212 protein-coding genes, 1 other RNA gene and 6 pseudogenes (1 of these 219 cut by a window edge) are annotated in these 226,435 nt (G+C 62.1%); 114 read left to right on the top strand and 105 right to left on the bottom strand.

Features of this window, described 5'->3' with window-relative positions:
• On the bottom strand, nt 1-196 hold the 5' portion of the coding sequence (locus tag AC788_RS09530) for a DUF3301 domain-containing protein (RefSeq protein ID WP_049860413.1). 194 nt of this gene lie to the left of the window's left edge; the window shows 196 of its 390 coding nt (coding positions 1-196); its start codon is at nt 194-196; its stop codon lies beyond the left edge, outside the window.
• Nucleotides 197-313: 117 nt separating this feature from the next.
• On the opposite strand from AC788_RS09530, the gene pdxY reads away from it, so the two are divergent.
• Nucleotides 314-1,180, top strand: a complete 867-nt coding sequence (pdxY, locus tag AC788_RS09525; protein WP_049860412.1) for a pyridoxal kinase PdxY — start codon at nt 314-316, stop codon at nt 1,178-1,180.
• On the opposite strand, the gene AC788_RS09520 is transcribed toward pdxY, so the two are convergent.
• Nucleotides 1,177-1,662: an acyl-CoA thioesterase gene (locus AC788_RS09520; RefSeq protein ID WP_049860411.1), complete on the bottom strand. Its 486-nt coding sequence runs from the start codon at nt 1,660-1,662 to the stop codon at nt 1,177-1,179. The genes pdxY and AC788_RS09520 overlap by 4 nt on opposite strands.
• A 250-nt stretch (nt 1,663-1,912) precedes the next feature.
• On the opposite strand from AC788_RS09520, the gene AC788_RS09515 reads away from it, so the two are divergent.
• Nucleotides 1,913-3,667, top strand: a complete 1,755-nt coding sequence (locus AC788_RS09515) for a cation:proton antiporter (protein WP_049860410.1) — start codon at nt 1,913-1,915, stop codon at nt 3,665-3,667.
• A gap of 101 nt (nt 3,668-3,768) precedes the next feature.
• Here the strand turns inward: AC788_RS09515 and AC788_RS09510 are convergent, their stop codons facing one another.
• The 3 genes from AC788_RS09510 to uvrD form a co-directional block, all read right to left on the bottom strand.
• A complete protein-coding gene (locus AC788_RS09510) occupies nt 3,769-4,176 on the bottom strand; it encodes an SMI1/KNR4 family protein (RefSeq protein WP_049860409.1) in 408 nt (135 codons plus the stop codon).
• Nucleotides 4,177-4,293: 117 nt separating this feature from the next.
• Nucleotides 4,294-5,145, bottom strand: coding sequence for a Tim44 domain-containing protein (locus tag AC788_RS09505; RefSeq protein WP_049860408.1), 852 nt, complete (start codon nt 5,143-5,145; stop codon nt 4,294-4,296).
• A gap of 191 nt (nt 5,146-5,336) precedes the next feature.
• Nucleotides 5,337-7,520, bottom strand: a complete 2,184-nt coding sequence (gene uvrD / locus AC788_RS09500; protein ID WP_049860407.1) for a DNA helicase II — start codon at nt 7,518-7,520, stop codon at nt 5,337-5,339.
• Nucleotides 7,521-7,757: 237 nt separating this feature from the next.
• Between uvrD and hexR the strand changes: the two genes are divergently transcribed.
• A complete protein-coding gene (hexR, locus tag AC788_RS09495; RefSeq protein WP_049860406.1) occupies nt 7,758-8,633 on the top strand; it encodes a transcriptional regulator HexR in 876 nt (291 codons plus the stop codon).
• Nucleotides 8,634-8,734: 101 nt separating this feature from the next.
• Nucleotides 8,735-8,950 (top strand): PA3496 family putative envelope integrity protein, encoded by a 216-nt coding sequence (locus AC788_RS21315; RefSeq protein WP_082223631.1) that lies wholly within the window; start codon nt 8,735-8,737, stop codon nt 8,948-8,950.
• Here the strand turns inward: AC788_RS21315 and AC788_RS09490 are convergent.
• On the bottom strand, nt 8,892-9,854 hold the full coding sequence (locus AC788_RS09490) for a LysR family transcriptional regulator (RefSeq protein ID WP_049860405.1): 963 nt from the start codon (nt 9,852-9,854) through the stop codon (nt 8,892-8,894). The two genes, AC788_RS21315 and AC788_RS09490, sit on opposite strands and share 59 nt — an antisense overlap.
• A gap of 188 nt (nt 9,855-10,042) precedes the next feature.
• Here AC788_RS09490 and AC788_RS09485 point away from each other — a divergent pair, with 188 nt between their 5' ends.
• The gene (locus AC788_RS09485) at nt 10,043-11,458 is read left to right on the top strand and encodes an acetyl-CoA carboxylase biotin carboxylase subunit (protein ID WP_043192108.1); all 1,416 of its coding nucleotides are present in this window, start codon (nt 10,043-10,045) and stop codon (nt 11,456-11,458) included.
• Nucleotides 11,459-11,469: 11 nt separating this feature from the next.
• Nucleotides 11,470-13,293, top strand: coding sequence for a sodium-extruding oxaloacetate decarboxylase subunit alpha (gene oadA / locus AC788_RS09480; protein ID WP_049860404.1), 1,824 nt, complete (start codon nt 11,470-11,472; stop codon nt 13,291-13,293).
• Nucleotides 13,294-13,360: 67 nt separating this feature from the next.
• Here the strand turns inward: oadA and AC788_RS09475 are convergent, their stop codons facing one another.
• On the bottom strand, nt 13,361-14,038 hold the full coding sequence (locus AC788_RS09475) for a GNAT family N-acetyltransferase (protein WP_049860403.1): 678 nt from the start codon (nt 14,036-14,038) through the stop codon (nt 13,361-13,363).
• A gap of 8 nt (nt 14,039-14,046) precedes the next feature.
• Nucleotides 14,047-14,493 carry a GNAT family N-acetyltransferase gene (locus tag AC788_RS09470; RefSeq protein ID WP_049860402.1) on the bottom strand — a complete coding sequence of 149 codons (447 nt, stop codon included), beginning with the start codon at nt 14,491-14,493 and terminating at the stop codon, nt 14,047-14,049.
• Nucleotides 14,494-14,836: 343 nt separating this feature from the next.
• Between AC788_RS09470 and AC788_RS09465 the strand changes: the two genes are divergently transcribed.
• Nucleotides 14,837-16,048, top strand: a complete 1,212-nt coding sequence (locus tag AC788_RS09465; protein ID WP_049860401.1) for a YeeE/YedE family protein — start codon at nt 14,837-14,839, stop codon at nt 16,046-16,048.
• 203 nt (nt 16,049-16,251) lie between these two features.
• Here the strand turns inward: AC788_RS09465 and AC788_RS09460 are convergent, their stop codons facing one another.
• The 3 genes and pseudogenes from AC788_RS09460 to AC788_RS09450 form a co-directional block, all read right to left on the bottom strand.
• On the bottom strand, nt 16,252-17,250 hold the full coding sequence (locus AC788_RS09460) for an asparaginase (RefSeq protein ID WP_049860400.1): 999 nt from the start codon (nt 17,248-17,250) through the stop codon (nt 16,252-16,254).
• A pseudogene (locus tag AC788_RS09455) lies at nt 17,247-18,705 on the bottom strand (alanine/glycine:cation symporter family protein). The gene AC788_RS09460 and the pseudogene AC788_RS09455 overlap by 4 nt, the downstream one beginning before the upstream one ends.
• 213 nt (nt 18,706-18,918) lie before the next feature.
• Nucleotides 18,919-20,343 (bottom strand): aspartate ammonia-lyase, encoded by a 1,425-nt coding sequence (locus tag AC788_RS09450; RefSeq protein ID WP_049860398.1) that lies wholly within the window; start codon nt 20,341-20,343, stop codon nt 18,919-18,921.
• Nucleotides 20,344-20,602: 259 nt separating this feature from the next.
• Between AC788_RS09450 and AC788_RS09445 the strand changes: the two genes are divergently transcribed.
• The 5 genes from AC788_RS09445 (at nt 20,603) to AC788_RS09425 (ending at nt 24,427) form a co-directional block, all read left to right on the top strand.
• On the top strand, nt 20,603-21,511 hold the full coding sequence (locus tag AC788_RS09445) for a LysR substrate-binding domain-containing protein (RefSeq protein WP_049860397.1): 909 nt from the start codon (nt 20,603-20,605) through the stop codon (nt 21,509-21,511).
• A gap of 314 nt (nt 21,512-21,825) precedes the next feature.
• A complete protein-coding gene (gene purE / locus AC788_RS09440; protein ID WP_049860396.1) occupies nt 21,826-22,317 on the top strand; it encodes a 5-(carboxyamino)imidazole ribonucleotide mutase in 492 nt (163 codons plus the stop codon).
• An 11-nt stretch (nt 22,318-22,328) separates the two neighbouring features.
• A complete protein-coding gene (locus tag AC788_RS09435) occupies nt 22,329-23,411 on the top strand; it encodes a 5-(carboxyamino)imidazole ribonucleotide synthase (protein ID WP_049860395.1) in 1,083 nt (360 codons plus the stop codon).
• A gap of 93 nt (nt 23,412-23,504) precedes the next feature.
• A complete protein-coding gene (locus tag AC788_RS09430) occupies nt 23,505-23,753 on the top strand; it encodes a GlsB/YeaQ/YmgE family stress response membrane protein (protein WP_049860394.1) in 249 nt (82 codons plus the stop codon).
• Nucleotides 23,754-23,893: 140 nt separating this feature from the next.
• Complete coding sequence (locus AC788_RS09425) at nt 23,894-24,427, top strand: DUF3299 domain-containing protein (RefSeq protein ID WP_049860393.1); 534 nt, start codon at nt 23,894-23,896, stop codon at nt 24,425-24,427.
• 139 nt (nt 24,428-24,566) lie between these two features.
• On the opposite strand, the gene AC788_RS09420 is transcribed toward AC788_RS09425, so the two are convergent.
• Nucleotides 24,567-25,469 carry a D-hexose-6-phosphate mutarotase gene (locus tag AC788_RS09420; protein WP_049860392.1) on the bottom strand — a complete coding sequence of 301 codons (903 nt, stop codon included), beginning with the start codon at nt 25,467-25,469 and terminating at the stop codon, nt 24,567-24,569.
• Between the two features lie 51 nt (nt 25,470-25,520).
• The gene (locus AC788_RS09415; RefSeq protein WP_043192132.1) at nt 25,521-25,922 is read right to left on the bottom strand and encodes an acyl-CoA thioesterase; all 402 of its coding nucleotides are present in this window, start codon (nt 25,920-25,922) and stop codon (nt 25,521-25,523) included.
• A 325-nt stretch (nt 25,923-26,247) separates the two neighbouring features.
• Between AC788_RS09415 and AC788_RS09410 the strand changes: the two genes are divergently transcribed.
• The 8 genes from AC788_RS09410 (at nt 26,248) to AC788_RS09375 (ending at nt 36,605) form a co-directional block, all read left to right on the top strand.
• Nucleotides 26,248-27,537: an MFS transporter gene (locus AC788_RS09410; protein ID WP_049860391.1), complete on the top strand. Its 1,290-nt coding sequence runs from the start codon at nt 26,248-26,250 to the stop codon at nt 27,535-27,537.
• Nucleotides 27,538-27,697: 160 nt separating this feature from the next.
• Entirely contained in the window at nt 27,698-28,696 is a 999-nt protein-coding gene (locus tag AC788_RS09405) for a phosphate ABC transporter substrate-binding protein PstS family protein (RefSeq protein ID WP_049860390.1), read from the top strand.
• 461 nt (nt 28,697-29,157) lie between these two features.
• Nucleotides 29,158-31,191, top strand: coding sequence for an ABC transporter permease subunit (locus tag AC788_RS09400; RefSeq protein ID WP_177327961.1), 2,034 nt, complete (start codon nt 29,158-29,160; stop codon nt 31,189-31,191).
• 16 nt (nt 31,192-31,207) lie between these two features.
• Entirely contained in the window at nt 31,208-32,878 is a 1,671-nt protein-coding gene (gene pstA, locus AC788_RS09395) for a phosphate ABC transporter permease PstA (protein ID WP_049860388.1), read from the top strand.
• 63 nt (nt 32,879-32,941) lie between these two features.
• Nucleotides 32,942-33,775 (top strand): phosphate ABC transporter ATP-binding protein PstB, encoded by an 834-nt coding sequence (gene pstB / locus AC788_RS09390; RefSeq protein WP_049860387.1) that lies wholly within the window; start codon nt 32,942-32,944, stop codon nt 33,773-33,775.
• 55 nt (nt 33,776-33,830) lie between these two features.
• Complete coding sequence (phoU, locus tag AC788_RS09385) at nt 33,831-34,589, top strand: phosphate signaling complex protein PhoU (protein WP_043192144.1); 759 nt, start codon at nt 33,831-33,833, stop codon at nt 34,587-34,589.
• Nucleotides 34,590-34,729: 140 nt separating this feature from the next.
• Nucleotides 34,730-35,638 carry a response regulator gene (locus AC788_RS09380; RefSeq protein ID WP_049860386.1) on the top strand — a complete coding sequence of 303 codons (909 nt, stop codon included), beginning with the start codon at nt 34,730-34,732 and terminating at the stop codon, nt 35,636-35,638.
• 70 nt (nt 35,639-35,708) lie between these two features.
• Nucleotides 35,709-36,605: a peptidoglycan DD-metalloendopeptidase family protein gene (locus AC788_RS09375; RefSeq protein WP_049860385.1), complete on the top strand. Its 897-nt coding sequence runs from the start codon at nt 35,709-35,711 to the stop codon at nt 36,603-36,605.
• A 181-nt stretch (nt 36,606-36,786) separates the two neighbouring features.
• Here AC788_RS09375 and AC788_RS09370 read toward each other — a convergent pair whose 3' ends face one another.
• From AC788_RS09370 to phoB, 3 genes are all read right to left on the bottom strand, one after another.
• Nucleotides 36,787-38,127, bottom strand: a complete 1,341-nt coding sequence (locus tag AC788_RS09370) for a hemolysin family protein (RefSeq protein WP_043192150.1) — start codon at nt 38,125-38,127, stop codon at nt 36,787-36,789.
• A gap of 310 nt (nt 38,128-38,437) precedes the next feature.
• Nucleotides 38,438-39,703, bottom strand: coding sequence for a phosphate regulon sensor histidine kinase PhoR (phoR, locus tag AC788_RS09365; RefSeq protein WP_236690501.1), 1,266 nt, complete (start codon nt 39,701-39,703; stop codon nt 38,438-38,440).
• Between the two features lie 71 nt (nt 39,704-39,774).
• Nucleotides 39,775-40,464 carry a phosphate regulon transcriptional regulator PhoB gene (gene phoB / locus AC788_RS09360; RefSeq protein ID WP_043192154.1) on the bottom strand — a complete coding sequence of 230 codons (690 nt, stop codon included), beginning with the start codon at nt 40,462-40,464 and terminating at the stop codon, nt 39,775-39,777.
• Nucleotides 40,465-40,608: 144 nt separating this feature from the next.
• Between phoB and AC788_RS09355 the strand changes: the two genes are divergently transcribed.
• Entirely contained in the window at nt 40,609-41,004 is a 396-nt protein-coding gene (locus AC788_RS09355) for a COG4315 family predicted lipoprotein (RefSeq protein ID WP_049860383.1), read from the top strand.
• A 39-nt stretch (nt 41,005-41,043) separates the two neighbouring features.
• Here the strand turns inward: AC788_RS09355 and ubiA are convergent, their stop codons facing one another.
• Nucleotides 41,044-41,934 carry a 4-hydroxybenzoate octaprenyltransferase gene (gene ubiA, locus AC788_RS09350; RefSeq protein ID WP_049860382.1) on the bottom strand — a complete coding sequence of 297 codons (891 nt, stop codon included), beginning with the start codon at nt 41,932-41,934 and terminating at the stop codon, nt 41,044-41,046.
• Entirely contained in the window at nt 41,934-42,479 is a 546-nt protein-coding gene (locus tag AC788_RS09345; RefSeq protein WP_049860381.1) for a chorismate lyase, read from the bottom strand. Before AC788_RS09345 ends, ubiA begins: the two co-directional genes overlap by 1 nt.
• 180 nt (nt 42,480-42,659) lie before the next feature.
• Between AC788_RS09345 and AC788_RS09340 the strand changes: the two genes are divergently transcribed.
• The 3 genes from AC788_RS09340 (at nt 42,660) to AC788_RS09330 (ending at nt 43,863) form a co-directional block, all read left to right on the top strand.
• Nucleotides 42,660-42,827: a rubredoxin gene (locus tag AC788_RS09340; protein ID WP_049860547.1), complete on the top strand. Its 168-nt coding sequence runs from the start codon at nt 42,660-42,662 to the stop codon at nt 42,825-42,827.
• A 218-nt stretch (nt 42,828-43,045) separates the two neighbouring features.
• The gene (locus tag AC788_RS09335) at nt 43,046-43,318 is read left to right on the top strand and encodes an HU family DNA-binding protein (RefSeq protein WP_049860380.1); all 273 of its coding nucleotides are present in this window, start codon (nt 43,046-43,048) and stop codon (nt 43,316-43,318) included.
• 173 nt (nt 43,319-43,491) lie between these two features.
• Nucleotides 43,492-43,863 carry a hypothetical protein gene (locus AC788_RS09330; protein WP_049860379.1) on the top strand — a complete coding sequence of 124 codons (372 nt, stop codon included), beginning with the start codon at nt 43,492-43,494 and terminating at the stop codon, nt 43,861-43,863.
• A 16-nt stretch (nt 43,864-43,879) separates the two neighbouring features.
• On the opposite strand, the gene AC788_RS09325 is transcribed toward AC788_RS09330, so the two are convergent.
• From AC788_RS09325 to exbB, 6 genes are all read right to left on the bottom strand, one after another.
• Nucleotides 43,880-45,277, bottom strand: a complete 1,398-nt coding sequence (locus AC788_RS09325; protein WP_049860378.1) for an aminoacyl-tRNA deacylase and HDOD domain-containing protein — start codon at nt 45,275-45,277, stop codon at nt 43,880-43,882.
• Nucleotides 45,278-45,365: 88 nt separating this feature from the next.
• Nucleotides 45,366-47,441 carry an ATP-dependent DNA helicase RecG gene (recG, locus tag AC788_RS09320; protein ID WP_049860546.1) on the bottom strand — a complete coding sequence of 692 codons (2,076 nt, stop codon included), beginning with the start codon at nt 47,439-47,441 and terminating at the stop codon, nt 45,366-45,368.
• Nucleotides 47,438-48,364 (bottom strand): hydrogen peroxide-inducible genes activator, encoded by a 927-nt coding sequence (locus AC788_RS09315; RefSeq protein WP_049860377.1) that lies wholly within the window; start codon nt 48,362-48,364, stop codon nt 47,438-47,440. The genes recG and AC788_RS09315 overlap by 4 nt, the downstream gene beginning before the upstream one ends.
• A gap of 93 nt (nt 48,365-48,457) precedes the next feature.
• Complete coding sequence (locus AC788_RS09310; protein WP_049860376.1) at nt 48,458-49,201, bottom strand: energy transducer TonB; 744 nt, start codon at nt 49,199-49,201, stop codon at nt 48,458-48,460.
• The gene (gene exbD / locus AC788_RS09305; protein ID WP_049860375.1) at nt 49,198-49,623 is read right to left on the bottom strand and encodes a TonB system transport protein ExbD; all 426 of its coding nucleotides are present in this window, start codon (nt 49,621-49,623) and stop codon (nt 49,198-49,200) included. The genes AC788_RS09310 and exbD overlap by 4 nt, the downstream gene beginning before the upstream one ends.
• A gap of 3 nt (nt 49,624-49,626) precedes the next feature.
• Nucleotides 49,627-50,586 carry a tonB-system energizer ExbB gene (gene exbB, locus AC788_RS09300; RefSeq protein WP_049860374.1) on the bottom strand — a complete coding sequence of 320 codons (960 nt, stop codon included), beginning with the start codon at nt 50,584-50,586 and terminating at the stop codon, nt 49,627-49,629.
• A gap of 195 nt (nt 50,587-50,781) precedes the next feature.
• On the opposite strand from exbB, the gene AC788_RS09295 reads away from it, so the two are divergent.
• On the top strand, nt 50,782-51,633 hold the full coding sequence (locus AC788_RS09295; protein WP_049860373.1) for an SDR family oxidoreductase: 852 nt from the start codon (nt 50,782-50,784) through the stop codon (nt 51,631-51,633).
• 18 nt (nt 51,634-51,651) lie between these two features.
• Here the strand turns inward: AC788_RS09295 and AC788_RS09290 are convergent, their stop codons facing one another.
• From AC788_RS09290 to AC788_RS09265, 6 genes are all read right to left on the bottom strand, one after another.
• The gene (locus tag AC788_RS09290; protein ID WP_049860372.1) at nt 51,652-52,386 is read right to left on the bottom strand and encodes a hypothetical protein; all 735 of its coding nucleotides are present in this window, start codon (nt 52,384-52,386) and stop codon (nt 51,652-51,654) included.
• A 59-nt stretch (nt 52,387-52,445) separates the two neighbouring features.
• Nucleotides 52,446-52,826, bottom strand: coding sequence for a RidA family protein (locus tag AC788_RS09285; RefSeq protein ID WP_049860371.1), 381 nt, complete (start codon nt 52,824-52,826; stop codon nt 52,446-52,448).
• Nucleotides 52,827-52,857: 31 nt separating this feature from the next.
• Nucleotides 52,858-54,969 carry a bifunctional GTP diphosphokinase/guanosine-3',5'-bis pyrophosphate 3'-pyrophosphohydrolase gene (spoT, locus tag AC788_RS09280; protein ID WP_049860370.1) on the bottom strand — a complete coding sequence of 704 codons (2,112 nt, stop codon included), beginning with the start codon at nt 54,967-54,969 and terminating at the stop codon, nt 52,858-52,860.
• Between the two features lie 63 nt (nt 54,970-55,032).
• Nucleotides 55,033-55,296 (bottom strand): DNA-directed RNA polymerase subunit omega, encoded by a 264-nt coding sequence (gene rpoZ, locus AC788_RS09275; RefSeq protein WP_043192179.1) that lies wholly within the window; start codon nt 55,294-55,296, stop codon nt 55,033-55,035.
• A gap of 97 nt (nt 55,297-55,393) precedes the next feature.
• Nucleotides 55,394-56,014 (bottom strand): guanylate kinase, encoded by a 621-nt coding sequence (gene gmk, locus AC788_RS09270; RefSeq protein WP_049860369.1) that lies wholly within the window; start codon nt 56,012-56,014, stop codon nt 55,394-55,396.
• A gap of 12 nt (nt 56,015-56,026) precedes the next feature.
• Nucleotides 56,027-56,890, bottom strand: coding sequence for a YicC/YloC family endoribonuclease (locus AC788_RS09265; protein WP_049860368.1), 864 nt, complete (start codon nt 56,888-56,890; stop codon nt 56,027-56,029).
• 165 nt (nt 56,891-57,055) lie between these two features.
• Here AC788_RS09265 and rph point away from each other — a divergent pair, with 165 nt between their 5' ends.
• Nucleotides 57,056-57,778 (top strand): ribonuclease PH, encoded by a 723-nt coding sequence (rph, locus tag AC788_RS09260; RefSeq protein ID WP_049860367.1) that lies wholly within the window; start codon nt 57,056-57,058, stop codon nt 57,776-57,778.
• 354 nt (nt 57,779-58,132) lie between these two features.
• On the opposite strand, the gene AC788_RS09255 is transcribed toward rph, so the two are convergent.
• A complete protein-coding gene (locus tag AC788_RS09255; protein ID WP_043192186.1) occupies nt 58,133-58,912 on the bottom strand; it encodes an exodeoxyribonuclease III in 780 nt (259 codons plus the stop codon).
• A gap of 82 nt (nt 58,913-58,994) precedes the next feature.
• On the opposite strand from AC788_RS09255, the gene pyrE reads away from it, so the two are divergent.
• A complete protein-coding gene (gene pyrE, locus AC788_RS09250; protein WP_049860366.1) occupies nt 58,995-59,636 on the top strand; it encodes an orotate phosphoribosyltransferase in 642 nt (213 codons plus the stop codon).
• A 79-nt stretch (nt 59,637-59,715) separates the two neighbouring features.
• Entirely contained in the window at nt 59,716-60,240 is a 525-nt protein-coding gene (locus AC788_RS09245) for a DUF4124 domain-containing protein (protein ID WP_442965539.1), read from the top strand.
• Nucleotides 60,241-60,289: 49 nt separating this feature from the next.
• On the opposite strand, the gene argB is transcribed toward AC788_RS09245, so the two are convergent.
• The 4 genes from argB to coaBC form a co-directional block, all read right to left on the bottom strand.
• The gene (argB, locus tag AC788_RS09240; RefSeq protein WP_049860364.1) at nt 60,290-61,195 is read right to left on the bottom strand and encodes an acetylglutamate kinase; all 906 of its coding nucleotides are present in this window, start codon (nt 61,193-61,195) and stop codon (nt 60,290-60,292) included.
• Nucleotides 61,196-61,219: 24 nt separating this feature from the next.
• A complete protein-coding gene (locus AC788_RS09235; protein ID WP_236690499.1) occupies nt 61,220-62,599 on the bottom strand; it encodes a phosphomannomutase/phosphoglucomutase in 1,380 nt (459 codons plus the stop codon).
• Between the two features lie 1,209 nt (nt 62,600-63,808).
• Nucleotides 63,809-64,264, bottom strand: a complete 456-nt coding sequence (dut, locus tag AC788_RS09230) for a dUTP diphosphatase (protein ID WP_049860362.1) — start codon at nt 64,262-64,264, stop codon at nt 63,809-63,811.
• An 8-nt stretch (nt 64,265-64,272) separates the two neighbouring features.
• A complete protein-coding gene (gene coaBC, locus AC788_RS09225) occupies nt 64,273-65,481 on the bottom strand; it encodes a bifunctional phosphopantothenoylcysteine decarboxylase/phosphopantothenate--cysteine ligase CoaBC (protein ID WP_049860361.1) in 1,209 nt (402 codons plus the stop codon).
• A 133-nt stretch (nt 65,482-65,614) separates the two neighbouring features.
• Here coaBC and radC point away from each other — a divergent pair, with 133 nt between their 5' ends.
• A complete protein-coding gene (gene radC, locus AC788_RS09220; protein ID WP_049860360.1) occupies nt 65,615-66,289 on the top strand; it encodes a RadC family protein in 675 nt (224 codons plus the stop codon).
• Between the two features lie 110 nt (nt 66,290-66,399).
• On the opposite strand, the gene AC788_RS09215 is transcribed toward radC, so the two are convergent.
• Nucleotides 66,400-67,989, bottom strand: a complete 1,590-nt coding sequence (locus AC788_RS09215; RefSeq protein WP_049860359.1) for an ABC transporter substrate-binding protein — start codon at nt 67,987-67,989, stop codon at nt 66,400-66,402.
• A 372-nt stretch (nt 67,990-68,361) separates the two neighbouring features.
• Between AC788_RS09215 and rpmB the strand changes: the two genes are divergently transcribed.
• Both rpmB and rpmG read left to right on the top strand, forming a co-directional pair.
• On the top strand, nt 68,362-68,595 hold the full coding sequence (rpmB, locus tag AC788_RS09210; RefSeq protein ID WP_007894701.1) for a 50S ribosomal protein L28: 234 nt from the start codon (nt 68,362-68,364) through the stop codon (nt 68,593-68,595).
• A gap of 12 nt (nt 68,596-68,607) precedes the next feature.
• Entirely contained in the window at nt 68,608-68,763 is a 156-nt protein-coding gene (gene rpmG, locus AC788_RS09205; protein ID WP_022960960.1) for a 50S ribosomal protein L33, read from the top strand.
• Nucleotides 68,764-68,849: 86 nt separating this feature from the next.
• Here rpmG and AC788_RS09200 read toward each other — a convergent pair whose 3' ends face one another.
• Nucleotides 68,850-70,403 carry a glycoside hydrolase family 32 protein gene (locus AC788_RS09200; RefSeq protein WP_201777937.1) on the bottom strand — a complete coding sequence of 518 codons (1,554 nt, stop codon included), beginning with the start codon at nt 70,401-70,403 and terminating at the stop codon, nt 68,850-68,852.
• A gap of 41 nt (nt 70,404-70,444) precedes the next feature.
• Nucleotides 70,445-70,804, bottom strand: coding sequence for a cupin domain-containing protein (locus AC788_RS09195; RefSeq protein WP_049860357.1), 360 nt, complete (start codon nt 70,802-70,804; stop codon nt 70,445-70,447).
• A gap of 163 nt (nt 70,805-70,967) precedes the next feature.
• Between AC788_RS09195 and AC788_RS09190 the strand changes: the two genes are divergently transcribed.
• On the top strand, nt 70,968-72,461 hold the full coding sequence (locus tag AC788_RS09190; protein WP_049860356.1) for an aldehyde dehydrogenase: 1,494 nt from the start codon (nt 70,968-70,970) through the stop codon (nt 72,459-72,461).
• A 24-nt stretch (nt 72,462-72,485) separates the two neighbouring features.
• Here the strand turns inward: AC788_RS09190 and AC788_RS09185 are convergent, their stop codons facing one another.
• On the bottom strand, nt 72,486-74,048 hold the full coding sequence (locus tag AC788_RS09185; RefSeq protein ID WP_049860355.1) for a phospholipase D family protein: 1,563 nt from the start codon (nt 74,046-74,048) through the stop codon (nt 72,486-72,488).
• Between the two features lie 43 nt (nt 74,049-74,091).
• On the bottom strand, nt 74,092-75,531 hold the full coding sequence (locus AC788_RS09180) for an aminotransferase-like domain-containing protein (RefSeq protein ID WP_049860545.1): 1,440 nt from the start codon (nt 75,529-75,531) through the stop codon (nt 74,092-74,094).
• A 165-nt stretch (nt 75,532-75,696) separates the two neighbouring features.
• On the opposite strand from AC788_RS09180, the gene AC788_RS09175 reads away from it, so the two are divergent.
• On the top strand, nt 75,697-75,933 hold the full coding sequence (locus AC788_RS09175) for a DUF1127 domain-containing protein (protein WP_049860354.1): 237 nt from the start codon (nt 75,697-75,699) through the stop codon (nt 75,931-75,933).
• A 9-nt stretch (nt 75,934-75,942) separates the two neighbouring features.
• On the opposite strand, the gene AC788_RS09170 is transcribed toward AC788_RS09175, so the two are convergent.
• Complete coding sequence (locus AC788_RS09170; protein ID WP_049860353.1) at nt 75,943-77,235, bottom strand: NAD(P)/FAD-dependent oxidoreductase; 1,293 nt, start codon at nt 77,233-77,235, stop codon at nt 75,943-75,945.
• 123 nt (nt 77,236-77,358) lie between these two features.
• On the opposite strand from AC788_RS09170, the gene AC788_RS09165 reads away from it, so the two are divergent.
• Nucleotides 77,359-77,712, top strand: a complete 354-nt coding sequence (locus AC788_RS09165) for a YkgJ family cysteine cluster protein (protein ID WP_049860352.1) — start codon at nt 77,359-77,361, stop codon at nt 77,710-77,712.
• 12 nt (nt 77,713-77,724) lie between these two features.
• On the opposite strand, the gene AC788_RS09160 is transcribed toward AC788_RS09165, so the two are convergent.
• A complete protein-coding gene (locus AC788_RS09160) occupies nt 77,725-78,213 on the bottom strand; it encodes an Lrp/AsnC ligand binding domain-containing protein (RefSeq protein WP_043192202.1) in 489 nt (162 codons plus the stop codon).
• 156 nt (nt 78,214-78,369) lie between these two features.
• Between AC788_RS09160 and dadA the strand changes: the two genes are divergently transcribed.
• From dadA to AC788_RS09145, 3 genes are all read left to right on the top strand, one after another.
• Nucleotides 78,370-79,671 carry a D-amino acid dehydrogenase gene (gene dadA / locus AC788_RS09155; RefSeq protein WP_049860351.1) on the top strand — a complete coding sequence of 434 codons (1,302 nt, stop codon included), beginning with the start codon at nt 78,370-78,372 and terminating at the stop codon, nt 79,669-79,671.
• A gap of 78 nt (nt 79,672-79,749) precedes the next feature.
• Nucleotides 79,750-80,817 carry an alanine racemase gene (alr, locus tag AC788_RS09150; RefSeq protein WP_049860350.1) on the top strand — a complete coding sequence of 356 codons (1,068 nt, stop codon included), beginning with the start codon at nt 79,750-79,752 and terminating at the stop codon, nt 80,815-80,817.
• A gap of 125 nt (nt 80,818-80,942) precedes the next feature.
• Nucleotides 80,943-81,491, top strand: a complete 549-nt coding sequence (locus tag AC788_RS09145; protein ID WP_049860349.1) for a cupin domain-containing protein — start codon at nt 80,943-80,945, stop codon at nt 81,489-81,491.
• A 42-nt stretch (nt 81,492-81,533) separates the two neighbouring features.
• On the opposite strand, the gene AC788_RS09140 is transcribed toward AC788_RS09145, so the two are convergent.
• A complete protein-coding gene (locus AC788_RS09140; RefSeq protein ID WP_049860348.1) occupies nt 81,534-82,028 on the bottom strand; it encodes a GNAT family N-acetyltransferase in 495 nt (164 codons plus the stop codon).
• 117 nt (nt 82,029-82,145) lie between these two features.
• On the opposite strand from AC788_RS09140, the gene AC788_RS09135 reads away from it, so the two are divergent.
• Complete coding sequence (locus tag AC788_RS09135) at nt 82,146-84,077, top strand: acetyl-CoA hydrolase/transferase C-terminal domain-containing protein (RefSeq protein ID WP_049860347.1); 1,932 nt, start codon at nt 82,146-82,148, stop codon at nt 84,075-84,077.
• Between the two features lie 18 nt (nt 84,078-84,095).
• On the opposite strand, the gene AC788_RS09130 is transcribed toward AC788_RS09135, so the two are convergent.
• Both AC788_RS09130 and rep read right to left on the bottom strand, forming a co-directional pair.
• Complete coding sequence (locus AC788_RS09130; protein ID WP_049860346.1) at nt 84,096-84,668, bottom strand: xanthine phosphoribosyltransferase; 573 nt, start codon at nt 84,666-84,668, stop codon at nt 84,096-84,098.
• Nucleotides 84,669-84,726: 58 nt separating this feature from the next.
• The gene (rep, locus tag AC788_RS09125; protein ID WP_049860345.1) at nt 84,727-86,736 is read right to left on the bottom strand and encodes a DNA helicase Rep; all 2,010 of its coding nucleotides are present in this window, start codon (nt 86,734-86,736) and stop codon (nt 84,727-84,729) included.
• Between the two features lie 214 nt (nt 86,737-86,950).
• Here rep and AC788_RS09120 point away from each other — a divergent pair, with 214 nt between their 5' ends.
• Nucleotides 86,951-88,621, top strand: a complete 1,671-nt coding sequence (locus AC788_RS09120) for a putative bifunctional diguanylate cyclase/phosphodiesterase (protein WP_049860344.1) — start codon at nt 86,951-86,953, stop codon at nt 88,619-88,621.
• Here AC788_RS09120 and AC788_RS09115 read toward each other — a convergent pair.
• Nucleotides 88,602-89,981, bottom strand: a complete 1,380-nt coding sequence (locus AC788_RS09115) for a NorM family multidrug efflux MATE transporter (RefSeq protein WP_049860343.1) — start codon at nt 89,979-89,981, stop codon at nt 88,602-88,604. The genes AC788_RS09120 and AC788_RS09115 overlap by 20 nt on opposite strands.
• Before the next feature lie 23 nt (nt 89,982-90,004).
• On the opposite strand from AC788_RS09115, the pseudogene AC788_RS22210 reads away from it, so the two are divergent.
• Nucleotides 90,005-91,321: pseudogene (locus tag AC788_RS22210) on the top strand (Cache 3/Cache 2 fusion domain-containing protein); the annotation flags it as partial.
• On the top strand, nt 91,316-92,191 hold the full coding sequence (locus AC788_RS22205) for a methyl-accepting chemotaxis protein (RefSeq protein ID WP_376787070.1): 876 nt from the start codon (nt 91,316-91,318) through the stop codon (nt 92,189-92,191). The pseudogene AC788_RS22210 and the gene AC788_RS22205, both read left to right, overlap by 6 nt.
• Before the next feature lie 8 nt (nt 92,192-92,199).
• Here the strand turns inward: AC788_RS22205 and hglS are convergent, their stop codons facing one another.
• Nucleotides 92,200-93,573, bottom strand: coding sequence for a 2-oxoadipate dioxygenase/decarboxylase HglS (gene hglS / locus AC788_RS09105; protein WP_049860341.1), 1,374 nt, complete (start codon nt 93,571-93,573; stop codon nt 92,200-92,202).
• Nucleotides 93,574-93,694: 121 nt separating this feature from the next.
• Nucleotides 93,695-94,582 carry a LysR substrate-binding domain-containing protein gene (locus AC788_RS09100; RefSeq protein WP_049860340.1) on the bottom strand — a complete coding sequence of 296 codons (888 nt, stop codon included), beginning with the start codon at nt 94,580-94,582 and terminating at the stop codon, nt 93,695-93,697.
• A gap of 131 nt (nt 94,583-94,713) precedes the next feature.
• Between AC788_RS09100 and amaB the strand changes: the two genes are divergently transcribed.
• Together amaB and amaA are read left to right on the top strand one after the other, a co-directional pair.
• Nucleotides 94,714-96,204: an L-piperidine-6-carboxylate dehydrogenase gene (gene amaB / locus AC788_RS09095; RefSeq protein ID WP_049860339.1), complete on the top strand. Its 1,491-nt coding sequence runs from the start codon at nt 94,714-94,716 to the stop codon at nt 96,202-96,204.
• Between the two features lie 154 nt (nt 96,205-96,358).
• Entirely contained in the window at nt 96,359-97,645 is a 1,287-nt protein-coding gene (amaA, locus tag AC788_RS09090; protein ID WP_049860338.1) for an L-pipecolate oxidase, read from the top strand.
• Between the two features lie 151 nt (nt 97,646-97,796).
• Here amaA and AC788_RS09085 read toward each other — a convergent pair.
• A pseudogene (locus AC788_RS09085) lies at nt 97,797-98,342 on the bottom strand (ATP-binding protein); the annotation flags it as partial.
• An 85-nt stretch (nt 98,343-98,427) separates the two neighbouring features.
• Here AC788_RS09085 and AC788_RS21605 point away from each other — a divergent pair.
• From AC788_RS21605 to AC788_RS21600, 3 genes are all read left to right on the top strand, one after another.
• Entirely contained in the window at nt 98,428-98,910 is a 483-nt protein-coding gene (locus AC788_RS21605) for a hypothetical protein (protein WP_049860337.1), read from the top strand.
• 591 nt (nt 98,911-99,501) lie between these two features.
• Nucleotides 99,502-101,082 (top strand): replication endonuclease, encoded by a 1,581-nt coding sequence (locus AC788_RS21310; RefSeq protein WP_082223627.1) that lies wholly within the window; start codon nt 99,502-99,504, stop codon nt 101,080-101,082.
• 417 nt (nt 101,083-101,499) lie between these two features.
• Complete coding sequence (locus AC788_RS21600; protein ID WP_142580191.1) at nt 101,500-101,718, top strand: hypothetical protein; 219 nt, start codon at nt 101,500-101,502, stop codon at nt 101,716-101,718.
• 13 nt (nt 101,719-101,731) lie between these two features.
• Here the strand turns inward: AC788_RS21600 and AC788_RS22065 are convergent, their stop codons facing one another.
• The 6 genes and pseudogenes from AC788_RS22065 to AC788_RS09045 all read right to left on the bottom strand — a co-directional run bounded on the left by AC788_RS22065 (nt 101,732) and on the right by AC788_RS09045 (nt 108,634).
• Nucleotides 101,732-103,720 (bottom strand): relaxase/mobilization nuclease domain-containing protein, encoded by a 1,989-nt coding sequence (locus tag AC788_RS22065; protein ID WP_082223626.1) that lies wholly within the window; start codon nt 103,718-103,720, stop codon nt 101,732-101,734.
• The gene (locus AC788_RS09065; protein ID WP_049860334.1) at nt 103,717-104,088 is read right to left on the bottom strand and encodes a plasmid mobilization protein; all 372 of its coding nucleotides are present in this window, start codon (nt 104,086-104,088) and stop codon (nt 103,717-103,719) included. Before AC788_RS09065 ends, AC788_RS22065 begins: the two co-directional genes overlap by 4 nt.
• Nucleotides 104,089-104,382: 294 nt before the next feature.
• Nucleotides 104,383-106,137 carry a recombinase family protein gene (locus tag AC788_RS21300; protein ID WP_161804294.1) on the bottom strand — a complete coding sequence of 585 codons (1,755 nt, stop codon included), beginning with the start codon at nt 106,135-106,137 and terminating at the stop codon, nt 104,383-104,385.
• A gap of 44 nt (nt 106,138-106,181) precedes the next feature.
• Nucleotides 106,182-107,144 (bottom strand): annotated as a pseudogene (locus AC788_RS09055) (YifB family Mg chelatase-like AAA ATPase); the annotation flags it as partial.
• 213 nt (nt 107,145-107,357) lie between these two features.
• A complete protein-coding gene (locus tag AC788_RS09050) occupies nt 107,358-108,275 on the bottom strand; it encodes a LysR family transcriptional regulator (protein WP_049860332.1) in 918 nt (305 codons plus the stop codon).
• Nucleotides 108,276-108,373: 98 nt separating this feature from the next.
• Complete coding sequence (locus tag AC788_RS09045; RefSeq protein ID WP_049860331.1) at nt 108,374-108,634, bottom strand: accessory factor UbiK family protein; 261 nt, start codon at nt 108,632-108,634, stop codon at nt 108,374-108,376.
• Nucleotides 108,635-109,048: 414 nt separating this feature from the next.
• Here AC788_RS09045 and glnK point away from each other — a divergent pair, with 414 nt between their 5' ends.
• The 4 genes from glnK (at nt 109,049) to sutA (ending at nt 111,812) form a co-directional block, all read left to right on the top strand.
• Entirely contained in the window at nt 109,049-109,387 is a 339-nt protein-coding gene (gene glnK / locus AC788_RS09040) for a P-II family nitrogen regulator (protein ID WP_002555808.1), read from the top strand.
• Nucleotides 109,388-109,427: 40 nt separating this feature from the next.
• A complete protein-coding gene (locus AC788_RS09035) occupies nt 109,428-110,762 on the top strand; it encodes an ammonium transporter (RefSeq protein ID WP_049860330.1) in 1,335 nt (444 codons plus the stop codon).
• 201 nt (nt 110,763-110,963) lie between these two features.
• Complete coding sequence (locus tag AC788_RS09030; protein ID WP_049860329.1) at nt 110,964-111,389, top strand: secondary thiamine-phosphate synthase enzyme YjbQ; 426 nt, start codon at nt 110,964-110,966, stop codon at nt 111,387-111,389.
• 99 nt (nt 111,390-111,488) lie between these two features.
• Complete coding sequence (sutA, locus tag AC788_RS09025) at nt 111,489-111,812, top strand: transcriptional regulator SutA (protein ID WP_043192223.1); 324 nt, start codon at nt 111,489-111,491, stop codon at nt 111,810-111,812.
• A 132-nt stretch (nt 111,813-111,944) separates the two neighbouring features.
• On the opposite strand, the gene AC788_RS09020 is transcribed toward sutA, so the two are convergent.
• The 6 genes from AC788_RS09020 to lptM are packed head-to-tail and all read right to left on the bottom strand — an operon-like array spanning nt 111,945 to nt 116,497.
• Nucleotides 111,945-112,640, bottom strand: coding sequence for an HAD family hydrolase (locus AC788_RS09020; RefSeq protein WP_049860328.1), 696 nt, complete (start codon nt 112,638-112,640; stop codon nt 111,945-111,947).
• Entirely contained in the window at nt 112,637-113,533 is an 897-nt protein-coding gene (gene xerC, locus AC788_RS09015; RefSeq protein WP_049860327.1) for a tyrosine recombinase XerC, read from the bottom strand. The genes AC788_RS09020 and xerC overlap by 4 nt, the downstream gene beginning before the upstream one ends.
• 1 nt (nt 113,534) lies before the next feature.
• Nucleotides 113,535-114,242, bottom strand: coding sequence for a DUF484 family protein (locus AC788_RS09010; protein WP_049860326.1), 708 nt, complete (start codon nt 114,240-114,242; stop codon nt 113,535-113,537).
• Nucleotides 114,243-114,255: 13 nt separating this feature from the next.
• Nucleotides 114,256-115,086, bottom strand: coding sequence for a diaminopimelate epimerase (gene dapF / locus AC788_RS09005; RefSeq protein WP_049860325.1), 831 nt, complete (start codon nt 115,084-115,086; stop codon nt 114,256-114,258).
• A 4-nt stretch (nt 115,087-115,090) separates the two neighbouring features.
• Nucleotides 115,091-116,338, bottom strand: coding sequence for a diaminopimelate decarboxylase (gene lysA, locus AC788_RS09000; RefSeq protein ID WP_049860324.1), 1,248 nt, complete (start codon nt 116,336-116,338; stop codon nt 115,091-115,093).
• A gap of 9 nt (nt 116,339-116,347) precedes the next feature.
• On the bottom strand, nt 116,348-116,497 hold the full coding sequence (gene lptM, locus AC788_RS21295; RefSeq protein ID WP_043192229.1) for an LPS translocon maturation chaperone LptM: 150 nt from the start codon (nt 116,495-116,497) through the stop codon (nt 116,348-116,350).
• Nucleotides 116,498-116,681: 184 nt separating this feature from the next.
• Between lptM and cyaY the strand changes: the two genes are divergently transcribed.
• Both cyaY and AC788_RS08990 read left to right on the top strand, forming a co-directional pair.
• Nucleotides 116,682-117,008, top strand: coding sequence for an iron donor protein CyaY (gene cyaY / locus AC788_RS08995; RefSeq protein ID WP_049860323.1), 327 nt, complete (start codon nt 116,682-116,684; stop codon nt 117,006-117,008).
• Nucleotides 117,008-117,250: a DUF1289 domain-containing protein gene (locus AC788_RS08990; RefSeq protein WP_049860322.1), complete on the top strand. Its 243-nt coding sequence runs from the start codon at nt 117,008-117,010 to the stop codon at nt 117,248-117,250. The genes cyaY and AC788_RS08990 overlap by 1 nt, the downstream gene beginning before the upstream one ends.
• Before the next feature lie 12 nt (nt 117,251-117,262).
• On the opposite strand, the gene AC788_RS08985 is transcribed toward AC788_RS08990, so the two are convergent.
• The 3 genes from AC788_RS08985 to argH form a co-directional block, all read right to left on the bottom strand.
• A complete protein-coding gene (locus AC788_RS08985; protein WP_049860321.1) occupies nt 117,263-117,511 on the bottom strand; it encodes a TIGR02647 family protein in 249 nt (82 codons plus the stop codon).
• Between the two features lie 126 nt (nt 117,512-117,637).
• The gene (locus AC788_RS08980) at nt 117,638-117,916 is read right to left on the bottom strand and encodes a hypothetical protein (protein ID WP_049860320.1); all 279 of its coding nucleotides are present in this window, start codon (nt 117,914-117,916) and stop codon (nt 117,638-117,640) included.
• A gap of 149 nt (nt 117,917-118,065) precedes the next feature.
• Nucleotides 118,066-119,460: an argininosuccinate lyase gene (argH, locus tag AC788_RS08975; protein WP_049860319.1), complete on the bottom strand. Its 1,395-nt coding sequence runs from the start codon at nt 119,458-119,460 to the stop codon at nt 118,066-118,068.
• 223 nt (nt 119,461-119,683) lie between these two features.
• Here argH and AC788_RS08970 point away from each other — a divergent pair, with 223 nt between their 5' ends.
• The 7 genes from AC788_RS08970 to AC788_RS08940 all read left to right on the top strand — a co-directional run bounded on the left by AC788_RS08970 (nt 119,684) and on the right by AC788_RS08940 (nt 126,480).
• Entirely contained in the window at nt 119,684-120,751 is a 1,068-nt protein-coding gene (locus AC788_RS08970) for a sensor histidine kinase (protein ID WP_049860318.1), read from the top strand.
• Nucleotides 120,748-121,494, top strand: a complete 747-nt coding sequence (locus AC788_RS08965; protein WP_049860317.1) for a LytR/AlgR family response regulator transcription factor — start codon at nt 120,748-120,750, stop codon at nt 121,492-121,494. The genes AC788_RS08970 and AC788_RS08965 overlap by 4 nt, the downstream gene beginning before the upstream one ends.
• A 91-nt stretch (nt 121,495-121,585) precedes the next feature.
• The gene (gene hemC / locus AC788_RS08960; protein WP_049860316.1) at nt 121,586-122,527 is read left to right on the top strand and encodes a hydroxymethylbilane synthase; all 942 of its coding nucleotides are present in this window, start codon (nt 121,586-121,588) and stop codon (nt 122,525-122,527) included.
• Nucleotides 122,524-123,282 carry a uroporphyrinogen-III synthase gene (locus tag AC788_RS08955; RefSeq protein WP_049860315.1) on the top strand — a complete coding sequence of 253 codons (759 nt, stop codon included), beginning with the start codon at nt 122,524-122,526 and terminating at the stop codon, nt 123,280-123,282. Before hemC ends, AC788_RS08955 begins: the two co-directional genes overlap by 4 nt.
• A 49-nt stretch (nt 123,283-123,331) precedes the next feature.
• Nucleotides 123,332-124,468: a uroporphyrinogen-III C-methyltransferase gene (locus tag AC788_RS08950; RefSeq protein WP_049860314.1), complete on the top strand. Its 1,137-nt coding sequence runs from the start codon at nt 123,332-123,334 to the stop codon at nt 124,466-124,468.
• The gene (locus AC788_RS08945) at nt 124,465-125,721 is read left to right on the top strand and encodes a heme biosynthesis HemY N-terminal domain-containing protein (RefSeq protein ID WP_049860313.1); all 1,257 of its coding nucleotides are present in this window, start codon (nt 124,465-124,467) and stop codon (nt 125,719-125,721) included. The genes AC788_RS08950 and AC788_RS08945 overlap by 4 nt, the downstream gene beginning before the upstream one ends.
• A 285-nt stretch (nt 125,722-126,006) precedes the next feature.
• Nucleotides 126,007-126,480 (top strand): Rsd/AlgQ family anti-sigma factor, encoded by a 474-nt coding sequence (locus AC788_RS08940; protein ID WP_049860312.1) that lies wholly within the window; start codon nt 126,007-126,009, stop codon nt 126,478-126,480.
• A gap of 18 nt (nt 126,481-126,498) precedes the next feature.
• Here the strand turns inward: AC788_RS08940 and AC788_RS08935 are convergent, their stop codons facing one another.
• Nucleotides 126,499-127,176, bottom strand: coding sequence for an FKBP-type peptidyl-prolyl cis-trans isomerase (locus AC788_RS08935; protein WP_049860311.1), 678 nt, complete (start codon nt 127,174-127,176; stop codon nt 126,499-126,501).
• 149 nt (nt 127,177-127,325) lie between these two features.
• Here AC788_RS08935 and AC788_RS08930 point away from each other — a divergent pair.
• Nucleotides 127,326-128,102 (top strand): annotated as a pseudogene (locus AC788_RS08930) (AlgP family protein); the annotation flags it as partial.
• On the opposite strand, the gene AC788_RS08925 reads toward AC788_RS08930, so the two are convergent.
• Nucleotides 128,081-128,581 carry a TIGR02444 family protein gene (locus tag AC788_RS08925; RefSeq protein ID WP_049860309.1) on the bottom strand — a complete coding sequence of 167 codons (501 nt, stop codon included), beginning with the start codon at nt 128,579-128,581 and terminating at the stop codon, nt 128,081-128,083. The pseudogene AC788_RS08930 and the gene AC788_RS08925 overlap by 22 nt on opposite strands.
• 50 nt (nt 128,582-128,631) lie before the next feature.
• Between AC788_RS08925 and AC788_RS08920 the strand changes: the two genes are divergently transcribed.
• The 4 genes from AC788_RS08920 (at nt 128,632) to AC788_RS08905 (ending at nt 132,970) form a co-directional block, all read left to right on the top strand.
• On the top strand, nt 128,632-130,542 hold the full coding sequence (locus AC788_RS08920; protein WP_049860308.1) for an ATP-binding cassette domain-containing protein: 1,911 nt from the start codon (nt 128,632-128,634) through the stop codon (nt 130,540-130,542).
• A 97-nt stretch (nt 130,543-130,639) separates the two neighbouring features.
• A complete protein-coding gene (locus tag AC788_RS08915) occupies nt 130,640-131,272 on the top strand; it encodes a LysE family transporter (RefSeq protein ID WP_049860307.1) in 633 nt (210 codons plus the stop codon).
• Between the two features lie 104 nt (nt 131,273-131,376).
• Nucleotides 131,377-132,069, top strand: coding sequence for a cysteine hydrolase family protein (locus tag AC788_RS08910; protein WP_049860306.1), 693 nt, complete (start codon nt 131,377-131,379; stop codon nt 132,067-132,069).
• Between the two features lie 7 nt (nt 132,070-132,076).
• Nucleotides 132,077-132,970 (top strand): LysR family transcriptional regulator, encoded by an 894-nt coding sequence (locus AC788_RS08905; protein WP_049860305.1) that lies wholly within the window; start codon nt 132,077-132,079, stop codon nt 132,968-132,970.
• Nucleotides 132,971-132,990: 20 nt separating this feature from the next.
• Here AC788_RS08905 and elbB read toward each other — a convergent pair whose 3' ends face one another.
• Both elbB and AC788_RS08895 read right to left on the bottom strand, forming a co-directional pair.
• Nucleotides 132,991-133,650 (bottom strand): isoprenoid biosynthesis glyoxalase ElbB, encoded by a 660-nt coding sequence (gene elbB / locus AC788_RS08900; protein ID WP_049860304.1) that lies wholly within the window; start codon nt 133,648-133,650, stop codon nt 132,991-132,993.
• Between the two features lie 76 nt (nt 133,651-133,726).
• The gene (locus tag AC788_RS08895; RefSeq protein WP_049860303.1) at nt 133,727-134,341 is read right to left on the bottom strand and encodes a DedA family protein; all 615 of its coding nucleotides are present in this window, start codon (nt 134,339-134,341) and stop codon (nt 133,727-133,729) included.
• Between the two features lie 270 nt (nt 134,342-134,611).
• Between AC788_RS08895 and ppk1 the strand changes: the two genes are divergently transcribed.
• Entirely contained in the window at nt 134,612-136,837 is a 2,226-nt protein-coding gene (gene ppk1, locus AC788_RS08890) for a polyphosphate kinase 1 (RefSeq protein WP_049860302.1), read from the top strand.
• A gap of 385 nt (nt 136,838-137,222) precedes the next feature.
• Here the strand turns inward: ppk1 and ppx are convergent, their stop codons facing one another.
• From ppx to AC788_RS08865, 5 genes are all read right to left on the bottom strand, one after another.
• Nucleotides 137,223-138,725, bottom strand: coding sequence for an exopolyphosphatase (ppx, locus tag AC788_RS08885; protein WP_049860544.1), 1,503 nt, complete (start codon nt 138,723-138,725; stop codon nt 137,223-137,225).
• 114 nt (nt 138,726-138,839) lie between these two features.
• Entirely contained in the window at nt 138,840-139,571 is a 732-nt protein-coding gene (locus AC788_RS08880) for an amino acid ABC transporter ATP-binding protein (protein ID WP_049860301.1), read from the bottom strand.
• Nucleotides 139,558-140,208 carry an amino acid ABC transporter permease gene (locus AC788_RS08875; RefSeq protein WP_082223624.1) on the bottom strand — a complete coding sequence of 217 codons (651 nt, stop codon included), beginning with the start codon at nt 140,206-140,208 and terminating at the stop codon, nt 139,558-139,560. The genes AC788_RS08880 and AC788_RS08875 overlap by 14 nt, the downstream gene beginning before the upstream one ends.
• Nucleotides 140,205-140,870 carry an amino acid ABC transporter permease gene (locus tag AC788_RS08870; RefSeq protein WP_049860299.1) on the bottom strand — a complete coding sequence of 222 codons (666 nt, stop codon included), beginning with the start codon at nt 140,868-140,870 and terminating at the stop codon, nt 140,205-140,207. The genes AC788_RS08875 and AC788_RS08870 overlap by 4 nt, the downstream gene beginning before the upstream one ends.
• 16 nt (nt 140,871-140,886) lie before the next feature.
• Nucleotides 140,887-141,669, bottom strand: coding sequence for a transporter substrate-binding domain-containing protein (locus tag AC788_RS08865; protein WP_049860298.1), 783 nt, complete (start codon nt 141,667-141,669; stop codon nt 140,887-140,889).
• 319 nt (nt 141,670-141,988) lie between these two features.
• Between AC788_RS08865 and trxA the strand changes: the two genes are divergently transcribed.
• The 6 genes from trxA (at nt 141,989) to AC788_RS08835 (ending at nt 149,345) form a co-directional block, all read left to right on the top strand.
• Nucleotides 141,989-142,318: a thioredoxin TrxA gene (gene trxA, locus AC788_RS08860; RefSeq protein ID WP_043192254.1), complete on the top strand. Its 330-nt coding sequence runs from the start codon at nt 141,989-141,991 to the stop codon at nt 142,316-142,318.
• A 232-nt stretch (nt 142,319-142,550) separates the two neighbouring features.
• The gene (gene rho / locus AC788_RS08855) at nt 142,551-143,810 is read left to right on the top strand and encodes a transcription termination factor Rho (RefSeq protein WP_043192255.1); all 1,260 of its coding nucleotides are present in this window, start codon (nt 142,551-142,553) and stop codon (nt 143,808-143,810) included.
• Nucleotides 143,811-143,947: 137 nt separating this feature from the next.
• Entirely contained in the window at nt 143,948-145,903 is a 1,956-nt protein-coding gene (locus tag AC788_RS08850) for an acyltransferase family protein (protein ID WP_049860297.1), read from the top strand.
• 80 nt (nt 145,904-145,983) lie between these two features.
• Entirely contained in the window at nt 145,984-147,450 is a 1,467-nt protein-coding gene (ubiD, locus tag AC788_RS08845) for a 4-hydroxy-3-polyprenylbenzoate decarboxylase (protein ID WP_049860296.1), read from the top strand.
• Nucleotides 147,450-148,421: a CDP-6-deoxy-delta-3,4-glucoseen reductase gene (locus tag AC788_RS08840; protein WP_049860295.1), complete on the top strand. Its 972-nt coding sequence runs from the start codon at nt 147,450-147,452 to the stop codon at nt 148,419-148,421. The genes ubiD and AC788_RS08840 overlap by 1 nt, the downstream gene beginning before the upstream one ends.
• 249 nt (nt 148,422-148,670) lie before the next feature.
• On the top strand, nt 148,671-149,345 hold the full coding sequence (locus tag AC788_RS08835) for a gamma-glutamylcyclotransferase (RefSeq protein WP_049860294.1): 675 nt from the start codon (nt 148,671-148,673) through the stop codon (nt 149,343-149,345).
• Nucleotides 149,346-149,363: 18 nt separating this feature from the next.
• Here AC788_RS08835 and glpT read toward each other — a convergent pair whose 3' ends face one another.
• Nucleotides 149,364-150,710, bottom strand: a complete 1,347-nt coding sequence (gene glpT / locus AC788_RS08830) for a glycerol-3-phosphate transporter (RefSeq protein WP_049860293.1) — start codon at nt 150,708-150,710, stop codon at nt 149,364-149,366.
• 283 nt (nt 150,711-150,993) lie between these two features.
• Between glpT and AC788_RS08825 the strand changes: the two genes are divergently transcribed.
• Nucleotides 150,994-151,410 carry a flagellar basal body-associated protein FliL gene (locus AC788_RS08825; RefSeq protein WP_049860292.1) on the top strand — a complete coding sequence of 139 codons (417 nt, stop codon included), beginning with the start codon at nt 150,994-150,996 and terminating at the stop codon, nt 151,408-151,410.
• A gap of 68 nt (nt 151,411-151,478) precedes the next feature.
• Here AC788_RS08825 and AC788_RS08820 read toward each other — a convergent pair whose 3' ends face one another.
• The 6 genes from AC788_RS08820 to AC788_RS08805 all read right to left on the bottom strand — a co-directional run bounded on the left by AC788_RS08820 (nt 151,479) and on the right by AC788_RS08805 (nt 153,770).
• On the bottom strand, nt 151,479-151,928 hold the full coding sequence (locus AC788_RS08820; protein WP_049860291.1) for an EVE domain-containing protein: 450 nt from the start codon (nt 151,926-151,928) through the stop codon (nt 151,479-151,481).
• A gap of 12 nt (nt 151,929-151,940) precedes the next feature.
• Nucleotides 151,941-152,156: a hypothetical protein gene (locus tag AC788_RS21790; RefSeq protein ID WP_162531777.1), complete on the bottom strand. Its 216-nt coding sequence runs from the start codon at nt 152,154-152,156 to the stop codon at nt 151,941-151,943.
• A 163-nt stretch (nt 152,157-152,319) separates the two neighbouring features.
• Nucleotides 152,320-152,937, bottom strand: coding sequence for a 5-formyltetrahydrofolate cyclo-ligase (locus AC788_RS08815; protein WP_049860290.1), 618 nt, complete (start codon nt 152,935-152,937; stop codon nt 152,320-152,322).
• Nucleotides 152,938-153,038: 101 nt separating this feature from the next.
• Nucleotides 153,039-153,216, bottom strand: a non-coding RNA gene (gene ssrS, locus AC788_RS21290) — 6S RNA.
• A 30-nt stretch (nt 153,217-153,246) separates the two neighbouring features.
• Nucleotides 153,247-153,564, bottom strand: a complete 318-nt coding sequence (locus AC788_RS08810; protein ID WP_049860289.1) for a cell division protein ZapA — start codon at nt 153,562-153,564, stop codon at nt 153,247-153,249.
• Nucleotides 153,561-153,770, bottom strand: a complete 210-nt coding sequence (locus AC788_RS08805) for a TIGR02449 family protein (RefSeq protein ID WP_043193782.1) — start codon at nt 153,768-153,770, stop codon at nt 153,561-153,563. The genes AC788_RS08810 and AC788_RS08805 overlap by 4 nt, the downstream gene beginning before the upstream one ends.
• A 163-nt stretch (nt 153,771-153,933) precedes the next feature.
• Between AC788_RS08805 and AC788_RS08800 the strand changes: the two genes are divergently transcribed.
• From AC788_RS08800 to gcvH, 8 genes are all read left to right on the top strand, one after another.
• Nucleotides 153,934-154,491, top strand: a complete 558-nt coding sequence (locus AC788_RS08800) for a YecA/YgfB family protein (RefSeq protein ID WP_049860288.1) — start codon at nt 153,934-153,936, stop codon at nt 154,489-154,491.
• 26 nt (nt 154,492-154,517) lie between these two features.
• Entirely contained in the window at nt 154,518-155,849 is a 1,332-nt protein-coding gene (gene pepP / locus AC788_RS08795) for a Xaa-Pro aminopeptidase (protein ID WP_049860287.1), read from the top strand.
• A complete protein-coding gene (ubiH, locus tag AC788_RS08790; protein ID WP_049860286.1) occupies nt 155,846-157,042 on the top strand; it encodes a 2-octaprenyl-6-methoxyphenyl hydroxylase in 1,197 nt (398 codons plus the stop codon). Before pepP ends, ubiH begins: the two co-directional genes overlap by 4 nt.
• 23 nt (nt 157,043-157,065) lie before the next feature.
• Complete coding sequence (locus AC788_RS08785) at nt 157,066-158,283, top strand: 2-octaprenyl-3-methyl-6-methoxy-1,4-benzoquinol hydroxylase (RefSeq protein ID WP_161804296.1); 1,218 nt, start codon at nt 157,066-157,068, stop codon at nt 158,281-158,283.
• Between the two features lie 120 nt (nt 158,284-158,403).
• Nucleotides 158,404-159,405 carry an extracellular solute-binding protein gene (locus AC788_RS08780; RefSeq protein WP_049860284.1) on the top strand — a complete coding sequence of 334 codons (1,002 nt, stop codon included), beginning with the start codon at nt 158,404-158,406 and terminating at the stop codon, nt 159,403-159,405.
• A gap of 198 nt (nt 159,406-159,603) precedes the next feature.
• A complete protein-coding gene (locus tag AC788_RS08775; RefSeq protein WP_049860283.1) occupies nt 159,604-161,229 on the top strand; it encodes an ABC transporter permease in 1,626 nt (541 codons plus the stop codon).
• 168 nt (nt 161,230-161,397) lie between these two features.
• Nucleotides 161,398-162,480, top strand: a complete 1,083-nt coding sequence (gcvT, locus tag AC788_RS08770) for a glycine cleavage system aminomethyltransferase GcvT (protein WP_049860282.1) — start codon at nt 161,398-161,400, stop codon at nt 162,478-162,480.
• Nucleotides 162,481-162,524: 44 nt separating this feature from the next.
• Nucleotides 162,525-162,908: a glycine cleavage system protein GcvH gene (gene gcvH / locus AC788_RS08765; RefSeq protein WP_049860281.1), complete on the top strand. Its 384-nt coding sequence runs from the start codon at nt 162,525-162,527 to the stop codon at nt 162,906-162,908.
• A 36-nt stretch (nt 162,909-162,944) separates the two neighbouring features.
• Here gcvH and tauD read toward each other — a convergent pair whose 3' ends face one another.
• From tauD to tauA, 4 genes are read right to left on the bottom strand one after another with little or no spacing between them, the layout of a single operon-like run.
• A complete protein-coding gene (gene tauD / locus AC788_RS08760; protein ID WP_049860280.1) occupies nt 162,945-163,778 on the bottom strand; it encodes a taurine dioxygenase in 834 nt (277 codons plus the stop codon).
• A 31-nt stretch (nt 163,779-163,809) separates the two neighbouring features.
• Nucleotides 163,810-164,640, bottom strand: a complete 831-nt coding sequence (gene tauC, locus AC788_RS08755; protein WP_049860279.1) for a taurine ABC transporter permease TauC — start codon at nt 164,638-164,640, stop codon at nt 163,810-163,812.
• The gene (tauB, locus tag AC788_RS08750; RefSeq protein ID WP_049860278.1) at nt 164,637-165,473 is read right to left on the bottom strand and encodes a taurine ABC transporter ATP-binding subunit; all 837 of its coding nucleotides are present in this window, start codon (nt 165,471-165,473) and stop codon (nt 164,637-164,639) included. Before tauB ends, tauC begins: the two co-directional genes overlap by 4 nt.
• 28 nt (nt 165,474-165,501) lie before the next feature.
• Nucleotides 165,502-166,422, bottom strand: a complete 921-nt coding sequence (gene tauA / locus AC788_RS08745) for a taurine ABC transporter substrate-binding protein (RefSeq protein WP_442965538.1) — start codon at nt 166,420-166,422, stop codon at nt 165,502-165,504.
• Nucleotides 166,423-166,897: 475 nt separating this feature from the next.
• Here tauA and AC788_RS08740 point away from each other — a divergent pair, with 475 nt between their 5' ends.
• The 7 genes from AC788_RS08740 to ssuB all read left to right on the top strand — a co-directional run bounded on the left by AC788_RS08740 (nt 166,898) and on the right by ssuB (nt 173,745).
• Complete coding sequence (locus AC788_RS08740; RefSeq protein WP_049860276.1) at nt 166,898-168,238, top strand: OprD family porin; 1,341 nt, start codon at nt 166,898-166,900, stop codon at nt 168,236-168,238.
• Nucleotides 168,239-168,390: 152 nt separating this feature from the next.
• Nucleotides 168,391-169,029 (top strand): peroxiredoxin, encoded by a 639-nt coding sequence (locus AC788_RS08735; RefSeq protein ID WP_049860275.1) that lies wholly within the window; start codon nt 168,391-168,393, stop codon nt 169,027-169,029.
• Nucleotides 169,030-169,272: 243 nt separating this feature from the next.
• Nucleotides 169,273-169,866 (top strand): NADPH-dependent FMN reductase, encoded by a 594-nt coding sequence (ssuE, locus tag AC788_RS08730; RefSeq protein WP_049860274.1) that lies wholly within the window; start codon nt 169,273-169,275, stop codon nt 169,864-169,866.
• A gap of 81 nt (nt 169,867-169,947) precedes the next feature.
• Complete coding sequence (locus AC788_RS08725) at nt 169,948-170,913, top strand: sulfonate ABC transporter substrate-binding protein (RefSeq protein WP_049860273.1); 966 nt, start codon at nt 169,948-169,950, stop codon at nt 170,911-170,913.
• A 76-nt stretch (nt 170,914-170,989) separates the two neighbouring features.
• Nucleotides 170,990-172,138 carry an FMNH2-dependent alkanesulfonate monooxygenase gene (gene ssuD / locus AC788_RS08720; RefSeq protein WP_049860272.1) on the top strand — a complete coding sequence of 383 codons (1,149 nt, stop codon included), beginning with the start codon at nt 170,990-170,992 and terminating at the stop codon, nt 172,136-172,138.
• Between the two features lie 9 nt (nt 172,139-172,147).
• Nucleotides 172,148-172,936, top strand: coding sequence for an aliphatic sulfonate ABC transporter permease SsuC (gene ssuC, locus AC788_RS08715; protein WP_049860271.1), 789 nt, complete (start codon nt 172,148-172,150; stop codon nt 172,934-172,936).
• Nucleotides 172,933-173,745 carry an aliphatic sulfonates ABC transporter ATP-binding protein gene (ssuB, locus tag AC788_RS08710; RefSeq protein WP_049860270.1) on the top strand — a complete coding sequence of 271 codons (813 nt, stop codon included), beginning with the start codon at nt 172,933-172,935 and terminating at the stop codon, nt 173,743-173,745. Before ssuC ends, ssuB begins: the two co-directional genes overlap by 4 nt.
• Before the next feature lie 289 nt (nt 173,746-174,034).
• Here the strand turns inward: ssuB and AC788_RS08705 are convergent, their stop codons facing one another.
• Entirely contained in the window at nt 174,035-175,411 is a 1,377-nt protein-coding gene (locus AC788_RS08705; protein ID WP_043192283.1) for a glutamine synthetase family protein, read from the bottom strand.
• Between the two features lie 555 nt (nt 175,412-175,966).
• Between AC788_RS08705 and AC788_RS08700 the strand changes: the two genes are divergently transcribed.
• The 8 genes from AC788_RS08700 to AC788_RS08665 all read left to right on the top strand — a co-directional run bounded on the left by AC788_RS08700 (nt 175,967) and on the right by AC788_RS08665 (nt 185,452).
• Nucleotides 175,967-177,325: a glutamine synthetase family protein gene (locus AC788_RS08700; RefSeq protein ID WP_049860269.1), complete on the top strand. Its 1,359-nt coding sequence runs from the start codon at nt 175,967-175,969 to the stop codon at nt 177,323-177,325.
• A gap of 16 nt (nt 177,326-177,341) precedes the next feature.
• Nucleotides 177,342-178,706, top strand: coding sequence for an aspartate aminotransferase family protein (locus AC788_RS08695; RefSeq protein WP_049860268.1), 1,365 nt, complete (start codon nt 177,342-177,344; stop codon nt 178,704-178,706).
• A gap of 252 nt (nt 178,707-178,958) precedes the next feature.
• The gene (locus AC788_RS08690) at nt 178,959-180,056 is read left to right on the top strand and encodes a polyamine ABC transporter substrate-binding protein (RefSeq protein WP_049860267.1); all 1,098 of its coding nucleotides are present in this window, start codon (nt 178,959-178,961) and stop codon (nt 180,054-180,056) included.
• A 209-nt stretch (nt 180,057-180,265) separates the two neighbouring features.
• Complete coding sequence (locus AC788_RS08685) at nt 180,266-181,360, top strand: polyamine ABC transporter substrate-binding protein (protein ID WP_152965726.1); 1,095 nt, start codon at nt 180,266-180,268, stop codon at nt 181,358-181,360.
• Nucleotides 181,361-181,416: 56 nt separating this feature from the next.
• Nucleotides 181,417-182,559: a polyamine ABC transporter ATP-binding protein gene (gene potA / locus AC788_RS08680; RefSeq protein ID WP_049860266.1), complete on the top strand. Its 1,143-nt coding sequence runs from the start codon at nt 181,417-181,419 to the stop codon at nt 182,557-182,559.
• 35 nt (nt 182,560-182,594) lie between these two features.
• A complete protein-coding gene (locus AC788_RS08675; RefSeq protein WP_161804295.1) occupies nt 182,595-183,476 on the top strand; it encodes an ABC transporter permease subunit in 882 nt (293 codons plus the stop codon).
• Nucleotides 183,473-184,357, top strand: a complete 885-nt coding sequence (locus AC788_RS08670) for an ABC transporter permease subunit (protein WP_049860264.1) — start codon at nt 183,473-183,475, stop codon at nt 184,355-184,357. Before AC788_RS08675 ends, AC788_RS08670 begins: the two co-directional genes overlap by 4 nt.
• 171 nt (nt 184,358-184,528) lie before the next feature.
• A complete protein-coding gene (locus tag AC788_RS08665; RefSeq protein ID WP_049860263.1) occupies nt 184,529-185,452 on the top strand; it encodes an alpha/beta hydrolase in 924 nt (307 codons plus the stop codon).
• A gap of 108 nt (nt 185,453-185,560) precedes the next feature.
• On the opposite strand, the gene AC788_RS08660 is transcribed toward AC788_RS08665, so the two are convergent.
• On the bottom strand, nt 185,561-186,313 hold the full coding sequence (locus tag AC788_RS08660; RefSeq protein ID WP_049860262.1) for a DUF2059 domain-containing protein: 753 nt from the start codon (nt 186,311-186,313) through the stop codon (nt 185,561-185,563).
• 130 nt (nt 186,314-186,443) lie between these two features.
• Between AC788_RS08660 and AC788_RS08655 the strand changes: the two genes are divergently transcribed.
• Complete coding sequence (locus tag AC788_RS08655; protein WP_049860261.1) at nt 186,444-187,079, top strand: 2OG-Fe(II) oxygenase; 636 nt, start codon at nt 186,444-186,446, stop codon at nt 187,077-187,079.
• A gap of 126 nt (nt 187,080-187,205) precedes the next feature.
• Here AC788_RS08655 and serA read toward each other — a convergent pair whose 3' ends face one another.
• Nucleotides 187,206-188,435, bottom strand: coding sequence for a phosphoglycerate dehydrogenase (serA, locus tag AC788_RS08650; protein ID WP_049860260.1), 1,230 nt, complete (start codon nt 188,433-188,435; stop codon nt 187,206-187,208).
• A 214-nt stretch (nt 188,436-188,649) separates the two neighbouring features.
• Between serA and AC788_RS08645 the strand changes: the two genes are divergently transcribed.
• From AC788_RS08645 to AC788_RS08630, 4 genes are all read left to right on the top strand, one after another.
• Nucleotides 188,650-190,044 (top strand): FAD-binding oxidoreductase, encoded by a 1,395-nt coding sequence (locus tag AC788_RS08645; protein ID WP_049860259.1) that lies wholly within the window; start codon nt 188,650-188,652, stop codon nt 190,042-190,044.
• A 28-nt stretch (nt 190,045-190,072) separates the two neighbouring features.
• Nucleotides 190,073-190,738: a fumarylacetoacetate hydrolase family protein gene (locus AC788_RS08640; RefSeq protein WP_049860258.1), complete on the top strand. Its 666-nt coding sequence runs from the start codon at nt 190,073-190,075 to the stop codon at nt 190,736-190,738.
• A gap of 110 nt (nt 190,739-190,848) precedes the next feature.
• Complete coding sequence (locus AC788_RS08635) at nt 190,849-191,760, top strand: SdiA-regulated domain-containing protein (protein ID WP_049860257.1); 912 nt, start codon at nt 190,849-190,851, stop codon at nt 191,758-191,760.
• A gap of 126 nt (nt 191,761-191,886) precedes the next feature.
• Nucleotides 191,887-192,795 carry an SdiA-regulated domain-containing protein gene (locus AC788_RS08630; protein WP_049860256.1) on the top strand — a complete coding sequence of 303 codons (909 nt, stop codon included), beginning with the start codon at nt 191,887-191,889 and terminating at the stop codon, nt 192,793-192,795.
• A gap of 6 nt (nt 192,796-192,801) precedes the next feature.
• Here the strand turns inward: AC788_RS08630 and tcyN are convergent, their stop codons facing one another.
• The 3 genes and pseudogenes from tcyN to tcyJ form a co-directional block, all read right to left on the bottom strand.
• Entirely contained in the window at nt 192,802-193,551 is a 750-nt protein-coding gene (tcyN, locus tag AC788_RS08625) for an L-cystine ABC transporter ATP-binding protein TcyN (protein ID WP_049860255.1), read from the bottom strand.
• Between the two features lie 7 nt (nt 193,552-193,558).
• Nucleotides 193,559-194,224 (bottom strand): annotated as a pseudogene (tcyL, locus tag AC788_RS21285) (cystine ABC transporter permease); the annotation flags it as partial.
• The gene (gene tcyJ, locus AC788_RS08615; protein WP_049860253.1) at nt 194,221-195,012 is read right to left on the bottom strand and encodes a cystine ABC transporter substrate-binding protein; all 792 of its coding nucleotides are present in this window, start codon (nt 195,010-195,012) and stop codon (nt 194,221-194,223) included. The pseudogene tcyL and the gene tcyJ, both read right to left, overlap by 4 nt.
• A 249-nt stretch (nt 195,013-195,261) precedes the next feature.
• On the opposite strand from tcyJ, the gene epsC reads away from it, so the two are divergent.
• The gene (gene epsC / locus AC788_RS08610) at nt 195,262-196,191 is read left to right on the top strand and encodes a serine O-acetyltransferase EpsC (protein WP_376787067.1); all 930 of its coding nucleotides are present in this window, start codon (nt 195,262-195,264) and stop codon (nt 196,189-196,191) included.
• Nucleotides 196,192-196,426: 235 nt separating this feature from the next.
• On the top strand, nt 196,427-198,388 hold the full coding sequence (gene betT / locus AC788_RS08605) for a choline transporter BetT (protein WP_177327960.1): 1,962 nt from the start codon (nt 196,427-196,429) through the stop codon (nt 198,386-198,388).
• A gap of 106 nt (nt 198,389-198,494) precedes the next feature.
• On the opposite strand, the gene AC788_RS08600 is transcribed toward betT, so the two are convergent.
• The 3 genes from AC788_RS08600 to AC788_RS08590 form a co-directional block, all read right to left on the bottom strand.
• Nucleotides 198,495-198,812 (bottom strand): DUF2388 domain-containing protein, encoded by a 318-nt coding sequence (locus tag AC788_RS08600; RefSeq protein WP_043192301.1) that lies wholly within the window; start codon nt 198,810-198,812, stop codon nt 198,495-198,497.
• Nucleotides 198,813-198,935: 123 nt separating this feature from the next.
• Nucleotides 198,936-200,723, bottom strand: a complete 1,788-nt coding sequence (locus AC788_RS08595) for a GspE/PulE family protein (RefSeq protein WP_049860250.1) — start codon at nt 200,721-200,723, stop codon at nt 198,936-198,938.
• A 101-nt stretch (nt 200,724-200,824) separates the two neighbouring features.
• Nucleotides 200,825-201,151 carry a hypothetical protein gene (locus tag AC788_RS08590; RefSeq protein WP_049860249.1) on the bottom strand — a complete coding sequence of 109 codons (327 nt, stop codon included), beginning with the start codon at nt 201,149-201,151 and terminating at the stop codon, nt 200,825-200,827.
• A gap of 126 nt (nt 201,152-201,277) precedes the next feature.
• On the opposite strand from AC788_RS08590, the gene AC788_RS08585 reads away from it, so the two are divergent.
• Nucleotides 201,278-201,748 (top strand): Lrp/AsnC family transcriptional regulator, encoded by a 471-nt coding sequence (locus AC788_RS08585; protein WP_049860248.1) that lies wholly within the window; start codon nt 201,278-201,280, stop codon nt 201,746-201,748.
• A gap of 88 nt (nt 201,749-201,836) precedes the next feature.
• Here the strand turns inward: AC788_RS08585 and AC788_RS08580 are convergent, their stop codons facing one another.
• Nucleotides 201,837-203,204, bottom strand: coding sequence for a CYTH domain-containing protein (locus AC788_RS08580; protein ID WP_049860247.1), 1,368 nt, complete (start codon nt 203,202-203,204; stop codon nt 201,837-201,839).
• A 139-nt stretch (nt 203,205-203,343) separates the two neighbouring features.
• Here AC788_RS08580 and argE point away from each other — a divergent pair, with 139 nt between their 5' ends.
• A complete protein-coding gene (gene argE, locus AC788_RS08575) occupies nt 203,344-204,498 on the top strand; it encodes an acetylornithine deacetylase (protein ID WP_049860246.1) in 1,155 nt (384 codons plus the stop codon).
• A 133-nt stretch (nt 204,499-204,631) separates the two neighbouring features.
• Nucleotides 204,632-205,930: an amino-acid N-acetyltransferase gene (gene argA, locus AC788_RS08570; RefSeq protein WP_049860245.1), complete on the top strand. Its 1,299-nt coding sequence runs from the start codon at nt 204,632-204,634 to the stop codon at nt 205,928-205,930.
• A gap of 129 nt (nt 205,931-206,059) precedes the next feature.
• On the opposite strand, the gene gshA is transcribed toward argA, so the two are convergent.
• From gshA to AC788_RS08555, 3 genes are all read right to left on the bottom strand, one after another.
• Nucleotides 206,060-207,643 carry a glutamate--cysteine ligase gene (gene gshA / locus AC788_RS08565; RefSeq protein WP_049860244.1) on the bottom strand — a complete coding sequence of 528 codons (1,584 nt, stop codon included), beginning with the start codon at nt 207,641-207,643 and terminating at the stop codon, nt 206,060-206,062.
• Between the two features lie 177 nt (nt 207,644-207,820).
• Complete coding sequence (locus AC788_RS08560; protein ID WP_049860243.1) at nt 207,821-208,204, bottom strand: PaaI family thioesterase; 384 nt, start codon at nt 208,202-208,204, stop codon at nt 207,821-207,823.
• Entirely contained in the window at nt 208,204-210,522 is a 2,319-nt protein-coding gene (locus AC788_RS08555; RefSeq protein WP_049860242.1) for a Tex family protein, read from the bottom strand. Before AC788_RS08555 ends, AC788_RS08560 begins: the two co-directional genes overlap by 1 nt.
• A gap of 273 nt (nt 210,523-210,795) precedes the next feature.
• Here AC788_RS08555 and ompR point away from each other — a divergent pair, with 273 nt between their 5' ends.
• Entirely contained in the window at nt 210,796-211,536 is a 741-nt protein-coding gene (gene ompR / locus AC788_RS08550) for an osmolarity response regulator transcription factor OmpR (RefSeq protein WP_043192310.1), read from the top strand.
• 114 nt (nt 211,537-211,650) lie between these two features.
• Nucleotides 211,651-212,964, top strand: coding sequence for an ATP-binding protein (locus AC788_RS08545; protein ID WP_049860241.1), 1,314 nt, complete (start codon nt 211,651-211,653; stop codon nt 212,962-212,964).
• Between the two features lie 3 nt (nt 212,965-212,967).
• On the opposite strand, the gene rimK is transcribed toward AC788_RS08545, so the two are convergent.
• Together rimK and rimB are read right to left on the bottom strand one after the other, a co-directional pair.
• Nucleotides 212,968-213,873 (bottom strand): 30S ribosomal protein S6--L-glutamate ligase, encoded by a 906-nt coding sequence (gene rimK, locus AC788_RS08540; protein WP_049860240.1) that lies wholly within the window; start codon nt 213,871-213,873, stop codon nt 212,968-212,970.
• Complete coding sequence (rimB, locus tag AC788_RS08535; protein WP_043192313.1) at nt 213,870-214,352, bottom strand: retropepsin-like aspartic endopeptidase RimB; 483 nt, start codon at nt 214,350-214,352, stop codon at nt 213,870-213,872. The genes rimK and rimB overlap by 4 nt, the downstream gene beginning before the upstream one ends.
• A gap of 188 nt (nt 214,353-214,540) precedes the next feature.
• On the opposite strand from rimB, the gene AC788_RS08530 reads away from it, so the two are divergent.
• Nucleotides 214,541-214,945 carry an RNA-binding S4 domain-containing protein gene (locus AC788_RS08530; RefSeq protein WP_049860239.1) on the top strand — a complete coding sequence of 135 codons (405 nt, stop codon included), beginning with the start codon at nt 214,541-214,543 and terminating at the stop codon, nt 214,943-214,945.
• A gap of 187 nt (nt 214,946-215,132) precedes the next feature.
• Here the strand turns inward: AC788_RS08530 and AC788_RS08525 are convergent, their stop codons facing one another.
• The gene (locus tag AC788_RS08525) at nt 215,133-215,930 is read right to left on the bottom strand and encodes a phosphatase PAP2 family protein (protein WP_049860238.1); all 798 of its coding nucleotides are present in this window, start codon (nt 215,928-215,930) and stop codon (nt 215,133-215,135) included.
• A 106-nt stretch (nt 215,931-216,036) separates the two neighbouring features.
• Between AC788_RS08525 and hslO the strand changes: the two genes are divergently transcribed.
• The 4 genes from hslO to AC788_RS21280 all read left to right on the top strand — a co-directional run bounded on the left by hslO (nt 216,037) and on the right by AC788_RS21280 (nt 219,338).
• Nucleotides 216,037-216,939, top strand: coding sequence for an Hsp33 family molecular chaperone HslO (gene hslO, locus AC788_RS08520; protein ID WP_049860237.1), 903 nt, complete (start codon nt 216,037-216,039; stop codon nt 216,937-216,939).
• 179 nt (nt 216,940-217,118) lie between these two features.
• The gene (locus tag AC788_RS08515) at nt 217,119-218,660 is read left to right on the top strand and encodes a phosphoenolpyruvate carboxykinase (RefSeq protein WP_049860236.1); all 1,542 of its coding nucleotides are present in this window, start codon (nt 217,119-217,121) and stop codon (nt 218,658-218,660) included.
• A gap of 164 nt (nt 218,661-218,824) precedes the next feature.
• Complete coding sequence (locus AC788_RS08510) at nt 218,825-219,064, top strand: CopG family ribbon-helix-helix protein (protein WP_049860235.1); 240 nt, start codon at nt 218,825-218,827, stop codon at nt 219,062-219,064.
• A complete protein-coding gene (locus AC788_RS21280) occupies nt 219,054-219,338 on the top strand; it encodes a type II toxin-antitoxin system RelE/ParE family toxin (RefSeq protein ID WP_082223623.1) in 285 nt (94 codons plus the stop codon). The genes AC788_RS08510 and AC788_RS21280 overlap by 11 nt, the downstream gene beginning before the upstream one ends.
• Before the next feature lie 145 nt (nt 219,339-219,483).
• Here the strand turns inward: AC788_RS21280 and AC788_RS08505 are convergent, their stop codons facing one another.
• The 5 genes from AC788_RS08505 to yrfG all read right to left on the bottom strand — a co-directional run bounded on the left by AC788_RS08505 (nt 219,484) and on the right by yrfG (nt 225,213).
• Nucleotides 219,484-219,957 (bottom strand): glycine zipper domain-containing protein, encoded by a 474-nt coding sequence (locus tag AC788_RS08505; protein WP_049860234.1) that lies wholly within the window; start codon nt 219,955-219,957, stop codon nt 219,484-219,486.
• Between the two features lie 366 nt (nt 219,958-220,323).
• Complete coding sequence (locus AC788_RS08500; protein ID WP_049860233.1) at nt 220,324-222,660, bottom strand: FdhF/YdeP family oxidoreductase; 2,337 nt, start codon at nt 222,658-222,660, stop codon at nt 220,324-220,326.
• Nucleotides 222,657-223,508 (bottom strand): formate dehydrogenase accessory sulfurtransferase FdhD, encoded by an 852-nt coding sequence (fdhD, locus tag AC788_RS08495; protein WP_049860232.1) that lies wholly within the window; start codon nt 223,506-223,508, stop codon nt 222,657-222,659. Before fdhD ends, AC788_RS08500 begins: the two co-directional genes overlap by 4 nt.
• 94 nt (nt 223,509-223,602) lie before the next feature.
• Complete coding sequence (locus AC788_RS08490; RefSeq protein WP_049860231.1) at nt 223,603-224,478, bottom strand: LysR family transcriptional regulator; 876 nt, start codon at nt 224,476-224,478, stop codon at nt 223,603-223,605.
• A gap of 72 nt (nt 224,479-224,550) precedes the next feature.
• Complete coding sequence (yrfG, locus tag AC788_RS08485) at nt 224,551-225,213, bottom strand: GMP/IMP nucleotidase (protein WP_049860230.1); 663 nt, start codon at nt 225,211-225,213, stop codon at nt 224,551-224,553.
• A 91-nt stretch (nt 225,214-225,304) separates the two neighbouring features.
• On the opposite strand from yrfG, the gene nudE reads away from it, so the two are divergent.
• Together nudE and AC788_RS08475 are read left to right on the top strand one after the other, a co-directional pair.
• Nucleotides 225,305-225,871, top strand: coding sequence for an ADP compounds hydrolase NudE (nudE, locus tag AC788_RS08480; protein WP_049860229.1), 567 nt, complete (start codon nt 225,305-225,307; stop codon nt 225,869-225,871).
• A partial coding sequence (locus AC788_RS08475; protein ID WP_049860228.1) for a 3'(2'),5'-bisphosphate nucleotidase CysQ family protein occupies nt 225,868-226,435 on the top strand: 568 nt, incomplete at its 3' end. The genes nudE and AC788_RS08475, both read left to right, overlap by 4 nt.

Raw genomic sequence — 226,435 nt, 5'->3', positions numbered from 1 at the left:
GCTTGCGGCCGTTGGCATCGGCCAGCCAGGCAAAGCGCTTGAAGGCGACGTTGTCGTCGAGCAGTTCCAGATCGAGCTTGCCGCAATGCTGCTTGACCCGCTCCAACGCCTTCTCGCGCAGGCCATGGTTGTGCCACAACCAGGCCGCACCTGCGGCCAGTAACATCAGGATGAACATATTGCCAAGGGTCAACATCAACGTGCGCTCCAACCGGTTGCTCGCAGCTTAACTGTGTCTCCGGTCTGTCGTACAGGCTGCATTTCGCGCGATACTGCGCGCCATGAAGTCCTGTCACCGGTCCGGAATCCTTGCATGAAACGTACACCACACCTGCTCGCCATCCAGTCCCACGTCGTGTTCGGCCACGCCGGCAACAGCGCGGCGGTTTTCCCGATGCAGCGAGTGGGGGTCAAGGTCTGGCCATTGAATACGGTGCAGTTTTCCAATCACACACAGTATGGTCAGTGGACGGGAGAAGTGTTGGCGCCGCAACACATTCCCGCACTGGTCGAAGGGATTGCGACGATTGGCGAGTTGGGCAACTGCGATGCGGTGCTCAGCGGCTACCTGGGCAGCGCTGCGCAGGGGCGGGCAATCCTGGGCGTGGTACGGCGAGTCAAGGCAGCCAATCCCAAGGCCCTGTACCTGTGCGACCCGGTGATGGGGCATGCGGAGAAAGGCTGCGTGGTGCCGGCCGAGGTCAGCGACTTTCTGCTCGATGAAGCCGTGGCGGCAGCCGACGTGCTGTGTCCCAACCAATTGGAGCTCGACAGCTTCAGCGGCCGCAAGGCCGACTCCCTGCAGGATTGCGTGGCCATGGCGCGCGCCTTGCTGGCCCGGGGCCCGAAAGCGGTGCTGGTAAAACATCTGGCCTACCCCGGCAAATCACCCGAAGACTTCGAGATGCTGCTGGTCACCGCCACAGGCAGCTGGCACCTGCGGCGTCCGCTGCTGGCGTTTCCGCGCCAGCCAGTGGGCGTGGGTGATCTGACCAGCGGTTTGTTCCTGGCCAGGCTACTGCTGGGCGATGATTGGCTGGCCGCTTTCGAATTCACGGCCGCGGCAGTGCACGAAGTGCTGCTGGAGACCCAGGCGTGCGCCAGCTACGAACTGGAGTTGGTGCGCGCCCAGGATCGAATCGTGCATCCGCGCCTGCGTTTCGAAGCCGTGGCGCTTTAAATCGGTTCTTCCTTGAGATCGCGGTAGCGCTTTTCCAGCTCCTGGCGGATCTGCCTGCGCTGCTGCGCCTGGATGAAGCGCCGCGTGCCCTCGGCATCCTGTGGCTTCAAAGGCGGTACGTGGGCGGGCTTGCGCTGGTCGTCCACCGCCACCATGGTGAAGAAGCAGCTGTTGGTGTGGCGCACCGAACGCTCGCGGATGTTCTCGGTGACCACTTTGATCCCCACTTCCATCGACGTGTTGCCGGTGTAGTTGACCGATGCCAGGAAGGTCACCAGCTCGCCCACGTGCACCGGCTCGCGGAAAATCACCTGATCCACCGACAAGGTCACCACATACCGGCCGGCATAGCGGCTGGCGCAGGCGTAGGCCACTTCGTCGAGGTATTTGAGCAGCGTTCCTCCATGCACATTGCCGGAAAAATTGGCCATGTCAGGGGTCATCAGCACCGTCATCGACAGCTGGGCGTTTCCAGGTTCCATAGTGAACTCACGGTTGGTTGGCAGAAGTACAGGGGCATCACCTATTCTGGCGTTGGCCACTTACGACGGGTCTCGTCCACAGGCGGACGCTGAACGAGGCTACTCCGTCACGTCTATCGTGCCATTACGTAGGGCATAGCGGCGATCTGTTTCCGCATATTGCACCGACGTTTGCCTGCAATGGGCAGTGTTAACCTGCCTCCTGAAACAATTGGTACCGTAATTCTGAATAGCAAAGGAGGCTATCACCGTGCATGCCATCAGTTTCATCCAGGACCTGGCAGTGATCATGCTGGTGGCCGGCGTGGTGACCATCCTGTTTCACCGATTGCGGCAACCGGTGGTGCTCGGCTACGTCGTCGCGGGTTTCATCATTGGCCCGCACACCCCGCCTTTCGGCTTGATCCATGACGAAGACACCATCAAGACCCTTGCCGAACTGGGGGTGATCTTCCTGATGTTCAGCCTCGGGCTCGAATTCAGCCTGCGCAAGTTGTTCAAGGTCGGCGCCACGGCCTTCATCGCCGCGTTCCTGGAAATCGTGCTGATGATCTGGATTGGCTACGAGATTGGCCGCTGGTTCGATTGGGGTACCATGGATTCGCTGTTCCTGGGTGCGATCCTTGCCATCTCCTCGACCACCATCATCGTCAAGGCACTCAACGACCTGAAGATGAAGAACGAGCGGTTTGCGCAACTGATCTTTGGTGTGCTGATCGTCGAGGACATTCTGGGTATCGGCATCATCGCCTTGCTGTCGGGTATCGCCGTCAGCGGTGCGGTCAGTTCCGGTGAGGTGTTCTCCACGGTCGGCAAGCTCTCGCTGTTCATGGTGATCGCGTTGGTCGTGGGGATCCTGGTGGTGCCACGTCTGTTGGCCTACGTGGCCACCTTCGAGAGCAACGAGATGCTGCTGGTGACCGTGCTGGGCCTGTGCTTCGGCTTCTGCCTGCTGGTGGTCAAGCTTGAATACAGCATGGTACTGGGCGCCTTCCTGATCGGGGCGATCATGGCCGAATCTCGGCAACTGCTGAAAATCGAGCGGCTGATCGAACCCATTCGTGACATGTTCAGCGCGATCTTCTTCGTCGCCATCGGCTTGATGCTCGACCCTGCCATCCTGCTCGCCTACGCCTGGCCAATCGCGGTCATCACCGTGGCGGTGGTGCTGGGCAAGATTGTATCCTGCGGGATGGGTGCATTCATCGCCGGCAACGATGGCAAGACGTCCCTGCGGGTGGGGATGGGTCTGTCGCAGATCGGTGAATTCTCGTTCATCATCGCAGCGCTGGGCATGACCCTGCAGGTCACCAGCGACTTCCTCTATCCCGTTGCCGTGGCGGTGTCGGTGCTGACGACCTTGTCCACGCCGTACCTGATCCGCGCGGCAGACCCGCTTTCCCATCGTCTGGGCGCTTTGGTGCCGCAGCGGATGGCGCGGGTGCTGGGAATGTATGGGGAATGGCTGCGCAGCATTCAGCCGCGTGGGCAGAGCGCCATGCTGGCGTCGATGATCCGCAAGATTCTCCTGCAGGTAGGGGTCAACCTGGCGCTGGTGATCGGTATCTTCTTTGCCGGGGCCTATTTCGCCGAGCGGATCGGTGGCTACCTGACCACATGGGTGGCTGAGCCCGGTGGGCAGAAGGCCCTCATCTGGGGCGCAGCGCTGCTGCTGTCGTTGCCGTTCCTGATCGCGGCCTATCGCAAGCTCAAGGCCCTTTCGATGCTTCTGGCGGAAATGGGCGTGAAACCGGAAATGGCGGGCAGGCATACCCAGCGGGTTCGACGCATCATTGCCGAAGTCATTCCGCTATTGTCGCTGCTGATGATTTTCGTGCTGCTGGCCGCGCTGTCGGCGAGCATCCTGCCGACCCTGGAATTGCTGCTGCTGATTGCCGTGGTGGCAGCCGCAGTGGTGGCCGTGTTGTGGCGCTGGTTCATTCGCGTGCATACGCGGATGCAGGTGGCTTTGCTGGAGACGCTGGACAACAACGTCGAGCATTGAAGTTGGGTAGGCAGGTTTGGCCTTTTCGCGGGTAGAACCCGCTCCCACAGGGTTGGCGGCGAGCCATCGAGCGGTGAAAAGATCACACCTGCCTGTACCGATCAGCTTTCCAGCCAGACGTCCCGCGCCCAGTGCCAGACCGATTCCCAGCTTTCCTCGGTCACCAGCTCTTCTTCGCCCGACCACAACACGACAGTGCCGTCTTCTTCGACACAGTAGTAATCGTCGCCATCCTGACAAATCGGAATCAGCTCGCGCGGGACTCCGAGGTCCCATGCCGTCGCCGCAACGTCCGGCAGGTAGGTATGCGATTGCGGATCGGTCACGGTAACCGGCTCCAGGCTGCCGTACACCACGTCGCTGACGGTGAGCAGATATTCCTTGAAGACGAACGGAATGTTGATGAACAACTGCTCTTCGATCTCGACCAGCAGGTCTTCGTCTGGCAGTTCCAGGGGAACCGGTACCGGTTCGTTGGCTTCTCGGAGCTGCTCGATCACTTCTTCCACGATGTTTTCCTCTGACCAGAATACGCGCTGCGGTTTATACCTTAGCTGGAAATGGATGCAACGTTCAAAATGCAAAAGCCCCGACCAGGGCCGGGGCTTTGCAAAGCGTGACGCGTATCAGTTCTGGCGGATACCGGCCACCAGCCAAGGCTGGTTCTCGCCCTGGGCGCGTTCCATGTTCCAGCTTTCGCTGAAGGGTTCGCCCTTGTCGAAGCGCGAAGTCTTCGATACACCAACGAATGTCAGGGTAGCGATAGTCTTCTCGGCACGATCATCCACGCCCTCCAGCTGTACATGCAGATCATCGATGTAGGTGGACTGGAAGCCATCACCCAGCTCGGCGCGTTCCTGCTTCAGCGATTGCAGCATCTGTGGGGTGACGAACTCGGCGATCTTGTCCATTTCGTTCGCATCCCAGTGCTGCTGCAGCGACTGGAAATGGTTGCGTGCGGCGTTCAGGAAGTTCTCTTCGTTGAACCAGGCCGGCGCGTTGATCACCGGACGGGCTGCGGAAGCACCGCTTGCACCACCGAAGATCGAAGGCTGGGCAGGGGCCTGGTTGATGGTTTCACGCTGGTAAGGTGCACCGGCGCCAGCCATTTGCGGGCCTTGCTGCTTGCGACGGCGAGCCGCGATGAAGCGGAAGATCAGGAAGGCGATGACCGCCATGATCAGGAAGTCGAAGATCTGCATGCCCTGGAAGCCGTCGCCCATGAACATGGAGGCCAGCAGGCCACCGGCGGCGAGGCCGGCCAGAGGGCCCAACCAGCGCGAAGCACCGCTGGCGGCAGGGGCGGCACGGCCCGGTACGGCGGCTGTGGCACCTGGGGTTGCAGGCGCGGCCTGGCGCGTCTGGTGAGTCGGGGCTGCGCCCATGCTCTTGCCGCCGCCGAAGCGTTTGGCACTGGCATCCAGGCTCATGGTCAGGCCAATGCAAAGGGCCAGAGCCATGCTGAGAAATCGTTGCATAGGTTCATTCCGTTAGGTGGATTGCACGCGAGCCATGTTGCACAGGTGTGCTGTACATAGCTAGTGACAACATGTTTCGAGCTTTTGCGTAATTGCAAAAAGCGGCGTAGGAAATTTCACTGCCTGTGGAAGATGCAGTGTCGGCCTTTTCGCGGCCGCCGGGCACCACGAAAAAGCCGTCAAGCCAACCGTTATACCGCCTCCAGTTTCGCGTACCCCAGCATCAGCCACTTGCTGCCTTCGGCGAAGTTGACCTGCACCCGCGCCTGGGCGCCGGAGCCTTCGAAGTTGAGGATCACACCCTCGCCGAAAACCGAATGCTGTACCCGCTGGCCCAGATTGAACTGGGTTTCCGGGATGGCGGCGGCCCCGAACAGGCTGCTCGAGTTCTGTGCCTGACCGCCGCCGAAGGGACGGCTCACACTGTTGGACAGGCGCACTTCCTGAATCAGCCCGGCGGGCACTTCGCGCACGAAGCGCGAGACCTTGTTGTACGTCTCGCTACCGTACAGACGGCGTGTTTCGGCGTAGGTCATCACCAGGTGCTGCATGGCCCGGGTGATGCCGACATAGGCCAGGCGGCGTTCCTCTTCGAGGCGACCCGGCTCTTCCAGGCTCATCTTGTGCGGGAACAGACCCTCTTCCATGCCCACCAGGAACACGTAGGGAAACTCCAGGCCCTTGGCACTGTGCAAGGTCATCAACTGAACGCTGTCTTCGTGCTCCTCGGCCTGGGTGTCGCCGGCTTCGAGGGACGCATGGCCGAGGAATGCGGCCAGCGGCGTGAGGTCGGCGTCTTCTTCGCTGTTTTCGAAGTTGCGTGCGGCGCTGACCAGTTCCTCGAGGTTTTCCACCCGTGCCTGGCCTTTTTCACCCTTTTCTTCCTGGTGATAGACGATCAGGCCGGACTGCTCGATGACGGTCTGGGTCATCAGGTGCAGCGGCATTTGCATGACCTTGGCGGCCAGGTTCTCGATCAGCTCCATGAACGCGCCCAGGGCGTTGGCGGCGCGACCGGTCAGGCCTTTGTTGGCCACCAGTTGCCGCCCGGCTTCCCACATCGACAGCTCGGCGTGACGCGCATGCTGGCGGATGGCTTCGACGGTCTTCTCGCCCAGGCCTCGGGGCGGGACGTTGATCACGCGCTCCAGGGCTGCATCGTTGCCGCGCCCTTCGAGCAGGCGCAGGTAGGCCATGGCATTCTTGATTTCGGCGCGTTCGAAGAAGCGCTGGCCGCCATAGATGCGGTAGGGGATGCGCTCGCGCAGCAGCGCCTCTTCCAGCACCCGCGACTGGGCGTTGGAGCGGTACAGAATGGCGACGTCGCTGCGCGCCATGCCGGTCTTGAGTGCGCTCTCGATGGTTTCGACCACATAGCGCGCCTCGTCGTGTTCATTGAACGCGGCATACAGGCTCAGCGGCTCGCCATCGTCGCCGTCGGTCCACAGCTCCTTGCCCAGTCGCCCGCTGTTGTTGGCGATCAGCGCGTTGGCGGCCTTGAGGATACCCGCCGTGGAACGGTAGTTCTGTTCCAGGCGGATCAGCTGGGAGTCCGGGAAGTCGGCGGAATACTGGTGGATGTTCTCGATCTTGGCACCGCGCCAGCCGTAGATCGACTGGTCATCGTCACCCACCACCATCAGGCTGTCGCCACCCTGTGCCAGCAGCCGCAGCCAGGCGTACTGCACGGCGTTGGTGTCCTGGAACTCGTCGACCAGCACATGGCGGAAACGCCGCTGGTAGTGCGCCAGCAGGCTGGGGTTGTCGCGCCACAGGTCGAGGGCGCGCAGCAGCAATTCGGAGAAGTCGATCACGCCGGCCCGCGCGCAGGCCGCCTCGTACGCTTCGTAGACCGAGCGCATGGTCGCCAGGAACAGATCGCCGCCAGGCTGGATGTGCTGCGGGCGCAGGCCCTCGTCCTTCTGCCCATTGATGAACCACTGCGCCTGACGCGCCGGCCACTTCTGTTCGTCCAGGCCCAGCTCGCGCATGACCCGCTTGACCAGGCGTTGCTGGTCGTCGCTGTCGAGAATCTGGAAATTCTGGTTCAGGTTGGCTTCCTGCCAGTGCGCGCGCAGCAGGCGGTGGGCCAGGCCGTGGAAGGTGCCTACCCACATGCCGGCCGGGTTGATACCCATCAACTGCTCGATCCGCTGGCGCATCTCGGCAGCGGCCTTGTTGGTGAACGTCACCGACAGGATGGAGTGGGGCGAGGCGTTTTCGACCTGGATCAACCAGGCGATACGGTGCACCAGCACTCGAGTTTTACCGGAACCAGCACCGGCCAGGACCAACTGACGGCCGACGGAGGCGGCTACGGCCTGGCGTTGGGCATCGTTGAGGGAATTCAGCAGAAGGGAGAGGTCATCGCGCATTCCGGCATTTTAGGGTGCGCGATGGAGTTGGGGCAAACAAGAGTTGTCGGTTGCGAGACAAATCCTGCGAGTGTCGGACATAAGGTGCAGATTCGACGTGTGCGCCGAGCAATGTCCGGCCGTTTTTGCCTGCGCGGGGGGTGCTGAGACGTTTAACTGGGCGATCACCAAGGCCTGTAGTATAACTACAGGCCAGCTACATCCTGGCCCCTCGACTCCTTTAGCGGAAGCTGTCCCTTGAACCTGCTGCAACACATCGACCAGTCTCGCCACCTGCTGCGCAAATCCGAACTCAAGGTTGCCGAGCATGTGCTGCTGGACCCTGCGGCGGTGATGCACAGCTCCATGGCCGATCTGGCGCACAGCGTGGGTATCAGCGAGCCGACCATCGTGCGCTTCTGCCGCGCGATCGGTTGCACCGGCTTCCAAGATCTCAAGCTCAAGCTGGCGCAAAGTCTGGCGGCGGGGGCGAGCTTCGGCCAGTTCGCCATTCACGAAGACGACTCGGTGGCCGACTACAGCCTGAAGATCTTCGACACCACCCTGCATACCTTGATGGAAGTGCGCGAGAAGCTCGACCCCGAGGCCTTGCAGCGGGCGATCAGCGCCATGGTCACGGCGCAGCGGGTCGAGTTCTATGGTTTCGGCGCCTCTGGCGCGGTGGCGGCCGATGCCCAGCACAAGTTCTTCCGCCTGCTGCTCACGGCGGCGGCCTATTCGGACCCGCACATGCAGGCCATGTCGGCGGTGACTCTCAAGCCGACCGATGTGGCCGTGTGCATCTCGCAATCGGGGCGCTCCAAGGACCTGCTGATCACCGCCAACCTGGTGCGCGAAAGTGGCGCCACGTTGATCTCCCTGTGTCCGGGGCAGACGCCGCTGGCGGAACTGGCGACGGTCAACCTGGCGGTGGATGTGCACGAAGACACCGAAATCTATACGCCGCTGGCCTCGCGTATCGCCCACCTGGTGGTGATCGACGTGCTGGCCATGGGCGTGGCGATGGCCCGCGGTCCGGACCTGGTCAATCACCTGAAGAGCGTCAAGCGCAGTCTGCGCAGCCTGCGCCTGTCGCCCAAGTCGTTGAAGGCCCACGAGGCTCACGAGGACTGAGCGAGGCGTGGTGGGTTTAACCCGATGTTCACCGCCCCGTCGCCAAACCTTCATACACCCACGCCACCCTGTACTCCCGAACTCGAACTGGGAGACAGGCAATGGCTCGTTACGTCGATGGCTCGCAAGCGCAAGGCAACAGTGCCGCCCGCACCAAACGTCAGCAGGAAGATCAGCGCCGCATGGAGTTTCGCCGTGCGATCGAAAGCTACGCCGAGCAGCGTCGCCTGCTTCAGGAAATTGGCGACGACGCCCAGCTTACTGTCTGGCAGACGGTGTCGGTGGATGTCCGGCAAAGCGCTCGACCAACGTCGTGATCTGCACACGCTCGGCACGGATGAACGCGGCGAAGGCCAACGCCACTGGCGACTGACGCCGCGCCTTGGCCTGCACCACGCACCAGCTGCGCTGCAACGGCAGTTCTGTCACAGGCAACTCCCGCAGGGTGCCTGTGGATAACTCCCGGGCGACGGCGTGGCGTGTCAGCAGCGCCAGCCCCAGGCCTGCGATCACGCATTCGCGCTGGGCTTCGGCAGACGCCACTTCCAGGGTCTGCGTGAAGTGCACGCGTTTCTCCTTGAAATATTCCTCGCAGGCCCGGCGCGTGCCCGAACCCTGTTCGCGTACCAGCAACGTATAGGCTTGCAGGTCCTGCAGGCTCAGCTGTTCGAACTGGCACAGCGGATGCTCGGGCGGGGCGACGGCGACGATCGGATTGTTGAGAAAAGGCATGAAGTCCAGGCCCATGTCCTGCGGGACCATCGACATGATGGTCACGTCGTCGCGGTTGTCGCTCAGGCGGCGGATCACTTGGGCGCGGTTGACCACCGTGAGCTGCAGATTGACCTCCGGGTGCAGGGTGCGGAAGGCGGCGAACAGATGGGGCGTGAAGTACTTGGCACTGGATTCGACCGCCAGCTTGAGCTGCCCCTGCAATGAGCCCTGCATGTCGGAGAGCTGCATGTCGAGGTTTTCCAGGCGGCCGAAGATGTCTCGGCTGGCCGCCTGCAGCGCCTGGGCTGCTTCGGTCAGATAGAGCTTCTTGCCCACGTAATCGAACAGTGGCTGACCGACCAGCTCTTCCAGCTGGCGAATCTGCAGGCTCACCGCTGGCTGGGTGAGTGACATTTCCTCAGCCGCACGACTATACGAGCGCAGATCGCAGACCTCGTTGAACACCTGCAATTGGCGCAATGTCAGGCGCATCAGTGACTTACGCATGTCCCGATCCCATGTTCAAACGATGATCAGCTAACTATAAGCTTTAGCTAATATGTAACCTAACAAAGATTGATTTTTATTAATCCTCGTACCGCGCTAGCTTGCAGAGGCGACCAGGAAACAACTGGTTACCCAAAGGGTCGGCCACGCACCGACCCGAATGGATTCATCGGTCGAGGAAATTCCAAGTGATAAAAAAGATCCTGATCGCCAACCGAGGTGAGATTGCCGTACGTATCGTACGAGCCTGCGCCGAAATGGGCATTCGTTCGGTCGCGATCTATTCCGAAGCCGATCGTCACGCGCTGCACGTCAAGCGCGCAGACGAAGCCCACAGCATCGGCGCCGAGCCCCTGGCCGGCTATTTGAACCCCCGCAAGCTGGTGAACCTGGCGGTTGAAACCGGCTGCGATGCCTTGCACCCGGGATATGGTTTTCTCTCCGAGAATGCCGAGTTGGCCGATATCTGCGCCGAGCGCGGGGTGAAGTTCATCGGGCCGTCGGCCGAGGTCATCCGCCGCATGGGCGACAAGACCGAAGCCCGGCGCAGCATGATCAAGGCGGGCGTGCCCGTCACGCCCGGCACCGAGGGCAACGTCGCCGACATCCACGAGGCGTTGGCCGAGGGGGAGCGCATTGGCTACCCGGTCATGCTCAAGGCCACCTCGGGCGGCGGTGGGCGAGGCATTCGCCGTTGCAACAGCCGTGAGGAACTGGAGCAGGCCTTTCCACGGGTGATTTCCGAAGCGACCAAGGCCTTTGGTTCGGCCGAGGTGTTCCTGGAAAAGTGCATCGTCAACCCCAAGCACATCGAGGCGCAGATCCTGGGTGACCGCTTTGGCAATGTGGTGCACCTGTTCGAACGCGACTGTTCAATCCAGCGACGCAACCAGAAGCTCATCGAGATCGCTCCCAGCCCGCAATTGACCCCCGAGCAGCGCGCCTACATCGGCGACCTGTCGGTGCGCGCGGCCAAGGCGGTCGGCTACGAGAACGCCGGTACCGTGGAGTTCCTGCTCGCCGAGGGCGAGGTGTATTTCATGGAGATGAATACCCGGGTGCAGGTGGAGCACACCATCACCGAGGAAATCACCGGTATCGACATCGTCCGCGAGCAGATCCGCATTGCTTCGGGTCTTGCCCTGTCGGTGAAGCAGGAAGACATCGTGCATCGCGGCTTTGCCCTGCAGTTCCGCATCAATGCCGAGGATCCGAAGAACAACTTCCTGCCCAGCTTCGGCAAGATCACCCGCTACTACGCCCCCGGCGGGCCGGGCGTGCGCACCGACACGGCGATCTACACCGGCTACACCATTCCGCCGTTCTACGATTCCATGTGCCTCAAACTGGTGGTCTGGGCCCTGACCTGGGAAGAGGCCATGGACCGCGGCCTGCGGGCGCTCGATGACATGCGCCTGCAAGGCATCAAGACCACGGCGGCCTACTACCAGGAAATCCTGCGCAACCCCGAGTTTCGCAGCGGCCAGTTCAATACCAGCTTCGTCGACAGCCATCCGGAGCTGACCCAGTACTCGATCAAGCGCAAACCCGAAGAGCTGGCCCTGGCCATCGCTGCCGCCATCGCCGCCCACGCCGGCCTGTGAGGAACACAACAATGTCCAATACTCCTGTTTCCAAGCGCATATTCGTGACCGACACCATCCTGCGCGACGCCCATCAGTCGTTGCTGGCGACCCGCATGCGCACCGAAGACATGCTGCCCATCTGCGACAAGCTCGACCGGGTCGGCTACTGGTCGCTGGAAGTGTGGGGCGGCGCCACCTTCGACGCCTGTGTGCGCTTCCTCAAGGAAGACCCGTGGGAGCGCCTGCGCAAACTGCGCCAGGCGCTGCCCAACACCCGTTTGCAGATGCTCCTGCGTGGGCAGAACCTGCTGGGCTACCGGCACTACAGCGACGATGTGGTCCGCGCCTTCGTGGCCAAGGCGGCCGACAACGGTATCGATGTGTTCCGCATCTTCGATGCAATGAACGACGTACGTAACCTGCGTGTGGCCATCGAGGCGGTGAAGGCGGCTGGCAAGCACGCCCAGGGCACGATCGCCTACACCACCAGCCCGGTGCACACCGTCGCCGCCTTCGTGGCCCAGGCCAAGCAGATGGAAGCCATGGGTTGCGACTCGGTGGCGATCAAGGACATGGCGGGCCTGTTGACGCCCTATGCGACCGGTGAGCTGGTCAGGGCCCTGAAGGCCGAGCAGTCGCTGCCGGTGTTCATCCACAGCCATGACACGGCCGGCCTCGCTGCGATGTGTCAGCTCAAGGCGGTGGAAAATGGCGCCGATCACATCGATACGGCCATCTCCAGCTTTGCTTGGGGCACCAGTCATCCGGGCACCGAGTCCATGGTCGCCGCGCTCAAGGGCAGCGAATTCGACACCGGCCTGAGCCTGGAGCTGCTGCAGGAGATCGGCCTGTATTTCTATGCGGTGCGCAAGAAGTACCACCAGTTCGAGAGCGAATTCACGGCGGTCGATACCCGCGTGCAGGTCAATCAGGTGCCCGGCGGCATGATTTCCAACCTGGCCAACCAGCTGAAAGAGCAGGGCGCGCTGAACCGTATGAACGAGGTGCTGGCCGAGATTCCCAAGGTGCGTGAGGACCTGGGCTTCCCGCCCCTGGTCACGCCTACCTCGCAGATCGTCGGTACCCAGGCGTTTTTCAACGTGTTGGCCGGCGAGCGCTACAAGACCATCACCAACGAAGTGAAGCTGTACCTGCAAGGCGGTTATGGCCAGGCGCCGGGCAAGGTCAACGAACAACTGCGGCGCCAGGCGATCGGCAGCGAGGAGGTCATCGACGTACGTCCCGCCGACCTGCTCAAGCCGGAGATGGACAAGCTGCGCAAGGAGATCGGCGAGCTGGCCCAGTCGGAGGAGGATGTACTGACGTTTGCGATGTTCCCCGACATCGGGCGCAAATTCCTCGAAGAGCGTGCCGCCGGCACGCTGGTGCCTGAAGTGCTATTGCCGATCCCCGAGGCAGGTGCCCAGGTTGCGCGCAGCGGTGAAGGGGTCCCTACCGAGTTCGTCATCGATGTGCACGGCGAAAGCTATCGAGTCGACATCACCGGCGTCGGGGTAAAGGCCGAAGGCAAGCGGCATTTCTACCTGTCCATCGACGGCATGCCTGAAGAGGTCGTGTTCGAACCCCTGAACGAGTTCGTCGGCGGCGGCATCGGCAAGCGCAAGCAGGCCAGCGAACCGGGTCATGTCAGCACTGCGATGCCCGGCAATATCGTCGACGTGCTGGTCAAGCAGGGCGATGCGGTCAAGGCCGGGCAGGCGGTGTTGATCACCGAGGCGATGAAGATGGAGACCGAGGTTCAGGCCGGTGTGGCCGGCAAGGTCGTGGCCATCCATGTGGCCAAAGGCGACCGCGTGAACCCCGGCGAGATATTGATCGAGATCGAGGGCTGACCTCGGGCTGCAAGGTTTTCCTCTGGGGGCCGGGTGGCCCCCTTTTTTTCAGTTATCCACAGGCGCTTTACGCACTTGCGCGAAACTGCTCCAACGACTTCACTTGCCCCGACGCCGGCTGGTTGTCCGCTGCCAGCCACCCTTCGAACGCGCCCTCGATCGCTGGCCATTCGCTGTCGGTGATGGAGAAGTACGCTGTGTCACGGTTGCGACCCTTGACCATCATGTGCTGACGGAACACGCCCTCCAGCTTGAAACCGACCCGTTCGGCGGCGCGACGCGAGCGTTTGTTGGCGTTGTCGCATTTCCATTCGACCCGGCGATAACCCTGGCTGAAGGCCAGCTTGAGCGCCAGGTAGATGGCTTCGGTGCCCTTGGGCGTGCGCTGCATGGAGGCGGCGAAGGCGACATGGCCGACTTCCAGGCGCCCGTGCGCCGGTACGATCGACATCAGGCTGAGGATGCCCTCGGCCTTGCCGGTGTGCTGGTCGACCACACAGAAGCCGAGCGGGTCATTGCTGATCGCATAGCCATCGAGCCAGATGTAGAACAGTTCCAGGTCGTTGAACGGGCCGTAGGGCAGGTAGTCCCACAGCTGCGCGTCGGACTGCGGCCCTTGCAGGGCTTCCCAGAGGTCTTCGCCATGGCGCTTGGGGTCGAGTTTCTCCAGGCGGATGTAGCGGCCATTCATAGTGGTCGCCACGGGTGCCTTGACAGGCTTCCAGTCGATTGCGGAGGTAGGCATGGCAGCTCCTAGAGTATCTTGCGAAATTGAATGAAGCCGGGTTGTTCGGCGACACGCTGGTACAAGCCGATGGCAGTGCCGTTGGTTTCATGAGTCAACCAATGCACCTTGACGCATCCGGCGGCCTTGGCGGTGGCGTAGACGTATTCGATCAACTGGCGACCCACGCCTGCGCCGCGTGCCGCATCGTCCACCAGCAGGTCCTGTAGATAGCAGGAATTTTCAATGGTCCAGCACGAGCGGTGATAGATGTAGTGGACCATACCGACCGCCACGCCGTCGCGCCAGGCGAGCGCGGCATTGATGGGTTCGGCCTCATCGAGCATGCGCTGCCAGGTGACCTGGGTCACGGCTTCGGGAATGTCGGTCTTGTAGAAACGCTGATAGGCCTGCCAGAGGCTCAGCCAGGTGGAATAGTCGGCAGCAGTGACAGGACGAATTGCAAGGTCGGACATGCTCGGGCTCCGGTGGTGGATGACTGCCATCTTGGCAGTTCGTCGTGTTGAACGCATCCATGTGCCCGTTCGGAAATTATCCACACAGGTATCCACAGGGTTATACCCCTGTTTATGCACAGCCTTATGCACAGATGAATCCAGTCATCTGGTTTTACATACAGTAAAATGGCTTGCGGTACGATCATTGGCTAGTTTCTGACCGGCACCCGTGAAGAACGTTGCAGTGAAGTTGTTCACAAAAGGGTAAGTGCGGCAGCGGTCGGTTTCGGCCAGCGCTTGCCGGCACGGCGGTGTATTAACTTTTATACTGGCTGATTGTTTTTCCTATCTGGACGCTTCCATGAGCTCGACTGTTTCTGTTGCCCCGCGACGCGCCCTGGGCGCGCCGTTGGTGGCGGTATCGCTGCTGGTGCTCGGCGCGGTGTTTCTCGCGGCCGTGGTGGGTACTCGGCAAGTACTGTTGTGGGTGGTCGGAGCCGCCCTGGGCCTGACGCTCTATCATGCGGCGTTCGGGTTCACCTCGGCCTGGCGGGTGTTCATCCGTGATCGCCGCGGGGCGGGGTTGCGGGCGCAAATGGTCATGCTTGCAGTGGCCGTGCTGCTGTTCTTCCCGGCATTGGGCGCGGGTAGCCTGTTCGGCCAGACGGTGGTGGGGCTGGTGGCGCCTGCCGGACTATCGGTGGTCTTCGGCGCCTTCATTTTCGGTATCGGCATGCAGCTGGGTGGCGGGTGCGCGTCGGGCACGCTGTTCACTGTCGGTGGTGGCAACGCGCGCATGCTGGTGACGCTGCTGTTCTTCATCTGCGGCTCGCTGATCGCCACGCACCATGTGGACTGGTGGTTCGCCTTGCCCTCGCTGCCGGCGATTTCGATCGTCAAGAGTCTCGGCGTGATCCCGGCGCTGGTGTTGAGCTTGGCTTTGTTCGCGGTGATCGCACTGGCCACGGTGAGCCTGGAGCGGCGTCGGCATGGGGATCTGGAAACGCCCGAAGCTAGCGCACAGCCCGGTTCGAACAGGTTCATCCGCGGGCCGTGGCCGCTGGTGTGGGGTGCGGTAGCGCTGGCGTTGCTGAACTTCGCGACACTGGCGTTGGCCGGGCGTCCATGGGGCATCACCTCGGCGTTCGCCTTGTGGGGCGCAAAAGTGGCCAGCGGGCTGGGGGTCGACGTGGGCAGCTGGGCGTTCTGGCAGGCCGCGGCCAATGCCAAGGCGCTGGCCGCGCCGGTGTGGGAGGACATCACCAGTGTCATGGACATTGGAATCGTGTTGGGTGCGTTGCTGGCGGCAGGTCTGGCAGGTCATTTCGCACCGAGCCTGAAGATCCCGCGCAGGTCACTGGTGGCTGCCGTGATCGGCGGGCTGCTGCTGGGCTATGGATCGCGTCTGGCGTATGGCTGCAACATCGGCGCGTACTTCAGCGGTATCGCATCCGGTAGCCTGCACGGCTGGCTATGGCTGGTCGCCGCGTTCATCGGCAACAGCGCTGGCGTTCGCTTGCGGCCATGGTTCTTCCCCGGCGAAGCGCGGGTGGAAAGGCTGACTGGCTGCTGAGTGACAGCAGCACCGCAGCACGTCCTTCGCAGCCAATGACCGCTCCTACGGGATCGTGCAAGCTTCGTAGGAGCGGTCCGTGGCCGCGAAGGGCGCGCCGCAGTTTGTCTGACGCACCGCAGCGCCTGTTTCGCGGCCGATGACCGCTCCTACGGCATGTGCGCAACCCTTGGAGAAGCGCGAAGGACGCGCTGCGGTTTCGATCAGGCCAGTTCGCCGCACAGGTCGAGTTCTACCAGGCGGCGGACTTCTTCCACCGGCAGGCCTGCACCAAGCAATGCGTGCAGCTTGCCCAGGGCCGTCTCGCGGGTCATGCCGCCGCCGGAGAGCACGCCTGCATCGCGCAGGCGGCTACCGGCTTCATACACGTCCAGTTCGACTCCGCCTTCCTGGCATTGCGTCAATGCCACCACCACGATGCCGCGCTCGTAGGCCGCTTGCAGCGTGTCGAGGAACGACGCATTGTCGGACGGCCCAGTGCCGCTGCCATAGCATTCGAGCAGCAAGGCCTGGACCCCACTGTCCAGAACGGCCTGCAACAGCGGCACGCCCAGGCCTGGATACAGCGGCACCACGCCGATGTTGGCTGGCTGGCGTGGCTGGCGGTAATCCAGCGCCTCGGGCAACGACGCAGCCCTGGCTGCGCCACCGGTGCGGCGCAGAGCGGCAAACGGATTGCGCCCCGAGCTGCGCACCTTCGCGCAGCGCGTCGGCGGCAGCAATGCGCCGTGGAAATGCAGGTGAACACCGGCCTCCAGGCCGCGGGCGAGGTCACCCAGGGCGCCGTTGACGTTCTCCCACGCGTCGCTGTCCGCTACCCCGGCCGGCAGCATGGACCCGGTGAACAGCACCGGTGCCTTGAGCCCCAAGAGCAGGAAACTCATCGCTGCCGCGCTGTACGCCAATGTGTCGGTGCCATGCAGAATCAATACGGCATCGCATCCCTGTTCATCCACCGCTTGCACCACGGCCTGGCGCAGACGCTGCCAATAGGCCGGCGTCATATTGGCGCTGTCGATCAGCGGCAGCAGCTCTTCGAAGCTCCATTTCGGCACCACCCGATCAGGCTGGGCGCCAAGCTGTTCACGCATGCGCGCTTCGAAGCCGGAAGCCGGAGCCAGGCCGTTGGCGCTGGCCTGCATGCCGATGGTCCCGCCGGTGTACAGCACCCGTACATGACGGGCAGGGGATGCGATGCTCATGCCGATGGCTCCTTAACGCTGGACGGGCTGGGCGGCCTGGGCCTTCTCGCTGGCGGCCGAAGGGTTCGGCACCGGCCAGGCCTTGGGATCCAGGTCGAGATCGGCGAACTGCCGGGCATCGAACACCGGTACCTTGATCCCGGCACTTCGCTGCGCATCATAGTCGCGCAACAGGCGCAGACCGATCTTGAACAGCATCGCCAGGGCGATCAGGTTGACGAAGGCCAGCAGGGTCATGGTGATGTCGGCGAAGGCAAACACTGTCTCCAGGTTTTCGATAGCGCCCCAGAAGATCAGCAACAGCACGATCGCGCGGTACACCAGCACGGCCTTGCGGTTGTCGCCGATGAGGAAGCGCAGGCTGTTCTCACCCAGATAGTAGTTGTAGAGGATCGAAGTGAACACGAACAGCGACAAGGCGACACTGATGAACACCCGGCCCCATTCACCCACCACGTTGGCCAGCGAATTCTGGGTCAGGGCAATGCCATCGCCTTCGAAGCCCGGCGTGTAGAAACCCGACAGCAGGATCACCAGCGCGGTACAGGTGCAGATCACGAAGGTGTCGAGGAAGACGCTGAACGCCTGCACCACGCCTTGGGCGACCGGGTGCTCGACCTGCGCCACCGCGGCCACGTTGGGCGCACTGCCCAGGCCCGCTTCGTTGGCGAACACGCCGCGTTTCACACCCATGACGATGGCGCTGCCGAGCAGGCCGCCGAACACCGGGTCCAGGCCGAAGGCGCTGCGCACGATCGTGGCGAGCATTTCCGGAACCTGGTCGAACTGCAGGACGATGACATACAGGCTGACGGCGATGTAAGCCAGGGTCTTGACCGGTACCAGTAGGTCGGCGACCGCCGCGATCCGCTTGATCCCGCCGAAGAACACCAGGCCCAGCAGCACGGCCAGGCCGACACCGGTCCAGGTGGTGGACAGGCCGAAGGCATCGTTCAGCGAACTGGTGACGGCGTGCGATTGCAGGCCGTTGAAGGCAAAACCGAAAGTCACCAGCAGCAACACCGCCATGACCATGCCCAGCCAGCGCTTGCCCAAGCCATGCTGGATGTAGAACGAAGGCCCGCCACGGTATTGACCGTCGGGGTCGCAGCGCTTGTAGGCCTGCGCCAGGGTACATTCGAAGAAGCTGCTGGCCATGCCCACCAGGGCGGTGACCCACATCCAGAACACCGCGCCCGGGCCACCCAGGGTCACGGCAATGCCGACACCTGCGATGTTACCGGCGCCGACTCGACCGGCCAGGCTGAGCATCAGCGCCTGGAACGAGCTGAGCTGGTCTGAACTGTTGCGCAGGCTGTCGCGGAACACACTGAACATGTGCAGGAAGTGGCGCAATTGGACGAAGCGCGAGCGCACGGTAAAATAGCCACCGAGGCCGACGATAAGCACGATCAGGACTTTTCCCGAGAGGAAGTCGTTGATGACTTCAAGCATGGGGGTTACCTCGTCAAGTTCAAAAGGGCGGCACTATACCCATAGGTGTAAGCCCGCGCAGCTTTTTGGTGCATAGGACTGGGCATATTCATCTTGTGGGATGTCTGACCCAGGGCGTTACAGCGGCACAAAAAAAGGGCTCCGAAATTGCTCTCGGAGCCCTCAAAAGGTGAGAGGTGTCTAGTCCCTCGACCTGGTGAGCGTACGGCCGGCTCAGGCCTTCAGGGGCACGAGGCGCGGCGCGATCATGTTTTCCGGGCGCAGGATGTCGGCCAGCATGGTGTCATCGAGCAGGCCCTCCTCACGTACCAGTTCCAGCACGCCGCGGCCTGTCTGCAGGGCGACGCGGGCGATGCGGGTGGCGTTTTCGTAACCGATGTAGGGGTTCAGCGCCGTGACCAGGCCGATGGAGTGTTCCACCAGCTCGCGGCAGCGCTGTTCGTTGGCGGTGATGCCGACGATGCAGTGTTCGCGCAGCATGTCCATGGTCCGCTGCAGCAGGCGGATGGAGTCGAAGATCTTGTAGGCGATCAGTGGCTCCATGACGTTGAGCTGCAACTGACCGCCCTCGGCGGCGATGGTCAGGGCCAGGTCGTTGCCCATGATCTCGAAGGCGCACATGTTGACGGCCTCGGGAATCACCGGATTGACCTTGCCCGGCATGATCGAGCTGCCTGGCTGGCGCGCCGGCAGGTTAATTTCGTTGATGCCGGTGCGTGGGCCGCTGGACAGCAGGCGCAGGTCGTTGCAGATCTTCGACAGTTTCACCGCAGTGCGCTTGAGCATCCCGGAGAACAGCACGAAGGCGCCCATGTCGGAGGTCGCCTCGATCAGGTCAGCGGCGGGCACCAGCGGCTGGCCGCTAATGGTGGCCAGGCGCGATACGGCCAGGGCCTGATAGCCCGGGTCGGCGTTGATGCCGGTACCGATGGCGGTGCCGCCCAGGTTCACCTCAGTCAACAGTTCCGGCGCCAGGCTGCGCAGGCGATTGAGGTCTTCGGTCAGCGTGGTGGCGAAGGCCTTGAATTCCTGGCCCAGGGTCATGGGTACGGCGTCCTGCAGCTGGGTACGGCCCATCTTCAGGACGTGGGCGAACTCCACGCCCTTGGCGGCGAACGCCTGGATGAGGCTGTCGAGGCTGGCCAGCAGGGCGTCGTGGCCCAGCAGCAGACCCAGGCGGATGGCGGTCGGGTAGGCGTCGTTAGTCGACTGCGCCATGTTCACGTCGTTGTTGGGGTGCAGGTACTGGTACTCGCCTTTCTGATGGCCCATGGCTTCCAGGGCGATGTTGGCGATCACCTCGTTGGCATTCATGTTGGTGGACGTACCGGCGCCACCCTGGATCATGTCGACCACGAACTGATCGTGGAAATCACCGCGCACCAGACGGGCGCACGCTTCACTGATTGCCGCATGCTTGGCGCTGTTGAGATGACCCAGCTGGTGGTTGGCATCGGCGGCCGCCTGCTTGACCATGGCCAGGGCCACGACGAGCTTGGGGTAGTGCGACAACGGCACGCCGGAGAGGCGGAAGTTGTGCACGGCACGCAGCGTTTGAATGCCGTAGTAGGCTTCAGCCGGGACTTCGAGAACGCCGAGCAGGTCTTTTTCAGTGCGCAGTGATGCAGCGGAGGACATGATAGAGAAAGTCTCTGTAGGGGCCCGGTAACCACCGGAATGCTGGCAATCCTAGGCCTGCAGAGAATTTCCGGCTAATGCTGATGCTTGCTGGGGTATGCAGAATCGGCATAATGGCGCATGTGACGTGCCAGGGCGATCCGGCGTATTCCAGTCATCCCGGTGTTGTCCGCTGACGCGGCTCGCGCCGCTGCTACAAGGGATCGCGTGGGCGCGTCTGGCCGTTGCACGCGGGTGAATTCATGAAACGAGAACCGACATGAACCTGGAAAGCAAATGGCTGGAGGACTTCAGCGCCCTGGCGGCCACCCGCAGCTTTTCGCAGGCGGCCGAGCGCCGCTTCGTTACCCAGCCAGCGTTCAGCCGCCGCATCCGCAGCCTGGAGGCGGCGCTGGGCCTGACTCTGGTGAACCGCTCGCGCACGCCGATCGAGTTGACCGAGGCCGGTCAGCTGTTTCTGGTCACGGCGCGCACGGTGGTCGATCAACTGGGTGAGGTGCTGCGTCATCTGCATCACCTGGAAGGCGGGCAGGGCGAAGTGATGCAGGTGGCCGCAGCGCATTCGCTCGCCTTGGGTTTCTTTCCCGGCTGGATCGCCAAGCTGCGCAACGAAGGCCTGCCCATCGCCACACGCCTGATTGCCACCAACGTCGGTGATGCGGTGCATGCGCTGCGCGAGGGCGGCTGCGATCTGATGCTGGCCTTCTACGATCCCGATTCGGCCATGCAGATGGACCCGGAGATATTTCCTTCGCTGCACCTGGGCACCACCGAGATGCTGCCCATATGCGCCAGCGACGCCCAGGGCCAACCGTTGTTCGACCTGGAAGGCGAGGGCAGCATCCCGCTGCTGGCCTACACCGCGGGGGCGTTTCTTGGGCGTTCGGTGAATCTGCTGCTGCGCCAGCGCAGCCTGCGCTACACCACGGTGTACGAAACCGCCATGGCCGACAGCCTGAAAAGCATGGCCCTGGAGGGGCTGGGGATCGCCTGGGTGCCACGCCTGAGCGTGCGCGCCGAGCTGGCCCGCGGCGAGCTGGTGGTGTGTGGCGGGCCACAGTGGCACGTGCCGCTGGAGATCCGCGCGTATCGCTGCGCGCTGGTGCGCAAGGCCAATGTCCGGCTGCTGTGGAAACGGCTGGAGGGTGCGGCGGCGGGCAATGCCTGACTCGAGTCGGCGGTGCTGCCTTCGCGGCCACTGGCCGCTCCTACGAAAAGCCATCGCGATTCCTGTAGGAGCGGCCAGTGGCCGCGAAGCATTCACCGCCAATTTCACTGACCTCAAAGTCAATAAAACCGTGCTCCGCAGCCATTTGACGACCGGTCAAGATGGCTGCAATAAATCTTCATTCTTACGGTATACTGCGCGGCCTTCGGCCGGTCTGCTCCGGCCATTATTCGTATAACAAGCCACGCCGGTCTTCCTGCGTGGCTTGTTGTTTTTTGACGCGCCCGCGGGCGCCCAAGAGAAGAGGCTCGACGATGAGTGCATTGGTTGGCGTGATCATGGGCTCCAAGTCCGTTTGGCCCACCCTTAGCCACACCGCCGATATGCTGGAAAAGCTCGGTATTCCCTTCGAGGTCAAGGTGGTTTCCGCCCACCGCACCCCGGACCTGCTGTTCCAGTATGCCGACGAGGCCGAAGGCCGCGGTATCGAGGTGATCATCGCCGGCGCCGGTGGCGCGGCGCATCTGCCTGGCATGTGCGCGGCCAAGACGCACCTGCCGGTGCTGGGCGTGCCGGTGCAGTCGTCCATGCTCTCGGGCGTCGACTCGCTGCTGTCCATCGTGCAGATGCCAGCTGGCATTCCGGTGGCGACGCTGGCCATCGGCAAGGCCGGCGCGATCAACGCCGCGCTGCTGTCGGCCAGTATCCTGGGCGCCAAGCACCCGCAGTTCCACGCTGCGCTGAAGACGTTCCGCGCCGAGCAGACAGACAACGTTCTGGACAATCCCGACCCGCGTCAGGCCTGAGGTTCTTTGATATGAAGATCGGTGTAATCGGTGGCGGCCAGCTGGGCCGCATGCTGGCCCTGGCCGGCACCCCCCTGGGGATGAATTTCGCTTTTCTGGACCCGGCCCCCGATGCCTGTGCCGCGCCTCTGGGCGAGCATCTGCGGGCCGACTACGGCGACCAGGATCATCTGCGCCAGTTGGCGGACGAGGTTGACCTGGTCACCTTCGAGTTCGAGAGCGTGCCCGCCGAGACGGTGGCCTTCCTGTCGCAGTTCGTCCCGGTGTACCCCAGTGCCGACGCGCTGCGCATCGCGCGCGATCGCTGGTTCGAGAAGAGCATGTTCAAGGACCTGGGCGTTCCCACGCCGACGTTCGCCGACATCCAGTCCCAGGCCGATCTCGACGCTGCGGTGGCCAGCATCGGCCTGCCTGCCGTCCTCAAGACCCGCACCCTGGGCTATGACGGCAAGGGCCAGAAGGTTCTGCGCAGCGCTGCTGACGTGGCCGGCACCTTCGCCGAGCTGGGCAGCGTGCCGTGCCTGCTCGAAGGCTTCGTACCCTTCACCGGCGAAGTGTCGCTGATCGCCGTGCGTGCCCGTGATGGCGAGACCCGCTTCTACCCCCTGGTGCACAACACCCACGAGACCGGCATCCTGCGCCTGTCGGTGGCCAGCACCGCACACCCCCTGCAGGGTCTGGCCGAAGATTACGCTGGCCGTGTGCTGGAGAAGCTCGACTACGTCGGCGTGCTGGCATTCGAATTCTTCGAAGTGGATGGCGGCCTCAAGGCCAACGAAATCGCGCCACGGGTGCACAACTCCGGGCACTGGACCATCGAAGGTGCCGAGTGCAGCCAGTTCGAGAACCACCTGCGGGCCGTGGCCGGTCTGCCCCTGGGCTCGACTGCCAAGGTCGGCGAGAGCGCCATGCTCAACTTCATCGGTGAGGTCCCGGCGGTAGCGCAGGTGGCTGCCATCGACGATTGCCATCTGCACCACTACGGCAAGGCGTTCAAGGTCGGCCGCAAGGTGGGTCATGCCACCGTGCGCAGTGCCGATCGCGCCACGTTGCAGCGCCAGATCGCCGAAGTGCAGGCCCTGATCGCGGGTTGAGGAACCATTGCCGACCCGCAACCCTCTGATGGCTGTACGCCAAGGCCGCTATCGAGCCCTGGCATCAAGCCTGTTCATATCAGAGGGAACATCATGGGAATCATTGGGACTATCTTCATCGGCTTGATCGTTGGTCTGCTGGCTCGTTTTCTGAAGCCTGGCGATGACAGCATGGGTTGGATCATGACCATTCTGCTGGGTATCGCCGGCTCCCTGGCCGCGACCTACGGTGGTCAGGCCCTGGGTATCTACCAGGCTGGCGAAGGTGCCGGTTTCCTCGGCGCCCTGGTCGGTGCGATCATCCTGCTGGTGATCTACGGCATGATCAGCAAGAAGCGCTGATCCACTGCGTTCGATGCCTGTGGCGACGCCACGGGTATCACGCCGCGGGTATTGCAGCCCCCCTCGAGTTCGCCTCGATGGGGGCTGCGTCGTATCCGGGCTGTGGGTAGAATGGCCGACCTTCCATTCTGGGCCCTGCCATGCGCCGATTTCTCCTGCTCTGCCTCGTATTCGCTGCAGCCACTGCGCACGCTGAATTGCCGGAAACCGACTGGCTGCAACTGATGCCCAAGGCCGATCAGGAGGCGTTGGAGCGGATGCCCGAAATCGACCACGACTCGCCCGAGGCGCAGGGCACCTTCACCGAAAAGGGCGGAATGAAGCAGGCCAAGGGTCTGCCCGCCGTGATGTATTCCACCAAGACGGTGGCGGCCATGAACGGCAAGGACATCCGCATCGGCGGCTACCCTGTTCCGCTGGAAAGCGATGCCAAGGGCAACAGCACGCTGTTCTTCCTGGTGCCGTATCCGGGCGCCTGCATCCACGTGCCGCCACCGCCGCCGAACCAGTTGATCCTGGTGCGCTACCCCAAGGGCTTGAAACTGGCCGATATCTACACGCCGTTGTGGGTGACGGGCAAGGTCAAGGTGGAGAAGGTCAGCAATGACCTGGCCGATGCGGCCTATGCGCTGGATGCGCAGAAGGTGAGGGTGGTGAAGGAGTCGGATTTGTGAGTTTGTGAGTTTGTGAGTTTGTGAGGTTATGAAGTTGCAGGTCTGGCCTCTTCGCGGGTAGAACCCGCTCCCACAGGTCAACGTGATTACCTGTGGGAGCGGGTTCTACCCGCGAAGAGGCCAGACCTGCCTGCGAAGATCACAGCTGTGAAGCAGTAAACCTCACACCCATGGCACAGGCTGTGCCTGGCGCCAGTGTGACCACGTCGTCCCAGACGTTCGCCGTCTCGATGCACAGCATGCCCTGCCAGCCGTCGTCTGCCATGTCCGGCAAGGCTGCAGCCCGTGCGGTCCATGGGTTCCACACCACTGCACTGCGAGAGCCGGTGGAGGCGAGGGTTACCCGACGCTGCCAGCCCGGGTCGACGAAGCTCAGCTGCGCCGGAGTATTCAGGTAGATCCGGTCGGTCTCGCCGGCAAACCCGAGCACACCGGCCTGCTGGCGAGGCTGCCAGTCGTCCAGGGTTTCGATGTAGGTCAGGCCGCCCAGGCACTCGACCGTGGCCTGGCGCACGTCGCTGACGGCGAAGTAACTGTGCAGCGCCTGACTCAGGGTCACGGGATGGTCGTCCAGATTGCGGCTGTGCAAGGTGATCTCCAGGGTCTCCCCGAGCACCACGCACAGCTTGACCTCGACCTTGTGCGGCCATCCCGGCAGTTCGCCGCGAGCGGCCTGCGGTACGCTCAATTCGACCTTGATGCCCGATTCGAGCTGGTCGATGCCCAGCAACTCCCAGTCCACCGTCCGCACCAGGCCGTGAGCGGGCGCTTCGTCGGTGGCGGTACGCATGGCCTGCACCGACTCGGGGTTGCGGGCCAGATTGCCGAACCACGGCCAGCACACCGGCACGCCGGTGCGAACGGCCTTGCCCGATTTGTAGAAGGCAGCGGGGTTGGGCCAGATCAGCGGCTGCTGGCCGTGGCGCTGGTAGCTGATCACCTGGGCGCCTTGCTGCGCGATCAGCAGCTCGGCCTGATCGGTGCTGATGCGCCAGCAATTGAGTTCATCGAGCTTGACCGATTCGACCTGCGGCTCAGACATGTAGAGTTCTCGCTATGGGTTCAAAAAGTCGGGTGACGCGCTGTGGGTTCATCAGCGCCGCGGCGGCACCGCGCGGGTGCGACCGCTGCCGTCGATGGCGACGAACACGAACACGGCCTCGGTGACCTTGCGCCATTCGCTGGACAGCGGATCGTCGCTCCATACCTCGACCATCATCTGGATCGAGCTGCGGCCGATCTCCAGGGTCTGGGTATAGAAGGACAACTGCGCACCGACAGCGACCGGGACCAGGAAGGCCATGCGATCGATGGCCACCGTCGCTACGCGCCCTCCGGCGACCTTGCTGGCCATGGCCGTGCCGGCCAGGTCCATCTGGGCAACCAGCCAGCCGCCGAAAATATCGCCGAAGCCGTTGGTTTCGCGCGGCAGCGCGGTGATCTGCAAGGCCAGGTCGCCTTGGGGAATGGGATCTTCTTGTTCGAGTTCAATCATGCCGGGGGGGCCTCTGACCCGTGACGCTTTATTGGAGTGGCGCATCGATCGTCGCCAATGACAAAAGCCTACACGGCTTTTCTTTCAACTGGCGCACACAGGGTACCTCTGCGAAATCGGCTACAACGCTAGCTGCGCTTTCGCACAAAACCCTTCAATAACGCCCAGTATATAGGCGCAGAACCGCTATAACGACCGTTCGCTGTTCAATTACTGCGTTTGCCAATACAGGCCATGTGCTTTTTCTAGCAATTTGCTATCGTGCTTGCACTGCCAAACCCTAAACAGCAACAAAGCTGTGGATTTGTATATAAGAGAACATCAAATGACCGCCGCGCCTTCGAGTATCGCTCCGCCTTCGCGTCCGCTGACCCGCAGTGATTACAAGACACTTTCGTTGTCCGCCTTGGGCGGTGCACTTGAGTTCTATGACTTCATCATCTTCGTATTCTTCGCCGCCGTGGTGGGCAAGTTGTTCTTCCCCGCCGACATGCCCGAGTGGCTGCGGCTGATGCAGACCTTCGGCATCTTCGCCGCCGGTTACCTGGCGCGTCCGCTGGGCGGCATCATCATGGCGCACTTCGGCGACCTGCTGGGGCGCAAGAAGATGTTTACCTTGAGCATCTTCATGATGGCCGTGCCGACCCTGATCATGGGTCTGCTGCCGACGTACGCGCAGATCGGCATCTTCGCGCCGATCCTGCTGTTGCTGATGCGCGTGATCCAGGGAGCGGCCATCGGCGGTGGAGTGCCTGGGGCCTGGGGATTCGTTTCCGAGCACGTGCCGGGGCGCAACGTCGGCTATGCCTGCGGCACGCTGACCTGCGGCCTGACCAGCGGGATCCTGCTGGGGTCGCTGATGGCCACGGCCATCAACAGCATCTATACCCCGGCCGAGGTGTCGGATTACGCCTGGCGGATCCCGTTCCTGATTGGCGGTGTATTCGGTCTGGCGTCGGTGTACCTGCGTCGCTGGCTGCATGAAACTCCGGTCTTCGCCGAGCTGCAGCAACGCAAGGCACTGGCCGCCGAAGTGCCGCTGCGCACGGTGCTGCGCGACCATCGCGGGGCGGTGGCCATCTCCATGCTGCTGACCTGGTTGCTGTCGGCGGGGATCATCGTGGTCATCCTGATGACCCCGACCATCCTGCAGACCCTCTACGGGTTCACCCCCAAGCAGTCGCTGCAGGCCAACAGCCTGGCGATCGTGTTCCTCAGCCTGGGCTGCATCGGCTCGGGCGCGCTGGCCGACCGCTTCGGCGCCGGCAAGGTGTTCGTGTTCGGCAGCCTGGCGCTGCTGGCCACCTCGTGGACCCTGTTCCACAGCCTGCACGATCACCCCGATTGGCTGTTCCCGCTGTATGCGGTGACGGGCCTGTGCGTGGGCGTGATCGGCGCGGTGCCGTACGTGATGGTCAAGGCCTTCCCGGCCGTGGTGCGGTTCTCCGGCCTGTCGTTCTCGTACAACGTGGCCTATGCCATCTTCGGTGGCCTGACGCCGATGGCGGTTACCCTGCTGATGAAATCCAACCCGATGGGTCCGGCCTACTATGTGGCAGCGATCTGCGTGATCGGCTTCGTGTGCGGGCTTTACCTGATGGCCAAGAAGCGCTGATTCCTACGGCCCCGTTCGCCGGTTCTACCGGCGAACGGGGTCCCGCCGGGGATGATGGCCATTCATCCTACTGTCACAATCCTTTCATAGAGTGTTCGCACGGCCCACCGATACTGAGCGCCGATTCAACACCCTTTTCTGGATTTGCTAGGAGCAAGGCATGAAACTCACGCGTTTGATGGCCGCCATGACCTTTGTCGCTGCTGGCGTTGCCACGGCCAATGCGGTAGCCGCCGTCGACCCTTCCATCCCTGCCTACGTCAAGACCACCGGCGTGTCGGGCAACCTGTCCAGTGTCGGCTCCGATACCCTGGCCAACCTGATGACCTTGTGGGCCGAGAACTACAAGAAGGAATACCCCAACGTCAACATCCAGATCCAGGCAGCAGGCTCGGCCACCGCGCCCACGGCGCTGATCGAGGGCACCGCCAACCTGGGTCCGATGAGCCGCAAGATGAAGGACACCGAAATGGCGGCCTTCGAACAGAAATACGGCTACAAGCCCACCGCCATTCCCGTAGCCGTCGACGCCCTGGCCGTGTTCGTGCACAAGGACAACCCGATCCAGCACCTGACCATGGAGCAGGTCGACGCCGTGTTCTCGTCCACCCGCCTGTGCGGCGCCAAGGCCGATGTGAAAACCTGGGGCGACCTGGGCGTGACCGGCGACCTGGCCAACAAGCCGGTGCAGCTGTTCGGTCGCAACTCGGTGTCCGGCACCTACGGCTACTTCAAGGAAGAAGCCCTGTGCAAAGGTGACTACAAGCCCAACGTGAACGAACAGCCAGGCTCGGCTTCGGTGGTGCAGTCGATCAGCAGTTCGCTGAACGGCATCGGTTACTCGGGCATCGGCTACAAGACAGCCAGCGTGAAGACCGTGCCGCTGGCCAAGAAGGGCAGCAGCGAGTTCATCGAAGACACCGAAGAGAACGCCCTGAACGGCAAGTACCCGTTGTCGCGCTTTCTCTATGTGTACGTGAACAAGGCGCCCAACAAGCCGCTGGCACCGCTGGAGGCCGAGTTCGTCAAGCTGATGCTGTCCAAGCAGGGCCAGGAAGTCGTGGTCAAGGATGGCTACATTCCCCTGCCCGCCAAGGTCGCTGCCAAGGCATTGGCCGACCTGGGCCTGAAGGAAGGGGCCGACGTCGCCAAGCAGTGATCGACACCCTGACTTCGTAGGAGCGGTCTGTGGCCGCGAAAAGCGCGCCGCCGTGAAACCTGATGTACCGCGGTGACCGTTTCGCGGCCACGGACCGCTCCTACGGGATTAACCTACATCTATTCGCCGACGGCCCTGTGCCGGACGGCGATTTTGTCGCGTCACCTCATTGTCATGTTTCTGTCATACAGGATCGCTAGGGTGTGCGCATGAACGATCTGGCCAATTCCCCGATGACCCCGACTTCTCCACCCAAGCGCATCGATTTCAACACCCCCGAGATGCAACGCAAGCGGCGCATTCGCGCGCTCAAGGATCGCTTCACGCGTTGGTACGTCCTGGTGGGTGGCTTGGCCGTGCTGGCGGCGATCACGCTGATCTTCTTCTTCCTCGCCTATGTAGTCGTGCCGCTGTTCAAGGGCGCCGACCTGACCGTGGAGCCGACACTGCATCCGGCCTGGCTGCAGGACGCCGGTAAACCGCTGGTGTACGCGCTCGAGGAGCAGAACGAGGCGGGCATGCGCGTTTCGGAGCAGGGGGTCGCGCTGTTCTTCAACGCCCAGACGGGCGAAGAGCTGTCGCGCACATCGTTACCCATTCCAGCCGGCGTGACCGTGACTGCCAGCGCCAAGGACCAGCCCGGTACCCCGTTGGTGGTACTGGGCCTGTCCAACGGCCAGGCCCTGGTGTTTCGCCACACCTACCGGGTGACCTACCCGGGCGGCAACAAGACCATCACGCCGGCGATCGAATACCCCTATGGCGATGCCCCCATCGCGCTCGACCCCCAGGGCCGCGCCCTGGAGCGGGTCAGTCTCAATGCCAGCGACGCCAGCCTGATTCTGGCCGGCTCGACCGGCGACCAGCTCAACGTGCTGCAGCTCACCCGCGAAGAAAGCATGATGACCGGCGAGGTCACCAACGAGCAGAAGCGCATCGAGCTGCCGCAGATGAACCAGGCGGTGAAGGCGATCTTCATCGACCCGCGCCAGCAGTGGCTGTACGTGATCAACGGACGCGCCCAGGCGGATGTCTTCAGCCTGCGTGACCGCAGCATGAACGGCCGCTACAAGCTCAGCGAGAACGCCGACACCCAGATCACCGCCAGCGCGCAACTGGTCGGCGGCATTTCGCTGATCATCGGCGACTCCAAGGGCGGCCTGGCGCAATGGTTCATGGCTCGCGACGAGGACGGCGAGCCGCGCCTCAAGCAGATCCGTACGTTCCAGATGGGCCACTCGCCGATCGTGCAGATCAGCTCCGAACAGCGTCGCAAGGGCTTTACCGCCCTGGACGCTTCGGGCCAGCTGGGCGTTTTCCACAGCACCGCCCACCGTACGCTGCTGGTCGAGCAGGTGGTCGACGGTCCCGGTATCTACGCCTTGTCGCCACGGGCCAACAGGCTCATGGTCGAAGCCAACGGCGCATTGCAGCCGTTGAGCCTGCACAACCCGCATCCGGAAGTGTCGTGGAGCTCGATGTGGAGCAAGGTCTGGTACGAGAACTACGACAAGCCCGCCTACGTCTGGCAGTCGACGGCGGCCAACACCGATTTCGAGCCCAAGATGAGCCTGGCGCCGTTGACCTTCGGTACCTTGAAGGCCGCGTTCTACGCGATGCTGCTCGCCGCGCCACTGGCCATCGCCGCCGCGATCTACACCGCCTACTTCATGGCTCCGGGCATGCGTCGCAAGGTCAAGCCAGTCATCGAGCTGATGGAAGCCATGCCCACGGTGATCCTCGGCTTCTTCGCCGGCCTGTTTCTGGCACCCTATGTGGAAGGCCATCTGCCGGGTATCTTCAGCCTGCTTCTGCTCACGCCGCTGGGCATCCTGAGTGCAGGCTTTCTGGTCAGTCGTCTGCCCGAGTCGATTCGCCTGCGCATCCCGGATGGTTGGGAAAGTGCGATCTTGATCCCGGTGATCCTGCTGGTGGGCTGGTTCGCGCTGTACATGAGCCCGTTCCTGGAAACCTGGTGGTTCGGCGGCGACATGCGCCTGTGGATCAGCAATGACCTGGGCATCACCTACGATCAGCGCAACGCGCTGGTAGTGGGCCTGGCCATGGGTTTCGCGGTCATTCCCAACATCTATTCGATTGCCGAGGACGCCGTGTTCAGCGTGCCGCGCGGCTTGACCCTGGGCTCGCTGGCGCTGGGCGCCACGCCGTGGCAGACATTGACGCGCGTGGTGATCCTGACCGCCAGCCCGGGCATCTTCTCGGCGTTGATGATCGGCATGGGCCGGGCCGTGGGCGAAACCATGATCGTGCTGATGGCCACCGGCAACACGCCGGTCATGGAAATGAACCTGTTCGAAGGACTGCGCACCCTGGCCGCCAACGTGGCGGTGGAAATGCCCGAGTCGGAAGTGGGCGGCAGCCATTACCGGGTGCTGTTCCTCTCGGCGCTGGTGTTGCTGTTGTTCACCTTCGTCATGAACACCGCGGCCGAGCTGATTCGTCAGCGCCTGCGCAAGAAATATTCATCGCTTTGAGAAAAGGTAGCCGGCTGTGAAGCAGAATTCCCTGAAAGGCTGGTTCAAGAGCGGCTCGCCCGGTGTCTGGATCAGCGGTGGCGCCGTGTCCATCGCGGTCATCATGACGCTGGGCCTGCTGGCCGTGATCGCCGTGCGCGGTCTGGCGCACTTCTGGCCGGCAGACCTGGTCCACGCCAGCTACAACGTGCCGGGGATGGCCAATCATCTGGTCATCGGCGAGATCGTGCAGAGGGAAGAAGTACCGCGCGAACGTCTGAAAAGCGCTGGCCTGCCGGTGCCGGACGATGGTCCCGAGTTCATGACCCGGGAGCTGGTCAAGGTCGGCAACCGCGATATCAACGGCGCCGATTTCACCTGGATCGTCGGTGATTGGCTGACCGAACAGAGCACCCCACCCGAACTGCTGGCGCTGGAACGTCGCGAGTGGGGCAATTTCTACGGTTATCTGGTCAACATCAAGGAGCAGGGCAAGGTCGTGGCCGAGGGTGAGGGTGCCTGGCCGGAGCTGCAAAGCCGCATCTTGCGGGTCAGCGACCTGGCGGACGCACTCGGCCGACTGGAAAAATCCGACATCGGCAAGGTCAACGCCGGGCTCGAAAGGCTGCGCCTGCAAAGCCGTCGCCTGGAGCTCGAAGGCCAGCTCAACCCCGCCGCTCAGGCCGACATGGACGCCGAGCGTGCCGAGCTCGATGCGCGCTACAAGGACATCGAAACCCGCCTCGGTGCGCTGCATGCCCAGGTCAACCGCGACAGCATCACGGTGCGCAACGCCAACGGCAAGGAAATCGAGGTCCAACTGGGCCAGATCGTCCACGCCTATCAGCCCAATGCCATGAGCACGCTGACCAAGTTGGGTTTCTACTTCAACAAGATGTGGGAATTCCTCAGCGACGATCCCCGTGAAGCCAACACCGAAGGCGGGATCTTCCCGGCTATTTTCGGCACGGTGATGATGACCCTGATCATGGCGGTCATCGTCACGCCATTTGGCGTGCTGGCGGCGGTCTATCTGCGCGAATACGCGAAACAGAATACCGTCACCCGGCTGATTCGCATCGCGGTGAACAACCTGGCCGGTGTGCCGGCCATCGTCTATGGCGTGTTCGGCCTGGGTTTCTTCGTCTATGTGCTGGGCGGCTCGCTCGATCGGCTGTTCTTTCCCGAAGCGCTGCCGGCGCCGACCTTCGGAACGCCGGGGCTGCTATGGGCGTCGCTGACCCTGGCGTTGCTAGCGGTGCCAGTGGTGATCGTGGCCACCGAAGAGGGCCTGGCGCGGATTCCGCGGACCGTGCGCGAAGGCTCCCTGGCCCTGGGTGCGACCAAGGCGGAAACCCTGTGGAAGATCGTCCTGCCCATGGCGAGCCCGGCGATGATGACCGGCATGATCCTGGCGGTGGCCCGTGCCGCCGGCGAGGTGGCCCCGCTGATGCTGGTGGGCGTGGTCAAGCTGGCGCCGTCGCTGCCGCTGGACGGCAACTACCCGTACCTGCACCTGGACCAGAAGATCATGCACCTGGGCTTTCATATCTACGACGTCGGCTTCCAGAGCCCCAACGTCGAGGCGGCGCGACCGCTGGTGTATGCCACCGCATTGTTGCTGGTGCTGGTGATCGCTACGCTGAACCTGTCGGCGGTCTGGATTCGCAACCATTTGCGCGAGAAGTACAAGGCGCTGGACAGTTGAGTGCGCTCACCCGCACCTCACATTTGCAGCGCGAACCGAATTTGACAGCCTTTGGAGTCTGCCATGCAGCATGAAAACCCATCCCATGGCATCAACCTGTCGGCCTTGGGGCGCGACAAGCAGAGCCTGAACCTGGCCAAGGAGACCGTGGCCATCGAAGTGCCCGGCCTGAGCCTGTTCTACGGCGACAAGCAAGCGCTGTTCGACATCGCCATGAACATCCCCAAACAGCGCGTGACCGCGTTCATCGGTCCTTCGGGCTGCGGCAAGTCGACCCTGCTGCGCACCTTCAACCGAATGAACGACCTGGTCGACGGCTGCCGCGTGCAGGGCGCGATCAACCTCTATGGCAACGACATCTATCGCAAGGGCGAAGACGTCGCCGAACTGCGTCGCCGCGTCGGCATGGTGTTTCAGAAGCCCAATCCGTTTCCCAAGACCATCTACGAAAACGTGGTCTACGGCCTGCGCATCCAGGGCATCAACAAGAAGCGCATCCTCGACGAAGCGGTCGAATGGGCACTCAGGGGCGCGGCGCTGTGGGACGAGGTCAAGGACCGCCTGCACGAGTCCGCCCTGGGCCTGTCCGGCGGCCAGCAGCAACGTCTGGTAATCGCCCGCACCATCGCCGTGGAGCCCGAGGTCTTGCTGCTCGACGAGCCCTGCTCGGCACTCGATCCGATCTCCACGCTCAAGGTCGAGGAATTGATCTACGAGCTCAAGTCCAAGTACACCATCGTCATCGTCACCCACAACATGCAGCAGGCGGCACGGGTGTCCGACTACACGGCGTTCATGTACATGGGCAAGCTGGTGGAGTTCGGCGACACCGACACACTGTTCACCAACCCGGCCAAGAAGCAGACCGAAGACTACATCACCGGTCGCTACGGCTAGGGCTTCGCCGCCGTTGCTGGCATCATCCCGAGCGGACGCACCAAGGATTCGACCCATGATCAGTAAAGAAGGCCTCACCCATCACATCTCGCAGCAGTTCAACGCCGAACTGGAGGAGGTGCGCAGCCACCTGCTGGCCATGGGCGGGCTGGTCGAGAAGCAAGTCAACGACGCGGTCACCGCGCTGATCGAGGCCGACTCCGGCCTGGCCCAGCAGGTGCGCGAGGTCGACGAGCAGATCAACCAGATGGAACGCAACATCGACGAGGAATGCCTGCGCATTCTGGCGCGGCGACAGCCGGCGGCCTCGGACCTGCGGCTGATCATCAGCATTTCCAAATCGGTGATCGACCTGGAGCGCATCGGCGACGAATCCACCAAGATCGCCCGCCGGGCCATTCAGCTGTGCGAGGAGGGCGAGTCGCCCCGTGGCTACGTCGAGGTGCGCCACATCGGCGACCAGGTGCGCATCATGGTGCGCGACGCGCTCGACGCCTTCGCCCGCTTCGACGCCGACCTGGCCCTGTCGGTGGCCCAGTACGACAAGACCATCGATCGCGAGTACAAGACCGCCCTGCGCGAGCTGGTCACCTACATGATGGAAGACCCGCGCTCCATTTCCCGCGTGCTCAACGTGATCTGGGTACTGCGCTCGCTGGAGCGCATCGGCGACCATGCGCGCAACATCTCCGAACTGGTGATTTACCTGGTCCGCGGCACCGATGTTCGGCACATGGGCCTCAAGCGCATGAAGCAGGAAGTCGAAGGCACCCTCGACAGCGCTAATGTTCTGGACCAACCTGACGATAAGTAAGAGGGTCCGACACGAACGCCCGGCCTTTGCCGGGCGTTTTTCGTTGTGGGGCGAAGCGAGGCAGCCGTGTGGCCAGCCCCGCCGAACGGCACGTGGCCTTCGGCGAGTGGCGATGCCTGCGCGGTTTTCAGGAGCGGTCGATGAGCAAGATCAGTGTGCTGGTAGTGGATGATGCGCCGTTCATTCGCGACCTGGTGAAGAAATGCCTGCGCAATGCCTTTCCCGGCATCGTCGTCGAGGACGCAGTGAACGGCCGCAAGGCGCAGTCGCTGATGATGCACAACAGCTACGACATGGTGCTGTGCGACTGGGAAATGCCGGAAATGTCCGGCCTTGAACTGCTGACCTGGACCCGCGAGCAGGAAAACACCAAGACCTTGCCCTTCATCATGGTGACCAGCCGTGGCGACAAGGAAAACGTCGTGCAGGCGATCCAGGCTGGCGTGTCGGACTATATCGGCAAGCCGTTCACCAATGAGCAGCTGATGACCAAGGTCAAGAAGGCCCTGGCCAAGGTCGGCAAGCTGCAGGCGCTGGCAGCCGGTGCACCGACGCGCCAACAGGCCGCCTCGGCCTTTGCCAACGATTCGCTGAGTGCGCTGACCTCGGGCCGCGCCGAGCCTGCGCGACCTGTAGCCCCCGCGCCTCGGCCGGCCGCCGCTGCAACACCGGCCAGTGCGCCAGCTCCAGGCGCGCGAGCCACCGCGCCCATGGGGCGTGGACAAGGCCAACTGCGCCTGCCCGGCGGCAGCCAGCAGTGCGTGATCAAGGCCCTGAGCCTCAAGGAGGCGTTGCTGGTCGTACGGCGCACCGACACGCTGCCTCAGGTGCTGGAACTGGCGGTGCTCGATCTGGAGCAGGGCGAAAATGCCGAGGTGGCGCGTCTCAACGGCTATCTGCACGCCGTGGCCGCGTTCGAGCCCAAGCCCGACAGCGACTGGCTGCAGCTGACCTTCCGTTTTCTCGACCAGGATGCGCAGAAACTCGACTACGTCTCGCGCCTGATCGCCCGGGGCTCGGTGCAGAAACATTTCGTGCCAGGCGCCTGACAGGTGGCACATTGCCGCTCTGCAGATACCTGCTAATCTTGGCGCACGTTCCCCTTCAGACATCGTCCCCATGGTCTATCGCCTCCTGCTGATCTGCGGCCTGCTCGCGGCCGCTCCCATGGCTCAGGCCGCGACCGTCTACAAGTTCACCAATGCCGATGGCGTCACCTCCTACACCGACCGGCCCGTGCCCGGCGCACGGGTCTTCGTGATGCGCGAGCGCATCGTCGAGCGGATCGACCGGCAGGTTCGTCTGGAAGTGAAGAAAGGCAAGGGCAGCGCCAACTTCATGGTGCGCAACGATCTGTACGCACCCGTCGAGGTCGAGCTGAAACTGAGCAAGTTGCGCAACGTGCAGGGTCTGCCGCCCAGCAGCATCCGCCGCGTCGTGCCAGCGCGCAGCAGCGTCAGCCTGGTGACACTGACGGCCCAGCAGGTCGGCAAGCCGCTGGGCTATGCCCAGACCCTGGTGTCCTCCATCGGCGACCCGCAGGGCGAGGCGCATGGCTACCGCTACCCCTTCCCCTGGCGCGGCGGACCCTTCCGCCTGACCCAGGGGCCCAATGGCACCTATAGCCATTTCGGCGCCAAAGGGCGCTACGCCATGGACATCGCCATGCCCGAAGGCACGCCGATCATCGCAGCGCGCGGCGGTACGGTGATCAAGGTGGAAAATAACCAGAACAACCGCGGCGACAACCCGTCGGGCAACTTCGTGCGCATCCTCCACGAGGACGGCACCATGGGTGTCTATCTGCACCTGATGCGCGGTTCGGTGAGCGTCAAGGAAGGGCAACAGGTCAGCGTCGGCTCGGCGCTGGCGCGCTCGGGCAACACAGGCAACAGCACCGGCCCGCACCTGCACTTCGTGGTGCAGCGCAACGTCGGCCTGGCGCTGGAGTCGATTCCCTACCAGTTCGACCGGCCACTGGGCGTACTGCCCAACTTCGCCGTCGGCGGCCAGTAACCCCCTTGCAGCAACCTCCCCCCTGTGAGAGCGGGTTCTACCCGCGAAGAGGCCATCGAGCCCACTGCACACCGTGATCCCCGACGCCCCCCTGTGGGAGCGGGTTCTACCCGCGAATGGGCCATCAAACCCACTGCACATCCCAACGCCCCACTCGCAGGCAGCACTGACCTGCCACAACTCACTCGATCTTGAGCACCTTGGCCAAGATGATCTTGGGCCCCTTCATCTTCTTGATGATGATGCGCAGGCCTTCTACCTCCAGCAGCTCCTCTTCCTCGGGCACCCGCTTGAGGGTCTCGTAGATCAAACCCGCCAGGGTTTCCGCCTCAATGTGATCCAGGTCCACCCCCAGCAGCCGCTCGACCTTGAACAGCGGCGTATCGCCCCGCACCAGCAGCTTCCCGGGTTGATAGGCCAGAATGCCGCGCTCGGCCTTGCGGTGTTCGTCCTGGATGTCGCCGACCAGCACTTCCAGCACGTCTTCCATGGTCAGGTAACCGATGATCTTGCCATCGGCCTCCTCGACCAGCGCAAAGTGCGCGCCGCCCTTGCGGAACTGCTCCAGCAGACGCGACAACGGCATGTGCCGCGACACCCGTTCCAGAGGACGGGTCAGCTCGGCCAGGTTGAACGACTCGGGCAGGTGGTCGAGCGCCGCCAGTTCCAGCAGCAGATCCTTGATGTGTAGCAGGCCGACGAACTCTTCGCGCTCGGTGTCGTACACCGGATAGCGGCTGAACTTGTGGCGACGAAACATCGCCAGGATTTCCTTGAGCGGCGCGTTGAATTCCAGGCTCACCAGGTCTTCGCGCGAGTTGGCCCAATCGACCACCTCCAGTTCACCCATCTCCACTGCCGAGGCCAGTACGCGCATGCCTTGGTCACTGGGGTCTTGGCCACGGCTTGAGTGCAGGATCAGCTTGAGCTCGTCGCGGCTGTAATGGTGCTCGTGGTGCGGGCCGGGTTCGCCCTGACCGGCAATGCGCAGAATGCCGTTGGCACTGGCATTGAGCAGGTAGATGGCCGGGTACATGGCCCAGTAGAACAGGTACAGCGGCACCGCCGTCCACATCGACAGCAGCTCTGGCTTGCGGATCGCCCAGGACTTGGGTGCCAGCTCGCCAACCACGATGTGCAGGTACGAGATAACGAAGAAGGCGCTGAAGAACGACACGCCCTTGATGACTTCCGGCGACTGCACGCCGACGGCGCCCAGCAACGGTTCGAGGATGTGTGCGAACGCCGGTTCACCGACCCAGCCCAGGCCCAGCGAGGCCAGGGTGATACCCAGCTGGCAGGCGGAAAGGTAGGCATCGAGCTGGCTGTGGACCGTGCGCAGAATGCTGCCACGCCATCCATGCTTCTTGGCGATGGCCTCTACCCGGGTCGAGCGCAGCTTGACCATGGCGAACTCGGCGGCTACGAAGAAGCCGTTGAGCAAGACCAGGAACAGAGCGAAAAGAATCATGCCGAAGTCGGCGAACAGTGACGAAAGGGAGATGCCTGTGGAAGGGTCCATGGTGGCGTTTTACGGTGTCCGTGTGCTGGGGGGGAATGAGGCGATACCCAGGGTGGGTAATGTGTTTGGCAATGTAACGGCTGGACGGGCCCTTGCCTAGGGGGTGTGCTGATAAGGCAGCCATATGCAGCGTTCTCCCAACACACCGCAGCGCCTGCTTCGCGGCCAATGACCGCTCCTACAGGAACACCACTATTTCCGTAGGAGCGGTCCGTGGCCGCGAAGGGCGCGCCGCGCTCCCTCCTGCACACCGCAGCGCCTGCTTCGCGGCCAATGACCGTCCCCCCCGACAGGATCGCGCCCTGCGCGGTTAACGAACCACCACCTGTACCAACGAGAAGTGACACGTGAAGATACTGCCATGACCCGGCACGCTGCTGATCTCCAGCGTCGCCCGATGGCGAAGCAGCACGTGCTTGACGATGGCCAGCCCCAGCCCGGTGCCACCAGTGTTGGAGGCTCGACTGGAGTCCACGCGATAGAAACGCTCGGTCAGACGCGGCAGGTGCTTGGCATCGATGCCGATCCCCGAATCCTGTACCCGCAGATGGGCGCCCTGGGCGTCGGTCCAGCAGCGCACCTGAATGGTCCCCTGTTCCGGCGTGTATTTCACCGCGTTGAAAATCAGGTTGGAAAACGCGCTGCGCAGTTCGGCCTCGCTGCCCTTGAGCAGCACCTCGTTCTCGATGTCCAGGCTGATCGTCTGGTTGCGCGGGCCGGACAGGGCCCGGGCGTCGCTGACGATACTGTGCAGCAGGGCCGTGACCGCCACCGGCAGGTTGTCCGAGGGGTAATCGGTGGCTTCCAGCTTGGCCAGCAACAGCAGGTCGTTGAGCAGGGTCTGCATGCGCACGCCTTGCTGCTCCATCTGCTGCAGGGCACGGGTCCAGCGCGGGTTCACGTCCTCGACGTTGTCCAGCAGGGTCTCCAGGTAGCCGGTGATCACGGTCAGCGGCGTGCGCAGCTCGTGGGACACGTTGGCCACGAAATCCTTGCGCATCTGTTCCAGCTGGTGGATGCGGGTCACGTCGCGCACCAGCATCAGGTGTTCGTTGTTGCCATAGCGGGTGATCAGAAACTGCACACGCAGACGATCATTGACCGGCGAGGGAATTTCCAGCGGCTCGGCGTAGTGCTCCTGGGCGAAGTATTCCTTGAAGCGCGGATGGCGGATCAGGTTGGTCACCGGCTGACCACTGTCCTGCGGGGTCTTGAGCCCCAGCAGGGTCTCGGCCGCGCGGTTCCACCATTCCAGGTTGCCGTCGGCATCGAGCATGATCACGGCATCGCGCAGAGCCGCAGTGGACTCCTGCACGCGATCGATCACGGCCTGCAGACGCCCGCGCGCGCGCTGATCGCGGCGCTGCATGTGATAGATGCTGTCGAACACCTCACCCCACAGGCCATAGCCGTCGGGCGGTGGTTGATCCGGCTGGTGCTCGCGCAGCCAGCGGTGCAGACGCAGCAGCTGCTTGAGCGTCCAGGCCAGGTACACCGCCAGACCCAGCGCCAGACACCAACCGTAATGACCGGTGATCAGCCCGACCAGCAGGCACCCCGCTACCAGCAACAGCATGTGACGCACGAGGGTGGCATACCAGTCTTGTTTCACGTATCGCGCATCCTTTGCTGTGAAAACCTGCCGGTTCAGCTCTTGGTGGAGAAGCGGTAACCGGTGCCGCGCACGGTTTGTACCAGATTTTCGTAGGCGTCGCCCAAGGCCTTGCGCAGCCGGCGGATGTGAACGTCCACGGTGCGCTCCTCGACGTAGACATTGCCGCCCCAGACCTGGTCGAGCAACTGCCCGCGAGTGTAGGCACGCTCCTGGTGGGTCATGAAGAACTGCAGCAGACGGTATTCGGTAGGCCCCATCTCGGCGGGCTTGCCGTCGATGGTGACGCGATGGCTGATCGGATCCAGCAACAGACCACCGACCTCTATCGGCGATTCGCCATCGCTGGGGCCGGCGCGACGCAGCACGGCCTTGAGCCGGGCCACCAGTTCGCGTGGCGAGAACGGCTTGGTGATGTAGTCGTCGGCACCGACTTCCAGTCCCTGGATCTTGTTGTCTTCCTCACCCTTGGCGGTGAGCATGATGATCGGGATATCGCCGGTCAGCTCGTCGCGCTTGAGGCGGCGTGCCAGTTCGATGCCCGAGGTGCCGGGCAGCATCCAGTCGAGCAGGATGAGATCGGGTTTGCGGTCGACGATGATCGCATGGGCCTGCTGCGCGTTCTCCGCCTCGAAGCTGTCGTAGCCTGCCATTTCCAGGGCTACGGCGATCATTTCGCGGATCGGTGCCTCATCGTCGACGATGAGAATGCTCCTGCCAGCCATTGTGCAAACCTCTTGTCATTACCCTGTCATGCGCCGCATTAGATAACGCAATTATTGCAGTCGTGTGACAGCTGCTCGAGCGTATCAAGTTATTCAGACTGTACTAAGCTGTAAATCCCTGTTCATTGATGACGAGAGGCACCCATGAAGACTCGTACGACTTCGGCCTGGACGGCCCTGTGTGGCGCCCTGGCGCTGACGCTGTCCGGCCTGGCCATGGCCGCCGACCACCCGCGCCTGGAGCCGGGCAAGGCGTTCGTCGACGGCCGCGGCATGACGCTTTACACCTATGCCGAAGACGAAGACGGCAAGTCGACGTGCAACGCCGACTGCGCGAAGAACTGGCCGCCGCTGATGGCCGACAAGGGTGCCGCCGACGACGGCGACTGGACCGTGATCAGCCGCGACGACGGCAGCCTGCAGTGGGCCTACATGGGCAGCCCGCTGTACACCTACAAGGCTGACAAGAAGCCTGGCGACACCAGCGGTGACGGCAAGAAAGATAACGCCTGGCAGGTCGCCCGTCCCGTCGAAGACTGAACTGCACACCTCGATCCGGCACGACGGCCAGGGAGGGCGTCAGCGCAGGGCGTAGTCGAGCACAATGCCCAGGAAGATCGCCAACCCTACCCAATGGTTGTGCAGGAACGCCCTGAAGCAGGCCATGCGCTCGCGCTCGCGGGTATGCCACCACTGCCAGGCGAAACACAGCGCGGCCACCGCCAGGCCCGCGTGGAACCAGCCGCCGAGGCCGAACCGTGCGCCGGCCAGCAGCAGGCAGGCCAAGGCCAGCCCCTGCAGGATGACAATGATCAGGCGATCGGCGGCGCCGAACAGGATGGCGGTGGACTTCACCCCGATGCGCAGGTCGTCATCGCGGTCGGTCATGGCATAGTAGGTGTCATAGGCCACCGTCCACAGCAGGTTGGCGATCCACAGCAGCCAGGCGGCCGCTGGCAACTCGCCGGTTTCAGCGGTGAATGCCATCGGCATGCCCCACGAGAACGCCATGCCCAGCACCACCTGCGGGTAGTAGGTGTAGCGTTTCATGAACGGATAGCTTGCCGCCAATATCAAGCCGCCTACCGACAGGCCGATGGTCTGGGCATTGGTGCACAGCACCAGCACGAAACTGATGCCGACCAGCACGGCGAAGAACACCAGCGCTTCCTTGCTGTTGATCTTGCCGCTGACCAAGGGCCGCGCTTCGGTCCGCTTGACGTGGCCATCGACCTTGCGGTCGGCGAAGTCGTTGATCACGCAACCAGCCGCGCGCATCAGCACCACACCGGCGACGAAGATGACCAGATTGGCTAGCGAAGGCCTGCCTTCACCGGCGATCCACAGGGCCCACAGGGTCGGCCACAGCAACAGGTAGACGCCGATGGGCTTGTCCATGCGCGTGAGCTGAATGAAATCCCAGGCGCGCGGGTTCAGCCGGTTCAGCGACTTGAGCAGGCTCTGGTACATCAACGGTGCTCCACTGGGTTACGAACGGCTTGCCACACAGGCGGCAGGAAGACTTCGGCGACCAGCACCGCCAGCGACCCCCGGTCGAAACGCGAGCGTCTGGCCCACAGCCCCTCGCTGGCCTGCTGGGCGGGCAGCCACCGGGCCGGGTAGCGGCAGGTCTGAATGGGACCACGAACGAAGGCCGGGTCGCAGAACAGCAGCTCGCCCAGCGAACGGTTGCCCAACGCCTGCAGGTCCAGGTCGCTGGCCTGCAGGCTGCTGCGCGCCGCCACGCTGCGGGCGAACACCCAGGGCTCGCCATGGCCGAGCAGACAGACCTCGCGCACCCACCCCTGGCTGCCTCGCGCCACAGCCAGCGCCAGGCATTCTTCATCACGCAGCGGTTGCCAGTCCTGCAGCAGCACGCGGACGCCGAAATGGTCATCGCTGAGCTGAATCAAACGGCGGGTCAGGGAGCCTGGATCGAACAGCCAGTCGCGTACCAGCGGGTCGGCGTCGGCCAGGCATTGCCAATCGGGGGAGGGGAATCCTGAATGGGGCACGGTAGTGAATCGGGTCGGCTGGAAAGACGTCGACTTTATCATGTTTGCCGGTGCCGATTGGCCGCCCCAGCCTGATGAAGCTTGCATCGCGCGACGTTGATCAGTACAAACCGCGAGAGCCGGGCGACAACGTCTTACCATCGAGCGCCCGCCAGATCGCCTGAATACCGAGGGAACATGATGAAGAAGTGGCAATGTATCGTCTGTGGCTTGATCTATAACGAAGCCGACGGCTGGCCCGAGGATGGCATCGCTGCCGGTACCCTTTGGCAAGACGTGCCCGAAGACTGGCTGTGCCCCGACTGCGGCGTGGGCAAAATGGATTTCGAAATGATCGAAATCGGTTGATGGTGACCCGCATTCGGGTGCCGCATTGCCGATAGGCGCCGTTCTGTCGGAATAACCCGCACTTTGCCGTAACAAACCCGTGGCAGACACTGGCGCGCCCTCGTGCAGCGTGCCATTCTCACTCCGTCTGCCGCAGCGTAGAGCCTGCGGCGAGTTGGGCGTTGCCGCCCACCAGGCAGTCGCCAAAAAAAAAAAAAACCGCCATAAGAGGCTTCACCATGCGTAAACCAGAGCTCGTAGATGCCATTGCTGAAAAAGCGGACTTGACCAAGGAACAGGCCAACCGCGTCTTGAATGCCGTACTCGAAGAAATCACCGGCGCACTGCACCGCAAGGACAGTGTCACTCTGGTGGGCTTCGGCACCTTCATCCAACGCCACCGCGGCGCCCGCACCGGCAAGAATCCGCAGACCGGCGAGCCGGTGAAGATCAAGGCCAGCAATACCGTCGCCTTCAAGCCTGGGAAGTTTCTCAAGGACAGTGTGAACTGATCCACCTGGCACCGCGCTGCTGAGCGCCGCCCGCCATGGCACCCGGTCCGCCGGGTGCCTGCGACATACCTGCCGCCATAACGGCCAGATAGCCTGCCCCGCCTTAGCCGGACTGCCTTGACCGAGCCATTGCCGGTACACTCGCCGCCACTTCCCCGCGCCGAGACTTCGCCATGAAATTCCGCTTCCTGCTTTGGGCCATGGGCCTGATGATGGCCCGCGCCAGCCGCAACAACCCAGCCTTCGCCCAGCAGCTCAAGGACAAGGACCTGGTGTTTCAGTTACAGACACTGGACGGCAAGATCGCGCGGCACTTCATCGTCCGCGATCAACGGGTGAGCAGCCGCAGCGGCAGCGTGGAACAGCCGGCCTTCGCGATTGCCTTCAAAGACGCCAAGTACGGCTACGACACTCTGCAGGCCAGCAACAAGCAACTGGCGTTCATGCAGGGCATTCAGGACAAGCACATCCAGATCAAGGGCAATCCGGCGCTGGTCGTGTGGTTCCAGGGCGCGATGAAATACCTCAAGCCCAGAAAGCGCTGAGGTCACCGCGCACCTGTCAGTCGAACTGGTGGGCCAGCTCGCGCAGCAGTGCCTCGGCTTCCAGCACTTTACTGACTACCGCTTCGGCCTTGTCTCGGCTCAGTTCCAGGCGCTCGAACAAGGCATCCGGAATGTACTGATCCCCGCTGCCGATGCCGCGGCTGCGCAACAGGCGAATGGCCAGGCACACCAGATTGGCGTAGGCGGCGTGCTCGCCGGTGTAGCTGGGGTCGTGCTGGAACCGTAGCGCGGTGCTCAGTTCTTCCGGCATTTCCCAGTAGCGCATCAGCCAGGCGCCCATCTGCTCTCGCGTCACGCCCAGCAGATGCTGCTCGATGAAATCATGCTGCAGGTGCGGATTGACTTCGAGATGACGACAGATCAGCTGGAAGTGCGGCGGAAACAGGTGAGCGAGTAGCAGATAGCCGAAGTTGTGCAGCAAGCCGGCCAGGTAGGTGAGGCCTGCTTCCGGGCGGCTGGCCCGAGGCATGGCACGGGTCAGGCCTTCGATCACTGCAGCCACATAAATGGACTGATGCCAGTGTGGCGTGGCCTGACGCGGATGATCCTTGGGCATGTTCAAGGTCTTGCCCAAGGCCAGACCCAGCGCCAGATTGATTACCAGATCGAAACCCAGCACGCGAACGATGGCGTCCTCCACCGAACGAATCTTGCCCGGTGAGGCGTAATAAGGTGACGCGGCCCAGCTGACCACCTGCGCGGCCAGCGCTGGATCGGTTTCAACCACACCGGTGATGTCGTCGATGGTGGCATTGGGGTCAACCCGCAGCTTGATGATCTTCTGTGCCGTGGTTGCCAGGGGAGGAATCTCGATGGTCGATTCCAGACGCTGTTGGATACGCCGTGCGGTGAAATTCTGCACCGCGCGGGTGATTTCCTTGCCGTCGTCATCGGGACGATCCAGGTTGGGGCGGACATTGGCCAAGGGTTGGCCAAAAGAGCCGGAACTGGCTTTGGTCAGCATCTTGCGGAAATCATCGCCGCTCAGTTCGAGCCACCCGCCGGGTTCGCCGGAGCTGACCAGCAACGTGGGTTCGAGCATCAAGCGCTCGTCGTACAGGCACGGCGAACTGGTCAGGATCGGCAGGCCCGGCAGCAAGGCCAGCTGGTGCTTGCCCAGCATAGCGGTCAGGCGCTCCTCGGACACGGCCGTGAGCTTGCGCCCGGTCAGCTCGGTCAAGCGATTCAGGTCCAGCAGCTGACTCTGGGGAAACAACACCATGAGTGCCCCGACCTCATCGGCCAGCAGAACCGCCTGGATCGTGCGGCCGGCATCGGCGGCGGTCACCTGTCGTGCATCCACCGCCGTCCAGGCGATGCCCGAATCGTTGAGCATCTTCTGGATCACGGAGGGGACGGGCGAAGTGACGGCTTCCAGCGCAAGTTCATTCATGGTCTGCATCCATTGTCCTACATTCGCCTCAGTATACTCAGCTTGCCCGGGAAACCGAGACCTGTATCACACAAGTTTCTGGAGCGCTTCAGACTTGACCGTATTGCTGCCCATGCCGCAGCCAGCGCTCGAGCAGCGGCGTGACATGGCCGGGCCAGCGTTCGATGAGCACCTGGGCCGCTTCGCGCACTGCCGGCAGCAAGTCGGCGTCGCGCATCAGGTCGGCGACCTTGAACTGCAGCAGGCCCGTTTGCCGGGTGCCCAGCATCTCGCCGGGACCGCGCAGCTGCAGGTCCTTTTCGGCAATCACGAAGCCGTCGTTGGTTTCGCGCATGATACCCAGCCGTTCCCGACCGATCTGCGACAAGGGCGGGTGGTAGAGCAATACGCAGTGGCTGGCGGCGCTGCCACGACCGACGCGTCCGCGCAGCTGATGGAGCTGGGCGAGCCCCAGGCGTTCCGGGTTCTCGATGATCATCAGGCTGGAATTGGGCACATCCACCCCGACTTCGATCACGGTGGTGGCCACCAGCAGTTGCAGATCGCCGGCCTTGAACCAGGCCATGACCTCGGCCTTTTCGGCAGGCTTCATGCGCCCGTGAATCAACCCGACCCGCAGCTCACCCAAGGCCAGGGTAAGCTCTTCGAAAGTACTTTGCGCGGCCTGGCAGGTGAGCTCTTCGGACTCCTCGATCAGGGTGCAGACCCAATAGGCCTGGCGGCCTTCGGCGCAGGCGGCGCGTACCCGCTCCACCACCTCGGGGCGACGGCTGTCGGCCACCAGCACGGTGTTGACCGGCGTACGTCCGGGCGGCAGCTCGTCGAGTACGGATGTGTCGAGGTCGGCGTAGGCACTCATCGCCAACGTCCGCGGGATCGGCGTAGCGGTCATGATCAACTGGTGCGGGCACATCGTTCCGCCCACGCCTTTCTGCCGCAACGCCAGGCGTTGCTGTACGCCGAAGCGGTGTTGCTCATCGATGATCACCAGAGCCAAGCGGGCGAACTGCACCTCGGCCTGAAACAGGGCGTGGGTACCCACCACCATCGGCGCGCCACCGGCGATACGCTCGAGTGCGCCGACCCGTGCCTTGCCCTTGAGCTTGCCGGCCAGCCAGGCCACTTCGATGCCCAGCGGTTCGAGCCAGCGCTGGAAGGTGATGAAGTGCTGCTCGGCGAGAATCTCGGTCGGCGCCATCAGCGCCACCTGATAACCCGCCTCCAGTGCCTGCAAGGCGGCCAGGGCCGCCACCACGGTCTTGCCGGCACCGACGTCGCCCTGCACCAGACGTAGCATCGGCTCGGGCTGGCTCAGGTCGTAGGCGATTTCCGCACCCACCCGACGTTGTGCACCGGTAGGCGCAAACCCCAGGTTGTCCAGGTAGCGCACCGGCAGGTCCCGGGCCAGCGGCAGGGCAGGCGCGCGTTGGGCGCGCAGGCTTTCACGCAGGCGCTGCTGGGACAGCTGATGGGTCAGCAGCTCTTCGAAAGCCAGGCGGTGCTGAGCCCAGTGATGACCCACCGCAAGCTCTTCGAGGTCGGCGTCCGGCGGCGGGCGGTGCAGGTAGCGGATCGCTTCATCCAGAGGGGCCAGTTGGTGCTCGCGCGCCAGCTCCAGCGGCAACCAGTCGGGCAGGCTGCGCGGCCCCAGCAGGTCGAGGGCCTGCTGCGACAACTGACGCAAACGCTGTTGGGTCAGGCCTTCGGTGGTCGGGTAGATCGGCGTCAGGTTCTGCTCGACCGGGATGTCTTGCTCCCCGGTCAGGACGCGGTATTCGGGGTGGTAGATCTCAAGTCCCGAGGCGCCCGGCCGTGCTTCGCCATAGCAGCGCACAGGCGTGCCGCGCTTGAGCGCTTCCTTCTGGGCATTGCTGAAATGATAGAAACGCAGGCTCAGCGAGCCACTGCCATCGCCCAGGCGCACCAACAGGCTGCGGCGCTTGCCCATTGAGACGTCGGCACCGCTGACCACCCCCTCGATGACCGCATCCTGGCCAGGGCGCAACGCCCCGATCGGGACTACCCGGGTGCGGTCCTGATAGCGCAGGGGCAAGTGGAACAACACATCCTGGAGGTTTTCGAGACCCACCTTGGCGAGTTTTTCCGCCATCGCCTCGCCCACGCCCTTGAGCGCAGTGACCGATACCTGAGCCAGCTCGGTCATGGCGCGTCGCGGCCCACCGGCTTGGCCACCGAACACAGACGGATCGAATCGGCGAGGATCTCGATGGCCTTGGGCCGGGGAAAGCTGGCGCGCCAGGCGATCGCTACGGTGCGGAACGGGGTCGGTGGGGTCAGTGGCCGGACTTCGATGACGCCAGGCGCGTAGTGATGGCTGTCGACGGCCGACAACGGCAGGATCGAAACACCCAGGCCGGACGCAACCATGTGCCGAATGGTTTCCAGCGAGCTGGACTCGACGGTGGTGTGCTTGGCGCCTTCCGAGCCCTTGGTCAGGGTCGGGCAGGCTTCCAGAACCTGATCACGGAAACAGTGACCTTCACCCAGCAGCAGCAGGCTCTTGTCGTTGAGCAGGCCCGAATCGATGGTTTCCTTGCGCGTCCAGGGGTGGTCCGCCGGCATCAGCACGTAGAACGGCTCGTCATAGAGCGGCAGGGTCAGTACATCGGCTTCGTTGAACGGCAGGGCGATGATCACCGCGTCCAGCTCACCATTGCGCAGCTTGTCGCGCAGGATGTGAGTGAAGTTTTCCTCGATGTACAGCGGCATCTGCGGCGCCACGCGGTGCAGTTGCGGGATGAGGTGTGGGAACAGGTACGGGCCGACGGTATAGATGGCGCCGACCTTGAGCGGGGCGGTGAGCTGGTTCTTGCCGGCCTGAGCCAGTTCGCGGATACCCTGGGCCTGTTCGAGCACCTTCTGTGCCTGAGCCACGATGCCTTCGCCGACCGGGGTCAGGCGCACGGCGCTCTTGCTGCGCTCGAAGATCAGCACGCCGAGCTCGTCCTCGAGCTTCTTGACGCCGACCGAGAGAGTGGGCTGGCTGACATGGCAGCGCTCAGCCGCGTGGCCGAAGTGTTGCTCCTGAGCCAGGGTAACGATGTAGCGCAATTCTGTGAGGGTCATAACGTGCGTCCATGAAGTTGCGAGCCCAGCATAGCGGCTGCAACCGATAGACGCACGTTATCAACGGCGCTGAAACGCATCAAATTATGCGAATCAGCGTTTGTCCAGCGAGTAAACGAAGGGCGCGACCACTTCCAGGCTGCCATTGACCAGAATCTCGGCCGGTGGCTTGGGCAACGGTTGCGCTCGACGGATCATCTCCATGGTCGCGCGGTCCAGTGCCGCGCTGCCTGAACCTCCAGCCAGGGAGTACGACAGTACCCGGCCTTCGGCGTCGACCACGAAGCGCAAGCGGTTGACCCCGGTCATGCCACGACGGCGCGCATCTTCAGGGTACTTCTTGTACTTGGCCAAGTGGCGCAGCAGATCGCCCTGCCAGCTGGGCAGTGCGTTGCTGTTGGACGGCACACTGGGGGCGGGCGCTGCCGGCTTGGCCGGTTGTGGCGGCGCCGGACGGCTGTCCACGGTCTGCTCGGCCGGTGGTTGCTCCTTGGGCGGCTCGGGCTTCTTCTCGACCTTGGGCGGCTGCGGTTTGGGCTTGGGCTTGGGCGGCGTTGGCTTGGGCACCGAGATCGTCGGCTTGGGCGCTTCCGCCAGCTTGGGCAATGGATCCTCGACCACCGGCTCGGGCGGTGGCGGCGGCGTGACGACCTGCGGCGGCGGGGGGGGCGCAGGTTCGGGCAGCGGCGCCATCTCCACCATCATGGCCTGCGGTGGCAGCTCGATGGGCTGCGGCGCGGGCCAGTTCAGGGCAACCACGATGGCCGCCGCGTGCACGCCGAGGACGACCGCCAGGCTGGCAACATAACGCGTCGTTTTCTGGCGCGTCGTGATCATTGCTTGGCTGCCGTCTCGAGGCCGACCAGGCCTACCTTCAGGTAGCCCGCGCCGCGCAGGGTGTTCATCACTTCCATCAGGTCGCCGTAATCCACGCCCTTGTCGGCCTGGAAGAAGATGGTCGTGTCCTTGTTGCCGCGAGTCTTGGCATCGAGGATCTGGCCCAGCTGCGTGCGCTCGACCTTGTCGTCACCCACGTACAGGTTCTGGTCGGCCTTGACGCTGAGGAACACCGGCTTTTCAGGCCGCGGCGCCGGCTTGGCGGTCGAAGCGGGCAAGTCGACCTTGATGTCCACCGTCGCCAGGGGGGCTGCGACCATGAAGATGATCAGCAGCACCAGCATGACGTCGATGAAGGGCGTCACGTTGATTTCATGGTTCTCGGCGAGGTCGTCGCCGCCTTCGTTCAGGTGCAGGCCCATAGGTCAGCCCACCTTGACCATCTGCGGCTGAGCTGCGCGCTCGCCTGGCTGGTGATCGAGGTCACGGCTGACCAGCAGCAGCACCTGTGCCGAAGCGTCCGAGACCTGCGCCTTGTAGCCGGCGATGGAGCGGGCGAAGACGTTGTAGATGACCACTGCCGGGATGGCCGCGACCAGGCCCAGTGCGGTGGCGAGCAGGGCTTCGGCAATACCGGGTGCGACCACGGCGAGGTTGGTGGTCTGGGTCTTGGCGATGCCGATGAAGCTGTTCATGATGCCCCACACGGTGCCGAACAGGCCGACGAAGGGCGCCGTGGAACCGATGGTGGCCAGCACGCCGGTGCCCATGCTCATGTTGCGACCGCAGGCGGCGACCAGACGCTCGAGACGGAAGCTGACCCGCTCCTTGATGCCTTCACGTTCGCGCGCGTTGGCCGACAGGTGCATCTCTTCGAGGGCATCGTGGACCAGCAGGTTGGCCAGGGTGCCTTTGCGCGAAGCGGTTTCGCTCGCCTGCTTGAGGGTGGCGGCTTTCTTCAGCGCGGCGATTTCACCCTTGAGGCGACGCTTGGCGCCCAGCAGCTCGAAGCCCTTGGCGATCCAGATGGTCCAGGTGATGATCGAGGCAATGGCCAGACCGATCATCACGGCCTTCACCACGATGTCCGCGTTCTGGTACATGCCCCACGGCGACAGGTCGTGACCCATGCCCAGGGTGGTGTCTTCGACCAGCGCCTGCTCTGCCGGCGCGGGTTGCTCGGCGCTCGGTGCAGGTGTGGCGGCGGGCTGGGATGCCGGTGCGGCTTGCGCGGGCGCTGCAGTCGCGGTACTGGCAGGTGCATTGCTCGGCGCAGTGGCGTCGGCGAATGTCAACGGAGCGATGGCCAGGCCCAGCAGCAACGCTGCAATGGCACTCCACGCGCGTGGCTGGCTTGGCGAAGCGGAAGGGTGTTTGCGAATCATGCTGGCCGGACCTGAGAAGAGAAAGAAAAGGGTGCACGTTCTTCAAGGCCTCGCGAAAGACCGAGAACAGATTGGGGCGGTATTATTGCAAGTAATTCTTGTTAGCAAAAGTAATAATGTAACTTATTTAATACCGCTGGCCGCAAAACCTCGGCTAAGGGTAGGCTCGGTGCCTGACTTTCAGGAGCCTTGCGCATGACTTCACCCACTGTATTGATCGCCGGTTGCGGCGATATCGGCAGCCGCGTCGCCCGCCGCCTGCTGGCGTCGAACTGGCGCGTGCACGGTCTGCGTCGGCACATCGAGCAGTTGCCTGACGGTGTACTCGGCGTCGCTGCCGACCTGCACCAGGCGCAGTGCCCCGAGGCCTGGCCACGCGAGCCCCTGGATTACCTGCTGTATTGCGTGGCCGCCACGCAACACGACGAGCCGGGCTATCAAGCCGCCTATGTCGACGGCTTGCGCCATGTACTGAGCTGGCTGGCAGAGCACCGGCAGACGCCCAGGCGTCTGTTCTTCGTGTCCAGCAGTAGCGTGTATGGACAGACTGAAGGGGATTGGGTCGATGAGACCTCGCCGGTAACGCCCAGCGGGTTTTCCGGGCGCCTGATGCTCGAAGCCGAGCAACTGGCGTTGAGCGCGCCTGAACCGGCGACCGTCGTGCGCCTGACCGGCATCTATGGGCCCGGTCGCGAGCGTCTGGCCGGGCAGGTACGCGAGGGTTATCAGGTCGCGTCGCAGCCGCCGCTGTACGGCAACCGCATTCATGCCGACGATGCCGCAGGGCTTTTGGCGTTTCTGATCGAAGCGGATGCTCGTGGCGTCGGGCTGGATGACTGCTACATAGGCGTCGACGATGCCCCGGCCCCATTGCACGAGGTAGTGGATTGGCTGCGCACGTACCTGGGCGTCACCCAGCGCTCGCAGACCCAGAGCATCCGCCGCACTGGTTCCAAGCGCTGCAGCAATGCGCGTGCACGCGCCTTGGGCTGGACGCCGCAGTACCCCACCTATCGGGAAGGGTATGCGGCCTTGCTGAGCCGGTAACCTCGCCTCGTCCCGGTGCTACTTGCTGAGCAACCAGCGCCGGGTGCCGGGCACCAGGTTGGGCATTTCATCGTCCTGGGCCTGGTTGAGCGCCTGCAGGATTTCCAGCTGATTGCCGTTGCGACGGAAAATAAAGGCATTGCCGCGCTGTTGCTGTTCCAGCCACATGCTGTCGAACTCGCCGCTCATGGCCGCGCAGTCACCCGCCAGGCATAATGCGTAGCGATCCAGGCCCGCCAGGCCATCGATGCGTCCGTCGGGCAGGAAATGAGCCACGCCGCCCTGGCCTGGGCCCTCGACGACTTTCCAGTCGCCGCCCATGTAGGCGGTGTACAGCGCCTGCTCGAAGGTCGCGCCCACTGGCGTGTCCGCACGCGCCGGGGCGGCCGACTTGCTGAACGTTTGCACCGGGGTGTTATCGCTTGCTGCTTGTTGCAGGGTAGCGCCGTCGATTTTCAGGGTGTCTTCACCGTTGCCGTAGAAGTCCACCTTGAATTGGCCATCGGCCTGGGGCACCAGCTTGCCTTCGCCCTCTTCGAAGCCATTGCTGAAACGAGCCTGACCGGCCACGGTGTCGATCGACCATTCCAGTGTCGGGCCGTTGGCCAACAGCGCCTGGCGCAGGCTTGCGCCCTTGGCGGCGGCATCGATGGCTTTCTGATTGATCCAGACGCCGTTGGGGTCGACGTTTTCGTGGCTGGCGCAGCCGCCCAGAAGCAGGGCGGCCAGAGATAGGGCGAGCGCGTGACGCATGAAGGAAGTCCTTGCTGGCGAATGGCGCTGCAGACGATTGCCGCAGCGCGCGGGGCGGCTTATTCGATGACCAGGATAGCGTCCATTTCAACCTGCGCGCCCTTGGGCAGGGCAGCAACGCCAATGGCGGCGCGGGCAGGGTAAGGCTGCTGGAAGTAGCGGCCCATCACTTCGTTGACGGTGGCGAAATGGCTCAGATCGGTCAGGAAGATGTTGAGCTTGACGATGTCCTTGAACGAACCGCCAGCAGCCTCTGCCACTGACTTGAGGTTCTCGAACACCTGCACGGTCTGAGCCTCGAAGCCTTCGACCAGCTCCATGGTGGCAGGGTCCAGTGGAATCTGGCCGGACATGTAGACGGTATTGCCAGCCTTGATGGCCTGGGAATAGGTACCGATGGCAGCCGGGGCCTTGTCGCTGGTGATTACGGTCTTGGTCATGAACAGCTCCTTGAAATGAAGGTTCCGCGCCTCAGGCACGCACGCGCGTGAGGCGGGTGACGCCAGCCAGGGCGCGCAGTTTCTTGATGACGCGGGCCAGGTGGACGCGATCGTGCACGCTGACTACCAGCTGGACCACGCTAATGCGGCCATCGCGTTCGTCCATGCTGATCTTCTCGATGTTGCCGTCGGCGGCGTTGACGCTGCTGGCCAGCAACGCGATCAGGCCGCGCTGGTGCTCGAGTTCCACGCGCAACTCGACATTGAACTCGCCGGTGACGTCCTTGGCCCAGCCCAATTGGATGCATTTTTCCGGGTTGTGGCGGATTTCGCTGATGTTGCGGCAGTTTTCCAGGTGAACCACCATGCCCTTGCCCGCCGACAGGTGACCCACGATCGGATCGCCGGGGATGGGCGTGCAGCATTTGGCATAGCTGAGCACCAGGCCCTCGGTACCGCGAATGGCCAGCGGCCCTTCGGGGCTGGGCAACTGCTCGCCGCCATCGGTCGCCAGCAGGCGTCGCGCCACGACATAGGCCATGCGGTTGCCCAGGCCGATGTCTTCGAGCAGGTCTTCGATCAGCTCCAGGCGGTACTCGGCCAGCATGGCTTGAACGCGCTCGGCAGGAATCTTGTCCAGCGCACTGTCGAAACCGTTGAGCACCTTGTTCAGCAGACGTTCGCCCAGGTTCACCGATTCCGAGCGGCGTTGCAGCTTCAGGGCATGGCGAATATGGGTGCGGGCCTTGCCGGTGACCACGAAGTTGAGCCAGGCCGGGTTGGGGCGTGCGCCGGGTGCACTGACGATTTCCACCGTCGAACCGCTCTGCAGCGGCTCGGACAGCGGCGCCAGGCGTCGGTTGATGCGGCAGGCGATGCAGCTGTTGCCCACGTCGGTATGCACCGCATAGGCAAAGTCCACCGCCGTGGAACCCTTGGGCAGCTCCATGATGCGGCCCTTGGGCGTGAACACGTAGACCTCGTCCGGAAACAGGTCGATCTTCACGCTCTCGATGAATTCCAGCGAGTTGCCGGCACGTTGCTGCATTTCCAGCACACCCTTGACCCACTGACGGGCACGGGCGTGGGTGCCCTTGGGTTGTTCGTCGTCGCTGGACTTGTACAGCCAGTGGGCGGCGATGCCGTTGTTGGCCATCTCTTCCATTTCACGGGTGCGGATCTGGATTTCGATCGGTACGCCGTGCATGCCGAACAAGGTGGTGTGCAGCGACTGGTAGCCGTTGGCCTTGGGGATCGCGATGTAGTCCTTGAAGCGGCCTGGCAGGGGCTTGTACAGGTTGTGCACGGCGCCCAGCACGCGGTAGCAGGTGTCGACCTTGTCGACCACGATGCGGAAGGCGTACACGTCCATGATCTCGTTGAAGGCACGGCGCTTGCCGCGCATCTTCTTGTAGATGCCATAGATGTGTTTCTGGCGACCGCTGACATCGCCCTCGATGCCATCCACCGAGAGGCAATGGGCCAGGGAATTTTCGATCTTGTTGACCAGCTCCTTGCGGTTGCCGCGGGCGCGCTTGACCGCCTGGTAGATGCGCGCCGAGCGCATCGGGTACATGGCCTTGAAGCCCAGGTCCTCGAATTCGACGCGCACGTTGTGCATGCCCAGCCGGTTGGCGATGGGTGCGTAGATTTCCAGGGTTTCCTTGGCGATGCGCCGACGCTTCTCGCCGGACAGCACTTCGAGGGTGCGCATGTTGTGCAGGCGGTCGGCCAGCTTGACCAGGATCACGCGGATGTCCCGGGCCATGGCCATGGCCATCTTCTGGAAGTTTTCCGCCTGAGCCTCGGCCTTGGTCTCGAAGTTCATCTGGGTCAGCTTGCTAACCCCGTCGACCAGATCGGCCACGGTTTCGCCGAACTGGGCACTGAGTGCTTCCTTGGCGATACCGGTGTCTTCGATCACGTCGTGCAGCATGGCCGCCATCAGGCTCTGATGGTCCATGTGCATGTCGGCGAGAATGCCTGCCACCGCCAGCGGGTGCGTGACGTAGGCTTCGCCGCTGCGACGGCGTTGGCCGTCGTGGGCTTGTTCGGCGTAGAAGTACGCTCGGCGGACCAGGTTGACCTGTTCTTTGCCGAGGTAGGTCGACAAGCGATCGGCGAGGGCGTCTATGCTCGGCAAGGGGAGACCTCCTGCCGATGTGGGATAGAACCTCGCGCCGTACAGCGTCGACCAGGCATGGACTTAGACGGCCTCGTTGGCCTCGTCTTCGAACGCTGCGAAGAGGGGTTCGTCTTCAACGATTTCAGCTTCAGCGATAGCAGCATAGTCGATCAGGCCTTCGGCGATTTCACGCAGGGCTACCACGGTAGGCTTGTCATTTTCCCACGCCACTTTCGGCTCTTTGCCGCCGGTCGCCAGCTGGCGAGCGCGTTTGGTGGAGAGCATGACCAGCTCGAAACGGTTATCCACGTGTTCTAGGCAGTCTTCAACGGTTACGCGGGCCATGGTCTTCCTCGTAGCAAATGCGATTATGCGCGCAGCCCGGATGGGCGAGCGGACTCGATAGTTTAAAAAATCACCAGCGTTTAGGGAAGCTTTGTTTTCAGGCGAGCAGTTCGGCCAGCAAAGCGCCGTGCTTTTGCTGCTGTGCCTGCTGCTGCAGGCGGTTGGCGCGAAACACCGCTTTGAGGTCTTCCAGGGCCGAGGCAAAGTCGTCGTTGATGATCAGGTAGTCGTATTCGACATAGTGGCTCATCTCGCTGACCGCTTCGCGCATGCGCGTCTCGATGATCTCGTCGCTGTCGGTACCGCGGTTGGTCAGACGCTGGCGCAGCGCCAGTTGCGACGGCGGCAGGATGAAGATCGAGCGTGCCGAGGGCATCAGCCGACGCACTTGCTCGGCACCCTGCCAATCGATTTCCAGAATCAGGTCGTGACCTTCGTCGAGGGTCTGCTGCAGGTGGCTCTGGGACGTGCCATAGAGGTTGCCGAACACTTCGGCCTGCTCCAGGAAGTCGCCGTGGCCGATCATGTCGATGAAGGTTTCGCGGTCGACGAAATGATAGTTCACGCCACAGACCTCGCCCGGACGCATGGCGCGGGTGGTGTGCGAGACCGAGACGCGAATGGATGGCTGGGCGTCGATCAGGGCCTTGACCAGGCTGGTCTTGCCCGCGCCCGAGGGAGCCGAAACGATGTAAAGGGTGCCGGTGCTGTGGGTCATGAAAGGGTGGCCTTACTCAATGTTCTGCACTTGTTCACGCATCTGCTCGATCAACACCTTGAGGTTGACGGCAGCCTGCGTACTGCGTGGGTCGAAGGCTTTGGAGCCCAGGGTGTTGGCTTCGCGGTTGAGTTCCTGCATGAGGAAATCCAGGCGTCGGCCGGCGGCGCCGCCGGCCTTGAGCACGCGCCGCACTTCGGTGACGTGGGTGGTCAGGCGATCAAGTTCTTCGGCCACGTCGCTTTTCTGTGCCAGCAGGACCATTTCCTGCTCCAGTCGCTGCGGGTCGAGCTCGGCCTGCAAGTCGGCGCAGCGGTCGAGGATCTTCTGCCGTTGCGCGCTGAGCATCTGCGGCACCAGGCTGCGCAAGGTGGCGACCTCGCTGCTCATGGCATCGAGCCGGTCATTGATCAGCCGGGCCAGTTCGGCGCCTTCGCGTACGCGGCCGGCCTTGAGCTCGGCCAATGCCTGTGCGAACAACTCGTTGGCCGCCGTGCTCAGGGCCTGGGGATCGCTGGCGTCGGCCACCAGCACGCCGGGCCAGGCCAGCACTTCCAGCGGGTTGAGCGCGGCAGGCTGCTTGATCAGGGCGGCAACGGTCTCGGCGGCGGCTATCAATTGCGTGGCGCGTTCGCGATCGACCTGCAAGGGCTGGCCGCTGGTGTCCTCGGTGTAGCGCAGGGTGCATTCGACCTTGCCGCGCGACAGGCCCTGGCGCAGAGCTTCGCGCACCGAACCTTCGAGGTCGCGCAGGGCCTCGGGCAGGCGCAGATGCGGTTCCAGATAGCGATGGTTGACCGAGCGCAGCTCCCAGCTCAGGGTGCCTTGGGCCGCGGCTCGTTCGCAACGCGCGAAGGCGGTCATGCTGTGCACCATGGGGGAGAAACCTCGCAGACGATGGACGATGAATCGAGGCGCGGGATTGTAGCGCAACCTGGCGCCGGCTCCCAATGCTGGCGCGATCTGCGGGGGCGGGACGGGCAATTCATGGTCGGACGCCCTATAATGCCCGCCAGATTTGAGTCCAGTACAGGTATCCCGATGAAACGTCCAAGTGGTCGCGCCGCCGATCAGCTCCGCTCGATCCGCATCACTCGCAACTACACCAAGCACGCCGAAGGGTCTGTCTTGGTAGAGTTCGGCGACACCAAGGTGATCTGCACCGTCAGCGTCGAAAACGGCGTGCCGCGCTTCCTCAAGGGGCAGGGCCAGGGTTGGTTGACCGCCGAATACGGCATGCTGCCGCGCGCCACCGGCGACCGTAACCAGCGTGAAGCCAGCCGTGGCAAGCAAGGCGGCCGTACTCTGGAAATCCAGCGCCTGATCGGCCGCTCGCTGCGTGCGGCGCTGGACATGAGCAAGCTGGGCGACATCACGCTGTACGTCGACTGCGATGTCATCCAGGCCGACGGTGGCACGCGGACCGCGTCCATCACCGGTGCCATGGTGGCGTTGGTCGATGCCTTGAAGATGGTCAAGAAGCGCGGCGGCCTGAAGGGCGGCGATCCGCTCAAGCAGATGATTGCTGCCGTGTCGGTGGGCATGTACCAGGGCGAACCGGTCCTGGACCTCGACTATCTGGAAGACTCCGCTGCCGAGACCGACCTCAACGTGGTGATGACCAGCACCGGTGGCTTCATCGAAGTGCAGGGCACCGCCGAAGGCGCGCCGTTCCAGCCGGCCGACCTCAACGCCATGCTGGCACTGGCCCAGCAGGGCATGGAAGAGATCTTCGCCCTGCAGAAAGCTGCCCTGGCCGAGTGACGCAAGCCTCCGCGAATGCGAATTCCCTGTAAGGCTGGCTTTCAGTAGGACTGGCTTTGTGTGGGAGCGGGCTCTGCCCGCGAATGCAGACACTGCGGTGCATCAGACCAACCGCAGGGGCCTGCATTCGCGGGCAGAGGGCTCGCCGCCCGCCCCGCTCCCACAGGGGATTGCGGTGCTTTTGTAGCAGCGGCGCGAGCCGCGTCGGCGTTGCATGCGGTCTGTCTGATTCACCGCAGCGCGGCCTTCGCGGGCAGAGGGCTCGCCGCCCGCCCCGCTCCCACAGTGTCCAAGCTCTGCAAGAAGCCCACAAAAAAGCCGACCTCGCAAGGTCGGCTTTTTTGTGCCTGGCGATCAGATCGTCAGGGTCCAGTCGTAGTCCACGATGAGTGGCGCGTGCTGGGAAAAGCGGGGCTGGCGCGGCAGGCGCGCGCTGCGCACGAAGCGTCGCAGGCCTGGGGTCAGCAGCTGGTAGTCGAAGCGCCAGCCCAGGTTGAGCATCTCGGCCTGTTCGTTGTCGGGCCACCAGCTGTACTGGTCGCCTTCGCGACTGACTTCGCGCAACGCATCGACGTAACCCATGTTGCCGACGATTTCGTCCATCCAGGCCCGCTCGGGCGCCAGGAAGCCGGGCGACTGCTGACTGTCGCGCCAGTTCTTGATGTCGAGTTTCTGCTGTGCAACATACAGCGAACCACAGTAGATGTATTCGCGACGCTTGCGCCGTTGCTTGTCCAGGTACTTGCCGAAGTCGTCCATGAGCTTGAACTTCTGGTTCAAGTCTTCATCGCCGTTCATGCCCGAAGGCAGCAGCAAGGTGGCAATACTGAGTTTATCGAAATCTGCCTGCAGATAACGCCCGTAGCGGTCGGCTGTCTCGAAGCCCAGCCCACTGATGACCGCCTTGGGTTGCAACCGCGAGTACAGCGCCACACCGCCCTGGGCTGGAACTTCTGCATCGCACGCATAAAGGAAGTAGCCGTCCAGTTGGAAGGCGGCGTCATCCAGTTCAAAGGCGGAAGCACGGGTGTCCTGCAAGCAGATGACGTCGGCATTCTGGGCCTGCAGCCAACTGAGCAACCCGCGCTCGACTGCCGCCTGAATACCATTGACGTTCACACTGATGATCCGCATACATGGCCCCAAAAATCTTGTGCGTGTATGATACCCGAGCTCTACCTAATTAGCTAAATCCGTGGTATCCGGGACTTTTTCGATGCAGGCCTATCAGCGCGACTTCATTCGTTTTGCAATTGATCGAGGCGTTCTGCGTTTCGGCGAATTCACCCTGAAATCAGGGCGTACCAGTCCCTATTTCTTCAATGCCGGCCTGTTCAACACCGGTGCCGCGCTGGCCGAACTGGCGCGCTATTATGCCGCAGCCATCGTCGACAGCGGCATCGCTTTCGACGTCCTGTTCGGGCCCGCCTACAAGGGTATTCCCCTGGCCGCTGCCACTTCGGTGCAACTGGCCGAAAGGCATCAGCTGGACGTGCCCTGGTGCTTCAATCGCAAGGAAGCCAAGGCGCATGGCGAAGGTGGCAGCCTGGTCGGTTCGCCCCTGGCCGGCAACGTGCTGATCATCGACGACGTGATCACTGCCGGTACGGCCATCCGTGAAGTCATGCAGATCATCCAGCAGCAGAACGCGACCGCGGCAGGGGTAATGATTGCCCTCAATCGCCAGGAGCGTGGCAATGGCGAGCTGTCGGCCATTCAGGAAGTGGAACGTGACTTCGGCGTGCCCGTGGTCAGCATCGTTTCGCTGAATCAAGTGCTGGAATTCCTCGCCGACGACGCGCAGCTCAAGCAGCATCTGCCGGCGGTCGAAGCCTATCGTGCGCAGTACGGTATCTAGTCACGTGCGATGGCGGGCGGTGGTGGTCGCAGCGTTCGGCCTGCTCCCGGTCTTGGCCGTGGCCGCGCAGGCACCGGTCATGCTGCTCTATCGCTATGTCGATAGCCGCGGCGTGACGGTGCTGGATCGCCAGGGCGTACCGCCGGAGTACGTGGGCAAGGGTTATCAGGTACTCAACCAGAGCGGTCGGGTGGTACAGACCGTGCCGCCTGCGCCGACGGCCGAAGAAATACGCCTCAAGCAACAAGCCCAAGTGCAGTCGCAAGCCGATGCGCAGTTGCTCGACCGCTATCCATCGCTGGAAGAGCTGGACAAGGCCAGTGCTCGTCGCAGGGCTGAGATCGATGCCCTGATTGCCGTGGCCACGGCGAACGTGCAGACCTTGCAGGGTCAGCAGACCACGCTGCAGGGGCAGGCGGCGGCGCAGGAGCGGGCGGGTCAGGAAGTGTCGACATCGATGCTCGACCAGTTGCGTGACGTGCAGGCTCAGATCATCGACGCCCAAGCGCGAATCGCCAAACTGCAGCAGACACGCAGCGAAGCGGACGCCGGGTTCGCCCAGCAGCGAACCCGGTTGGTCAAGCTTCTCGAATCCCCGCTGTAACCGCGTCGGCGGTCGTCGCGGTGCTTTTGATGCACCGCGCGCGGTCAGGTCAACCGATCTTCTTGTTGCTGATCAGGGTGCCGACGCCGCTGTCGGTGAAGATTTCCAAGAGCACGGCATTGGGGACGCGGCCGTCGATGATGTGCGAAGTGGTCACGCCACCCTGGACCGCTTCCAGCGCGCAACGGATCTTGGGCAGCATGCCGCCGTAGATGGTGCCGTCGGCGATCAGGCCGGATACCTGCTCGGTGGTCAGGCCGGTCAGCACGTTGCCTTCCTTGTCCATCAAGCCCGCAATGTTGGTCAGCAGCATCAGCTTCTCGGCCTTGAGCGCCTCGGCCACCTTGCCCGCCACCAGGTCGGCGTTGATGTTGTAGGACTCGCCATCCGGACCCACGCCGATGGGCGCGATCACCGGGATGAAGTCACCATTGACCAGCATGTTCAACAGATCGGTATTGACCCCGCTGACTTCCCCGACGTGACCGATGTCGATGATCTCCGGCTTGGTCATTTCAGGGGTCTGACGGGTCACCGTCAGCTTGCGTGCGCGGATCAGCTCGGCGTCCTTGCCGGTCAGGCCGATGGCGCTGCCGCCGTGGCGATTGATCAGGTTGACGATGTCCTTGTTCACCTGGCCACCGAGCACCATCTCCACGACGTCCATGGTCTGGGCGTCAGTGACGCGCATGCCGTCGACGAAATGGCTCTCGATGGACAGGCGCTTGAGCAGGTCGCCGATCTGCGGCCCGCCGCCGTGCACTACCACCGGGTTGATGCCGACAGCCTTCATCAGCACGATATCGCGGGCGAAACCGGTCTTGAGCTCCTCGCTCTCCATCGCGTTGCCGCCGTACTTGATCACCAGGGTCTTGCCGACGAAGCGGCGGATATAGGGCAGCGCTTCGGACAATACCTTGGCGACGTTGGTGGCGGCATCACGTTCGAGGGTCATGCGGGGCTCCAGTGAAACAAGTGGTCAGAACGGTAGGTGCAGATCGGGTGCGACTTTCAACAACTGGGTACGGAAGACGCCCTGGATTCGTTCGAGTTCCTCGGCGTCTTCTGCCTCGAAACGCGTCACCAGCACGGGGGTGGTGTTGGAGGCGCGGACCAGGCCCCAGCCTCTAGGGTAGTCCACGCGCACGCCGTCGATGAGGGTGAGCTGGGCATCCCCCCACTGAGCGCCGTGGTGCAGGGCGTCGATGATGCCGAATTTGCTGTCTTCGGTCACTGCAATGTTCAGCTCGGGCGTCGACACGTCGTCGGCGAATGCGGCGAAGACGTCTTCGGCGCTGAGGTGTTCGCGGCTGAGGATTTCCAGCAGTCGCGCAGCGCTGTAGATGCCGTCGTCGAAGCCGAACCAGCGTTCCTTGAAGAAGATGTGCCCGCTCATTTCCCCGGCCACCAGCGCGCCGGTGCGCTTCATTTCTTTCTTGATCAGGGAATGCCCGGTCTTCCACATCACCGGGCGGCCGCCGTGTTCCTTGATCAGCGGGCCCAGGCGACGCGTGCATTTGACGTCGTAGATCACGTCGGCGCCGGGGTTGCGCGACAGCACGTCGCGCGCGAACAGCATCAGCAGGCGATCGGGATGGATGATGCGGCCGGTGTTGGTGACCACGCCCACACGGTCCGCGTCGCCATCGAAGGCCAGGCCCAGGTCGGCGCCCGTTTCGCTGACCTTGGCGATCAACGCCTGCAGGTTGGCGGCCTTGCTCGGGTCCGGATGATGATGGGGGAAATGCCCGTCGACCTCGCAGAACAACGGGATGACTTCGCATCCCAGAGTCTCTATCAGCTGCGGCGCTACCACGGCACCGGCGCCGTTGCCGCAGTCGACCACGACTTTGAGTCGGCGGGTGAGAACGATGTCATCGCGGATCTGCGCCACATAGCGCTCCAGGATCTCGACCTTCTCGACGCTGCCCTGGCCTTGGCTGAGGTCGTTGTGCAGCAGGCGCTGGTGCAGGGCCAGGATCTGTTCGTTGGCCAGCGTGTCGCCGGCGATCACCACCTTGAAGCCGTTGTAGTCCGGCGGGTTGTGGCTGCCGGTCAGCATCACACCGGAGCGGCCGCTGAGCACGTGGTTGGCATAGTACAGCGCAGGTGTCGGCACCAGGCCCACGTCGCTGACGTGACAACCGGCGCCGACCAGACCCTGGATCAATGGCTGCACCAGCTCGGGGCCGGACAGGCGCCCGTCGCGGCCGACGTTGACGTTGGCCTCGCCCATGGCCAGGCTTTGCGCGCCGACGGCACGGCCCACCCAATAGGCGGTGTCGGCATTCAAGGTGCTGCCGACGATGCCGCGAATGTCATAGGCGCGAAAGATGCCGTGGGGCAGCGCCGGCGGCATGTCGCTCGCTTCGACGACAGGGTCGGTGGCGTCGAGCTCGAGCATGTCGATGTCCTGGAAGATCGGATTGGTCCAGTCGTCCACGACCGGCACGGGCGCAGGCGCGGCCGTGCTGCTGTCGGCCGGACGCGCGGCGCCCTCGCGCAGGGACAGGCGCGCCAGGCCCTGTGCGAGGCCGTTGAGGGGCGCCAGGCTCAGGCCGAACGCCTTGACCGCCTTGCCGCCGGACAACTCCTCGAGCAACTGCTCGAGCTGCCGCGCGTCGGCCTCGATGCGTGCATACAGTTGGCGTTGTGCCAGACGTACCGCCAGCGCGGCGCAGCCGATGGCGATCGCCGCGGCAAGCATCATCAGACCCAGTGCACTCCAGGCAAACGGTGGCTGGAACAGCGGCCCAGGACTGAATTCCAGGCGCCAGTTGGGGTTGGCGGTCGGATACGGATAGCGCATGGCCGACGCATTGCTGCCTTGCTCGACCAGCACCTGTGGCGGGCTGCCCAGCACGCTCTGCTGCAGGCGCAGTTGGCCGAATTCGGCGTCGGGCAGTGCCAGGGCCTGAGTCAGGGGCTGCATCTCGAAGGCCAGTACCAGCGTACCCAGCACTGGGGATGTCGAGCTTTGCTGGACGGTGGCGACGTTGTAGATCCACCAGCGCCCGTTGACCTTGTAGGCCTCGGGCGCAGTGGCAGTACCGCGTTCGGCGCGGCTGATCATGTCCAGTACGGCAAAATTGATCGGCGCAGCACCCTGCTGATCGACTTTGGTCTGCCCCGGCAGATTCAGGCGCACGCCCTGCAGGCCATCGATCAAGGGCACGGCGCCAACGGCTTGAGCGATGAGCGAAGAGTCCTGGCTCGCCAGCGCAGCCGTCAGTGCCGGTGAGTGAGCCAAGGTAGCCGTTACGCCGGCTTGGCGCGCGATCACGGTGTCCAGACCTGCGGTGAAAGGCGCGGCGGCGGTCGCCTCGGCGTTCTGGAAGGCACGGCCGGTGAGCGGCGCGACGACCAGAAACCAGATCAGCAGCAAGGCGACGAGCACGCCGACGACGGCGATCAGCAGTGCCTGGTTACCGGCGGTGGTCCGCGCGTTCGAAGCCTGGCCGTGCTCGGCCGTCTTGGCATTGCGAGGAAATCCTTTCACCTGTCATCTCCGCATTGAACGCTTTGAGGCGGACGGGCATCGCCACGGCCGCTGGGTCTGCATGGCCGTTTACTGCGTGCCGGAGTGACCGAAACCGCCGGTCCCGCGCTGGCTTTCGTCGAAGCTTTCGACCAGTTCGAAGTGAGCCTGCACCACAGGAACCAGCACCAGTTGAGCGATGCGCTCGCCCACCGTCAGGGTGAACTCGCTGTCGCCACGGTTCCAGCACGAGACCATCAGTTCGCCCTGGTAATCGGAGTCGATCAGGCCGACCAGGTTGCCGAGCACGATACCGTGCTTGTGGCCCAGGCCCGAGCGCGGCAGGATCATCGCTGCCAGGCCCGGATCACCGATATAGATCGAAAGGCCGGTAGGGATCAGCAGGGTCTGTCCAGGTGCCAGCAGGGTGTCTTGCTGCAGCATGGCGCGCAGGTCCAGGCCTGCGGAACCGGGTGTGGCGTAGTGAGGCAGTGGAAAGTCCTGACCCAGACGTGGGTCAAGGATCTTGGCTTGTAGGGCGTGCATGGATGTCGTTAAACCTGATCGAGGCGCTTGGCGATGAAGGAAACCAGCTGGCGGGCGATCTTGCCCTTGCTGGTCTGGGCGAAAGCAGTGGTCTGCAACTGGCGGTCGATCACGCTGCAGGCATTTTCTTCACTGTTGAAACCGATGCTGGGGTTGGCGACGTCGTTGGCCACGATCAAGTCCAGGTTCTTGTCCTTGAGCTTGCGCGCGGCGTAGTCGAGCAGGTGCTCGGTCTCGGCCGCGAAGCCGACGCTGAATGGGCGATCGGCGCGACCGGCGATGGTTGCCAGGATGTCCGGATTGCGCACCATCTGCAACAGCAGGCCGTCACCACTGCTGGGGTCTTTCTTGAGCTTCTGCGCAGCCACCACTTCGGGACGATAGTCGGCCACGGCGGCGGACGCGATGAACACGTCGCAGGGCATGCCAGCCTCGCAGGCGGCGAGCATGTCGCGCGCGCTGACCACGTCGATGCGGGTGACGCGGTCGGGCGTGGGCAAGTGCACCGGGCCGCAGATCAAGGTAACGCGGGCGCCGGCCTCGACGGCCGCTTCGGCCAGGGCAAAGCCCATCTTGCCGGAGCTGTGGTTGGTGATGTAGCGCACCGGGTCGATGTTTTCCTGGGTCGGCCCGGCAGTGATCAACACGTGCTTGCCGGTCAGTGCCAGATGCTCGAAACATTCGGCCGCGCACAGCGCCAGTTCGGTGGCTTCAAGCATGCGGCCCAGGCCGATGTCGCCGCAGGCCTGGCTGCCAGCGGCCGGGCCGAAGACCTTGAGGCCGCGGCTGCGCAGCAGGTGCAGGTTGTCCTGTGTGGCCGGGTCGCGCCACATGGCCTGGTTCATGGCCGGGGCGATGGCCACGGTGGCGTCGGTGGCCAGTACCAGGGTGGTCAGCAGGTCGTTGGCCAGGCCCTGGGCCAGGCGTGCCATCAGGTCGGCGGTGGCCGGGGCGATGAGGACCAGGTCGGCCCATTTGGCCAGATCGATGTGGCCCATGGCAGCTTCGGCCGCCGGGTCGAGCAGGTCCAGATGCACCGGGTGGCCGGACAGCGCCTGCAGGGTCAGAGGCGTGATGAACTCGCTGCCGCCCTTGGTCATTACCACGCGCACTTCGGCGCCCTGCTCCAGAAGCCTACGTACCAGCTCGGCGCTCTTGTAGGCGGCAATGCCGCCGCCGACGCCCAGAATGATGCGTTTTCGATACAGCCGCTGCATAGGCCTGCCTTTATATCTGGTAATAACACCACGGAGAAACCGCCTTCCGGGGCCGGGTCGCCGTGCAAAAAGTTGCGCTAAGATAGCACAGCGCTCGCTATGGAACAGCGAGGCACACAGACAGGGAGTGGGGATGAGTATTCGCGATTGGCCCGAGGCCGAGCGTCCGCGAGAGCGCCTGCTGGCGCATGGTCCGGGCAGTCTTTCCGATGGCGAGTTGTTGGCGATATTCCTGCGCACCGGCGTGGCTGGACACAGCGCCGTGGACGTTGCACGCAACCTGCTGATCCGCTTCGGCGGTCTGCGCGCCTTGCTCGAAGCCGACCAGAAAACCTTCAGCCAGCACTTCGGCATGGGCCCTGCCAAGTACGCCCAGTTGCAGGCCTCCATCGAGATGAACCGCCGCTACATGGCCGAGCGGCTGAACCGTGGGCCGGCCATGGAAGATCCATCGTCGGTGCGCCATTACCTCAAGGCCAAGCTGCGCCATGAGCGCCAGGAAGTGTTCGGCTGCCTGTTTCTGGACACCAAGCATCAGCCGCTGGGTTTCGAAGTACTGTTTCGCGGCACCATCGACAGCGCGGCGGTGTATCCGCGTGAAGTGGTCAAGCGGGCCATCGCCACAAATGCGGCAGCGCTGATCCTGGCGCACAATCACCCTTCCGGAAACCCGACCCCGAGCCAGGCCGATCGCTCGCTGACCCAGCGCCTCAAGGAGTCGTTGGCGCTGGTGGATGTGCGGGTGCTCGACCACATCATCATCGGCGAAGGCGAGCCGTTGTCGATGGTCGAGCATGGGTGGATGTAAGGGGCGAGATTAGGCTGTGCATGCACCGGCCGCTCCTACAGGGATCTGTGGTGATACGAAAATCCACTGTGGGAGCGGGTTCTACCCGCGAAGAGGCCGGTAGTGGCAGCCTATTTCTCCACTGACACCCTGGAGAAATCCTGCCGACCGAACGGGCTGACGGTGTAGCCCTCGACCCCTTCGCGCGCCAGCACGGCTGCGGTGGGGTGGGCCAGCGGCAGCCACAGCGCCTGCTTCTGGATCAGAGCCTGGGCCTGCTGGTACAGCTTGCTGCGCTGGGCCTGATCGGTCACTGCCTTGCCGTCGCTGATCAGCTTGTCCAAGCCCTTGTCGCAATAGCGTGCGAAGTTGGTGCCCGACTGCACGGCTGCGCAGGAAAACTGCGGGGTGAGGAAGTTGTCCGGATCGCCGTTGTCGCCGGCCCAGCCCATGAACAGCAGGTCATGCTCGCCGGCCTTGGCACGGCGAATCAACTCGCCCCATTCGATCACGCGGATCTCTGCCTTGATGCCGACCTTGGCCAGGTCGGCCTGCAACAGCTGCGCGCCCAGGCTGGGATTGGGGTTGAGCAGGCTGCCCGAAGGGCGGGTCCAGATCGTGGTGTTGAAGCCGTCCTTCAAGCCCGCCTTGGCGAGCAACTCGCGCGCCTTGGCCGCATCCTGCTTGTAGCCGGGCAAGTCCCGTGCATAGCTCCAGGTATTGGGCGGGTAGGGGCCGTTGGCAGCCTCGGCAGTGCCTTCGAAGACGGCCTTGAGGTAGCTGTCCTTGTCGAAGGCCAGGTTGATGGCCTGGCGCACTTCAGGCTTGTCCAAAGGCGGGTGCTGGCTGTTGATGGCCACGAACGCGGTCATGAAAGCCTCGGTCTTGATCACTTTCAGGCTCTTGTCGTCGGCGGCCGCAGCGATGTCCAGGGGCTTGGGCGACAGGGTCAGCTGGCACTCGTTGCGGCGCAGCTTCTGCAGGCGCACGTTGGCGTCCGGGGTGATGGCGAACAGCAAAGGGTCGACGGCAGGCTTGCCGGCAAAGTAGTCCGGGTTGGCCTTGTAGCGCACCACGGCGTCCTTTTCGAAGCGCACGAATACGAAGGGCCCGCTGCCGATCGGCTGGCTGTTGAGTTTTTCCGGAGTGCCGGCTTTCATCAATTGATCGGCGTATTGCGCCGAATAGATCGAGGCGAAGCCCATGCTCAGGGTCGCCAGGAACGTTGCATCGGGATGATCCAGGGTGAACCGTACGGTCAGTGGATCAGGTGCCTCGACTTTCTTGATCAGGCCGGGCAGTTGCATCGACTGGGCGTGCGGAAAGCCGCTTTGCGCCACTTTGTGCCAGGGATTGGCCGGGTCGAGCATGCGCTGGAAACTGAACAGCACGTCCTGCGCGTTCAGCTCACGGTCTGGCTTGAAGTAGGCGGTGTCGTGGAATTTGACCCCTGGGTGCAGCTTGAACGTGTAGATCAGGCCATCGGCCGACACGGTCCAGCTGTCCGCCAGGCTGGGAATGACCTTGCCGGCCTTGGCGTCGAACTCTACCAGGCGGTTCATCAACACGTCGGCTGACGCGTTTGTGGTGGTCAGCGAGTTGTACTGCACCACGTCGAAGCCCTCGGGGCTGGCTTCGGTACAAACCGTCAGCGGTGCGGCATGCACCAGTGCGGAGGCAAACAGGGGAGCAAGCAAGAACGGCAAAGTCGCAAGACGCATGGTGTGTTCCTTGGCGTGTCGAGGGCCCATCTGCCTATGCAGTCTGGAGAAAAGTCCTACCCTAGAGATGTCGAGCGGCGTTGACTATCCCTAAATCGTTTTTCTGCGCGACGAGTGGTCATGCCGCTGCACGCCCGCCAGCGCTGAACATGGGCCGATGCCCGCGCAGCGCGGTACATCGATTGTGCATCTGGAGTTGTTGCGCCGCAGGCTTTCTGGTATAAAGCAGCGCTCTTTTCTAGGGCCCTGTTCCTCTGCCTTCACGGTGAGGCGGGTAAGACCCTGAAGAAACGCGGCGCCGTGCGCCAAATGACTGAAAGATAAGCGGCCAACCCATGCCGGGTTGGGCATGTGGTTTTAGAGGGCTGAGGCATGTCGAGAGTCTGTCAAGTTACCGGTAAGGGTCCGGTGACTGGGAATAACATTTCCCACGCAAACAACAAAACCCGTCGTCGTTTCCTGCCGAACCTGCAGCATCACCGCTTCTGGGTTGAAGAAGAGAAACGTTTTGTTCGCCTGCGCGTATCCGCCAAGGGCATGCGTATCATCGACAAGCGCGGCATCACTGTCGTGCTGGCCGAAATTCGCAAAGCTGGCAAGATCTAAGGGAGCTTTATCATGCGTGAATTGATTCGTTTGATCTCGAGCGCCGGTACTGGTCACTTCTACACTACCGACAAGAACAAGCGTACTACCCCGGACAAGATCGAGATCAAGAAATTTGATCCGGTTGTTCGCAAGCACGTGATGTACAAGGAAGGCAAAATCAAGTAATTGATTTTGGCGACCAGAAAAAGGCCCGCATCGAAAGATGCGGGCCTTTTTTTGTGCCCGGTTTTGCGCAGGCCCAGGCTTTCGATCTAGCGATGCTGAGCTTGGGCGTTGGTGATGGGGTTCAGGGTGGTGACGAAAACCTTGCTCAGGCGAGCGTTTCCTCCTTGTGCAACAACGCTGATGCGCTCCAATGGCGATTTCGTGTAGTACAGCGCAGTCCCTGCCGCGCTGCCTGCGGCACCGAGCAACTCCAGGCAGGAACGATCGATCACCAGGTGCATGTCCATGGTGCGGGTATCAGGTTGGAAGGCATACGAAAACCGGTCGACGAAATAGCGCTGCTCAAAGCCTGACGCACCGTGTCGGTCGATGAACAAGCCGCCGAAAGGGCCCGCGTCGAATCCGGCCTCAAGGGTTTCTCCAGCCTGATTGGACAGACGGACCATCACCAAGGCACCTGGCTGCAATTCAACTTCCAGACGCACCTCGATCGCCTCGCCAGCGGGCAACGCGGCAGTGGCCAGCGTTGCGCTGCCCCATGGCCGGGTGTCGTCGATCAGGACCTTGCCCGCCAAGGGAGCGAGGTCGACGAACTGCTGCACCAGCCGCCAGTCCTTGCCCACGCGCCGCAATCCCAGGGTGCGTGGCAGTGTCATCATGCCTCTGGACGGTGAGGCAGGCACCTCGTTGGCGTACTGCCAGTTGCTGAGCCAGGCCAGGCCCACCGGTGCCCCGGAGTGGTTGGAGAAGCTTTGAAAGGCGTAGAAGTCCTTGCCGAAGTCCATCAGCCGCGTGACGCGGTCCTCGGCGGTGAACTGCCGGCCGTCGAAGTCGCCGATGAAATACTGCACCGTACTGCCGCCCAGGGGGCCACCGGGGTTGATCGAAAGGATCAGGACCCAACGCTCGCCGCCGTTTTCGACGGGTACACGGATCAGGTCCGGGCACTCGTAGTCGATGCCCAGCAGGCCGCTGTCTGCGAATTCACCGCGCTTGTCCCAGGATTTCAGATCGACCGAGCCGTAGAACAGCACCCGATGCGAGCGTGCCTCGACCACCACCATGATCCAGCACTGTTCCGGCGCGTGCCAGAAGACCTTGGGGTCGCGGAACTGGCTGGAACCGATGTCCAGCACCGGGTTGTGAGCGTACTCGACAAAGCTGCGCCCGCGGTCGCTGCTGGCGGCGATTTCCTGGGTCTGCAGGGTTGCCGAAGCGCGCGTATAGATGGCGACGATGCCGCCCGCTTGTTCCCCGGCGTCTGGTTGTGCCTGGAACAGTCCGCTCAGGTTGTGCTGGTCAACCACCGCGCTGCCGCTGAACGCCTGACCGGCCGGGGTGTTGAACAAGGCGGTGGGCAAGGTCTGCCAATTGAGAAGATCAGGGCTGACAGCGTGTCCCCAGTGCACGTTGCCCATCGTCGCCGCCGACGGGTTGTGTTGATAGTAAAGGTGATATTCGCCGTCGAAAAACACCAGGCCATTGGGGTCGTTCATGAAGCCTGTGGGCGGTGCGTAATGCACCTGGGGCGTGTAGTTGCCGCCGGTCGTGGGGCGTTTTTCGTCAGCCTGGGCGAAACGATAGAAAGCCGCACCGGTAGCCAGCAGGGCGGAGCCGATAGCGAAATAACGTCGTGTCATCAACGGTTGTAGCTCCTGGATCTAGGCATGGGGCGCGGTGCTTATTTGGATTCGAACACCACATAGATCTTGCGGCACGCCTCCAGCACTTCCCAGGTGCCAGTGAAGCCTGCAGGGATCACGAAGCGGTCGCCGGCGCGCAATGTCTTGCCGTTGCCCTGGTCGTCACGCAGCACGGAAACGCCCTGCACGATTTCGCAATATTCGTGCTCGGTGTAGTTGACCGTCCATTGCCCCACCTGGCCTTCCCAGACCCCCGCGTTCATTTGTCCGCAGGGGCTCTGGTAGTGGTTGAACAGTGTCTGTTCGGGGTCGCCGCCGAGGATTTTTTCAGGCGCCGGGCGGTAGCGTTCCGGGGTGACGCTGTGTTGGGCGAAGTCGACGATGCTGGTGATGTTCATGCAGGAAACCCCTCGCTTGTTGGATAAAACGCACATCCGTGGGCCTGTGTGCGCTGGGTGTCAAATATATTGAAAAGCGTCGCACCGGTGGTTTAGGGTGGTTCGATGTCACCCCGCTCAGCCTTGCACGGCCGGGCTTTGCATTCAATCACAGGAGATCCGTATGACCACTCTGACTCGCGCTGACTGGGAACAACGTGCCCAGCAGCTGAAGATCGAAGGGCGCGCGTTCATCAACGGCGAATACACCGACGCCGTGTCGGGCCAGACCTTCGAATGCGTAAGCCCCGTCGACGGTAGACTGCTGGCCCAGGTGGCCAGCTGCGACGCTGACGACGCCCAGCGCGCGGTCGAGAATGCCCGCGCCACGTTCAACGAAGGCGTCTGGGCCAAGGCCGCGCCGGCCAAGCGCAAGGCCACCCTGATTCGTTTCGCCGGGTTGTTGCGCGAGCATGCCGAGGAGCTGGCGCTTCTGGAAACGCTGGACATGGGCAAGCCGATCAGTGATTCGCTGAACATCGACGTACCCGGTTCGGCCAATGCCCTGGCCTGGAGCGGCGAAGCCATCGACAAGGTCTACGACGAGGTCGCTCCGACCCCGCACAACCAATTGGGGCTGGTCACGCGTGAAGCCGTCGGCGTGGTGGCCGCAGTGGTGCCGTGGAATTTCCCTCTGATGATGGCCTGCTGGAAGCTGGGGCCGGCCCTGGCCACGGGCAACTCGGTGATCCTCAAGCCGTCGGAGAAATCCCCATTGACCGCCATCCGCATCGCACAGTTGGCGATCGAGGCGGGCATTCCCAAGGGCGTGCTCAATGTGCTGCCGGGCCATGGCCACACGGTCGGCAAGGCACTGGCCCTGCACATGGACGTGGACACCGTGGTCTTCACCGGTTCCACCAGGATCGCCAAGCAACTGATGATCTACGCTGGCGAGTCGAACATGAAGCGCGTCTGGCTGGAGGCGGGCGGCAAGAGCCCCAACATCGTGTTCGCCGATGCACCTGATCTGCAGGCGGCGGCCGATTCGGCAGCCAGCGCCATTGCCTTCAATCAGGGCGAAGTCTGCACGGCTGGCTCGCGCCTGCTGGTGGAGCGTTCGGTCAAGGAGCGCTTCCTGCCCATGGTGGTCGAGGCACTCAAGGCCTGGAAGCCAGGCAACCCTTTGGACCCGGCGACCAATGTCGGTGCTTTGGTGGACACCCAGCAGATGAACACGGTGCTGTCCTACATCAGCGCCGGTCAGGAAGGCGGTGCCACCTTGCTGGTGGGTGGCAAGCGCATCCTTGAGGAAACGGGCGGCACTTACGTCGAACCGACCATCTTCGATGGCGTGACCAATGCCATGAAGATCGCCCAGGAAGAGATTTTCGGGCCGGTGCTGTCGGTGCTTACCTTCGACACTGCCGAAGAGGCGGTCAGCATCGCCAATGACAGCGCCTACGGCCTTGCCGCAGCGGTATGGACCGCGGACATCTCCAAGGCGCACCTGACGGCCAAGGCGCTGCGCGCCGGCAGCGTGTGGGTCAACCAGTACGACGGTGGCGACATGACTGCGCCGTTCGGTGGGTTCAAGCAGTCGGGCAATGGTCGTGACAAGTCGCTGCATGCGTTCGACAAATACACCGAACTGAAGGCCACCTGGATCAAGCTCTGACTCACTGCCGGTCGGGCTGGTGGATCAAAGCATCTTCTCCAGCCCGATCACTTCACTGGCCCACGCATTCAGCCGCCGCCACCAGTCACCCGGTTCTCGGTACAGGGTGTGCATCTGCTGGTGGTCCTCGGTGTCCCACACCACCTGGCCATTTTCCAGGCGCACCTGGTAGCTGCGTGCAGGCGACATGCCCTCACGGGCCAGGTGGCGCATCTGCGCCGCCAGTTCCGGGCTGTCCACCAGCACGCCGACCTCGGTGTTCCACAGCACCGAACGCGGGTCGAAATTGAACGAGCCGATGAAGGACTTGCGCTCGTCGAAGATCATCGCCTTGCTGTGCAGGCTGGAATCGGAACTGCCACTGAAGCTCAATGTGCCACCCGCATCGTCACCCGGCTGGCGACGCAGCTCGAACAGCTTCACTCCGTGCTCGAGCAAGTTCTTGCGGTAGGGCACGTAGCCGCCGTGTACCGCAGGTACGTCGGTCGCTTCCAGGGAATTGGTCAGCAGGCTGACGTCGACACCGGCATCGGCGCGTCCGGTGAGATAGTCGCGGCCGGCTTTGCCCGGCACGAAGTAGGCGGAGATCAGCATCAGTTCATGCTTGACCTGGGTCAGCTCCGGGGCAAGCTGCGTGGTCAGCAGCAGGTGGGGGTCGGGCTCGCCTCGGGCCAGCACCTTGGTGGGTGCATCCCACAGTGCCTGGCCCCAGGCCCAGATCAACTGGCGCCGCCAGACGTCCAGCTGTGGCGCGCTCTGGTAGGTCATCAAGCGTTCATAGAGGGCGTGATGCTGGCTTCGCGAGGTGGTTAGGGACTTTTCCAGGCGCACCCGCGACGCGGCCAGGTGTTTGGCCGTCGGCACCGTGAACAGAAAATTGGCAATCGGCTGGCTCAGCGCACTGTTCCAGTACTGATCGAAGCTGTAGCCCAGTTGCTGGGCGACCGGCCCGAAGCCCAGCAGGTCGATGTCTGTGAAGTTCATGTCCGGCTCGGCGTCGAAGTATTCGTCGCCCAGATTGCGTCCGCCGACGATAGCCACGCTGTTGTCGGCCAGCCACAGCTTGTTGTGCATGCGCCGGTGCTGCCGAGACAGTTGCAGCAGGCGGCCCACCGCGCGCGTGGCGCCGGTCGAGCGACCCAGGTGGGTGGGGTTGAACAGGCGGATCTGGATGTTGTGATGCGCGGCGAGGGTGGCGATGGTCTTGTCCAGGCCATCACTGGTGGTGTCGTCCAGCAGGATGCGTACGCGCACGCCGCGGTCGGCGGCCTTGAGCAGTTCGTCGACCAGGGCGCGGGTGCTGAAACCGTCGTGGACAATGTAGTACTGCAGGTCGAGGCTGACCTGGGCATTGCGGATCAGCTCGGCACGTGCGCGAAAGGCCTCGTCACTGCTCGACAGCAGTCGGAAGCCCGACTGGCCATGATGGGCCTGCACCTGGGCCTGCACCGACCTGCCGAAGGCCGATTGTTCGGCCGGGAGCATTTCGCTGTATTCACGCGGCGCATTCACGCTGGCACAGCCTTGCAGGGCGAGGATCAGGGTCAACAGCAGCGGTAACAGCCTGGGGCAGGGCAAAGCGATCATCCTTGCAGGGAGGGCGGGCGTGCCGTTCGACCTTGGCATGGGCTCAAAGGTCGGCATCGGAGTGCGGATTATCCGCAAGCAGCTGCCGAGCGCAGGTACCCACGGTACGTACGGCGGCCTCGATGTCGGGCGAAGGCTTGCTGGCGAAGTTCATGCGCAGGCAGTTACGGTACTTGCCCGACGCCGAAAAGATACTGCCCACGGCGATCTGTACGCCCCGGTCGAGCAGCAGGCGGTTGAGCTTGAGGGTATCGAAGCCCTCGGGCAGTTCGACCCACAGCATGAAGCCACCCTGGGGACGGCTGCAGCGGGTACCGACGGGAAAGTAGCGGGTGACCCAGTCGATCATCAGGTCGCGGCTGCGCTGGTACTGGGTGCGCATGCGGCGCAGGTGCGGTTCGTAATGACCACCCTTGATGAACTCGGCGATCGCCAGCTGCGGCTGCGTCGAGGTCGAACCGGTGCCGATGTACTTCATGTGCAGCACCCGCTCCAGGTAGCGGCCGGGGGCGACGAAGCCGATGCGCAGGCCGGGGGCCAGGGTCTTGGAGAACGAACTGCACAACAGCACGCGACCGTCTTCGTCGAACGACTTGATGGTGCGCGGACGGGGATAGCTGAAGGCCAGGTCGCCATACACATCGTCCTCGATGATGGCCACGTCAAAGCGTTGCGCGAGAGTCAGCAGGGCACGCTTGCGAGCTTCGGGCATCACGTAGCCCAACGGGTTGTTGCAATTGGGCGTCAACTGTATGGCCTTGATCGGCCACTGTTCCAACGCCAGCTCCAGTGCTTGCAGGCTGATGCCGGTGAGCGGGTCGGTCGGGATTTCCAGGGCCTTCATGCCCAGGCCCTTGAGGGTCTGCATGGCGCCGAAGAAGCTGGGGGAGTCCACGGCGACGATATCGCCGGGCTCGCAGATGGCGCGGATGCTGGCCGACAGCGCTTCATGGCAGCCGGTGGTGACGACCAGTTCACCAATGCCCAATCGGCAGCCGGCATCCACCAGAAGCCGGGCGATCTGTTCGCGCAGGGCTTGGGTTCCATACAGAGAGTCGTAGTACAGGCCCGGCATCGCCTGGTGCCGACTCAGGCGGGCCAGCTCGCGCAGCAACGGCCGCAGGGTCGGGCTGCTGACGTCGGGCATGCCCCGGCCCAGTTGCACCACGTCATCGCGCGGCGCGGCACGCATCAGTTCGACGACCTGGTCCCACTGCGAGATGTCCACGGGGCGCTGCATGGGGCGGCCCACGGCGGGCAGTGCCGGCAGTTCGCGGGCGGTGGGCACGAAATAGCCGGATTTGGGCCGGGGCGCGGCCAAGCCGTGGTCTTCGAGCTGGCGATAGGCTTGCTGCACGGTGCTCAGGCTGACGCCGTGCTCGATGCTCAGGGCGCGCACTGACGGCAGGCGATCGCCAGGGCGGTAGAGGCCTTGTTCGATGCGCTGGCTGAGCAGCTGGGCGAGGTTCATGTACAGCGTCATGGATGTGCTCGAGCTGATGACCATACAGATGCGTGGAAAATACAGCATTCAGACGTTCAGGTCAGCCTTCTGTATTAAAAACATAAACGCTTTTTGAATCTGTATTAAGCGGTGTCAGCTGCGGCACCATGGCCTTGCTGTCCAAACACTTCAAGGAGAAAGGCCATGAACGGCTTGAGCGATGTACGTCTGCTGCTGCGCACCGAAGAATTGCTGGAAGAGCCGAAGCTGCGCACGCGCACGCCGTGCGCACCAGCAGGCCTGGGGCGTTGGGCGCTGATGCTGCATCACTTGCGCACGCGTCCGGCCCTGCTCGAACTGGACGAGGATCAGTTGCGCGATATCGGCCTGGATGCGCAGCAGGCCCGCCGCGAAGGCCTGAAGCCGTTCTGGCGTTCGTAGCGAAGCGGTCTAGCCCAGCTCCTTGAACCGGTGCCAGAGCATGCCCAGCGCCAGCAGGGGCGAGCGCAGGTAGCGGCCGCCGGGAAAGGTCATGTGCGGCACTTTGGCGAACAGGTCGAAGCCGCGGCTGGCCTGGCCACTGATGGCTTCGCCGAGCAGTTTGCCCGCCAGGTGCGTGACGTTCAGCCCGTGCCCGGAATAGGCCTGGGCATAGAACACGTTGGGCTGCTCCTTGAGCCTGCCGATCTGCGGCAGACGGTTGGCGCCGATGCCGATCATGCCGCCCCATTGATAGTCGATGCGCACATTGGCCAGTTGCGGGAACACATCGAGCATCTTGGGCCGCATGTATTCGGCGATGTCCTTGGGATCGCGCCCCGAGTAGTGACAGGCGCCGCCGAACAGCAGGCGCCGATCGGCGGACAGTCGATAGTAGTCCACCGTCACCCGCTGGTCGCACACCGCCATGTTGCGGGGCAGCAGCTGCCGTGCCTGTTCGGCATCCAGAGGCTCGGTGGCGATGATGTAGCTGCCGGCCGGCAGCACCTTGCCGCTCAGCTGCGGGTTGAGGTCGCTCAGGTAGGCGTTGCAGCCCAGCACCAGGAAGCGTGCCCGCGCCTGGCCTTGAGCGGTGTGCACACGCACTTGCGGGCCATACTCGATACGCGTCACCCGCGACTGTTCGAAGAGCTGTACACCTAGCTGCCGCGCCACTTCGGCTTCGCCCAGAGCCAGGTTCAACGGATGCAGGTGGCCGGAGCCCATGTCGACCAGGCCGCCGTGGTAGCGATCCGAGCCGACCACGCTGTGCATGTCCTGCGCCTCGACGATTTGCAACTCGTGAGCGTAGCCCAGGCTGCGCAGGGCTTCTGCGTCTTCGACGAACCCCTGCAGCTGAGCTGGCTTGTTGGCCAGATCGCAGTAGCCCCAGGTCAGGTCGCACTCGATACCATGGCGGTCGACCCGCTGGCGGACGATCTCGACCGCTTCCAACCCCATCAAGGTCAGGTCGCGCACACCGTCGTCGCCAATGATCTTGCGAAACTGTTCCAGATCGTGGCCGACGCCGCGAATCAGTTGCCCACCGTTGCGCCCGCTGGCACCCCAGCCAATCTGGTGGGCTTCGAGCAGGGCCACGCTGAACCCCCGCTGCGCCAGTTCGATCGCGGTGTTCAGCCCGGAGAAGCCACCGCCTACCACGCACACATCGACGCTGATCTCGCCCTGCAAGGGCGGGTATACCGGCTGCCGATGCAGACTGGCGGCGTAGTACGAGGCGGCGTGCTCGGCGCGAGCGTTCATGTGAGTGGTCCTGGTAGCAATGGTTTGAAAGGGGTGTACGGAAAATTCGACGCAGCATAAGCCGGGGTTTCCCATGGCGGCAACCGCGCGGCACAATGGCGCCTCGTCCACGCGGTGACCGTCATGAGCTGCAACAGCCACAAGCTTCGTTTCCTGCGCGAGCAGATTCCTTCGTTCGAATGCGTGCCGGGATGCCATGACTGCTGCGGGCCGGTGACCACCTCATCCGAGGAAATGGCGCGCCTGCCGCGCAAGACGGCTGCCGAACAGGAGGCCGCGCTGGCCCGGTTCGACTGCGTGCACCTGGGGCCACAGGGTTGCACGGTGTATGAAGAGCGCCCGCTGATCTGCCGGCTGTTCGGAACCACGCCCACGCTGCCATGCCCCAATGGGCGACGCCCGGTGGAGATGATCGACCCCGCCGTGGAGCATCAGGTGCACAAGCTGATCGCCAGCACTCGCCAGGTGCTGGTCTGAAGCATTGCCGGGTCAGTCCGGCACCGGCAGGTTCAAGCTCTCCTTCACTTCTTCCATGACGATGTAGCTCTTGGATTCGCGCACATGGGGCAGTTTCAAGAGGATGTCGCCCAGCAGCTTGCGGTAGGAGGCCATTTCGGAAATGCGTGCCTTGACCAGATAGTCGAAGTCACCCGACACCAGATGGCACTCCAGCACGTGGGGCAGTTTGAGCACCGCGCGGCGAAATTCCTCGAAGGTGTCGCCCGACTTGTAGTCCAGGCTGATCTCGACGAACACCAGCAGGCTTCCGCGCAAATGCTGCGGATTGAGCCGGGCGTAATACCCCATGATGATGCCTTCGCGCTCCAGACGGCGGACTCGTTCGGTGCAGGGTGTGGTGGACAGGCCGACCTTCTCGCCCAGTTCGGTGAACGACATGCGCCCGTCAGCCTGCAGGATGCGCAGGATATTGCGGTCGATCTTGTCGAGTTCGCGTTTGCTCTGGTGCTGGGTACGCACAGGCGATGCCCCTCCGTTAAAGCGTCAATGGCCGAGAATTCTCGCCAAATATAGCCTTGCATACAGTGAAAAGCACTGGCTCGACCTTTTTATACTGCCCACATCTTCGGACCTAACATCTTACGTCAGCGGATTTCCGCGATGAGGGCGACACACATGCGCGTTCTGGTACTCGGTAGTGGTGTGATCGGCACCGTCAGTGCCTATTATCTGGCCCGGCAAGGCATGGAAGTGACCGTGGTCGATCGCCAGCCGGCCGTCGCCATGGAAACCAGCTTCGCCAATGCCGGGCAGGTTTCGCCGGGTTATGCGTCGCCCTGGGCGGCGCCGGGCGTGCCGCTCAAGGCCATCAAATGGCTGCTGGAGCGTCACTCACCGCTGGCGATCAAGCTGACCGGCGATGTCGATCAGTACCTGTGGATGGCGCAGATGCTGCGCAATTGCACCGCCAGCCGTTATGCGGTGAACAAGGAGCGCATGGTGCGCCTGTCCGAGTACAGCCGCGACTGCCTCGACGAGCTGCGCGCCGAGACCGGCATCGCCTACGAAGGCCGGACCCTGGGCACCACCCAGCTGTTCCGCACCCAGGCGCAACTGGACAACGCCGCCAAGGACATCGCCGTGCTGGAGCAGTCCGGCGTGCCCTACGAGCTGCTCGATCGCGAAGGCATCGCCCGCGTCGAGCCGGCCCTGGCGTCGGTCACCGGCATTCTGGCCGGCGCCCTGCGGCTGCCCAACGACCAGACCGGCGACTGCCAGATGTTCACCACCCGCCTGGCGCAGATGGCCAGGGATCTGGGTGTACAGTTCCGCTTCGGTCAGGCCATCGAGCGCCTGGACTTCGCCGGCGACCGCATCAACGGCGTCTGGATCGACGGCAAGCTGGAAACTGCCGACCGCTACGTGCTGGCACTGGGCAGCTATTCGCCGCAGTTGCTCAAGCCGCTGGGCATCCGGGCACCGGTGTACCCGCTCAAGGGCTACTCGCTGACCGTGCCGATCACCGATGCGGCCATGGCGCCGACCTCGACCATTCTCGACGAGAGCTACAAGGTGGCGATCACCCGGTTCGACAACCGCATTCGCGTCGGCGGGATGGCCGAGATCGCCGGTTTCGATCTGAGCCTGAATCCACGTCGTCGCGAAACGCTGGAAATGATCGTCAATGATCTCTACCCGCAGGGCGGTGATCTGACTCAGGCCAGCTTCTGGACCGGGCTGCGGCCGACCACCCCGGACGGCACGCCGATCGTGGGTGCCACGCCATTCAAGAATCTGTTCCTCAACACCGGTCACGGCACGCTGGGCTGGACCATGGCATGTGGGTCGGGACGCTTGCTTGCCGACCTGATCGCGCGTAAAAAGCCGCAGATCAGCGCCGCCGGCCTGGACATATCGCGCTACGGACAGCCACACGAAACGGTTCGTCAGGGTCAGTCGGCGCCGGCGCATTCGTAACTGTTGGTCCAGGATCGCCGCCCTGCGCGGCGGTCCTTGCAACTTTTCACCCTTCAAACCTTGCAAAAGAAGCCCGCCATGCGTCCAGCCCGCGCCCTGATCGACCTCTCCGCCCTGCGCCACAACTATCGACTGGCACGCCAGATGAGTGGGGCGAAGGCGTTGGCTGTGGTCAAGGCCGATGCCTACGGGCATGGCGCGGTGCGTTGTGCCCAGGCGCTGGAAGGCGAGGCGGACGGGTTTGCCGTGGCCTGCATCGAGGAAGCCCTGCAGTTGCGTGCGGCGGGTATCACCGCGCCGGTATTGCTGCTCGAAGGATTTTTCGAAGCCAGCGAACTGCCATTGATCATCGAGCATGGGCTGTGGTGCGTGGTGCATTCGTTGTGGCAACTGGAAGCCATCGAGCAGGCACGCTTGAGCCAGCCGTTGCAGGTCTGGTTGAAACTCGACTCGGGCATGCACCGTGTCGGCCTGCATCCCAAGGATTACCAGGCCGCCTATCAGCGCCTGCTGGCCAGCGGCAAGGTGGCCAAGATCGTGCTGATGAGCCATTTCGCCCGCGCCGATGAGCTGGACTGCCCCAGCAGTACCGAGCAACTGGCCGTGTTCGACACGGCGCGGCAGGGGCTGAGCGCCGAGATCAGCCTGCGCAACTCCCCGGCAGTGCTCGGCTGGCCGCAGATTCCCAGTGACTGGGTGCGCCCCGGCATCATGCTTTACGGGGCTACACCGTTCGAAACCGCGACCTCTGCCAGTGCCCAGTTGCAGCCGGTGATGACGCTGCAGTCCAAGGTCATCAGCGTGCGTGAGCTGCCTGCGGGGGAGGCCGTGGGCTACGGCGCGCGCTTTGTCACCCAGCGGCCGAGCCGGATCGGCGTGGTGGCCATGGGTTATGCCGATGGTTACCCGCGCCTGGCGCCCAATGGCACGCCAGTGCTGGTCGATGGCGTGCGTACCGTGCTGGCGGGGCGGGTATCGATGGACATGCTCAACGTCGACCTGACCGATGTGCCCCAGGCGGGCGTCGGCAGTACGGTCGAGCTGTGGGGCAAGCAGGTGCTGGCCAGTGACGTCGCCCACGCCGCTGGCACCATTGCCTACCAGATCTTCTGCAACCTGCGCCGCGTGCCCTTGCAGTACGTTTAGCCCAGCGTCTGGGCGCGCCATGCGCCCGGGCCGACCCATCGCCCGCCAATGTGTTGTAAATCCCGAACGCTGTTGCCATGATACCGGCCATCATGAACTGCTCAGCATTCCAGGAGGCTTTCGCATTGGACGTCGGCGAACGACTGCAAGCCATTCGCAAACTCAAGGGTTTGTCCCAGCGTGAACTCGCCAAACGAGCGGGCGTCACCAACAGCACCATTTCCATGATCGAGAAGAACAGCGTGAGTCCCTCGATCAGCTCGCTGCGCAAGGTGCTGGGCGGGATTCCAATGTCCATGGTGGAGTTCTTTTCCGAAGAACTGCAGGCCGAGCGGCCAACCCAAGTGGTCTACAAGGCCAACGAGCTGATCGATATCTCCGACGGCGCGGTGACCATGAAGCTGGTCGGCAAGGCCCACCCCAGCCGGGCCATCGCCTTTCTCAGCGAGGTCTATCCGCCGGGTGCTGACACCGGTATGGAAATGCTCATGCACGAGGGCGAGGAGACCGGCATCCTGGTGGAAGGGCGCCTGGAGCTGGTGGTCGGTCAGGACACCTACGTGCTCGAAGAGGGCGACAGCTACTACTTCGAAAGCAGCAAACCGCATCGCTTCCGCAACCCGTTCGATACGCCCGCCCGCTTGATCAGCGCCGCCACGCCGGCGAATTTCTGAGTCGGCCGGTCGCGCTGATCAGTTTCTGGTCTGCTCCGAGCGTCAACTCGCAGGTGTTTGCAGCACATCGAACGCTTGATCACCGAGTTTGAAATCGGCGATGACGTCCATGCCCAGTTTTTGATGGGCCTTCAGCGAGCCAACATTGCTGCGGTTGATGAACAGCAATCCACGGCGCTCCCCCATGTAATGACACAGCTTTGTGTAGAGCGCCTTGGGCAGGCCTTGGCCGCGCATGGAAGCATCCACGCAGATGGGGCCGTAGGCGTAGGCATCATCGATGGCCGGACAGGCGGCGAACATGGCCTTGACGGGTGGTGCGGCGTCGTCAGCGTTTTCGGCACTGAACAGCACGCCTTTGACCTGCTCGCCGTCGATAGCGACTATGATCGGCGTATCCGTTTCGACCCATGTGCGCACCACGGCTGCAGACCAGTCGCCATACAGGGTGCCACCGTTGGCGGCTGAGTTGGCAATCAGCAGGCGGGAGATGCTCACGGAATCGTCGGGAGTGGCAAGACGAAGTTCAAGCGTCACGGGCATGTCCTGGAGGGTGTGGTCGGTTCGCTCAACGGCCGGTGGCAGCGGCAGCTGTGCAACAATCCCAATAGGATAGCGGTCCAACCTGCAAATAACAGGTCAGGAGGCCAAAGCATGGTGCATCGGTGTTCCATCGAAGTGGCCGTGGACCAGGTGCTGCAGCGTTTGCCCACGCATATCCACATGGGTATGCCGCTGGGCCTGGGCAAGCCCAACCGCTTCGTCAACGCGCTGTATGCCCGCATCAAGGGCCTGCCCGAGCGGCGTCTGACGATCTATACCGCACTGGTGCTGGGCCGCCCGCCCCTGGGCAACGGCCTGCAGAAGCGCTTGCTCGAACCCTTCGTCGAGCGCGTGTTCGGCGATTACCCCGAGTTCGACTTTCTCGCCGACCTACGCCGTGACGAGCTGCCCTCCAACGTCAGCGTGCAACAGTTCTTCATGCAGCCGGGCAGCCTGCTGGGCAGCACGACGGCGCAGCAAAGCTACATCAGCAGCAATTACAGCCACGCCGCGCGCGACATCAATGCCAAGGGGCTGAATCTGGTGGCGCAACTGGTCAGCCAGCACCCCGAAAATGCCGAACGTCTGAGCCTGAGCTGCAATCCGGACATCACCCTGGACCTGCTGCCGATGATCGAAAGGCGTCGTGCGGCCGGCGAAACCATTCTGATTCTGGGCCAGATCCACGAGGCCCTGCCGTTCATGCCCGGCAGTGCTGAGATCGACAGCGAGGCGTTCGATCTGCTGATCGACGGTGCCGAGCAGTCGACGCTGTTTTCCACGCCGAACATGCCGGTCGGTGTGCAGGATCATTTCATCGGTCTGCATGCCAGCACACTGGTGCGCGACGGTGGCACGCTGCAGATCGGTATCGGGGCGATGGGTGATGCGCTGAGCGCCGCCCTGCTCGCGCGTCAGGCCGACAATGCCGGCTACCGGGCGTTGCTCGATGAACTCGACCTGTCGCCCTGGCAGGCGTTGATCCAGGCCGAAGGCGGCGTCGAGCCCTTCGCTACCGGCCTGTATGGCTGCAGCGAGATGTTCGTCAACGGCCTGCTGGCCCTCGCCGAAGCGGGGGTGATACGCCGCAAGGTCTACCCGGACGTGGCACGCCAGGCTGCGGCAAACGCCGGTGTGCTGCACGCCGATGAGGACCGGGACGGGGTGGTGGTACACGGCGGTTTCTTTCTCGGGCCGAACAGTTTCTACGAGCGCCTTCGGCAGATGCCGGCGGCAAGCTTGGCCCGCTTCGACATGACCGCGATCAGCTACATCAACGAGCTGTATGGCGACGAGCAGCTCAAACGTCTGCAACGACGCGATGCGCGGTTCATCAATACCGTGTTCACGGCGACGGTGATGGGCGCGGCCGTGTCGGACCAGCTCGAAGACGGGCGGGTCATCAGCGGCGTTGGCGGGCAGTACAATTTCGTCGTTCAGGGGCACGCCCTGGAGGGCGCACGTTCGGTGCTGATCCTGCGCAGTTGGCGGGAATCGGCAGGTGTCATCAGCTCCAACGTGCTGTGGGACTATGGCCATTGCACGATTCCACGGCACCTGCGCGACATCGTCGTGACCGAGTACGGCATTGCCCAGTTGCGCGGGCGTACCGATGCCGAGGTGATCGAGGCGATGATCAACATCAGCGATTCGCGCTTCCAGCCCAGCCTGATCGACGAGGCCCAGCGCGCCGGCAAGTTGAGCAAGGATTTCGTGCTCGATCCGCGCTTTGCCAACAACACCAGCGAGCGTCTGGAGGCAATCCGCAATCGACACGCGTCGCTGTTCCCGGAGTATCCGCTGGGGTGCGATTTCACCGATGAGGAAAAGGACTTGCTGCGCGCGCTGAACTGGCTCAAAAGCAAGTTCAAGCTCAGCGAGATGCTCGAGCTGGGCAAGGCGGCGCTGGAGGCACCCGAGGCCAGCGGCTACCCTCTGCACCTGCAGCGCATGGGCCTGGACCAGCCACAGGGGTTGCGCGAGGAACTCTACCAGCGCCTGGTACTGGCCGCCCTGCAGGAGACCGAAAACCCGGCGCGCTAGGCGCCGCGGTGGGTCAGGTCACTCCACGAAGGTCACGACGCCATTGGCCAGCGACTGTACCCGGGCCAGGGATTCCACGCGATAGCCTTGCGCATCGAGTTCGGCGCGGCCGCCCTGGAAGGACTTCTCGATGACGATACCCAGTCCGGCCAGTTTGGCGCCGGCCTGGTTGATGATCGAAATCAGCGCCTGCGACGCTTTGCCGTTGGCCAGGAAATCGTCGATCACCAGCACGGTATCGTTGCTGTTCAAATGACGCGGCGAAATGGCCACCGTGCTTTCCGTCTGCTTGGTGAAGGAATACACCGAGGCCACCAGCAGGTTTTCCGTCAGCGTCAGCGACTGGTGCTTGCGCGCGAAGATCACCGGCACGCCCAGGCGCAGCCCGGCCATCACCGCCGGGGCGATGCCCGAAGCCTCGATGGTGACGATCTTGGTGATCCCGGCATCGGCGAACCGGCGGGCGAATTCGTCGCCGATCTGCTGCATCAAGAGCGGATCGATCTGGTGGTTGAGAAAGGCATCGACCTTCAATACCTGATCGGAAAGCACGATGCCTTCTTCGCGAATCTTTTTGTGCAGAGCTTCCACGGTGGTTCCTCGATGTACCAATGTGCGCAGGCCGGCTGTGGCCCGGGCAGGGTTGAATTCAGCGTTTGAGCATGGCGCGGATATCGGCCAATGCGGTATTGCCGCGCACGGCTTTGACTTCCGTGGGCGTGTCGTCGTTACCTTCCCAGGCCAGGTCGTCGGGCGGCAGTTCATCGAGAAAGCGGCTGGGTGCGCAATCGATGATCTCGCCGTACTGCTTGCGCTTGGCGGCGAAGGTAAAGGCCAAGGTCTGCCGCGCGCGCGTGATGCCCACGTAAGCCAGGCGGCGTTCTTCCTCGATGGTGTCAGCCTCGATGCTGGAGCGATGCGGCAGGATTTCCTCTTCCATGCCCATGATGAACACGTAGGGAAATTCCAGGCCCTTGGACGCATGCAGGGTCATCATCTGCACGCCCTCGGCGCCGTCCTCTTCTTCCTGCTGCCGTTCGAGCATGTCGCGCAGCACCAGCTTGCCGATCGCTTCCTCGACCGTCATGGCGCCGTCTTCGTCCTTTTCCAGGGTGTTCTTCAAGGCCTCGACCAGAAACCACACGTTGCTCATGCGGTAGTCGGCGGCCTTTTCACTGGAACTGTTGGTGCGCAGCCACTGCTCGTAGTCGATGTCCATGACCATGCTGCGCAGCGCCCCGATCGGGTCTTCACCGGCGCACTGCTCGCGGACCTTGTCCATATAGCGCTTGAAGCGGCTCAGGCGATCGGTGAAGCGCGCGTCCAGATGCTCGCCCAGGCCGATCTCGTCGGTGGCCGCGTACATCGAGATCTTGCGCTCGGTGGCATAGTTGCCGAGCTTTTCCAGGGTCGTGGAACCGATTTCCCGGCGTGGCACGTTGATCACGCGCAGGAAGGCGTTGTCGTCGTCCGGGTTCACGATGAGGCGGAAGTAGGCCATCAGGTCCTTCACTTCCTGGCGCCCGAAGAAGCTGTTGCCGCCACTGAGCCGATAGGGGATCTGGTGGTGCTGCAACTTCAGCTCGATGAGCTTGGCCTGGTAGTTGCCCCGATAGAGGATGGCGAAATCGCTGTAGGGCCGGTCGGTGCGCAGGTGCAGGCTGAGAATCTCGACGGCCACGCGCTCGGCTTCGGCATCCTCGTTGCGGCAGCGGATCACGCGGATTTCATCGCCGTGCCCCATCTCGCTCCACAGCTGCTTCTCGAAGGCGTGCGGGTTGTTCGAAATGAGTACGTTGGCGCAGCGCAGGATGCGGCTGGTGGAGCGGTAGTTCTGCTCCAGCATGACCACTTTCAGCGACGGGTAGTCGTCCTTGAGCAGCATCAGGTTTTCCGGGCGCGCGCCACGCCAGGCATAGATGGACTGGTCATCGTCGCCGACCACGGTGAACTGGTTGCGCGTACCGATCAGCAGCTTCACCAGCAGGTACTGGCTGGCGTTGGTGTCCTGGTACTCGTCCACCAGCAGATAGCGAACCTTGTTCTGCCACTTCTCGAGGATGTCCGGATGTTCCTGGAACAGCTTCACCGGCAGCAGGATGAGGTCGTCGAAGTCCACCGCGTTGAACGCGCGCAAGGTGCGCTGGTAATGGCTGTAGACGATGGCTGCGGTCTGTTCCTTGGGGTTGCGAGCCTGCTCCAGGGCCTGGGGCGGCAGTATCAGGTCGTTCTTCCAGGCGCCGATCATGTTCTTGATCTCGTCGACGCCGTCCTCGCCCGAGTACTCTTTTTGCATGATGTCGGTCATCAACGCTTTCACGTCGGCTTCGTCGAAGATCGAGAAGCCCGGCTTGAAGCCCAGCCGCGCGTGTTCCTTGCGGATGACGTTGAGGCCCAGGTTGTGGAAGGTCGACACGGTCAGACCCCGCCCTTCGCCGCTGCGCAGCAGGGTGCCGACGCGCTCCTTCATCTCGCGCGCAGCCTTGTTGGTGAAGGTCATGGCGACGATGTACTGGGCACGAATGCCGCAGTTCTGGATCAGGTGGGCGATCTTGCGGGTAATCACGCTGGTCTTGCCGGAACCTGCACCGGCGAGCACCAAAAGAGGGCCGCCGACGTAGTTCACGGCTTCTTGCTGCCGGGGATTGAGTCGGGACATGACGGGAGTCACTGACGAAATGGCCGCGCATTTTAGCACCGCTGGTGCAACTGTGCCGCGACCGCAGATCCATTAAAATTTGCCGGTTTGTCGACTTTGCAGCAGGATGTGGTTACACGTTGACACGTACTTTGGATTGGGTCTGGCCCGAGCTGTTGCCGAGGCCGTTTTTAAGCGCTATCGAATGACTGTGAAACTGTCCCAAGGAGCTCGTTTGTCTACGCCTGTCGAACCCGCGCGGCTGTTGCTGCTGGCCCAGGATCGCACCTGGGCCACGTCGTTGCGCGAGTGCCTGGCGCCCCTGGGCGATGTGGCCACGTTGATCGAAGCGTCATCCTGGGACACGGTGGCCGGGCAGTTCGACAATCAGCCCGGCACCCTTTTGCTGGCGACCCCCGAGCGGCTGCCGGCACCCGGGCGCTGCGCGCTGCCGGTGGTGCTGCTGCTCACCGAGGAGCCTGCGCAACCGCCGCCCGGCGCCAGCGACTGGCTGGTGCTGGGCGAGCTCAACAGCGATACGTTGCGCCGCTGCCTGCGCCATGCGCGCGAGCGCGGCGTGCTGCAGGACACCCTGCAACGCCTGGCCGAACAGGATCCCTTGACCGGCATCGCCAACCGTCCCGGTTTCCAGACTCTGCTCACCGCCCGCCTGGCCGAACAGGAAGGCCGTGGCGTTGCCCTGGGCCACCTGGACATGGACAACTTCCGCCATGCCAACGATGCGCTGGGACACCAGGCCGGCGATCGGCTGATCCTGCAGGTGGTGGCACGCCTGAAGAAGCAGCTGGAAGCGGGCGATCAGGTGGCCCGCCTGGGCAGCGACGAGTTCGCCCTGTTGCTCGACACCCGCCGCGACCCATCACGGGCCGAGCGCCTGGCGGCCAACATCATCGAGGCCATGGCCGAACCCTATTACGTCGATGGCGAGAGCCTGCTGATCGGCTGCAGCCTGGGCATCGCCCATGCCCGCGCCGGCGCCGGTGCCGACCCGCTGATGTGGCACGCGCACATCGCCATGCAGCAGGCCAAAAGCACCCAGGGCTGCAGCTACCATCTGTTCAACGAACGCATCAACCGCCATGCGCGCAGCCTGGCCGACCTCGAAAGCGAGCTGCGCCGCGCCCTGCGGCGTGACGAGCTGGAACTGCACTACCAGCCACGGCTGGACCTGAGCGGCAATACCATCGTCGGTCTCGAGGCCCTGGTGCGCTGGCGGCATCGCGAACGTGGCGTGCTCGCACCCGGCGAGTTCGTGCCGCTGGCCGAGCAGAGCGGGTTGATCGTGCCGATGGGCTACTGGGTCATCGCACGGGCCTTGCGCGACATGCAGACCTTGCGCGAAAGCGGCTTCGAACCCTTGCACATGGCGATCAACCTGTCGTTCCGGCAGTTTCAGGACAGCCAGTTGCTCAGCACCCTGGGACGGTTGATCGCCGAGCGCGGCATCGATGCCGGCTGGCTGGAGTTCGAACTCACCGAAACCGCGGTCATGCGCCGCAACGATCTGGTCAAGCAGACCATGGACGCGTTGGGCCGTCTGGGCGTGCGCTTTTCCCTCGACGATTTCGGCACCGGCTTCTCTTCGTTCGTCCACCTCAGCAGCCTGCCGATCGCCTTGCTCAAGATCGACAAGAGCTTCGTCAGCGGTATGGAGCAACGTCCTGAAAACAGCAAGCTGGTGCACGCCATGATCAACCTGGCGCACAACCTGGACCTGAACGTCGTGGCCGAGGGCGTCGAGACGCCCGAGCAGTTGGCGTTGCTGCGCGATTTCGGCTGCGACCAAGTGCAGGGCTATCTGATCAGTCAGCCCTTGCCCCTGGAGCAGCTGCAGGCATTCCTGCGTTTCGGCCAGGCTCAGGCCGTCAGGTCGCCAGCGCCGTAGGCGTGGCCAGCCGGCGCAATCGACGCATGCGCCACTCGAACGCCAGGGTCAGGGTAACGGCCGAACACAGCAGACCCAGCGCCAACCCCCACCAGACGCCCACCGCGCCGAGCTGGAAATGGAACGCCAGGCTCCAGGCCGCGGGCGCACCGATCGCCCAGTAGCAGAACAGCCCGACCAGAAAGGTGGTCTTGGCGTCCTTGAGGCCACGAATGGCCCCCATGGCGATGGTCTGGATGCCATCGAACATCTCGAACCAGGCCGCCACGGCCAGCAGACTGATGGCCAGCTCGATGACACCGTGGAAGGCCGGATCGGAGCGGTCCAGAAACACCCCGACCAAAGGCCCCGGCGCGAGCCAGAACAGCAGGGCGAAGCCCAGCATCACCACGGCGCCGAGGCTGATACCGACCCGCCCGGCCAGGCGCGCGGCCAGCAGGTGCCCGGCGCCGTAGTGCTGGCCGATGCGCATGGTCACCGCATAGGACATGCCCGCCGGCACCATGAAGGCCACCGAAATGATCTGCAGGGCGATCTGGTGCGCAGCCAGCGGCGTGGTGCCCATGGTGCCGATGCACAGCGCGGCGAAGGCGAACAGGCCGACCTCCACGGCATAGGTGCCGCCGATCGGCAGGCCCAGCCGCCACAACTCGCGCAGGGCGTTCAGGTTTGGCCGGGCCAGCCCCTTGAGCAGCGGGTAGGGCGCATAGGCACGGTGAAAGCGAATGTACAGGGCCAGGGCAATCGCCATCAGCGTGCTGGTGATTGCCGTGACCATACCGATCCCCACCAGACCGAGCTTGGGCAAGCCGAACATGCCTTCGATGAACGCGTGGTTGAGCAGGTAGTTGGCCACGGTGGCGATGATGCTGATGACCATCACCGGCGTGGCGCGACCCAGCGCGGCGGTAAAGCCGCGCAGCGCCATGAAGCTCAGGTTGCCCGGCAAGGCGAACGGCAGCAGCAGGAGGAACTGGGTAGCGAAGGCGACGTTGGCCGGGGTCTGCCCGAGCATGGACAGCACCGGCCCCAGGTTCCACAGCAGCACGGCCGCCACGGCCGCCATGCCCCAGGCCAGCCAGAGCCCGGCCTGAGTCAGGCGGGCCACACCTTGCTGGTCGTCGGCACCCTTGCGGATCGACACCAGCGTACCGACCGCAGCGATCACGCCAATGCAGAAGATCGACACGAAGGAATAGCTGGCCGCCCCCAGGCCGCCGCCGGCCAACGCCTCGGGGCTCAGGCGTGCCATCATCAAAGTATCGGTCAGGACCATCAGCATGTGGGCCAGTTGCGAGGCGATCAGCGGCCCCGCCAACCGAAGCAGGGCTCGAAGTTCGATACGGATGGAGGCATGCATGATGAAGCTCGGTCAGCGGGGGGATGGGACGGTGGATTCTCGGCCTTGTGGCAGCGCAACGCAAATGTACCTGTGCCGGTCATGCCGCAGTATTGTGCTCAAGTATTCGTTCGGATCGCCGATGTAGCAGTACCAATAAGATCAAGGATGGCGAGTGCTCGACAGGTCTGGACCATCCCTGGCACTGCTGCCACGCACACGATTCTCAGGAGCTTCACATGTCGCAACCTCGCGCTCGTATCGCCACGCAACTGGGCATCGCCCTGGCCGTGATTCTCGCGATCGTCATCACCGGTAGCACGGCCTTCGCCTTGCGCTCATTGGACATCGCCAACCTGGCCATCCGCGAGCAGCACATGGCCAGCGAGGCGAGGTTGCTGGCCGACCAGCTCAGCACGTTTCACAGCACCTTGCGCGACAGCACTCAGCGCTTGAGCGGGCTCTTCGAGAAGCGCTTCGCCGGGGGACTGAGCGTGGACCCGAGCACGCAGGTCACCGTGGGCAACCAGCAGACGCCAAGCCTGCGCCTGGGCAGCCAGACGCTGAACAACGATTTCACGGAAGTCGACGACTTCAAACAGCTCACCGCCGGCGTTGCCACGGTCTTCGTGCGCAGCGGCAGCGAATTCGTGCGTATCAGCACCTCGCTGACCAAGCAGGACGGCAGCCGCGCCATCGGCACCGTGCTCGACCACGCCCATCCTGCCTACAAGCGCTTGCTCGACGGCCAGAACTACATCGGTCGCGCGGTTCTGTTCGAACGCTCCTACATGACTCAATACACCCCCGTGCGTGATGGCTCGGGCCAAGTGATTGCGGTGCTCTTCGTCGGCTTCGACTACACCGACGCGCAGAACACTCAGTTCGCCAACCTGCAACGCTTCCGTATCGGCGAGACCGGCTCCCTGGCCCTGCTCGACGAGCAGAACCGCTGGTTGGTGCCGCCGGCCAACGTCAACGACCCGGACGCCGCGGCCAAGACCCTGGCCGATCTGGCGCTTCTGGATGGCAAGGGTCGGCTGTGGAACGACGGCAAGCAGGACATCTTCTCCGAAGCGGTGACGTTTACCGGGGGACCCTGGAGTGTGGTGGCGAGCATGCCCAAGGCCGAAATCAATGCCGTGACCTGGAACGTCGGCACTCAACTGGCGATCGGCAGCCTGCTGGCGATGCTGATCGCGGTGGGTGCAGCGATCTGGCTATTGCGCAGCAAGCTGCGGCCGCTGGGTGAACTGGTGCGCCAGGCCGAAGCGCTGGGTGCGGGCGATCTGGATGCCCGTCTGAAGGTGTCCAGCCACGACGAGATCGGCCAGTTGGCCAGCAGTTTCAACCACATGGGTGAAGCCCTGTCGAACATGGTGGTGCACATCCGCAACGCCGCCCATGAAGTCAGCGGTCGCGCGCAAACGTTGTCGAGCCTGTCGGCGGGCGCCTATGAAGGCATGGAGCACCAGTCCGGCGAGATTTCCAGCATGGCCGGCGCGGTCGAGGAATTCAGTGCGACGTCCCTGGACATCGCCGACAACATGGGCCACACCCAGCGTCTGGCCCAAGACAACGCCCAGCAGACCCGCATCGGCCGCGCCTCGATGGACGAGGCATCCAATTCGCTGGAACAGATTGCCGGCGCCCTGAACAGCACCGCTGGGGTCATCAACACCCTGGGGCAGCGCTCGCAGGAAATCGGCGGCATCGTCGGGGTGATCACCTCGATCGCCGAGCAGACCAACCTGCTGGCCCTCAACGCTGCCATCGAAGCCGCCCGTGCCGGTGAGCAGGGCCGTGGCTTCGCCGTGGTCGCCGACGAGGTGCGCAGCCTGGCCTCGCGCACGCGCCAGGCCACCGACGAAATCTCCGGCATGATCGGCAGCATTCAGAAGGAAACCGCCAACGCCATCAGCACCATGGACCAGGGCAACGTGCTGATGCGCGAAGGCCTGACCCGCAACGCCAAGGTCGCCCAGGCGCTCGCCCAGATCGATGAGCAGAGTCGGTCGGCGGGGCATCAGTTCGATGCGATCAGCACCGCGACCCAGGAGCAGAGCAGCACGGCCACCATGCTCAGCAGCAACCTGCAGAGCATTGCCATGACCAATGGCGAGCAGCGCGAGGTGGTCTCCAACCTGGCGCAGACCGCTCGCGAGCTCGAAGGGCTAGCGGCGGAACTGCGTCAGGAAGTGAATCGCTTCCGGGTGGGCGGCGCCCGTTAGGGGCGGGATCAGCCTAGCGAAGGGAGGCCCAATGCTTGGGCGCATTCGTCCAGCGAGCGCTGCTGGGTCTGAGCGTATAGCGCGAGCTCATCGAGCACCGTGCGGCCCAAGGCCTGATGAAACGCCTCCTGGCTCGATCCCAAACCGTATTCGGCCTGGGCATCGTCGCCCAGGTTGGACTGAAAGATGCCAGCGGCGCTGACCGGCAGGAAGTCTTCGTACACCAACGGTTCGCAGCGGATGGCACCATTGTCCAGCAGTCCCTGCAGTGTGGTTTCGCCCCCACTCGGCTGGCCGCTGGCGAAGTAGCGGAAGAACGCCAGGTCCTGCTCGCGCATCTGCGTCAGGTCATCGGGAAACTCACCGAACTGCTCACCCAGAAGGCGCATGTATTCCGAGGCGTTGGTCTCGCTGGGAAACCCGGCCAGTGCGGTGCGCGAAGCGTTCAGCAGGCGGTCGTACAGTTCGCGTCCCTTGGGCGTCAGTGCCGCGCCGCGTTGCTCGATCTCGCCGAAGCGCGCGGTGTGGCTGCCTTCGGCGCCAGCCGTTGGGTCGGTGAACGCGACTTTTTCCTGCAGCGCCTTGAAGCTGGTCTGACGCAGCAGAATGGCATGACGACGTGGTGGCGGCCCTTCGATCACGGCCTTGGGCGTGATCCCGCGAGCGGGCATCAGCGCCTGCACCGTGTCGATGTCCAGCGTGCGCGGCGTCAGGTGATTGATGTGCGGCCCCTTGAAGGCCACCACGTCAGCGATCAGGCGATGGGCGTCGTGCAGGCTTTGATACTGGGCTGCGGTCACCGTGGCGTCGTGGTGCCAGCGGAAGGTTTCCAGGGCCTGCTCGACGAAGGCGTCGGAGCTGGCCTGATCGAGGCCGCCATCGCGCTCGAAGCGCTCGATCAACGCTAGGCACGGCTCGGTGAAGATCTGCCGCTGTTCCAACAGTTGCCGGGCCTGTTCGCGTAGCGCCGCGTCTTCGATCAGCTCCAGGCGCAGCAGCGAGGTGAACACGCGAAAGGGGCTCACTTGCAGTGACTGTTCGTGGACCGCCCGAAAGGCCGTCGAGTGCACCGGTACCCCCGCCGACGTCAGGTCGTAGTAACCCACCGGCTGCATGCCCATGACCGCGAACAGGCGGGCGATGGTCGCCAGTTCCGCAGCGGTGCCGACCCGAATCGCGCCATGGCGCTCGGCATCCAGGCGCTCGATCTCGCCGGTACGGGCCAGGGATCGGCCCAGCTCCGGCTGTTGCTCGAGGCACTGACGATTGACCTCGCCGACCAGGCTCATCAAGTCGCCGTACAACGGCACTTCTTTCTTGTACATCTCGGACATGGCGCGGGAAAACGCGACACGGGTCTGGTCGGGACTGACGAAGGGCATGGCGGACTCCAGGCGCAAAGGGCTGGGAGTATGAAAGCGGGGAATGACCTGAACGATCAAGCGAAAAAAAGTGCGGGGGTCATTCCTGCAAGTCGGCATTGCCTCTGATCCGCCTGGGTTGTCAGGACGGGACCTGCTCGAGGATCCAGTCGACCAGCGCACGCACTTTCGGGACTTCCGCCGCATGCTCGGCAAACGCCACGAAATGCGCGCCCTGGCTGCTCATGGTGTGCGGCCAGGGCATGACCAGATCGCCGTTGGCCAGGTGGTTCTCCACCAGATAACGCGGCACCAGCGCCACGCCACAGCCGGCAAGCGCTGCGCTCAGGCACATGTAGAAGGTATCGAAACGGGGACCGTGATAACTGTTCTGGGCGCTCAGGCCCTGCTCCAGAAACCACTCGTGCCACGCTTCGGGCCGCGACGTGCATTGCATCAGCACCTGCTCGGCCAGTTGCTCGGCGTTGCTCAACGGCTGTTCCAGCAGGTCGGGCGCACACACCGGTACCACCTGATCGTCGAACAGCTCGATGCAGGTCGCCCCGGGCCAGGTGCCCTGGCCGAAGAAGAAACCCACGTCCGCCTTGGCCTGCAGCAACGCGAACGGCTCCAGCTCGTTGCGGATGTCCAGATGGATATTGGGGTGCGCCTTGCCGAAACCCTTGAGCTTGGGGATCAGCCAACCCACACCGAAGCTGGGCTGGGTGGCCACGGTCAGCACTTCGGTTTCATCGCCGTAGGACAGGATGTAGCGGCTGGAAATGTCCACCTGGGTGAGGATCTTGTTCACCTCGGCCAGATACAGCGAGCCCGCCGGGGTCAGTTGCAGACGTCGGCGAATGCGCAGGAACAGGTGATGGCGCAACATGTCTTCGAGCTGTGCGACCTGCTTGCTGACCGCACTCTGGGTCAGGTGCAGTTCTTCCGCGGCGCGGGTGAAGCTCAAGTGGCGGGCGGCCGCTTCGAAACACTGCAAGGCCGTCATCGAAGGAACAAGGCGTTTTGACATGGAGGCATCGGCGCAAGGTCATGAGGTGAGGGAATGATATATGGAATATTGCTCCGTTGTGGTGGTCTGGCCCGCGGATTAATACTGATCTCAATTCGTTCTTATCGTTAAAGCCTTGTGAGGAGAAAACAATGGTCGATGGCCTGCTCGAAAGCCTGGGTGTTGCGGCGAGTGCATTCAAGGATGGCAACCATCCCGTGCATACCCCGATCGATGGCAGCCAGATCGCCTCGGTGAGCCTGGAATCCAAGGCGCAGGTCGTCGACAAGATCGCTCTGGGGCACGAGGCGTTCCTGGCCTGGCGCACCGTGCCGGCACCGCGTCGCGGCGAGCTGGTCCGACTTTTCGGTGAAGTCCTGCGCGCCCACAAGGCCCAGCTCGGCGAGCTGGTGTCGATCGAAGCCGGCAAGATCACTCAGGAAGGCCTGGGTGAAGTGCAGGAAATGATCGACATCTGCGATTTCGCCGTCGGCCTGTCTCGTCAACTGTACGGTCTGACCATCGCCTCCGAGCGCCCTGGCCACCACATGCGTGAAACCTGGCAGCCGCTGGGTGTGGTGGGCGTCATCAGCGCGTTCAACTTCCCGGTGGCGGTGTGGGCGTGGAACACCGCCCTGGCCCTGGTGGCCGGTGATTCGGTGATCTGGAAACCGTCGGAAAAGACCCCGCTGACCGCGCTGGCCTGCCAGGCACTGTTCGACAAGGCCCTGGAGCAGTTCGGCGATGCACCCAAGGGCCTGGCTCAACTGATCATCGGTGATCGCGAAGCCGGCGAAGCTCTGGTCGACGACCCGCGCGTCGCTTTGGTCAGTGCCACCGGCAGCACCCGCATGGGCCGCGAAGTCGGACCACGGGTCGCCGCGCGCTTCGGCCGCAGCATCCTCGAACTGGGCGGCAACAACGCCATGATTCTGGCCCCCAGCGCCGACCTCGACCTGGCCGTGCGCGGCATCCTGTTCAGTGCCGTGGGCACCGCAGGCCAGCGCTGCACCACATTGCGCCGGGTGATCGTGCACAGCTCGATCAAGGACGAAGTGCTCGCTCGGGTCAAGGCGGCTTACGCCAAGGTGCGTATCGGCGATCCGCGCAAGGACAACCTGGTCGGCCCGCTGATCGACAAGCCATCCTTCGACGCCATGCAGGGTGCCCTGGCCAAGGCACGTGACGAGGGTGGCGAAGTGTTCGGTGGCGAGCGTCAGTTGGCCGATCAATACCCGAACGCCTACTACGTGGCCCCGGCCATCGTCGAAATGCCGGGGCAGTCGGACGTAGTGCGCCACGAAACCTTCGCGCCGATCCTGTATGTCTTGAGCTACGAAGACTTCGACGAGGCCCTGCGCCTGAACAACGAAGTGCCACAGGGCCTGTCCTCGTGCATCTTCACCACCGACCTGCGCGAAGCCGAGCGTTTCCAGAGCGCGGCCGGCAGCGACTGTGGCATCGCCAACGTCAACATCGGCACCAGTGGCGCGGAAATCGGCGGCGCTTTCGGTGGCGAGAAGGAAACCGGTGGCGGCCGTGAATCCGGCTCCGATGCCTGGAAGGCCTACATGCGCCGCCAGACCAACACCGTCAACTACTCGCGCGAGCTGCCGCTGGCCCAGGGCATCGTGTTTGATTGATGGTTGAGTGATGTGGTGGCGGGGCTGGCGCTACCGCGGGTGGAACCCACTCCCACAGGGATCTTTGCTGCAATGGATATCCCTGTGGGAGCGGGCTCTGCCCGCGATGACGGCGGCGCGGTCCGAACCCGATTTCCCTGGCTTGGAATGAGTCATGAGCGAACTACGGCAACAATGTCTTTGGGAACACATCACCGCCAGGCCCCCTCACACGGCGGCTCTGGCCAGTGTGGTAAAGGCGGATGTCTGCGTGATCGGCGGCGGTATCACCGGGTTGTGCGCGGCCATCGAATTACTGGAGCAGGGCAAGCGCGTGGTGCTGCTCGATGCCAGTGAAATCGGCACGGGCGGCTCGGGGCGCAATGTCGGGTTGGTCAACGCCGGCACCTGGATTCCGCCCGACGAAGTCGAGCAGACCTTGGGCAGTGCCGTGGGTGGTCGCCTCAACACCGTGCTCGGCGGTGCACCGGCCGAAGTCTTCGCGCTGATCGAACGCTATGGCATCGACTGCCAGGCCCACAACGACGGCACCTTGCACATGGCCCACAACGCCAATGGCGTGGCTGACCTGAAATCGCGCTGCGAGCAATGGCAGCGGCGGGGCGCTGACGTGGAGCTGCTCACCGGGGCGCAATGCGTCGACTACTGCGGCACCGAAAAGATCGAAGCGGCCCTGCTCGACCGCCGCGCCGGCACCATCAATCCCATGGCCTACACCCGTGGCCTGGGCGCGGCGGTTCAGCGTCTGGGAGGGCAGGTGTTCCAGCACTCGCCGGTACTGGGTCTGGAACAACAAACCGGGGGCTGGCTGGTGAAGACCGCCAAGGGCGAAGTCAACGCCGACAAAGTGCTGATTTCCACCGGTGCCTACACCGAGGGCGACTGGTGCAACCTGCGCGGCCAATTCTTCCGCGGCTACTACTATCAGGTCGCTTCCAAGCCCCTGCATTCGACAGCCGCCGATGCCGTGCTCAAACATGGGCAAGGCTCCTGGGATACCCGCCTGGTGCTGAGCAGCATCCGCCGCGACGACGACGGCCGTCTGTTGCTCGGCAGCATGGGCCGGGTGGACAACAAACCCGCCTGGTTCATCCGCCGCTGGGCCGACCGTATCCAGACCCATTACTTCCCGCAACTGGGCAAGGTCGACTGGGAAATGCACTGGACCGGCTGCATCGACTTCACCCCCGACCACCTGATGCGCCTGTTCGAACCCGCTCCAGGGCTGGTGTCGGTGACCGGCTACAACGGCCGCGGCAACACCACCGGCACCGTCGTGGGCAAAGCCTTGGCGCAGTTCTTGTTGCATGGGCAGGCCGACAAACTGCCACTGCCGTTCTGCGCGAATAAACCGGTGTCGGCGCCTGGTTTGCGTACCGGCGTCTACGAAACCGGCTTCTCCCTCTACCACGCCGGCCAGGTCCTGCGCGTCGTTCTGTAACCGACAGATACACCGCACCCACCGCCGACGCGGTAATGCATGAATGCCCGATCCCCTGTAGCAGCGGTGCAAGCCGCGTCGGAGGTATCCCCGATTGGCCTGCTGAAACGCAATCATGCTTCTGGCTCCACTGCATATCTCCCGCCACGGCTCACTGCGCCGAAGGCCGATACTGCAACGCTTCCGCAACATGCGCCCGCTCGATATCTTTCGCCTGCTCGAGATCCGCCAAGGTGCGGGCCACCTTCAACAATCGATGCGCTGCGCGCAGCGACAGCGTCAACCGCTCACACGCGGTTTCCAACCAGCGCTCGTCCTCGGACGACAACCTGCAATGCTCGCGTAACCCCGGCAGATCGAGAAACGCGTTGGCACAACCCTGACGCCGATTCTGCAACTCACGCGCCTCGGCCACCTTGGTGGCGGCACTGGCTGTGTTTTCACCCGCCTGTGGCTCATGACTCAGGGCCGTCGCCTCCCGCGCCACCGTGAGATGCAGATCGATCCGATCCAGCAACGGCCCGGACAGCTTGTTGCGGTACCGCTGGATCTGATCGCTGCCGCATTGGCATTTACCGCTGGGGTCACCCAGATACCCGCAGGGGCACGGATTCATCGCCGCCACCAATTGGAACCGCGCAGGAAAACGAATCTTGTCCCGCGCCCGCGCAATCACGATCTCGCCGCTCTCGAATGGTAGGGGGTTACTCCACACATTCTTTTTGTAATGGATTTTTTCTGCCGATTGGCCTGAGAATGGCACTTTGCCAACAGGAGGTTGTATGGAATTTCTATCAAAGGTTGGGAGCATTGCTTTCGGGATTGCCATTTTTCTAGGACTGCTGGCATTACCGTTCTTATTTTTTGCAGGTATAACCAGAGCTTACGAACAAATAATTCCGCCGTTAATATCAATAGGATGGATATGCATAGGGTTGATTTTGGTTGTGCTGTTGCCGCTTTCAATATTCAAAAGGCTTAGGGTTTTTACTGGTACAACTATATACATATTCTCATATGTTTTCGGTCTTCTGAGTTTTCTCATCAGCCTTTTAACTACGTGGTTCCTGTGGGGTGGTTTTTGGGCGATTCTCGGCATGGTATTGCTTGGGGGAGCAGTAGTGCCATTTGCATTGTTAGCCAGTGCTTTCAAAGGAATGTGGACTTTGTTCTTTATAGTCGTTGGTCTTCTGGTGATTACTTGGGCGGCTCGTATCGTTGGACTGTTAATCGCTGAAAGCGGTGCAAATCATAAGTATAGGTAAGCAAGGTCATTTTGAGAGCTTGAACTTGTTCAAGTTTGAAAAATGAGCAGAATGATTCCGTTGATTAAGGTCTAACACTATTTGACTAATAAGGTTCGACCTTAAATTTATTTTTGCTTTGCTATTGACAGCGTTTTTCATTGAGTTTAAGCCAAAAAACGACTATCCATGAAAATGGAAACTCAATAAATGACCTGAAAACCTATAAAAAACTCAATGCACTTTTTTGGTGCGTTAACAGAAATAGGTAAAAAATGGCGTCTTTTAATTCTCCGTATTAACATACGCATAAGATAGTAAATCACCTAGAAATGGCTATTCCATAAGTTTTGATTTTTGGAAATTCTCCTGCCCAAGATGCTTTTTGATTTTGATATGCGAACTTGGTTCGCAATACCCAGATGCTTTTGATTTTGACTTTCTTGGATAACTCTTAAATAAGTGTCGCAAGTTGATTTTATAGGTTTTTTTGGACGTTTTTGTTTTTTAAAAAAATCAACTACTTTGAATGTTGATGGCAAAAACTATGTATTTATTTGACAATCACGCACGGCATGCTATTTGTATTAGTAATGAACAATAAAAGCTTGCATGATATTTATTCCACAACGCATAACTCTAAAAAATCTTACTCCTGAATTCTTCCTTGCAGAATGTGAAAGGCAGTATGTTTTTGAGCGAGCCATCGAAAAAAAGATGAATGCAAAGGAATGTCTTGAAAATAAGTTAAACAACTCATCAAAAAGAAAGCGTGAAAACATAGCCAAAGAAATAAGAAGCCTCAAAGATAAATTCACTTGGGTTGCCACTTGCGAAGAATATAAATGTTGGAAGATACAACATAAATACATTCTAGCTGGCGATTTGAACGAAATCGTCAAAAATATCACGTTTGTTTTCACGAGAATTCAAGAACAACTAATAATAAAACAGAGAAATCTTAAAAACGATGACTCCGGCGATAGTGTTTTTTCACACATAAAGAATGATTGGGATATCGGTTATGGTATCAAAATAAAGGACATCAAAGGGTCAGCTATAAAAGACAAGCTCATCAATATTGCTGATGAAAAAAAACTTAAATCACAAATAAAAAGAATACAAAAACAAAGAAACGAACTTTTAAAGCTGCATTCAGGGTTGATTGGTTCAGGCCGAGCATTTGAGATTTGTAGTGATGAAGTTGTTCGAGATAGAGAAACCGCAGAGCAAAAACAATATGAATACATATTGAGCAAATACGTTGTTTACGCAGACCATAAGAAAATCCCACTATCAAAAGTAGTGAGCACTGAAAAACAAAGATTTGCTGAGATATATATTCAAGTTTCATCGTTGGACAGCTACGCCAAGCGACTTGACTACAAGCCTCTTTTTATCACTTTCACCGCTCCGGCAAGATTTCACCCAATGCCGTCAAAAGGTGTTAGTTCTTGGGATGGTACAACCCCAAAAGATAGTAATGATTACTTGAAAGGCTTGTGGAACGCTTTTAGAAAAGACATTCATAGACATAAGATTGAGATGAATGGTTTCTGGGCTGTCGAGCCTCACAAAGACCAGTGCTTCCATAAGCATGCTTTAATGTATGTTAATAAGAAATATTATGACGAGCTGGTAATCTTGATTAACAAGCATTTTAGACACTCGGAAAACGCCGTAAGAATTGAAGAAATTGACACAACAAAAAGCAAGGCAACATCATACGTGATGAAGTATCTAACTAAGTCATTCAACATGGACTTTGAATTGAAAGGCGGCGTGCTAAATATTGACAAGTTAGAAATTTCAAATCATAAAAAAGTAAGGGCTGTTCAAGCTTTGTGGTCTGTTCGTAGATATGCAATGTTCGGTGTTAAAAACACGCTTTCATTATGGCGAGAACTGAAAAGAAAATCGTTCTTGAAGGGCAAAAATGAAGCTCTTGATAAGGCGTTCATGTTTGTTGAAAGAAACGACTTTGTAGGCTTCTCTATGTTTGTTAATGGAAAGCTCAAAATAAGGAGGGTCTTTAATGAAGTTCAAATTATGAAAAATGATTTGCTGGGTGATGTATTTGGCAAAAGCCTAATAGGTAAATACATAATTGACTTGGAAACGAACGAAGTAATTGATATTAAATCCACTTGCAAGGTTGTCGATGCTTCATCGCTTGATGCTGCTGCCATCTAATAAATACATACTTATCTATTGATTTACTAGAATGCCATGTTATATTGTAGCTAGGGCATGGGAGAATAATAAATATGAAATTAATAAGAGTGGCTAGCGGAAAAAAAGAAGTTTTAAAATTCATTAGAAAATTGGGCCTCGATGGTATGTATGAAAACATTAGAAGCATACACAACAATAGTGAGTGTGACTTATTTTATGATACCGTAGACGGCGAGTTCAAAGCACTGGTAGACCAAAGTAAGGTTCCTTATGAGTGTTGGGATAACTGCTTGAAGATGTAATCGGTCGGATAGCCTATCAGCCAGCGAATGCTGGTTTTTTTTGTGCCAGAATTTGTCATGAAAAATATGTATTTATTTGACTTTGTTTTTATTTATGCTCCAATTAATATATATAAATAAAAAAGAGGATGTCATGAAAAAAACAAAATCAAGCTTAAAGCCTTGTACAATTGTACTGAATGCTGAAACACTCAATCAATTCAAAGTGGTAGCAAAAGAACACAAGTTCCCTTTGTCTCGCTTTTTAAATGACTGCATGAAAGAATACTTGAATGTAAGCAAGGTTAACGGGTTCAACAAAGATGTAACGCTACAAGTGGGGATTAGAAACTTTCAAAACCAAGACAAATAAAGCCCTGATAGGGCTATTTATTTAACTGCGGCTTTAAATCAAACTTAACCGCCCTTTTATTTGCCATCTGTGCTTTAAAAGCTTGTTCAAGCTGTTTTGCTGCCGCTGGGTCTCTTTCCTTAATTTCATCAAACACCTTATAAAAGTCCTGCCTTAAATCATATTGGCGTTTCACTTCGCCAGTTCTCTCATAGATAAGATTTTGTTTGTCCATGTATCTATGGCCCGCAATGTCGCTTTTACTGTTTCCAGTAAATAGTGTTTTTTCAAGCTTTTTCTGTATACCTTCAAATGCTTCCACGAGTTCATCATTAGAATATGTTGAATAGTCACCTTCAACCTTATCGCTTTCAGGTTCTGGAAGCGGCTCTGGTTGCATCAGTGTGTAAAGCTCATCTACGACAGGCTGGACTGATGTTGATGGTTCTATGGCTTCCGTAGGAGCTTGTGTGACTGGTATATGGTTGGGTGTTTCAAACTCTCTCATCAACTCATCTATCAAATCGTCATTGGTAGGTGCAACCTGTCCTTGTTCACCCTGCTTTGTTGGTTCTACTGGCTTCGCTGGTGTGGTTTGAACAGGTGGAGCAATGACAGGCTCAACTGGCTTAGGTGGCTCTACGGCCACCGTAGGGGCTTCTGGTGCTGGTGCTGGTGCTGGTTGTGGTTTAGGTTCTGGCTTCTTATTCATCGAAGCGTAGTGCTCTTGAATTTTCTTCAATTCGTCTAAATCTGCTGGGGTAGGTTTGTAACCTTCTAACTTGAACCCTTTGTTTTCCAAACCCATCAATTGAAATTCAAGCCATATATTTTTCTTAAAGAAATTAGGGCCGTTCACTGTGAATGATTGTGGTGGTTTGGCGTCAGCAACAAGCCTTTGAATACCAGCCTTTGCTGACTGTCTTGATAAATCATGAAATGAAACTTTTGACGGGTCTTTAAAATACTCGAATGATTTCTTGCTGCTGGCTGAATTATAGAAATATTCAACCTTGTCGTTATGCTGAATAAACTTGAACTTAGTGGCAAGCACTGAGTTCGGTTTAATCTTTTTCATGTAGTCGGGTTCTGCTTCATTGGAAGCAATAGAGCAATCTTCGTATTTTTTAACGTTGTGCTTATTTTTCAAAGTCTGCTCAAATCCAGTGTCATCACCTAGTTTCGCTTTAAGTGTTTTGTAAGACAAACCAAGCTCGGATGCTTTGAATGTCTGGTCTTCATGTTGAATGGAGAAAGATGATTTACCATTGTGAATGATATTAAAACCATTCGCAGCTATCTGGTTGATAAAGTCGGAAGGGGTTGAGGAACTAGCAAGATAAACGTTTAAAACGTCTTTCATCTGCTGCTTGTTGGAAATTATGCCTCGAACATCAAGCATGCGTTCATTGGACGAAGGAAGCTTCTTGGAATACTTTTTATTGATTGCATTGGCAATTGCTCTTTTCTTAACGGATTCACTTTTACCTTTTAAGTCTGGATGCTTTTCCAATCTGTCAATGTCTGTTGCAATCCTGTTATCTGGTTTAATTAGTCCATATTTGTTTTCTAACTTGTCACATTCTCTTTCTATCTTGCGATAGTCGTTGCCAACGTTATAGCAATTACCATCAAAATCTTTTATCGACCATACAATGTGAACATGAACCTCGTCGGTATCAATGTGAACACCTAACGCATACTTTCTGTTTGAAAGCTTATGCGTAGCCTCATAAAGCTCTTTTGCAATATCTCGGGCTTGCTCTGGTGTGATGTTGTCATTTGTATGAAAGCTAACAACATCGTGTTGGGTTCTAACTGAGTGCTTCCTGCCTTTCTTTTTGTCAGTAACATCGCTTTCTATTGATTGCGATATTGATTTCGCAATATCTTTCCTTGAAGCATTCAAAGGCGTGTAGATGTTCGACTCGAATAAGATGCAACCATCTTCTTTATTGAAGTATTTGGCTGTTTTGTAAACCGCTGATTTAGATTTTTGAGTGCTTAGCTTTTCACGTATCATGACTTACCTACAATGATTAACTTCTCCTTTTTTAGCTTATCCAACTTTTTAGTAAGTATGGTTATGTTTTTATCGAGAGCACTTATTTGTTGCAGAATATCAAAGGGTGGTTCTTCTATTGCGTTTAGACTTTTGGCAATTTGATTTAGGTTGTTCCCATATCCGCCCAGCAACTTTTCAATCTTATCAATATCTTGTCTAAGCTCAGGATGGGTGACTTCAATAATTTCACTTATGCCATTATTGACAATATGAGAAATAAAGCCGGACTGGCTTTTATTTATCAAGCCTCTTTGGTGTTCAATTTTTACGTAATCACTTTCGGAAATTCTCACATTTAATTGTCTTGGTTTTTTATTGTCATTCATACATTCCTCATGGTTGTTTATTTGTTTTTGATTTTAATTTTTCAAACGTAGTGCGAAAAATCGAGCGTAAATGTAAGCAAAGAACGAAGTGAATTTGCTATACATTTACATTGCTCGCATATAAAGAATTCAAACTACTAATATCAAGTTACCATATATTAAAATGTTTTCAAGTTTGTATAGTGTTCAAGAGTGAGTAGGTGGCGTGCTAGTTGTGTGTAGCAGCGTATAGTAACGTATAGCAGACATAAAAAAGGCCACCTGATTAGGCAGCCTACCTTGACTATGATGACGTCAATTAAAGTATTCGTTGAGATTGTTGATGCCAAACTCTTTAAGGGGGTTGTGTAGTCTGAACTGTTTGGCTATGCGGTCAATTTCAAAACCATTCTGGAAAATCTTAGCGAACAAAGTTCTTGATGTTTTTTCGAAGTTGAATTTGAAAGTGATATCGTTAGCAATAAAGAATTGATTTATTTTTAAGCGGCCATCTTCTGTTTTATACAAATCAATTATGTCGTTTTCCGAATAAATGTTTATAGTGGTTTTCTTGATATTTATTTGCGTTTGTAGTTCTGCAAGGTTTTGTTCAATATCGTTGATATTTGCTTCTGTTTTGCTCACTACATCTAAGAATTCTTTTGGGATAACGCCGCTGGTGAAACCAGCAAAAGATTTCATTAGGTTGTCTCTATAACTTTTTTGTTCAAGCAAAAGGTTGTTCAGTTCCACAATTTTCTTGTTGTCTTTGGTTTGGCTCTCTCTGTTTGACAGGAGCTTGATTAATAATTCTCTAAAATTCTCTGCCCGTTCCTCTTCATCAATATCTTCTTTTGTTGGGAGACGATAAGTCATCCCGCTTTCACGAGTTATCCATTCATATTGACGTTCAGGGTTTGGGTCTTCGTTCTGCCATGGGTGAACGTCGAAATCTTCATTTGTTGTTGACTGATATATGAGTTCAAGAAATAATCCAAACGCCAAGTCAAAACGAAATCGTGGTTGGTCGCATCCATTTTTTAATTCTTTGCGTGTGTAGCATTGAAAATACGGATAAACGACGCCTTTGGGATTTGTTTGTTTTTCAAAAAGCATAGATGCTTCACAGCAATCACACTTGATGCTATGACGGAAAATATTCAAGCTACCCACACTTTGGTTGCCGTAGTTTTTTCTATGTGCTCTATTTTTCATTGCGGCTATTGCTTCATTAAATAGCTCGTATGAAACGATTTGTGGGTAATAGTTTTCAATGTATCGCTCAAATACTTTCTTTTTGTTTTCGTCTCTTCGTTGAGCCATGTAGGCACCGAGGACGTATTTCGTATCTATTAAATGCTTTATATTTCTATTTGACCATTTTCGTTTTGAATAAGCATTGAGCTTTTTAATAGATAGCGACACGCCAACATATTTCAAACTCTCAAAGAAATCTCTTATTTCCTGAGCTTCTTCTTCCTCGATTTCAAAGCTATTAAGCTCTTTGTTGTATCGAATGCCATACGGTGGGTTATGGGCGTTGAAAATGACCTTCTCTTCTTCGGCTAACTTCTTGGCTCTATTCCATGCGGACTTTCTACGAACTGATTTCGTCTTGCTTTCTTCGTATGCTCGCTTTGCGATGACACTTAAAAGAATGTCTTGTTGTAAGTCATCAATACGGTTTGTTTCGTTTGGTTTTTCATATCGTTGACCATCAATGGTGGTTATTAAAATAACGCCTTTTTCAAGGATGCCATTGACCAGTTCTTTTGCTTGTAGAAGTCTTTGACGACTAAGCCGGTCGATACTTTCAACGAATATATAGTCGACCTCTTTGATATGCATGTCGCTTATCATATCAATGAGTTCTTTTAGTTTTCCTTTTCGTTTGTTGCTTCCATCGTGTGCAGATATGCCTGTATCCGAGTAGATATTTTCAGGCGGCAACTCAATACCTTGTTGCTTTGTGATGGCTTGAATTGACGCCATTTGACGGTCTACGGAGTCTCTACCGGCTTCGCCTTGGGCTTTGGACGAGTAGCGGATATAGGCGTAGGCAGTAGGCATTCCGAGTTTCCTGTGACGTTTGGCAAAGTGTGAGAATACCATCTGCCGCTCTCCAAGGGTTCGCGCAAGACCTCCAGCACCTTCCTGTCGAACTCCGGCAATTCATCGAGAAACAGCACGCCATGGTGCGCCAGGGTGATTTCCCCTGGCTGTGGCCGACTGCCACCGCCCACCAGCGCCGCACCCGATGCAGAATGATGGGGATGCCGAAAGGGCCGCTGCGGCCAATTCTTCAGCGGCACATGGCTGGCTACCGACTGAATGGCCGCCACCTCCAGCGCTTCGCGCTCGTCCAGCGGCGGCAGCAATCCGGGCAATCGACTGGCGAGCAAGGTCTTGCCCGTTCCCGGTGGGCCACTGAACAACAGGTTGTGCGCGCCAGCGGCGGCCACCAGCAACGCCCGCTTGGCCGCGACCTGACCCTGTACTTCGCTCAAGTCCGGATAAGGCTTGCTCACCAGCAGCAGCCCATTGGCATTGAAGGGGCTGATCGGGTTGCGCCCGTTGAAGTGACTGACCAACTGCATCAAATCGTCCGCAGCGATCACCGTCAGGTTCGAGGCCAGCGCCGCCTCTTCGGCGTTATCCCTGGGCACGATCAGCGTGCGTCCCGCGTCGCGAGCGGCAAGGGCAGCGGGCAACACCCCCTGCACAGGCCGCACGGCACCCGAAAGCGCGAGCTCGCCCAGGCATTCCACGTGATCCAGCGTTATCGCCGGAATCTGCCCACTGCCCGCCAGGATGCCCAGCGCAATGGCCAGATCGAACCGCCCGCCGTCTTTCGGAAGATCCGCCGGCGCCAGGTTCAACGTGATCCGCCGCGCCGGAAACTCAAGCCCCGAATTGAGGATCGCGCTGCGCACCCGATCCTTGCTCTCCTTGACCGATGCCTCCGGCAACCCCACCAGGGTCAGCGCCGGCAGCCCATTGGCCAGATGCGCCTCGACCGTGACCGCAGGCGCACCCACACCCACCTGAGCCCGGCTGTGAACGATAGCGAGAGACATGCGTGCTCCATGCGTTGAAAGATGAACCGCTTCCTGCGGTGGTGGTGCGAGGGTAGTGGATGAGGGCGGGTATGCCAGTGGGGAAGTGATTCACGGTGCTACGGACGGAAGGATGAAAGCAGTAGGCAGTTCACCATGTCCAGATGTTGCCTTTAAACGACAAACCCGGCATTGGTGGCGGATTTGTGTGATGAGTGATGCGCTGTTGCGACCCTACACCACCCCACCCCGATCCCCCATGAACGCCTCCAACCGCGACCGCAACCACCGCTCCGCCGGATCGGTATCGGTGATGCTCAACCACACCATCGACAGGTCCAGGGTGGGCGCATCGAACGGCAGCGGTTCGTCGAACAGATTGCCATGGGCGGCCATGGCGGTTGCGGCGTAGTCGGGCAGGCCGGCGAGCAGGTCGGTGCCGGCGAGCAGCGCGGGGAGGGAGCTGAATTGGGGCACCGACAGTACCACCTGGCGTGTGCGACCGATTTCCTGCAGCCACTCGTCGGCAATGCCGCTGGTGTGCGCGGTGGGCGACACCAGCACGTGGGGGCGCGAGCAGTATTCGTCCAGGGTCAGCGGTGTGGCGGACTTGTCGGCGCGCAGCACGCGCGGGCGCATGCGGCGCAGCAGTTTGCGCTTGGCGTTGGCCGGCAGGCCGCGGGTCTGGCTGATGCCCACGGTGATGTCGCCGGACGCGAGCAGGTCGGGGATGCGCCAGTAATCCACATGCTGCACCACGATCACCACTTTTGGCGCCTCGGTGCGCAAGGCGCGCAGCACCTGCGGCAGCAGGCCGAACTCGACGTCGTCGGAGAGCCCGATGCGGAAGGTCATGGTGCTCACGGTCGGGTCGAAATCGTGAGTCAGGCTCAGCGCGACGGACATGGCGTCCAGCGCGGGCGAGAGGTGCCGGATGATTTCCTCGGCACGGGCGGTGGGCTCCATGCGATGGCCGATGCGGATGAACAAAGGGTCGTTGAACAGGGCGCGCAGCCGGTTCAGCGCCGAGCTGACGGTGGGTTGGCCGAGGAACAGCTTTTCCGCGACGCGGGTGACGTTGCGCTCGAGCATGAGCGCTTCGAACACCACCATCAGGTTGATATCGGCCTTGCGCAGCTCGTTGCGGTTCATCGAAGCACGTCCCTGCTGTTCAATGGCATGTTCAATGGCAATGCCTGGGAGTGACGCAAAGCGGTGCAGTCGCCCCAGCGACGTGCTGCACCTTGATGTCAGTCGGCCTTGGGCGCGGCCTTGGCTTCCATCTCGGCTACTTTGGCTTCCAGGCTCTCCAACCGCGCACGGGTACGCGCCAGGACGACCATCTGGCTATCGAATTCTTCGCGACTGACCAGGTCCAGCTTGCTGAAACCGGACTGCAGCAAGGCCTTGAACTGGCTTTCGAGTTCGGCGCGCGGCTGCGCGGTATCGCCGCTGAACAGGCGGGATGCGTGGTCGCTCAGGGCGTCGAGAAAAGCTTTGGGCGCAAGCATGGAAAATATCCTGAGGCAGAGTGGGTTGCAGTGTATCACGCAGCCCCATGCTGAAAAGCAGGCCGGCTGCGCACGGTTTTCGAGCACGAGCGTGCCCATGGCTGCACCCTTGTTGTGCACCTGCTGGCGCGACCTGCTCGCGCAGTCGCACAAAAGCCGGGCAGGGCGGCGAAATCACGCGGTTTGCGCGACATGGCAAGCTTTCTGCTTAGAGCCAAGTGACCCAGGCACTGATGGACTCGCCGTGACGAGAGCAGTGCTGAGCTTCGCAGGATGTGTTTCGTCAGGAGCAGTTTATCTGGTGTCGGTCCGGGGCTGCGGGGTCGACGATGCGTTACAAAGCCAGGCACTGCGCTTAGACTTGATCCGGGTTTGTTTTCCTGGGGCAAGTCCACCAATTCGGGAGAGAGTTTCATGAAGCTAGTCACTGCCATCATTAAGCCATTCAAGCTGGACGACGTCCGCGAGTCGTTGTCGGAAATCGGCGTGCAGGGCATCACCGTAACCGAAGTCAAGGGTTTCGGTCGGCAGAAAGGCCACACCGAGCTGTATCGCGGCGCGGAGTACGTGGTCGACTTCCTGCCCAAGGTCAAGATCGACGTTGCCATCGACGACAAGGATCTGGATCGCGTCATCGAAGCCATCACCAAGGCCGCCAACACCGGCAAGATCGGCGACGGCAAGATTTTCGTGGTCAATCTGGAACAGGCGATTCGCATCCGTACCGGCGAAACCGATACCGACGCAATCTAAAAAAAAGCCGACACAACCCAACGCCCCAGGAGTAAACAATATGACTCTGCGTCAATTCGCAGGGCTAGGAGCCCTGTTGTCCCTCGCAATGCCTGGCCTTGCCTTGGCGGACGAGGCGGCAGCCCCCGTTCTCAACTCCGGCGATACCGCCTGGATGTTGACCTCGACCGCCCTCGTGCTGTTCATGACCATTCCTGGCCTGGCGTTGTTCTACGGCGGCATGGTGCGCTCCAAGAACGTGCTCTCGGTGATGATGCAGTGTTTTGCCATCACCGGCCTGATCAGCATTCTGTGGATGGTCTACGGCTACAGCCTGGCCTTCGACACGACTGGCATGGAACAAGGCGTCGTCAACTTCAATTCCTTCGTCGGCGGCCTGTCCAAGGCGTTCCTCAGCGGCGTCACCCCGAGCAGCATCACCGGCCCGGCGGCGCTGTTCCCCGAAGCGGTGTTCATCACCTTCCAGATGACCTTCGCCATCATCACCCCGGCGCTGATCGTCGGTGCCTTCGCCGAGCGCATGAAGTTCTCCGCGATGCTGATCTTCATGGCCATCTGGTTCACCCTGGTCTATGCACCGATCGCGCACATGGTCTGGTCCGGCAACGGCGGCCTGATGTGGGATTGGGGCGTGCTGGACTTCGCCGGCGGCACCGTGGTGCACATCAACGCCGGTGTGGCGGGTCTGGTTGCCTGCATCGTGCTGGGCAAGCGCAAGGGCTACCCAACCACGCCGATGGCGCCGCATAACCTGGGCTACACCCTGATCGGCGCAGCCATGCTGTGGGTCGGCTGGTTCGGCTTCAACGCCGGTTCCGCCGCTGCCGCCAACGGCACCGCCGGCATGGCGATGCTGGTGACCCAGATCGCAACCGCCGCCGCTGCACTGGGCTGGATGTTCGCCGAGTGGCTGACCCACGGCAAGCCAAGCGCGCTGGGTATCGCTTCGGGCGTGGTCGCTGGCCTGGTTGCCATCACCCCGGCTGCCGGCACCGTTGGCCCGATGGGCGCCCTGGTGATCGGTCTGGCGGCAGGTGTCATCTGCTTCCTCTGCGCCACCACGCTCAAGCGCAAGATGGGCTACGACGACTCCCTGGACGCCTTCGGTGTACACGGTATCGGTGGCATCGTCGGTGCCATCCTGACCGGCGTGTTCGCCGCTCCCGCACTGGGTGGTTTCGGCACCGTCGAAGACATCGGCGCGCAGGTCTGGATCCAGCTCAAGGGTGTCGGTTTCACCGTGGTCTACACCGCGATCGTCACCTACGTCATCCTCAAGGTTCTGGATGCAGTGATGGGTCTGCGAGTCAACGAGGAAGAAGAGGCCGTGGGCCTTGACCTCGCGCAACACAACGAACGCGGCTACAACTTGTAACCGTTCGGAAAAAAATGCCCGGCTTGCCGGGCATTTTTTTGCCTGCGATTTGTCATCTGCTTCAGTCCCTGCGGGTTTGCCGCGGGGGCGGCCCTTTGCCGTAGCGATCGAGGACGGCGGCTCACTGCAAAACAGTCACGAACAGGCTCTTTGCTTTTTCCCAGAGCGCGCTAGAATGCGCCCCGAACGGACGAGAACGGTATGTGGCAGCAGACCCTCATCACCTTGCGAGCCAGGCCTCGCGGGTTTCATCTGGTGACTGACGAGTTGCTTGCACAACTGCCGCGCCTGCGCGAATGCCGCACGGGCCTGCTGCACTTGTGGCTGCAACACACCTCGGCGTCGTTGACCGTCAACGAAAACGCCGATCCGGCCGTTCGCCGGGACTTCGAGCGCTTCTTCAACCGTCTGGTGCCACAGGGCTCGGACGGTTTCGAACACAACGACGAAGGCCCCGATGACCTGCCTGCGCACTTCAAGGCCAGCTTGCTGGGCTGCCAGGTGACCGTTCCGGTCACCTCGGGAAGGCTGGCGACAGGTACCTGGCAAGGTATTTATTTGGGCGAGCATCGCGATCATGGCGGCGCGCGTCGGGTCCTTGCCACGCTGTATGGCGAGGACGCTTGACCGCTGGTTATCAGTGGATGTGAATTTTTTCCGGCAGCCGTCGACATAAGGTAAAGCTGGGCTATAAATAATCTGCTTTCGCAAGTCATGAGGTAGAACATGAGCGACGATGATCTGGAAAACGACGACCTCGAAGTAGGCGAAGAAGACGATACCGAGGAAACCCTCGAAGCCGCTGCCGAAGACGTGGCGGACGACGAAGGTGGCGACACGCCCGCACCTGCAGCCAAAGGCAAGGCCAAGGCCGCGGTGTCGGTGGATGAACTGCCGAGTATCGAAGCCAAGAACAAAGAGCGCGATGCGCTGGCGCGGGCGATGGAAGAATTTCTTTCGCGCGGCGGCAAGGTGCAGGAAGTCGAGCCCAATGTGGTGGCCGATCCACCCAAGAAGCCCGACAACAAGTACGGCAGCCGTCCTATCTGACGGTCTGTTGCGCTTGGCGCGCTGACGAAAAAGCCCGCGGTCGCTGCGGGCTTTTTTGTGGGCGTGGGGTGGTCAGTTCAGGCCTCTTCGCGGACAGAGGGCTCGCCGCCCGCCCCGCTCCCACAGCGGTGACTAGGCTAGCTGGGTTAGCAACGCGGGCAGTTCGACCAGGCTGGCCACTTCGGCGTCGGGTTTGCCTTCGGCGGTCCATGGCTTGCCCTGCGGGTTGTACCAGATGGCCTTCATGCCTGCCTTCTGCGCGCCAGCGATATCATCACCCGGATGATCGCCGATGTGCACCGATTCATGAGCGCTTGCACCGCCCAGGCGCATGGCCTCCAGAAACGGCCGTGAATCCGGCTTGCCCACACCCAAGTCTTCAGCGCACAGCGCGAAGGTGAAGAAGTCGGCCAGGCCCAGCCGGCGCACATCGGCGTTGCCATTGGTGACCACGCCCAGGGTGTAGCGCTGACAGAGGATTTCCAGGGTCGGCTGGGCCTCCGGGAAGATCTCCACCTGATGCCGGGCATGCAGGAATACCTCGAAGGCCTTGTCGGCCAACGGCTCGGCTTCGTCTTCCGGGTAGCCGGCTTCCTGCATGGCGTGCAGCAGTACGCGGCGGCGCAGCGCACTGATGCGATGCTTGAGCGAAGGATCGGCGTCGACCAGGCGTTGGCGGATCTTGAACAGGTGTTCCACCGGCACCGGTCCCAGCTTCGGCGCCTGATCGGCGAGCCAGTCACGCAGGATGGCCTCGGCGCTGACGATCACCGGGGCGGTGTCCCATAGGGTGTCGTCGAGGTCGAAGGTGATCAGCTTGATGCTCATGAGTCGCCGCCTTTGCGTTTGGCCCGTGGATGGGCACTGTCATAGACACTGGCCAGGTGCTGAAAGTCCAGGTGGGTATAGATCTGCGTGGTGGCGATGTCGGCGTGGCCGAGCATTTCCTGCACGGCGCGCAGGTCCTGGGAAGACTCCAGCAAGTGGCTGGCGAACGAGTGACGCAACATGTGCGGGTGCAGGTTCTGCCCCAGCTCGCGCTCGCCGGCGGCCTTGACCCGCACCTGGATGGCGCGCGGTCCGAGACGTCGGCCCTGCTGACTGACGAACACCGCGTCGTCGATCGGATTGCTCATCGGGCGCATGGACAGCCACTGCTCCAGGGCCGCGCGCGCTTTGCGCCCTACAGGCAGCACGCGGGTCTTGCTGCCCTTGCCATGCACTTGCACCAGCCCATCGGCGAGGTCGAGCTGGCCCAAGTCGAGACTGGTCAGCTCCGACAACCGCAGGCCCGAGGAATAGAACAGTTCGAGAATGGCCTGATCGCGGTGAGCCAGGAAGTCATCTTCCACCGCTCCTTCGAGCAGCTGCAGGGCCCGATCGGTGTCCAGCGTCTTGGGCAGGCGCCGCTCGCCTTTGGGCGGGGCCAGGCCATTGGCCGGATCATGGCTGCACAGGCCTTCGCGATTGAGGTAGCGGTACAGGCCGCGCACTGCCGAAAGCAGCCGTGCCAGGCTGCGCGACGACTGTCCCTGCTGATGCTGGCGCGCGATCAGGCGCCGTAACTGCTGGATGTCCAATACCTGCCAACTGGCCAGGCCTTCCTTCTCGCAGAACTCGACGACTTTCGTCAGGTCGCGTCGATAGGCATCCAGGGTGTGCACCGACACCTGGCGCTCACTGCGCAGGTGCGTGCAGTAGGCGTCCAGCTGTTCACGCACTTCAGCGCACCGAGCGCAAGGCGCCGGTGTAACGCGGCAATACCCGGCTGAGCACTTCGCCGATGTGGCTGAGGAACAGCGTGCCCACCGAGCTTTTGTAATGCGCAGGGTCGCGGCTGCCGATGGCCAGCACGCCGTGCAGGCCCTGGTGCAGCAACGGCACCAGCGCGGTCGAGCCGACCTGCGAGGCCTGATCGCTGCCGAACAGGAACGCCAGTTCGTGTTCGCGCAATGCGCCACTGAGCGACTTGCCCTCCGACAACAGGCCGCCGATGGCTTGCTGGGCTTCGCCGCTGGTCACGCTGCGACCCACCGGGGCAGGGATGTCGTTGAACAGGATGAGGCTGACGAACGGCACCTGGAAATCTTCGCGCAGGCTGTCCTCGACGCTGATCACCAACTCATCCAGGGACGTGGCATCGAGCATGGCCAGAATCAGTCGTCGAGTCTTCTCGAACAGGCGGTCATTGTCGCGGGCAACTTCCATCAGGTGCGAAAGACGCTGGCGCATCTCGCCGTTGCGCTCGCGCAGCAGGGTCATCTGCCGCTCCACCAGCGACACCGTGTCACCGCGTTGGTGGGGCAGGCGCAGTTGGGTCAGCAGTTCTTCATGCTGCTCGAAGAAGGCCGGGTTGGCGGCGAGAAACTCGGCCACGGCCGAAGCCTCCAGGAGCTCCGCAGGCGCGGGTACTTGAGGCTGATCGGTCATTGGCTGTACTCGCTCATAAACGCACTTGTCCTTCGAAGACCCGCACCGCAGGGCCGGTCATGATCACCGAATGGCCTGGTCCGGCCCATTCGATGGACAGGCGGCCGCCCGGCAGATCGAGCAGCAGCGGGGAGTCCATCCAGCCCTGGCTGATGGCCGCGACTGCAGCGGCGCACGCGCCGGTACCACAGGCCTGGGTTTCACCGGCGCCACGCTCCCAGACACGGAGCTGGGCGCGGGTGCGATCGACGACGTGCAGAAAGCCCACGTTCACCCGTGCCGGAAAGCGCGGATGATGTTCGATCTTCGGCCCCAGCGTATGCACCGGTGCGTTGTTGATGTCGTCCACGCGCAGCACCGCATGGGGGTTGCCCATGGACAGCGCCGCGATCTCGACGCTCTGGCCATCGACCGACAGCGCATAGCTGTGCGCCTGGACGTCAGCCTGGAACGGGATATCGGCCGGCAGCATGCGCGGCGGACCCATGTCGACACTGATCTGGCCATCGCTGCGAACGTCCAGGGTGATGATGCCGCCCTTGGTTTCCACGCGGATGGTCTTCTTGGCCGTCAGGCGCTTGTCCAGCACGAAGCGGGCGAAGCAGCGCGCGCCGTTGCCGCACTGTTCCACTTCGGAGCCGTCGGAATTGAAGATGCGGTAGCGGAAGTCGACGTCCGGATTGCTCGGTGCTTCGACCAGCAGCAGTTGATCGAAGCCGATGCCGGTATGGCGATCGCCCCATTGCTTGGCATGCTTGGGCAGGATGTGGGCATGCTGGCTGACCAGGTCCAGCACCATGAAGTCGTTGCCCAGGCCATGCATCTTGGTAAAACGCAGTAGCATGGGATTACTCCGGCAACAGGCTTTCGCCGGCGAAAAGCTCAGCCACGGTTTCGCGGCGGCGGACTTCGAACGCCTGGTCGCCATCGACCAGCACCTCGGCACAACGACCGCGCGTGTTGTAGTTCGAGCTCATGACGAAACCGTACGCGCCGGCCGAATGCACTGCCAGCAAGTCGCCTTCGGCCAGCACCAGTTCACGGTCCTTGGCCAGGAAGTCACCGGTTTCGCAGATCGGCCCGACGATGTCGTAGGCGCGCGCCTGACCTTCACGCGGCTTGACCGGGGTGACGTTCATCCACGCCTGGTACAGGGCCGGGCGGATCAGGTCGTTCATGGCCGCATCGACGATGGCGAAATCCTTGTGCTCGGTGTGCTTGAGGTATTCGATCTGGGTCAACAGCACCCCGGCATTGGCCACGATGAAACGTCCCGGCTCGAACACCAGGGTCAGCTCGCGGCCGTCCAGGCGCTCGCGCACGGCCTTGATGTAGTCGGCCACCAGTGGCGGCTGTTCTTCGCTGTAGCGCACGCCCAGGCCACCGCCCAGGTCGATGTGGCGCAGGTAAATGCCGCAATCGCCCAGGCGATCGACCAGATCGAGCAGACGGTCCAGTGCGTCGAGAAACGGCGCCAGGGTGGTCAGCTGCGAGCCGATGTGGCAGTCCACGCCCACCACGTCGAGGTTGGGCAGTTGCGCGGCACGCACATAGACGTCTTCGGCAGCCGCGATGTCGATGCCGAACTTGTTCTCTTTCAGACCGGTGGAAATGTACGGATGGGTGCCCGCGTCGACATCCGGATTGACCCGCAGCGACACTGGAGCCCGCACGCCCAGCTCGGCGGCCACTTCCTGCAGGCGCTCCAGTTCGTCAGTGGATTCGACGTTGAAGCAATGCACGCCCACTTCCAGGGCGCGGCGCATGTCGGCGCGGGTCTTGCCGACGCCGGAAAACACCACGCGATCGGCGCGCCCGCCAGCGGCCAGCACGCGCTCCAGTTCGCCGCCCGAAACGATGTCGAAACCGGCGCCCAGACGCGCCAGGACATTGAGCACGGCCAGGTTGGAGTTGGCCTTCACGGCGAAGCAGACCAGCGAGGAGGTGCCCTGCAGGGCATCGGCGTAGGCGTTGTACTGCGCCTCGATGTGGGCGCGCGAGTAGACGTACGTCGGCGTGCCGAAGCGCTGGGCCACGGCAGACAGCGCTACGCCTTCGGCGAACAGTTCACCGTCGCGGCGTTGAAAAGCGTCCATGGTGTTCCCTTAGTAATGCTTGTGCGGTTGCGACGACTTGGCTTGGTCTTCGGGGGATTTGCTGTCATCGGGCAAGTACAGCGGGCCCTTTTGACCGCAGGCGGACACCAGGCAGGCAACGGCGACGAGCGCGGCCAGGGAAGAGATCAGGCGCTTCATGGCGAAATCCTTTGTATAAGCAGTAATTGCGCCCGAGTATACCCAGCGCCCGGCATGGTGGCTATGCAGGTGGCCTGCCAGCAGTGCCATCGATCCAGACGGGTGCATTATGCTTTGCATAAACCGCTGGCTGCTCGTATCTTGCCGCCCGTAGCGCGCACAGACACTTTCCGAGGTTCCTGCAATGAGTTTGACCGAAGCCCGTTTCCACGACCTGGTCGATGCCACCCAGCAGGCGCTGGAGGAGTTGCTCGAAGACCACGCCGACGACATCGAGATTTCCGCCGGCATGATGACCATCAAGTTCGACAACGGCAGCCAGCTGATCATCAGCCGCCAGGAGCCCCTGCGCCAGCTGTGGCTGGCCGCACGCTCCGGTGGCTATCACTTCGACTACGACGAAGAGTCGGGCCAGTGGAGCTGCGAGAAATCCGAGGAGCTGCTGGGCGAAGTATTGGCCCGGGCCGTCAAGGAGCAAGCCGGCGTCGAGCTGGACTTCGAAGAGATCTGATGATTGTGAGCCAGCCTGCACGCGCGCCTAAGCCTCTCTACAGCAATGTCAGCCCCTCGGTACAGTCACCCTGCGTGAGCTTGTGCCGACTGGACGAAGAGCGGGTCTGTCAGGGGTGTTTCCGCCACGTCGAGGACATCAGGGCCTGGCGCTCGGCCGATGACGACACTCGGCGCGAAATCATCGCGGCTGCCGAGCAGCGCCGGTTGCAGGCGCTGGCGGCGCCTGCGGACGATCGATAAAGCCTCTGCCGCTCAGGCAGGTTCGGCCACCGTCAGGATGGTCAGCAACGACTGCGCGTGCTCGGCCGCTTCATGGCCCAGGCTGGTCAGGTAGCCGCCGTCAGGCTTGGTGATCAGTTCCTTGTCATGCAGGCGAGTGGCGGCAGCAATGGCCGCGGGCGACGCGGTGTGGTGGATTTTCAGACCTTCCATGGTGTTGCCGAGGTTGAACAGGGCAAGGATTTCCAGCTCGGCAACCAGTTCCGGGGTATAGGACGACATAGGCGCTCCCGACTTTCTTATGGAATGAACGACAGCGCCGAATGGCGCTGTGCGCTGTACCCCTGATGCGGTGGCAGCGGGGTTTTTCCAGTGTAGTCAGCCCTGGGCGAACGCGCCTGTGCGGCGTCAGACTTTTTCCGGTGGCAGCTCGGGCAGGGCGCGCAGGGCGGCTTCGTACCAGGCGGTGTCGAAGGGCCGGTCCTGCTCCAGGATGGCGTCGATCTCGATCGCCAACACATGAGCCATCATGTTGAGGATGTCCTCGCGCTCGTAACCGACCAGCGTCAGCTTGTTGAACGTGGCCTTGGCAGCCGGCGGGTTGTCGCTTTCGATCTGGTTCTCGATGGCCTGGGTGAGGGTGGCCTCGGCGAACGCTTCGTCTTCGTCTATCAGGTTGTCGCTCATGGCATGTTCTCGATGGGGTCAATGTCGGATTCTGTGGGGCGCCCTTCGCGGGCAGAGACCCGCTCCCACAGGATGTTCAACACCTACTGCGGGAGCGGGGCGGGCGGCGAGCCCTCTGCCCGCGAAGAGGCCGGACCTGCCAGGCGCACTTAGCGAGCCGCCAGCAATTCCCGGCCACGAGCGACGGCTGCACGTACCTGAGCCGGCGCGGTGCCGCCGATGTGATCGCGGGCGTTGACCGAGCCTTCCAAGGTCAATACCTCGAACACATCCGCTTCGATCTGATCGCTGAACTGGCGCAACTCTTCCAGGCTCATTTCCGCCAGGTCCTTGCCGGTGTCCACACCATGCTTCACCGCATGCCCGACGATCTCGTGGCAATCGCGGAACGGCAGGCCACGGCGCACCAGGTAATCGGCCAGATCGGTGGCCGTGGAGAAGCCACGCAGCGCGGCTTCGCGCATCATGGCGTGCTTGGGCTTGATTGCCGGGATCATGTCGGCAAAGGCCCGCAGTGAGTCGCGCAGGGTATCGGCGGCGTCGAACAAGGGCTCCTTGTCTTCCTGATTGTCCTTGTTGTAGGCCAACGGCTGACCCTTCATCAAGGTCAGCAGGCCCATCAACGAACCGAACACCCGGCCACTCTTGCCACGCACCAGTTCCGGCACATCGGGGTTCTTCTTCTGCGGCATGATCGAGCTGCCGGTGCAGAAACGGTCGGGCAGGTCGATGAACTGGAACTGCGCGCTGGTCCACAGCACCAGCTCTTCGGAAAACCGCGACAGGTGCATCATGGCGATGCTCGCCGCAGCGCAGAATTCGATGGCGAAATCACGGTCCGACACGCCGTCCAGCGAGTTGCCACCGACGCCTTCGAAGCCCAGCAACTGGCAAGTCAGTTCGCGGTCGATCGGGTAGGTGGTGCCGGCTAGCGCAGCGCTGCCCAGGGGCATGCGGTTGGTGCGCTTGCGGCAGTCGACCAGGCGCTCATGGTCGCGGCTGAGCATTTCGAACCAGGCCAGCAGGTGATGCCCGAAGGTCACCGGCTGGGCCGTCTGCAGGTGGGTGAAGCCCGGCATGATGGTGTCGGCTTCGCGCTCGGCCTGCTGCAGCAGGCCTTGCTGCAGGCGGGGGGTTTCGCCCAGGATCAGGTCGATTTCGTCACGCAGCCACAGGCGAATGTCGGTGGCGACCTGGTCGTTGCGGCTGCGCCCGGTGTGCAGTTTCTTGCCGGTCACGCCGATGCGATCGGTCAGGCGCGCCTCGATGTTCATGTGCACGTCTTCGAGGTCCACGCGCCAGTCGAACTGGCCAGCCTCGATTTCCTGCTCGATGGTGCGCAGGCCGTCGACGATGGTGTCGCGCTCCGCGTCAGTGAGCACGCCGACCTTGGCCAGCATGGTGGCGTGGGCGATCGAGCCCATGATGTCATGGCGGTAGAGGCGCTGGTCGAAGTCGACCGATGCGGTGAAGCGGGCGACGAAGGCGTCGACGGGTTCACTGAAGCGGCCGCCCCAGGACTGGTTGGTCTTGTCAGTGCTCATGAATAGGCTCGTGCAAGGCGTGAACGGGAAATTGCCGCGATAATAACAAATGCGGCCTGGGTCTGTTGGCGGCATAGTGCAGATGTCTATTGTCTGCATTCACCCCTTCGCGGGCAGCCCTCGCTCCCACAAGTGATCACGTTGACCTGTGGGAGCGGGGCGGGCGGCGAGCCCTCTGCCCGCGAAGAGGCCCGCAACACACCACAGCAGCCAGGAACCGTACATGTTCAGCAAGCCGTCGAACCCTCCCGAGCCGGACTTTTTCCTGCCCGAGCTCTGCCTGCCCCAGGCCTTGCTGATGCTGATCGTACTAGCGCAGTTGCTGGTGTTCGTGCTGGTGCTGGCCGAGCCCATGAATCCGGGCTTCAACTGGGTGCGCCTGGCGCTGACGTCGCTGTTCGTGCAGTGGATCGTCCTGCTCTCGGCGGGCCTGCTCTGTACCCTGCGCCCCTGGCTGGCGCGGCTGCGCCCAGGCATGGCAGGTAGCCTGTGCTGCGCATTGGTGGTGGGGCTGACCCTGACAGGCACAGCGGTGATCGACTATTTCCAGTTGGGCGGGCTCGACACGCCGACCGTGGAGGTCAACCGATACCTGCGTCATGCCCTCATCGGGCTGATCATGTCGGCACTGCTGCTGCGTTACTTCTACTTGCAGAGCCAGTGGCGGCGCCAGCAGCAGGCTGAACTGCAGTCGCGCATCCAGGCCTTGCAGGCGCGCATTCGTCCGCACTTCCTGTTCAACAGCCTGAACAGCATCGCCAGCCTGGTGGTCAGCGATCCGGTGAAGGCCGAGCAGGCGGTGCTCAACCTGTCCGACCTGTTCCGCGCCAGTCTCGCCCAGCCCAACAGCCTGGTCATGTGGCGGGACGAAGTTGAATTGGCCAAACGTTATTTATCGATTGAGCAATATCGTCTCGGTGAGCGTCTACAGTTGCACTGGAGGATCGAAACAATCCCGGATGATCTGCCGATCCCTCAACTAACCTTGCAACCATTGTTGGAAAATGCGCTGGTACATGGCATCGCCCCTTTGATTTCGGGTGGGGTGGTCAGCGTGGAGGCCGACTATAAAGGGGGAGAGTTCATATTGACCATCAGCAATCCCTACCAAGAAGCCGCCGCGGGGCACGCCTCGGGCGGAACCCAGCAGGCACTGGCGAACATTGGCGCTCGACTTGCGGCACTTTTCGGTCCGCGCGCAAGTCTTAGCGTGAATCGCCGTGACGGTCGTCACTTCACTTGTCTACGTTATCCATGTGCGAGACTCACGCAGGAATCCAGCGCTATATGAATGTCCTGATCGTTGATGACGAACCCCTTGCCCGCGAGCGCCTGAGCCGATTGGTTGGCGAGCTCGAGGGCTATCATGTGCTCGAACCCGGTGCCAGCAATGGTGAAGAAGCCCTGAGCATGATCGAGGCGCAGAAGCCCGATGTGGTCTTGCTCGACATTCGCATGCCGGGCCTGGACGGGCTGCAAGTCGCCGCCAAGCTGTGCGAGCGCGACACGCCTCCAGCGGTGGTGTTCTGCACCGCCCATGACGAGTTCGCCCTGGACGCATTCCAGGTCAGCGCCGTGGGTTATCTGGTCAAGCCGGTGCGCTCCGAACACTTGCTCGAAGCACTGAAAAAGGCTGAAAAGCCCAACCGTGTGCAGTTGGCTGCACTGACTCGTCCTGCTGCCGAGGCCGGTACCGGTCCGCGCAGCCACATCAGTGCGCGAACCCGTAAAGGCATCGAGCTGATTCCACTGGACCAGGTGATCTACTTCATCGCCGACCACAAGTACGTGACCCTGCGCCACGAGGGCGGCGAAGTGCTGCTCGACGAGCCGCTCAAGGCACTGGAAGACGAGTTCGGCGATCGTTTCGTGCGCATTCACCGCAATGCTTTGGTGGCCCGCGAGCGCATCGAGCGCCTGCAACGCACACCGTTGGGCCACTTTCAGCTCTACCTGAAAGGCCTCAACGGTGACGCGCTGATCGTCAGCAGACGCCATGTCGCCGGTGTGCGCAAGATGATGCAGCACCTCTAGGGCTCCAGTGGCCGCGCCCAGTCTGGCTGACTGGGCGCGGCCTGCCGCACAGCTGGTATCATCGTCCGCTAATCTTCATACGGATCGATTCATGCCCATTCGCGAAATCCGCATCGCCACCCGTAAAAGTGCCCTTGCCCTATGGCAGGCCGAGTACGTCAAGGCTCGACTGGAGCAGGCCCATCCCGGTCTTCAGGTCAGTCTGGTCCCGATGGTCAGTCGCGGCGACAAGCTGCTCGATTCGCCATTGTCGAAGATCGGCGGCAAGGGGCTGTTCGTCAAAGAACTGGAAACCGCCTTGCTTGAAGGCACGGCAGACATCGCTGTGCATTCGATGAAAGACGTGCCGATGGACTTTCCCAAAGGGCTGGGTCTGTACTGCATCTGCGAACGGGAAGACCCTCGCGATGCCTTCGTTTCCAATGCCTGGGACAGCCTGGAAGCGTTGCCGCCCGGCAGTGTCGTCGGCACTTCCAGCCTGCGTCGTCAAACCCAACTGCTGGCGCGCCGCCCCGACTTGCAGATCCGCTTCCTGCGGGGCAACGTCAACACCCGGTTGGTCAAACTCGATGCCGGTGAATACGATGCGATCATCCTCGCCGCCGCCGGCCTGATCCGCTTAGGCTTCGAAAATCGCATCACCACCAGCATCAGCGTCGAGGATAGCCTGCCTGCAGGCGGCCAGGGCGCGGTCGGTATCGAATGCAGGACGGACGACAGCGAGATCCATGCGCTGCTGGGGCCGTTGCATCATCGCGATACCGAATTCCGCGTCAGCGCCGAGCGTGCCCTGAACAAGCACCTCAACGGTGGCTGCCAGGTGCCCATCGCCTGCTATGCGGTGCTCGAAGGCGAACAGATCTGGCTTCGCGGCCTGGTGGGCGATCCAGCCGGGCAGCGGTTGCTGCATGCCCAGGCACGGGCACCACTGGCCGATGCGCAACAGCTGGGTGTACAGGTGGCCGAGGCGTTGCTGGCGCAGGGCGCCGACGACATCCTACGTGCGGTGTACGGCGAGGCGGGTCATCCTTGACCCCTTGGCGAGTGTTGCTGACGCGGCCCACCGACGAGTGCGCGCAGCAAACTCAGGCGCTGCGCGAAGAGGGTGTGTTCGCAGCAAGCTTGCCGCTCCTGGCAATCGAGCCTCTGCCGTCGAGTGATAGCCAGCGGCAAATGCTGGCCAACCTTGGTCAATACGACGCAGTGATCGTGGTCAGTAAACCCGCCGCGCGCCTGGCACTGCAGCAAGCACCTGCCAGCCTTGGCCAGACTGCCTGGTTCAGCGTCGGCGCGGGCACGGCAGCCATTCTCGAAGAGCGCGGGCTGCACGTGACGTATCCTGAAACAGGAGACGATAGCGAAGCCCTGCTGAATCTGGCCCAATTGCGCACCGCCTTGATCAGCCCTCATCCACGTGTGCTGATCATTCGTGGCGAGGGTGGACGCGAGGCGCTGGCCGAACACTTGCGCGACCAAGGCGCAGCGGTGGAGTATCTGCAACTGTATCGACGCAGCATTCCGGTCTACCCGCCGGGTACGCTGGCGACCCGTATCGAATCGGAACGCTTGAACGCCGTGGTGGTCAGCAGTGGGCAGGGTTTTCAACACTTGCACCAGTTGGCAGGTGAGCAGTGGCCGGCGATCCGCGCCCTGCCACTGTTCGTGCCCAGCCCGCGAGTGGCGGCGCTGGCGCGTGACGCTGGCGCTTTGAATGTTGTGGATTGCCGAGGTGCCAGCACTTCGGCGTTGCTGGCGGCGCTGCACACGCAGACCGCACCCAGATCGTAAGGCGCGACCGCCAGCCAGGCGAGCGCGCCCCTATGCAAAGGATGGACACGTGAGCGAAACAGCCTTGCCCAAAGACGAGACGCAGAGCGCCCCGAAGGCGCCTTTCGAACAGCCAGCCGCCGTGCCGCCTCAGCGCTCGGCCAATGGCAATGGCTTGGCGATCATCGCGCTGCTGCTGGCCGCCGCTGGCCTCGCTGCCGCGGGTTGGGGCGTGTGGCAGGTGCGCACGCTCACCGCCGGTCATCAGCAGCAGTCGCGAGTGATCGAAGGGCTCGCCACGCAGACGCTGACCCTGGAGCACAACGAACGGCAACTCAGCGCCGACCTGGCGCAGTTGCCCGATGCCAACGAACTGGAAGATCGCCGCCGTCTGGTCGCGCAGTTGCAGGGCGACCAGCAGCGTCTGAGCCAACGCCTGGAAACCGTGCTGGGTGCCAGCCGCAAGGACTGGCGCCTGGCCGAGGCCGAGCATCTGCTGCGCCTGGCCAGCCTGCGTCTGTCTGCGCTGCAGGATGTCACCAGCGCCAAGGCACTGGTGCAGGGCGCCGACGAAATCCTGCGCGAGCAGGATGACCCACAAGCCTTCGCCGCCCGCGAACAATTGACCCGTAGCCTGGCGTCGCTGCAAGGCACAACCCAGCCCGACCGCACCGGCTTGTTCCTGCAGTTGAGCGCACTGCGCGAGCAGGCAACGCAGTTGACGGCCCTGGCCCCGGAATTTCAGGCAGCCGCCGACGCCGCGCAAGGCACTTCGCCTGAAGGCGAGACCCGCTGGCGTCAGTGGTGGAACAAGATTTCCGGGTTCTTCCGCGTCGACTTCAACCCCGATGACAGCATCCGTCCGTTGCTGGCCGGGCAAAGCCTGAACCAGGTTCGCCTGGCTCTGAGCCTTGCACTGGAACAGGCACAATGGGCCGCGCTCAACGGTCAGGGCAAGGTCTATACGCAAGCGCTGGATGACGCACGCAGCATTCTCATCGCAGGGTTCAACCGCGAAAACGGCCACACCCAAGCCATGATCGAACAGCTGACCGCACTCAAGAGCCAGCCGGTGTCGGTCACCACACCTGATCTGGATGCCAGCCTCAATGCCATCCAGGCCTACCTGCAACGCCGCCATACGCCGGTCGAAGGCCTGCAGAAATCGACCGAAGCCACGCCAGGCGCTGCGGAGAGCCAGCCATGAAACGGTTCTACGTGATCCTGTTTCTGGTGATCGCCGCCATGGTCGGGCTCGGCTTGGCCGTGGCCAAGCACCCAGGCTACGTGCTGATCGACTACCCCCATGTGATGCGCTACGAATCCGGCCTGTGGACCACGTTGCTGGCCTTGCTGGTGCTGGTGCTGCTGGTATTCATCATCTATCTGCTGATCAGCGTGGTGGTTACATCCGGCCGCGTGGTCAATCCATGGTCGGGCCGCAACCGCAGTCGCCGCGTGCAGGCTGCTATCGAAAAGGGCCAGTTGGACCTGGCCGAAGGACGCTGGGCCAGCGCTCAGAAGCACCTGCAGCACGCCGCCGAACACGAACGTCAGCCCCTGCTGTATTACCTGGGCGCAGCCCGCGCAGCCAACGAGCTGGGCCGCTACGAAGACAGCGACAGCCTGCTCGAACAGGCCCTGGCACGTCAGCCACAAGCCGAATTGGCGATTGCCTTGAGCCATGCCCAACTGCAGAGCGATCGCGGCGACAGCGACGGCTCCCTGCAAACCCTGCAGGCCATGCACGAGCGTCATCCGCGCAATGTGCAGGTGTTGCGTCAATTGCAACGCGTGCATCAGCAACGTGGAGACTGGGCTGCCGTGGTGAAGCTACTGCCACAACTGCGCAAGGACAAAGCCTTGCCAGCGGCCGAGCTGGCCGAACTGGAACGGCGTGCCTGGGGCGAGAACCTCAGCGTGGCCGCGCATGTATCGGCACCGGATCAAGGTCAGGGCGAAGCGGGCCTTGCTGCACTCGAGCGCGCATGGCAGGCACTGAGTTCGGCGCAGCGTCAGGAGCCTGCATTGGTCCTTGCCTATGCCGAGCAGTTGCGGCAGGTAGGTGCGCAGACCCAGGCCGAAGAGGTCCTGCGTACCGCGCAGAAGCGTCAATACGACACGCACCTGGCTCGCCTGTACGGCCTGGTCATCGGCAACGATCCGGCGCGCCAGTTGCAGACCGCCGAAGGTTGGCTCAAGCAACACACCGATGACGCCGGGCTGTTGCTGACACTCGGCCGCCTCTGCCTGCAGAACCGCCTGTGGGGCAAGGCACGCGATTACCTGGAAAGCAGCCTGCGCCTGCAGCGTAGCCCGGAAACCTGTGCGGAGCTGGCGCGCCTGCTGGCCCAGCTCGGCGATACCGAACGCAGCAACCTGCTGTTCCAGGAAGGTCTCGGGCTGCTCGACGAGCGCCTGTTGGCCGCGCCGCTGCCGACCACGGTTCGCCCGCTCTGAAGCCCGTTTCGGCCTGAGTGCTCAGGCTGATGCGCTCCTGTTCCACCACTTGATCGTGGAATAGGGGCGAGGCCCGCAAATCCGGCATTCGTTCCGGTATTGCCACGATTAAACACTTGTATGAACTTTATCCGATGCGTACCTTGATGCCACTGGCGCACGGGCATAATCTCCCCCTGCACGTACATCGACATTCGCCATCACAGACGGCGAATCGGTCCGAGCCCTGCTTCCTGTGATACAGGAGTGCGACGCCGGGCATGACCCACAAGGGAAGCACTCATCATGTTGGAAAGCTGCAAGAATGCCCAGGAACGCTGGGGCGGAGTTCACCTGCTGATCGATCGCTGGCTGCAGGAACGCAACGAGCTGATCAAGGCTTTCGATGCACTGGGCGACACACCTCAGGCGCTGGTCGAGGATCGCAAAAGGCTTCAGGATTTCTGCGGTTTGCTGGTCGACTACACCTCGGCAGGCCATTTCGAGATCTACGAGCAACTGACCGACGAAGCCAAGGCATTCAACGACAAGCGTGGTCTGGAGCTGGCCGATACGATCTGGCCACGCATCGACGAGATCACCCAGAAAGCCCTCGACTTCAACGACTACTGCGACAAGGGCGACTGCTCCGATGCCGCCGTCATCCTGGAAAAGCTCAAGGAACTGGGAGGCTTGCTGCACGAGCGCTTCGAGCTCGAGGATTGCCTGATCGAAGTGCTGCACAACGCCCACAAGGAGGAATCCGTCGCTCAGGCGTGATTCGTCCCAGGTACGGCCCTATGGGGCCGTGGCCAACAGTTGGATATCAAAGGTGAGTGGCGTGTAGGGGGGGATCAGATCTCCTGCGCCTTCCGCACCATAGGCGTGGGCCGAGGCAATCACCACGCGCCATTTCGCACCCGTAGGCATCTGTTGCAGTGCCGTACGCCAGCCTTCGATGACGCTGTTCAAGCGAAACCACTGCGGCTGTTTGCTTTGGTCGAACACGCTGCCGTCAGGCAACCTCCCCATGTATTGAACCTGCACGCGCTCATCGGCCGTGGCAGGGCTGCCTGCCCCAGGTTCGAGTACGGTTATCAGCACCCCGTCCGAGATCTCCCGCACACCAGCCTTGGCCCGCTCGCCGGCCATGAAGCGACGCTCGGCCGCCTGCGCCTTTTCCGTGTCCGGGCCGGTGTCAGCCTTGTCCGCCTGCGCCTGGTATTGAGCCAGTAGCTGGCCCATGCGCTCATCGCTCAAGGCCAGCGGCTCCTGCCGGTAGGCTTGCTGCAAGCCCTTGACCAAGGCGTCCAGTTGAAGGCCGGGGGCGTCCTGACGCAGGCGTTCGCCCAAGCTGGCACCCACACTATAGGCCAGGTCGTGGCCATCATCCGGTGTACCCTGCGCAGCGTGCGCTTGCGACCACACCAGCGACAACGGCACCAGGGACAACGACAGCAGCAGGCGAGACAACATGGGGGTTCTCCAGAACAAGACAGACCGAGCATCGAGCGATTATGCCACCGAGTGCGCAACGGGGGCTGGCAGGTAGGGTCAACATGTTCTGGCGGCTCTACGGTCTCAGGTCTAGTATGAGCCTCAACCCATCGGCCCGGAGGTAACCTATGTCGGCTAACAAGAAGCCTGTAAACACCCCGCTGCATTTGCTGCAACAGCTGTCCGGTAGTTTGCTCGAGCACCTTGAAAGTGCATGTTCCCAAGCCTTGGCCGATGCTGAAAAACTGCTCGCCAAGCTCGAGAAGCAACGCGGCAAGGCTCAGGAAAAACTGCACAAGTCGCGCACCAAAGTGCAGGACGCCGCTGCCGCCGGCAAAAAAAAGAAACAGGCCAAGGCGCATGATTCGGTGAGCGAACTCGAGGAGCTGCTCGACGATCTCAAGGAACGCCAGGCCGAAACCCGCGCCTACATCGTCGAGCTCAAGCGCGATGCCCAGGAGAGCCTGAAGCTGGCAGCCGGCGTGGGTCGTGTCCGCGAAGCGGCCAGCAAGGCCATCGAAACCCGTTCGGCCAAGCCCAAGGTGACCACGGCATCCGTCACTCAGCCTGCCAGCTCGGCGACCAAGCCTGCTGCTCGTACCCCAGCCAAAACCAGTCCGACAGCTTCGACCGCGCGTGCCGCAGCCAAGCCGGCAGCGAGCAAGACCACCCGAGCCGCTGCCGCCGCCACTGCAAGCAAACCTGCTGTTTCGCGCAGCACCACGCGCAAGGCCCTCGCCGCGCCAGGCGCAGCGGTCAAGCCCGAAGCGAAGGCGCCTGCCAAGCCTGCCGCCCGGCCTGCAAGGAAGCCTGCCGCCGCCAAGTCGCTGGCGGCAGCCGTTCATACGAGCGCGACCGAGTCAGATACCCAAGGCGTGGCTGGTCAGCCAGACAAAGGTGGCGCGTCGTCCAGCGAGGCCTGAGTCTCGCGGGCTGCCACGCTCAGTGTCCGCAATGCATCGCTGACGCCTGCAGCCGGCGCCGGTAGCAGGGCGGGCAGCCAAGTCATGTTGGACTGTTCCGCGGCAAGGAGCCACGGAGCGGCTTGGCGGTGCAGGCGCTGCAGCAACTGGCGCTCGGCATTGAGTTCCAGCGCCTTGATCGATTCACGCAGCGGCATCAGCTCGGGATCATGCATGGCCTTTGCGCGCCACTGCTGGCGAAGCTCGCGCAGTGGTCGCACGACCTCATCGTGCCAGGGCGTGGCGATCGCCTGCAGCAGCATCACACGCTCATGCGAACAGGCCACGCCTCTGGCACCCAGCCAGGCGCCGCACAGCAGCAGGCACACATTGGCGCCTTCTGCCTGCAACTGCAGGCAGGCGGCCTCGATGCCCGGTCGGGCATAGAGCTTCAAGGCAAACTCCCACAATTCATCGTGCATCGTGCTACTCGCGCCAGTGGGCAAGGAAGCTGGTAGACTTCGCCGCCATTATGATCCGACTTCAGAACCTCACTTTACAGCGTGGCCCGCAGCGTCTGCTAGAAGATGCCGAGCTGACTCTGCACGCCGGTCAGAAAGCCGGTCTCATCGGTGCCAACGGTGCCGGCAAATCCAGCCTGTTCGCCCTGTTGCGCGGCGAGCTTGCGCCCGACTCGGGCGATTGCTACCTGCCCGCCGACTGGCGCATCGCCCACATGCGCCAGGAAGTCGATACCCTCGAACGCATTGCGGTCGACTACGTGCTCGACGGCGATGTACGTCTGCGCGAAGTGCAGCATGCCCTGGCCGACGCCGAAGCCCGGCAGGATGGCGCCGCCCAGGCTCGTTTGCATGCCGAGCTCGACAGCGCCGATGGCTATACCGCCGACGCTCGCGCCCGCAAGTTGCTGGCCGGGCTGGGCTTCAGCAACGAGCAGATGGATCGTCAGGTCGGGGATTTTTCCGGTGGCTGGCGGATGCGTCTGAGCCTGGCGCAGGCCTTGATGTGTCCCTCCGACCTGCTGCTGCTTGATGAGCCGACCAACCACCTGGACCTCGACGCCATCCTGTGGCTCGAAGACTGGCTGAAAGGCTATCCCGGCACCTTGCTGCTGATCTCCCACGACCGCGACTTCCTTGACGAAGTGGTCGATCACGTAGCGCACGTCGAACAACAGAAGCTGACCCTGTATCGCGGCGGCTACAGCGCCTTCGAACGCGCTCGCGCCGAACGCCTAGCGCAGCAGCAGCAAGCCTACGAGAAGCAGCAGGCGCAGCGGGCGCACATGGAGAAGTACATCGCCCGTTTCAAGGCTCAGGCCACCAAGGCGCGCCAGGCTCAGAGCCGGATCAAGGCCCTGGAGCGCATGGAGGAGCTGTCGGCGGCGCACGTCGACTCGCCCTTCGATTTCGTCTTCCGCGAGTCGGTGAAGATTTCCAGCCCGTTGCTCGACCTCTCCGAAGGTCGCCTCGGCTATGGCGACAAGGCTGTGCTGGAGAAGGTCAAGCTGCAGTTGGCGCCCGGTGCGCGCATTGGTTTGCTGGGCCCCAACGGCGCCGGCAAGTCGACCCTGATCAAGAACCTCGCCGGTGAGCTGACGCCCATCGGCGGGCGCCTGATGCGTGGCGAGAATCTGGTGGTGGGCTATTTCGCCCAGCACCAGCTTGATTCTCTGGACAGCAAGGCCAGCCCGTTGCTGCATCTGCAACGCCTGGCGCCTACCGAGCGGGAACAGGTGCTGCGCGATTTCCTCGGCGGCTTCGATTTCCGCGGTGCGCGCATCGACGAGCCGGTGCTGAATTTCTCCGGCGGTGAAAAAGCGCGCCTGGCGCTGGCCTTGATCGCCTGGGAGCGGCCCAACCTGTTGCTGCTCGATGAACCGACCAACCACCTGGACCTGGAGATGCGCCTGGCCCTGACCATGGCCCTGCAGGAATTCAGTGGCGCGGTACTGGTGGTGTCCCACGACCGGCACTTGCTCAAGAGCACCACGGACGACTTCCTGCTGGTGGCCGATGGCAAGGTCGAGCCCTTCGATGGCGATCTGGACGACTACGCGCGCTGGCTGGTGGATTATCGTCAACGCCATGCCCCGGTCAGCAACACCCCGGTCAATCCCGACAAGACCGACAAGAAAGCCCAGCGCCAGGCTGCCGCTGCCTTGCGTCAGCAGTTGGCTCCGCACAAGCGCCAGGCCGACAAGCTGGAGCGCGATCTGGGTGAGGTGCACGAGAAGCTGGCGAAGATAGAAGCGGCCTTATCCGACAGCGCGCTCTACGAGGCCGCGCGCAAGGATGAATTGCGCGATCAGCTTGCCCAGCAGGCCAAGCTCAAGGTTCGCGAGAGCGAGCTGGAGGAGCAGTGGATGGAAGCGCTGGAGCTGCTCGAAGACATGCAGGCACAACTCGAGGCATTGGGCTGACGCTGCGGCGCGATGCCGGGCCGCCGTCACAGGCCCATAGCCAAATTCGCTGCGCCGCTTTACCTTAGGCTGTCCCTATTCAAGCGTCGAGGTCCGTATGTTGCTGGAAACCTGGTTGGCCTTTTTTGCTGCGTGCTGGATCATCAGCCTTTCACCGGGTGCCGGGGCCATTGCGTCAATGTCCAGCGGCCTGCAGCACGGTTTCCTGCGCGGTTACTGGAATGCAATTGGCCTGCAGTTGGGGCTGCTCCTGCAGATCGTGATCATCGCCGCGGGCGTCGGGGCCGTGCTGGCAGCGTCCGCCACGGCGTTCCAGGCCATCAAGTGGTTTGGTGTGCTGTATCTGCTCTATCTGGCCGTCAAGCAGTGGCGTGCGCTGCCCGCCGACATCAGTGAAGAAACCCAGCAAAAGCCGACAGGCAAAGCGTCCAGTCTGGTTCTTCGAGGCTTTCTGGTGAACGTCGGCAACCCCAAGGCACTGGTGTTCATGCTTGCGGTACTACCACAGTTCATCAATCCACACGCGCCACTGCTGGCCCAATACCTGACCATTGCAGCGACCATGATAACCGTGGACCTGATCGTCATGGCCGGCTACACGGGGCTTGCGGCCAAGGTCTTGCGCCTGTTGCGCACGCCCCGTCAGCAGCGGCGCATGAACCGTACCTTCGCGGGACTGTTCGTGGCCGCTGCGACGTTGCTCGCGACCTTGCGCCGAGTGCCTGCCTGAACCCGATCTGTGCGGTGGCTGCACAGATCGTGTTGCGGTTTCAGTCTGGGAGCAGGGCAGTGCCAACCCTAGACTGGGCGCTCACTTCTGACAGGATACCGCCCATGTTCGCTTTCCCCCGCCGTTTGCTGTGTGCCGGTCTGCTTGCCGCAGGCGTCGGCTCTGCTGGCGCAAGCACCGAGACTCCTAACCAACCGACCATTCGGGCAATGTTCGGTGCGGCGCCCGTGCAGCACCTTCCTGCCGGCAAGACGGCGCTGCTGGTAATCGATTTCCAGAACGAGTACTTCACCGGCAAGATGCCGATTCCCGACGGTCCCACCGCTCTGGCCAATACCCAGGAATTGATTGGCTACGCCGATCGCCACAAGATCCCGGTGTTCCACGTGCAACACGTTGCACCTGCGGGGTCGGCACTGTTCGCCGAGGGTGGTGAAACAGTGAAGTTTCACCCACGCCTGCAGCCCCGTGCCACTGATCAGGTGTTGCGCAAGAATACGGTCAGCGTTTTCGCCAGTACCGATCTGGACACTCAGCTCAAGGCTCGTGGCATCGATACTGTCCTGGTCGCTGGCCTGATGACTCATGCATGTGTGGCAGGCGCTGCCCGCGACGCGGTGCCGCTGGGCTATAACGTGGTGGTAGCGTCCGATGCGTCGGCGACCCGCAGCATTACCCGCTTCAACGGCCAGAGCGTTGATGACAAGGCACTGCACGCAGCCGCGCTGGCGGAAATCGAAGACACCTTCGGCGATGTGCTGAGCACCGCGCAGATCCAGGCGTTACCTGTACGTTGAGCCCTGAATGAATCAACTGCTCGCAATGCGCATCTTCCGTTGCCTGGTGGAAACACGCAGTTTCACCGGCGCAGCAGAGCGCCTGGAGACCACTCATTCGACGGTATCCCGGCAATTGCAGCAGTTGGAGAGCGAGCTGGGTGCGCGGCTGCTCAACCGGACGTCACGGCAGCTGAGCCTTACGGATGCGGGCAAACGCTACTACACGGCCTGTGTCGATATCCTGCAGCGGGTCGATGCCGCAGCCGAGGAAGCGCGCGTACACAAGCAGCCCTCCGGTCGCTTGCGTATCAGCGTTCCGCTCGTGTTGGGAACACTGGAACTGCCGTTCTGGTTGCCGGCTTTTCAGGAGCGCTTCCCGGATATCCAGCTGGACATGTCGTGCTCGGATCCCTTGGTGGATCTGGTGGCCGACGGTTTCGACGTTGCCCTGCGCATCAGTGGCCCGCCGTTGTCCGACAGCACCATGGTCGCGCGCTTGCTGACCGTGTCACCCATGGTGCTGGTCGCCTCGCCGGCCTACCTGTATCGCCGTGGATTGCCTCGAGGCGTGGACGATCTGCTGGCGCACAGTTTGTTGGCCTATGCCGATGAAGCACACTGGCAACTGCACATGGGTGAGCAGACGGTGCAAAGTGTGGACGCCGGACGGCAACTGCGCAGCGACAGCATTGCCGCGTTGCACACGGCCGCTGTCGCGGGCTTGGGGATTGCCGCCTTCACCCTGGCAACCGTGGCGCGCGATCTGCGCGCCGGGCGCCTGGTGCGGGTATTACCAGAGGTGACGCTGGGAGCGCGTAGCTACTACGCGCTCTACCCTAGCGCCGCGCATCTGCCAGCCAAGGTCCGCGCCTTTGTCGATTTCATGGCCGATCACTACCAGGCGGACCCCGTTCCCTAGACCTGCCTGCACAGCAGCACTCAGGCCTGGGTCAGCTCGATCACCCGATCCACCAGTTTATTGATACCGGCAGCGGCTTCGCTGATGGTCTTTGCGCTCATGTAGGCGGGCGTGCTGACCAGCTTGCGCGCGCTGTCCTCGACGATCTCGGTCACTTCGCATTCCTGGTGAGTGCCGCCCATCTTCTCGATGGCCTGCGCGGTATCGGCATCGGTGCCGATGGTGCAGGTCACGCCGGGTCCGTAGATCTTGGCGGCCAGTGCCGGCGAGATGCAGATCAGGCCAACCGGCTTGCGTGCTTCGGCGAAGGCTTCGGCCAGTGCCTGCACCTGCAGGTTCACCGAACAGGCGGCGCCGTCGCTGGCGAAGGAAGACAGGTTCTTTGCTGCGCCGAAACCGCCGGGGACGATCAAGGCATCGAAATCGTCGGCGTTGGCCAGGGCGATGTCCTTCACCTCGCCACGGGCGATCCGCGCCGATTCCACCAGCACGTTGCGTGATTCGGGCATTTCCTCGCCACTGAGGTGGTTGATCACGTGCTTCTGGGCAACGTCGGGAGCGAAGCACTGCACTTCGCAGCCACGCTGGTCCAAACGCAGCAGGGTGATCACGCTTTCCTGAATTTCGCTGCCGTCATAGACGCCACAGCCGGAAAGGATCACCGCGATTTTCTTGGTCATGTCGAACTCCGATTCTGTCCGCTGTTTCAGTAGCATGGATCCCGATCGGCGTCGCGTGTTCAGTTCGAGTCGGCGATCAGGGCTGTTCGTCGCTGGGCGCAGGCGTGACTGCAGGGGGTTGCAGGCGAGCCTGGCGGGCGATGCGGGCCGCTTTGATGCGGCGGCGTATCCACAGCAAGGCGCCGATCAGTACCAGCGCACCCAGCACCCACAGCTCGTATTTCTTCACGTTGCCCAGCATGTGTTCCAGGAACGAGCCGAAATGATAGGCCGCCAATCCCAGTGCGGTGGCCCACACCGCCGCGCCAATGCCATTGAGCAGCAAATAGCGTCGCGGGGGATAGCCCGACAGGCCGATGGCCACCGGCATAACGGTGCGCAGACCATAGACGAAGCGGAAGCTCAGGACCCAGATGTCCGGATGCCGGCGGATATGCTCCAGCGCGCGGTCACCCAGCAACTGCCAGCGAGGTTTGCGCGCCAACAGCTTGCGGCCATGCTTGCGGCCCATGAAATACCAGAGCTGGTCGCCTGCGTAGCTGCCGAAGAAGGCCACCACCACAACCATGTTGATATCCATGTAGCCACGGAACGCCAGGAATCCGGCCAGGACCAGAATGGTCTCGCCTTCGAAGAACGTGCCGAGGAACAGGGCGAAGTAGCCAAAATCGTTCAGGAATTGTTGGAGCATTTTATCGATGCTGGCGAAGTGAATGCGCAGCCTAACCCTTCATGGGCATACATGAAAGTGTCCAAATGTGTCTTGTCGTGAACAATGCTTGTCAACCTGAGATCGTAGACAGCATGTGTATGCGGCCAGGCCTGTCATGCGAACGTCATAATCGATGCTTATAACTGTCGCGCCCCCCTTCCAAGCGTGCAGGCGCCAATGGCATCCTGACGCATTACGCGATCCGTGCCGCTCAATTGCAGAGGGCAGTTACGCCCCCGGGAACGCCAGATGAACAACGAAGCCCAGACGCAAGTCGCTCTCACTCAAGACCAGCCGGTGGTCGAAACCCCGGTAGAAGCGCCGTTGGTCATAGAAGCCATCGTCGAACCCGCGCACCCGAGCGAGGCCCTCGCGCCGGCGCCGCACATCGTCGTGCCGGGGCTGGACGACAGCAGCCTGTACATCCACCGCGAGCTGTCGCAGTTGCAGTTCAACATCCGCGTGCTGGAGCAGGCACTGGATGAATCCTATCCGTTGCTCGAGCGGCTCAAGTTTCTGCTGATCTTCTCCAGCAACCTCGACGAGTTCTTCGAGATCCGTGTGGCGGGCCTGAAGAAGCAGATCACCTTCGCCCGTGAACAGGCCGGGGCCGATGGTCTGCAGCCTCATCAGGCGCTGGCGCGAATCAGCGAGCTGGTGCATGGGCACGTCGATCGCCAGTACGCGATCCTCAACGACATCCTGTTGCCGGAGCTGGAGAAGCACCAGGTTCGCTTCATTCGCCGCCGGCACTGGACGACCAAGCTCAAGACCTGGGTGCGTCGTTATTTCCGTGACGAAATCGCCCCGATCATCACGCCGATCGGGCTGGACCCCACACACCCGTTCCCGCTGCTGGTGAACAAGAGCCTGAACTTCATCGTCGAGCTCGAAGGCATCGACGCCTTCGGCCGTGACTCGGGTCTGGCGATCATACCGGCGCCGCGCTTGTTGCCACGGGTGATCAAGGTGCCCGAGGACGTCGGTGGTCCAGGCGACAATTTCGTCTTCCTGTCCTCGATGATCCATGCCCACGCCGATGACCTGTTCCAGGGCATGAAGGTGAAGGGCTGCTACCAGTTCCGCCTGACCCGTAACGCCGACCTGTCCGTGGACACCGAAGACGTCGAAGACCTGGCGCGTGCCCTGCGCGGCGAGTTGTTCTCGCGGCGCTACGGTGATGCGGTGCGCCTGGAAGTGGCCGACACCTGCCCCAAGCATCTGTCCGACTACCTGCTCAAGCAGTTCAACCTGTCCGAGACCGAGCTCTATCAGGTCAACGGCCCGGTCAACCTGACGCGTCTGTTCAGCATCACCGGTCTGGACAGCCACCCAGAACTGCAATACCTGCCGTTCACGCCGCAGATCCCAAAACTGCTGCAGAACAGCGAGAACATCTTCAGTGTGGTCAGCAAGCAGGACATCCTCCTGCTGCACCCTTTCGAGTCGTTCACGCCAGTGGTCGATCTGCTGCGCCAGGCCGCCAAGGATCCCCATGTGCTGGCCGTGCGGCAGACGCTGTATCGCAGCGGTGCCAACTCCGAGATCGTCGATGCGCTGGTGGATGCCGCGCGCAACGGCAAGGAAGTGACCGCAGTCGTCGAATTGCGCGCGCGCTTCGACGAAGAATCCAACCTGCAGCTGGCCAGCCGCCTGCAGGCCGCCGGCGCGGTGGTCATCTATGGCGTGGTGGGGTTCAAGACCCACGCCAAGATGATGCTCATCCTGCGCCGCGAAGGCGGTGAGATCGTGCGTTATGCGCATCTGGGTACCGGCAACTACCATGCCGGCAACGCCAAGCTGTACACCGACTACAGCCTGCTGACCTCGGACGATGCGCTGTGCGAAGACGTCGGCAAACTGTTCAGTCAGTTGATCGGCATGGGCAAGACGCTGCGCATGAAAAAGCTGCTGCATGCACCCTTCACGCTGAAGAAGGGCATGCTCGACATGATTGCGCGCGAAACTCAGTACGCGCTTGATGGCAAGCCGGCGCACATCATCGCCAAGTTCAACTCGCTGACCGATCCGAAGATCATCCGCGCGTTGTACAAGGCCAGCCAGTCCGGCGTGCGCATCGATCTGGTGGTGCGCGGCATGTGCTGCCTGCGGCCGGGCATTCCCGGGGTGTCGCACAATATCCATGTGCGCTCGATCATCGGGCGCTTCCTGGAGCACACGCGGGTGTTCTACTTCCTCAACGGTGGCGAGGAGCAAATGTTCCTGTCCAGCGCCGACTGGATGGAGCGCAACCTCGACAAGCGTGTGGAGACCTGTTTCCCGGTCGAAGGCAAGAAGCTGATCATGCGGGTCAAGAAGGAGCTGGAGAGCTACCTGACCGACAACACCCATTCCTGGATCCTGCAGGCCGACGGGCGCTACGTGCGCAACACGCCGACCGGCAACCAGAATGCCCGCAGTGCACAGGACACCCTGCTGGAACGGCTGAGCAACCCGATCCTGCCGGTGCGCTAGCAGACATCACGATCGGCGGCGCGCCCTTCGCGGGCAGAGACCCGCTCCCACAGGGATCGCATTCCAATGTGGGAGCGGGTTTCTGCCCGCGAAAGGGCCTGTGCGGTCTTCAGCGAACGGTCAGGGTAAAGCCCACCTCCCACAGGGATCGCATTCCAATGTAGGAGCGGGTCTCTGCCCGCGAAAGGGCCTGTGCGGTCTTCAGCGAACGGTCAGGGTAAAGCCCACCTCCCACAGGGATCGCATTCCAATGTGGGAGCGGGTCTCTGCCCGCGAAAGGGCCTGTGCGGTCTTCAGCGAACGGTCAGGGTAAAACCCACCTCCCACAGGGATCGCATTCCAATGTGGGAGCGGGTCTCTGCCCGCGAAAGGGCCTGTGCGGTCTTCAGCGAACGGTCAGGGTAAAGCCCACGCGGGTCAGCCATTCGGCTTCCTGGGCGAAATCGGCCTGGGTCAGTTGGTTGTTTTCCAGCCAGCCATCGGGGAACACCACGTCCAGGCTCTTGGCCTTGGCATGCAGGGAAACCGCCGGCATCGTCTGCGTGCCGCGAATGTGGTGGAACAGGATGGCGAAGCGCAGCAGCACGCACAGGCGGATCAACTGCTCCCCGTCATCACCGAACTCGGCGAACTTGTCCTTGGGGATGTTGCGTCGGTGGCCACGCACCAGCAGCGCGAGCATCTGCTGGTCTTCACGCGAGAAGCCGGCCAGATCCGAGTGTTCGATCAGGTAGGCGCCGTGCTTGTGGTAATGGTAGTGGGCGATGTCCAGGCCAATCTCGTGGACCTTCGCCGCCCAGCCCAGCAGTTCGCGCCAGACCCCATCTTCCAGCCCCCAGTCCGCTGCCACCTGGTCGAAGGCATGCAGGGCCTTGCGCTCCACGCGCTCGGCCTGCTCGACGTCGACGTGATAGCGGGTCATCAGCGAACTCAGGGTGCGCTCGCGCACGTCCTCGTGGTGGTGACGACCCAGCAGGTCGTACAGCACGCCTTCACGCAGGGCGCCATCGCAGTGGTCCATGCGCTGCAGGGCGAGGGCATCGAAGATCGCCTCGAGAATCGCCAGACCCGCCGGGAAGATGGTCCGCCGATCCGGCTTGATGCCGTCGAAATCGATCTTGTCGACATCGCCCAGCTTGAACAGCTTGCGCTTGAGCCAGGCCAGCCCGTCGGCGTTGACCTCGCCGCTGCCCTGACCGCCGGCCTTCAGTGCCAGGCCGATGGCGCGGATGGTGCCGGAGGAGCCGATGGCCTCGTCCCAACTGAGCCGATGCAGAGCGTTTTCGATGCTCATGATCTCCAGACGCGCCGCCGTGTAGGCCTGAGCATAGCGGGCAGGTGTGATCTTGCCGTCGCGAAAGTAGCGCTGGGTGTAGCTCACGCAGCCCATCTGCAGGCTTTCGCGCAACAGAGGTTCGAACCGCTGGCCGATGATGAACTCGGTGCTGCCGCCGCCGATGTCGGCAACCAGGCGCTTGCCCGGAGTGTCGGCCAGGGTATGGGAAACGCCCAGATAGATGAGGCGAGCTTCTTCGCGGCCGGAGATGACTTCCACCGGATGGCCCAGGATCTGCTCGGCGCGGACGATGAATTCATTGCGGTTGCGGGCTTCGCGCAGGGCGTTGGTGCCCACGATGCGCACGGCGCCCAGGGGCAGGCCGTTGATCAGCTGGGCGAAGCGCTTGAGGCAGTCCAGGCCGCGTTGCATCGACTCTTCGCTGAGCTTGCGCTCCTCGTCGATGCCGGCGGCAAGCTGGACCTTTTCCCCCTGACGTTCGAGGATGCGGATTTCATTGACGTGGGCCTTGGCCACCACCATATGAAAGCTGTTCGAGCCCAGGTCGATGGCGGCGATCAGGGACAGGTTCTTGGCTTTGGTCTGCGGCATGGTCAAAGGATCTCGGTCGTTAACCCCCGCATCGTGCCACGATCAGGCGACGGCGCCAACGCGCCATCCTGATCTTTGCCCCCAGGCTCGAGCTCTGGCGAGCCCCAATGGCCTTCAGGCCGGCTGCATGCCGATGAACTGCGCCAGCTCGGGTGTACGCGGATTGGCGAACAAGTCCTTGGGGTCGCCCACTTCGTGCACCTTGCCGTGGTGCATGAACACCAGCTTGTCACCGACTTCGCGGGCGAAGCGCATTTCGTGGGTGACCATGATCAGCGTCATGCCATCCTCGGCCAGCTTGCGCACCACGCTGAGCACTTCGTTGACCAGTTCCGGATCCAGCGCCGAGGTGATTTCGTCGCACAGCAGCACCTTGGGCGACATGGCCAGGGCCCGGGCGATCGCCACCCGTTGCTGCTGGCCACCGGAGAGCCGATCGGGGAACGCATCGAACTTCTCGCCCAGACCGACGCGTTCGAGCATCTCGCGGGCCAGTTCGCGGGCGCGGGTCTTGGGCACCTTCTGCACCACCTGCGGGGCGAGCATGACGTTCTCGCCCACGCTCAGGTGCGGGAACAGGTTGAACTGCTGGAACACCATGCCGACCTTCTGGCGCAGACTGCGCAAATCGGCGCGCGCGGCATCCAGGTATTCACCATCGACTTCGATGACGCCGTCATTGATCGATTCCAGGCCGTTCAGGGTGCGCAGCAAGGTGCTCTTGCCCGAACCACTGCGGCCGATGATCGCGACCACCTGACCTTCGTCCACACTCAGGTCGATGCCCTTGAGCACATGATGATCGCCGTAGTACTTGTGCAGGGCGGAAATCCTAAGCAGCGGCATGCAGCCTCCTTTCCAGATAACGGGCACTGAGCGACAGCGGGTAGCACAGGGCGAAGTAGCCCAGGGCGACGAAGCCGTAGACCATGAAGGGTTCGAAGGTGGCGTTGGCCAGCATGCTGCCGGTCTTGGTCAGCTCGGTGAAGCCGATGATCGAGGTCACCGCAGTGCCCTTGACCACCTGCACCGAGAAGCCCACGGTCGGCGCCACGGCGATGCGCAAGGCCTGGGGCAGGATCACGTAGCGCAGTTGCTCGGTCCGGGTCAGCGCCAGGCTGGCCGAGGCTTCCCACTGGCCGTTGCCGATGGACTCCACGCAACCGCGCCAGATCTCGGCCAGATAGGCACTGGTGAACAGCGTCAGGGCCAGGGCTGCGGCCACCCAGGGCGAAATGTCCACGCCCATCAGCGCCACGCCGAAGAACACCAGAAACAGCTGCATCAGCAGCGGCGTGCCCTGAAACACTTCGATGTAGCAGCGCGCTACGGTGCGCAGCGGATGCATGGGGGAGATGCGCAGGGTCATCACCAGCAAGCCGATCAGCCCGCCGCCGATGAACGCCACCAGGCTCAGGGCCAGGGTCCATTGCAGGCCGGTGAGCAGATTGCGCACGATGTCCCACAGGGTGAAATCCATCAACTGTTCCTCATGATGAAACGCCGACCCAACCAGTTCAGCAGCATGCGGATCAGGATCGACATGACCAGGTACACCAGGGTGGTCAGCAGATACGTTTCGAAGGCGCGGAAATTACGTGACTGGATGAAGTTGGCGTAGAAGCTCAGCTCCTGCGTGGCGATCTGCGAACACACCGCCGAGCCCAGCATGACGATGATGATCTGGCTGCTCAGCGCCGGCCAGACCTTGGCCAGCGCGGGCTGCAGGACTACGTAGCGGAAGGCTTCGAACCGGCTCATGGCCAGGGCCGCCGACGCTTCGAGCTGGCCCTTGGGTATGGCCTGGATACCGGCACGGATGATCTCGGTGGAGTAGGCCCCCAGATTGACCACCATGGCCAGCACCGCGGCCTGCCACTCGCTGATCTGCACACCCAGGCTGGGCAGGCCGAAGAAGATGAAGAACAGCTGCACCAGGAAGGGCGTGTTGCGGATCAACTCCACGTAGACCCCGAACAGGCCGGCGAACGGCTTGATCTGCCAGGCCCGCACGGCGCCGCCGACGATGCCCACGGCCACCCCGAGCAGCGCGCCGATGGCGGTCAGCTCAAGGGTGAACAGTGCACCCTTGAGCAGCAGGTCGGCCTGGGCGAGCACCGGGGCGAAAGCGAACTGATAGGCCATTGCGTACGCTCGACAATCAGAGATCGGCGGGCAGCGGCTGCTTCAGCCAGGTCTGCGCATTCTTTTCCAGGCTGCCGTCTTTCTTGCCTGCGGCGATGATCTCGTTGACCTTGGCCAGGAGCTCCGGCTGTTGCTTGTTGATGCCCACGTACACGGGCGAGTCCTTGAGCTTGATCTTCAGGGCCGGAATCCGCTTGGGGTTCTTTTCCGAGATGGCCACCATCACCACGTTGCCACTGGCGATCAGGTCGGTCTGGCCGGCGAGGTAGGCGGCGATGGTCGAGTTGTTGTCCTCGAAGCGCTTGATGGTGAGGCCTTCGGGGGCGACCTTGCTCAGCTCGATGTCTTCGATGGCGCCGCGGGTCACGCTGATGGTCTTGCCCTTGAGGTCATCCAGAGTGGCCACCGGTGCTTCCGGCGGGCCGAACACGGCCAGGTAGAAGGGCGCGTAGGCACTGGAGAAATCGATGACCTGTTCACGCTCGGCGTTCTTGCCCAGGCTCGAGATCACCAGATCGACCTTGCCGGTGGTGAGGTAGGGAATGCGGTTGGTGGAGTTCACCGGGGTCAGCTGCAGCTTCACCTTCAGTTGATCGGCGATCAGCTTGGCGGTGTCGATGTCCAGGCCACGCGGTTGCATGTCGGGGCCGACCGAGCCGAACGGTGGGAAGTCCTGCGGTACGGCGACACGCAAGGTGCCGCGTTCGGTGATGTCGCTCAGGCCGTCGGCGTGAACGGCCTGAGCGAGCATGAAGCTGGCGGCCAGGGCAGTGAACAGCAGTCTGCAGCGCGAAATCATGGCAGTACTCCGATTGCGATCGAGTCGAGGTTGCCAGGGGTGGTAGCACAGCGCGTGCCAGAATGGGGCAGGGCGCGGATTGCGCTGGCTTGCCATGGGTATTGGCGTGTGGAGACTGCCCATCCGGGGGCACGGCGCGCACCGTTGCGGAGCGTGCTGCACCGCACCTGCGGTCATTCCTGGTGCGTCAGGTGGGGTTCCATTGGCTGTATCACCGATGTTCATAGTGATGATCAATGATCATCGGCTTCCTGTGGCGGCGCTGTGCCGCTATGATGGGCCACGTTTTTCTTTCCGAATATGACCACGGAGACACTCCATGAGCAGCGACCTTATCAAGCACGTCAGCGACGCCAGCTTCGAAGCAGATGTACTGAAGGCTGACGGTGCTGTACTCGTCGACTACTGGGCCGAGTGGTGTGGCCCGTGCAAGATGATCGCCCCGGTACTCGACGAGATCGCCGAAACCTACAAGGGCAAGCTGACCGTCGCCAAGCTCAACATCGACGAGAATCAGGAAACCCCAGCCAAGCACGGCGTGCGTGGCATCCCGACACTGATGCTGTTCAAGAACGGCAACGTCGAGGCGACCAAGGTCGGCGCACTGTCCAAGTCGCAGCTGGCAGCCTTCCTGGACGCCAACATCTGACACCCGAAAGGCCCCGCATTCGTCGGGGCCTTTTTCTGGCCGTGATACTGGACGCCTGCAAATCCAGGTGTTACATTCGGCCTCGCATTGGTTTCTCCTCTGCCCCCTGCAAGCCGTCGCCGACGCACTCCTACTCGAATCAGTACGCGATCCTGTCGCCTTCTCTGCGGCGCGGCCTCATTAAGCCCAAAGCTTAATTTCTCCCCTCCATACACGATTACGTCATTCCCTTATGAACCTGACTGAACTCAAGCAAAAGCCGATCACCGATCTGCTCGAAATGGCCGAACAGATGGGCATAGAAAATATGGCCCGTTCGCGCAAGCAGGACGTGATTTTCTCCCTGTTGAAGAAGCACGCCAAAAGCGGTGAGGAAATCTCCGGTGATGGCGTGCTGGAGATTCTCCAGGACGGCTTCGGCTTCCTGCGTTCGGCTGACGCCTCGTACCTGGCCGGCCCAGACGACATCTATGTGTCGCCTAGCCAGATCCGCCGCTTCAACCTGCGTACCGGCGACACCATCGTCGGCAAGATCCGCCCGCCGAAGGAAGGCGAGCGTTATTTCGCCCTGTTGAAAGTCGATACCATCAACTTCGACCGTCCGGAAAACGCGAAAAACAAGATTCTCTTCGAAAACCTCACGCCGCTGTTCCCCACGGTGCGCATGAAGATGGAAGCCGGCAACGGTTCCACCGAAGACCTCACCGGTCGTGTCATCGACCTGTGCGCCCCGATCGGCAAGGGCCAGCGCGGCCTGATCGTCGCTCCGCCGAAAGCGGGCAAGACCATCATGTTGCAGAACATCGCGTCGAACATCACGCGCAACAACCCCGAATGCCACCTGATCGTCCTGCTGATCGACGAGCGTCCGGAAGAAGTGACCGAGATGCAGCGCACCGTGCGCGGCGAAGTGGTCGCCTCGACCTTCGACGAGCCGCCAACCCGCCACGTGCAAGTGGCCGAGATGGTGATCGAGAAGGCCAAGCGCCTGGTCGAGCACAAGAAGGACGTGGTCATCCTGCTCGACTCGATCACCCGTCTGGCGCGTGCCTACAACACCGTGATCCCGAGCTCCGGCAAGGTCCTGACCGGTGGTGTCGACGCCCACGCCCTGGAGAAGCCGAAGCGTTTCTTCGGTGCTGCGCGTAACATCGAGGAAGGCGGTTCGCTGACCATCATCGCCACCGCGCTGGTCGAAACCGGCTCGAAGATGGATGAAGTGATCTACGAAGAGTTCAAGGGTACCGGCAACATGGAACTGCCCCTGGACCGCAAGATCGCCGAAAAGCGCGTCTTCCCGGCCATCAACATCAACCGTTCCGGTACCCGTCGCGAAGAGCTGCTGACCGCCGACGACGAACTGCAGCGCATGTGGATCCTGCGCAAGCTGCTGCACCCTATGGACGAAGTGGCAGCCATCGAGTTCCTGATCGACAAGCTCAAGCAGACCAAGACCAACGACGAGTTCTTCCTGTCGATGAAACGCAAGTAACGTCTGCTGTTGGAGAAGAGCGCCCGCGAGGGCGCTTTTTTTTTGTCCCGCATTGTTTGCATCTGGATTGAAGTTTGCGCGGCTGATAACTTCGCGCCTCCAAGGAACTCTGTCTCGAGACCAGGTAAGGTTTTTTCATGCACACGTTTGGCAATCGCCGTGATATCGACGGACTACGGGCGCTGGCGGTTATCCCCGTCGTACTGTTTCATTTTGGATTCGATGCATTCAGCGGCGGTTTCGTCGGCGTGGATGTGTTCTTCGTCATCTCGGGGTTTCTGATCACCTCGATTCTGTTCCGCGAAATCAGCGCAGGGCGCTTCAGTTTCGTCGACTTCTGGGCACGCCGCGCGCGCCGCATCATTCCAGCCTTGAGCGTGGTCATTCTGGCGACCCTGGCGATGGGTTGGCTGTTGCTGACGGCGAAGGATTTCTCCGAGCTTGGCCGAACCGTGCGGTATCAGTCGCTGTTCATCTCCAACATCCTGTTCATGCGCGAGCACGGCTACTTCGAGCCCGCCTCGGATCTCAAGCCTCTGCTGCATACCTGGTCACTGGCGGTCGAAGAGCAGTACTACATCTTCTTTCCGCTGATCATGGTGGTGATGATCCGCTTTTTCAGGCAATGGCGCTGGATCTTGCTGGGCTTGTTGCTGGTTTCATTCGGCCTGAACATCGCCTTCATCGAGCACAAGCCGGCATTCACCTTCTTCTCGCTGCCCACCCGTGCCTGGGAGCTGCTCTGTGGCGCCATGCTCGCGGTAATGCCTGTGCCCAAGCGGGCTGTGCGGCCTTGGGTCTACCAGCTGGTCGGGCTCGCCGGGATGGTGGCGGTCCTGCTTGCCGTGTTCACGTTCGATCGGTCTACGGTGTTTCCCGGTTGGGCGGCCCTGCTGCCGGTTCTGGGTACCACTGCCCTGATCTGGTCCGGGGCGCAGGGTCCGGGCCCGGCGGCACGGCTGCTGAGCCTGCGGCCGCTGGTCTGGGTGGGGTTGCTCTCCTATTCGCTGTATCTGTGGCACTGGCCGGTCTATGTGTATGCCAATGCCGTTTCCATCGACGGGATCCAGCCGTTCGAGGCACTGGGCTGGATGGCCCTGGCACTGGGTCTGGCCTGGCTGAGCCTGCGGTATGTCGAATTACCGTTTCGAGAAAAACGTCTGCTGGCAGGGCGCACATCCATATTGGCGGGCGGCTTGGCGGCCATCGTCGTACTGGTTACGATCGGTTCGGCGATTCGCTCCGCCGATGGCGTGCCGGGGCGTCTGAGCGGCAAGGCCCTGGAGTACGCGCAGACCCGCGAATGGCGAGCCGGGCAGATGAAATGCATGGTGGTGACGCAGGACAAGTCGATAGACAAGGCGTGCCTGGTTGGCGGAGAGCAAGCCAAGCCGCCGACCCAGGCGTTCTGGGGTGACAGCCACGCCGCCGCATTGATGCCGGCCATCGAGCGCAATGCCTGGGCTGAAGGACGGTCGGTGTGGCTGTTCAGCATGAGCGCCTGCCCACCGATTCTGAGTGACGAGCCGCGTCAGCGCTGCAAGGACTTCAACCAGCAAACCATGGACAAGGTGCTCAGCCTCGGTATCAAGGACGTCGTGCTGGCGTCCAACTGGAGCCTGTACGTCTACGGGCGCGAGGACGGCGACAAAAAGGTCCTGCTCAATGCCCACGACGATACCGCCCAGGCCGAGCAACGCATGGCCGCCGCCATCAAGGCACGTGTGGCTGCCTTGCGAGAGGCAGGGGTGCAGGTCTGGTTGTTCAAGGAAGTGCCGCTGCAGCGCAAGGGCATCATCGATCGACTGACCAGTCTGGCGCGAATAGGGCGTTCGGCCGATGGCCTGGGGCGTCCGCTCCAGGAGCATCTGGCGCGGCAGCGCTTCCTCGGCGACTTGTTCGCGTCCCTGAGCAAGGCTGATCCGGGTGTCCACGTCATTGATCCTACGCCGATGATGTGTACCGATGGTGTCTGCAGCATAGAGGTCAACGGAGCTTCGCAGTACAAGGACGAAGATCACTTGTCCGACGCAGGCGGCGCGCGGCTCAGCCCACTGTTTGCGCCCGTGTTGCTGGGCACGAGCCACAACTGAGCGATGCCAGGCACTGACGGGCTGCTGTTTGCCCGTCAGAGCAGGTAGGATGTACGCTTATTTTCTAACTGGCATGGTCGATGAAATTCAAGGATCTTCGGGATTTCGTGCAGCAGCTTGAGCAGCGCGGAGAGTTGAAACGCATTCAGGTGCCCATCTCGCCGGTGCTCGAAATGACCGAGGTGTGCGACCGCACCCTGCGCGCAAAAGGGCCGGCGTTGCTTTTCGAAAAGCCCACCGGCTTCGATATCCCGGTGCTGGGCAACCTGTTCGGCACGCCCGAGCGGGTGGCCATGGGCATGGGCGCCGAATCGGTGAGCGAGCTGCGCGAGATCGGCAAGCTGCTGGCGTTCCTCAAGGAGCCCGAGCCGCCCAAGGGTCTGCGCGATGCCTGGTCCAAGCTGCCGATCTTCAAGAAGATCATCGCCATGGCGCCCAAGGTGATCAAGGACGCGCCCTGCCAGGAGATCGTTCTGGAAGGTGACGACGTCGACCTTGGCCTGCTGCCCGTGCAGCATTGCTGGCCCGGAGACGTCGCGCCGTTGATCACCTGGGGCCTGACGGTCACCAGGGGGCCGAACAAGGAGCGTCAGAACCTGGGTATCTATCGTCAGCAGGTGATCGGCCGCAACAAGGTCATCATGCGCTGGCTGAGCCATCGCGGCGGCGCTCTGGATTACCGTGAGTGGTGCGACAAGCATCCGGGTCAACCTTTCCCCGTGGCCGTGGCCCTGGGCGCCGACCCTGCGACCATCCTCGGTGCGGTCACGCCGGTCCCCGACAGCCTGTCCGAATACGCCTTCGCCGGACTGCTGCGCGGTAACCGCACCGAGTTGGTGAAGTGCCGCGGCAACGACCTGCAGGTGCCGGCCACCGCCGAGATCATCCTGGAAGGGGTGATTCATCCGGGCGAAATGGCCGATGAAGGACCGTACGGCGATCACACCGGCTACTACAACGAAGTCGACAAGTTTCCGGTCTTCACGGTGCAGCGCATCACCCATCGGATCAAGCCGATCTACCACAGCACCTACACCGGCCGACCGCCGGACGAGCCCGCCATTCTGGGCGTGGCTTTGAACGAAGTGTTCGTGCCGATCCTGCAGAAGCAGTTCCCGGAAATCACCGACTTCTACCTGCCGCCCGAAGGCTGCTCGTACCGCATGGCGGTGGTGACCATGAAGAAGCAGTATCCGGGGCACGCCAAGCGGGTCATGCTCGGGGTATGGTCGTTCCTGCGCCAGTTCATGTACACCAAGTTCGTCATCGTCACCGACGACGACATCAATGCCCGGGACTGGAACGACGTGATCTGGGCCATCACCACGCGCATGGACCCCAAGCGCGACACCGTGATGATCGACAACACCCCGATCGACTACCTGGACTTCGCATCGCCGGTGTCGGGTCTGGGCTCGAAGATGGGCCTGGATGCCACGCATAAATGGCCAGGCGAGACGACGCGCGAATGGGGGCGGGTCATCGTCAAGGACGAGGCCGTGACCCGACGCATCGATGAACTCTGGAATCAGTTGGGAATAGATTGATGCGTGTGACCTTGCAACCTTCGGGCGTGGTGCTGGAAACCCTGCCTGGCGAGCGGATTCTGGCTGCCGCGCAGCGCTTGGGCTACGAGTGCCCGCAGAGCTGCCGCAACGGCAATTGCCATGTGTGCAGCGCGGTGCTGGTGGAAGGCAGCGTTCGTGAGGAAGGCGTCGTGATCGATCACGGCGAGTTTCACACCTGCATCGCAGAGCCTTTGGAGGACTGCGTGATCCTCTGGGACGGTGTGCTGGCCAAAGGCGAGCTGCCGGTGCGCAGTCTCGCCTGCCAACTGGTCGATTGCGTCGATATCGGCGGCGACGTCTGGCGTGTGCGCTTGCGCGCGCCGGCTGGCAAGCCGCCGCGCTACCACGCCGGGCAATACCTGATGATCGAGCGCGACAACGGCGAAAAGTCAGCCTTTTCCCTGGCGTCTGCACCCCATAGCGGGCGCGATCTGGAGTTGCACGTACTGGTGCGCGAGGCCAGCGCACAGAGCCTGATCGAGCAGTTGCAGCGCAATGGCATGGCCCGTGTGCACATGCCCTACGGCGATACGCACCTGTCCGAGTTGCCCGACGGGCCGTTGGTGCTGATTGCCGCGGGGACTGGCATGGCGCAAATGAACAGCCTGATCGAGCACTGCCGTTCCCAGGGCTTCAAGCATCCGGTGCATCTGTACTGGGGTGTGCGTCGCCCCGAGGATTTCTACGCGCTGGAACATTGGGAGCAATGGAAGCAGTTGCCCAACCTGTTCCTGAACAAGGTGGTGAGCGACCTGTGCGGTTGGGAAGGGCGCTGCGGCATGCTGCACGAAGCGGTCTGCGAAGACATCGCCGACCTCGGCGGGGTGCATGTCTATGGCAGCGGCTCACCGGCGATGATCTATGCCACGCTCGATGCCCTGGTCGAAGCCGGCATGGATGCGCACCAGATGCGTGCGGATGTCTTCGCCTACGCGCCGCGCCCACTCTAGTTTCTTCGCCACTGCTTCATTTCGTGGCTTGAACTTCTTCACTGCATGGCCGGCGTCGAATACGACGCCGTGTAATCGTGCACGGAGTTTTGTGCCTGTACCGCTTTGGTGCTTATAACCAATCCATTTGAAGTTGATTATAAGCGCTTGTATTTATTGACCAATCTGCCATACGGTAGGGGCGCGACAGTTGCAATGCGTTAGAGTAAGCGTTCATTGCAATCTTACGGGGATAACAGGCGACTGCTTATGTCGGTACTCGAAACTGCGCACTTGAATGTGGTCTATCCACCGTCGCTCGATCTCGGGCCGCAACTGACCCACGAGCAACTTCTTCACTCACTGAATACGACGATGCGACGTCATCGTGGCGGTCCGGTCTGGCTGTTCGCCTACGGCTCGCTCATCTGGCGGCCTGAGTGCAGCGCTGCAGAGCGGCGCCGCGCTCGAGTCCATGGCTATCACCGGGGTCTGTACCTGTGGTCCCACGAGCACCGAGGCACGCCCGAGCGGCCGGGCCTGGTGTTCGGTCTTGACCGTGGCGGCTCCTGCGCCGGGTTCGCCTACCGCCTGCCGCAGGAAAATCTCGAAGACTCGCTTTTGGCGCTTTGGCAGCGTGAAATGCCCTATCCCTCCTACCGCCCGCACTGGCTCAACTGCCGTCTGGAAGACGGCACCAAAGTACAGGCGTTGGGTTTCGTGCTGGAGCGGCATTTGCCCAGCTATGCCGGCAACCTGCCCGACAACCTGCTGACACAGATTCTGGACAGTGCCAGTGGGCGCTTCGGCAGCACTCGTGATTACGTCGAGCAGACCGTCAGTGCCCTGCGCAATCACGCAATGCCGGACAAGAACCTGGAAGCCAGGCTCAAGCGTTGCCATCAGGGCAGCTGCACTCAGGCTTCGCAGCAATTCCTGCCCTGACGGCGTAGCCTGGGTCAATCAGGCATGGCGCTCGGCGCTGGCCACCTGCTTGTGCCAGAGCGTGGGGATCAGGAAGACGATTGCCAGCAGGCAGGCGCCGATCAGCAGGACGAAACCACCGTCCCAGCCGAAGTGATCCACGGTGTAGCCCATCGCGGCGCTGGCGGCGACCGAGCCACCCAGGTAGCCGAACAGCCCGGTGAAGCCGGCGGCGGTACCTGCCGCTTTCTTCGGTGCCAATTCCAGGGCCTGCAGGCCGATCAGCATCACCGGGCCGTAGATCAGGAAGCCGATCGAGAACAGCGCAATCATGTCCACGGTCGGGTTGCCTGGTGGGTTGAGCCAGTACACCAGAGTGGCAACGGTCACCAGGGCCATGAACACCACGCCGGTCAGCCCGCGATTGCCGCGGAAGATCTTGTCCGACATCCAGCCGCACAGCAACGTGCCGGGAATGCCGGCCCACTCATAGAAGAAGTACGCCCATGAGGTGGTGTCTACGGTGAAGTGCTTGGCTTCCTTGAGGTAGGTCGGCGCCCAGTCCAGTACGCCATAGCGCAGCAGGTAGACGAACACGTTGGCCAGGGCGATGTACCACAGCATCTTGTTGCGCAGCACGTACTTGACGAAGATTTCCTTGGCGGTGAATTCTTCTTCGTGGCTGGCATCGTAGCCTTCCGGGTAATCGTTCTTGTACTGCTCGATCGGCGGCAGGCCTACCGATTGCGGCGTGTCGCGCATGGTCGCGAAGGCGAACAGGGCCACCAGCAACGCCACCGCGGCAGGCACGTAGAATGCCGCATGCCAATCGTTGAACAGGCCCATGCCGAGCAGGAACAGCGGGCCGATCAGGCCACCGCCGACGTTGTGCGCCACGTTCCACACCGACACCACGCCGCCACGCTCCTTCTGCGACCACCAGTGCACCATGGTTCGCCCACTGGGCGGCCAGCCCATGCCCTGGGCCCAACCGTTGATGAACAGCAATATGAACATCATGGTGACGCTGGACGTTGCCCAGGGTGCGAAGCCGAATACGAACATCACGCCGGCCGAGATCAGCAGACCGAACGGCAGGAAGTAGCGCGGGTTGGAGCGGTCGGAGACGATCCCCATGAGGAACTTCGACAGGCCGTAGGAAATGGCGATGGCAGACATCGCCAGACCCAGCTGGCCACGGGTGTAGCCTTGCTCTTCGATCAAATAGGGCATGGCCAGCGAGAAGTTCTTGCGCAGCAGGTAATAACCGGCATAACCGATGAATATCCCGGCGAAGATCTGCCAGCGAAGGCGGCGGTAGGTGCTGTCTATCTTTTCATCGGGCAGGGCGGCGCGATGAGGGGCGGGGCGGAAGAAGGCGAACATGCACAAGCTCCATTTATTGTTATTTGCTGCGGATTCGAATGTTACAGTTTCATTACCGAAAACAAAATCGATTACCGCCCAGTGGAGTGCGCGAAAATGTTGCAATGCGAACTCAAACGGTTCAGTTCTGCTCGTCATGTGGTTTCGTTTGGTGGAAGAACCGTTTCAGCTCTTCGGATTCGTATGAGCTATTGAATTGTCCATGCTGGCCGATACAGACAGGTAACAGCGCTGGCCGGCATGACAGCCTCGGCCAGGACACGACCTTGCGGAGAAATGAAAGATGAAAGCCTGGGTATCCATAGTGCTGGCGTTGGTCCTGCCAACCGCCGTGATGGCCAATGAGGCGGCCAAAGAAGGTGAGAATGCCGCGCCCAAGGTGGCCTATATCGGCATGACCCCACCGTTCGTGGGCAACTACGCCCTCGATGGCGGCCCCAAGCTGCACGTGTACAAGGCAGACATCGCCTTGAAGGTGACCGGGGCGGAGGCGGAGGCTGCGGTGAAGCGCCAGGATCCGCTCTTGCGCAATCAACTGGTGGCCTTGTTCGCGCAACAGACTTCCGACTCGATGAGCAATGTCGAGGGCAAGGAAAAGCTGCGCCAGGAAGCCCTCAAACAATTGCAGCAAGTGATGAACGACGAAGAGGGCAAGCCCATCGTGGAAGACTTGCTGTTCAATAACTTGATTGTGCAGTAACAGCGCAGACGGTCAGTCGGCACTTAAGCGACATCAATTTCAGAGTAGGCCACGGCCTATTCGAATGTTCAGCGCAACTGCATTACCAGCGCCCACTGCTCTGCCGTCACCGGCATCACCGAAAGGCGACTGCCTTTTTGCACCAGGGGCATTTCGGCCAGACCTGCTTGCTGCTTCAGATAACCAAGCCCGAGCACTTTGCCAAAGGTCTCGACGTGCGCGACGTCGACCGAGGTCCAAGGGTTCTTCTCGGCGCTGGCCTTGGCGTCGAAGTAGGGGCTGTCCGGGTCCAGAGCGGTGGGGTCTGGATAGTCGGCGGCCACGATTTTGCCTACACCGGCTATGCCAGGTTCGGGGCAGCTGGAGTGATAGAAGAAGAACTCATCGCCCACCGCCATGGTGCGCAGAAAATTGCGCGCCTGGTAGTTGCGCACACCGTCCCAGCGCGTCTGGCCAAGCGTGGCCAAGTCCTGGATGCACAGTTCGTCAGGTTCGGATTTCATCAGCCAGTAGGCCATGACAGGGGTTCCTCAGTGATACGAAATGGCCAGCTTTTTGGGGGTTGAAAAGTAGCCGACAATTGGTTGCGCACAAAGTTTGCTTGTCGTTGAAGCTTGCCCCAGAATGCGCGCAAATTTAAGCCAGGCGCTGCTGTTCGGCAGGCCAGAATACCGTTCCGTTGATTCTTGAATTGCCTTGTAGGGGGGCAGCGTCGATGCGCCGTAAGCCGGATTTGTTGTGGACATTGGTGATCTTGTTTGGTCTGGGTGTGGTCACCACCGGATACGCGCAGAGTCTGTGGGCGAGCAAGGCGGATACGGGTGTTGAGCTGACCGTGGTGCAGACTTCGGTAGTGAGCTCGCGGTAACGGCGGCGCGGCTTCGCGGCCACTGACCGCTCCAACAGGTTTCAAGTCAGATACCAAGCCCTGTCCGTGACCGTGCCCTGCAACGGTACATCCCAACTGGCCTGCGCCAGGCGCTCCACCTTCTGGCATTCATGGGCCAGCCCCAGCAGCACCGGGGCCTGCCAGACCGTGCGCCGAGCGCGATAGGCCAGGCTGCGGTCGTAGAAGCCGCCGCCCATGCCCAGGCGCCCCCCTTCGTCATCGAACCCCACCAGCGGCAGCAGGATCAGATCCAGCGCCCAGATGGTGCGTTGGCGGGCGCGCTGGATACGTGGCTCGGGGATGCCAAAGCGGTTGGGACGAAGCTTTTCGCCTCGGCGTACCTGCTGAAACACCATCTTGGTGCGCGGCCAATCGCTGAGCACCGGCAGGTAGGTCCGCTTGCCGCGCCGCTGGGCCTCGCGCAGCAAGGGCCGTGGGTCGATCTCGCCGTCGTTGGGCAGGTACAGCGCAATGTGCCGGGCACGCCGAAACAACGGGTGCTGAGCCAGTTGCCGATAGAGGCCCTGGGCAGCCTGACGCTGTTGTGCGGGGGTAAGGGCGCGACGCGCGGCACGCAGTTGGCGGCGCAATTGCTGACGAGACGGTTGTTGACGAGGCAGCGGCGCGGAGGCGGTCATGGGCGCGGTCGATCCTGATCACGGACGCCACCGGGGCTGTGCTGCCCAGCGACAAATGAAAAGCCCACGCCGAGTCGAGCTGGCATGGGCTGGAAATTCAGGTACTCCCCGACGAACCGCTGTCGGTGTAGCCCTTGAACCCGAAAGTTCAAGGTGGAGATCACAGGAGGTTTTAAGGCTTTCCGTCGAGCGGACATGCACACCAACCCCACGTGCAACCCCCGTGGTTGTGCGTATCGGCTCAGGGACATGACCGACTGGCAAGCACTCCAGGGAGTGGCGCCAGTATACAGAAAAGCTTTGCGGATTTCAGCCCTTGGGCGTTTCCGGATCGTTGGCAAGCACCAGATCCACGCGTTCGAGCAGATCACGGACCTGTTCGCGGGTGTTGTCATTGACCGGGAGCGCCGGTGTGTCCTGGCGGTGCAGCAGGTCGTGAGTGATGTTCAGCGCGGCCATGACAGCAATGCGGTCGGCACCGATCACCTTGCCGCTGCTGCGGATCTCGCGCATCTTGCCATCCAGGTAACGGGCGGCGTTGACCAGATTGCTGCGCTCCTGCGGCGGGCAGATGATCGAGTATTCCTTGTCCAGGATCTGAACGGTGACGCTATTGCTTGAACTCATGAGTCTTGCTCCAGGGCCTTGAGGCGCGAAATCATGGACTCGACCTTACGCCGGGCGATTTCATTCTTTTCGATGAGACTTGCGCGTTCCTCGCGCCAGGTCTTTTCCTGCGCTAATAGGAGTCCGTTTTGTCGTTTAAGTTGCTCGACTCGTCCGATCAATGATTCGAGTCGGCTCATCAGCGCTTGCAGGTCGTTGTGTTCCATGGAGTCCCGGTAGGTACGGTTGGAAAAAGTCGCCTGCCGCTGAACTGGCAGGTCCGGTGAAGATGAACACGTAGTTGGCCGCGTCGATAGTCTGGCGCGGTTGCCGGTGCTAGGATACAAGGCCTTCATTCTAGTCATTGCGCCGTCTGGCGCCTAGTTGCCCATGCCTATTCAGAATTCCCCCTATCACGCCTTCGCCACCCTGCTCAACAGCAGCGGCCACACCGTTTCGCCTGCCGAACTGCACGGCCTGTTGCTGGGGCGCAGTTGCGCCGGGGCCGGCTTCGAGGTCGAGCCATGGCTGGTCGATGCCGCCGACCTGCTCGGCGCACCCGCCGAAGACAATGTTCGCCAGGCCTTGATCGGCCTGCAGGAAATGGTCAAGGGCGAGCTCACCAGCGACGACATGACCGTGGTACTGCTGGTCCCCAGCGACGAGTCGCCGTTGCCCGAGCGGGCTGCCGCCCTGGGCGAATGGTGCCAGGGTTTCCTGGCCGGTTTCGGTCTGACCGCACGCGACACGGCGTTGAGCACCGAAGCCATGGAAGTGCTGCAGGATCTGGCCGCCATCGCCCAGGTGCAGGACGCGCTGGAAGAGTCAGAAGACGGCGAGACCGACTACATGGAAGTCATGGAATACCTGCGGGTCGCGCCGCTGCTGCTCTACACCGAGTCGGCCAAGCACCCGACCGCGGCCAGCGCCAAGCCGTCGCTGCACTGACCTGACCCCGGAGCCTGCGCCTGCCCATGAGCCACATCCCGAAATCGGAATATGCCCGCCGCCGCAAGGCACTGATGGCGCAGATGGTGCCCAACAGCATCGCCATTCTGCCCGCGGCCGCGGTGGCCGTCCGCAATCGCGACGTGGAGCACGTCTACCGCCAGGACAGCGATTTCCAGTACCTGAGCGGCTTTCCCGAGCCCGAAGCGGTGATCGCCTTGATTCCGGGGCGCGAGCATGGCGAGTACGTGCTGTTCTGCCGCGAGCGCAATCCGGAGCGCGAGCTGTGGGACGGGTTGCGGGCCGGGCAGGAGGGGGCGGTGCGCGATTTCGGCGCCGATGACGCCTTTCCCATCAGCGATATCGACGACATCCTGCCCGGCCTGATCGAGGGACGCGACCGCGTCTACTCCTCGATCGGCAGCCACCCGGAGTTCGACCGGCATCTGATGGACTGGATCAACAGCATCCGCTCCAAGGCGCGCCTGGGTGCCCAGCCGCCCAATGAATTCGAAGCGCTGGACCACCTGCTGCACGACATGCGTCTGTACAAGTCGGCGGCCGAGATCAAGGTCATGCGCCGGGCCGCCGATATTTCTGCGCGTGCCCATGTCCGCGCCATGCAGGCCTGCCGCGCCGGGCTGCACGAGTACAGCCTGGAAGCCGAGCTGGACTACGAGTTTCGCAAGGGCGGGGCGAAGATGCCGGCCTATGGCTCGATCGTGGCTGCGGGTCGCAACGCCTGCATCCTGCATTACCAGCAGAACGATGCGGTGCTGCGCGACGGCGACCTGGTGTTGATCGACGCCGGTTGCGAAATCGAATGCTATGCCAGCGACATCACCCGTACCTTCCCGGTGAGCGGTCGCTTTTCGCCCGAGCAGAAAGCCATCTACGAGCTGGTGCTCGAGGCGCAGCAGGCTGCCTTCGCTGCCATTGGTCCCGACAAGCACTGGAACCAGGCCCATGAAGCCACGGTCCAGGTCATAACCCAGGGGCTGGTGCGGCTGGGGCTGCTCAAGGGCGAGGTCGACGAGCTGATCGCCCGCGACGCGCACCGCGCGTTCTACATGCACCGCGCTGGCCACTGGCTGGGCCTGGATGTGCATGATGTCGGCGAGTACAAGGTCGGTGGCGAGTGGCGGGTGCTCGAACCCGGCATGACCCTGACCGTCGAGCCCGGCATCTACATCGCGCCCGACAACCTCAGCGTTGCGAAGAAGTGGCGGGGTATTGGCGTACGAATCGAGGACGATGTAGTGGTGACCAAGAAAGGCTGCGAGATTCTTACCGGGGCGGTGCCCAAGTCGGTCGCTGATATCGAGGCGCTGATGGCGACCGCGCGGGCCGAGGCATGAGCCGCTTCAATCTGGCCATCATCGGTGGCGGACTGGTCGGCGCGAGCCTGGCCCTGGCCTTGCAGGCCGGTGCCAAGGCTCGCGGTTGGAACATCGTCCTGATCGAGCGCTTCGCTCCCGGCGACGCCTACCAGCCCAGCTATGATGCGCGCTCTTCAGCGTTGTCCTACGGCACCCGGCAGATCTATGAGCGCCTGGGCTTGTGGCCGGCGATCAGCCAGCGTGCCGAAGCGATTCGTCAGATCCATGTGTCCGACCGCGGTCGCTTCGGCACCGCGCGGCTTCGCGCCGATGACGAAGGCGTACCGGCCTTGGGCTATGTGGTGGAGAACGCCTGGCTGGGCCAGTGCCTGTGGCAGGCGCTTGACCAAGAGGTGGTGAGCTGGCGCTGTCCGGCGGAAGTCACCGGCACCCAGGCCTTGGCCGACGGTTACGCATTGACCTTGAACGACGGCACTCAGGTGCAGTGCGACCTGGCCGTGCTGGCCGACGGTGGTCGTTCCGAGCTGCGCGAACAGTTGGGCATTGCCGTGCAGCACACGCGCTACGATCAAGACGCCCTGATCGCCAACATCACCCCCGGCAATCCGCATCAGGGGCAGGCGTTCGAGCGCTTCACCGATGATGGGCCGATGGCCTTGCTGCCGTTGCCCGACAACCGTTGCGCACTCATCTGGACCCGTACGCCCGCCGATATCCGCCGCCTGCAGGGGTTGTCCGATCATGCGTTTCTGCAGGAGCTGCAGGGGGTGTTCGGCTACCGCCTGGGTACGCTGCAGCGCGTGGGCGCCCGACATGTCTATCCGTTGTCGCTGGTACGGGCCGAGGAGCAGGTGCGTTCCAATCTGGTGGTCCTGGGGAACGCGGCGCATGCCTTGCACCCCATTGCCGGACAGGGTTTCAACCTGTCGATGCGCGACGTGCAGGCACTGGCCGATGCCTTGCTCGCCAGCACTGGCCATGTGGGCGAGCTGTCGCTGCTGCGTGGCTATGAGCAACGCCAGCGCCTGGATCAGAACCTGACCGTGGGCTTTTCGGACCAGCTGACGCGTTTGTTCGCGACACCCGATCCATGGGTCGCGGTGGGCCGCAATCTGGGCCTGCTGGGGCTCGATCTGCTGCCGCCGGCCAAGCGCTGGTTCGCACGCCAGGCCATGGGCCTGGGCACTCGGTCGGACATCAAAGGGCAATGAATACAGTGACCCACACCAACGAATTGCGCGCCGACCTGGTCATCGTCGGCGCTGGCATGGTCGGTAGCGCCCTGGCGCTCGCCCTGCGCGACAGCGGCCTGGACATGCTGCTCATCGACGGCGGGCCGCTGACCGGCAAGCCTTTCGACGCACTGGCACCCTTCGAAGCGCGGGTCAGTGCACTGTCCATGGCCAGCCAGCGCATCCTTCAGCGCCTGGGCGCCTGGGATGGTATCCAGGCGCGGCGTGCCAACCCCTATCGACACATGAGCGTGTGGGACGGCAGCGGCACCGGGCAGATCAACTTTTCCGCCGCCAGCGTGCATGCCGACACTCTGGGGCATATCGTCGAGAACCGCGTGGTTCAGGACGCCTTGCTCGAACGCCTGCAGGACAGCGGAATCCGGCTGCTGGCCAATGCGCGACTGGAGCAGTTGCGCCATTCGGGTGACGATCGTCTGTTGACCCTCGCCGGCGGTCAGACCGTACGCACCCCGCTGGTGATCGCCGCGGATGGCGCGCATTCGGCAGTGCGCCGGCTGGCAGGCTGCGAGACTCGCGAATGGGACTACCTGCACCACGCCATCGTCACCAGCGTGCAGTGCAGCGAGGGCCATCGCGATACGGCCTGGCAACGCTTCACCGACGAGGGCCCGCTGGCCTTTCTGCCCTTGCAACGCGGTGATGGCAAGCATTGGTGCTCGATCGTCTGGTCGACCACGCCGGAGCAGTCCGAACGCCTGATGGCCTTGGACGACGCGGCTTTCTGCCGAGCGCTGGGCCAAGCCTTCGAGGGACGTCTGGGGGAGGTCATCGCTGCCGATCCTCGCTTGTGCGTCCCGTTGCGTCAGCGACATGCCAAGCGCTACGTGGAAACCGGTCTGGCACTGATCGGCGATGCCGCGCACACCATCCATCCGCTGGCCGGGCAGGGGGTCAACCTGGGCCTGCTCGACGCGGCGGTGCTGGCCGAAGAACTGATCCATGCCTGGCAGCGAGGTGAGCGGCTGGCGGGCCTGCCGGTGCTGACGCGCTACGAGCGCCGACGCATGCCACACAACCTGGCACTGATGGCGGCCATGGAAGGCTTCGAACGCCTGTTCCAGGCCGACCCGCTGCCGCTGCGCTGGTTGCGCAACACCGGCTTGAAGTGGGTTGAGCGAGTGCCGGAAGCCAAGGGGTTGTTCGTCCGCCAGGCGCTGGGCCTGACCGGCGATCTACCCGAGCTGGCGCGCCCCTGAGACAGCCGTATGCCTGCGCCTGCCCGCAACATTTGGTAACGGCTGGGCCCCGAGTTCGGTTGAGAAGGTAAATGTGATTCACTACCATTTCGGCCTCACTCCAACGGCAAGGTTTCCCTCATGATGGTGCGCAAACGTCTTCTCGCTGCACTGGCGCTCTGCCTGCTGGGTGGTAACGCCCACGCTGCCGATGAAGTGGTCGTCTATTCGTCGCGCATCGACGAGCTGATCAAGCCGGTTTTCGACGCCTACACCGCGAAAACTGGGGTCAAGGTCAAGTTCATCACCGACAAGGAAGCGCCGTTGATGCAGCGCATCAAGGCCGAAGGGCAGAACGCCACGGCTGACCTGCTGCTCACCGTCGATGCCGGCAACCTGTGGCAAGCCGAGCAGATGGGCATCCTGCAGCCCATCCAGTCCACCGTCATCGACGGCAACATTCCCCCGCAATACCGTGCCGCGTCCCACCAGTGGACCGGCCTGAGCCTGCGTGCGCGGACCATCGCCTACGCCAGCGAGCGCGTCAAACCGCAGGAGCTGAGCACCTACGAGGCGCTGGCCGACAAGCAATGGGAAGGACGCCTGTGCCTGCGGACGGCGAAGAAGGTGTACAACCAGTCCCTGACCGCCACCTTGATCGAGACCCATGGCGCGGAGAAGACCGAGCAGATTCTCAAGGGCTGGGTGAACAACCTGTCCACCGACGTGTTCTCCGATGACATCGCGGTGCTGCAGGCCATCGATGCCGGGCAGTGCGATGTGGGTATCGTCAACAGCTACTACTATGGCCGCCTGCACAAGCAGCAACCGGACCTGGGTGTGAAGCTGTTCTGGCCGAACCAGGGCGATCGTGGTGTTCATGTGAACCTGTCGGGCATTGGCCTGAACAAGTATGCGCCGCACCCTCAGGCGGCCATCGCCTTGGTCGAGTGGATGACCGGGCCGCAGGCGCAGGCAATCTTCGCCGGGGTGAACCAGGAGTTTCCAGCCAACCCAGCGGTGGCTCCCTCTGCGGAAGTCGCCAGTTGGGGCGAGTTCAAGGCCGACACCCTCCCCGTGGAAGTGGCAGGCAAGCGTCAGGCCGAGGCGATCCGGTTGATGGACCGTGCCGGGTGGAACTGAGCTGATATCGGTGGTGCCGCCTTCGCGGGCAGAGACCCGCTCCCACACGGAAAGCACAAAAGCACCTGTTCTTCTGTGGGAGCGGGTCTCTGCCCGCGAACGGCGCACCACCGTACATGCTGACACAGCGCAGTAAGCTCTCCACAGGAGTGGCTGTCGTTGAGAAAGCCCGCAATCTGAAAACCTCGAGTGATTCCATTGTCCTCTTCCGTCCAACGCCGTTGGTATCCGCTGGTCTTGGCCGTGGTCGGGCTCGTGCTCTTGCCGCTGAGTGTGCTGGCGCTGTCCTGGCAAAGCATCGACCTGCAGATCTGGTCCCATTTGTGGGACACGCAGATGCCGCGGCTGCTGGGCAACACACTGACTCTTGTGGTGGGCGTAGGTACGGGTGTGACGGTGATCGGCGTTAGCCTGGCGTGGCTCACCAGCCTGTGTGAATTCCCCGGGCGGCGCTGGCTCGACTGGGCGCTGATGCTGCCGTTTGCCATCCCTGCCTATGTGCTTGCCTTCGTGTTCGTAGGGCTGCTGGATTTTGCCGGCCCCGTGCAGAGCCTGCTGCGCGAGTGGTTCGGCAACGGCCTGCGCCTGCCGCGGGTGCGTTCCACGGGCGGAGTCATCATCGTGCTGGTGCTGGTGTTCTACCCCTACGTCTATCTGCTGGCACGGACCGCGTTCCTGGCCCAGGGCAAGGGTTTGATGGAGGCGGCGCGCATGCTTGGCCAATCACCCTGGCAGGCCTTCTGGCGGGTCGCCCTGCCGGTGGCCCGGCCCGCCATCGGTGCCGGTGTGGCCTTGGCATTGATGGAAACCCTGGCGGATTTCGGCGCCGTGGCAGTGTTCAATTTCGATACGTTCACCACCGCCATCTACAAGACCTGGTACGGCTTCTTCAGCCTTTCCAGCGCGGCGCAGTTGGCCAGCCTGTTGTTGCTGGCCGTGATGCTGGTGCTCTATGGCGAGCGTCGCGCCCGCGGCCAGGATCATGCGGCCAGCGAGCGCCCGCGCGGGCAGGCGCTGTATCGGCTGAGCGGATTCAAGGCATGGCTGGCCAGTGGCTGGTGCGCGCTGGTGTTCGCCTGCGCCTTTGTCGTGCCCATGGTGCAGTTGGTCGCATGGTGCTGGCAGCGCGGACGCTTCGACCTCGACGAACGCTATCGTGAGCTGATCCTGCATACCCTGTACCTGGGCGCCATGGCCGCGCTGATCACCGTCGCGGTGGCGTTGTTGCTGGCGTTCGCGCGGCGTCAAGCGCCCACGCCGGGCATTCGCGCCGGTGTGGCGATCGCGAACCTGGGCTATGCCCTGCCGGGATCGGTGCTGGCGGTGTCGCTGATGCTGGCTTTCAGTTTTCTCGACCGCGAACTGGTGGTGCCAGTGTCCACCTGGCTGAGCGGCGCCGGTCGGCCGTTGCTGCTTGGCAGTGTGGCGGCGCTGCTGGTCGCCTACCTGGTCCGCTTCATCGCGGTGGCCTACGGGCCCCTGGAAAGCAGCCTGGCACGCATTCGCCCATCCCTGCCCGAAGCATCGCGCAGCTTGGGTGTGGGCGGTGCGCGGCTGTTCTTCAAGGTCTACCTGCCACTGCTGCTGCCTGGCACGCTCAGCGCAGCGCTGCTGGTGTTCGTCGACACGTTGAAGGAGATGCCGGCCACTTTGCTGATGCGTCCGTTCGGCTGGGATACGCTCGCGGTGCGCGTCTTCGAAATGACCAGCGAAGGCGAGTGGGCTCGTGCTTCGCTGCCGGCCCTGACTCTGGTGCTGGTCGGCTTGCTGCCGGTCATCGGGCTGATTCGACGTTCGGCGCGCCAGCTGGGTCGAACTCACTGATCCAAGCTTCAGGTATCACCACCGCAACCTTGTCGCTACGGATATCACCACCGCGACCTTGTCGCGTCGGATGTCATCACGCGACCTTGTCGCTACAATGCGCCGCATCCGGCGCAGGCACCAAGGACAATCCGCCTGCGCTTTCGCCACGCCCGGAAGGAGAAACCCATGGGACAGCGTACGCCTCTGTATGACCTGCATCTTGCCCTCGGCGCAAAGCTGGTCGATTTTGGCGGTTGGGACATGCCTCTGCATTACGGCTCGCAAGTCGAAGAGCATCATCAGGTACGTCGCGACTGCGGCGTCTTCGACGTGTCGCATGTGACCGTGATCGATATCCACGGGCCGGATGCCCGGGCGTTCCTGCAACACCTGCTGAGCAACGATGTGGGCAACCTGACCGCAATCGGCCAGGCCTTGTACAGCGCCATGCTCAATGAGCAGGGCGGAGTGGTCGATGATCTGATCGCCTACCTCACCGAGGATGGCTATCGCCTGGTGGTCAATGCCGCCACCCGCGACAAGGACCTGGCTTGGCTGAGCACTCACTCCGATGGGTTCGATGTGCAGTGGCGCGAGCGTCCTGAGTTGGCGCTGCTGGCGGTGCAAGGGCCCGAGGCGCGGCGCAAGGTCGCCGATCTGTTGGGCAGCCAGCGCCGCGAATTGCTGCTGCGCTTAGAGCCCTTCGAAGGGCGCCACCAGGGCGACTGGTTCATTGCTCGCACCGGCTATACGGGTGAAGACGGCATCGAAATCGTCTTGCCTGCGGCCCAGGCCGCCGACTTCTTCAACGAATTGATCGGCGCCGGCATTTCGCCCATCGGCCTGGGTGCGCGCGATACGCTGCGTCTGGAAGCAGGCATGAATCTGTATGGCCAGGACATGGACGAGGCGAACTCGCCATTGGCGTCGAACATGGCCGGCAGCGTGGCGTGGCAACCGATCTCGCGGGCCTTCATCGGGCGTGAGGCGCTGGAGCGCGAGCGGTCAGTCGGGCCGGCGATGAAACTGGTCGGCTTGGTGCTCGAGGAGCGCGGCGTGCTGCGCGCGCATCAGGTGGTGCGGATTGCCGGAGTTGGCGAAGGGGAGATCACCAGTGGTAGTTTCTCACCTACGCTGAGCAAGTCGATTGCACTGGCGCGTGTACCCATGGCGACCGCTGACCGTGCGGAAGTCGAGATACGCGGCAAATGGTACCCGGTACGGGTGGTCAAGCCGACCTTCGTCCGGCATGGTAGCACCCTGATCTGAATCGTATGGCGGGCTGGCCGCTGACCCTTGTTGAGGACAATGATATGAGCGATATCCCTGCTGAACTCCGTTTTGCCGAAAGCCACGAGTGGGCGCGCCTGGAAGCTGATGGCACGGTGACCGTAGGCATCAGCGACCACGCCCAGGAAGCCTTGGGTGACGTGGTGTTCATCGAGCTGCCGGAAGTCGGCAAGGTGTTCGCCGCTGGTGATCAAGCCGGTGTGGTGGAGTCGGTGAAAGCGGCGTCCGATATCTACTCGCCGGTAGGCGGTGAAGTGATCGCCATCAACGAGGCACTCGCCGACGCTCCCGAGAGCGTCAACGGCGAACCCTACGGCGCTTGGTTCTTCAAGCTCAAGCCTAGCACTGCCGGTGAATTGGACAAGCTGCTCGATGCCGCAGGCTACAAGGCCGCCATCGGCGAATGATGGTCAGCGGGGGCGGCCATTGCCACCCCCGCCCGTTCAGAACGGTCGATCCCCCAATATCGTCGCACGATGCATCACGCGTCGCTGCGGTCGGTAGTCGTCGATCGCGTAATGCTGGGTCACGCGGTTGTCCCAGAATGCCACATCCCCTTGACGCCATTGCCAGCGCACACAGAACTCCGGTCGCGTGGCGTGGGCGAACAGCAAGTCGAGCAGCGCCCGACTCTCCGCCGCCGACAGCTCGTTGATACGGGTGGTGAAGCCATCATTGACGAACAATGCCTTGCGCCCGCTGACCGGATGGGTCCGCACCACCGGGTGCGACAGCGGTGGATGCTGCTGCCGGGTCTGCTCCCAGCGTGCCAGGGCCTGGGCATCGTTGCCGAAGCGTTCGAGCGGAAACGACTTGGCGAAATCATGGGTGGCGGTCAGGCCGTCGAGCAAGGTCTGCAACGGTGCGGACAAGGCCTCGAACGCGGCTATGCCGTTGGCCCAGCAGGTGTCGCCGCCAAAGGGCGGTACCTGTTGGGCCGTCAGTATCGCGCCCATTGCCGGTTCCGCGAGAAAGGTGACATCGGTGTGCCAGATGGCATTGTCGCGCACATCGGTCACGGCGGTGTCGAGCACCAGCACTTCGGGTTGCCCCGGCACGCTGGGGTAGATCGGATGGATATGCAGGTCACCGAACTGGTGCGCCAGCCGGGCCTGCTGGGCCGGCGTCAGTGGCTGGTCGCGCCAGAACAAGACCTGGTGGGCGAGCAGCGCGGCGTCGATCTCGCGTTGCTGCGCCGGGGTCAGCTCGCGACTCAGGTCGACGCCTGCGATGACCGCGCCGATGGTGGGGCTCAAGGGGGTGATGTGCAGAGTCATGTTGGTCAGCTCTGTTGGTGAAATCGGTGATTCAGTGGCTCTGGCCGTGCCAGGGCACCAGCCGTCGTTGCAGGGCGCGCAAGCCCATTTCCAGGCCAAAGGCGATCAGCGCGATCACCAGGATGCCCAGTACCACCACATCGGTGACCAGAAACTGCGCGGCCGACTGCACCATGAAACCCAGGCCGCTGGTGGCGGCAATCAACTCGGCGGCGACCAGGGTCGACCAACCGACGCCCAGGCCGATGCGGATACCGGTGAGGATCTCCGGCAGGGCGCTGGGCACGATCACATGACGAATCAGCTGCGCCCGTGTGGCACCCAGCGACTGCGCAGCGCGCAGCCGGGCCGGATCGACGTTGCGCACACCGGTGGCCGTGGCGATGGCGATCGGAGCGAAGATCGCCAGGTAGATCAGCAGCACCTTCGAGGTCTCGCCGATACCGCACCAGATCACAATGAGCGGCAGGTAGGCCAGCGGTGGAATGGGCCGATAGAACTCGATCAATGGGTCGAGGATGCCTTGGGCAATGCGGTTGTGGCCGATGGCGATGCCCACCGGGATGGCGAACAAAACGGCAAAGACCAGGGCCAGGCCGATGCGCCCCAGGCTGGCACCCAGGTGCTGCCACAAGGTTGCGTCCATGTAGCCTTGGGTTGCCAGCAGCCAGGCTTTGTCCAGCACGGCACCCGGCGATGGCAGGAACAGCGGTTCGATCAATTCGCTGGCGGTGACCGCCCACCAGAGCAGCAGCACGCCGGCCAGGGTCAGTGTGCTGATGGCTCGCGTACTCAGACGCCAGGGTCGGCGCGCAGCGGGCTTGCGCGTGCGGTCGATGGCTTCGGTCGGATAGTGGCTCATGCCAGTGCCTCGCGTGCAGTGGGGCCCTGTGGAGAAACACGCTGGGCGAACTCTCGTTGTGCAGATTCTCGTTGTGCAAATACCTGAGCCAGGACGTGCTCGCGGGTCTCGATGAATCGGGGGGCGGACTTGATCGCCCGGGCGCTCTCGCCTGCGGCGTAGCGCTGGCCGAAATCCAGGCTCAGACGCTCCTCGACATGCCCCGGATTGGGTGCGAGCAGAATCAGGTCGGTGGCCAGAAACACCGCTTCTTCGATGTCATGGGTGATCAGAAATACCGGCTTGGCGGTCCGTTGCCAGACCTGCAGCAGCAGTTCCTGCATCTGCTCCCGCGTGAACGCATCCAATGCGCCAAAGGGTTCGTCCATCAACAGCACCTGCGGATCGGCCGCCAGCGCTCGGGCCAGACCCACGCGTTGCCGCTGACCACCGGAGAGCTGCCACACCTGCCGCTCGGCGAAACCGGCCAGATCGACCAGCGCGAGCATTTCACGCGCCCGCGCTTCACGCTGCGGCCGGGCGATGCCCGCCAGTTGCAGACCGAAGGCGACATTGGCCAGCACGTCCTGCCAAGGCAGCAGGGCGTCATCCTGAAACACCACGCCACGGTCCGCCCCCGGACCTTTTACCGCGACCCCGTCCAGGGTGATGCGGCCACTGCTGGGCGGCACGAAACCGGCGATCAGGTTCAGCAAGGAGGTCTTGCCGCTGCCCGAGGGACCCAGCGCCACGCACAGTTGCTGTGGGCCCAGGCTCAGGGAGATGTCCTGCAACACCGGCTGCGCAGCGCCCGGGTAGTGGGCGCCGATACGGTCGAGAATCAATTGGGCCACGGTCGTACTCCGTTGGGCGTGCGCGGGATCACTGAACGAACTTGGCGCTGACGTAAGGCGTGTAATCGGGCAGCACGGCTTCCAGCTTGCCCTGTTCCTTGAGGAACTCGGCCGTCTTGGCCACTGCCTTGGCAGTACCGCCACCCAGCAGCGCGTCCGAAGCCTGGGCCTCGGCGTCGGGGTAGGTGGAGCCGGCGAGCAGGTCGGGAACATCCGCGGCATTGGCGCCTGTCAGCTTGGCGATCTTGCGCACCGGCTCGGAGTCGGCGGTCCACTGCGCCTGGTTTTTCGCGTAGTCGGCAAACGAATCCAGGGTGACCTTGGCGAATTTGGCGATCACTTCAGGATGCTTCTCGGCGTAATCCTTGCGCGCCACCCAGACTTCGAAGGTCGGTGCGCCCCATTGGCCGACCTGCGCGGCATCGGTCAAGGTCTTGCCACTTTTGCGGATCTCGCCCAACGCCGGCGACCAGACGAAAGCGCCATCGATGTCGCCACGCTTCCAGGCGGCGGCGATTTCAGCGGGCTGAAGATTGACCACCTTGACCTTGCCCTCCAGGCCCCAGTGCTTCAGCGCGCCGAGCAGGCTGTAGTGGGACGTGGAAACGAAGGGCGTGGCGATGGTTTTGCCCACCAGTTGCTGGGGGTTGTCGATACCGCTGCCGTTGCGCACTACCAAGGCTTCAGCGGAATTGATCTGCGCCGAAACAATGAAAGCGACGATGGGGAGTTTGCGTGAAGTCGCAGCCGCCAGCGGACTCGACCCCAGGTTGCCGATCTGCACATCGCCGGAGGCGACGGCCGTGACCACTTCCGGACCGCTGTTGAAGCGGCGCCAGTCGATCTTCTCGCCAATGGCCTTTTCATAGACGCCATCGGCCTGGGGCACCTTGCTGGGGTCGATGCCGGTCTGGTAACCAACGGTCAGCGGCGCGGCCTGGATACCCATGGCCAGGCCGGTCAGGGCCAAAGTGGTGAACAGTTTTCGTGCGAAGCGCTGCTTGGCCATGGGTGGTTGCCTTTTGCAAGAGTCAGGGGCGGTGAGTTTCCAGCACCCGCTGTTGGCGAGCGCAAAGTAAGGAGCTGGAATCAGGGAACGAGAAGGAATCTAAACGATATAAGAAACGGCTTTGAAATACCGTTTGGGAATTAGCTTATGTTTGATAACTGGATTGAACTTTTTTGTTTGGAAGGTTGTAGCTGTTATGCGATTAAATTCTAAAAAAACTTGAAACAATTCTTTTTGGTTTTGTGAAAATTTCGTTAATCTCGGCACCCAGAGTTTGGCTTAGACCAAGGTCTCGAATCGGCTTGTAAACATTGACTAACTGGTCACGCTTTAGCGCTAATCGCGCATCGGCGGACAAGGGGCGCCAGACCCCGACCAAAGACACCACAAAAATTAGAAACCAGAGGAGCATCACATGTACAAGCAGTCGCTCGCCGTAGCCATCGCGCTCGCCAGCATCTCCACCAGCGTTTACGCCGCCGATCCGGCACCCTCGGGTTTCCTCGAAGCCAGCAAGGCAACGCTGAGCTCGCGGACCATGTACTTCCGCAACGATACCCGTGAAGGCACAGCGAACGATCAGGAAGAATCGGCTCAAGGCTTCCTCTTCAACTTCATCTCTGGCTACACCCCCGGCACCGTCGGCTTCGGTCTGGACGTACAGGCCATGACCGGTATCCACCTGGACGGCGGCCGCGGTCACCACCCGAACAACAACAGCTTCTTCCCGAGCGACACCGATGGCTCGGCCGAGAAGACCTGGTCGCGTCTGGGCGCGAACGGCAAGGTCAAGTTCGCCAAGTCCGAACTCAAGGTGGGTAGCGCACTGCAGCCCAACCTGCCGATCCTGGTGTCCAACGATGGTCGCCTGCTGCCTGCTACCTACCAGGGCGGTATCCTGACCTCCAAGGACCTGGACAACTTCACCTTCACCGTTGGTCGACTGAACAAGTCCGCGGGTCGTGCTACCAGTAACTACTCGGGTCTGGGCGTCGGCGGTGCCACTCAAGACACCAACAACTTCCAGTTCGCCGGTGTGGACTGGAAAGCCACCAAGGACCTGACTCTGCAGGTCTACCACGCGCAACTGGAAGACTTCTACAAGCAGACCTTCCTGGGCGCCGTGCACGTGTTGCCACTGGGTGAAGATCAGTCGTTCAAGACCGACCTGCGCTACTTCGACAGCCGCTCCGACGGCAAGAACGGTGACGTTGGCTACCGCTTCAACAACAACAGCGGCTACGCCAAGACCCCAGGTGAAATCGACAACAAGACCTGGAGTGCCATCTTCACTTACAGCATCGCTGGTCACGCGTTCCTCGCTGGCTACCAGCAAGTGGGCGATGACGGTGGCATGCCGTTCATCAACAACGGCAGCGTGGTCGATGGCAACGGTCGCAACGAAGGCAACGGCGGTTCCAGCGTCTACCTGTTCACCGACAGTATGGTCAACTCGTTCACCCGTGCTGGCGAGAACACCACGTTCGCCCAGTACTCCTACGACTTCAGCCGTGTCGGCGTACCGGGCCTGAAGGCTTCGATCGCCTACCTGCATGCCGATGACATCAAGGCAGCCGGTACCGGTGATTCGGACAACTCCGAGTGGGAACGCGACATGCGCGTCGACTACGTGATCCAGAGCGGTCTGCTGAAGAACTTCGGCGCCACCCTGCGTAACGGTACCTACCGCAGCGACGTGGGCACCAACACCGATCAGACCCGTCTGATCTTCAACTACACGTACGCTTTCAAGTAATACGTGCCGTTGGAAAAAGCCCGCCTCGTGCGGGCTTTTTCGTTTGTGGCGCAGCGTTATTCCAGATTCGCCTAGCACCAGCACCATCCATTCTTTTTGTTTCCTGTCCGCTCGGTGCACAGTCATGCGCACAACAGTCCAGGAGCAGCACCATGACCATTCGACTCGGCGACATCGCCCCCGACTTCCAGCAGGAATCCAGCCAGGGCAGCATCAGTTTTCATCAGTGGCTGGGTGATCAGTGGGGCGTGCTGTTTTCGCACCCGGCCGACTTCACACCTGTCTGCACCACCGAGCTGGGCTTTACCGCCAAGTTGGCCGACGAGTTTGCCAAGCGCAACGTCAAGGCCATCGCCTTGTCGGTGGATCCGGTCGAGTCCCACCAGCGCTGGATCGGCGACATCGACGAGACCCAAGGTACTACGGTGAATTTTCCGATCTTGGCCGATGCCGACCGCAAGGTGTCCGAGCTTTACGACCTCATCCACCCCAATGCCAACGACACCCTGACCGTGCGCTCGCTGTTCGTCATCGATCCGAACAAGAAGGTCCGGTTGACCATCACCTATCCGGCCAGTACCGGGCGCAATTTCCACGAGATCCTGCGGGTGATCGATTCGCTGCAACTCACGGACAACCACAAGGTGGCGACTCCGGCCAACTGGCAGGACGGTGACGATGTGGTGATCGTGCCTTCGCTCAAGGATGAAGAAGAGATCAAGCAGCGCTTTCCGAAGGGCTACAAGGCGGTGAAGCCATACCTGCGCCTGACCCCACAGCCCAACCGCTGAGCACCTGCCCTGTAGCAGCGGTGCAAGCCGCGTCCGGCATTTTGCGGTGCGTCAGATGTACCACGTTTACAGCCGACGCGGCTTGCGCCGCTGCTACAGGGGCGCAGTGATGTAGATATGTCTTTATCGAATAACCAAATGAATAAATATGATTTAAAGATATAAATCCTGCCTGTTACTGTTCCCTTCATTCCGGCGACTTCTCCAGAAGCGCTCCGACTTCGCTATTCAAGGATTTACCCCATGCTCGTCGTATCTCTGGGCGGCAGCCCAAGCGTGCGCTCGCGCTCCGGTGTACTGCTGGAACGCGGCAAGCAGTGGCTGCAGCGTAAAGGCGTCGAAGTGGTGACGTTCCAGGTACGGGACTTCCCGGCCGAAGACTTGCTGCACGCCCGTTTCGACAGCCCGCACGTACTGCATTTCATCGAGTTGGTCGGCAAGGCCGACGGCCTCATCGTGGCAACGCCGGTGTACAAGGCCTCGTTCTCCGGTGCGCTGAAGACGCTGCTGGACCTGCTCCCCGAGCGCGCCCTGAGCAACAAGGTGGTGCTGCCCGTCGCCACCGGCGGCAGCATCGCCCACATGCTGGCGGTGGACTACGCGCTCAAGCCCGTGCTGGCCTCGCTCAAGGCGCAGGAAATGCTTCAGGGCATCTTTGCCGACGACAGTCAGATCGCCTACGGCGAAGGCAGTGTCGCAGCCCAATTGGCACCGGCCCTCGAGCAGCGGCTGGAAAGCGCCCTGGAGGAATTCCACGCCTTCCTGCTGCGTCGACCCCAGACCCATGACCCGGCCTTGCTCACGCAAAGCCTGCGCAGTGCCCGCTGGAGCATCTGATTCGAACTGCCGTACCCACCTTACTCGCCCGCCAACGGGCAAGCAGGTGCAACCCAATTCCCTCTGCAAAAGGAGAGTGCCATGCGCACCCTGTTCTTGCGTCGTGGTGTGGTCGCACTGTTTGCTGCGGCTGTGTCGTTCGGCGCCATTACCCAGGCCCAGGCTGAAACCCTGCGCATCGGTTATCAGAAATACGGCACGCTGGTCCTGCTCAAGGCCAAGGGCACGCTGGAGAAGCGCCTGGCCGCCCAAGGCGTGGACGTCAAATGGACCGAGTTTCCCGGCGGGCCGCAACTGCTCGAAGGCCTCAACGTCGGCTCGATCGATTTCGGCGTGACCGGAGAAACCCCGCCGGTGTTCGCCCAGGCAGCCGGTGCCGATCTGCTGTACGTGGCCTACGAGCCACCGGCCCCGACCAGCGAAGCGATCCTGGTGCCCAAGGATTCGACCATCCGCTCGGTCAGTGAGCTCAAAGGCAAAAAGGTCGCGCTGAACAAGGGTTCCAACGTGCATTACCTGCTGGTGCGTGCGCTGGAAGAGGCGGGGCTCAAGTATTCCGACATCCAGACCGTCTACCTGCCGCCTTCCGACGCGCGTGCCGCCTTCGAGCGCGGCAGTGTCGATGCGTGGGTCATCTGGGACCCCTACCAGGCGGCCGCGGAGCAGCAGTTGCAGGCCCGCACCCTGCGGGACGGTCAAGGCATCGTCGACAACCTGCAGTTCTACCTCGCGACCAAGCCCTATGCCCAGAAGCACCCGGAGGTGATCACCGCCCTGGTCGAAGAAGTCCGCGCGGTGGGTGAATGGTCCAAGGCCCACCCCGAAGAAGTGACCGCCCAGGTCGCACCGCTGCTGGGCCTGCCGGCCGACATCACCCTGACCTCGGTGAAGCGCCAGGGTTACGGCGCGCAGTTTCTCAACCCGCAGACCGTTGCCGCGCAGCAGAAGATCGCCGACAGCTTCCATCAGCTCAAGCTGATCCCCAAGCCGCTGCGCATTCAGGATGTGATCTGGACACCGCCGGCCAGTGTAGCCAAGGCGCCGTGAATCACCCCGTTTCAGCCACCGCACAATTGCACCGGTGCCCCGGCATCGGTTTCGAGCCACGTCAGGAGACAACTCCATGAGCCTCAACATTTTCTGGTTTCTTCCCACTCACGGCGACGGCCATTACCTGGGCACCGCCGAAGGCGCGCGGGCGGTCGACCATGGGTATCTGCAACAGATCGCCCAGGCCGCCGATCGCCTGGGTTACGGTGGCGTACTGATTCCGACCGGGCGTTCGTGCGAAGACTCCTGGCTGGTGGCGGCCTCATTGATTCCGGTCACCCAGCGCCTGAAGTTTCTGGTGGCCCTGCGTCCGGGCATCATTTCGCCCACCGTGGCGGCGCGTCAGGCCGCGACCCTGGACCGGCTGTCCAATGGCCGCGCACTGTTCAACCTGGTCACCGGCGGCGACCCGGATGAGCTTTCCGGCGACGGGCTGTTCCTCACCCATGAGGAACGCTATGAAGCATCGGTGGAATTCACCCGCATCTGGCGTCGTGTGCTGGAAGGCGAAACCGTCGACTACGATGGCAAGCACCTCACCGTCAAAGGCGCCAAGCTGCTTTATCCCCCGGTGCAGCAGCCACGTCCGCCGCTGTACTTCGGCGGCTCTTCCGACGCAGCCCAGGACCTTGCCGCCGAACAGGTGGAGATGTACCTGACCTGGGGCGAACCGCCTGCGGCCGTGGCCGAGAAGATCGCCCAGGTGCGCGAGAAGGCGGCCAAGCTCGGCCGCACCGTACGGTTCGGGATTCGCCTGCACGTGATCGTGCGGGAAACCAACGAAGAAGCCTGGCACGCCGCCGAACGACTGATCGCCCATGTCGACGACGACACCATTGCCCGTGCCCAGGCCTCGCTGGCGCGCTTCGACTCGGTAGGCCAACAGCGCATGGCTGCGTTGCACGGCGGCAGCAAGGACAAGCTGGAGGTGAGCCCTAACCTGTGGGCCGGTGTCGGCCTGGTTCGTGGTGGCGCCGGTACCGCGCTGGTCGGTGACGGTCCGACCGTGGCCGAGCGGGTCAAGGAGTATGCCGCGCTGGGCATCGACACCTTTATCTTCTCCGGCTACCCGCATCTGGAAGAGTCGTACCGCGTCGCCGAGTTGCTGTTCCCGCACCTGGACGTGCAGCGCCCCGAGACACCGACCGGCGCCAATTACGTCAGCCCCTTCGGTGAGATGGTGGCCAATGACATCTTGCCCAAGGCCGCGGCCAAGCGCTGAGAATCTGTCATGAGTACATCAAGCAAAATCATCCACCGGCTGGCGCCCTGGGCGCTGCCAGTGGGCCTGCTGTTGATCTGGCAGGTGGCGGTCAGCGTCGGCTGGCTGTCGACGCGTATCCTACCGGCGCCCAGCGCAGTGTTCGAGGCGGGTGTGGCGTTGTTCAAGTCCGGGGAGATCTGGACGCATCTGGCCATCAGTGGCTGGCGCGCCGGCATCGGCTTTGCCATCGGTGGCGGTATCGGCCTGGTATTGGGGCTGATCAGCGGCCTGTCGCGCTGGGGCGAGCGCCTGCTCGACACCTCGGTGCAGATGATCCGCAACGTGCCGCACCTAGCGCTCATTCCGCTGGTGATCCTGTGGTTCGGTATCGACGAGTCGGCGAAGATCTTTCTGGTGGCCTTGGGCACATTGTTCCCGATCTACCTGAACACCTACCACGGCATCAAGAACGCCGACCCCGCGTTGGTAGAAATGGCTCGCAGCTATGGCCTGTCCGGGTTTCGTCTGTTCTGGCAGGTGATCCTGCCCGGAGCCTTGCCTTCCATTCTGGTCGGCGTGCGTTTCGCCCTGGGTCTGATGTGGCTGACGCTGATCGTGGCGGAAACCATTTCCGCCAGCTCGGGCATCGGCTACCTGGCCATGAACGCGCGTGAATTCCTGCAGACCGACGTCGTGGTCCTGGCCATCGTGTTGTATGCGATTCTCGGCAAACTGGCCGATCTGGCGGCGCGTGGGCTGGAACGGGTGTGGTTGCGCTGGCATCCGGCCTATCAAACCAAGGGAGGTGCGGCATGACCGTTCTCAAGGAACAACCGCAGAACCTGCGGCGCGGGATTCCCCTGGCGGTCCGGCAGTTGCGCAAGACCTTTGGCGAGCGCGAGGTGCTGCGCGACATCGACCTGAACATTCCGGCCGGCCAGTTCGTGGCCATCGTCGGTCGCAGCGGTTGCGGCAAGAGCACCTTGCTGCGCCTGCTGGCAGCCCTCGACCAGCCCACCAGCGGCCAGCTGCTGGCCGGCTCGGGTCCGCTCAGCGAGGCGCGCAACGATACCCGTCTGATGTTTCAGGAAGCTCGCTTGTTGCCGTGGAAACGGGTCATCGACAATGTTGGCCTGGGGCTGTCGGGCAATTGGCGCGAGCAGGCCCTGCAGGCGCTCGAAGCGGTGGGGCTGGCCGAACGTGCCAATGAATGGCCGGCGGCGCTGTCGGGAGGGCAGAAGCAGCGTGTGGCCTTGGCGCGGGCGCTGATCCACAAGCCGCGGCTGTTGCTGCTGGATGAACCCTTGGGTGCTCTGGATGCCCTGACGCGGATCGAGATGCAGCAGTTGATCGAGAACCTGTGGCGCAAGCACGGCTTCACCGTGTTGCTGGTGACCCATGATGTGTCCGAAGCCGTGGCGATTGCCGACCGGGTGATTCTGATCGAGGAGGGGCGTATCGGTCTGGATCTGGCCGTCGAGCTGCCGCGGCCGCGGGCTCGCGGTTCTCATCGCCTGGCGGCGTTGGAAACCGAAGTGCTCAATCGGGTATTGGCGTTGCCGGGCAATCCACCGGAGCCTGAGCCCCCATCGCCATTGCCGACCCAGTTGCGCTGGGCGCGTTGAACCGGACGCGGTACGTCAGGTAGTCCGCACGTACCGCCGACGCGGCTCGCGCCGCTGCTACAGGGACTGCATATCCAGAAGATACGGTGATCCCCTGTAGCAGCGGCGCAAGCCGCGTCCGGTTGCGATGCGGTGCACCTGCCGCACCGCAATCCAGAAGACACGAGGGACCTCTGTAGCAGCGGCGCAAGCCGCGTCCGGGGACGACGCGGTATACCTGCTGCACCGCAGCCCAGCAAATGCGTTCGTGAACACCGCGGCATGGCAGGCATACCGCGGCACCCGGCCGTTACACCGTGTGCAGGTACCAGTTGTATTCCAAATCCGAGATGGAGTGTTCGAACTCTTCCAGCTCACTTTCCTTGCAGGCCACGAAGATATCGATGTATTTCGGATCGATGTACTTGGCCAGCACCTCGCTGTCGTCCAGCAGGCGCAGGGCATCGCGCAGATTGGTCGGCAGGCTCTGCTCGTTCTGCTCGTAGGAGTTGCCCGTCACCGGCTCATTGGGTTCGACCTGGTTGGTCAGGCCATGGTGCACGCCGGCCAGAACCGCAGCCATCAGCAGGTACGGGTTGGCATCGGCACCGGCGACGCGGTGTTCCAGGCGCACGGCATCCGGCGTCCCGGTGGGCACGCGTAGCGCCACGGTACGATTGTCCAGGCCCCAGCACGGGGAGTTGGGCACATAGAACTGAGCACCGAAGCGGCGGTACGAATTGACGTTCGGGCACAGGAACGCCATCGACGCGGGCAGGGTCTCGAGCACACCGCCGATCGCGTGACGCAATGCGGCGTTCTGCTCGGGATCCTCACTGGTGAAAATGTTCTTGCCGTCCTTGTCCAGGATCGAGATGTGCACGTGCAAACCGTTGCCTGCCTGGCCCGGGTAGGGCTTGGCCATGAACGTGGTGTCCATCTCATGGTCGTAGGCGATGTTCTTGATCAGGCGCTTGAGCAGCACCGCATAGTCGCAGGCCTTCATCGCATCGGCGACGTGGTGCAGATTGACCTCGAACTGTGCCGGCGCACTTTCCTTGACGATGGCGTCGGCCGGAATGCCTTGTTCCTTCGCCCCTTCCAGAATGTCCTGCAGACAGTCCACGTACTCGTCCAGATCGTCGATCAGATACACCTGGGTCGAATGCGGACGCTTGCCGGAAATGGGTGAGCGCGGTGGTTGCGGGCGACCGTTCACGTTCTCCTGGTCGATCAGGTAGAACTCCAGCTCGAACGCGGCACAGATGGTCAGGCCCATGGCGTCGAATTTCTCGACGACCTGGCGCAACACTTCACGCGGATCGGCGAAGAAGGGTTCGCCTTCGAGTTCGTGCATGGTCATCAGCAACTGCGCAGTAGGGCGCTTCTGCCAAGGCTCGTTGCACAGGGTGTCGGGGATGGGATAGCAGATCCGATCGGCATCGCCGATGTCCAGGCCAAGGCCGGTGCTTTCCACGGTGGAGCCGTTGATGTCCAGAGCAAACAGCGAGGCGGGCAGATTGATGCCTTTCTCGTAAACCTTGTGGAGGCTGGTGCGTTCGATGCGCTTGCCGCGCACCACACCATTCATATCTGCAATCAGAAGGTCGACGTACAGAACCTCAGGATGTTCCTTAAGGAATGCGTTCGCTTCGTTGAGCTGAACGGCACGCGGGGGTACCGACATGATGCAACACCTTTGTTGTTAAAAATATCAATCATTGGGTTGAGCAGGTTTCAGTCAATCCGAAAGCCAACATGAAGTCAAGCGAGCCGGGTTTTGCCCTGAAAGGGCGCTGTTGAGCCTCTTTTGCTGCATATCGGGGCGCGCGTGACAGGCAATTAAGGCACTTTGCAACTGCATGAAAAGTGCACGATGAAGTTTGCAGGTCGAGAGTTGTGGAAAAAAATGAACAAGGCTAAGCTCGTTTTCAACCCGTCATTTCAATAAGACCGAGGGTGAATCATGGCACGCCTGCCATTATCTGATTTCAGTCGCTGCAGCCGCCGGTTGCCAGCGGCCAGAATAATTGACAGCCCACGGCGTTGCGTCTCTGTTTTTTTGTCCGTCATGTACTGCCTTTGCCCCGAAACCGCTACCCTGAGCCTCACGTTCCGGCCGGGTATCGAAAGGCCGGGCGGGCATCGTGGTGCCCTCGCTTGACCGCTTTTCCAACGACGCCCATGCGTCAACAAGTGCCTGGCTCGCCGCGAGCCGGGTTAATGGCCTCCTGAGGTATTTATGAGTCCCAACCTCGACCAGCTCACCGATTGGTTGAAAGAACACAAGATCACCGAAGTCGAATGCCTGATCGGCGACCTCACCGGGATCACCCGCGGCAAGATCTCCCCGACCAACAAGTTCATCGCCGAAAAGGGCATGCGCTTGCCGGAAAGTGTTTTATTGCAAACTGTGACCGGCGATTACGTGGAAGACGACATCTACTACGAGTTGCTCGACCCCGCCGACATCGACATGATCTGCCGCCCCGACGAGAACGCGGTGTTTCTCGTTCCCTGGGCCATCGAGCCCACCGCGCAGGTCATCCACGACACCTACGACAAGCAGGGCAACCCCATCGAGCTGTCGCCGCGCAACGTGCTCAAGAAGGTCTTGAAGCTGTACGCGGACAAGGGCTGGCAGCCGATCGTGGCGCCGGAGATGGAGTTCTACCTGACCAAGCGCTGCGAAGACCCGGACTTTCCGCTGCAGCCGCCGATCGGCCGCTCCGGGCGTCCCGAAACCGGTCGACAGTCGTTTTCCATCGAGGCGGCGAACGAGTTCGATCCGTTGTTCGAAGACGTCTACGACTGGTGCGAGGCGCAGAACCTGGACCTCGACACGCTGATCCACGAAGACGGCACGGCGCAGATGGAGATCAATTTCCGACACGGCAATGCCCTGCACCTGGCCGACCAGATCCTGGTGTTCAAGCGCACCATGCGCGAGGCCGCGCTCAAGCACAACGTGGCCGCGACCTTCATGGCCAAGCCCATGACCGGCGAGCCGGGCAGCGCCATGCACCTGCACCAGAGCATCGTCGATTCGGCCACCGGCAAGAACATCTTCGCCAACGAAGACGGCTCCATGAGCCAGCTGTTCCTGCACCACGTCGGCGGCCTGCAGAAATTCATTCCCGAACTGCTGCCGCTGTTCGCGCCCAACGTCAATTCCTTCCGCCGCTTCTTGCCCGACACCTCGGCGCCGGTCAACGTCGAGTGGGGTGAGGAAAACCGCACCGTGGGCCTGCGCGTGCCCGATGCGACCCCGCAGAACCGGCGAGTCGAGAACCGCCTGCCGGGCGCCGATGCCAACCCGTATCTCGCCATCGCCGCCAGCCTGCTGTGCGGCTACATCGGCATGGTCGAGGGCTTGAACCCGAGCGCCCCGGTCCAGGGCCGTGGCTATGAACGTCGCAATCTGCGTCTGCCGTTGACCATCGAGGATGCGCTGGAGCGCATGGAAAACTGCAAGACGGTGGAGAAATACCTGGGCAAGAAATTCGTCGTCGGCTATGTCGCGGTCAAGCGCGCCGAACACGAGAACTTCAAGCGCGTGATCAGCTCGTGGGAACGTGAGTTCCTGCTGTTCGCGGTGTGAGAAAAAGGAGCTACAGATGAGCAACAACAACCCCCAGACCCAGCATTGGCAGGACTTGAGCAGCGCCCATCACCTGGCGCCTTTCAGCGATTACACGCAGCTCAAGAACAAGGGTCCGCGGATCATCACCAAGGCCGATGGCGTGTACCTGTGGGACAGCGAAGGGCACAAGATTCTCGACGGCATGGCGGGCCTGTGGTGCGTGGCGATCGGCTACGGTCGCGAAGAACTGGTGCAGGCGGCCAGCGCGCAGATGCGTGAACTGCCGTACTACAACCTGTTCTTCCAGACCGCTCACCCGCCTGCGCTGGAGCTGGCCAAGGCCATCGCCGACCTGGCGCCGGCGGGCATGAACCATGTGTTCTTCACCGGTTCAGGCTCCGAAGGCAACGACACCGTGCTGCGCCTGGTGCGCCATTACTGGGCGCTCAAGGGCAAACCCGAGAAGAAGGTGATCATCAGTCGCGTCAATGGCTACCACGGCTCCCCGGTGGCTGGTGCCAGCCTGGGCGGTATGTCGGGCATGCACGAGCAAGGTGACCTGCCGATCCCTGGTATCGTGCACATCGCCCAGCCGTACTGGTTCGACGAGGGGGGCGACATGACCCCCGACGAGTTCGGTGTCTGGGCCGCCGAGCAGCTGGAAAAGAAGATTCTGGAAGTGGGCGAAGACAACGTCGCGGCGTTCATCGCCGAGCCGATCCAGGGCGCCGGCGGGGTGATCATTCCGCCCGACACCTACTGGCCGAAGGTCAAGGAAGTGCTGGCGCGCTACGACATCCTGTTCGTCGCCGATGAAGTGATCTGTGGCTTTGGCCGTACCGGCCACTGGTTCGGCAGCGACTACTACGACCTGGCGCCCGACCTGATGACCATCGCCAAGGGCCTCACCAGCGGTTACATCCCCATGGGCGGGGTGATCGTGCGCGACGAGGTGGTCAAGGTGATCAACCAAGGCGGCGACTTCAACCATGGCTTCACCTATTCCGGGCACCCGGTCGCGGCGGCAGTGGGGCTGGAAAACCTGCGCATCCTGCGCGACGAGCATATCGTCGATAACGTTCGCACCGAGGCGGCACCGTATTTGCAAAAGCGTCTGCGGGAGCTGCAAGACCACCCGCTGGTGGGTGAGGTGCGCGGCCTGGGCATGCTTGGGGCGATCGAACTGGTCAAGGACAAGGCTACCCGTAGCCGCCACGAAGGCCGTGGCGCCGGCATGATCTGTCGGCAGTTCTGTTTCGACAACGGGCTGATCATGCGCGCCGTCGGTGACACCATGATCATCGCTCCGCCGCTGGTCATCAGCCATGCCGAGATCGACGAGCTGGTGAGCAAGGCACGCCTTTGCCTTGACCTGACACTCGAAGCGCTAGGTGGCTAAATGCTAGGCTTGCCGAGGCTGACGAATTGATGCCTGCCCCTGTAGGAACAGGCTATGCCCGCGAATGTTCGTACCCCCTGTGGGAGCGGGCTCTGCCCGCGAATGGTCACACCCTTTGTGGGAGCGGGCTCTGCCCGCGAATGGCCGCGACACCGATTCACGCCGTTCGCAGACAGCGCCAGCACCCACAGGGCATCGGCAGCTTCCCCAGCAATCTCGACATCGGATTTCGATAAAATTGGAGCACAACGCATGAAGATATTTGGCAAGACCCTCCTCGCCGCGGCCCTGATGGGGGCGATGGCCAGTGCTGCGCAGGCGGACGACAAGGTTCTGCACGTGTACAACTGGTCGGACTATATTGCGCCGAACACGATCAAGCAGTTCGAGGAGGAGTCGGGGATCAAGGTCGTCTACGACGTATTCGACAGCAACGAAACCCTGGAAGCCAAGTTGCTGGCCGGCAAGTCCGGCTACGATATCGTCGTGCCTTCCAACAACTTCCTGGCCAAGCAGATCAAGGCTGGCGTTTACCAGGAACTGGACCGCTCCAAGCTGCCGAACTGGAAGAACCTCAACCAATCGCTGCTCAAGGCAGTGTCGGTGAGCGATCCGGACAACAAGCATGCCTTCCCGTACATGTGGGGCTCGATCGGCATCGGCTTCAATCCCGACAAGGTCAAGGCTGCCCTGGGTGCCGACGCGCCGACCAACAGCTGGGACCTGCTGTTCAAGCCGGAAAACGCGGCCAAGCTGAAGTCGTGCGGCATCAGCTTCCTCGATTCGCCGACCGAGATGCTGCCAATCGCCCTGCATTACCTGGGCTATCCGACCGACTCTCAGGACAAGAAGCAGCTTGCCGAAGCCGAAGCGCTGTTCCTCAAGGTGCGTCCTTCGATCGGCTACTTCCACTCCTCCAAGTACATCTCCGACCTGGCCAACGGCAACATCTGCGTGGCCGTGGGTTACTCGGGTGACATCTACCAGGCCAAGTCGCGCGCCGAAGAGGCCGGCGGCAAGGTCAAGGTCAGCTACAACATTCCCAAGGAAGGTGCTGGCAGCTTCTTCGACATGGTCGCCATTCCCAAGGATGCCGAGAACGTCGAGGGCGCCTACAAGTTCATGACCTTTCTGATGAAGCCGGAAGTCATGGCCGAGATCACCAACAGCGTGCAGTTCCCCAACGGTAACCAGGCTGCAACGGCATTGGTGGATAAAGCCATCAGCGAAGATCCAGGTATCTACCCGCCAGCCGACGTGCAGGCCAAACTGTACGCCATCGCCGATCTGCCTGCGGCAACGCAGCGCATCATGACGCGCAGCTGGACGAAGATTAAGTCGGGCAAGTAAGCATCGGCCCTGTGGGAGCGGTAAGCCAGTGATGGCCTCATCGCAGGCAGAGCCAGCTCCCACAGGTCTGGCGTTGATCACTCATCCTGCGTCAGTGAAGCCAGGCTGTGACTGGGATTCGCGGAATCAATCATTGCGGCGCAAGGACATGAACGGTAAGTTGCGCGCCGGTTTTATTATATAAAACAGACTATTGAGAGGACCTGCACTTGTCACACTCTTTGTTTCGCAAGGCCATGCTGATCGGTGCGGGTCTGACCCTGGCGCTCAATGCCCAAGCGGCAGGCACCGTGCACATCTACAACTGGTCCGATTACATCGGCGAAAGCACCCTGGCGGATTTCGAAGCCGCGACCGGTATCAAGCCGATCTACGACGTGTTCGACTCCAACGAAACCCTGGAAGGCAAGTTGCTGGCGGGCCACACCGGCTACGACGTGGTGGTGCCGTCCAACCATTTCCTGGGCAAACAGATCAAGGCCGGGGCTTTCCAGAAACTGGACAAGACCCAGCTGACGAATTACTCCAACCTGGATCCGGTGCTGCTCAAGCGCCTGGAAAAGAACGATCCGGGCAACCAGTACGCCGTGCCCTACCTGTGGGGTACCAACGGCATCGGTTACAACGTGGACAAGATCAAGGAAGTGCTGGGTGTCGACAAGATCGATTCCTGGGCCATGGTGTTCGAGCCTGAAAACATCAAGAAACTGTCCAAGTGCGGCGTCGCTTTCCTCGACTCGCCAGACGAGATGTTTCCAGCCGTGCTCAACTACATGGGCCTGGACCCCAACACCACCGACGAGAAGCTGTACAAGAAAGCCGAGGAGAAGCTGCTCAAGGTCCGTCCCTACGTGACCTACTTCCATTCCTCCAAGTACATCAGCGACCTGGCCAACGGCAACATCTGCGTGGCCGTGGGCTATTCCGGCGACGTGTTCCAGGCCAAGTCGCGTGCCGAGGAAGCGGGCAAGGGCATCAAACTGGCCTATTCGATTCCCAAGGAAGGCGGCAACCTGTGGTTCGACATGCTGGCCATCCCCGCCGATGCGCCGGATGCCAAGCAAGGCCTGGCGTTCATCGACTACCTGTTGAAACCTGAGGTGATTGCCAAGGTCAGCGATTATGTCGGCTATGCCAACCCCAACCTCAAATCCGGCGAGTTCATGGATCAGGATGTGCGCAACGACGAGTCGGTCTATCCGCCACAGGCCATTCAGGACAAGCTTTACGTCAACGTCGAGCTGCCGCCCAAGGTGCAGCGCTTGATGACCCGCAGCTGGACCAAAGTCAAGTCGGGCAAATAAATACTCGGGGCGGCCGGATCCAGAGCCGCCCTCACTCAAGTTTGGGAGTTTCGTGAATGGCTGTTGCCTCCAGCGCCTACAAAAAAGCCCTAGAAGGCAGCCAGCAACCGAAGAAGGTGCTGGTCCGGATCGAAAAGGTCACGAAGAAATTCGACGAAACGGTGGCCGTGGACGACGTGTCCCTGGAAATCAATCAGGGTGAGATCTTTGCCTTGCTGGGTGGTTCCGGCTCCGGCAAGTCCACCTTGCTGCGCATGCTGGCAGGCTTCGAACGGCCGACCGAGGGGCGCATCTTCCTCGATGGCGTGGACATCACCGACATGCCGCCCTACGAGCGGCCGATCAACATGATGTTCCAGTCCTATGCGTTGTTCCCGCACATGACGGTGGCGCAGAACATCGCCTTCGGCCTCAAGCAGGACAAGCTGCCGGCCGCCGAGATCGACGCACGCGTGGCGGAAATGCTCAAGCTGGTGCAGATGACCCAGTACGGCAAGCGCAAGCCTCACCAGTTGTCCGGCGGTCAGCGTCAGCGCGTTGCGCTGGCCCGCTCGCTGGCGAAGAAGCCCAAGCTGTTGCTGCTCGACGAGCCGATGGGTGCGCTGGACAAGAAGCTGCGCTCGCAGATGCAGCTGGAGCTGGTGGAGATCATCGAGCGGGTCGGTGTGACCTGTGTGATGGTGACCCACGACCAGGAAGAGGCCATGACCATGGCCCAGCGCATCGCCATCATGCACCTGGGCTGGATCGCCCAGATCGGCAGCCCGATCGACATCTACGAAACTCCCACCAGCCGCCTGGTGTGCGAGTTCATCGGCAACGTCAACCTGTTCGAAGGCCAGGTGGTCGAGGACATGGAAGGCTACGCGTTGATCAGCAGCCCGGAGCTGGAACGCAGCATCTATGTCGGCCATGGTGTGAGTACCGCTGCCGAAGACAAGAACGTGACCTACGCGATTCGTCCGGAAAAGATGCTGGTGACCACCGAGCAACCGGCCACCGAGCACAACTGGTCGCGCGGCAAGGTCCATGACATCGCCTACCTGGGCGGTCATTCGGTGTTCCACGTGCAGTTGCCGTGCGGCAAGCTGGTGCAGTCGTTCGTGGCCAACGCCGAGCGCCGCGGCGCCCGCCCGACCTGGGACGACGAAGTGTTCGTCTGGTGGGAAGACGACAGCGGCGTGGTACTGCGCTCATGAAACTGCGCAAGATCAAACGCAAGCTCAAGCGGATCATCCCCGACGGTCGCCAGATGGTCATTGGCGTACCGTTCCTGTGGCTGTTCCTGTTCTTCATGCTGCCGTTCTTCATCGTGCTCAAGATCAGCTTCGCCGAAGCCGACGTGGCGATCCCGCCGTACACCGAAATCTGGAGCTACGCCGAACAGAAATTCCAGCTGGTCTTGAATTTCGCCAACTATGCGCTGCTCACCGAGGACGACCTGTACATCTCGGCCTACCTGGGCTCGCTGAAGATGGCCTTCTTCAGCACGCTGATCTGCCTGTTGGTCGGCTACCCCATGGCCTATGCCATCAGCAAGGCGCGCAAGGACCTGCAAACCGTGCTGTTGCTGCTGATCATGATGCCGACCTGGACTGCTATCCTGATTCGCGTGTATGCCTGGATGGGCATCCTGAGCAACAACGGTCTGCTCAACGCCTTTCTGTTGTGGCTGGGGGCGATCGATCAGCCCTTGCAAATCCTCAATACCAACCTGGCGGTGTACATCGGTGTGGTCTATGCGTACCTGCCGTTCATGATCCTGCCGTTGTTCGCCAATCTGGTGAAGCATGACAACAGCCTGCTGGAAGCGGCTTCCGACCTGGGCTCCAGCACGTTCAACAGCTTCTGGAAAATCACCGTGCCGCTGTCCAAGAACGGCATCATCGCCGGCTGCATGCTGGTGTTCATTCCAGTGGTCGGCGAGTTCGTGATTCCCGAACTGCTCGGTGGTCCGGAAACCCTGATGATCGGCCGCGTGTTGTGGCAGGAGTTCTTCAACAACCGCGACTGGCCCGTCGCCTCGGCGCTGGCGGTGCTGATGCTGGCGATTCTGATCGTGCCCATCGTGCTGTTCAATCGCAGCCAGGCCAAAGAGCTGGAGGGCAAGGCATGAAGCGTTTCGGGTTCTCCAAACTGATCCTGATACTGGGGCTGATCTTCATCTATGCCCCGATGTTGATCCTGGTGATCTACTCCTTCAACGCCTCGCGTCTGGTGACGGTATGGGGCGGTTGGTCGGTGCAGTGGTACGTTGGCCTGCTGGACAACGCCCAGCTGATGGGCGCCGTCATGCGTTCTCTGGAAATCGCCTGCTACACGGCGGTAACGGCTGTGGCGCTGGGCACCATGGCGGCGTTCGTGCTGACCCGCATCAGTCGCTTCAGGGGCCGCACGATGTTCGGCGGCCTGGTGACAGCGCCGCTGGTGATGCCCGAGGTGATCACTGGCCTGTCGTTGCTGCTGCTGTTCGTGGCCATGGCACAGGTGATCGGCTGGCCGCAGGAGCGCGGTATCGCCACGATCTGGATCGCCCATACCACCTTCTGCGCTTCGTACGTGGCGGTGGTGGTGTCCTCGCGGCTGCGTGAACTGGACCTGTCGATCGAAGAGGCCGCCATGGACCTGGGCGCACGGCCGTGGAAGGTGTTCTTTCTGATCACCATCCCGATGATCGCACCATCGCTGGCGGCGGGTGGGATGATGTCGTTCGCTCTGTCGCTGGATGACCTGGTACTGGCCAGCTTCGTATCCGGACCGGGCTCCACGACGCTGCCGATGGAAGTGTTCTCGGCGGTGCGCCTGGGCGTGAAGCCCGAGATCAACGCGGTGGCCAGCCTGATTCTGCTGGCGGTGTCGTTGGTGACATTCCTGGTCTGGTACTTCGGTCGTCAGGCCGAAGAGCGGCGCCGCAAGGCGATCCAGCAAGCCATCGAGGAAAGTGCAGCGAACTCCTGGCAGCAGCCAAAGGCACAGCGGCCGGTGGCGTCGGTTTGATGGGGTAGGGCGCTGGATCGTCAGCGCCCTTGAGGGCCTCTTCGCGGGCAGAGCCCGCTCCCACAATAGAACACTACTCCACAGACACAGCGCGGGCTTATTGTGGGAGCGGGCTCTGCCCGCGAAGAGGCCCACACAGCCAGCACACGTATTGCCTTGGAATACTCACTCATGCCCCATGCATTCCAACCCGATTCCCTGCGCAACTCCCTGCAACCCCTGAGCGCCCGACAGCCACTGTCAGCCGAGGCCCAGGGCTATCAACGCTTCTACCAGCTCGACCTTCCCGCGCAAAGCTGGCTGGGCTGCTTCAAGGTAGCAGGTTTCGACCTCGTCGCTCAGGTCTGGATACCGCAACAACCCATTGCCACGCTGTTCGTCATGCACGGTTTCTACGACCACATGGGGCTGTACCGGCACGCCGTGCAATGGGCTTTGGAGCGCGGCTTCGCGGTCATTTCCTGCGATCTGCCAGGTCATGGCCTGTCCAGCGGAGAGCGGGCCAGCATCCACAACTTCGCCGATTACCAGGCGACCCTCAATGGCCTGTTCGCCGAAGCGAGCCTGCTGCAGTTGCCCCAGCCATGGCATTTGCTGGGCCAGAGCACCGGTGGCGCGATCATCATCGACCATCTGCTGTACCACGGGGCACGGTCACCGGCACAGGGGCAGGTGCTGTTGATGGCGCCGCTGGTGCGGCCGGTGGCGTGGGGCCTGTCCAAGCTCAGCTATCGCCTGCTCAAGCCTTTCGTCAACGGCATTGCGCGGCGTTTCAGCGCCAATAGCAACGACGTGGATTTTCTGCCTTTTCTGCAGGCCGATCCGTTGCAACCCCGGCGCCTGCCAACGGCATGGGTGGGTGCGCTGGTTCAGTGGGTGCAACACATCGAAGCCGCGCCGCGCAGTCCGCGGACGGTGGCGATCGTGCAGGGGGATGACGATGACACCGTGGATTGGCGGCATAACCTCAAGGTACTGCGCGGCAAGTTCGCTGAAGTGCGGCTGTTGCAGGTGGCGGGGGGCAAGCATCATCTGGTCAATGAGGTGCCGCCGATTCGGGCGCAGTGTTTCGGGTTTTTTGACCAGAATCTGTAACCGCGTCGCTCCATTCGCGGGCAGAGGACTCGCCGCCCGCCCCGCTCCCACACAGGCATTAGTGGATCCTGTGGGAGCTCTGCCCGCGAATAGGCCCGCATGGGCACGCTAAGCCCCAGGCCGGCCCTGCGCCTGGCCGACCGCCAATCCTGCCCGTACCGCCTCCAGGGCGGCCTGATAATAAGCCTGCCCGGCTGCAGACTCGGCGAAATTGACGAACTCTTCCAGTTCCGGATCAGACAGATCGCGGTACACGTACAGCAGCGTATTGTTCAAATCGATGCCGATCTGCTGCTGCAGCCGCTCACGCTGGCCATCGAGCAAACCCGCGGCCTGACCGCCTCCCAGCAGACCTGGAATCATCGAACTGAGGCTGTCGGCGGCCACCCCGGCGATCGCCAGGCTGACCTCTGCACCGGCCTGGCGGGCGGGTAGGGCCTGGGCCAGGTGGCCGATCAACAGCGCGCGGGTGGACTCGACCTGCAGTTTCGGCAAACCCTGGGCGTTCTTGGCCAGTTGGTCGCTGCGGGTGGCGAGCAGTTCGGCGGCGACGATCTTGCGGCCCAATGGCGATTCGAAGAAGGCGAGGGCAGGCTTGGGATCGGCCAACCCCTGACGCAGCCGCGCTTCGGCACGCTGGTCCATGGCCTGGGCCGCGAAGCGTTGGTCGCTGTTGCTCACCAGTGCCTGAAACACAGCCGGTGGCAGGCTGTTCTGGTAGCGCTGCTGGGCAGCCTTGAGGGCATCGCTGAAATGCGCTCTTTGTTCAGGCCAGCCAGCGGCCTTGTACAGCAAGTCGTGGTCGTCGGCCCAGGCAGGCGTCGTACTGAACATCATCAAGAACACAAGGACGCGGCGCATAGGGACTCCTGTCGGCAAGGGGCCATTGTCCGTGGCATTGCCAGGCTTTGTCGAGAAGTGACACAGGCATCGCGCTTGGATGCATCGACACTGTGCAAGCCTCTGTCGGTTTTGCGGGCGTATGGATACTATGCCGGGCATGCAAATACCTTCTGACCATCCGCTGCTGCTGCGCATCGTCGACGACCTGGCCGAGCAGGGTTGGTCGCAGCAGGAACTCTTCGTGCCCCAGGCGTTGACCCTGGCGCTGGCGGCCGAATGCCGTACCCGTCATGCCCAGGGCGAGTTGGCGCCAGCGGCGGTCGGGCGTGGCCCGTCCCAGGAGATTCGCGAAGGCATTCGTGGTGATCGCATCCAGTGGATCGAGCCGGGCGAAGCGCTGCCGTGCGACACCTACCTGGCGGTCATGGACAGCCTGCGCGAAGCCCTGAACCGGGGTCTGTTCCTGGGGCTAGAAGACTTCGAATGCCACTTCGCCCTGTACCCGCCGGGCAGTGTCTACCTGCGTCATCTGGACCGCTTTCGCGACGATGACCGGCGCATGGTTTCAGCGGTGCTGTACCTGAACGATGCGGATTGGAGCGAAGCGGATGGAGGGCAATTGCGCATGTACCTGCAAGGCGACACGGCGTACGACGTGCAGCCGATCGGTGGCACGCTGGTGGTGTTTCTTTCCGGAGAGGTACCGCACGAAGTGATGCCGGCACAGCGCAATCGACTGTCGCTGACGGGCTGGTTTCGGCGGCGAGGCAATGAGCCGTTCTGATACACCGCGTCGCCTGGTTCGCGGCTACCAGCCGCTCCTACAGGAGATCTGGGTTGGTTGTAGGAGCGGCTAGCAGCCGCGAACCAGACGACGCGGTGTGCCAGGCACACCGCAATCCGGCCGCTATCAGAACAGTACGCGGCAACGAATGGTCCCGGTGACCTGTTGCAGTTTTTCCTGCGCCAGATCCGAGTATTCGGCGTCGACGTCGATCACCACGTAGCCGACCTTTTCGTTGGTCTGCAGGAACTGGCCGGAGATGTTGATGGCGTTCTCGGCGAAGACCTTGTTGATCTCCATCATCACGCCCGGCACGTTTTCGTGGATGTGCAGCAGGCGGTGCTTGCCCGGGTGCGCCGGCAAGGCCACTTCGGGGAAGTTGACCGACGACACCGAGGTGCCGTTGTCGCTGTACTTGACCAGTTTCTCGGCCACTTCCAGACCGATGTTGGCCTGTGCTTCGGCCGTGGAACCGCCGATGTGCGGGGTCAGGATGACGTTGTCCAGGCCACGCAGCGGGCTTTCGAAGACGTCGTCGTTGGAGCGTGGCTCGACCGGGAACACGTCGATGGCGGCGCCGATCAGGTGCTTGTCCTTGATCGCCTCGGCCAGTGCGTCGAGCTCGACCACGGTGCCGCGCGCGGCGTTGATCAGGATGCCGCCCTTCTTGATGGCGCGGATTTCCTTCTCGCCGATCATCCACTGGGTGGCGGCGGTTTCAGGCACGTGCAGGGTGACGATGTCGCTCATGCCCAGCAGGTCGGTCAGGCTGCCGACCTGAGTGGCGTTGCCCAGCGGCAGCTTGGTCACGGTGTCGTAGAAGTACACCTGCATGCCCAGGCCTTCGGCCAGGACCGAGAGCTGGGTACCGATCGAGCCATAGCCGATGATGCCCAGCTTCTTGCCACGGATCTCGAAGGAATTCGCCGCGCTCTTGATCCAGCCGCCACGGTGGCAGGAAGCGTTCTTCTCGGGGATGCCGCGCAGCAGCAGGATGGCCTCGGCCAGTACCAGCTCGGCCACGGAGCGGGTGTTGGAGTACGGCGCGTTGAACACGGCGATGCCGCGTTCGCGGGCAGCGGCCAGGTCGACCTGGTTGGTGCCGATGCAGAAGCAGCCCACGGCCACCAGTTTCTTCGCGCAGTCGAACAGCTCTTCGGTCAGCTGGGTGCGTGAGCGAATGCCGATGAAGTGCGCGTCGGCGATCTTTTCCTTGAGTTCGGCTTCGGGCAGCGACTTGGTGTGGTACTCGATGCTGGTATAGCCGGCAGCCTTGAGGACGTCCACGGCGGATTGGTGGACGCCTTCGAGAAGAAGGAACTTGATCTTGCTCTTGTCGAGGGAAGTCTTGCTCATCTGCGTAAACCTGTGTCCCGAAAAAAATGGCAGGAAGTGAAGCGGCGCGCACCGGGCCAGAGCTCGATTGGCGGGGTGCGTATGCTAGCATAGCCTCCCTGTCGTACGCCCATCCTGGGTCATGAGCCGTTCTCAGGGTGACTATGAATGGTTCGAGGTTTGACGGGCCGCGAACTGCTCGATTCGTGAAACCTTCACTTCCAGAGTCGCGTCCATGAACAGCCACGCCTTGATCGATGAACTCAAGACCCTGCTCGAGCCCGGCAAGGTCCTCACCGATGCCGCCTCCCTGGAGACCTACGGCAAGGACTGGACCAAACAGTACGCCCCGGCCCCCAGCGCCATCGCCTTTCCCAAGACCATCGAACAGGTCCAGGCCATCGTTCGCTGGGCCAACCAGCGCCAGGTCGCGCTGGTGCCCTCCGGCGGCCGCACCGGTCTGTCGGCGGCAGCGGTGGCGGCCAACGGCGAAGTGGTGGTGTCGTTCGACTACATGAACAAGGTGCTCGAATTCAACGCCACCGACCGCACCGTGGTGTGCCAGCCTGGGGTCATCACCAAGCAGTTGCAGAACCTGGCCGAAGAGAATGGCCTGTACTACCCGGTGGACTTCGCCTCGTCGGGGTCCAGCCAGATCGGTGGCAACATCGGCACCAACGCTGGCGGCATCAAGGTCATTCGCTACGGCATGACGCGCAACTGGGTGGCGGGCCTCAAGGTCGTCACCGGCCAGGGCGATCTGCTGGAGCTGAACAAGGACCTGGTCAAGAACGCCACCGGCTACGACCTGCGTCAGCTGTTCATCGGTGCCGAGGGCACCCTGGGCTTCATCGTCGAGGCCACCATGCGTCTGGACCGCGCGCCGAAGAACCTCACCGCGATGGTGCTCGGCACCGCCGACTTCGACGCGATCATGCCGGTGCTGCACGCGTTCCAGGGCAAGCTCGACCTCACGGCGTTCGAGTTCTTCTCCGACAAGGCTTTGGCCAAGGTGCTGGGCCGCGGCGACGTGCCGGCGCCGTTCGAAACGGCCTGCCCGTTCTATGCCCTGCTGGAATTCGAAGCCACCACCGATGACATCGCCGACACCGCGCTGGCCACCTTCGAGCACTGCGTGGAGCAGGGCTGGGTGCTGGATGGCGTGATGAGCCAGAGCGAGCAGCAGCTGCGCAACCTGTGGAAGCTGCGCGAGTACATTTCCGAAACCATTTCCCATTGGGTGCCGTACAAGAACGACATTTCGGTAACCATTTCCAGAGTGCCGGCCTTCCTGCGCGAAATCGACGCCATCGTCAGCGAACGGTACCCGGCCTTCGACGTGCTGTGGTACGGCCACATCGGCGATGGCAACCTGCACCTGAACATCCTCAAGCCCGAACACATGGACAAGGACGCGTTCTTCGCCGAGTGCGCGCTGGTCAATACCGAAGTGTTCGAAACCGTACGCAAGTACAACGGCTCCATCTCCGCCGAGCATGGCGTGGGCATGGTCAAGCGCGACTACCTGCAGTACAGCCGTTCGCCGGTCGAAATCCAGTACATGAAGGCCATGAAGGCCGTGTTCGACCCCAACGGGGTCATGAACCCGGGCAAGATCTTTTCCATTTGATGCGTTCATCTGAGCAGAGGTTCGAGCAATGAGCTACCAGCACCAGTACATCGATGGCACCCGTATCCACTTCCCGCTGGGCAAGGTGGTGTGCATCGGCCGCAACTACGCCGAGCACGCCAAGGAACTGGACAACCCGATCCCGACCGAACCGCTGCTGTTCATCAAGCCCAGCAGCTGCGTGGTGCCGTTGCAGGAAACCTTCAGCATTCCCACCGACCGCGGCGCGGTGCACTACGAGGCCGAGATCGCGGTGCTGCTGGGCAAATCCCTGAGCACCCGGCCCAGTGTCGAAGAAGTCATCGATGCCATCTCCGGTTTCGCTCCGGCGCTGGACCTGACCCTGCGCGACGTCCAGTCACGCCTGCGCGAGAAAGGCCTGCCGTGGGAGATCGCCAAGTCGTTCGACGGCGCCGCGGTGATCGCACCCTTCGTGTCGGCGGCAAGCTTCCCCGACCTCACCAACATCCCGATACGCCTGACCATCGACGGCGAAGTGCGCCAGGACGGCAACAGCAGCCTGATGCTCAACCCCATCGTGCCGATGATCCAGTACATGGCCGGATGTTTCTCGCTGCAGGCCGGCGACGTCATTCTCACCGGCACCCCGGCCGGGGTCGGTCCGCTTGAAGTCGGCGCCGATATCGTGCTGGAACTGCCGGGTGTCAGCCGCTTCGAAAGCCGCGTTCAGTAGTCGCGCCGCGCCTCACTTTTTTTTGACATTCGATCTGGATAATGCCCCCACCCCAGTGGGTGCATCGTCCAGATGTGCCCGCATGAATCCATCTCCAGCAAGGGTACTCCATGGTCCGCGCCGCGCTGCATTCATCCCGCCCCCTGTATAAACGTTGGTACCTGTGGACCCTGCTGGTACTGCTGAGCGGCTACATCGTCGCCGTGGTCCTGCACTGGGACGACCGGGCCGAGCTGTGGGTGCAGGAGTGGACGCAGAACAGCGCGCAGCGCAAGGCCAGCATCTGGTTGCCCGACTACAAGGCCGTGATCGACGGCAAGCACTTGCCGGGCATGGAAGGCGACGAGGCTTCGGACATCACCTATCACTCTGGCACCCGCACGCTGTTCGCGGTCATGGGCAAGAATCCCTACCTGACCGAATTGAGCCTGCAGGGTGACGTGTTGCGCAAGATGCCACTCAACGGCTGGAAAAATCCGGAGGCGGTCACGGCGCTGCCCGACGGGCGTCTGGCGATCATCGACGAGCGCCAGCACCAGTTGACCGTGGTCAAGGTCGACGCCGATACCCGCGAGCTGAACATCGCCGATTTCGCATCGTTCGACCTCGGCCCTTCGACGGATCAGAACAAGGCCTTCGAAGGGCTGGCCTGGGATCCGCGCAACCAGCGCCTGCTGCTGGGTGAGGAGCGACCACCGGCGCTGTTCTCGCTGAAGCTGGGCAGCGATGGCCAGCCCATCGGCGAGAAACAACGCCTGGATGCGTCCGACCTGGACATGCGCAACCTCTCGGCGCTGGCAGTGGATCCTCGCACCGGCCACCGCCTGCTGCTGTCGGCCGACTCGCACTTGCTGATGGAGTATGACGAAGCGGGCAAGCAATGGAGCTTCATGACGTTGCTGGGCGGCATGAACGGACTCAAGGACACCATCCCGCGTGCTGAAGGGGTGACCATCGATGACGAGGGCACCCTCTATCTGGTAAGCGAGCCAAATCTGTTCTACGTGTTGCGCAAGCACTAAGGCGGCGAGCGCGCTTTCAGTACAGTGATGTTGCGGAAATTTCCTACAGGTTTATCCGTAGAAACTTAAGCTTGGCTTCATCATTTAATGGTTTGATGCGCACACTTCATTCAAGAGCCCGACGCGATGCGTTTCTTCGTTCGACCCGTACACCTGCTGCTGATCGCGGCACTGCTCACGCTGATCTGCGCCTTCGCCGCGCTGCACCACTTTCGCTGGCTCGAACGCGCCAGTTTCAATGTCGAGCGCTGGCTGGGCGGGCCCCTGCCGGGTGCGATCGATCTGGACAGCTATCAGGTGGATATCGAAGCGAAGGTGATCGAAGGTCTGGACGACGACATTTCGGCGCTGACCTTCGACCCGTCGCGCAAGACCTTGTTCACCGTCACCAACCAGCGCTCGGAGCTGATCGAACTGTCGCTGCAGGGCAAAATCCTGCGGCGGATCGAGCTGGTCGGATTCGGTGACCCGGAAGCGGTCGAGTACATCAGCCCCGGTGTCTATGTGATCACCGACGAGCGCCAGCAACGGCTTATCAAGATCAACATCGACGACACCACGCAGGTCCTCGATGCGCAGCACGCCGAGCAGTTGAGCCTCAACTTCGGCGGCCGCAGTAACAAGGGTTTCGAAGGGCTGGCCTACGATTCGGCCGGCAAGCGCCTGTTCGTGGCGCGCGAGCGCGACCCCATGCTGATCTACGAGGTGCAGGGTTTTCCACGGGGGGTGAGTGACAAGCCGCTGGACGTGCAGGTCACCCAGGACCGTCGGCGCGATGCCGGGCTATTCGTGCGCGATCTTTCCAGCCTGCAGTACGACGAACGCAGTGGTCACCTGCTGGCACTCTCGGACGAGTCGCTACTGGTGGTCGAACTGGACGTGCAGGGGCGGCCCCTGAGCACCATGTCGCTGCGCAAGGGCCACCAGGGTTTGAGCAAGAGCGTGCCGCAACCCGAAGGCATCGCCATGGACGACGATGGCAACCTGTACATGGTCAGCGAACCGAACCTGTTCTACGTGTTCCGCAAACCCTGAGCGGTATTACCGCTCGGGGTGCAGGAATTTATCGAGAAACTGCCGGGTCCGCGCCTGCTGCGGGTTGGCGAACAACTCACGGGCCGGGCCCTGTTCCACGATCACGCCTTGGTCGAAGAACACCACGCGGTTGGCCACGTCCCGGGCGAACTGCATCTCGTGGGTGACGATGACCATGGTCCGCCGTTCCTGCGCCAGGCCTCGGATGGTCGCCAGCACCTCGCCGACCAGCTCCGGATCGAGCGCCGAAGTCGGCTCGTCGAACAGGATCACCTGCGGCTGCATGGCCAGTGCCCGGGCAATCGCCACGCGTTGCTGCTGCCCCCCCGACAGCCGCCTCGGATAGGCGTCCTCCTTGCCGGCCAGACCCACCTTCGCCAACAGGCTGCGGCCCAGTTCGACCGCCTCGGCCATGGCCGTTTTCTTGACCACCACCGGCCCTTCGATGACGTTTTCCAATGTCGTGCGATGGGGGAACAGGTTGAAGTTCTGGAAGACGAAGCCCACTTGCTGGCGCAGCTCGCGAATCAAGCCTTGCTGCTGTGCCACGCGGGCACCGTCGATTTCGATGTCGCCCACGCGGATGCGGCCGCTGGTGGGTGTTTCCAGCAGGTTCAGGCAACGCAGGAAGGTCGTCTTGCCCGAACCGCTGGGGCCGATGATGGCCACCACTTCGCCGGCGGCGATCTCCAGATCGATGCCCTTGAGCACCGTGTGACCATTGAACTGCTTGGTCAGGCCCTTTACCACGATCATTGCTTCCCGCCTCTGGGTCGGGGCGGTTGCCCCGCCGTTCCAGGTGATTCTGCAGGTGCGCCAGAATGCTTGCCAACAGCCAGTAGATCAATGCGGCCGCCAGGTACATGGTGAAGATCTCGAACGTGCGTGCTGTGATCAACTGCGCCTGACGGAACAGCTCCGGTACCTGGATGGTGGCGGCCAGCGCCGTGTCCTTGACCAGCGAGATGAAGCTGTTTCCCAGCGGCGGCAGCGCGGTGCGCATGGCCTGCGGCAGGATGGCCCGGCGCAGGGTCTGCGCGCGGGTCATGCCGATGCTGGCGGCCGCTTCCCACTGGCCGCGCTCGATAGATGCGATCGCTGCGCGCAGGATTTCACAGGCATAGGCTGCCATGTTCAGGGAAAACCCGATCAGCGCCGCCGACAGCGGATCCAGCTCGATACCGACCTGGGGCAGGCCGTAATAGATCACGAACAGCTGGACCAGCAACGGTGTGCCGCGGAAGAACGACACGTAGACCCGCGCCGGCCAGCTCAGCAACCGGCTTCTGGACAGGCGCATGAGCGCCAGGCCGAAACCCAGCAGCAAGCCGAAGAACATGCCGCCCAGGCTGAGAAATATCGTGTAGTAGGCGCCCTTGAGCAGAAAGGGCGCCGAATCGAGCATCAGCTGCAGGCTGCTCTCGATCATTGGGTGACGTCAGCGCTGAACCATTGCTTGGAGAGCTTGGCCAGGGTGCCGTCCTTGCGCAGTTTCTCCAGAGCGTCGTCGATGGCCTTGAGCAGCTCCGGTTCGCCCTTGCGCACGGCGATCCCCGATTCCTGCCGCGAGAACGCGTCGCCGGCCAGGGCCAGGGTCTCGTTGGTCTTGTTGATCAGGTCGAAGGCCGCCAGGCGATCCACCAGGATGGCATCGATGCGGCCGACGCGCAGGTCCTGATACTTGGTGGGGTCATCGTCATAGGTCTTCACGATGGCGCTCGGCACGTTGTCCTTGAGCCACTGCTCGTAGTTGGTGCCCAGGCCCATGCCGACTTTCTTGCCCCCCAGGTCCGACGCCTGCTTGATGCTGTCGGCGTTCTTCTTGGCGACCACCGCCTGGATACCGGAAATGGTGTAGGGCGTGGAGAAGTCGTACTTCTTCTTGCGCTCCTCGGAGATGGTCACCTGATTGACCACGATGTCCAGACGCTTGGAATCCAGCGCCGCGAGGATGCCGGCCCATGGGGTCGCCTGCAGTTTGACCTTGACGCCCAGCTCCTTGGCCAACGCCTCGGAAAGCTGCACTTCGAAACCGGTCAGCTTGCCGTTTTCATCGACGAAGCTGAACGGTGGATAGGTACCCTCCAGGCCGACGTTGATGACACCGGCGTCCTTGATCTTCTGCAACTGTTCGCCGGCGACCGCCTGGCCCAGCAGCGAGCTGCCCAGAACCAGACCGGCGATCAGCAGGTGTTTGCGCAATGCGGGAAAATTCATGGCGAATCCTTGTTGTAATGGATGATCGTGATGAAGGAGGGGCGCGATCGGAAAACAGGACTATAGGCACCGCCACGCTGGCCCACAAGTCCCAACGGTAGCCACGGAACGTATGACCCCGGCTTATGTTCAGATGCTCCACGATCGATCCAAAGCGTTCTTTTTGGTGCCAGGATTTTTCCCGTATGGTGGGCGCCTATCGGCGGCCATCGCTGTTTTCGCACAGGGCAGGACATAACCGTGAACGACATTCCTCAGGCACGCAAAGGCCATTGGCAGTTACAGTCCATCGTCGGCCAGTTGCATGAGGCGCGGTCCGATTGGCGTCGGCAGAACGGGCGCAGCTGCGGCATGCAGGGCGGTCGCGAGCTGCCTTCGCGCGAGGCCATGGCCCAGGTGCTCGAACAGTTGTGCGGTGCGTTGTTCCCGATGCGCCTGGGGCCGGTGGACCTGCGCGAGGAAAGCGAAGATTTCTACGTCGGCCACACCCTGGACGCTGCGCTCAACGAACTGCTGACCCAGGCTCGCCTGGAGCTGCGTTATGCGGCGCGCAATGGTGACTGCGACCTGCCGGCCGTCGACGCCAAAGCGTTGCAGTTGATCCAGGATTTCGCCGCCGCCCTGCCGGGCCTGCGGCGGTTGCTCGATACCGATGTGCTGGCGGCCTACCACGGCGATCCGGCGGCGCGCAGCGTCGATGAGGTGCTGCTGTGCTACCCCGGCGTGCTGGCGGTGATTCATCATCGTCTGGCTCACCATCTGTATCTGGCCGGCCTGCCGTTGCTGGCGCGCATCAGCTCGGAACTGGCTCATTCGGCGACCGGTATCGACATCCACCCCGGCGCGCGGATCGGGCCGAGCTTCTTCATCGACCATGGCACAGGCGTGGTGATCGGCGAAACCGCCGTGATCGGTGAACGGGTGCGTATCTATCAGCAGGTCACTCTGGGCGCCAAGCGCTTCCCGGCGGACGAGTCCGGACAATTGCAGAAAGGCCACCCGCGCCACCCGATCGTCGAGGACGATGTGGTCATCTATGCCGGGGCGACCATTCTGGGTCGCATCACCATCGGCAAGGGCTCGACCATCGGCGGCAACGTGTGGCTCACGCGCACCGTGCCCGCCGGCAGCAACCTGACCCAGGCCAATCTGGTGCAACACGACAGCAGCCAGAAGTAAGCGTACACGGCGCATGGCCAGCGGCCTGTTCAACAGGACCGTTTGGCCCATCAATTGGCCATCTACCCATCACTCGTGTTTTAATTGAACGCTCGTTCAATAAAACCATGGATCGCGATTCGCGTTCAACAGGAGGCCATCCCTTGCTGAAAACGCCCAGTTTCTTCCATTTCCGAACGTGTGGAGTGCACAACGCATGAGTGCATCTTCATCGACACCTAGCGGCAACGTGCGCATGAACCCTCCGGTGTTCTACTTCGCCGCCAGCTTCATTCTGATTTTCGGCATCGTCGTCATTTCCTTCCCGCAGGCGGCCGGTCAATGGCTGCTGGCCGCGCAGAGCTGGGCGGCCAACACCGTTGGCTGGTACTACATGCTGGCCATGACCCTGTACCTGGTGTTCGTGGTGGTGACCGCGCTGTCGGGCTACGGCAAGATCAAGCTGGGGGCCGATCACGACGAGCCCGAATTCAGCTCCCTGTCCTGGGCCGGCATGCTGTTCGCCGCCGGCATCAGCATTCCCCTGTTCTTCTTCGGCGTGCCCGCCCCCCCCCCCCACATGCTGCAACCGCCGCAGGGCGAGGCGGGGACCCAGGAAGCCGCACCTCAGGCCATGCAGCTGCTGTTCCTGCACCGGGGGTTGCACGGCTGGGGCGTGTTTGCCTTCGTCGGTATGGCGCTGGCTTATTTCGCCTATCGTCACACCCTGCCGCTGGCGCTGCGCTCGGCGCTCTACCCGCTGATCGGCAAACGCATCAACGGGCCGATCGGCTACGCCGTGGATGGCTTTGGCATCATTGCTACCATCTTCGGCCTGGGTGCCGACATGGGCTTTGGCGTCCTGCACCTCAATTCGGGCCTGGATTACCTGTTCGGTGTGGCCCATACCCAATGGGTTCAGGTGATTCTGATCACCTTGATGATGGGTGCAGCCATTCTGGTGGCGGTCTCCGGCGTCGACAAGGGCGTGCGGGTGATGTCCGACATCAACATGCTGCTGGCCTGTGCGCTGCTCCTGTTCGTGTTGTTCGCGGGGCCGACCCAGCACCTGCTCAGCACTCTGGTGCAAAACGTCGGCGACTATCTGGGCGCGCTGCCCAGCAAGAGTTTCGACGTCTATGCCTATGACAAACCCAGTGACTGGCTGGGCAACTGGACGGTGTTCTACTGGGCCTGGTGGATTGCCTGGTCGCCGTTCGTGGGGCTGTTCATCGCGCGCATCTCGCGGGGACGCACCATTCGCGAGTTCGTCTTCGGCGTGCTGCTGATTCCATTGGGTTTCACCCTGGCGTGGATGTCGATCTTCGGCAACAGCGCGATCGACCAGGTGATCAATCACGGCATGGCCGCGATCGGCCAGTCGGCCATCACCGACCCGTCGATGACCCTCTACCTGCTGCTGGAAACCTACCCTTGGGCGCGGACAGTGATCGCGGTCACCGTGTTCATCAGCTTCGTGTTCTTCGTCACCTCGGCCGACTCGGGCACTGTCGTGCTCTCGACGTTGTCCGCACGCGGTGGCAACCCGGACGAAGACGGTCCGAAATGGCTGCGGGTATTCTGGGGCGCGATGACGGCGCTGGTCACCAGTGGCCTGCTGTTCGCCGGCAGCATCGATTCGTTGAAATCGGCGGTGGTGCTGACCTCGCTGCCGTTCTCGATCATCCTGCTGGCGATGATGTGGGGGCTGCACAAGGCGTTCCACATGGAAGGCCAGCGCAAGATCGCCCAGTTGTATTCGCTGGCCCCGGTTGCCAGCTCGCGGCCTGGGCGCGGCGGCTGGCGACAGCGCCTGAGCCAGGCCGTGAGCTTCCCCTCGCGTGACGAGGTGTACCGGTTCATGGACACCCATGTGCGCCCGGCAGTGGCCGAAGTGACCGCCTCGTTCGCCGAGAAGGGCCTGGATGCCGTGACCCAGGAGGACACCAGCCACGACAACGTGACGTTCGAAATCGGGCATGGCGAGGAGCGGCCATTCATCTACCAGGTGCAGATGCGCGGTTACTTCACGCCATCCTTCGCCCGTGGCGGGATGGGCAACCAGGAGCTCAAGAACCGCCGCTACTACCGAGCCGAGGTGCATCTGTCCGAAGGCAGCCAGGATTACGATCTGGTCGGCTACAGCAAGGAGCAGATCATCAACGACATCCTCGATCAGTACGAACGGCACATGCAGTTCCTGCATCTGGTACGTTGACCGTCATAGAGGGGCCGCAAGGCCCCTCGCTCGACCCGGTGCAGAAAAGCTGCACGCATAAAAAAACCTCGCACCGATGTGCGAGGGTTTTTTCATGGTCGCGCTGTCAGTTATCGGCGACGGCGTTCTTGGCCAGGATGGCGTTGGCCAGGTCCATGTCGGACGCTTCCAGACCAGGGTTCTGCGCACGGACTTTCTGGATCGCCGCTTCCAGATACGGGCCGCGGATACCGCCTTCGCTGGCCACGAAGCTGCCAGCATCGTCCTGTGCGGCGATGATCAGCTTGTGATCCTTGAAGGTCAGGTAGGAGGAGCCGGTTGTGGCGCCAGAGGAGAGCACGTTGCGCCAGAAGGGATCGGCCATGGCCGAGCTGACGGGCAGGGACAGCAACGCGAGGGTAGCAACAGCGGTTTTGAGGCGCATGATCGAGACTCCACAGTGTGATCCGGTACGAATGTGATCCGGGGCAGTTGTCGTTCTGCTCGTTGGATAGGGTCAATGTCATTCAAGTTCCCCGAGGCGGTCGAGCGGCCCGTAGTGGCGGCTTCACATCGCGTCGATGCGCGGGGTCACGCGCAGTACTTCCTCGAGCGTGGTCAGGCCGGCAGCGATCTGCCGCGCACCCCCCAGGCGCAGGGTGCGCATACCTTCCTTGCACGCCTGACGCCTGAGCGCGGTGAAATCGGTATTGGCGCCGATGCAGGCTTTCACACCATCACTCAGCAGCAGCACTTCATACACGCCGGCGCGCCCGCAGTAACCCGTGTCTCGACAACGCGGGCAACCGACGGCGCGCTGGGCACCCTCCGGGATAGCCATGCGCCAGGGCCCGATGAGGGCCTGCCAGCTTGTCGGATCGATATGCGTGGGCGCCTTGCAGTCAACGCACAGCGTGCGTACCAGTCGCTGCGCCATGACGCCCAGCACCGTGGCCTTGATCAGGTAATGCGCGACGCCCAGCTCCAGCAGCCGGGTGATCGCGCCCACGGCATCATTGGTGTGCAGGGTCGACACCACGAGATGGCCGGTCAGGGCGGCCTGGATCGCCATCTCGGCCGTCTCCAGGTCGCGGATCTCGCCGATCATGATGATGTCCGGATCCTGCCTCATCAGCGCACGCAAACCGCTGGCGAAGTCCAGATCGATGTTGTGGTGTACCTGCAACTGATTGAAAGCCGGTTCGACCATCTCGATCGGGTCTTCGATGGTGCACAGGTTGATCTGCGGCGTCGCCAGCTGCTTGAGGGTGGTGTACAGCGTGGTGGTCTTGCCCGAGCCGGTGGGGCCGGTGACCAGCACGATGCCATGAGCCTGGGTGGTCATCTGCCGCCAGCGACTCAGGTCGTCGGCTACAAGGCCGAGCTGGGCGAAATCCTTGAGCAGCACCTGTGGGTCGAAGATGCGCATCACCAGCTTTTCACCGAAGGCCGTGGGCAGGGTGGACAGGCGCAACTCGATCTCCTGGCCCTCGGGCAGGCGGGTTTTGATCCGCCCATCCTGAGGCTTGCGCTTCTCGGCGACATTCATGCGACCCAGGCTTTTCAGGCGACTGACGATGGCCAGCGTGACCTGTTCGGGGAAGCGGTACACACAATGCAGCAAGCCGTCGATGCGAAAGCGCAACGCTCCGAAGTCTCGTCGAGGCTCGATATGGATATCGCTGGCGCGTTGCTCGAATGCGTATTGGAACAGCCAGTCGACGATGTTGACCACGTGCTGGTCGCTGGCGGCAGGCGCGACCATGTCGCCCAGCTGCAGCAGTTGCTCCAGGTTGCCCGCATGGCCTGACTGGCCCTGGACTTTGGCGCCGCTGACCGAGCGGGCCAGTTGGAAGAACTGTTCGGTGAAGCGCTGGATGTCGACGGGATTGGCCACCACGCGCCTGATCGTGCGCTTGAGCACCTGGGCCAGGTCGGCCTCCCATTGACGCTGCCACGGTTGCGCGCTGGCGATGGTGACACTGTGCTCGTCCACGGCCACGGCAAGGATTCCATGGCGCTGAGCAAAGGCCTGGGGCATCAAGGCCACCACGGTGGGTACGTCGATGCACAACGGATCGATGCGCAGGTACGGTTGGTCGGCATGCTGCGCCAGCCATTGGGTCAGCGCTTCGAGGGTCAGCAATTGTCCGGGTTGGCGGAGATCGGGTAATCGGTAGTCGGCGAGTTGTTGCAGGGGGTGTGTCTGAAGCGGTTCCTTGTAGTCGAGGCTGTCGCGCAGTGCCTGGGCGCGCTCCAGCCCGATAAGGCCGTCGGCCAGCAAGTCGTCGACCAGCTCAAGCAAGCACAGGTCGCAGTCAGGGCGATGCCGCAGGGTCGTGGCGACGAGGGTCATGCGGGGGCCTCCTTGGCGGTGCGCGATCTGTCGTGCCACATAGCCTAGCGCCCATGCCGGAAATTGCCCTCATGGCAACCGTTGCCGCATTTGTCGCCGACTCAAGCGTACGATTGCACCTGGGCCGGATGCTGAGCATCGGCCAGTTGCACATCAAGGACACTGATCAGGTTGCGCATCTTTTCCGCGATCACCTGTGCGCGATGCCAGCTCAACTCGCTCACTTGCACCTGGATTTCCAGGCTGTCCGCCACCTGGCGGGCCGCGAGCTGACAGGGAATCAGGTACTGCATGGCAAACAGGTTAAGCACCCGGCAAAGCACGTCGGCTTCGATCTCTGCACTCAGGTTGAACTGCACGGTGGTGGTCAGATTGCCAGCGGCCCAGACATCCGGGCGTAGCGGGGTCAGCGATTCAAAGGCAGACATGGGTGATCTCCGTGGTCAATGGGGAAAGTCTCCCATGGCCAACACGGTATTTCTTGCCCAACTTTGCTCGTTATGGGGCTATCTTGAATCAAACAATTTTACAATTCGAACAATGGAGAAATAATTATGCACAGCCCGCTGGATGCTTACGACCGGCGCATTCTGGCGTTGCTGCAAGAGGACGCCACGCTGTCCAGCGCGCAGATTGCCGAGCAGGTGGGGTTGTCGCAGTCGCCTTGCTGGCGGCGCATCCAGCGGCTCAAGGAAGAGGGGGTCATCCGGGCGCAGGTGACCCTGCTGGATCGCAAGAAGATCGGCTTGAATACTCAGATATTCGCCGAGGTGAAACTCAACGCCCACGGCCGGTCGAACTTCACCGAATTCACGGAGGCCATAAGGGGCTTTCCAGAGGTGCTGGAGTGCTATGTGCTGATGGGCAATGTCGATTTCCTGCTGCGCATCGTCACACCGGACATCGAGGCCTACGAGCGTTTCTTCTTCGAGAAGTTGTCGATGGTGCCGGGCATTCAGGAGGTGAATTCGACGGTGGCGCTGTCCGAAATCAAGTCGACCACCAGCCTGCCGGTGGATCGGTGACTAGCGAGATCAGCCGCTCCTACAGGTTCACAACACCCTGCAGGAGCGGCTAGCAGCCGCGAAGAGGTCAGAACAAACACCACAAAGCTTACTTGCGCAGCAACAGTTTCCACGCGCGATTCTGACTCACGGCGATGGCCTGTTGCATCCGCGCATCCAGCACTTCATCGGTGATGTCCAGGCTGGCCAGAGCGTGCAGCTTGTTCAGCTCGCCGAACAGGCGATCGACTTCCGGCACGTCCAGTACGCCACGGGCCAGATGCAGCCAGCTCTGGATCCGCTCGATACGCGGCAACTGCTCGGCCAGATCCTCAGGTTGCTGCTGGTAGCGGGGCAATTGCAGCGCTGCGCCTTCCTCGGCCAGCAGATGGCCCAGCCAGCTTTGCAGCTGGGCGGCGCCCTGACGGTTGCCGCGGTTGTTGCGCTCGACCGTCCACAGGCGGCCCATCAGCCAGCGCGAGGTGTTCAGCGAGAACTGGCCCCAGCGCACGTCCAGCAGCTCTTCGGCGAACTGCTCGGGTGCGGCCTTGCGCACGTCTTCGTCTTCCTGCCCGGCCTGCACCAGCGGGCGCCAGTCTTCGAGCAGGGCGTCCAGGGCAGTGCGCAGTTCGTTGCTGCTGGCGCGCGGTGCGGCCTGGCCCAGGCTGCCGACCAACCCGCGCAACTCGATGAGCTGTTGCACCCAGTCCTGCAGCAGGCGCCAGTGGCCGTTGAAGCGGTACTGCTCGGCCAGTCGCTGGCTGTTCGCCAACCGGTGCCAGGCCAGGGCGGTGAAGGCATCGTCGAGCGTCGTCTCGGCGCCCAGCTCGGGGGCGGGCAGGCTCAGCGCGTAGCTGTCCGGATCGCTCAGGCGATAGCCGCGCTCGGCCTTGCTGATGTCGCAGGGCATCAGGGGCAGTTTTTCGGCCAGCTCGGCGGCCAGCTCCAGCAATGCCGCCGGCTCGCCTTCACGCAGCTCCAGCTCCAGCTCGCAGATCTCTTCGGACTGCTTGCCGACGATGACCTTGCCCAGGTCCAGGGCCGCTTCGATCACCACCCGGGCCTTGCCGCGGCCCCAGGCGATTTCCGCGCGCTCACGGACGAAATCGGTGGTGAATACCGGCTTGATGGTCTTCTTGTCCAGCTCGGCCAGTTGCTCGGGCCAGCATTCGCCGTCGAGCTTCTTCAGGTCGAGCTTGGCCTTGGGCAGGTTCCAGTCGTATTCGTTGCGCTGCGACAGCCCGGCCACGCTGCTGCCACGGGTCTTGAGGGTCTGGATGACCTCTTCGCCATCGCGGCGCAGGCGCAGGGCGACCTTGGCCGCTGCCAGTTCGCGGGCAGGCGTATCGAAGTACTGGTTGAACAGCTCTCGGCGCTCCCAGCCACTTTTGTTGCGCTTTTTCAGCAGGGGATGCTCACGCAGAGCAGCGAGCGTTTCGCGGCTGACGCGCAGTTTGATTTCGGTTTCTTTGTGCATGAGGGGGCAATCCAAGCGCTGGCGGACAACAACGCGCTGATGACTAGATAAGGCCGTGCAGTGTACAGCAGTCGTGCCGCGGCGGTTTATTCTTGGCGCCCGATGGCTCTATGATGGGGCTCGCCTCGGGAGGATCGCCATGCCATTGCCGTCCATGCAGGAACAATTCGCCGCCCTCATCGCGGCGCCTTCGGTCAGTTGCACCCAGCCCAGCCTGGATCAGTCCAACGGCCCGGTGATCGATCTGCTGGCCAACTGGCTGACCGAGCTGGGCTTCGCCTGCGAAATCCAGCAGGTCGAGCCCGGCAAGTTCAACCTGATCGCCACGTTCGGCAGCGGCCCTGGCGGTCTGGTGCTGGCCGGGCACAGCGACACGGTGCCTTACGACGAGGCGCTGTGGAACACCGACCCGCTCAAGCTCACCGAAGTCGATGGACGCTGGGTCGGGCTGGGCAGCTGCGACATGAAGGGCTTCTTCGCACTGGCGATCGAGGCGATGCGTGGCCTGATCGATCAGCCGTTCAAGCAGCCGCTGATCATCCTCGCGACCTGCGACGAAGAAAGCTCGATGTCCGGTGCCAAGGCGCTGGCCGCCGCCGGCCGGCCGCTGGGCCGTGCCGCGGTCATCGGCGAGCCGACCGGGCTCAAGCCGATCCGCCTGCACAAGGGGGTGATGATGGAGCGCATCGACATCCTTGGCCGCAGTGGCCATTCCTCGGACCCAAGCCTTGGTCACAGTGCCCTTGAAGCAATGCACGGCGCAATCGGCGAGCTGATGAACCTGCGTCGGCAATGGCAGCGCGAATACAACAACGCGCAGTTCAGCGTGCCCCAACCGACCCTGAACCTGGGCTGCATCCATGGCGGCGACAACCCCAACCGCATCTGTGGGCAATGCTCGCTGGAGTTCGACCTGCGGCCGTTGCCGGGCATGGACCCACAGGTCCTGCGCACCGCCATTCGCAGCAAGCTTGCGCCGTTGGCCGAGTTGCACCAGGTGAAGATCGACTATGCCCCGCTGTTCGCCGAGGTGCCACCCTTCGAGCAGCGTGCCGACACCGAGTTGGTGCGGGTTGCCGAGCGGCTGACGGGGTACACGGCGGCGGCCGTGGGCTTCGGTACCGAGGCGCCGTACTTCCAGAGCATGGGCTGCGAAACCCTGGTGCTGGGGCCAGGCAACATCGCCTGTGCGCACCAGCCCGGCGAATACCTGGAAATGTCACGTTTGCAGCCTACCGTGCGTCTATTGCGTGAACTGATCGAGCATTACTGCCTCGAATCGGTGATTGCCTAAATCGGCGTGCCTGCGGGCCGTCATCCCTGCAAGGAGTGCGCGCGTGTTGCCAAGCCTGTCACGACGATAACCCTCATACCGCTGTGCGCCGAGTGATGCTTTTCGTCCCACTTTTCTACAGGCTTCTGCCGTTATGCCCGACTACGTGAATTGGCTTCGCCACGCTTCTCCCTACATCAATGCCCACCGTGACTGTACCTTCGTGGTGATGCTGCCCGGCGAGGGCGTTGCCCACCCCAACTTCGGCAATATCGTCCACGACCTGGTGCTGTTGCACAGCATGGGCGTGCGCCTGGTGCTGGTCCACGGATCGCGCCCGCAGATCGAAAGCCGTCTGGCCGCGCGCGGCCTGAGCCCGCACTATCATCGCAACCTCAGGGTTACCGATGCGGCCACGCTCGAGTGCGTCATCGATGCGGTGGGCCATCTGCGGATCGCCATCGAGGCGCGCCTGTCCATGGACATGGCGTCCTCGCCGATGCAGGGCTCGCGGTTGCGCGTGGCCGGCGGCAATCTGGTCACGGCGCGGCCGATCGGCGTGGTCGAGGGTGTCGACTATCACCACACCGGTGAGGTGCGTCGGGTCGATCGCAAGGGCATCAACCGCCTGCTCGACGAACGCTCGATCGTGCTGTTGTCGCCGCTGGGTTACTCGCCTACCGGCGAGATCTTCAACATTGCCTGTGAAGACGTGGCAACACGGGCCGCCATCGACCTGGCGGCCGACAAGCTGCTGCTGTTCGGTGCCGAGCCGGGGCTGCTCGATGAAACCGGTCACCTGGTGCGCGAACTGCGCCCGCAGCAGGTGCCGGCGCACCTGTTGCGACTGGGCAACGATTACCAGGGGGAATTGCTCGATGCGGCCGCCCAGGCGTGCAAGGGGGGCGTCAGCCGCGCGCACATCGTCAGCTACGCCGAAGATGGCGCATTGCTCACCGAGCTGTTCACCCGCAATGGTGGCGGTACCTTGGTGGCGCAGGAGCAGTTCGAGCAGGTACGCGAAGCCAACATCGAAGACGTCGGGGGCTTGCTGGACTTGATCAGCCCGCTGGAAGAGCAGGGCATCCTGGTACGCCGCTCCCGCGAGGTGCTGGAGCGCGAGATCACCCAATTCAGCGTGGTCGAGCGTGAAGGCATGATCATCGCCTGCGCCGCGCTGTACCCGATCGCCGATTCACAGACCGGCGAGCTGGCGTGCCTGGCGGTGAATCCGGAATACCGCCATGGCGGTCGTGGCGACGAGCTGCTCGAGCGTATCGAAGAGCGGGCGCGGGCGTTGGGGTTGAACACATTGTTCGTGCTCACCACCCGCACGGCGCACTGGTTCCGCGAACGCGGCTTCGTGCCCAGCGGCGTCGAACGCCTGCCGGCGGCACGCGCCTCGCTGTACAACTACCAGCGTAATTCGAAGATCTTCGAAAAGGCGCTATAGCGGCGCATCAGACCGACCGGTGGCGCCTTCTTCGCGGGCAGAGCCCGGCTCCCACATGAGATAAGCACATATCCATTGTGGGAGCGGGCTCTGCCGTGCAGCAGAGATACCGCAGGGTATTGAGCGCTGTCAGTTGCTGATGGCCAGGATGCTTGCCTGATAGGAACCGACGAACACATCGAAATCGCCCACTTCCTCGGCCTCGAGCGTCGCCTGGGCGGCCAGTGAATCGCGCGCCTGCTGTTCGAAGTGCGCCTGGTCTTGGCTGCTCAGGGGCTGTTGCCGGAAGTACTCGGCATGGGCCTGGCTCTGGCTGAAGGAAAACTCGGCGAAGCTCTGTTTCTGCTCGGCCATCTTCGCCAGGACCTGCGCCGATGGCGTCAGCGACGGATCGCTGACTTTGGCGCGCTGCGCCGCCATCGCCTGGGCATGCTCATCGGTACCGGTACTGCGATCGAGCAATGCAGCGACGGCGTCGATACGCTCCAGCAAATCGCCGGCCCACGCCTTGAGCTCGACCGCCTCGCCATTGCGCTGCAACTGCAGGCCCGGCCGACGACCTTCCTTGACCGTGCTGAGGAAGTTGCCGGTACAGGCCGCGCATTCGTTGCTGTCGATCTGCGGGCTGCTTTCCAGCGCACAGAACAGCAGGAACGCATCGAGGAAGCGCGACTCGGTCAGGTCGACCCCGGTGGGCAGGAACGGATTGATGTCCAGGCAGCGCACTTCGATGTACTGCACACCGCGAGCCATCAATGCCTGGATCGGCCGCTCGCCACTGTAGGTCACCCGCTTGGGACGAATGTTGGAGTAGTACTCGTTTTCGATCTGCAGGATGTTGGTGTTCAACTGCACCCATTCGCCGTCCTTGTGCGTGCCCACCTGCACATACGGCGGATACGGCGTGGCCACCGCCTTGCGCAGGCTGTCGGTGTAGCTGGCCAGATCGTTGTAGCAGGGCGTCAGGCCGGCCTGGGCATTGCTCTGGTACCCCAGGTCGCTCATGCGCAGGCTGGTGGCGTAGGGCAGGTACAGGGTTTGTGCATCCAACTGCTCGAGCTGATGGGCGCGGCCGCGCAGGAAGCCGGCATCCAGTGCCGGCGAGGCGCCGAACAGGTACATCAGCAGCCAGCTGTAGCGACGGAAATTTCGAATCAGCGCGATGTACGCGGAGGACTGATAATCACGATCGGTGCCGACATAGCCATCAGCCTGCTTGAGCACCGGCCACAGCTGCTCGGGCAGGGAGAAATTGTAGTGAATGCCGGCAATGCACTGCATGGTGCGGCCGTAGCGCAGGGACAGGCCCTGGCGATAGACGTACTTGAGGCGGCCGATGTTCGAGGTGCCGTAGTAGGCCAGCGGGATATCTTCCTCGGCTGGCAACGGGCAGGGCATGGAGGGACTCCACAGGTACTCGCTGCCCAGCTTGCTGTACACGAAGCGGTGGATCTGCTCCAGGCTGTGCAGGGTCTGGGCGGGATCCTCGAGTGCGGGCGTGATGAATTCCAGCAGCGATTCGGAGTAGTCCGTGGTGACCTGTTCGTTGGTCAGCGCCGATCCCAGCGCCTCGGGGTGCGGCGTCTGTGCCAGGCGACCCTCGTGGTTGACGCGCAGGCACTCACGCTCGATGCCATGCAGGCACTGCGCGAGCAGAGAAAGGGTGGCAGGCTCGCCGAGCAAAGTCAGGCGGCGGTTGAGAAATTCGCTCAAGTTGGATTCCTTCACGCGTCAGTCGCCCCGATATGGGGGTGGAGCGGACGGTCTGCAAGGGTGAAGACAAAAAGGAACCGGCGTCGTCGCCTGGTTTCGATCGGGCAAGGTGCAGGCCGTACTGCGATCGACACCGCCTGCGCCGTGCCGAAATTACCGCAGAACGACCCCTTCGGGCTAGAGAACCACGAAAGTACCTTGTGCCTTTGCCATCAGTTTTTCGCCCTGAAGCACCTCGGCCTCCACCACCATCGTGCGTCGGCCGGCGTGCAATACCTGGGCCTTGCAGATCACCTCACCTTCTGACACCGCGCGAAGGTAATTGATCTTGCATTCGAGCGTGACGCTTTGATTATCGAAACCGTGGGAGGTCGAGCACGCCAGGCCCATGGCAATGTCGACCAGACTGAAGATGGCCCCGCCGTGCATCACCTGGCCGCGGTTGCGCAGGTGCTCGGCCATGGGCAGTGCCACTTCCGCCACACCGGCATCCAGGCGTCGCACCTGGCAGCCGAGCTCGCGAAAGTAAGCGCTCTGGGTCAGATCGTCGTCGATCTGCATCAGCGTTTCTTCAACTGTTTGGCATTGGCGAACAACGACGCCATGGCGCCGTTGGCGGACGCGGCGGCTTCCTTGACGCGGGCCGGAGCGGCCTGCTGACGGGCTGCGGCACCGGGACGGCTGCCCCGTGCACCGTCGATCTTCTCGCCGGGCGTGTCGCCCATGCGCATCGACAGCCCCACGCGTTTGCGCGGAATGTCCACTTCCATCACCTTGACCTTGACCACGTCGCCGGCCTTCACCGCTTCACGCGGATCCTTGATGAATTTTTCCGACAGCGCCGAGATGTGCACCAGACCGTCCTGGTGCACGCCGATATCGACGAAGGCGCCGAAGTTGGTCACGTTGGTCACCACGCCTTCGAGCACCATGCCCAGTTGCAGGTCCTTGAGCTCTTCCACACCGTCCTGGAACTCGGCGGTCTTGAACTCCGGACGCGGGTCGCGGCCCGGCTTGTCCAGCTCCTGCAGGATGTCGGTCACGGTCGGCAAGCCGAAGGTTTCATCGGTGAATTTTTTCGGGTCCAGGCGCTTGAGGAAGCCGCTGTCGCCGATCAGCGAACGGATATCGCGATCGGTGCCTGCGGCGATGCGCTGTACCAGCACATAGGCTTCGGGGTGCACGGCCGAGGCGTCCAGCGGATTGTCGCCGTTCATGACGCGCAGGAAGCCGGCCGCCTGTTCGAAGGTTTTTTCGCCCAGGCGCGAGACTTTCTTCAGTGCTGCGCGGGTCCGGAACGCACCGTGCTCATCGCGGTGGGCGACGATGTTCTGCGCCAGCGTGGCATTGAGCCCGGAGATGCGCGCCAACAGGGCCACGGAGGCGGTGTTGACGTCCACGCCCACGGCGTTCACGCAGTCTTCCACCACGGCATCCAGGCCGCGCGCCAGCTTGAGCTGCGAGACGTCGTGCTGGTACTGACCCACACCAATGGATTTCGGATCGATCTTGACCAGTTCGGCCAGTGGATCCTGCAGGCGCCGAGCGATGGACACCGCACCGCGGATCGATACGTCCAGGTCGGGAAACTCGCGCGCCGCTAGCTCCGAGGCCGAATACACCGAGGCACCGGCTTCGGAGACCATGACCTTGGTCATTTTCAGGCCGGGGTATTTCTTGATCAGCTCGGCGGCCAGCTTGTCGGTCTCGCGGCTGGCAGTGCCGTTGCCGATGGCGATCAGGTCCACGGCATGCTTGGCGCACAGTGCCGCCAGCGTGGCCAGGGTCTGGTCCCATTTGTTGTGCGGCACATGCGGGTACACCGTGGCGTGATCGAGCAGCTTGCCGGTCGCATCCACCACCGCCACCTTGCAGCCGGTCCGCAGGCCAGGGTCCAGACCGAGAGTGGCGCGCGGGCCCGCCGGGGCGGCCAGCAGCAGGTCATGCAGGTTGTGTGCGAAGACGTTGATGGCTTCGCTTTCGGCGTTCTCGCGCAGCTCGCTCAGCAGGTCGGTTTCCAGGTGGGTGTAGAGCTTGACCTTCCACGTCCAGCGCACCACCTCACCGAGCCACTTGTCGGCGGCGCGCTGCTGATTTTTCACGCCGAAGTGCTCGCCGATCATCATCTCGCACGGGTGCAGGGTGCCCGGAAGTTCTTCGCCCACTTTCAGCGAAGAGCCGAGAATGCCTTCGTTGCGCCCGCGGAAAATGGCCAGGGCGCGGTGCGAGGGCATGCTCTTGAGTGGCTCGTCGTGCTCGAAGTAGTCGCGGAACTTGGCGCCTTCTTCTTCCTTGCCTGCCAGCACTCGGGCGCTGAGTACCGCTTCCTGCTTGAGGAAGCCGCGCAGCTTGGCCAGCAGTGTGGCGTCTTCGGCGAAGCGCTCCATCAGGATGTACTTGGCGCCTTCCAGTGCTGCCTTGACATCGAGCACACCTTTATCGCCGTCGACGAAGCGGGCTGCTTCGGTTTCCGGGTTCAGCGTCGGATCGGCGAACAGGCCGTCGGCCAGCTCGCCAAGGCCGGCTTCCAGGGCGATCTGGCCCTTGGTGCGGCGCTTCTGCTTGTACGGCAGGTAGAGGTCTTCCAGGCGTGTCTTGGTGTCGGCCTGCTGGATCTCGCGGGTCAGCTCGGGCGTCAGCTTGCCCTGTTCCTCGATGCTGGCCAGGATACTGGCGCGGCGCTCGTCGAGTTCGCGCAGGTAGCGCAGGCGCTCTTCGAGGTGACGCAGCTGGGTGTCGTCCAGGCTGCCGGTCACCTCCTTGCGGTAACGAGCGATGAAAGGCACGGTCGAACCTTCATCCAGCAGTGCGACGGCCGCTTCGACCTGTTGAGGGCGGACGCCGAGTTCCTCGGCGATGCGGCTGTTTATGCTGATCATGATAACCACCTGAAAAATGATAGGTACAAGGTGCAGTCCCCCATATGCCTGGTGTATGGGCACGTTTCGGGCACCGTGGCAGCGGACGCTTTCATGCGAACGTTGCCGCTGACGAGCCGCGCAGTATACCCAGCGATATCGTCTCGGCGCGAACCCCAAGCCTTGACGATCAAGGAATGTGGCTGGCGGCCAAAGAAAAATCTGCTAACAATGCACACGGCACGAGCGTCGGCAGCTACGCCATAATGCGCGCCGAGATCAGAGGAGCAACCCATGAGCAGTACCGCACAAGCAGCCGAAGGTGAAAAGATCCTCATCGTTGACGACGATCCGGGATTGAGCAGCTTGCTGGAGCGATTCTTCACCAGCAAAGGCTACCGTGCGCGCGCCGTGCCCAATGTCGAGCAAATGGACCGCCTGCTGGCTCGTGAAGTGTTCCATCTGGTGGTGCTGGACCTGATGCTGCCCGGCGAAGATGGCCTGTCCGCCTGCCGCCGCATGCGCGCCGGCAACAATCAGGTCCCGATCATCATGTTGACCGCCAAGGGTGACGAACTCAGCCGCATCAAGGGTCTGGAACTGGGCGCGGACGACTACCTGGCCAAGCCCTTCAACCCCGACGAGCTGATGGCCCGGGTCAAGGCCGTGCTGCGTCGTCAGTCGGCACCGGTGCCGGGCGCTCCGGGCAGCGAGGACGAATCGGTGTCCTTCGGCGACTACGAGCTGTCCCTGGCCACCCGCGAGCTCAAGCGCGGCGACGAAGTGCACATGCTTACCACCGGCGAGTTCGCCGTGCTCAAGGCCCTGGTGATGAACGCTCGTCAGCCACTGACCCGCGACAAGCTGATGAACCTGGCCCGTGGACGTGAATGGGACGCTCTGGAGCGCTCCATCGACGTGCAGATCTCGCGCCTGCGCCGCATGATCGAACCCGATCCGTCCAAGCCGCGATACATCCAAACGGTATGGGGCGTGGGTTATGTATTCGTACCCGATGGCAACGCCGCCCGGTAGACTTCAGGGGTTTTTGTAGGGTCGATATCCTGAATCACATGTTGATTCGGGATATTCGTCATTCAGAATGTCTGCGAGCCTGCTCGCTCCTGCAACGTATGTGACCGCCGCGCAATGAAGACCCCTGTCTGGTTTCCCCAAAGTTTCTTCGCCCGAACCCTCTGGCTGGTGCTGGTCGTCGTCCTGTTTTCCAAGGCTCTGACCCTGGTCTACCTGTTGATGAACGAAGACGTGCTGGTCGACCGCCAGTACAGTCACGGTGTGGCGCTGACCCTGCGTGCCTACTGGGCGGCGGACGAGAACAATCGCGACCAGATCGCTGACGCCGCAGGCTTGATTCGCGTGGTCGGCGGCGGTGTGCCGGAAGGCGAACAGCATTGGCCGTACAGTGAAATTTACCAACGCCAGATGCAGGCCGAGCTGGGGGAGGACACCGAAGTGCGCTTGCGCGTCCATGCCCCGCCCGCGTTGTGGGTGCGTGCGCCGAGCCTGGGCGCTGGCTGGTTGAAGGTGCCTTTGTACCCGCACCCGTTGCGCGGGCAGAAGATCTGGAGTGTGCTGGGCTGGTTTCTGGCGATCGGCCTGTTGTCGACCGCTTCGGCCTGGATCTTCGTGCGTCAGCTCAACCAGCCGCTCAAGCGCCTGGTGTTCGCTGCCCGCCAACTGGGGCAGGGCCGCAGCGTGCGCCTGCCGGTGAGCGATACGCCCAGTGAGATGACCGAGGTGTACCGGGCGTTCAACCAGATGGCCGAAGACGTCGAACAGGCCGGTCGCGAGCGCGAGCTGATGCTTGCCGGCGTCTCCCACGACCTGCGCACGCCGCTGACCCGGCTGCGGCTGTCGCTGGAACTGATGACCTCGGACAACGAATTCACCCCTGACATGGTCCGCGACATCGAGGACATGGACGCGATCCTCGATCAGTTCCTGGCCTTCATTCGCGACGGACGCGACGAAAAAGTCGAGGTCGTCGATCTGGGGAATCTGGTGCAGGAAGTCGTTGCGCCCTACAACCAGGCGCAGGAGCAGGTATTGCTTCGCCTGGAACCGATCCCACCGTTCCCGCTGCGCCGAGTATCGATGAAGCGGCTGTTGAACAACCTGATCGGCAACGCGCTCTACCATGCCGGCAGCGGTGTGGAGGTGGCGGTCAACGTTTCAGGCGACGACAACGCGCCCTATGTGGTGCTCAGCGTGCTGGACCGTGGCGCCGGTATCGATCCGGGGGAACTGGTTGGCATCTTCGACCCGTTCATCCGCGGCGATCGCGCGCGCAGTGGCAAGGGCACCGGGTTGGGTCTGGCGATCGTCAAGCGCATTGCCGCCATGCATGGCGGCAACGTGGAACTGCGCAATCGCTCGACGGGCGGGCTGGAGGCGCGGGTGCGGCTACCACTGGGCCTGATGCTGCCCAGGGATGCTGTCTAGGAACTAGCCCTTGCCCTTGGTGCGGGTCATGTTCGGGCCTCTGTTCTTTTCGATGTGCTCGATGATCATCCCGGCCACGTCCTTGCCGGTAGTCACCTCGATGCCTTCCAGGCCAGGGGATGAGTTCACCTCCATCACCAAAGGGCCGTGGTTGGAGCGCAGGATGTCCACGCCGGCGACGCTGAGCCCCATCACCTTGGCTGCGCGGATCGCGGTCATGCGCTCTTCCGGGGTGATCTTGATCAAGCTGGCGCTGCCGCCACGATGCAGGTTGGAGCGAAACTCACCGGGTTTGGCCTGGCGTTTCATGGCCGCTATCACCTTGTCGCCCACCACGAAGCAGCGAATGTCGGCGCCGCCGGCTTCCTTGATGTACTCCTGAACCATGATGTTCTGCTTGAGGCCCATGAACGCCTCGATCACCGACTCGGCGGCGGTGGCGGTTTCACACAGCACCACGCCGATGCCCTGGGTGCCTTCGAGCACCTTGATCACCAGCGGGGCGCCATTGACCATGCTGATCAGGTCGGGGATGTCGTCCGGCGAGTGGGCGAAGCCGGTGACAGGCAGGCCGATGCCGCGTCGTGACAGCAGTTGCAGCGAGCGCAGCTTGTCGCGCGAGCGGGCGATGGCCACCGATTCGTTCAGCGGAAAGACGTCCATCATTTCGAACTGACGCAGCACCGCACAGCCATAGAAGGTGACCGACGCACCGATGCGCGGAATGACCGCATCGAAGCCCTGCAGCGGCTTGCCCCGGTAGTGGATCTGCGGCTTGTGACTGGCGATGTTCATGTACGCGCGTAGTGTGTCGATCACGACCATTTCATGGCCACGGGCAGTGCCGGCTTCGATCAGACGACGAGTGGAATACAGACGCGGATTGCGCGACAGCACAGCGATCTTCATGCAACACCTGTGGCAGAGGTAGTAGAGGCCGGGAACACCGGCTTGTCTTGAACGTAGGTGACGCCAGGGTTCACGACCAGTTGGCCATGGACCAGCGCCTTGGAACCCAGCAGCAGGCGGTAACGCATGGATTTACGGCAGGCCAGGGTGAATTCGACCGTCCAGACCCGGTCGCCCAGGGCCAGGGTGGTCTTGATCACGTAGCGCGTCTGCGCATGGCCATTGGAGCTCTTGATGGTCTTCATGGCCACCAGCGGTGCTTCACAGCGTCTGTGGCGCAGTTGCACCACGGTGCCCAGGTGGGCGGTGAAACGCACCCACTTCTCACCGGCACGGGTGAACGGTTCGATGTCCGTGGCGTGCAGGCTGGAGGTGCTGGCGCCGGTGTCGATCTTGGCGCGCAGGCCGGCGACACCCAGGTCGGGCAGCGCCACCCACTCGCGCAGACCGATGACGGTCAGGTGATCAAATGTTTTCAAATTCGGCAAACCGCAAGAGGTAGGGGTGGACCCGTATACGCAAGCTTCAGACCGGCGCGGCCCGGATCAATTCAACCCAGCCCGACGCCGCTTGGCAAGCGTGCGTGCACTGTAATCGCAAAGACCGTCGCTTGCATCCGACAGGCACGGTAGTACAGTTCGATGACGGCATTTCGTGAGGTGAGCCTGTGGCACAGAAGCAAAAGCAGGAAGAAGAGGACAAGGTCCGTCTGGACAAATGGCTGTGGGCTGCGCGCTTCTACAAGACCCGTGCCCTGGCCAAGGAAGCCATCGAGAGCGGCAAGGTGCATTACCGCGGCGAGCGCTGCAAGCCGGGCAAGGAGCCGCACGTGGGCGATGAGTTGCAGATACGCACCGGTTTCGATGAGCGCAGCGTGATCATCGAGGCGCTGTCCATTGTGCGCCGTGGTGCGCCCGAAGCGCAGACGCTCTACCGCGAAACCGAGCAGAGCCAGGCCAGGCGCGAAGCCGCTGCGGCCATGCGCAAGGCCGGCGCGCTGGGCGTGACCACCGACGGCAAGCCTTCGAAGAAGCAGCGTCGGCAGTTGTTCAGTTTTCGTTCAGGGGATTGATCGGGCGCAGTGCTGGCCTCTTCGCGGGCGGCGAGCTCGCCGCCCGCCCCGCTCCAACAATGTGCTGCAGGGACGGGGAGGGTAGCTGAGCCCTCTGCCCCCACACCTTCCTTGAACTGCACTGGCCTGTGGGAGCGGGGCGGGCGGCGAGCTCTCTGCCCGCGAAGAGGCCAGCACAGACACCGCATCACCCTGCGACAATACTCAACCGTCCCAACACCGGCAGCTTCGCCAGCAGGCTGAACACTGGCTCGGTGACCCGCACCAGCCATTGCGAAGTATGGGCTGCGAAGGGCGTGTAGTAGCCCCAGCCTAGCGCCCAGACGGCCATCAGCACACCGCCGATGTAGTCATCCTGCCCCCAGTGGGCCCCGGCAACCAGGCGCGGCAGCATGAACACCAGGGCCAAGGCCCAGATCCACAGCCACTGGCCGATTCGACGGGTACAGACGCTCATGAACAGCGCCCAGATCAGCAGCACCGAAGCATGATCGCCCGGAAAGCTTTGGCTGGAGCGATCCTTGAGTTCCCAGTGGCGTTCCAGGTTCGGGTACCAGTCGCTGAGCAGTACCGGATCGGTCAGGACCATGCTCGGACTGTCGTGGTCCCAGCCCATTGCGTGTATCCACTTGGAAAACAGCGCGCGCACCACCACTAAGAGCAACAGCACGGCCATGAAGCCGAAAAAGGCCTGGCGAACCTGTCCGGCCTTGAACACCCAATTGCCGCGGATCAGCAGCGCCAGCATGATCACACCGACCACGATGTCGAAGGGTCGCAAGCTGCCCAGGGTCCACACGTAACGCCACGCGGCATCGCTGGCCAGGGGCGTGTTGAGCAGGCGAAACAGCCATTCGTCGAATGCTGTACACAAATGATGGCCAATGGGCCATAACCAGAAGCACAAGAGCACGATCGGGATTGAATTGCACAGCAGCAAGCCGCTAACGTTCCACCTGGCTTGGAACAGTGGGGCTTTGTTCATAAGATACCTCTACATCCACAGGGCAGTGAGCGATCAAACGAACGCTCTGAAGCGGGCTTTATAAAAGCCGCTACACATTTTGTCACCATTCTCAGATACTGGACTTATGCACGATCTTCCTGAAGCCGATTTCACCCAACGCTTTATTTTCGACGACGCCGATGTACGCGGTGAGGCGGTAGCATTGGAACGCAGCTACGCCGAGGTCCTGGCCAAGCACGATTACCCGCTGCCAGTCCAGTTGCTGCTGGGCGAATTCATGGCTGCCGCAGCCCTGCTGGTAGGGACGCTCAAGTTCGATGGCTTGCTGATTCTGCAGGCCCGCTCCGAAGGTCCCGTGCCGTTGCTGATGATCGAATGCTCCAGCGAGCGTGATATCCGCGGCCTGGCGCGTTTCCACGCCGAGCAGATCAACGACACCGATGGCCTGCCCGAATTGATGCCCGCCGGTACCCTGGCGATGACCATCGACCCTACCGAAGGTCAGCGCTACCAAGGCATCGTGGATCTGGAAGGTGCCGACCTGTCGGCAAGTTTCTCCAATTACTTCGCTCTCTCCGAACAGCTCGGTACGCGCTTCTGGCTCAAGGCCGATGGCCAGCGTGCCCGTGGCCTGCTGTTGCAGCAATTGCCTGCCGCTGTGATCAAGGACGAGGACGACCGCGCCGAGAGCTGGAAGACCGCCATCACCCTGGCCGATACCCTCAAGGCCGAAGAACTGTTGGGCCTGGATAACGAAACCGTGTTGTACCGCCTGTACCACGAGCAGGCATTGCGGCTTTTCGATACCCAGCCGATTCGGTTTCGCTGCAGCTGTTCCAGGGAGCGTTCGGCACGAGCGCTCGTCAGTCTTGGGCACGACGATGCACGCGAATTGCTCAAGGAGCATGGCGGTACGGTGGAAATCGACTGCCAGTTCTGCAACCAGCGCTACTTGTTTGACGCCACCGACGTCGATCAGCTCTTCAGTGGCGCCGGTGTGGACGCTCCGTCAGATACCCGTCACTGAAGCGATTTAGTCTCGCTAAATTAACAAACGGACGCCGGAATAACGCCGTTACCGACAGGAGGACGCTATTCTTTTCGGGCGTTTCTGGCATAATCCGGCCCACTTTTTAGCTGTAGTGGTTGTTGTAAACTTACTACAAAACGTTTGGAGCACTCGGCCCAGAGCCGACGGGGAACCTCATGACGCAAGCCAAGAACGCCGTGTACGCCGATCTGACTGTAGACGATCTGGTTAAAGAAGCCCTGAACCGTGGTGAAGGCGAGCTTGCCGATACCGGGGCTCTGGTGGTGCGTACCGGTCATCGTACCGGTCGTTCGCCAGTCGACCGTTTCATCGTCGAAGAGCCCACTACCCAGGACGCCATTGCCTGGGGCCCGATCAACCGCAAATTTCCCGCCGACAAGTTCGATGCCCTGTGGGATCGCGTCGAAGCCTATCTGGGCGAGCGCGAGCGGTTCGTTTCCCATGTGCATGTAGGCTCCGATCCGGCGCACTACCTGCCGGTCAAGATGACCACCCAGACGGCCTGGCACAACCTGTTCGGGCGTTGCCTGTTCATCAACCCTGAGCAGTACAACGCCGGTGGCAAGGATGAATGGCAGGTGCTCAACGCGCCTGAGTTCGAGTGCGTGCCCGAGCGCGATGGCACCAACTCCGACGGTACCGTGATCATCAACTTCGCGGCCCGCAAGGTGCTGATCGCGGGCATGCGCTATGCCGGCGAAATGAAGAAGGCGATGTTCTCGGTGCAGAACTTCCTGCTGCCGGCCGCCGACGTGCTGCCGATGCACTGCGCCGCCAACATGGGCGAAGACGGCGACGTCACCCTGTTCTTCGGCCTGTCGGGCACCGGCAAGACCACCCTGTCGGCCGACGAAAGCCGTTACCTGATCGGTGACGACGAGCACGGTTGGGGTGTGGGCGTGGTGTTCAACATCGAAGGCGGCTGCTACGCCAAGTGCATCGACCTGTCCGAGAAGAACGAGCCGGTCATCTGGAAAGCCATTCAGCACGGCGCCGTGCTGGAGAACGTCGTGCTCGATGCCGACAAGAAGGCCGACTACGCCGATGACAGCCTGACCCAGAACAGCCGTGCCGCGTACCCGCGTGAGCTGATCGAAAAGCGCGCGCCGAAGAACCTGGGTGGCGAGCCCAATGCCGTGATCTTCCTGACCTGCGACCTGACCGGCGTACTGCCGCCCGTGTCCATCCTCAGCGAAGAGCAGGCGGCCTATCACTTCCTGTCGGGCTACACCGCGCTGGTTGGTTCGACCGAGATGGGTTCGGGCAGCGGCATCAAGTCGACCTTCTCGACCTGCTTCGGCGCACCGTTCTTCCCGCGTCCGGCTGGCGAGTACGCCGAGCTGCTGATCAAGCGTATTCGTGGCTTCGGCTCCAAGGTCTACCTGGTCAACACCGGCTGGACCGGCGGCGGCTACGGCGTTGGCAAGCGCTTCAACATCCCTACCACCCGTGGCGTGATCGCAGCGATCCAGAGCGGCGCCCTGATCGGCACCGAGACCGAGCACTTGGACATCGTCAACCTGGACGTGCCAAAGGTTGTCCCAGGCGTCGACACCAACCTGCTCAACCCACGCAACACCTGGGCTGACCCAGCCGCCTACGACGAAGCCGCCAAAGGCCTGGCTTCGCTGTTCATCGAGAACTTCAAGAAGTTCGACGTGAGCGACTCGATCAAGGCTGCCGGTCCGCAGTTGTAAGTAGCAGCTTGCGAAAGAAACCGCCCCTTTGTGGGCGGTTTTTTCGTTTCTTGGTCTTCGATTTTCACAAGATCAACACGACATCGTTGGCGACAAGATACCCATCCATCTAGCAAAAACGCGGTGTATCCTTGCTGACGTCGACTGACCAAATGGAGGCAAGCATGTCGCCTATGTCATTTCCCATACCTGACGATATGGCAGAGTCTTTGTCGCGCCTCGCGCGTGATACGGGCCATAGCGAATCTTTTTTAGTGCTTGAGGCCATGCGCGAATACCTGGAGCGCGAGAGTTGGCAGATAGAAGAGATCAAGGACAGCCTTCGGGAATTGGAAGCAGGCAACACCGCCAGTGCCGAAGAGGTAAACGCCCTGTGGGAAAAGTGGGGTAAGGGTGCGAATTGAGTGGCTGACCAAAGCCCTCAAACACCTCGATCACGAAGCCAGTTTCATAGCCAAGGACAATGAATTGGCGGCGAGTCAATTCGTATCAGCGGTGCGCGAAGGCGTGGATCGCCTATCAAGGTCCCCGGCGCTGGGTCGCATTGGCCGCGTGGAGGGAACACGTGAGTGGATAATGCCCGACTGGCCATACGTGATTCCCTATCGAATCGAAGCTGATCGATTGATCATCCTCCATATCTTCCATACACGGCGGGCGCTGCCAAGCGATTGGTAGAAACTTGATTGCTGCACATAGGCAAGGCTAGGCCTAAAAGCGACTGTGCAGGCATTTGAAGACAAGGAAAGCGGGAGAGGTGTCGCAGGCAGTGGCCATGCCATCTGCCCGCTTGCGTAGAGAAGCTCTCTACCATGATCGTGACTCAGCGATCGCGCCAGTGCTTGTTGTGGCCGACATGGCGGCCGCGGTCGCGGTGTTTCCATTTGCCGCGGTTGTCGTGGCCGCGATAGCGGCGATCGTCACGATCGTCGCGGGCGGACGAGGTGCCCATGTAGTTGCCCAGCGCGCCGCCGGCACCACCGCCGGTGGCGGCGCCGATCAGGCCGCCTGTGCTGCCGCCTACGTTGCGGCCCACCACGTTGCCGCCTGCAGCACCCAGGGCGCCACCGATGGCGGCCCGGCCACGGCTGCGCTTGGCGGCGCCGGCTGCGCTACCTGCCGCACCACCCAGGCCTGCGCCAATGGTCGAGCCGGTGCTGCCGCCCAGTTGCTGGCCGACCACCGCGCCCAGTACCCCACCCAATGCGCCCCCTACACCGGCTTCGGTGTTGCTGCCAGCAGAGGCAGCGCCTGTTATAAGGCCGAGGGTCAACAAAAGTATCGAGGGAAATTTCATCGATCAGATCTCAGAGGGATGACGGCGCGACTTTGCTATGCGATCGGTCGTCCGACAAGCGCGATGTGATGGAAAGCACGATGGGTGCGCAGTTCTGAGATTCTGAAGTTTCATGGGGAAACTTTGAGCGGGGAGGGTGGTCGCACGTACTTCCGGAGTGGCGTCTTTTGCTGGCGTTGAAGGTTAAGAGCACGATCAAGATCAAGATCAAGATCAAGAGCTACGCGGCTTGCGCCGCTGCTACAGGGGGGCGTGCACCTTGGGGGCGTTCACCCTTGATTGGCGCGCATCCTTGGGTGCTGGGCATCCTGTATTGGCGTGAGGGCTTGTCGCGGCACGGGCCGCGACAAGGGGTTGCGTGGGGCGTCAGGCGATGCGGGCGCTTGGGGCGGGTTGCTCCAGGCGAATGGCGACGAACTTCGAAGTTGGCGTGCTGCTGCCGTCGCCGACGCTTTCCAGCGGCACCAGCGGGTTGACCTCGGGGTAGTACGCCGCTGCCTGACCTGCCGGAATGTCGAACGCCAGCAGCGTGAAGCCCTTCACGCGGCGCTCGCGGCCGTCTTCCCAGAGTGATACCAGATCGGCTTTCTGACCCGGGCGGAAGCCCAGGCGAATGATGTCGGCCTCATTTGCGAACAACACGTCACGCTGGCCACGTACGCCGCGGTAGCGGTCGTCCAGGCCGTAGATGGTGGTGTTGTACTGATCGTGAGAGCGCATCGACTGCATGATCAGATCCGGCACCTGGCCAGTGGCGCGTACTCGCTCGTCGATCAGGTCCAGCGGCAGGCGATTGGGCTTGAAGTTGGCGCGCCCGGTAGGCGTGTTCCAGCGACGTGCGCCAGCGCTGTTGCCCAGATAGAACCCACCTGGATGCTTGAGGCGTTCGTTGAAGTCCTTGAAGCCGGGCAGGGTGTCGGCGATCAGGTCGCGGATGCGGTCGTAGTCCGCGATCAGCCAGTTCCAGTCCACCGGCTGCGCACCGAGCGTGGCGGCGGCGATGCCGGCAATGATCGCAGGCTCGGAGCGCATCTGCTTGGACAGCGGCTGCAGCTGGCCATTGGATGCGTGCACCATGCTGAACGAATCTTCCACGGTTACCGCTTGCGGGCCCTCGCTCTGCTGGTCGATGTCGGTACGGCCCAGGCACGGCAGGATCAGTGCCTGCTTGCCATGCATCAGGTGACTGCGGTTGAGCTTGGTGCTGATCTGCACGGTGAGATCGCAGTTGCGCAGCGCCTGTGCGGTGCGGGTGCTGTCCGGCGTGGCCTGGGCGAAGTTGCCGCCCAGCGCGATGAACACCTTGGCTCGGCCTTCGGCCATGGCGTGGATGGCTTCAACTACGTTGTGGCCGTTGGTGCGCGGCACATTGAAACCGAAGCGCTTCTCCAGGGCATCGAGCAGAAAGGCCGGTGGCCGCTCGTTGATGCCCATGGTGCGGTCGCCCTGCACGTTGCTGTGGCCACGAACCGGGCACAGACCTGCGCCTGGACGACCGATGTTGCCGCGCAACAGCATCAGGTTGGCGATTTCCTGGATGGTCGGCACTGAGTGGCGGTGCTGGGTGATACCCATGGCCCAGCACATGATGACGTTCTTGCCCTTGAGGTACATGCGCGCGGCAAGCTCGATATCGGCCAGCGGCAGGCCGGACTGCTCGACGATGTGCTCCCACGACGTCTCATCGATCGCCGCCAGGTATTCGAGCACGGTGGCGGTGTGCTCGTTGAGGAAGTCGTGGTCGAACACCGACGGTGCATTGTTGGCCTGAGCTTCGCGCTCCCATTGCAGCAGGAACTTGGCCATGCCACGCATCATCGCCATGTCGCCGCCCAGGGCCGGACGGAAGTAGGCGGTGTTGGTCGGACGGTCACCGTTGGTGAGCATCTCGATCGGGTGCTGTGGGTGCTGGAAGCGTTCCAGGCCACGCTCCTTGAGCGGGTTGATGCAGACCACCTGCGCACCGCGCTGGACCGCTTCACGCAGCGGTTCGAGCATGCGCGGGTGGTTGGTGCCGGGGTTCTGGCCCCAGACGAAGATGGCATCGGCATGCTCGAAGTCGTCGAACGTCACCGTACCCTTGCCCACCCCGACGCTCTGCGACAAGGCCACGCCGCTGGCCTCGTGGCACATGTTCGAGCAGTCGGGGAAGTTGTTGGTGCCGTAGGCGCGCACGAACAGCTGGTACAGATAGGCTGCTTCGTTGCTGGCCCGGCCCGAGGTGTAGAACTCGGCCTGGTCAGGGCTTTCCAGATTGAGCAGGTGCTTGGCGACCAGCGCGTAGGCGTCGTCCCAGGCGATCGGGACGTAGCGATCGCTGGCGGCGTCATAGACCATCGGCTCGGTCAGGCGGCCCTGGTATTCGAGCCAGTAGTCGCTCTGCTCCAGCAGCGAGGTAACGCTGTGCTTGGCGAAGAAGGCCGGGTCGACGCGGCGCTTGGTCGCCTCCCAGTTCACGGCCTTGGCGCCGTTTTCGCAGAATTTCACCATGCCGCTTTCCGGCGAGTCGCCCCAGGCACAGCCCGGGCAGTCGAAACCGCCGTTCTGGTTGGTCTTGAGCATGGTGCGGATGTTCTTCAGGGCGTTGTCGCTGCTCAGCCAGAACTGCGTCACGCTGATCAGTGCGCCCCAGCCGCCGGCTGCGCCTTTGTAGGGCTTGTAGCGGGGTACAGGAGTCTTGTCGGCTTGATTGTGAATGCTCACGCTTGATTCTCCAACGCAGGGCTATAGACCCGCGGCGCGCTGTGCTGCGGCAGGTGGATGAGGTTCAGGTTGTGCCGGCGTGCCCATTGCAGGGCCAGGCCGGTCGGCGACGACAGGCTGACCAGGGTCTGGATGCCGGCGCGCAATACTTTTTGAATGAGTTCCAGACTGCAGCGGCTGGTGACGATGGCCAGCCCGCCGGTGCTGTCGATGTTCTGCCGCACCAGGGCGCCGATCACTTTGTCGAGCGCGTTGTGGCGGCCAATGTCTTCGCGGCCCAGCAGCAGGGTGCCGGTAGCGTCCATGAACAGCGCCGCGGGGACCGCGCCGCTGCGCTGGCCCAGTGGCTGGAAGGCCCCGATGCGCTGGCGCAGGCCTTCGAGCCATTGCGCTGGCGGCAGGGCCGCGCCGGGTAATACCGCCAGGTCCGGCAATGCCTGTTCGACGGCTTCTACGCCACACAGCCCGCAGCCGCTGCTGCCGGCCAATTGCCGACGCTGGGTCTTGAGATTCCAGAAGGCACGATTGGCGATCTGCACCTCGGCGTGACGTGCCGAGCCTGCACCGCTGAGCTTGATGTCGTAGATTTCATCGGCGCCAGCCACGATACCGCTGCCGATGCTGAAACCGGTGACGAAGTCTTCGAGGTCGGTGGGGGTGACCAGCATGACGGCCTGGCTGATGCCGTTGTAAGCGATCGCCAGCGCCACTTCTTCGGCCAGTGGCGTGCTGCCCGGTTCGTCCAGGCTCAAGCTGCAGTAACTGTAGGTCTGGCTGGCGGTGGGACTGGCGAGAGGGGCAGCCGAGGTAGAAACGGGCACCGCGCTGGCCGGGTGCTTGGCGTTCATGGGAATGGACCGGCAATGAATTCAGCCTTTAGCCTAGGCGCAGGATTGCCTAGCGTCTAATTGCTATTACCGATGCGACGATAGACCGCATTGATCATGGCGCGTCGTAGAGCTTGAAGCAGGCTTCGGCCAGTGCCGAACGGGGCGCCGCGCGGCGCATGATCAAGCCCAGAGGCGCCAGCGTGTGGGCCTCGGCGATGGGTTGCAGGCGCAGGTGCTCGGTCAAACCTTCGAGCCCACCCGCCAGCGGCATGATCGCGCAGCACAGGCCACCATGAACGGCCTGGATCAATTGATGGACGGCATCGGTCTGCAGCAGCGGTTGCGGTGCGAGTCCGCGCGAGTGGAAGTTGTGGTCGATGGACTGGCGAAAATGCATGCCAGTGGTGAGCATGCCCAAGGGCAGTTCGGTCAGGGCTTCCCAACTCAGGGCCTGCTCGCCGAAATCGTAGTGACGTTGATCGAACAGCAAGCCCATGCGCGTTTCGCCCAGTGCGCGCGATTCGAAGCGCTCCTGGTCCAGCCGCTCCAGAAACGAGACGCCCAGGTCGATGCGGTTGCTCGCCAGCTGTTCGAGGATCTGCTCGGAGCTCAGCGAGCTGAGTTCGAAGCGCAGGTTGGGGTGCTCGCCGTGCAGGGTGTGCAGCAGCGGCACCGGGTCGAAACTGGACAGTGGCACCACCCCCAGACGCAGCGTCCCGACTAGGTGGCCGCGACAGGCCGCCGCTTCGGCCTGCAGGCCATCGTAGGCGGCCAGGACGGTACGCGCCCAGGCCAGCACGCGCTCGCCGGGCGCGGTGAACCCTTCGAAGCGCTGGCCGCGTTTCACCAACGGCAAGTCGAGTTCTTCTTCAAGGTTGCGCAAACGCATAGAGAGCGTCGGCTGGGTGATGTGACAGCGCGCTGCGGCCTGGCCGAAGTGCCGGGTTTCATCCAACGCGATGAGGAATTTGAGTTGCTTGATGTCCATGCTCGCTCCTGGGTTGGCGATGCGCAGTATAGCGACACGCGCTGGCGGTAGGTCCCTGGCCAGCCGGGCGGGTCACAAACCCGCGATGAGCTCGCGGTAGTCACCCACCGCGGCGAACTCCTCGGTGTCCTTGGCGCCCTTGCGGCTGTCGGGCTCGCTGACCGCCAGCAGGTGCTTGATCCCGTAGGCCCGGGCGCTGCGCAGCACGGGCAGGGTGTCATCGATGAACAGGCTGCGCGCCGGGTCGAAGCCGATGTCGGCCTGCAGGGCGTCCCAGAACTGCGCGTTTTCCTTGGGGTAGCCGTAGTCGTGGGAGCTGATCATCCGCTCGAAATAGGGCGCCAGCTCGATGCGCTCCAGTTTCAGCGACAGCGAGTCGCGGTGAGCATTGGTGATCATGATCACGCGCTTGCCGGCCTGCTTGATGGCGGCCAGGAACGTGTCGGCGTCGGCCCGCAGCGCGATCAGCTCGGCGGTTTCGCGTTTGAGCTCGCGCACCGGGATGTTCAGCTCGCGGGTCCAGAAATCCAGGCAGTACCAGTTCAGCTTGCCGGCGCTGTCGGTGAACAACGGTTGCAGCTCCAACTGCGCCATCGCCAGACTGACCCCGTGCAGTTGCGCATAGCGTTGGGGCAGATGCTCCAGCCAGAAGTGATTGTCGTAATGCAGGTCGAGCAGGGTGCCGTCCATGTCCAGCAGGACGGTGTCGATGGTGCTCCAGGCGAGGCAAGGCATAGCGAAGATTCTCGGGCAGTGGGGGATCAAGGGTGGCCTGCCGCAGGCCAAGCCACGGTATAGTAACCCGTTCACGTCCAGGAGCTGCCCGATGCGCCAGAAACCCGAAGTCCTCGCCCGCGAAATCGTTGCCAGCAGTCGCCTGTTCCGTGTCGAGGAAGTGCAGTTGCGCTTCTCCAATGGTGTGGAGCGCACCTACGAGCGTCTCGTGGGCCGCGGCAATGGTTACGGTGCGGTGATGATCGTGGCGATGGCCGATGCCGAGCATGCCCTGCTGGTCGAGGAGTATTGTGGCGGGACCGATGCTTATGAATTGTCGTTGCCCAAGGGTTTGATCGAGCCGGGCGAAGACGTGTTGGCGGCCGCCGACCGCGAGCTCAAGGAGGAGGCCGGATTCGGCGCACGTGAACTGGAGCACCTCACCGAACTGTCGCTGTCGCCGGGGTACATGAGCCAGAAGATCCAGGTCGTGCTGGCGCAGGGGCTGTACGAGGAGCGGCTCGAGGGCGACGAGCCGGAGCCGATGCGCGTCGAACGGGTCAACCTGCGCGACCTGGCTGGTCTGGCCCAGCATCCGCAGTTTTCCGAAGGCCGCGCATTGGCCGCCCTGTACCTGGCGCGCGACCTGTTGATCCAGCGCGGGGTGTTCAGCCTGTGAGCGACGTCGAACGCCTGTTGCCCGAAGTCGTGGCGCTGGCCCATCAGGCCGGCGCGGCAATCCTGCCGTTCTGGCGGGCCGATGTGCAGGTCATGGCCAAGGCCGACGAGTCGCCGGTGACTGCCGCCGATCTGGCGGCGCATCAGATCATCGTCGACGGGTTGACGGCGCTGGCGCCCGATATCCCGATCCTGTCCGAAGAAGATGCGGACATCGCCCTCGCGGTGCGTGAACGCTGGACCCGCTGGTGGCTGGTCGATCCGCTGGACGGCACCAAGGAGTTCATCAACGGCAGCGAAGAATTCACCGTCAACATCGCGTTGATCGAGAACGGTCGGGTGGTGTTCGGCGTGGTCACCGTGCCGACAACGGGCAGTGCCTACTATGGCGGTGCCGGGCTGGGTGCCTGGCATGCAGCGGGCGGAGAACCGGCCCAACCGATCGGTGTACGCAGTGTGCCTGCGCCCGGCAGCGCGTTTACCGTGGTCGCCAGTCGGCGACATTCCAGCCCCGAACAGGAGCACCTGCTGGCCGGTCTGAGCACCGTGGTGGGCCCGCTGGAGC

Origin of the sequence: Pseudomonas sp. RIT-PI-a (assembly GCF_001187875.1) — a bacterium.
Lineage (GTDB): Bacteria > Pseudomonadota > Gammaproteobacteria > Pseudomonadales > Pseudomonadaceae > Aquipseudomonas > Aquipseudomonas coleopterorum.
This window is presented reverse-complemented; position numbering and strand designations above follow the sequence as displayed.

Coding starts and splice junctions, on each gene's coding strand:
- pdxY (WP_049860412.1), top strand. CDS start 314: ATGAAACGTACACCACACCTGCTCGCCATCCAGTCCCACGTCGTGTTC.
- AC788_RS09520 (WP_049860411.1), bottom strand. CDS start 1,662: ATGGAACCTGGAAACGCCCAGCTGTCGATGACGGTGCTGATGACCCCT.
- AC788_RS09505 (WP_049860408.1), bottom strand. CDS start 5,145: ATGCAACGATTTCTCAGCATGGCTCTGGCCCTTTGCATTGGCCTGACC.
- uvrD (WP_049860407.1), bottom strand. CDS start 7,520: ATGCGCGATGACCTCTCCCTTCTGCTGAATTCCCTCAACGATGCCCAA.
- AC788_RS21315 (WP_082223631.1), top strand. CDS start 8,735: ATGGCTCGTTACGTCGATGGCTCGCAAGCGCAAGGCAACAGTGCCGCC.
- AC788_RS09490 (WP_049860405.1), bottom strand. CDS start 9,854: ATGCGTAAGTCACTGATGCGCCTGACATTGCGCCAATTGCAGGTGTTC.
- oadA (WP_049860404.1), top strand. CDS start 11,470: ATGTCCAATACTCCTGTTTCCAAGCGCATATTCGTGACCGACACCATC.
- AC788_RS09475 (WP_049860403.1), bottom strand. CDS start 14,038: ATGCCTACCTCCGCAATCGACTGGAAGCCTGTCAAGGCACCCGTGGCG.
- AC788_RS09470 (WP_049860402.1), bottom strand. CDS start 14,493: ATGTCCGACCTTGCAATTCGTCCTGTCACTGCTGCCGACTATTCCACC.
- AC788_RS09465 (WP_049860401.1), top strand. CDS start 14,837: ATGAGCTCGACTGTTTCTGTTGCCCCGCGACGCGCCCTGGGCGCGCCG.
- AC788_RS09460 (WP_049860400.1), bottom strand. CDS start 17,250: ATGAGCATCGCATCCCCTGCCCGTCATGTACGGGTGCTGTACACCGGC.
- AC788_RS09450 (WP_049860398.1), bottom strand. CDS start 20,343: ATGTCCTCCGCTGCATCACTGCGCACTGAAAAAGACCTGCTCGGCGTT.
- AC788_RS09445 (WP_049860397.1), top strand. CDS start 20,603: ATGAACCTGGAAAGCAAATGGCTGGAGGACTTCAGCGCCCTGGCGGCC.
- purE (WP_049860396.1), top strand. CDS start 21,826: ATGAGTGCATTGGTTGGCGTGATCATGGGCTCCAAGTCCGTTTGGCCC.
- AC788_RS09435 (WP_049860395.1), top strand. CDS start 22,329: ATGAAGATCGGTGTAATCGGTGGCGGCCAGCTGGGCCGCATGCTGGCC.
- AC788_RS09430 (WP_049860394.1), top strand. CDS start 23,505: ATGGGAATCATTGGGACTATCTTCATCGGCTTGATCGTTGGTCTGCTG.
- AC788_RS09425 (WP_049860393.1), top strand. CDS start 23,894: ATGCGCCGATTTCTCCTGCTCTGCCTCGTATTCGCTGCAGCCACTGCG.
- AC788_RS09420 (WP_049860392.1), bottom strand. CDS start 25,469: ATGTCTGAGCCGCAGGTCGAATCGGTCAAGCTCGATGAACTCAATTGC.
- AC788_RS09415 (WP_043192132.1), bottom strand. CDS start 25,922: ATGATTGAACTCGAACAAGAAGATCCCATTCCCCAAGGCGACCTGGCC.
- AC788_RS09410 (WP_049860391.1), top strand. CDS start 26,248: ATGACCGCCGCGCCTTCGAGTATCGCTCCGCCTTCGCGTCCGCTGACC.
- AC788_RS09405 (WP_049860390.1), top strand. CDS start 27,698: ATGAAACTCACGCGTTTGATGGCCGCCATGACCTTTGTCGCTGCTGGC.
- pstB (WP_049860387.1), top strand. CDS start 32,942: ATGCAGCATGAAAACCCATCCCATGGCATCAACCTGTCGGCCTTGGGG.
- phoU (WP_043192144.1), top strand. CDS start 33,831: ATGATCAGTAAAGAAGGCCTCACCCATCACATCTCGCAGCAGTTCAAC.
- AC788_RS09380 (WP_049860386.1), top strand. CDS start 34,730: ATGAGCAAGATCAGTGTGCTGGTAGTGGATGATGCGCCGTTCATTCGC.
- AC788_RS09375 (WP_049860385.1), top strand. CDS start 35,709: ATGGTCTATCGCCTCCTGCTGATCTGCGGCCTGCTCGCGGCCGCTCCC.
- AC788_RS09370 (WP_043192150.1), bottom strand. CDS start 38,127: ATGGACCCTTCCACAGGCATCTCCCTTTCGTCACTGTTCGCCGACTTC.
- phoR (WP_236690501.1), bottom strand. CDS start 39,703: ATGCTGTTGCTGGTAGCGGGGTGCCTGCTGGTCGGGCTGATCACCGGT.
- phoB (WP_043192154.1), bottom strand. CDS start 40,464: ATGGCTGGCAGGAGCATTCTCATCGTCGACGATGAGGCACCGATCCGC.
- AC788_RS09355 (WP_049860383.1), top strand. CDS start 40,609: ATGAAGACTCGTACGACTTCGGCCTGGACGGCCCTGTGTGGCGCCCTG.
- ubiA (WP_049860382.1), bottom strand. CDS start 41,934: ATGTACCAGAGCCTGCTCAAGTCGCTGAACCGGCTGAACCCGCGCGCC.
- AC788_RS09340 (WP_049860547.1), top strand. CDS start 42,660: ATGAAGAAGTGGCAATGTATCGTCTGTGGCTTGATCTATAACGAAGCC.
- AC788_RS09335 (WP_049860380.1), top strand. CDS start 43,046: ATGCGTAAACCAGAGCTCGTAGATGCCATTGCTGAAAAAGCGGACTTG.
- AC788_RS09330 (WP_049860379.1), top strand. CDS start 43,492: ATGAAATTCCGCTTCCTGCTTTGGGCCATGGGCCTGATGATGGCCCGC.
- AC788_RS09325 (WP_049860378.1), bottom strand. CDS start 45,277: ATGAATGAACTTGCGCTGGAAGCCGTCACTTCGCCCGTCCCCTCCGTG.
- recG (WP_049860546.1), bottom strand. CDS start 47,441: ATGACCGAGCTGGCTCAGGTATCGGTCACTGCGCTCAAGGGCGTGGGC.
- AC788_RS09315 (WP_049860377.1), bottom strand. CDS start 48,364: ATGACCCTCACAGAATTGCGCTACATCGTTACCCTGGCTCAGGAGCAA.
- AC788_RS09310 (WP_049860376.1), bottom strand. CDS start 49,201: ATGATCACGACGCGCCAGAAAACGACGCGTTATGTTGCCAGCCTGGCG.
- exbD (WP_049860375.1), bottom strand. CDS start 49,623: ATGGGCCTGCACCTGAACGAAGGCGGCGACGACCTCGCCGAGAACCAT.
- exbB (WP_049860374.1), bottom strand. CDS start 50,586: ATGATTCGCAAACACCCTTCCGCTTCGCCAAGCCAGCCACGCGCGTGG.
- AC788_RS09295 (WP_049860373.1), top strand. CDS start 50,782: ATGACTTCACCCACTGTATTGATCGCCGGTTGCGGCGATATCGGCAGC.
- AC788_RS09290 (WP_049860372.1), bottom strand. CDS start 52,386: ATGCGTCACGCGCTCGCCCTATCTCTGGCCGCCCTGCTTCTGGGCGGC.
- AC788_RS09285 (WP_049860371.1), bottom strand. CDS start 52,826: ATGACCAAGACCGTAATCACCAGCGACAAGGCCCCGGCTGCCATCGGT.
- rpoZ (WP_043192179.1), bottom strand. CDS start 55,296: ATGGCCCGCGTAACCGTTGAAGACTGCCTAGAACACGTGGATAACCGT.
- gmk (WP_049860369.1), bottom strand. CDS start 56,014: ATGACCCACAGCACCGGCACCCTTTACATCGTTTCGGCTCCCTCGGGC.
- AC788_RS09265 (WP_049860368.1), bottom strand. CDS start 56,890: ATGGTGCACAGCATGACCGCCTTCGCGCGTTGCGAACGAGCCGCGGCC.
- rph (WP_049860367.1), top strand. CDS start 57,056: ATGAAACGTCCAAGTGGTCGCGCCGCCGATCAGCTCCGCTCGATCCGC.
- AC788_RS09255 (WP_043192186.1), bottom strand. CDS start 58,912: ATGCGGATCATCAGTGTGAACGTCAATGGTATTCAGGCGGCAGTCGAG.
- pyrE (WP_049860366.1), top strand. CDS start 58,995: ATGCAGGCCTATCAGCGCGACTTCATTCGTTTTGCAATTGATCGAGGC.
- AC788_RS09245 (WP_442965539.1), top strand. CDS start 59,716: ATGCTGCTCTATCGCTATGTCGATAGCCGCGGCGTGACGGTGCTGGAT.
- argB (WP_049860364.1), bottom strand. CDS start 61,195: ATGACCCTCGAACGTGATGCCGCCACCAACGTCGCCAAGGTATTGTCC.
- AC788_RS09235 (WP_236690499.1), bottom strand. CDS start 62,599: ATGCCGCCGGCGCTGCCCCACGGCATCTTTCGCGCCTATGACATTCGC.
- dut (WP_049860362.1), bottom strand. CDS start 64,264: ATGCACGCCCTACAAGCCAAGATCCTTGACCCACGTCTGGGTCAGGAC.
- coaBC (WP_049860361.1), bottom strand. CDS start 65,481: ATGCAGCGGCTGTATCGAAAACGCATCATTCTGGGCGTCGGCGGCGGC.
- radC (WP_049860360.1), top strand. CDS start 65,615: ATGAGTATTCGCGATTGGCCCGAGGCCGAGCGTCCGCGAGAGCGCCTG.
- AC788_RS09215 (WP_049860359.1), bottom strand. CDS start 67,989: ATGCGTCTTGCGACTTTGCCGTTCTTGCTTGCTCCCCTGTTTGCCTCC.
- rpmB (WP_007894701.1), top strand. CDS start 68,362: ATGTCGAGAGTCTGTCAAGTTACCGGTAAGGGTCCGGTGACTGGGAAT.
- rpmG (WP_022960960.1), top strand. CDS start 68,608: ATGCGTGAATTGATTCGTTTGATCTCGAGCGCCGGTACTGGTCACTTC.
- AC788_RS09200 (WP_201777937.1), bottom strand. CDS start 70,403: ATGACACGACGTTATTTCGCTATCGGCTCCGCCCTGCTGGCTACCGGT.
- AC788_RS09195 (WP_049860357.1), bottom strand. CDS start 70,804: ATGAACATCACCAGCATCGTCGACTTCGCCCAACACAGCGTCACCCCG.
- AC788_RS09190 (WP_049860356.1), top strand. CDS start 70,968: ATGACCACTCTGACTCGCGCTGACTGGGAACAACGTGCCCAGCAGCTG.
- AC788_RS09185 (WP_049860355.1), bottom strand. CDS start 74,048: ATGATCGCTTTGCCCTGCCCCAGGCTGTTACCGCTGCTGTTGACCCTG.
- AC788_RS09180 (WP_049860545.1), bottom strand. CDS start 75,531: ATGACGCTGTACATGAACCTCGCCCAGCTGCTCAGCCAGCGCATCGAA.
- AC788_RS09175 (WP_049860354.1), top strand. CDS start 75,697: ATGAACGGCTTGAGCGATGTACGTCTGCTGCTGCGCACCGAAGAATTG.
- AC788_RS09170 (WP_049860353.1), bottom strand. CDS start 77,235: ATGAACGCTCGCGCCGAGCACGCCGCCTCGTACTACGCCGCCAGTCTG.
- AC788_RS09165 (WP_049860352.1), top strand. CDS start 77,359: ATGAGCTGCAACAGCCACAAGCTTCGTTTCCTGCGCGAGCAGATTCCT.
- dadA (WP_049860351.1), top strand. CDS start 78,370: ATGCGCGTTCTGGTACTCGGTAGTGGTGTGATCGGCACCGTCAGTGCC.
- alr (WP_049860350.1), top strand. CDS start 79,750: ATGCGTCCAGCCCGCGCCCTGATCGACCTCTCCGCCCTGCGCCACAAC.
- AC788_RS09135 (WP_049860347.1), top strand. CDS start 82,146: ATGGTGCATCGGTGTTCCATCGAAGTGGCCGTGGACCAGGTGCTGCAG.
- rep (WP_049860345.1), bottom strand. CDS start 86,736: ATGTCCCGACTCAATCCCCGGCAGCAAGAAGCCGTGAACTACGTCGGC.
- AC788_RS09115 (WP_049860343.1), bottom strand. CDS start 89,981: ATGCATGCCTCCATCCGTATCGAACTTCGAGCCCTGCTTCGGTTGGCG.
- AC788_RS22205 (WP_376787070.1), top strand. CDS start 91,316: ATGGGTGAAGCCCTGTCGAACATGGTGGTGCACATCCGCAACGCCGCC.
- hglS (WP_049860341.1), bottom strand. CDS start 93,573: ATGCCCTTCGTCAGTCCCGACCAGACCCGTGTCGCGTTTTCCCGCGCC.
- AC788_RS09100 (WP_049860340.1), bottom strand. CDS start 94,582: ATGTCAAAACGCCTTGTTCCTTCGATGACGGCCTTGCAGTGTTTCGAA.
- amaB (WP_049860339.1), top strand. CDS start 94,714: ATGGTCGATGGCCTGCTCGAAAGCCTGGGTGTTGCGGCGAGTGCATTC.
- amaA (WP_049860338.1), top strand. CDS start 96,359: ATGAGCGAACTACGGCAACAATGTCTTTGGGAACACATCACCGCCAGG.
- AC788_RS21605 (WP_049860337.1), top strand. CDS start 98,428: ATGGAATTTCTATCAAAGGTTGGGAGCATTGCTTTCGGGATTGCCATT.
- AC788_RS21310 (WP_082223627.1), top strand. CDS start 99,502: ATGATATTTATTCCACAACGCATAACTCTAAAAAATCTTACTCCTGAA.
- AC788_RS21600 (WP_142580191.1), top strand. CDS start 101,500: ATGAAAAAAACAAAATCAAGCTTAAAGCCTTGTACAATTGTACTGAAT.
- AC788_RS22065 (WP_082223626.1), bottom strand. CDS start 103,720: ATGATACGTGAAAAGCTAAGCACTCAAAAATCTAAATCAGCGGTTTAC.
- AC788_RS09065 (WP_049860334.1), bottom strand. CDS start 104,088: ATGAATGACAATAAAAAACCAAGACAATTAAATGTGAGAATTTCCGAA.
- AC788_RS21300 (WP_161804294.1), bottom strand. CDS start 106,137: ATGCCTACTGCCTACGCCTATATCCGCTACTCGTCCAAAGCCCAAGGC.
- AC788_RS09050 (WP_049860332.1), bottom strand. CDS start 108,275: ATGAACCGCAACGAGCTGCGCAAGGCCGATATCAACCTGATGGTGGTG.
- AC788_RS09045 (WP_049860331.1), bottom strand. CDS start 108,634: ATGCTTGCGCCCAAAGCTTTTCTCGACGCCCTGAGCGACCACGCATCC.
- glnK (WP_002555808.1), top strand. CDS start 109,049: ATGAAGCTAGTCACTGCCATCATTAAGCCATTCAAGCTGGACGACGTC.
- AC788_RS09035 (WP_049860330.1), top strand. CDS start 109,428: ATGACTCTGCGTCAATTCGCAGGGCTAGGAGCCCTGTTGTCCCTCGCA.
- AC788_RS09030 (WP_049860329.1), top strand. CDS start 110,964: ATGTGGCAGCAGACCCTCATCACCTTGCGAGCCAGGCCTCGCGGGTTT.
- sutA (WP_043192223.1), top strand. CDS start 111,489: ATGAGCGACGATGATCTGGAAAACGACGACCTCGAAGTAGGCGAAGAA.
- AC788_RS09020 (WP_049860328.1), bottom strand. CDS start 112,640: ATGAGCATCAAGCTGATCACCTTCGACCTCGACGACACCCTATGGGAC.
- AC788_RS09010 (WP_049860326.1), bottom strand. CDS start 114,242: ATGACCGATCAGCCTCAAGTACCCGCGCCTGCGGAGCTCCTGGAGGCT.
- dapF (WP_049860325.1), bottom strand. CDS start 115,086: ATGCTACTGCGTTTTACCAAGATGCATGGCCTGGGCAACGACTTCATG.
- lysA (WP_049860324.1), bottom strand. CDS start 116,338: ATGGACGCTTTTCAACGCCGCGACGGTGAACTGTTCGCCGAAGGCGTA.
- lptM (WP_043192229.1), bottom strand. CDS start 116,497: ATGAAGCGCCTGATCTCTTCCCTGGCCGCGCTCGTCGCCGTTGCCTGC.
- cyaY (WP_049860323.1), top strand. CDS start 116,682: ATGAGTTTGACCGAAGCCCGTTTCCACGACCTGGTCGATGCCACCCAG.
- AC788_RS08990 (WP_049860322.1), top strand. CDS start 117,008: ATGATTGTGAGCCAGCCTGCACGCGCGCCTAAGCCTCTCTACAGCAAT.
- AC788_RS08985 (WP_049860321.1), bottom strand. CDS start 117,511: ATGTCGTCCTATACCCCGGAACTGGTTGCCGAGCTGGAAATCCTTGCC.
- AC788_RS08980 (WP_049860320.1), bottom strand. CDS start 117,916: ATGAGCGACAACCTGATAGACGAAGACGAAGCGTTCGCCGAGGCCACC.
- argH (WP_049860319.1), bottom strand. CDS start 119,460: ATGAGCACTGACAAGACCAACCAGTCCTGGGGCGGCCGCTTCAGTGAA.
- AC788_RS08970 (WP_049860318.1), top strand. CDS start 119,684: ATGTTCAGCAAGCCGTCGAACCCTCCCGAGCCGGACTTTTTCCTGCCC.
- AC788_RS08965 (WP_049860317.1), top strand. CDS start 120,748: ATGAATGTCCTGATCGTTGATGACGAACCCCTTGCCCGCGAGCGCCTG.
- hemC (WP_049860316.1), top strand. CDS start 121,586: ATGCCCATTCGCGAAATCCGCATCGCCACCCGTAAAAGTGCCCTTGCC.
- AC788_RS08945 (WP_049860313.1), top strand. CDS start 124,465: ATGAAACGGTTCTACGTGATCCTGTTTCTGGTGATCGCCGCCATGGTC.
- AC788_RS08940 (WP_049860312.1), top strand. CDS start 126,007: ATGTTGGAAAGCTGCAAGAATGCCCAGGAACGCTGGGGCGGAGTTCAC.
- AC788_RS08935 (WP_049860311.1), bottom strand. CDS start 127,176: ATGTTGTCTCGCCTGCTGCTGTCGTTGTCCCTGGTGCCGTTGTCGCTG.
- AC788_RS08925 (WP_049860309.1), bottom strand. CDS start 128,581: ATGCACGATGAATTGTGGGAGTTTGCCTTGAAGCTCTATGCCCGACCG.
- AC788_RS08920 (WP_049860308.1), top strand. CDS start 128,632: ATGATCCGACTTCAGAACCTCACTTTACAGCGTGGCCCGCAGCGTCTG.
- AC788_RS08915 (WP_049860307.1), top strand. CDS start 130,640: ATGTTGCTGGAAACCTGGTTGGCCTTTTTTGCTGCGTGCTGGATCATC.
- AC788_RS08910 (WP_049860306.1), top strand. CDS start 131,377: ATGTTCGCTTTCCCCCGCCGTTTGCTGTGTGCCGGTCTGCTTGCCGCA.
- AC788_RS08905 (WP_049860305.1), top strand. CDS start 132,077: ATGAATCAACTGCTCGCAATGCGCATCTTCCGTTGCCTGGTGGAAACA.
- elbB (WP_049860304.1), bottom strand. CDS start 133,650: ATGACCAAGAAAATCGCGGTGATCCTTTCCGGCTGTGGCGTCTATGAC.
- AC788_RS08895 (WP_049860303.1), bottom strand. CDS start 134,341: ATGCTCCAACAATTCCTGAACGATTTTGGCTACTTCGCCCTGTTCCTC.
- ppk1 (WP_049860302.1), top strand. CDS start 134,612: ATGAACAACGAAGCCCAGACGCAAGTCGCTCTCACTCAAGACCAGCCG.
- ppx (WP_049860544.1), bottom strand. CDS start 138,725: ATGCCGCAGACCAAAGCCAAGAACCTGTCCCTGATCGCCGCCATCGAC.
- AC788_RS08880 (WP_049860301.1), bottom strand. CDS start 139,571: ATGCCGCTGCTTAGGATTTCCGCCCTGCACAAGTACTACGGCGATCAT.
- AC788_RS08870 (WP_049860299.1), bottom strand. CDS start 140,870: ATGGCCTATCAGTTCGCTTTCGCCCCGGTGCTCGCCCAGGCCGACCTG.
- AC788_RS08865 (WP_049860298.1), bottom strand. CDS start 141,669: ATGATTTCGCGCTGCAGACTGCTGTTCACTGCCCTGGCCGCCAGCTTC.
- trxA (WP_043192254.1), top strand. CDS start 141,989: ATGAGCAGCGACCTTATCAAGCACGTCAGCGACGCCAGCTTCGAAGCA.
- rho (WP_043192255.1), top strand. CDS start 142,551: ATGAACCTGACTGAACTCAAGCAAAAGCCGATCACCGATCTGCTCGAA.
- AC788_RS08850 (WP_049860297.1), top strand. CDS start 143,948: ATGCACACGTTTGGCAATCGCCGTGATATCGACGGACTACGGGCGCTG.
- ubiD (WP_049860296.1), top strand. CDS start 145,984: ATGAAATTCAAGGATCTTCGGGATTTCGTGCAGCAGCTTGAGCAGCGC.
- AC788_RS08840 (WP_049860295.1), top strand. CDS start 147,450: ATGCGTGTGACCTTGCAACCTTCGGGCGTGGTGCTGGAAACCCTGCCT.
- AC788_RS08835 (WP_049860294.1), top strand. CDS start 148,671: ATGTCGGTACTCGAAACTGCGCACTTGAATGTGGTCTATCCACCGTCG.
- glpT (WP_049860293.1), bottom strand. CDS start 150,710: ATGTTCGCCTTCTTCCGCCCCGCCCCTCATCGCGCCGCCCTGCCCGAT.
- AC788_RS08825 (WP_049860292.1), top strand. CDS start 150,994: ATGAAAGCCTGGGTATCCATAGTGCTGGCGTTGGTCCTGCCAACCGCC.
- AC788_RS08820 (WP_049860291.1), bottom strand. CDS start 151,928: ATGGCCTACTGGCTGATGAAATCCGAACCTGACGAACTGTGCATCCAG.
- AC788_RS21790 (WP_162531777.1), bottom strand. CDS start 152,156: ATGTCCACAACAAATCCGGCTTACGGCGCATCGACGCTGCCCCCCTAC.
- AC788_RS08815 (WP_049860290.1), bottom strand. CDS start 152,937: ATGACCGCCTCCGCGCCGCTGCCTCGTCAACAACCGTCTCGTCAGCAA.
- AC788_RS08810 (WP_049860289.1), bottom strand. CDS start 153,564: ATGAGTTCAAGCAATAGCGTCACCGTTCAGATCCTGGACAAGGAATAC.
- AC788_RS08805 (WP_043193782.1), bottom strand. CDS start 153,770: ATGGAACACAACGACCTGCAAGCGCTGATGAGCCGACTCGAATCATTG.
- AC788_RS08800 (WP_049860288.1), top strand. CDS start 153,934: ATGCCTATTCAGAATTCCCCCTATCACGCCTTCGCCACCCTGCTCAAC.
- pepP (WP_049860287.1), top strand. CDS start 154,518: ATGAGCCACATCCCGAAATCGGAATATGCCCGCCGCCGCAAGGCACTG.
- ubiH (WP_049860286.1), top strand. CDS start 155,846: ATGAGCCGCTTCAATCTGGCCATCATCGGTGGCGGACTGGTCGGCGCG.
- AC788_RS08780 (WP_049860284.1), top strand. CDS start 158,404: ATGATGGTGCGCAAACGTCTTCTCGCTGCACTGGCGCTCTGCCTGCTG.
- gcvT (WP_049860282.1), top strand. CDS start 161,398: ATGGGACAGCGTACGCCTCTGTATGACCTGCATCTTGCCCTCGGCGCA.
- gcvH (WP_049860281.1), top strand. CDS start 162,525: ATGAGCGATATCCCTGCTGAACTCCGTTTTGCCGAAAGCCACGAGTGG.
- tauD (WP_049860280.1), bottom strand. CDS start 163,778: ATGACTCTGCACATCACCCCCTTGAGCCCCACCATCGGCGCGGTCATC.
- tauC (WP_049860279.1), bottom strand. CDS start 164,640: ATGAGCCACTATCCGACCGAAGCCATCGACCGCACGCGCAAGCCCGCT.
- tauA (WP_442965538.1), bottom strand. CDS start 166,422: ATGGGTATCCAGGCCGCGCCGCTGACCGTTGGTTACCAGACCGGCATC.
- AC788_RS08740 (WP_049860276.1), top strand. CDS start 166,898: ATGTACAAGCAGTCGCTCGCCGTAGCCATCGCGCTCGCCAGCATCTCC.
- AC788_RS08735 (WP_049860275.1), top strand. CDS start 168,391: ATGACCATTCGACTCGGCGACATCGCCCCCGACTTCCAGCAGGAATCC.
- ssuE (WP_049860274.1), top strand. CDS start 169,273: ATGCTCGTCGTATCTCTGGGCGGCAGCCCAAGCGTGCGCTCGCGCTCC.
- AC788_RS08725 (WP_049860273.1), top strand. CDS start 169,948: ATGCGCACCCTGTTCTTGCGTCGTGGTGTGGTCGCACTGTTTGCTGCG.
- ssuD (WP_049860272.1), top strand. CDS start 170,990: ATGAGCCTCAACATTTTCTGGTTTCTTCCCACTCACGGCGACGGCCAT.
- ssuC (WP_049860271.1), top strand. CDS start 172,148: ATGAGTACATCAAGCAAAATCATCCACCGGCTGGCGCCCTGGGCGCTG.
- ssuB (WP_049860270.1), top strand. CDS start 172,933: ATGACCGTTCTCAAGGAACAACCGCAGAACCTGCGGCGCGGGATTCCC.
- AC788_RS08705 (WP_043192283.1), bottom strand. CDS start 175,411: ATGTCGGTACCCCCGCGTGCCGTTCAGCTCAACGAAGCGAACGCATTC.
- AC788_RS08700 (WP_049860269.1), top strand. CDS start 175,967: ATGAGTCCCAACCTCGACCAGCTCACCGATTGGTTGAAAGAACACAAG.
- AC788_RS08695 (WP_049860268.1), top strand. CDS start 177,342: ATGAGCAACAACAACCCCCAGACCCAGCATTGGCAGGACTTGAGCAGC.
- AC788_RS08690 (WP_049860267.1), top strand. CDS start 178,959: ATGAAGATATTTGGCAAGACCCTCCTCGCCGCGGCCCTGATGGGGGCG.
- potA (WP_049860266.1), top strand. CDS start 181,417: ATGGCTGTTGCCTCCAGCGCCTACAAAAAAGCCCTAGAAGGCAGCCAG.
- AC788_RS08670 (WP_049860264.1), top strand. CDS start 183,473: ATGAAGCGTTTCGGGTTCTCCAAACTGATCCTGATACTGGGGCTGATC.
- AC788_RS08665 (WP_049860263.1), top strand. CDS start 184,529: ATGCCCCATGCATTCCAACCCGATTCCCTGCGCAACTCCCTGCAACCC.
- AC788_RS08660 (WP_049860262.1), bottom strand. CDS start 186,313: ATGCGCCGCGTCCTTGTGTTCTTGATGATGTTCAGTACGACGCCTGCC.
- AC788_RS08655 (WP_049860261.1), top strand. CDS start 186,444: ATGCCGGGCATGCAAATACCTTCTGACCATCCGCTGCTGCTGCGCATC.
- serA (WP_049860260.1), bottom strand. CDS start 188,435: ATGAGCAAGACTTCCCTCGACAAGAGCAAGATCAAGTTCCTTCTTCTC.
- AC788_RS08645 (WP_049860259.1), top strand. CDS start 188,650: ATGAACAGCCACGCCTTGATCGATGAACTCAAGACCCTGCTCGAGCCC.
- AC788_RS08640 (WP_049860258.1), top strand. CDS start 190,073: ATGAGCTACCAGCACCAGTACATCGATGGCACCCGTATCCACTTCCCG.
- AC788_RS08635 (WP_049860257.1), top strand. CDS start 190,849: ATGGTCCGCGCCGCGCTGCATTCATCCCGCCCCCTGTATAAACGTTGG.
- AC788_RS08630 (WP_049860256.1), top strand. CDS start 191,887: ATGCGTTTCTTCGTTCGACCCGTACACCTGCTGCTGATCGCGGCACTG.
- tcyN (WP_049860255.1), bottom strand. CDS start 193,551: ATGATCGTGGTAAAGGGCCTGACCAAGCAGTTCAATGGTCACACGGTG.
- tcyJ (WP_049860253.1), bottom strand. CDS start 195,012: ATGAATTTTCCCGCATTGCGCAAACACCTGCTGATCGCCGGTCTGGTT.
- betT (WP_177327960.1), top strand. CDS start 196,427: ATGAACCCTCCGGTGTTCTACTTCGCCGCCAGCTTCATTCTGATTTTC.
- AC788_RS08600 (WP_043192301.1), bottom strand. CDS start 198,812: ATGCGCCTCAAAACCGCTGTTGCTACCCTCGCGTTGCTGTCCCTGCCC.
- AC788_RS08595 (WP_049860250.1), bottom strand. CDS start 200,723: ATGACCCTCGTCGCCACGACCCTGCGGCATCGCCCTGACTGCGACCTG.
- AC788_RS08590 (WP_049860249.1), bottom strand. CDS start 201,151: ATGTCTGCCTTTGAATCGCTGACCCCGCTACGCCCGGATGTCTGGGCC.
- AC788_RS08585 (WP_049860248.1), top strand. CDS start 201,278: ATGCACAGCCCGCTGGATGCTTACGACCGGCGCATTCTGGCGTTGCTG.
- AC788_RS08580 (WP_049860247.1), bottom strand. CDS start 203,204: ATGCACAAAGAAACCGAAATCAAACTGCGCGTCAGCCGCGAAACGCTC.
- argE (WP_049860246.1), top strand. CDS start 203,344: ATGCCATTGCCGTCCATGCAGGAACAATTCGCCGCCCTCATCGCGGCG.
- argA (WP_049860245.1), top strand. CDS start 204,632: ATGCCCGACTACGTGAATTGGCTTCGCCACGCTTCTCCCTACATCAAT.
- AC788_RS08560 (WP_049860243.1), bottom strand. CDS start 208,204: ATGCAGATCGACGACGATCTGACCCAGAGCGCTTACTTTCGCGAGCTC.
- AC788_RS08555 (WP_049860242.1), bottom strand. CDS start 210,522: ATGATCAGCATAAACAGCCGCATCGCCGAGGAACTCGGCGTCCGCCCT.
- ompR (WP_043192310.1), top strand. CDS start 210,796: ATGAGCAGTACCGCACAAGCAGCCGAAGGTGAAAAGATCCTCATCGTT.
- AC788_RS08545 (WP_049860241.1), top strand. CDS start 211,651: ATGAAGACCCCTGTCTGGTTTCCCCAAAGTTTCTTCGCCCGAACCCTC.
- rimK (WP_049860240.1), bottom strand. CDS start 213,873: ATGAAGATCGCTGTGCTGTCGCGCAATCCGCGTCTGTATTCCACTCGT.
- AC788_RS08525 (WP_049860238.1), bottom strand. CDS start 215,930: ATGAACAAAGCCCCACTGTTCCAAGCCAGGTGGAACGTTAGCGGCTTG.
- hslO (WP_049860237.1), top strand. CDS start 216,037: ATGCACGATCTTCCTGAAGCCGATTTCACCCAACGCTTTATTTTCGAC.
- AC788_RS08515 (WP_049860236.1), top strand. CDS start 217,119: ATGACGCAAGCCAAGAACGCCGTGTACGCCGATCTGACTGTAGACGAT.
- AC788_RS08510 (WP_049860235.1), top strand. CDS start 218,825: ATGTCGCCTATGTCATTTCCCATACCTGACGATATGGCAGAGTCTTTG.
- AC788_RS08505 (WP_049860234.1), bottom strand. CDS start 219,957: ATGAAATTTCCCTCGATACTTTTGTTGACCCTCGGCCTTATAACAGGC.
- fdhD (WP_049860232.1), bottom strand. CDS start 223,508: ATGAACGCCAAGCACCCGGCCAGCGCGGTGCCCGTTTCTACCTCGGCT.
- AC788_RS08490 (WP_049860231.1), bottom strand. CDS start 224,478: ATGGACATCAAGCAACTCAAATTCCTCATCGCGTTGGATGAAACCCGG.
- yrfG (WP_049860230.1), bottom strand. CDS start 225,213: ATGCCTTGCCTCGCCTGGAGCACCATCGACACCGTCCTGCTGGACATG.
- nudE (WP_049860229.1), top strand. CDS start 225,305: ATGCGCCAGAAACCCGAAGTCCTCGCCCGCGAAATCGTTGCCAGCAGT.